Source organism: Pedobacter jejuensis (assembly GCF_003725795.1).
GTDB lineage: Bacteria > Bacteroidota > Bacteroidia > Sphingobacteriales > Sphingobacteriaceae > Pedobacter > Pedobacter jejuensis.
The window spans coordinates 403,701-634,386 of record NZ_RBEE01000023.1 but is presented as its reverse complement, the minus strand read 5'-3'; the positions used below and the strand labels follow the sequence as shown (position 1 = coordinate 634,386).

The 230,686-nt window shown below is 35.0% G+C and carries 197 protein-coding genes, 2 tRNA genes, 2 other RNA genes and 1 riboswitch (2 of these 202 only partly in view); of the genes, 106 read left to right on the top strand and 95 right to left on the bottom strand.

Annotated elements, in window-relative coordinates:
- A protein-coding gene (locus D7004_RS13545) for a polyketide synthase (protein ID WP_123206367.1) crosses the window boundary here: on the bottom strand, positions 1 to 5,870 show its 5' portion. Its footprint begins 754 nt before the window's first position; the window shows 5,870 of its 6,624 coding nt (coding positions 1-5,870); it begins with the start codon at positions 5,868 to 5,870; its stop codon lies off the left edge, out of view.
- 769 nt (positions 5,871 to 6,639) lie between these two features.
- Positions 6,640 to 7,479 carry an MBL fold metallo-hydrolase gene (locus tag D7004_RS13535; protein ID WP_123206365.1) on the bottom strand — a complete coding sequence of 280 codons (840 nt, stop codon included), beginning with the start codon at positions 7,477 to 7,479 and terminating at the stop codon, positions 6,640 to 6,642.
- Positions 7,480 to 7,760: 281 nt separating this feature from the next.
- On the opposite strand from D7004_RS13535, the gene D7004_RS13530 reads away from it, so the two are divergent.
- The 3 genes from D7004_RS13530 (at position 7,761) to D7004_RS13520 (ending at position 10,328) form a co-directional block, all read left to right on the top strand.
- A complete protein-coding gene (locus D7004_RS13530; RefSeq protein WP_123206364.1) occupies positions 7,761 to 9,590 on the top strand; it encodes a glycoside hydrolase family 2 protein in 1,830 nt (609 codons plus the stop codon).
- 244 nt (positions 9,591 to 9,834) lie between these two features.
- Positions 9,835 to 10,068, top strand: coding sequence for a hypothetical protein (locus D7004_RS13525; RefSeq protein ID WP_123206363.1), 234 nt, complete (start codon positions 9,835 to 9,837; stop codon positions 10,066 to 10,068).
- 186 nt (positions 10,069 to 10,254) lie between these two features.
- Positions 10,255 to 10,328 (top strand) — tRNA-Arg (locus tag D7004_RS13520).
- 64 nt (positions 10,329 to 10,392) lie between these two features.
- Here D7004_RS13520 and D7004_RS13515 read toward each other — a convergent pair.
- Complete coding sequence (locus D7004_RS13515) at positions 10,393 to 10,989, bottom strand: hypothetical protein (RefSeq protein WP_123206362.1); 597 nt, start codon at positions 10,987 to 10,989, stop codon at positions 10,393 to 10,395.
- Between the two features lie 375 nt (positions 10,990 to 11,364).
- Between D7004_RS13515 and D7004_RS13510 the strand changes: the two genes are divergently transcribed.
- Together D7004_RS13510 and D7004_RS13505 are read left to right on the top strand one after the other, a co-directional pair.
- The gene (locus D7004_RS13510; RefSeq protein WP_123206361.1) at positions 11,365 to 13,830 is read left to right on the top strand and encodes a TonB-dependent receptor; all 2,466 of its coding nucleotides are present in this window, start codon (positions 11,365 to 11,367) and stop codon (positions 13,828 to 13,830) included.
- Between the two features lie 325 nt (positions 13,831 to 14,155).
- Positions 14,156 to 14,593, top strand: a complete 438-nt coding sequence (locus tag D7004_RS13505; protein WP_208646839.1) for a PaaI family thioesterase — start codon at positions 14,156 to 14,158, stop codon at positions 14,591 to 14,593.
- Between the two features lie 115 nt (positions 14,594 to 14,708).
- Here D7004_RS13505 and D7004_RS20500 read toward each other — a convergent pair whose 3' ends face one another.
- The 11 genes from D7004_RS20500 to trpS all read right to left on the bottom strand — a co-directional run bounded on the left by D7004_RS20500 (position 14,709) and on the right by trpS (position 27,083).
- Positions 14,709 to 14,939: a hypothetical protein gene (locus D7004_RS20500; protein ID WP_148042798.1), complete on the bottom strand. Its 231-nt coding sequence runs from the start codon at positions 14,937 to 14,939 to the stop codon at positions 14,709 to 14,711.
- 72 nt (positions 14,940 to 15,011) lie between these two features.
- Positions 15,012 to 16,283, bottom strand: a complete 1,272-nt coding sequence (locus D7004_RS13495) for a nucleoside recognition domain-containing protein (protein ID WP_123206359.1) — start codon at positions 16,281 to 16,283, stop codon at positions 15,012 to 15,014.
- A gap of 118 nt (positions 16,284 to 16,401) precedes the next feature.
- The gene (locus tag D7004_RS13490) at positions 16,402 to 19,260 is read right to left on the bottom strand and encodes an alpha/beta hydrolase family protein (RefSeq protein ID WP_123206358.1); all 2,859 of its coding nucleotides are present in this window, start codon (positions 19,258 to 19,260) and stop codon (positions 16,402 to 16,404) included.
- 184 nt (positions 19,261 to 19,444) lie between these two features.
- Entirely contained in the window at positions 19,445 to 21,253 is a 1,809-nt protein-coding gene (gene yidC / locus D7004_RS13485; protein ID WP_123206357.1) for a membrane protein insertase YidC, read from the bottom strand.
- A 9-nt stretch (positions 21,254 to 21,262) separates the two neighbouring features.
- Complete coding sequence (locus D7004_RS13480) at positions 21,263 to 22,888, bottom strand: CTP synthase (RefSeq protein WP_123206356.1); 1,626 nt, start codon at positions 22,886 to 22,888, stop codon at positions 21,263 to 21,265.
- A gap of 332 nt (positions 22,889 to 23,220) precedes the next feature.
- On the bottom strand, positions 23,221 to 23,631 hold the full coding sequence (locus D7004_RS13475; RefSeq protein ID WP_208646845.1) for a glycosyl-4,4'-diaponeurosporenoate acyltransferase CrtO family protein: 411 nt from the start codon (positions 23,629 to 23,631) through the stop codon (positions 23,221 to 23,223).
- Positions 23,632 to 23,721: 90 nt separating this feature from the next.
- On the bottom strand, positions 23,722 to 24,264 hold the full coding sequence (locus tag D7004_RS13470) for a hypothetical protein (protein ID WP_123206354.1): 543 nt from the start codon (positions 24,262 to 24,264) through the stop codon (positions 23,722 to 23,724).
- A gap of 149 nt (positions 24,265 to 24,413) precedes the next feature.
- Positions 24,414 to 25,205, bottom strand: coding sequence for a 3-deoxy-manno-octulosonate cytidylyltransferase (gene kdsB, locus D7004_RS13465; protein WP_123206353.1), 792 nt, complete (start codon positions 25,203 to 25,205; stop codon positions 24,414 to 24,416).
- Positions 25,198 to 25,392, bottom strand: coding sequence for a DUF5808 domain-containing protein (locus tag D7004_RS13460; protein ID WP_123206352.1), 195 nt, complete (start codon positions 25,390 to 25,392; stop codon positions 25,198 to 25,200). Before D7004_RS13460 ends, kdsB begins: the two co-directional genes overlap by 8 nt.
- A gap of 5 nt (positions 25,393 to 25,397) precedes the next feature.
- Positions 25,398 to 26,012 carry a deoxynucleoside kinase gene (locus D7004_RS13455; RefSeq protein WP_123206351.1) on the bottom strand — a complete coding sequence of 205 codons (615 nt, stop codon included), beginning with the start codon at positions 26,010 to 26,012 and terminating at the stop codon, positions 25,398 to 25,400.
- 72 nt (positions 26,013 to 26,084) lie between these two features.
- Positions 26,085 to 27,083 carry a tryptophan--tRNA ligase gene (gene trpS / locus D7004_RS13450; protein WP_123206350.1) on the bottom strand — a complete coding sequence of 333 codons (999 nt, stop codon included), beginning with the start codon at positions 27,081 to 27,083 and terminating at the stop codon, positions 26,085 to 26,087.
- 419 nt (positions 27,084 to 27,502) lie between these two features.
- Here trpS and D7004_RS13445 point away from each other — a divergent pair, with 419 nt between their 5' ends.
- The 6 genes from D7004_RS13445 (at position 27,503) to D7004_RS13420 (ending at position 30,512) form a co-directional block, all read left to right on the top strand.
- Positions 27,503 to 28,096: a lysophospholipid acyltransferase family protein gene (locus D7004_RS13445; protein WP_341867677.1), complete on the top strand. Its 594-nt coding sequence runs from the start codon at positions 27,503 to 27,505 to the stop codon at positions 28,094 to 28,096.
- The gene (gene gatC, locus D7004_RS13440; RefSeq protein ID WP_123206348.1) at positions 28,093 to 28,383 is read left to right on the top strand and encodes an Asp-tRNA(Asn)/Glu-tRNA(Gln) amidotransferase subunit GatC; all 291 of its coding nucleotides are present in this window, start codon (positions 28,093 to 28,095) and stop codon (positions 28,381 to 28,383) included. Before D7004_RS13445 ends, gatC begins: the two co-directional genes overlap by 4 nt.
- A 102-nt stretch (positions 28,384 to 28,485) precedes the next feature.
- Positions 28,486 to 29,244: an ABC transporter ATP-binding protein gene (locus tag D7004_RS13435; protein ID WP_123206347.1), complete on the top strand. Its 759-nt coding sequence runs from the start codon at positions 28,486 to 28,488 to the stop codon at positions 29,242 to 29,244.
- Between the two features lie 63 nt (positions 29,245 to 29,307).
- Positions 29,308 to 29,856, top strand: coding sequence for a cob(I)yrinic acid a,c-diamide adenosyltransferase (locus D7004_RS13430; RefSeq protein WP_123206346.1), 549 nt, complete (start codon positions 29,308 to 29,310; stop codon positions 29,854 to 29,856).
- Between the two features lie 85 nt (positions 29,857 to 29,941).
- Positions 29,942 to 30,163 (top strand): DUF2795 domain-containing protein, encoded by a 222-nt coding sequence (locus tag D7004_RS13425; RefSeq protein WP_010603503.1) that lies wholly within the window; start codon positions 29,942 to 29,944, stop codon positions 30,161 to 30,163.
- 190 nt (positions 30,164 to 30,353) lie between these two features.
- Positions 30,354 to 30,512, top strand: coding sequence for a lmo0937 family membrane protein (locus D7004_RS13420; protein ID WP_123206345.1), 159 nt, complete (start codon positions 30,354 to 30,356; stop codon positions 30,510 to 30,512).
- Between the two features lie 89 nt (positions 30,513 to 30,601).
- On the opposite strand, the gene D7004_RS13415 is transcribed toward D7004_RS13420, so the two are convergent.
- Positions 30,602 to 31,267 (bottom strand): 2-C-methyl-D-erythritol 4-phosphate cytidylyltransferase, encoded by a 666-nt coding sequence (locus tag D7004_RS13415; RefSeq protein ID WP_123206344.1) that lies wholly within the window; start codon positions 31,265 to 31,267, stop codon positions 30,602 to 30,604.
- 69 nt (positions 31,268 to 31,336) lie between these two features.
- Entirely contained in the window at positions 31,337 to 32,386 is a 1,050-nt protein-coding gene (gene queA / locus D7004_RS13410) for a tRNA preQ1(34) S-adenosylmethionine ribosyltransferase-isomerase QueA (protein WP_123206343.1), read from the bottom strand.
- 210 nt (positions 32,387 to 32,596) lie between these two features.
- Between queA and D7004_RS13405 the strand changes: the two genes are divergently transcribed.
- Positions 32,597 to 33,841, top strand: a complete 1,245-nt coding sequence (locus D7004_RS13405; RefSeq protein ID WP_123206342.1) for an ABC transporter permease — start codon at positions 32,597 to 32,599, stop codon at positions 33,839 to 33,841.
- A 75-nt stretch (positions 33,842 to 33,916) separates the two neighbouring features.
- Here the strand turns inward: D7004_RS13405 and D7004_RS13400 are convergent, their stop codons facing one another.
- The 6 genes from D7004_RS13400 to D7004_RS13375 form a co-directional block, all read right to left on the bottom strand.
- Positions 33,917 to 34,882 (bottom strand): glycosyltransferase family 2 protein, encoded by a 966-nt coding sequence (locus D7004_RS13400; protein ID WP_123206341.1) that lies wholly within the window; start codon positions 34,880 to 34,882, stop codon positions 33,917 to 33,919.
- Positions 34,883 to 35,154: 272 nt separating this feature from the next.
- The gene (locus D7004_RS13395) at positions 35,155 to 36,162 is read right to left on the bottom strand and encodes a UbiA family prenyltransferase (protein ID WP_123206340.1); all 1,008 of its coding nucleotides are present in this window, start codon (positions 36,160 to 36,162) and stop codon (positions 35,155 to 35,157) included.
- Positions 36,149 to 37,201, bottom strand: coding sequence for a prenyltransferase/squalene oxidase repeat-containing protein (locus D7004_RS13390; protein WP_123206339.1), 1,053 nt, complete (start codon positions 37,199 to 37,201; stop codon positions 36,149 to 36,151). Before D7004_RS13390 ends, D7004_RS13395 begins: the two co-directional genes overlap by 14 nt.
- Positions 37,185 to 38,366 (bottom strand): glycosyltransferase family 4 protein, encoded by a 1,182-nt coding sequence (locus D7004_RS13385; protein WP_123206338.1) that lies wholly within the window; start codon positions 38,364 to 38,366, stop codon positions 37,185 to 37,187. Before D7004_RS13385 ends, D7004_RS13390 begins: the two co-directional genes overlap by 17 nt.
- Before the next feature lie 3 nt (positions 38,367 to 38,369).
- A complete protein-coding gene (locus D7004_RS13380; RefSeq protein ID WP_123206337.1) occupies positions 38,370 to 40,181 on the bottom strand; it encodes an ABC transporter ATP-binding protein in 1,812 nt (603 codons plus the stop codon).
- Positions 40,182 to 40,320: 139 nt separating this feature from the next.
- A complete protein-coding gene (locus D7004_RS13375) occupies positions 40,321 to 41,517 on the bottom strand; it encodes a pyridoxal phosphate-dependent aminotransferase (RefSeq protein WP_208646838.1) in 1,197 nt (398 codons plus the stop codon).
- Positions 41,518 to 41,629: 112 nt separating this feature from the next.
- Here D7004_RS13375 and D7004_RS13370 point away from each other — a divergent pair, with 112 nt between their 5' ends.
- Genes D7004_RS13370 through bioA form a run of 4 tightly spaced genes read left to right on the top strand, consistent with a single transcriptional unit; the run spans position 41,630 to position 45,155 of the window.
- Positions 41,630 to 42,616, top strand: coding sequence for a cation diffusion facilitator family transporter (locus D7004_RS13370; RefSeq protein ID WP_123206336.1), 987 nt, complete (start codon positions 41,630 to 41,632; stop codon positions 42,614 to 42,616).
- Positions 42,603 to 43,058: an NUDIX domain-containing protein gene (locus tag D7004_RS13365; RefSeq protein ID WP_123206335.1), complete on the top strand. Its 456-nt coding sequence runs from the start codon at positions 42,603 to 42,605 to the stop codon at positions 43,056 to 43,058. Before D7004_RS13370 ends, D7004_RS13365 begins: the two co-directional genes overlap by 14 nt.
- Positions 43,048 to 43,893 carry a type II CAAX endopeptidase family protein gene (locus tag D7004_RS13360; protein ID WP_123206334.1) on the top strand — a complete coding sequence of 282 codons (846 nt, stop codon included), beginning with the start codon at positions 43,048 to 43,050 and terminating at the stop codon, positions 43,891 to 43,893. Before D7004_RS13365 ends, D7004_RS13360 begins: the two co-directional genes overlap by 11 nt.
- The gene (gene bioA, locus D7004_RS13355) at positions 43,890 to 45,155 is read left to right on the top strand and encodes an adenosylmethionine--8-amino-7-oxononanoate transaminase (RefSeq protein ID WP_123206333.1); all 1,266 of its coding nucleotides are present in this window, start codon (positions 43,890 to 43,892) and stop codon (positions 45,153 to 45,155) included. Before D7004_RS13360 ends, bioA begins: the two co-directional genes overlap by 4 nt.
- A 439-nt stretch (positions 45,156 to 45,594) precedes the next feature.
- Here the strand turns inward: bioA and D7004_RS13350 are convergent, their stop codons facing one another.
- From D7004_RS13350 to D7004_RS13330, 5 genes are all read right to left on the bottom strand, one after another.
- A complete protein-coding gene (locus D7004_RS13350; protein ID WP_123206332.1) occupies positions 45,595 to 46,011 on the bottom strand; it encodes a VOC family protein in 417 nt (138 codons plus the stop codon).
- Positions 46,012 to 46,069: 58 nt separating this feature from the next.
- The gene (locus tag D7004_RS13345; RefSeq protein WP_123206331.1) at positions 46,070 to 46,408 is read right to left on the bottom strand and encodes an MmcQ/YjbR family DNA-binding protein; all 339 of its coding nucleotides are present in this window, start codon (positions 46,406 to 46,408) and stop codon (positions 46,070 to 46,072) included.
- A 2-nt stretch (positions 46,409 to 46,410) separates the two neighbouring features.
- Positions 46,411 to 47,784 (bottom strand): exonuclease domain-containing protein, encoded by a 1,374-nt coding sequence (locus D7004_RS13340; RefSeq protein ID WP_123206330.1) that lies wholly within the window; start codon positions 47,782 to 47,784, stop codon positions 46,411 to 46,413.
- 229 nt (positions 47,785 to 48,013) lie between these two features.
- Positions 48,014 to 48,643 (bottom strand): hypothetical protein, encoded by a 630-nt coding sequence (locus D7004_RS13335; RefSeq protein ID WP_123206329.1) that lies wholly within the window; start codon positions 48,641 to 48,643, stop codon positions 48,014 to 48,016.
- Between the two features lie 14 nt (positions 48,644 to 48,657).
- Positions 48,658 to 49,020, bottom strand: coding sequence for a response regulator (locus D7004_RS13330; protein WP_167459490.1), 363 nt, complete (start codon positions 49,018 to 49,020; stop codon positions 48,658 to 48,660).
- A 120-nt stretch (positions 49,021 to 49,140) separates the two neighbouring features.
- Between D7004_RS13330 and D7004_RS13325 the strand changes: the two genes are divergently transcribed.
- Positions 49,141 to 50,358 carry a sterol desaturase family protein gene (locus tag D7004_RS13325; protein ID WP_123206327.1) on the top strand — a complete coding sequence of 406 codons (1,218 nt, stop codon included), beginning with the start codon at positions 49,141 to 49,143 and terminating at the stop codon, positions 50,356 to 50,358.
- Positions 50,348 to 51,040: a lysoplasmalogenase gene (locus D7004_RS13320; RefSeq protein WP_123206326.1), complete on the top strand. Its 693-nt coding sequence runs from the start codon at positions 50,348 to 50,350 to the stop codon at positions 51,038 to 51,040. The genes D7004_RS13325 and D7004_RS13320 overlap by 11 nt, the downstream gene beginning before the upstream one ends.
- 642 nt (positions 51,041 to 51,682) lie before the next feature.
- On the opposite strand, the gene pbpC is transcribed toward D7004_RS13320, so the two are convergent.
- Both pbpC and D7004_RS13310 read right to left on the bottom strand, forming a co-directional pair.
- Positions 51,683 to 54,061: a penicillin-binding protein 1C gene (pbpC, locus tag D7004_RS13315; protein WP_123206325.1), complete on the bottom strand. Its 2,379-nt coding sequence runs from the start codon at positions 54,059 to 54,061 to the stop codon at positions 51,683 to 51,685.
- Between the two features lie 94 nt (positions 54,062 to 54,155).
- Positions 54,156 to 59,750, bottom strand: coding sequence for an alpha-2-macroglobulin family protein (locus tag D7004_RS13310; protein WP_123206324.1), 5,595 nt, complete (start codon positions 59,748 to 59,750; stop codon positions 54,156 to 54,158).
- A 227-nt stretch (positions 59,751 to 59,977) separates the two neighbouring features.
- Here D7004_RS13310 and D7004_RS13305 point away from each other — a divergent pair, with 227 nt between their 5' ends.
- Complete coding sequence (locus D7004_RS13305) at positions 59,978 to 60,400, top strand: nuclear transport factor 2 family protein (protein WP_123206323.1); 423 nt, start codon at positions 59,978 to 59,980, stop codon at positions 60,398 to 60,400.
- Between the two features lie 146 nt (positions 60,401 to 60,546).
- On the opposite strand, the gene D7004_RS13300 is transcribed toward D7004_RS13305, so the two are convergent.
- A complete protein-coding gene (locus D7004_RS13300; protein WP_123206322.1) occupies positions 60,547 to 60,951 on the bottom strand; it encodes a hypothetical protein in 405 nt (134 codons plus the stop codon).
- A gap of 207 nt (positions 60,952 to 61,158) precedes the next feature.
- Positions 61,159 to 63,708, bottom strand: a complete 2,550-nt coding sequence (topA, locus tag D7004_RS13295) for a type I DNA topoisomerase (RefSeq protein WP_123206321.1) — start codon at positions 63,706 to 63,708, stop codon at positions 61,159 to 61,161.
- Positions 63,709 to 65,002: 1,294 nt separating this feature from the next.
- On the opposite strand from topA, the gene D7004_RS13290 reads away from it, so the two are divergent.
- On the top strand, positions 65,003 to 65,518 hold the full coding sequence (locus D7004_RS13290) for a glutathione peroxidase (RefSeq protein ID WP_123206320.1): 516 nt from the start codon (positions 65,003 to 65,005) through the stop codon (positions 65,516 to 65,518).
- 442 nt (positions 65,519 to 65,960) lie between these two features.
- Here the strand turns inward: D7004_RS13290 and aqpZ are convergent, their stop codons facing one another.
- Together aqpZ and mnmA are read right to left on the bottom strand one after the other, a co-directional pair.
- Positions 65,961 to 66,668: an aquaporin Z gene (gene aqpZ, locus D7004_RS13285; RefSeq protein ID WP_123206319.1), complete on the bottom strand. Its 708-nt coding sequence runs from the start codon at positions 66,666 to 66,668 to the stop codon at positions 65,961 to 65,963.
- A 466-nt stretch (positions 66,669 to 67,134) separates the two neighbouring features.
- The gene (gene mnmA / locus D7004_RS13280; RefSeq protein ID WP_123206318.1) at positions 67,135 to 68,226 is read right to left on the bottom strand and encodes a tRNA 2-thiouridine(34) synthase MnmA; all 1,092 of its coding nucleotides are present in this window, start codon (positions 68,224 to 68,226) and stop codon (positions 67,135 to 67,137) included.
- Between the two features lie 352 nt (positions 68,227 to 68,578).
- On the opposite strand from mnmA, the gene D7004_RS13275 reads away from it, so the two are divergent.
- Together D7004_RS13275 and D7004_RS13270 are read left to right on the top strand one after the other, a co-directional pair.
- Positions 68,579 to 70,864, top strand: coding sequence for a GH92 family glycosyl hydrolase (locus tag D7004_RS13275; RefSeq protein ID WP_123206438.1), 2,286 nt, complete (start codon positions 68,579 to 68,581; stop codon positions 70,862 to 70,864).
- A gap of 156 nt (positions 70,865 to 71,020) precedes the next feature.
- Positions 71,021 to 72,445 (top strand): glycoside hydrolase family 125 protein, encoded by a 1,425-nt coding sequence (locus D7004_RS13270; RefSeq protein ID WP_123206317.1) that lies wholly within the window; start codon positions 71,021 to 71,023, stop codon positions 72,443 to 72,445.
- A gap of 104 nt (positions 72,446 to 72,549) precedes the next feature.
- On the opposite strand, the gene D7004_RS13265 is transcribed toward D7004_RS13270, so the two are convergent.
- Both D7004_RS13265 and D7004_RS13260 read right to left on the bottom strand, forming a co-directional pair.
- A complete protein-coding gene (locus D7004_RS13265; protein WP_123206316.1) occupies positions 72,550 to 73,263 on the bottom strand; it encodes an SDR family oxidoreductase in 714 nt (237 codons plus the stop codon).
- Between the two features lie 69 nt (positions 73,264 to 73,332).
- Positions 73,333 to 73,893 carry a Crp/Fnr family transcriptional regulator gene (locus tag D7004_RS13260; RefSeq protein ID WP_341867674.1) on the bottom strand — a complete coding sequence of 187 codons (561 nt, stop codon included), beginning with the start codon at positions 73,891 to 73,893 and terminating at the stop codon, positions 73,333 to 73,335.
- 186 nt (positions 73,894 to 74,079) lie between these two features.
- On the opposite strand from D7004_RS13260, the gene D7004_RS13255 reads away from it, so the two are divergent.
- Complete coding sequence (locus D7004_RS13255) at positions 74,080 to 76,233, top strand: GH92 family glycosyl hydrolase (protein WP_123206314.1); 2,154 nt, start codon at positions 74,080 to 74,082, stop codon at positions 76,231 to 76,233.
- 245 nt (positions 76,234 to 76,478) lie between these two features.
- On the opposite strand, the gene D7004_RS13250 is transcribed toward D7004_RS13255, so the two are convergent.
- A complete protein-coding gene (locus D7004_RS13250) occupies positions 76,479 to 77,594 on the bottom strand; it encodes an FAD-binding domain-containing protein (protein WP_123206313.1) in 1,116 nt (371 codons plus the stop codon).
- 5 nt (positions 77,595 to 77,599) lie between these two features.
- Positions 77,600 to 77,881 (bottom strand): TIGR03643 family protein, encoded by a 282-nt coding sequence (locus tag D7004_RS13245; protein WP_123206312.1) that lies wholly within the window; start codon positions 77,879 to 77,881, stop codon positions 77,600 to 77,602.
- 230 nt (positions 77,882 to 78,111) lie between these two features.
- Here D7004_RS13245 and D7004_RS13240 point away from each other — a divergent pair, with 230 nt between their 5' ends.
- The 15 genes from D7004_RS13240 (at position 78,112) to D7004_RS13180 (ending at position 89,079) form a co-directional block, all read left to right on the top strand.
- The gene (locus D7004_RS13240) at positions 78,112 to 78,702 is read left to right on the top strand and encodes an HD domain-containing protein (protein ID WP_123206311.1); all 591 of its coding nucleotides are present in this window, start codon (positions 78,112 to 78,114) and stop codon (positions 78,700 to 78,702) included.
- A 76-nt stretch (positions 78,703 to 78,778) separates the two neighbouring features.
- A complete protein-coding gene (locus D7004_RS13235; protein WP_123206310.1) occupies positions 78,779 to 79,372 on the top strand; it encodes a response regulator transcription factor in 594 nt (197 codons plus the stop codon).
- Between the two features lie 81 nt (positions 79,373 to 79,453).
- Positions 79,454 to 79,765 (top strand): hypothetical protein, encoded by a 312-nt coding sequence (locus tag D7004_RS13230; protein ID WP_123206309.1) that lies wholly within the window; start codon positions 79,454 to 79,456, stop codon positions 79,763 to 79,765.
- Complete coding sequence (locus tag D7004_RS13225; protein ID WP_123206308.1) at positions 79,755 to 80,945, top strand: zinc metalloprotease; 1,191 nt, start codon at positions 79,755 to 79,757, stop codon at positions 80,943 to 80,945. The genes D7004_RS13230 and D7004_RS13225 overlap by 11 nt, the downstream gene beginning before the upstream one ends.
- A 69-nt stretch (positions 80,946 to 81,014) precedes the next feature.
- Positions 81,015 to 81,182, top strand: coding sequence for a hypothetical protein (locus tag D7004_RS20700; protein WP_167459489.1), 168 nt, complete (start codon positions 81,015 to 81,017; stop codon positions 81,180 to 81,182).
- 69 nt (positions 81,183 to 81,251) lie between these two features.
- Complete coding sequence (locus D7004_RS13220) at positions 81,252 to 82,448, top strand: carboxypeptidase-like regulatory domain-containing protein (RefSeq protein ID WP_123206307.1); 1,197 nt, start codon at positions 81,252 to 81,254, stop codon at positions 82,446 to 82,448.
- Positions 82,448 to 83,332: a MauE/DoxX family redox-associated membrane protein gene (locus tag D7004_RS13215; protein ID WP_123206306.1), complete on the top strand. Its 885-nt coding sequence runs from the start codon at positions 82,448 to 82,450 to the stop codon at positions 83,330 to 83,332. The genes D7004_RS13220 and D7004_RS13215 overlap by 1 nt, the downstream gene beginning before the upstream one ends.
- Positions 83,329 to 83,907: an isopentenyl-diphosphate Delta-isomerase gene (gene idi, locus D7004_RS13210; protein ID WP_123206305.1), complete on the top strand. Its 579-nt coding sequence runs from the start codon at positions 83,329 to 83,331 to the stop codon at positions 83,905 to 83,907. Before D7004_RS13215 ends, idi (D7004_RS13210) begins: the two co-directional genes overlap by 4 nt.
- 559 nt (positions 83,908 to 84,466) lie before the next feature.
- Positions 84,467 to 85,222, top strand: coding sequence for a hypothetical protein (locus tag D7004_RS13205; protein WP_123206304.1), 756 nt, complete (start codon positions 84,467 to 84,469; stop codon positions 85,220 to 85,222).
- A 98-nt stretch (positions 85,223 to 85,320) separates the two neighbouring features.
- Positions 85,321 to 85,587, top strand: a complete 267-nt coding sequence (locus tag D7004_RS13200) for a helix-turn-helix domain-containing protein (protein ID WP_123206303.1) — start codon at positions 85,321 to 85,323, stop codon at positions 85,585 to 85,587.
- A 44-nt stretch (positions 85,588 to 85,631) separates the two neighbouring features.
- Entirely contained in the window at positions 85,632 to 85,901 is a 270-nt protein-coding gene (locus tag D7004_RS20495; RefSeq protein ID WP_148042796.1) for a hypothetical protein, read from the top strand.
- 88 nt (positions 85,902 to 85,989) lie between these two features.
- Positions 85,990 to 86,394, top strand: a complete 405-nt coding sequence (locus D7004_RS13195; protein WP_123206302.1) for a hypothetical protein — start codon at positions 85,990 to 85,992, stop codon at positions 86,392 to 86,394.
- A gap of 8 nt (positions 86,395 to 86,402) precedes the next feature.
- Positions 86,403 to 87,341 carry an IS3 family transposase gene (locus D7004_RS13190; protein ID WP_123206301.1) on the top strand — a complete coding sequence of 313 codons (939 nt, stop codon included), beginning with the start codon at positions 86,403 to 86,405 and terminating at the stop codon, positions 87,339 to 87,341.
- A gap of 202 nt (positions 87,342 to 87,543) precedes the next feature.
- Positions 87,544 to 88,092: a BfmA/BtgA family mobilization protein gene (locus D7004_RS13185; RefSeq protein ID WP_123206300.1), complete on the top strand. Its 549-nt coding sequence runs from the start codon at positions 87,544 to 87,546 to the stop codon at positions 88,090 to 88,092.
- Positions 88,093 to 88,095: 3 nt separating this feature from the next.
- Positions 88,096 to 89,079, top strand: a complete 984-nt coding sequence (locus D7004_RS13180) for a DUF5712 family protein (protein WP_123206299.1) — start codon at positions 88,096 to 88,098, stop codon at positions 89,077 to 89,079.
- Between the two features lie 19 nt (positions 89,080 to 89,098).
- Here D7004_RS13180 and D7004_RS13175 read toward each other — a convergent pair whose 3' ends face one another.
- Positions 89,099 to 89,917, bottom strand: a complete 819-nt coding sequence (locus D7004_RS13175; RefSeq protein ID WP_123206298.1) for an abortive infection family protein — start codon at positions 89,915 to 89,917, stop codon at positions 89,099 to 89,101.
- Between the two features lie 15 nt (positions 89,918 to 89,932).
- Positions 89,933 to 90,337, bottom strand: a complete 405-nt coding sequence (locus D7004_RS13170) for a helix-turn-helix domain-containing protein (protein WP_123206297.1) — start codon at positions 90,335 to 90,337, stop codon at positions 89,933 to 89,935.
- A 126-nt stretch (positions 90,338 to 90,463) separates the two neighbouring features.
- On the opposite strand from D7004_RS13170, the gene D7004_RS13165 reads away from it, so the two are divergent.
- From D7004_RS13165 to D7004_RS13150, 4 genes are all read left to right on the top strand, one after another.
- Positions 90,464 to 91,360 (top strand): HEPN domain-containing protein, encoded by an 897-nt coding sequence (locus D7004_RS13165; RefSeq protein ID WP_123206296.1) that lies wholly within the window; start codon positions 90,464 to 90,466, stop codon positions 91,358 to 91,360.
- Complete coding sequence (locus tag D7004_RS13160) at positions 91,353 to 92,645, top strand: hypothetical protein (protein WP_148042795.1); 1,293 nt, start codon at positions 91,353 to 91,355, stop codon at positions 92,643 to 92,645. Before D7004_RS13165 ends, D7004_RS13160 begins: the two co-directional genes overlap by 8 nt.
- A 9-nt stretch (positions 92,646 to 92,654) precedes the next feature.
- Positions 92,655 to 92,927, top strand: a complete 273-nt coding sequence (locus D7004_RS13155; protein ID WP_123206294.1) for a hypothetical protein — start codon at positions 92,655 to 92,657, stop codon at positions 92,925 to 92,927.
- 294 nt (positions 92,928 to 93,221) lie between these two features.
- Positions 93,222 to 93,941 carry a DUF4145 domain-containing protein gene (locus tag D7004_RS13150; protein ID WP_123206293.1) on the top strand — a complete coding sequence of 240 codons (720 nt, stop codon included), beginning with the start codon at positions 93,222 to 93,224 and terminating at the stop codon, positions 93,939 to 93,941.
- A 35-nt stretch (positions 93,942 to 93,976) separates the two neighbouring features.
- On the opposite strand, the gene D7004_RS13145 is transcribed toward D7004_RS13150, so the two are convergent.
- The 3 genes from D7004_RS13145 to D7004_RS13135 all read right to left on the bottom strand — a co-directional run bounded on the left by D7004_RS13145 (position 93,977) and on the right by D7004_RS13135 (position 96,129).
- Positions 93,977 to 94,519, bottom strand: a complete 543-nt coding sequence (locus D7004_RS13145; RefSeq protein WP_123206292.1) for an ORF6N domain-containing protein — start codon at positions 94,517 to 94,519, stop codon at positions 93,977 to 93,979.
- Positions 94,520 to 94,589: 70 nt separating this feature from the next.
- The gene (locus D7004_RS13140; RefSeq protein ID WP_341867671.1) at positions 94,590 to 95,810 is read right to left on the bottom strand and encodes a site-specific integrase; all 1,221 of its coding nucleotides are present in this window, start codon (positions 95,808 to 95,810) and stop codon (positions 94,590 to 94,592) included.
- Positions 95,811 to 96,056: 246 nt separating this feature from the next.
- Positions 96,057 to 96,129 (bottom strand) — tRNA-Lys (locus D7004_RS13135).
- A 354-nt stretch (positions 96,130 to 96,483) separates the two neighbouring features.
- Here D7004_RS13135 and D7004_RS13130 point away from each other — a divergent pair.
- Both D7004_RS13130 and D7004_RS13125 read left to right on the top strand, forming a co-directional pair.
- On the top strand, positions 96,484 to 97,770 hold the full coding sequence (locus tag D7004_RS13130) for a sugar MFS transporter (RefSeq protein WP_123206291.1): 1,287 nt from the start codon (positions 96,484 to 96,486) through the stop codon (positions 97,768 to 97,770).
- 92 nt (positions 97,771 to 97,862) lie between these two features.
- On the top strand, positions 97,863 to 98,357 hold the full coding sequence (locus D7004_RS13125; protein WP_123206290.1) for a D-glycero-alpha-D-manno-heptose-1,7-bisphosphate 7-phosphatase: 495 nt from the start codon (positions 97,863 to 97,865) through the stop codon (positions 98,355 to 98,357).
- A gap of 141 nt (positions 98,358 to 98,498) precedes the next feature.
- Here D7004_RS13125 and fsa read toward each other — a convergent pair whose 3' ends face one another.
- Both fsa and ffs read right to left on the bottom strand, forming a co-directional pair.
- Positions 98,499 to 99,158, bottom strand: a complete 660-nt coding sequence (gene fsa, locus D7004_RS13120) for a fructose-6-phosphate aldolase (RefSeq protein ID WP_123206289.1) — start codon at positions 99,156 to 99,158, stop codon at positions 98,499 to 98,501.
- An 89-nt stretch (positions 99,159 to 99,247) separates the two neighbouring features.
- An RNA gene (gene ffs / locus D7004_RS13115) (signal recognition particle sRNA small type) lies at positions 99,248 to 99,347 on the bottom strand.
- Between the two features lie 413 nt (positions 99,348 to 99,760).
- Here ffs and gltB point away from each other — a divergent pair.
- The 4 genes from gltB to D7004_RS13095 all read left to right on the top strand — a co-directional run bounded on the left by gltB (position 99,761) and on the right by D7004_RS13095 (position 108,613).
- The gene (gene gltB, locus D7004_RS13110; RefSeq protein WP_123206288.1) at positions 99,761 to 104,260 is read left to right on the top strand and encodes a glutamate synthase large subunit; all 4,500 of its coding nucleotides are present in this window, start codon (positions 99,761 to 99,763) and stop codon (positions 104,258 to 104,260) included.
- Between the two features lie 3 nt (positions 104,261 to 104,263).
- Complete coding sequence (locus D7004_RS13105) at positions 104,264 to 105,730, top strand: glutamate synthase subunit beta (RefSeq protein WP_123206287.1); 1,467 nt, start codon at positions 104,264 to 104,266, stop codon at positions 105,728 to 105,730.
- A gap of 151 nt (positions 105,731 to 105,881) precedes the next feature.
- Complete coding sequence (locus D7004_RS13100) at positions 105,882 to 106,988, top strand: metallophosphoesterase (protein ID WP_123206286.1); 1,107 nt, start codon at positions 105,882 to 105,884, stop codon at positions 106,986 to 106,988.
- Between the two features lie 152 nt (positions 106,989 to 107,140).
- Positions 107,141 to 108,613, top strand: coding sequence for a glycoside hydrolase family 130 protein (locus tag D7004_RS13095; protein WP_123206285.1), 1,473 nt, complete (start codon positions 107,141 to 107,143; stop codon positions 108,611 to 108,613).
- Between the two features lie 67 nt (positions 108,614 to 108,680).
- Here the strand turns inward: D7004_RS13095 and D7004_RS13090 are convergent, their stop codons facing one another.
- On the bottom strand, positions 108,681 to 110,951 hold the full coding sequence (locus tag D7004_RS13090) for a glycosyltransferase family 4 protein (RefSeq protein WP_123206284.1): 2,271 nt from the start codon (positions 110,949 to 110,951) through the stop codon (positions 108,681 to 108,683).
- A gap of 136 nt (positions 110,952 to 111,087) precedes the next feature.
- Here D7004_RS13090 and ku point away from each other — a divergent pair, with 136 nt between their 5' ends.
- Positions 111,088 to 111,858, top strand: coding sequence for a non-homologous end joining protein Ku (gene ku, locus D7004_RS13085; RefSeq protein ID WP_123206283.1), 771 nt, complete (start codon positions 111,088 to 111,090; stop codon positions 111,856 to 111,858).
- A 68-nt stretch (positions 111,859 to 111,926) separates the two neighbouring features.
- Here the strand turns inward: ku and D7004_RS13080 are convergent, their stop codons facing one another.
- On the bottom strand, positions 111,927 to 113,045 hold the full coding sequence (locus D7004_RS13080) for an alpha/beta hydrolase (protein WP_123206282.1): 1,119 nt from the start codon (positions 113,043 to 113,045) through the stop codon (positions 111,927 to 111,929).
- A 401-nt stretch (positions 113,046 to 113,446) separates the two neighbouring features.
- Here D7004_RS13080 and D7004_RS20695 point away from each other — a divergent pair, with 401 nt between their 5' ends.
- Complete coding sequence (locus D7004_RS20695) at positions 113,447 to 113,599, top strand: hypothetical protein (protein ID WP_167459488.1); 153 nt, start codon at positions 113,447 to 113,449, stop codon at positions 113,597 to 113,599.
- Positions 113,600 to 113,613: 14 nt separating this feature from the next.
- Positions 113,614 to 114,420 carry a mechanosensitive ion channel family protein gene (locus tag D7004_RS13075; RefSeq protein WP_123206281.1) on the top strand — a complete coding sequence of 269 codons (807 nt, stop codon included), beginning with the start codon at positions 113,614 to 113,616 and terminating at the stop codon, positions 114,418 to 114,420.
- A gap of 3 nt (positions 114,421 to 114,423) precedes the next feature.
- Here the strand turns inward: D7004_RS13075 and D7004_RS13070 are convergent, their stop codons facing one another.
- On the bottom strand, positions 114,424 to 114,798 hold the full coding sequence (locus D7004_RS13070) for a response regulator transcription factor (protein WP_123206280.1): 375 nt from the start codon (positions 114,796 to 114,798) through the stop codon (positions 114,424 to 114,426).
- Positions 114,799 to 114,935: 137 nt separating this feature from the next.
- Between D7004_RS13070 and D7004_RS13065 the strand changes: the two genes are divergently transcribed.
- The 4 genes from D7004_RS13065 (at position 114,936) to D7004_RS13050 (ending at position 118,586) form a co-directional block, all read left to right on the top strand.
- Positions 114,936 to 117,146 (top strand): ATP-binding protein, encoded by a 2,211-nt coding sequence (locus D7004_RS13065; RefSeq protein ID WP_123206279.1) that lies wholly within the window; start codon positions 114,936 to 114,938, stop codon positions 117,144 to 117,146.
- A 1-nt stretch (position 117,147) separates the two neighbouring features.
- Complete coding sequence (locus D7004_RS13060; RefSeq protein ID WP_123206436.1) at positions 117,148 to 117,567, top strand: response regulator; 420 nt, start codon at positions 117,148 to 117,150, stop codon at positions 117,565 to 117,567.
- A gap of 82 nt (positions 117,568 to 117,649) precedes the next feature.
- Positions 117,650 to 118,234, top strand: a complete 585-nt coding sequence (locus D7004_RS13055) for a biliverdin-producing heme oxygenase (protein WP_123206278.1) — start codon at positions 117,650 to 117,652, stop codon at positions 118,232 to 118,234.
- A 172-nt stretch (positions 118,235 to 118,406) separates the two neighbouring features.
- Positions 118,407 to 118,586 (top strand): hypothetical protein, encoded by a 180-nt coding sequence (locus tag D7004_RS13050; RefSeq protein ID WP_010602585.1) that lies wholly within the window; start codon positions 118,407 to 118,409, stop codon positions 118,584 to 118,586.
- A gap of 168 nt (positions 118,587 to 118,754) precedes the next feature.
- On the opposite strand, the gene D7004_RS13045 is transcribed toward D7004_RS13050, so the two are convergent.
- Complete coding sequence (locus D7004_RS13045) at positions 118,755 to 119,930, bottom strand: multidrug effflux MFS transporter (protein ID WP_123206435.1); 1,176 nt, start codon at positions 119,928 to 119,930, stop codon at positions 118,755 to 118,757.
- Positions 119,931 to 120,082: 152 nt separating this feature from the next.
- Between D7004_RS13045 and D7004_RS13040 the strand changes: the two genes are divergently transcribed.
- The 3 genes from D7004_RS13040 to D7004_RS13030 are packed head-to-tail and all read left to right on the top strand — an operon-like array spanning position 120,083 to position 122,054.
- Positions 120,083 to 120,853: a queuosine precursor transporter gene (locus D7004_RS13040; protein WP_123206277.1), complete on the top strand. Its 771-nt coding sequence runs from the start codon at positions 120,083 to 120,085 to the stop codon at positions 120,851 to 120,853.
- A 56-nt stretch (positions 120,854 to 120,909) separates the two neighbouring features.
- Entirely contained in the window at positions 120,910 to 121,707 is a 798-nt protein-coding gene (locus tag D7004_RS13035; RefSeq protein WP_123206276.1) for a type II toxin-antitoxin system antitoxin SocA domain-containing protein, read from the top strand.
- Positions 121,708 to 121,757: 50 nt separating this feature from the next.
- The gene (locus tag D7004_RS13030; RefSeq protein WP_208646837.1) at positions 121,758 to 122,054 is read left to right on the top strand and encodes a hypothetical protein; all 297 of its coding nucleotides are present in this window, start codon (positions 121,758 to 121,760) and stop codon (positions 122,052 to 122,054) included.
- Positions 122,055 to 122,124: 70 nt separating this feature from the next.
- On the opposite strand, the gene D7004_RS13025 is transcribed toward D7004_RS13030, so the two are convergent.
- The 3 genes from D7004_RS13025 to D7004_RS13015 all read right to left on the bottom strand — a co-directional run bounded on the left by D7004_RS13025 (position 122,125) and on the right by D7004_RS13015 (position 126,046).
- Positions 122,125 to 123,369 carry a homoserine dehydrogenase gene (locus D7004_RS13025; RefSeq protein ID WP_123206274.1) on the bottom strand — a complete coding sequence of 415 codons (1,245 nt, stop codon included), beginning with the start codon at positions 123,367 to 123,369 and terminating at the stop codon, positions 122,125 to 122,127.
- A gap of 199 nt (positions 123,370 to 123,568) precedes the next feature.
- Entirely contained in the window at positions 123,569 to 124,666 is a 1,098-nt protein-coding gene (locus tag D7004_RS13020) for a homoserine O-acetyltransferase family protein (RefSeq protein ID WP_244214333.1), read from the bottom strand.
- Positions 124,667 to 124,738: 72 nt separating this feature from the next.
- Positions 124,739 to 126,046 (bottom strand): O-acetylhomoserine aminocarboxypropyltransferase/cysteine synthase family protein, encoded by a 1,308-nt coding sequence (locus D7004_RS13015; protein ID WP_123206273.1) that lies wholly within the window; start codon positions 126,044 to 126,046, stop codon positions 124,739 to 124,741.
- 271 nt (positions 126,047 to 126,317) lie between these two features.
- Positions 126,318 to 126,428, bottom strand: a riboswitch (SAM riboswitch).
- Between the two features lie 210 nt (positions 126,429 to 126,638).
- Here D7004_RS13015 and D7004_RS13010 point away from each other — a divergent pair.
- Positions 126,639 to 127,643, top strand: coding sequence for a hypothetical protein (locus tag D7004_RS13010; protein ID WP_123206272.1), 1,005 nt, complete (start codon positions 126,639 to 126,641; stop codon positions 127,641 to 127,643).
- A 1,217-nt stretch (positions 127,644 to 128,860) separates the two neighbouring features.
- On the opposite strand, the gene D7004_RS12995 is transcribed toward D7004_RS13010, so the two are convergent.
- On the bottom strand, positions 128,861 to 129,976 hold the full coding sequence (locus D7004_RS12995) for a trans-sulfuration enzyme family protein (RefSeq protein WP_123206269.1): 1,116 nt from the start codon (positions 129,974 to 129,976) through the stop codon (positions 128,861 to 128,863).
- Positions 129,977 to 130,097: 121 nt separating this feature from the next.
- Between D7004_RS12995 and D7004_RS12990 the strand changes: the two genes are divergently transcribed.
- The 5 genes from D7004_RS12990 to D7004_RS12970 all read left to right on the top strand — a co-directional run bounded on the left by D7004_RS12990 (position 130,098) and on the right by D7004_RS12970 (position 134,566).
- Positions 130,098 to 130,592, top strand: a complete 495-nt coding sequence (locus D7004_RS12990) for a hypothetical protein (RefSeq protein ID WP_244214332.1) — start codon at positions 130,098 to 130,100, stop codon at positions 130,590 to 130,592.
- Positions 130,593 to 130,874: 282 nt separating this feature from the next.
- A complete protein-coding gene (mqnE, locus tag D7004_RS12985; protein WP_123206433.1) occupies positions 130,875 to 132,068 on the top strand; it encodes an aminofutalosine synthase MqnE in 1,194 nt (397 codons plus the stop codon).
- Positions 132,069 to 132,221: 153 nt separating this feature from the next.
- Positions 132,222 to 132,845: a histidine phosphatase family protein gene (locus D7004_RS12980; protein ID WP_123206432.1), complete on the top strand. Its 624-nt coding sequence runs from the start codon at positions 132,222 to 132,224 to the stop codon at positions 132,843 to 132,845.
- 161 nt (positions 132,846 to 133,006) lie between these two features.
- Entirely contained in the window at positions 133,007 to 133,732 is a 726-nt protein-coding gene (locus tag D7004_RS12975; RefSeq protein WP_123206267.1) for a menaquinone biosynthetic enzyme MqnA/MqnD family protein, read from the top strand.
- Between the two features lie 57 nt (positions 133,733 to 133,789).
- Positions 133,790 to 134,566, top strand: a complete 777-nt coding sequence (locus tag D7004_RS12970; protein WP_123206266.1) for a Fic family protein — start codon at positions 133,790 to 133,792, stop codon at positions 134,564 to 134,566.
- A gap of 42 nt (positions 134,567 to 134,608) precedes the next feature.
- On the opposite strand, the gene D7004_RS12965 is transcribed toward D7004_RS12970, so the two are convergent.
- Positions 134,609 to 134,923, bottom strand: a complete 315-nt coding sequence (locus D7004_RS12965; RefSeq protein ID WP_123206265.1) for an HPF/RaiA family ribosome-associated protein — start codon at positions 134,921 to 134,923, stop codon at positions 134,609 to 134,611.
- A 369-nt stretch (positions 134,924 to 135,292) separates the two neighbouring features.
- On the opposite strand from D7004_RS12965, the gene mutS reads away from it, so the two are divergent.
- Both mutS and D7004_RS12955 read left to right on the top strand, forming a co-directional pair.
- The gene (gene mutS / locus D7004_RS12960) at positions 135,293 to 137,905 is read left to right on the top strand and encodes a DNA mismatch repair protein MutS (protein ID WP_123206264.1); all 2,613 of its coding nucleotides are present in this window, start codon (positions 135,293 to 135,295) and stop codon (positions 137,903 to 137,905) included.
- A gap of 111 nt (positions 137,906 to 138,016) precedes the next feature.
- Positions 138,017 to 138,514 (top strand): C40 family peptidase, encoded by a 498-nt coding sequence (locus tag D7004_RS12955; protein WP_123206263.1) that lies wholly within the window; start codon positions 138,017 to 138,019, stop codon positions 138,512 to 138,514.
- 26 nt (positions 138,515 to 138,540) lie between these two features.
- Here the strand turns inward: D7004_RS12955 and D7004_RS12950 are convergent, their stop codons facing one another.
- Entirely contained in the window at positions 138,541 to 139,452 is a 912-nt protein-coding gene (locus D7004_RS12950) for a helix-turn-helix domain-containing protein (protein ID WP_123206262.1), read from the bottom strand.
- A 247-nt stretch (positions 139,453 to 139,699) separates the two neighbouring features.
- Here D7004_RS12950 and D7004_RS12945 point away from each other — a divergent pair, with 247 nt between their 5' ends.
- Genes D7004_RS12945 through fabF form a run of 4 tightly spaced genes read left to right on the top strand, consistent with a single transcriptional unit; the run spans position 139,700 to position 142,670 of the window.
- Positions 139,700 to 140,353, top strand: coding sequence for a TetR/AcrR family transcriptional regulator (locus tag D7004_RS12945; protein WP_244214331.1), 654 nt, complete (start codon positions 139,700 to 139,702; stop codon positions 140,351 to 140,353).
- A 50-nt stretch (positions 140,354 to 140,403) separates the two neighbouring features.
- Entirely contained in the window at positions 140,404 to 141,153 is a 750-nt protein-coding gene (locus D7004_RS12940) for an SDR family oxidoreductase (protein ID WP_123206431.1), read from the top strand.
- 37 nt (positions 141,154 to 141,190) lie between these two features.
- A complete protein-coding gene (locus D7004_RS12935) occupies positions 141,191 to 141,415 on the top strand; it encodes a DUF2798 domain-containing protein (RefSeq protein ID WP_123206260.1) in 225 nt (74 codons plus the stop codon).
- A gap of 4 nt (positions 141,416 to 141,419) precedes the next feature.
- Complete coding sequence (gene fabF / locus D7004_RS12930; RefSeq protein WP_123206259.1) at positions 141,420 to 142,670, top strand: beta-ketoacyl-ACP synthase II; 1,251 nt, start codon at positions 141,420 to 141,422, stop codon at positions 142,668 to 142,670.
- On the opposite strand, the gene D7004_RS12925 is transcribed toward fabF, so the two are convergent.
- Positions 142,671 to 143,321, bottom strand: a complete 651-nt coding sequence (locus D7004_RS12925) for a YceH family protein (RefSeq protein WP_123206258.1) — start codon at positions 143,319 to 143,321, stop codon at positions 142,671 to 142,673.
- A gap of 171 nt (positions 143,322 to 143,492) precedes the next feature.
- On the opposite strand from D7004_RS12925, the gene D7004_RS12920 reads away from it, so the two are divergent.
- From D7004_RS12920 to D7004_RS12910, 3 genes are read left to right on the top strand one after another with little or no spacing between them, the layout of a single operon-like run.
- Positions 143,493 to 144,116, top strand: a complete 624-nt coding sequence (locus tag D7004_RS12920) for a (2Fe-2S)-binding protein (protein ID WP_123206257.1) — start codon at positions 143,493 to 143,495, stop codon at positions 144,114 to 144,116.
- Entirely contained in the window at positions 144,113 to 145,096 is a 984-nt protein-coding gene (locus D7004_RS12915; RefSeq protein WP_123206256.1) for an FAD binding domain-containing protein, read from the top strand. The genes D7004_RS12920 and D7004_RS12915 overlap by 4 nt, the downstream gene beginning before the upstream one ends.
- 2 nt (positions 145,097 to 145,098) lie before the next feature.
- Positions 145,099 to 147,222 carry a xanthine dehydrogenase family protein molybdopterin-binding subunit gene (locus tag D7004_RS12910; protein WP_123206255.1) on the top strand — a complete coding sequence of 708 codons (2,124 nt, stop codon included), beginning with the start codon at positions 145,099 to 145,101 and terminating at the stop codon, positions 147,220 to 147,222.
- A gap of 87 nt (positions 147,223 to 147,309) precedes the next feature.
- Here the strand turns inward: D7004_RS12910 and D7004_RS12905 are convergent, their stop codons facing one another.
- The 3 genes from D7004_RS12905 to D7004_RS12895 all read right to left on the bottom strand — a co-directional run bounded on the left by D7004_RS12905 (position 147,310) and on the right by D7004_RS12895 (position 150,240).
- Complete coding sequence (locus D7004_RS12905; protein WP_123206254.1) at positions 147,310 to 148,923, bottom strand: S8 family peptidase; 1,614 nt, start codon at positions 148,921 to 148,923, stop codon at positions 147,310 to 147,312.
- Between the two features lie 154 nt (positions 148,924 to 149,077).
- Positions 149,078 to 149,671, bottom strand: a complete 594-nt coding sequence (locus tag D7004_RS12900) for a DUF4142 domain-containing protein (RefSeq protein ID WP_123206253.1) — start codon at positions 149,669 to 149,671, stop codon at positions 149,078 to 149,080.
- A 77-nt stretch (positions 149,672 to 149,748) separates the two neighbouring features.
- Positions 149,749 to 150,240, bottom strand: coding sequence for a YajQ family cyclic di-GMP-binding protein (locus D7004_RS12895; protein ID WP_123206252.1), 492 nt, complete (start codon positions 150,238 to 150,240; stop codon positions 149,749 to 149,751).
- Between the two features lie 75 nt (positions 150,241 to 150,315).
- On the opposite strand from D7004_RS12895, the gene D7004_RS12890 reads away from it, so the two are divergent.
- The 3 genes from D7004_RS12890 to D7004_RS12880 all read left to right on the top strand — a co-directional run bounded on the left by D7004_RS12890 (position 150,316) and on the right by D7004_RS12880 (position 153,970).
- Positions 150,316 to 150,927 (top strand): hypothetical protein, encoded by a 612-nt coding sequence (locus tag D7004_RS12890; RefSeq protein WP_123206251.1) that lies wholly within the window; start codon positions 150,316 to 150,318, stop codon positions 150,925 to 150,927.
- A gap of 102 nt (positions 150,928 to 151,029) precedes the next feature.
- On the top strand, positions 151,030 to 153,087 hold the full coding sequence (gene ppk1 / locus D7004_RS12885; RefSeq protein WP_123206250.1) for a polyphosphate kinase 1: 2,058 nt from the start codon (positions 151,030 to 151,032) through the stop codon (positions 153,085 to 153,087).
- A 1-nt stretch (position 153,088) separates the two neighbouring features.
- Positions 153,089 to 153,970 carry a Ppx/GppA phosphatase family protein gene (locus tag D7004_RS12880; protein ID WP_123206249.1) on the top strand — a complete coding sequence of 294 codons (882 nt, stop codon included), beginning with the start codon at positions 153,089 to 153,091 and terminating at the stop codon, positions 153,968 to 153,970.
- 162 nt (positions 153,971 to 154,132) lie between these two features.
- Here D7004_RS12880 and pgl read toward each other — a convergent pair whose 3' ends face one another.
- The 4 genes from pgl to D7004_RS12860 form a co-directional block, all read right to left on the bottom strand.
- A complete protein-coding gene (gene pgl / locus D7004_RS12875) occupies positions 154,133 to 154,858 on the bottom strand; it encodes a 6-phosphogluconolactonase (protein WP_123206248.1) in 726 nt (241 codons plus the stop codon).
- Positions 154,859 to 154,981: 123 nt separating this feature from the next.
- A complete protein-coding gene (gene zwf / locus D7004_RS12870; protein WP_123206247.1) occupies positions 154,982 to 156,496 on the bottom strand; it encodes a glucose-6-phosphate dehydrogenase in 1,515 nt (504 codons plus the stop codon).
- Positions 156,497 to 156,523: 27 nt separating this feature from the next.
- Positions 156,524 to 157,936 (bottom strand): NADP-dependent phosphogluconate dehydrogenase, encoded by a 1,413-nt coding sequence (gene gndA, locus D7004_RS12865; RefSeq protein ID WP_123206246.1) that lies wholly within the window; start codon positions 157,934 to 157,936, stop codon positions 156,524 to 156,526.
- A 96-nt stretch (positions 157,937 to 158,032) separates the two neighbouring features.
- Complete coding sequence (locus D7004_RS12860) at positions 158,033 to 158,791, bottom strand: ROK family protein (protein WP_123206245.1); 759 nt, start codon at positions 158,789 to 158,791, stop codon at positions 158,033 to 158,035.
- 157 nt (positions 158,792 to 158,948) lie between these two features.
- On the opposite strand from D7004_RS12860, the gene D7004_RS12855 reads away from it, so the two are divergent.
- From D7004_RS12855 to D7004_RS12825, 7 genes are all read left to right on the top strand, one after another.
- A complete protein-coding gene (locus D7004_RS12855) occupies positions 158,949 to 160,172 on the top strand; it encodes a sterol desaturase family protein (RefSeq protein ID WP_123206244.1) in 1,224 nt (407 codons plus the stop codon).
- Between the two features lie 454 nt (positions 160,173 to 160,626).
- Positions 160,627 to 163,938 (top strand): SusC/RagA family TonB-linked outer membrane protein, encoded by a 3,312-nt coding sequence (locus D7004_RS12850; protein ID WP_244214330.1) that lies wholly within the window; start codon positions 160,627 to 160,629, stop codon positions 163,936 to 163,938.
- Positions 163,939 to 163,949: 11 nt separating this feature from the next.
- Positions 163,950 to 165,518, top strand: coding sequence for a SusD/RagB family nutrient-binding outer membrane lipoprotein (locus D7004_RS12845; protein ID WP_208646836.1), 1,569 nt, complete (start codon positions 163,950 to 163,952; stop codon positions 165,516 to 165,518).
- A 17-nt stretch (positions 165,519 to 165,535) separates the two neighbouring features.
- Positions 165,536 to 167,044 (top strand): DUF5689 domain-containing protein, encoded by a 1,509-nt coding sequence (locus D7004_RS12840; RefSeq protein WP_123206242.1) that lies wholly within the window; start codon positions 165,536 to 165,538, stop codon positions 167,042 to 167,044.
- Positions 167,045 to 167,129: 85 nt separating this feature from the next.
- On the top strand, positions 167,130 to 168,539 hold the full coding sequence (locus D7004_RS12835) for a calcineurin-like phosphoesterase C-terminal domain-containing protein (protein ID WP_123206241.1): 1,410 nt from the start codon (positions 167,130 to 167,132) through the stop codon (positions 168,537 to 168,539).
- 18 nt (positions 168,540 to 168,557) lie between these two features.
- Positions 168,558 to 169,457 (top strand): glycerophosphodiester phosphodiesterase family protein, encoded by a 900-nt coding sequence (locus D7004_RS12830; RefSeq protein ID WP_123206240.1) that lies wholly within the window; start codon positions 168,558 to 168,560, stop codon positions 169,455 to 169,457.
- 23 nt (positions 169,458 to 169,480) lie between these two features.
- Positions 169,481 to 170,173 carry a GDSL-type esterase/lipase family protein gene (locus D7004_RS12825; RefSeq protein WP_123206239.1) on the top strand — a complete coding sequence of 231 codons (693 nt, stop codon included), beginning with the start codon at positions 169,481 to 169,483 and terminating at the stop codon, positions 170,171 to 170,173.
- On the opposite strand, the gene bioD is transcribed toward D7004_RS12825, so the two are convergent.
- From bioD to D7004_RS12805, 4 genes are all read right to left on the bottom strand, one after another.
- Complete coding sequence (bioD, locus tag D7004_RS12820) at positions 170,165 to 170,773, bottom strand: dethiobiotin synthase (RefSeq protein WP_123206238.1); 609 nt, start codon at positions 170,771 to 170,773, stop codon at positions 170,165 to 170,167. The genes D7004_RS12825 and bioD overlap by 9 nt on opposite strands.
- The gene (locus tag D7004_RS12815) at positions 170,766 to 171,896 is read right to left on the bottom strand and encodes an aminotransferase class I/II-fold pyridoxal phosphate-dependent enzyme (protein WP_123206237.1); all 1,131 of its coding nucleotides are present in this window, start codon (positions 171,894 to 171,896) and stop codon (positions 170,766 to 170,768) included. The genes bioD and D7004_RS12815 overlap by 8 nt, the downstream gene beginning before the upstream one ends.
- A gap of 65 nt (positions 171,897 to 171,961) precedes the next feature.
- Positions 171,962 to 172,411, bottom strand: a complete 450-nt coding sequence (locus D7004_RS12810) for a hypothetical protein (RefSeq protein ID WP_208646835.1) — start codon at positions 172,409 to 172,411, stop codon at positions 171,962 to 171,964.
- 69 nt (positions 172,412 to 172,480) lie between these two features.
- Complete coding sequence (locus tag D7004_RS12805; RefSeq protein ID WP_123206236.1) at positions 172,481 to 173,257, bottom strand: XRE family transcriptional regulator; 777 nt, start codon at positions 173,255 to 173,257, stop codon at positions 172,481 to 172,483.
- Positions 173,258 to 173,390: 133 nt separating this feature from the next.
- On the opposite strand from D7004_RS12805, the gene D7004_RS12800 reads away from it, so the two are divergent.
- Positions 173,391 to 173,741: a GIY-YIG nuclease family protein gene (locus D7004_RS12800; RefSeq protein WP_123206429.1), complete on the top strand. Its 351-nt coding sequence runs from the start codon at positions 173,391 to 173,393 to the stop codon at positions 173,739 to 173,741.
- A 683-nt stretch (positions 173,742 to 174,424) separates the two neighbouring features.
- Here the strand turns inward: D7004_RS12800 and D7004_RS12795 are convergent.
- On the bottom strand, positions 174,425 to 177,574 hold the full coding sequence (locus D7004_RS12795) for a peptidase MA family metallohydrolase (RefSeq protein ID WP_123206235.1): 3,150 nt from the start codon (positions 177,572 to 177,574) through the stop codon (positions 174,425 to 174,427).
- A gap of 114 nt (positions 177,575 to 177,688) precedes the next feature.
- Complete coding sequence (locus D7004_RS12790) at positions 177,689 to 180,130, bottom strand: transglycosylase domain-containing protein (RefSeq protein WP_123206234.1); 2,442 nt, start codon at positions 180,128 to 180,130, stop codon at positions 177,689 to 177,691.
- Positions 180,131 to 180,258: 128 nt separating this feature from the next.
- Here D7004_RS12790 and D7004_RS12785 point away from each other — a divergent pair, with 128 nt between their 5' ends.
- The 4 genes from D7004_RS12785 (at position 180,259) to D7004_RS12770 (ending at position 183,416) form a co-directional block, all read left to right on the top strand.
- A complete protein-coding gene (locus D7004_RS12785) occupies positions 180,259 to 181,137 on the top strand; it encodes a polyphosphate kinase 2 family protein (RefSeq protein ID WP_123206233.1) in 879 nt (292 codons plus the stop codon).
- A 55-nt stretch (positions 181,138 to 181,192) separates the two neighbouring features.
- Positions 181,193 to 181,654, top strand: coding sequence for a VOC family protein (locus D7004_RS12780; protein ID WP_244214329.1), 462 nt, complete (start codon positions 181,193 to 181,195; stop codon positions 181,652 to 181,654).
- 94 nt (positions 181,655 to 181,748) lie between these two features.
- On the top strand, positions 181,749 to 182,831 hold the full coding sequence (locus D7004_RS12775) for a PAS domain-containing sensor histidine kinase (RefSeq protein WP_123206232.1): 1,083 nt from the start codon (positions 181,749 to 181,751) through the stop codon (positions 182,829 to 182,831).
- Positions 182,832 to 183,221: 390 nt separating this feature from the next.
- The gene (locus tag D7004_RS12770; RefSeq protein ID WP_123206231.1) at positions 183,222 to 183,416 is read left to right on the top strand and encodes a hypothetical protein; all 195 of its coding nucleotides are present in this window, start codon (positions 183,222 to 183,224) and stop codon (positions 183,414 to 183,416) included.
- Between the two features lie 192 nt (positions 183,417 to 183,608).
- On the opposite strand, the gene D7004_RS12765 is transcribed toward D7004_RS12770, so the two are convergent.
- The 6 genes from D7004_RS12765 to D7004_RS12740 all read right to left on the bottom strand — a co-directional run bounded on the left by D7004_RS12765 (position 183,609) and on the right by D7004_RS12740 (position 188,768).
- Entirely contained in the window at positions 183,609 to 184,412 is an 804-nt protein-coding gene (locus D7004_RS12765; protein ID WP_123206230.1) for a S1/P1 nuclease, read from the bottom strand.
- A gap of 66 nt (positions 184,413 to 184,478) precedes the next feature.
- Entirely contained in the window at positions 184,479 to 185,159 is a 681-nt protein-coding gene (locus D7004_RS12760; protein WP_123206229.1) for an HAD family hydrolase, read from the bottom strand.
- Between the two features lie 235 nt (positions 185,160 to 185,394).
- Positions 185,395 to 185,916, bottom strand: a complete 522-nt coding sequence (locus D7004_RS12755) for an RNA polymerase sigma factor (RefSeq protein WP_123206228.1) — start codon at positions 185,914 to 185,916, stop codon at positions 185,395 to 185,397.
- A gap of 292 nt (positions 185,917 to 186,208) precedes the next feature.
- Complete coding sequence (locus tag D7004_RS12750) at positions 186,209 to 186,868, bottom strand: phosphatase PAP2 family protein (protein ID WP_123206227.1); 660 nt, start codon at positions 186,866 to 186,868, stop codon at positions 186,209 to 186,211.
- A gap of 75 nt (positions 186,869 to 186,943) precedes the next feature.
- Positions 186,944 to 188,068, bottom strand: coding sequence for a Gfo/Idh/MocA family protein (locus tag D7004_RS12745; RefSeq protein ID WP_123206226.1), 1,125 nt, complete (start codon positions 188,066 to 188,068; stop codon positions 186,944 to 186,946).
- Between the two features lie 349 nt (positions 188,069 to 188,417).
- Entirely contained in the window at positions 188,418 to 188,768 is a 351-nt protein-coding gene (locus tag D7004_RS12740) for a single stranded DNA-binding domain-containing protein (RefSeq protein ID WP_123206225.1), read from the bottom strand.
- A gap of 177 nt (positions 188,769 to 188,945) precedes the next feature.
- Between D7004_RS12740 and D7004_RS12735 the strand changes: the two genes are divergently transcribed.
- On the top strand, positions 188,946 to 191,645 hold the full coding sequence (locus D7004_RS12735; RefSeq protein WP_123206224.1) for a PQQ-dependent sugar dehydrogenase: 2,700 nt from the start codon (positions 188,946 to 188,948) through the stop codon (positions 191,643 to 191,645).
- A gap of 45 nt (positions 191,646 to 191,690) precedes the next feature.
- Here the strand turns inward: D7004_RS12735 and D7004_RS12730 are convergent, their stop codons facing one another.
- From D7004_RS12730 to D7004_RS12720, 3 genes are all read right to left on the bottom strand, one after another.
- Positions 191,691 to 192,434, bottom strand: a complete 744-nt coding sequence (locus D7004_RS12730) for a LytR/AlgR family response regulator transcription factor (protein WP_123206223.1) — start codon at positions 192,432 to 192,434, stop codon at positions 191,691 to 191,693.
- 119 nt (positions 192,435 to 192,553) lie between these two features.
- Positions 192,554 to 193,633: a sensor histidine kinase gene (locus D7004_RS12725; protein ID WP_123206222.1), complete on the bottom strand. Its 1,080-nt coding sequence runs from the start codon at positions 193,631 to 193,633 to the stop codon at positions 192,554 to 192,556.
- Positions 193,634 to 193,657: 24 nt separating this feature from the next.
- Positions 193,658 to 194,398, bottom strand: coding sequence for a LytR/AlgR family response regulator transcription factor (locus D7004_RS12720; protein ID WP_123206221.1), 741 nt, complete (start codon positions 194,396 to 194,398; stop codon positions 193,658 to 193,660).
- Positions 194,399 to 194,693: 295 nt separating this feature from the next.
- Between D7004_RS12720 and D7004_RS12715 the strand changes: the two genes are divergently transcribed.
- The 3 genes from D7004_RS12715 (at position 194,694) to idi (D7004_RS12705) (ending at position 197,000) form a co-directional block, all read left to right on the top strand.
- Complete coding sequence (locus tag D7004_RS12715; RefSeq protein WP_123206220.1) at positions 194,694 to 195,587, top strand: MerR family transcriptional regulator; 894 nt, start codon at positions 194,694 to 194,696, stop codon at positions 195,585 to 195,587.
- The gene (locus D7004_RS12710) at positions 195,584 to 196,420 is read left to right on the top strand and encodes a phytoene/squalene synthase family protein (protein ID WP_123206219.1); all 837 of its coding nucleotides are present in this window, start codon (positions 195,584 to 195,586) and stop codon (positions 196,418 to 196,420) included. Before D7004_RS12715 ends, D7004_RS12710 begins: the two co-directional genes overlap by 4 nt.
- Positions 196,421 to 196,481: 61 nt before the next feature.
- Positions 196,482 to 197,000 carry an isopentenyl-diphosphate Delta-isomerase gene (gene idi / locus D7004_RS12705; RefSeq protein ID WP_123206218.1) on the top strand — a complete coding sequence of 173 codons (519 nt, stop codon included), beginning with the start codon at positions 196,482 to 196,484 and terminating at the stop codon, positions 196,998 to 197,000.
- Between the two features lie 155 nt (positions 197,001 to 197,155).
- Here the strand turns inward: idi (D7004_RS12705) and D7004_RS12700 are convergent, their stop codons facing one another.
- Positions 197,156 to 197,533: a hypothetical protein gene (locus tag D7004_RS12700; RefSeq protein ID WP_123206217.1), complete on the bottom strand. Its 378-nt coding sequence runs from the start codon at positions 197,531 to 197,533 to the stop codon at positions 197,156 to 197,158.
- Between the two features lie 125 nt (positions 197,534 to 197,658).
- Here D7004_RS12700 and D7004_RS12695 point away from each other — a divergent pair, with 125 nt between their 5' ends.
- From D7004_RS12695 to D7004_RS12680, 4 genes are all read left to right on the top strand, one after another.
- Complete coding sequence (locus tag D7004_RS12695; protein ID WP_123206216.1) at positions 197,659 to 198,450, top strand: HipA family kinase; 792 nt, start codon at positions 197,659 to 197,661, stop codon at positions 198,448 to 198,450.
- A complete protein-coding gene (locus D7004_RS12690) occupies positions 198,428 to 198,811 on the top strand; it encodes a DUF3037 domain-containing protein (RefSeq protein WP_123206215.1) in 384 nt (127 codons plus the stop codon). Before D7004_RS12695 ends, D7004_RS12690 begins: the two co-directional genes overlap by 23 nt.
- Positions 198,757 to 200,763: an AAA domain-containing protein gene (locus tag D7004_RS12685; protein WP_123206214.1), complete on the top strand. Its 2,007-nt coding sequence runs from the start codon at positions 198,757 to 198,759 to the stop codon at positions 200,761 to 200,763. The genes D7004_RS12690 and D7004_RS12685 overlap by 55 nt, the downstream gene beginning before the upstream one ends.
- A 181-nt stretch (positions 200,764 to 200,944) precedes the next feature.
- Entirely contained in the window at positions 200,945 to 201,319 is a 375-nt protein-coding gene (locus D7004_RS12680) for a response regulator (RefSeq protein ID WP_123206213.1), read from the top strand.
- Here D7004_RS12680 and topB read toward each other — a convergent pair.
- Positions 201,316 to 203,169 carry a DNA topoisomerase III gene (topB, locus tag D7004_RS12675; RefSeq protein WP_123206212.1) on the bottom strand — a complete coding sequence of 618 codons (1,854 nt, stop codon included), beginning with the start codon at positions 203,167 to 203,169 and terminating at the stop codon, positions 201,316 to 201,318. The genes D7004_RS12680 and topB overlap by 4 nt on opposite strands.
- A 163-nt stretch (positions 203,170 to 203,332) precedes the next feature.
- Between topB and D7004_RS12670 the strand changes: the two genes are divergently transcribed.
- Complete coding sequence (locus tag D7004_RS12670; RefSeq protein ID WP_123206211.1) at positions 203,333 to 203,773, top strand: hypothetical protein; 441 nt, start codon at positions 203,333 to 203,335, stop codon at positions 203,771 to 203,773.
- A gap of 39 nt (positions 203,774 to 203,812) precedes the next feature.
- The gene (locus D7004_RS20690) at positions 203,813 to 203,956 is read left to right on the top strand and encodes a hypothetical protein (protein ID WP_167459487.1); all 144 of its coding nucleotides are present in this window, start codon (positions 203,813 to 203,815) and stop codon (positions 203,954 to 203,956) included.
- A 59-nt stretch (positions 203,957 to 204,015) separates the two neighbouring features.
- Here the strand turns inward: D7004_RS20690 and D7004_RS12665 are convergent, their stop codons facing one another.
- On the bottom strand, positions 204,016 to 204,807 hold the full coding sequence (locus tag D7004_RS12665; protein ID WP_244214328.1) for a murein L,D-transpeptidase catalytic domain family protein: 792 nt from the start codon (positions 204,805 to 204,807) through the stop codon (positions 204,016 to 204,018).
- 214 nt (positions 204,808 to 205,021) lie between these two features.
- Between D7004_RS12665 and D7004_RS12660 the strand changes: the two genes are divergently transcribed.
- The gene (locus D7004_RS12660) at positions 205,022 to 206,470 is read left to right on the top strand and encodes an SDR family oxidoreductase (RefSeq protein ID WP_123206210.1); all 1,449 of its coding nucleotides are present in this window, start codon (positions 205,022 to 205,024) and stop codon (positions 206,468 to 206,470) included.
- Between the two features lie 145 nt (positions 206,471 to 206,615).
- Here the strand turns inward: D7004_RS12660 and D7004_RS12655 are convergent, their stop codons facing one another.
- Complete coding sequence (locus D7004_RS12655) at positions 206,616 to 208,523, bottom strand: DUF3857 domain-containing protein (protein WP_123206209.1); 1,908 nt, start codon at positions 208,521 to 208,523, stop codon at positions 206,616 to 206,618.
- Positions 208,523 to 210,496 (bottom strand): DUF3857 domain-containing protein, encoded by a 1,974-nt coding sequence (locus tag D7004_RS12650; protein WP_123206208.1) that lies wholly within the window; start codon positions 210,494 to 210,496, stop codon positions 208,523 to 208,525. Before D7004_RS12650 ends, D7004_RS12655 begins: the two co-directional genes overlap by 1 nt.
- 175 nt (positions 210,497 to 210,671) lie before the next feature.
- Between D7004_RS12650 and D7004_RS12645 the strand changes: the two genes are divergently transcribed.
- Both D7004_RS12645 and D7004_RS12640 read left to right on the top strand, forming a co-directional pair.
- The gene (locus D7004_RS12645; protein ID WP_123206207.1) at positions 210,672 to 211,634 is read left to right on the top strand and encodes a 3'-5' exonuclease; all 963 of its coding nucleotides are present in this window, start codon (positions 210,672 to 210,674) and stop codon (positions 211,632 to 211,634) included.
- 32 nt (positions 211,635 to 211,666) lie between these two features.
- The gene (locus D7004_RS12640) at positions 211,667 to 213,526 is read left to right on the top strand and encodes a M1 family metallopeptidase (RefSeq protein WP_123206206.1); all 1,860 of its coding nucleotides are present in this window, start codon (positions 211,667 to 211,669) and stop codon (positions 213,524 to 213,526) included.
- A 75-nt stretch (positions 213,527 to 213,601) separates the two neighbouring features.
- Here the strand turns inward: D7004_RS12640 and queG are convergent, their stop codons facing one another.
- Complete coding sequence (gene queG, locus D7004_RS12635; protein WP_123206205.1) at positions 213,602 to 214,540, bottom strand: tRNA epoxyqueuosine(34) reductase QueG; 939 nt, start codon at positions 214,538 to 214,540, stop codon at positions 213,602 to 213,604.
- A 146-nt stretch (positions 214,541 to 214,686) separates the two neighbouring features.
- On the opposite strand from queG, the gene D7004_RS12630 reads away from it, so the two are divergent.
- Entirely contained in the window at positions 214,687 to 214,893 is a 207-nt protein-coding gene (locus D7004_RS12630; RefSeq protein WP_123206204.1) for a hypothetical protein, read from the top strand.
- A 60-nt stretch (positions 214,894 to 214,953) separates the two neighbouring features.
- Here the strand turns inward: D7004_RS12630 and D7004_RS12625 are convergent, their stop codons facing one another.
- The 4 genes from D7004_RS12625 to pdxH form a co-directional block, all read right to left on the bottom strand.
- Positions 214,954 to 216,462, bottom strand: coding sequence for a carbon-nitrogen hydrolase family protein (locus tag D7004_RS12625; protein ID WP_123206203.1), 1,509 nt, complete (start codon positions 216,460 to 216,462; stop codon positions 214,954 to 214,956).
- 246 nt (positions 216,463 to 216,708) lie between these two features.
- Entirely contained in the window at positions 216,709 to 217,731 is a 1,023-nt protein-coding gene (gene ruvB / locus D7004_RS12615) for a Holliday junction branch migration DNA helicase RuvB (RefSeq protein WP_123206201.1), read from the bottom strand.
- Between the two features lie 31 nt (positions 217,732 to 217,762).
- Positions 217,763 to 218,659, bottom strand: a complete 897-nt coding sequence (locus D7004_RS12610) for a 3-hydroxybutyryl-CoA dehydrogenase (RefSeq protein WP_208646834.1) — start codon at positions 218,657 to 218,659, stop codon at positions 217,763 to 217,765.
- Positions 218,660 to 218,764: 105 nt separating this feature from the next.
- Entirely contained in the window at positions 218,765 to 219,415 is a 651-nt protein-coding gene (pdxH, locus tag D7004_RS12605; protein WP_123206200.1) for a pyridoxamine 5'-phosphate oxidase, read from the bottom strand.
- Between the two features lie 45 nt (positions 219,416 to 219,460).
- Between pdxH and D7004_RS12600 the strand changes: the two genes are divergently transcribed.
- The gene (locus tag D7004_RS12600) at positions 219,461 to 220,024 is read left to right on the top strand and encodes a YqgE/AlgH family protein (protein ID WP_123206425.1); all 564 of its coding nucleotides are present in this window, start codon (positions 219,461 to 219,463) and stop codon (positions 220,022 to 220,024) included.
- Positions 220,025 to 220,088: 64 nt separating this feature from the next.
- Here the strand turns inward: D7004_RS12600 and purE are convergent, their stop codons facing one another.
- Both purE and D7004_RS12590 read right to left on the bottom strand, forming a co-directional pair.
- Positions 220,089 to 220,604 carry a 5-(carboxyamino)imidazole ribonucleotide mutase gene (purE, locus tag D7004_RS12595; protein WP_123206199.1) on the bottom strand — a complete coding sequence of 172 codons (516 nt, stop codon included), beginning with the start codon at positions 220,602 to 220,604 and terminating at the stop codon, positions 220,089 to 220,091.
- A gap of 57 nt (positions 220,605 to 220,661) precedes the next feature.
- Positions 220,662 to 221,801: a 5-(carboxyamino)imidazole ribonucleotide synthase gene (locus D7004_RS12590; RefSeq protein WP_123206198.1), complete on the bottom strand. Its 1,140-nt coding sequence runs from the start codon at positions 221,799 to 221,801 to the stop codon at positions 220,662 to 220,664.
- Between the two features lie 53 nt (positions 221,802 to 221,854).
- On the opposite strand from D7004_RS12590, the gene D7004_RS12585 reads away from it, so the two are divergent.
- From D7004_RS12585 to D7004_RS12575, 3 genes are all read left to right on the top strand, one after another.
- On the top strand, positions 221,855 to 223,045 hold the full coding sequence (locus tag D7004_RS12585) for a BaiN/RdsA family NAD(P)/FAD-dependent oxidoreductase (protein ID WP_123206197.1): 1,191 nt from the start codon (positions 221,855 to 221,857) through the stop codon (positions 223,043 to 223,045).
- A gap of 145 nt (positions 223,046 to 223,190) precedes the next feature.
- Positions 223,191 to 223,913, top strand: coding sequence for an RluA family pseudouridine synthase (locus D7004_RS12580; protein WP_123206196.1), 723 nt, complete (start codon positions 223,191 to 223,193; stop codon positions 223,911 to 223,913).
- 78 nt (positions 223,914 to 223,991) lie between these two features.
- Complete coding sequence (locus D7004_RS12575) at positions 223,992 to 225,782, top strand: chloride channel protein (protein WP_123206195.1); 1,791 nt, start codon at positions 223,992 to 223,994, stop codon at positions 225,780 to 225,782.
- Between the two features lie 191 nt (positions 225,783 to 225,973).
- Here the strand turns inward: D7004_RS12575 and D7004_RS12570 are convergent, their stop codons facing one another.
- The 6 genes from D7004_RS12570 to D7004_RS12545 all read right to left on the bottom strand — a co-directional run.
- Positions 225,974 to 227,383: a sigma-54-dependent transcriptional regulator gene (locus tag D7004_RS12570; RefSeq protein ID WP_123206194.1), complete on the bottom strand. Its 1,410-nt coding sequence runs from the start codon at positions 227,381 to 227,383 to the stop codon at positions 225,974 to 225,976.
- Positions 227,384 to 227,656: 273 nt separating this feature from the next.
- Positions 227,657 to 228,038: RNase P RNA component class A (gene rnpB, locus D7004_RS12565), an RNA gene on the bottom strand.
- Positions 228,039 to 228,085: 47 nt separating this feature from the next.
- Entirely contained in the window at positions 228,086 to 228,508 is a 423-nt protein-coding gene (locus D7004_RS12560; RefSeq protein ID WP_123206193.1) for a c-type cytochrome, read from the bottom strand.
- 116 nt (positions 228,509 to 228,624) lie between these two features.
- The gene (locus D7004_RS12555) at positions 228,625 to 229,275 is read right to left on the bottom strand and encodes an SCO family protein (RefSeq protein WP_123206192.1); all 651 of its coding nucleotides are present in this window, start codon (positions 229,273 to 229,275) and stop codon (positions 228,625 to 228,627) included.
- Between the two features lie 140 nt (positions 229,276 to 229,415).
- Positions 229,416 to 229,865 (bottom strand): hypothetical protein, encoded by a 450-nt coding sequence (locus D7004_RS12550; protein ID WP_123206191.1) that lies wholly within the window; start codon positions 229,863 to 229,865, stop codon positions 229,416 to 229,418.
- A 3-nt stretch (positions 229,866 to 229,868) separates the two neighbouring features.
- Positions 229,869 to 230,686, bottom strand: the 3' portion of a protein-coding gene (locus tag D7004_RS12545) for a transporter family protein (RefSeq protein WP_148042794.1). 133 nt of this gene lie beyond the right edge of the window; the window shows 818 of its 951 coding nt (coding positions 134-951); the start codon falls outside the window, past its right edge; it ends in the stop codon at positions 229,869 to 229,871.

Sequence of the window (230,686 nt, the reverse complement as noted above, 5' to 3'; positions counted from 1 at the left end):
TCAAAGATTAATGGAATACCAGCATCAGTTGTGATTTGTCTTACCTTTTTTAAAAATTCTATTGGCACAAATTCTGGCCTTCTGCTTTGTACAGGCTCTACCAGCACTGCTGCAATTTCGTTTGCTCGGTCTTTAATAATTGCTAAAGATTCATCGGTTCCGTAATCTAGAACCAAAATGTTTTGAACGGCCTCAGGCATAATACCTGCAGCTGCTGGAAACGACTTTAATTTTTTCGTTCCTCTTACCAATACTTCGTCATTGATGCCATGATATGAACCTGTGAAAGAAACAATTAACGAACGGGCTGTTACTGTTCTGGCAATACGAATACAGCCTAAAACCGCTTCAGAACCCGTACTACAAAGTGCAGCCCTATCAAATCCGGTAAATTCGCAGATTAATTTACTAACTTCTGCCGCCAATTCGTGTTGAGGACCAACTTCATAACCTTTTTCAATTTGTTCATGCATGGCAGTCTTAATCACATCAGGCTGATAACCTAACATGTTCGATCCAAATCCATTTAAAGCATCGATGTATTCATTTCCATCAATATCCCATAATTTACTTCCACTCGATTTATTTACGACGATTGGGTAAATGAGTTCTTTAGTTGCTGGCCTAAAGCCTGAAACAACTCTAGGGTCGGCCATGTACGACCTGCTATTCTTTGTGTATTCTTTACTTTTAACTGTTTTTTTATTGTACCGTTCGGTCAAATTTGAGATAAAATTTAATTGTTTTTGATTTAAATCATTCGATTGACGTTCAATTCTCGGCGTAGCTCCGAAAGGTTTTTTAATTTCTGCCTTTTCCTCAGCCGATAAATCAGCATCTATAGCTTTTGCCAGGCTGTGATTATTATTGTTGTTTAAGATAGTTTGTTGAACAGGTACATTATTTGTAGGCGTTTGTCCTTGCATTAATAGTATTTGCTTTGAAAGTATTTCTAGTTGCTGAGCGATTAGACTTAATGCACTATCATTACCTACAGAATTATGGTTGTTCTGTTGAGAATAGTTAAATGAAGATGTAGTGTTAGCTGCAAATTGATGATTATTTTGACTAGAAACAGGTAATGGAGTATCCTGTGGAGTGTTCTCATTTAAATATTTAACTAATGATTCTACCGATGGATATTCTTCATTTAATTTTCTGAAGGTAATTGGTAAGTTAAATTCACGTTTTAAAGAAATTGCAACTTGGGTTAATAGTAAAGAGTCTAAACCCAATTCAAGGAAATTTCTTCCCGAATCGAGTTCATTAATTTCAATACCTGATGCATCTTCTAATATTCGTTTTACTTTAGTTGTCAGGTTGGTAATTCTCATCTCATTCGTATTTAGAGGGATAATTTCAGGCGATTCATCTTTTAGAATAGTCTGTTCTTTTGCAAAGGTTTTAGTGGCCAAAGGTTCAACCCAATATCTTGTTTTATCGAATTGATAGGTTGGTATATTGATTATCTTTCTTGATTGTTCAGCATAAAAACTTTGCCAATCTGGAGTTATGCCGTTAAGCCACAATTGGCCTAAAGCATGCAGGAGGGAAGCATATTCGTTTTCCTTATTGCTTAAGCTTGATAGTACAATAGCTTTGGTAGATTTAGCAGCAGCAATTTGTTTAGTTAAAGCACTTGTTACCGTTCCTGGACCAATTTCTATAAAAACAGCATTATCACTATCAAGTATTGTTTCTATTGCTTTTGAAAATTGAACAGTTTGTCTTAAATGATTTGTCCAATAATCAATACTTAATGCTTCGTTTTCAGTTAACGTATGACCTGTTACGGTTGATATAATTTCTTTATCGGGAATGGATAAGGTTATTTGAGATACAATTTCCATGAAATCACTCAATATTGGGTCCATCATTGATGAATGAAAAGCATGGCTGGTAAGCAAAGGCTTATTAGCAATTTCTGCTCTATCTAATATTTGGGCCAATTCGGCAATTTGTTCAAATGAACCTGCAACAACACATACTTTAGGGCTATTTATGGCAGCAATAGATAGTTCGCCAAATAACAAACCTTTAACTACGTCACTATTTTCTCTAACAGAAAGCATGGCACCTGCTGGCAATTTGCTTATTAGGAGGCCTCGGTTTGCCACCAATTTTAAACCATCTTCTAAAGAAAATATGCCTGCTAAATGTGCGGCAACATATTCGCCAATGCTATGTCCGCATAATTTAGTTGGATTAATTCCCCAACTTATCCAAAGTTTAGCTAAAGCATATTCGGTAACGAAAAGTGCGGGTTGGGTATATTTTGTATCTTTTATATTTGCATTCGAAAGTTCATTTATTTCTTCAGGATAAATAACAGTTCTAATGTCTCTATCAATATAGCGTTTCAGAATTCCGGCACATTCATCAATTGCAGCTTTGTACACCGGTTCTTCGTTATAAATTGATAAACCCATGTTTAAATACTGTGCACCTTGGCCTGGAAAAGTAAATACAATTTCTTCAGGAATTTCGGTTAAAGTATTGCTGTTGTGTATATTATTCTGTGCTAATAATTCTTTTGATTGGTTAACAGAATCCGAAACTACAAAACTTCGGTAATTGAAATCTGTTCGGGTTTTTTGTAGCGTGTAAGAAACATCAGCAAGTATTTGGTCCGGTTTATCAGTTAGCCAAGTATTTAATGCTTTTGCATAGTTTTCTCTGCTAGTTACAGAATTTGCAGACCAAGTAATTAACTCAGCTGGCTTTGTTTTAGAAGCTTCCTGTTCAACATTTTTATATTCTTCAACAATTACATGAACATTTGTACCACCAACGCCAAAAGAACTCACACCGGCAATTCGATTTTTATTTTGCCAATCAGTAAGTTGTGTATTTACATAAAAAGGACTTCTAGAAAAATCAATGTTATGATTTGGGGTTTTATATCCAAGTGATGCAGGGATTTTTTTATAAGTTAGTGCTAAAGATGTTTTAATCAATCCGGCAACGCCTGCAGCATGTGTTAGGTGACCAAAATTGCTTTTAACAGAACCAATTGCACAATATTGCTTTTCAGTTTGCAAGCCAAAAGCATCAACTAAACCTTCAAATTCAATGGGGTCGCCAATTGGTGTGGCGGTTCCGTGAGCTTCCACGTAACTAATTTCAGATGCACTAATACCTGCATCTGAAATCGCAGCACTTATTGCTCCAGCTTGACCTTCGCTACTTGGTGCTGTAAAACTACTTTTAGCAAAACCGTCATTGTTTACACCAACACCTTTAATTACGGCGTAGATTTTATCACCATCTTTTATGGCTGCATCTAATTTCTTTAATAAAACGGCTCCAACACCATCACTAAAAACCGTTCCTGTAGAATTATTATCAAAAGGTGTGCAATGTCCATCTGCACTTAACATGCTACCTTCTTGATAGATATGGCCGCTATTTATTGGCGCAGTAATGCTAGAACCGCCTGCAATAGCAATTTCGCACTGGTTGGCTCGTAAACTATTAACTGCAGTTGCAACGGCTAATAACGAAGTTGAACAAGCAGAATTTACACTAACTGCCGGGCCTTTTAAGTTTAAATGATAGGCCGTTCGAGATGCAAGATAATCTTTATCATTTACAGATAAGACCTGTGTTTTCCCTTGGTTTTCAATTAAATCAGGATGGCTTAAAACATTATTTTCATAATATGTATTGTTACCGTTGCCAGCGAAAACGCCAATTACAGCATCTTTCTTTGTTGGCAAATAGCCTGTAGTTTCCAATACCTCATTCGCTACTTCAAGGAATACCCTTTGCTGAGGATCCATCAGCTCTGCTAGTTTTGGGTTTATTCCGAAAAAGGAAGCATCAAATTTATCAGCATCGGCAATTATCCCTCTGGCTTTTACGTAAGAAGAATCATTTTTTAAATAATCCGGTATGCTTTTATCAAGCTCTGCTTCAGAAAAGAAAGATGTTGATTCTCTACCTTCTACTAATAAATTCCAAAATTCTTCGATGGTATTTGCACCAGGAAATTTAGCAGCCATCCCTATAATTGCGATGTCTCTTGAATTATCTGAAATGCTATTTTCTTGCTTTAATTTGCTTTCGTTTGGATTTCTATCTAAAAATTTAACTATTTCTGCAACCGTTGGAAATTGATAAAGTTTAGTTACAGGCAAAATATAATTAAACTTTGATTTTAACTCGGCAACTGTTTTTTGAGCCAGCAAAGAGTTTCCGCCAAGTTCGAAGAAATTATCATTTACACCAATTCTATCATAAACAAAAAGCTGCTTAAAAACTTCTGCAAGTTCTATTTCTTTTTGCGAAGATGGTTTTTTAAAAATTATGCTAGAATCTGGTCTTTCGCTACTTGGTATCGGAAGCAGTTTTCTATCAACTTTCCCGCTAGTAGTTTTAGGAAATTCTGATAGCCATACAAACGCCGATGGAATCATATAATCTGGCAATTGATGTGCAATCAGCTCTTTTAATGTATTTCCTTGGTAATTTGTTTGGTCGCCAATTAAATAGGCAACCAAAATTTGCCTGCCAGGTAAATCTTCTCTTAAAAGAACTGCAACCTGACTGATGTCTTTTTGTTGTGCTATGGCTACTTCGATTTCTCCAAGTTCTACCCGATAACCTCTTATTTTAATTTGCGAATCTCTTCTGCCCAAAAATTCGATGTTTCCATCAGCAAGTTTCAGAGCTAAATCCCCAGTTCTGTAAATTCTGTTATTAGTGGAGGGCTGTGTAACAAATTTTTCATTTGTTAATTCCGGTAAATTTAAATAACCCTCGGCAAGGCAAATACCTTCAATGCATAATTCTCCGGTTTCACCATCAGGTAATTTATTTAGCTTTTCATCTAGAATTAAAATGTTTGTATTGTAAATAGGTTTACCAATATTTGGTAGGGCAGGCCATTCGGTAGGATTTCCTGATAACTTCAATTCAGTTACTACATGAGCTTCTGTTGGCCCATATTGATTGTATAAAATTGACCCTGGAATATTTGCAAAGAAATTTACAACCTGTGGAGTAACTTTAAGCTGTTCGCCAGCTGTCATAACTTCTTTTAAAGATTGTGGATACAGCCCATTTACCAATGCGCTTTCTGTGATGGATTGTAATGCAACAAAAGGTAAAAAAATTCTGTTGATTTCTTGTTCAGAAATTAAATTGAGCAGCATAAATGCATCCAATCTTACATCTTCAGAAATTAAAATTAAGTTTCCGCCTGTAATTAACGTTGCAAAAATTTCCTGAAATGAAACATCAAAGCTTAGAGGAGAAAATTGTAATGTTTTGGTGTTTACCTTTGCTAAAGATTTTTCCTTTTGCCACAAGAGTAAATTAACCAATGCACTTTCACCCATGCAAACACCTTTTGGGTTTCCTGTTGTACCTGAGGTATGCAGGATATAAATCAGCCTGTTTCTATCAGCCTCAATTGGCAAGTCAGCATCTGGTTGGGTTATGCTCTTTTCTAAACAATCTTCTATAAAAAGAATATCTGTATTTAATTCAGCGTATTTATTTTCATGCTTTTTAGAGATAAGGAAAAGTTCTGCTTCTGCATTAGCCAAAACAAATGCTGCTCTTTCCCTTGGGTAGCTAATATCAACAGGAACATAAGCACTTCCTGTTTTGATGATGGCCAGCAAACATACTATTACATCAATAGAACGCTCTGTAGAAATTGCAATTTTTGAACCAGGTTTAATGTTATTTGCAATGAAAAAATGAGCTATTTGGTTTGCTTTTTTGTTTAAATCCTTATAGGATAGAGTTATATCTCCGAAGCTTAACGCTATTTCATCCTGATACGTTTTTACGGCATCATAAATCAACTCATTTAAATTAAGTGAGGTATTAGTAGAAGAATTGATTAGAGATGAAAACATAATTTTAAATTATACTAAAAAAAGTTTTAAATATCTGTGTATAGATTCTAAACCTTTTCTTTAAAATTTAATAACAAAGTATCAGACTTAGCCATTAATACGGTTATCCCCTGAAAACTTAGAATAATTTGCGTCAAAAAAACAGAAATAATTAAACATGCTTTTGAAGCAACAGAGCGATAAAGATGATTAAAAAAACCTTTTGGAAGTTTTAATCTGATTGTTTGGTATTCAGTCATGATTGAGAGTTATCGACTTAAATTCACATTGCGAAGTGGTTTTATAAAAACAACTTCAAGTTTTAATAGGGTGATTGCAAAACTAATATTATTATTAATTCTACATTTCAAATATAGCAAAATCGTATATATTTTTGGCACAAAATATTAAACGATTTTATAATTTATGATTCAGTAATCTCGTTCTAATAACTTTTGCGGTAATTATTAATTTATTTTATACAACTTTTATAGCTTTTTAAGCAGTATAGTTTTTATTGCCAAACGTAAATAAAATTTAATGTTTGCAATTTGGCTTAAAAAAGAGAAAGGGGCTTAAATCCATAAGCCCCAATAAACCAAACAAACTATTTATGAAGTTTTTAAATAACCAACATCAAATTAATTTGTTTTAAAAAAAGAGATTAAAATAAATCAACCCCTTTTCTGCGTTTGTTTAAAATCGTCCCGTTGATTTTTATCTAACTAAACAAACCTCTCGAAATATTTGGGTTTAAACAATACCAAAAACTAGGTAATTTAAAATACAGTTACGAAAATAGGTTTAATTGTTCTGGCTGATACAGTGCAGGGTTGAAGCTATAATTTTTATTTTCATTTAGTTTATTATTAACATAATGCAAAAAACCTTCTTCATTTCTAGATGCAACACTAATAAAAGTTTTACCAGCTGAGGCCTTAAATAAATTCTCTACCAAGGTTGGGTCGTTATTGTCTTTTGATAAGTGACTGAGCAAAAGATGGCTCATGTATTCTGGTTTATGATTTTGAAATAATGCTAAGGCCTGGTGGTTGGATAGGTGACCTCTGCCGCTGGTAATTCTACGCTTTAAATGATAAGGATAATTACCACTTTCAAGCATTTGCGTATCATAATTGGCTTCTAAAAAAGCAGCATTACATGTTTTAAACTGAGTAATTAATCTGTCGCAAACTGCGCCAATATCTGTAAAAACGCCAACACGTACATCGCTGCATTCAATGGTAAAGCTAAAAGGATCTGCAGCATCATGCAGTTTAGAAAATGCCGAAACCTTTAAATTGCCAATGCAAATGGTATCTAAATGGTTGAAATTGAATATCTTATCTTCATTTAATATCAGCCGACTGTTGCGCAATGTATTATCCGTAATATAAACGGGAAGATCATATTTCTTAGATAAAACCGATAATCCTTTTATATGGTCGCCATGCTCGTGAGAAATAAAAATAGCTTTGATGTTCGACATCGATAAACCAAGCCTGGCCATTCTTTTCTCAACTTCTTTGCAAGAAATTCCAACATCGACCAATACAGCTTCGTTTTTATTGCCAACATAGTAGCAATTGCCATTACTGCCAGAATTTATTGAGGTAAAATATAATGCCATTTGAACATGCAAGGTAATTTAATTTCAGCGCCAAGGCAAAAATAGATTTGAACAATTTATTTAATTATTTGCCGATGATATAAGCGTATAAAACTCGTTACCTTCCGTTTTGAATTGTTTTGTCTTTCAGTTTTATGAAAATTAATTGAATATATTTGGTATTCAATAAAGTGAGCCATTACAATATTTAGGGTTGTTTATGGTTTTTGCTAACCAATTTTTGTTTTATCCTCTGGACTGAAACCTGCCAAATTTTCAAGTTCTAAAAAGAAATTTATATTATGTTTAAATTAAAATTAAGTGTTCTTTTAGTTTGCCTTTCTATCTTTTCGTCTATTTGTTTTGCTCAGGTTAGTTCTATACAAAATATTCAAGCCCGTAAAATACAGAGCCTTAATGGCAAATGGAATTATATTATAGATCCTTACGAAAACGGATATTACGATTACAGACATCAACCTTACGACCAATCAAAAACCGCCACAGGTGGTTTCTTTGATGATAAGGAGCAAAAAGATAAATCAGAACTTATTGAATATAATTTTGATGGTTCTCCGCAAATGAACGTTCCTGGCGACTGGAATTCTCAATCGGAAAAGTTAGAACTATACGAGGGCACCATTTGGCTGCGTAGAAAGTTTGATGCACAACCACAAAAAGGAAAACGATATTTTGTTTATTTCGGAGCGGTAAATTACGAAGCACATGTTTACCTGAATGGGAAAAAAATCGGCACTCATAAAGGTGGATTTACACCTTTTCAATTTGAAGTTACCGGGAAGTTGAAAGCAGGCAGCAATTCAATTGTTGTAAAAGCCGATAATACAAGAAAGCCAGATGAAATTCCGACCGTAAATACCGATTGGTGGAACTATGGTGGCATTACCCGCGACGTATATTTAGCTGAATTGCCCGAACATTTTATTAGTGATTATAAATTACAGCTTGAAAAAGGTAGTAACAATTCTTTAAGTTTTTCATTAAAATTAGCTGATGCTTTTGCCGGGCAGGAAGTTTCGTTAACCATACCTGAGCTTAATTTAAAGAAGGATTATAAGACGGATAGTGAAGGTAAAATTAGTGAGGTTTTCATCTGGAATAATCTATCGCTTTGGTCGCCAGAAAGCCCGAAACTTTATACCGTAAATATTAAATCTGCTAATGAAAATATCGAAGATAAAATTGGTTTTAGAACCATCGAAGTAAAAGGTGATAGTATTTTACTCAACGGAAAATCTGTTTTTTTCAGGGGCATTTCCATGCATGATGAAAACCCATTATTGCAGGGTAGATTACGTTCGCAAGGGGATATGAGGATGATGTTGCAATGGGCAAAGGATTTGAATTGCAACTATATTCGTTTGGCGCATTACCCTCATAATGAAGAAATGATGCGTTTGGCCGATGAAATGGGCTTGCTGGTTTGGGCAGAAGTTCCGGTTTACTGGACCATTAGCTGGGAAAACCCGGTTACTTATGCAAATGCTAAACAACAATTAACAGATTTAATTTCTCGAGATAAAAACCGGGCTAGCGTTGTGGTCTGGTCAATCGGAAATGAGACGCCGTTAAGTGCGCCTCGATTAAGCTTTATGAGTAATCTTGCAGAAACCGCTCGCTCTCTGGATGATACAAGGTTAGTAGCTGCGGCCTTAGAAGTTCATCGCGAAAGCAATACCATGATTTTAAACGACCCATTGGGCGAAAAAATTGATTTGGTAAGCTTTAATGAATATGCCGGTTGGTATTTTGGTAGTTCGCCAAGTGAAATTTTAAAGTACGATTTCAACATTAAATACAATAAGCCGGTAGTAATTACTGAATTTGGTGGCGATGCTTTAGGTGGTTTTCATGCTGACGAGAATACGCGTTGGAGTGAAGAATATCAGGAAGCATTATACAAGAACCAGTTAACGATGCTTAGTAAAATTCCTGCATTAAGGGGAATAATTCCATGGATTTTAACCGATTTTCGGTCACCTAGAAGGCAACATCCTGTTTACCAAAATTTCTGGAATCGTAAAGGTTTAATGAGTGAAACTGGCAAAAAGAAGAAAGCTTATTTTGTGCTGAAAAACTTCTACGATCAAATGCAGGAGAAATATAAATAAGAAATCTACATGCCGATTAATATTACTTTGAAGCTTTATTAAGAAGCAAATAATATCGATCATTTAATTAAGTACAAATTAAATTGCTGATGAATATAATATTAGTTGTAAAAAAAAAGCACTAATCGTTTATTTCACTCGTTGATCAACAAAAGTTAAGCATCTATTTTGTTATGAAATAATTTGTTCGACTACCGATATTTTAGTCCACTTTTGCATTTCTTCAATATTGATTTAATTGATTATGGAACAGAATTCAAATCCCGGAAAGAAAATTTTAAAACCTTCAGTAATTCATGATGATTTGCCAGAGGTTAAAAAGGCAGAACACCTAAGAAAGGTTCCTACAAATAGCAATAATGAATTGCCTGAAAACCCGGAGCGGAATTATCATCATGAAGAATCTCGTTCAGTTAGTGGCACACACGATGAAATTAAGCATGCTGACGATGATGTTTGGAATGGAGAAGATGCTTAAATTGATTTAGTTTTGAAAATATTTGGGTAATTGCCATTTCGGTTTCAAATCAAATCTGAGATAATAAGCTTGTAGCTAAATACTTATAAGAACAGCGTGATTAGCTTATAATAAATTAGGAAAATTTTGAAAATTTATTTCCGCTTATTGGGTAGAACTTCTATATTTGCACACATTAAAAAATGAGCCTCGGTAGCTCAGCTGGATAGAGCGTCGGTTTTCTAAACCGAGGGTCAGGGGTTCGAGTCCCTTCCGGGGTACTGATAACCCTCTTTAATTAATTTTAGAGAGGGTTTTTCTTTTTTAGAGTACAGTTTTCATTTCCTAATAGTTCTCTGTAGGAATCAGATTTTCTTTTGTAATCGGTGTATCTGTGTACTTGTTATAAAAATTTCTTATTTCAATAGCCAAATCCTCCTCTAATAGTAAAAAGCTCTTAACAAGTAAGCCTAGAGGAAATTCTAGTTTAAGCTTAAAAAATAATTTTAACTTTTTTGTCAATAACATTTTAAATTGTTCATCAAAAGAAGCATCTTTAATTAAATCTGCAATAATATCTATCGAATAAGTTAAATAAATTATATTATCCGTCTCAAGTTGATTTTTGTAGAAATGAAATGCATCATGCTTATTCTTTGTGTTTGCAATTCCTTTCGTATACTTATATAAAGCAGTTGTTCCAAAAAAATCCTTTTTGTCTTCAACTAAAAGATAGCCTTCAAAATCGGATTGTAGTTTATCAAAAAGGTGGAGAATGAAATCTAAATCGTTTTTTTTAACCTGAGTTCTATTTGTTATCCGTTGTTCTCGAAAGGTGATATATAAAAAAACTATCGTGATTATAGTTACAACAATCATTACCCATTCCCCAACGTTTCCCCATGTGTCCGAATTGAACCTTCCGAAATTATTGATATCCATAGCTACCTTTTGTTAATTACTGCCTAGCTTTAGCCTCTAATATCTTGGCCTTAACAGATGAGATAATTAGGGTTTAATTTTGGTATAAAGTACAATATTTATCTTACTACCATGCAATATCTTACTAACATTATATAAACCTGCAATGGTTCCAAAATATTTAAGAAGTTGGATTGAAATCGCAATGATATTATTTAGAAAGTTCCAATGTTCTCTATTTCAATCGATAGTATATTTTTTTAGAAATAGGACGTATTAATTTTATCATTATATATTTTAATTCTTAAAGAATTACCATAAATCACTAAATCAAAATAATTATTTGGTTTATTTAAAATTAAATTTAGATTTGTCTAAAAATAAATTTAGATAAATATGAATCACTTGCAGTTTTCAATTTTTACAATTCTATTTTCTTTCATTTCTAGTATTGCATTTGCACAATCGGGTATGTTGAAAGGGAAGGTTACTTCGAGTAAGGTTCCGAAAGAAGATGTAAGTGTTAAGCTTCTGAAATTAAATAAATCAGTCAAAAGCGATTTAGAAGGTTTTTATTCGTTTGAACAAATACCTTTTGGCACTTACGAGATTGTATTTTCTGCGGTAGGTTATCAATCGAAAAAGCAAACAATAGTTATAGTAGGTGCTGAGCAATTTTTAAATATAGATTTAGAACAGTCAGCTTCAAATTTAAACGATGTTGTAATAACAGGTGTAAACAGAGCTACTGAATTGAGGAAAAGTCCGGTGCCGATTGCTGTAATTTCCAAAAGAACAATGGACCAGAATGTAAATACGAATTTGATTGACGCCATTGTGAAAGGTATTCCTGGTGTATCGGCTGTAACAACCGGACCAAATGTTTCAAAACCATTTATTCGCGGTTTAGGCTATAACCGTGTTTTAACTTTATATGACGGTTTGCGACAAGAAGGGCAGCAATGGGGTGATGAACATGGGATAGAAGTTGATGAATATGGGATAACCAGGGCGGAAGTTGTAAAAGGTCCGGCTAGTTTAACCTATGGTTCGGATGCACTGGCAGGCGTTATCAATATGATACCTTACAACCCTAATTTTGAAGATGGTAAATTAAAGGGAGATTTTAACATGAATTACCAAAGCAATAATGGCATGGTGGGTTCATCAATAGGTTTAGCATATGTTAAAAACGATTGGAAATATGTTTTTAGAGCTTCTGGGAAAACTGCTCATAATTATTACAATAAAGCTGATGGGTATGTTTTTGGTACTGGTTTCAGAGAATATAATTTATCTGCAAGTGCAAGAATTGATAAACAATGGGGTTTTTCTAAAACAGCTATTACTTATTACGATAACTTAATGGAAATTCCTGATGGAAGTCGTGATTCTTTGACCAGAAGATTTACCAGACAAGTTTTAGATTTTGGTGATGATATAAAAAATAGACCGATTGTACCTGAGAATGAATTGACCCGGTATTCGATTAATCCCCTTCATCAGCATATTCAACATTATCGATTCTATAATACAAGCCAAATTAAGTTTAGAAACAGCGATCTAAATTTCTTAATTGGAGCACAGCAAAGTGTTCGAAGAGAATATAATCATCCAACAATTCCAGCTCAAGCTGGGTTGTACGTTGTTCTAAATACATTAAACTATGATTTGAAGTATAATCTACCTGATTTTTTAGGTATCGAAAGTACAATTGGAGTAAATGGGATGTTTCAGGGTAATAGAAGCAAAGATGCTACAGATTTTCCGATTCCCGATTATGATTTGTTTGATGTTGGTGCTTTTTATTTCGCAAAAAAAACTTTTGGTAAAATTGATGTATCTGGTGGTATTCGCGTAGATAGGAGGAACATCAACTGGAATGACTTTTATGTAGGTACCAATTCACAAACTGGTTTTGGACAACAAGTTAATTCCAACTATCCCGATGCCAATCTTCAATTTCCATCCTTTAATAAAAGTTATTACGGGCTGTCTGGCAGTTTAGGTTTTACCTATAACATCTCCGAAAAACTACTTTTGAAGGCCAATTTAGCCAGAGGTTATCGTGCGCCAAATATTACAGAAATTGGTTCTAATGGTTTAGATCCGGGTGCCCGTATTGTTTATTTGGGCAATAGAACTTTCAAGCCAGAATTTAATTTACAACAGGATATTGGCTTAATTGCCTACTTGAAAGATGCCGATATTAGTTTTGAAGTTTTTAATAATAATATTCAAAATTATATTTATCAATCTCGTTTAACAGATGCTGATGGAAATCCTATGGTTATTGTACCAGGAAATTTAACATATCAATATCAGCAATCTATGGCCAGGTTGTATGGTGCAGAAGTTAGCCTAAATCTTCACCCAAACCATATAAAATGGCTAACCTTTAATAATAGCTTGGCCTATGTAGTCGGTTTGAATAAAAACGAAGATCTATTAAATAGGTTTGGTAATGCGGCTAAATATTTGCCTTTCATCCCACCATTGCAATTTCGTACGGAGTTGAAGTTTACTTCACAAGCAACAAAGGGTAGTTTTGATAAACCATATTTAAAATTTGACGCAGCTTTATTTGCTTATCAAAATCGATTCTATGCATTAGATAATACGGAAACTTTTACGGAAGGTTATGCATTATTCAACATGGGGATGGGTTCCGGTATCAAATCAAAATCTGGTAAAAAGGTATTCGATATTTTTATCCAGTGTGATAATATTTTCAATAAGGTCTATCAGTCTAACCTTAACAGACTAAAATATTTTGAATACTATTCATCTTCTCCAAACGGAAGGTCAGGTATTTACAATATGGGTAGAAATTTTAGTTTTAAAGTTATTGTGCCGATTTAGTGATTTAAATAACCGATGGAATTTTAATAATCTAAGTCCAACGTATTGCCTGTACGAAATGTCTTGCTGAATTTATTTCAACATCTTTCCTGCAAAAAGACCCTGAAATAAATTCAGGGTGACGTTAATTAAAAAAATAGTTTATTAATAGTGTGAAGGTTAATTAATAATTGAACTCTGGCTAATATGAAAAGTATTGTAGGTTTGGAGGGTGTAATGTAAAACAAAGTTTAGGGGATATATTTGATTTAATTTTTGTTTTTAATATCATTTACGTTTTTCTGTTTTACATTTACATCATCCATCTTACATTTTAAATTTTTTTATGGATTCAATTAGCGAGCAACGTTTAAATATTTTAAGACAATCTATTGGTAAAGTTATTGATTCTTCACCTTCAAATTTCATGAATTGGCTGGCTCCAATATTGGTGCAAGCCGAGAATGGCAAATTGGTTTGCCAGTATACCATCAGAAAGGAGATGACCAATCCTTATCAAATACTGCATGGTGGAGTAACTGCTGGTATAATTGATGATCTTATTGGGGCTACTATTTACACAATGGGTCTGGAAAGCCGTTTTACCACCGTAAGCAATTATATAGATTATTTTGCACCTGCAAACGAAGGTGATGAAGTCATTGCTGAAACAACCATCGTTAAAAAAGGAAGAACAATAATAAATTTGCAGTGTGAAGTATTTTTACCTGCAAAAAACCGTTTAATTGCAAAGGGTTATTCGAACATGTTAAGCTTAGGTTAAGGCGAGAGCATTAATGGTATAAAAATTTGATAATTCCTTTAACTTAACAAAACATTCTGTTTTATAAGTTGTTATACCTTTACCAAAAATAATATGAGCCATGTTAACAGATTATTCACCCCTGCAATTTATTGTTCGAGGCAAAATCTTTAAAGGATTTTGTATGCGTATCAACGACGATTTTCATGAAACTTATGCCGTAGTTTTGGATGGTTATCATTCCTTTTGTATTTGGATGGATAACAAATCTGAAAAGTGGTGTGCTTCTAAGAATGTCGCAATTGAGCCAGATGCTATTGATGAAATTATCAATAGAATCTCCTTGTCCGCTTAAATGCGCTCCCATTAAATTTAATGCTCATAACAAAAGATCCTTTATTGATTATATCCGTAAAGGATTTTTTATTTTATCAGATTTTTATCCGAAAAATAAGTAACACACGCCAATTGCTGTACACACGCCAACCAAATCTGCTAATAGCATAGAACCGATAGCATATCTTGTGTTCTTAATTTGAACGGAACCAAAATAAACAGCAACTACATAAAATGTTGTATCAGATGCGCCCTGGAAAACTCCTGATAACCTACTCGCAAATGAATCGGCTCCGTAAGTTTCCATTGTACTAACCATCATGCCTCTCGCTGCACCACCGCTTAGCGGTCGTATCAAAGCTGTTGGCAAGCCTTCAACAAATCTTGTATCGGTTCCTAAATACACAAAAACACTTTTTATTCCATTTATGACAACATCAAATGTTCCGCTGGTTCTTAGCAAACTGATGGCCACCAGCATCCCTACCAAATAGGGAATAATATTTATTGCAGTTTTGAAACCATCTTTGGCTCCATCAATAAAGGCATCAAAAACATCAATTTTTTTATAAAGCGCTCCAAGTATGATGATAAAAAATATAAATAAAATTAAGCCATTACTTAATAAACCCGAAAAAGATTGAATACCTGCGGCATTTAACGATCTGATGTAAAGCACCAGACTGGCTATGATAAGTGATAAACCTAATATCCAGCCAATTACAACGGGTTGAAATAAATTAATTCGCTGTTTAAAGGAAACAATTAACATTGCCGCCATGGTACCTACAAAGGTTACAATTAAGCAGGGAATGAAAACATCAGTCGGGTTTGAAGCATTTTGTGAAGCACGTATTGCAATTACACTCACCGGAATTAAACTTAAACCTGCAGCATGCAAACATAAAAACATAATTTGAGCATTCGAGGCTGTGTCTTTAGTTGGATTAAGCTCTTGCAAACTTTCCATTGCTTTTAAGCCAAAAGGTGTTGCAGCATTATCCAGTCCTAATAAGTTTGCCGAAAAATTCATTATCATGTGACCCATCGATGGGTGACCTTTGGGGATATCGGGAAACAATTTTGAAAAAAACGGCCCTACAATTTTAGATAGTAAACGAATTCCTCCGGCTTTTTCGGCAATGCTCATTAAGCCCATAAATAAGGCTAAAATTCCGATCAACTTTAAACAAAGTTCTACCGAAACCCAACAAGTTTGAATAATACCATCTAATTTTAAAGGGTTGGCAGCATCATCAGCCTTCCCAATTACCATCCAGTTAAAAATGTCGGTTTGCCCGAAAAAAAAGCATTTGATACTTGCTACTACAATTGCAATAATTATAAATGCTGACCAGATTCTACTTAATGCCATTCAGGTTGTTTAGTTTAGAATTGTAAAATAGCTTTTTTTTCCGAAGACCAAAAAGTATGAGGTCAGAAGTTAGAAAGTCTATGCGATATAAACCTCCGAAATTCTGACCCCTGACTATCTAAGGTTTATCATCTGTTAATTCAAAACCCCAGGTTTTTCCTTTTTCAGTTGCTGGTACGCCAGTTGTCATCCAAGCTGGTGCTTTTGCACCTTTTAAGTAATGATCAAAAAACTGTTGTTCGCGAATTTGAATGTCTTTACGATTTTGTCGTTGAACCAAATTATGTGCCTCACCATTGTAATTCAGCATCCAAACAGGCTTGCCTAAACGGCGTAAACCGGTAAACATCTCAATTCCTTGGTACCAAGGCACAGCTCCATCAGCATCATTAGCCATTACCACAACTGGTGTATTTACTTTTGGAAACATAAAAAGGGGTGAATTTTCTATGTACAATTCTGGTTTTTCCCATAAGGTAGCGCCAATACGGCTTTGTGTTTTTTCGTATTGAAACTGTCTGTTCATACCACTTTCCCAGCGAATACCACCGTAAGCCGATGTCATATTTACAACCGGTGCACCAGCCCAAGCTGCTGCATACATGTTATTTTGAGTAATTAAATAAGCAACTTGGTAACCGCCCCAACTTTGACCTTGAATACCAATTTTGCTTCCATCAACCCAACTGTTTTTCTTCAAATTTTCTACACCCGAATTGATAAATTCTACAGCAGATTGGCCGGGATAACCTTTTGTATAAGTAATATCTGGTGCGAAAACCAAATAACCATTGCTTACAAAAAATGAAATATTTAATCTAGATGGGGTAGGTGCAGGAGCCTGATAGGAGTATAATCCATCAGACAATTTTTCATAGAAATAAACAATCATCGGATATTTTTTCGATGGATCGAAATTTTCAGGTTTATATAAAATTCCTTCTGATGAATAACCTTTTGGCGTTGTCCATTTTACCAACTCTGCAGTTCCCCAGTTATAAGTAGCTTGCTGAGGATTTGTACTGGTTAATTTTGTTTCTGTTTTAAAATCGGTAGTTACATAAACATCATTCGAGACTACGTAATTTCCCTTGTCAAAAATGTAAACATCGGCATCTTTGGCTTTCAACAGATTTGAATATTTTACTTTTCCCATTACAACCAAGTCAGGATTTTTAACCGTTCCAACATTTTTACGATAAAAGCCATTTTCTTTGCTTACCGTGTTAAAACCATCTAACCAAACCAATTCATTTGATTTTACAAATTTTGTATCTGCACCACGTTCAAAACGATTGTCTTGTTGGGTTCTCTCATATCTTAAAGTGATTTTATTATCGCGACCAAAGTTATTTGTAATGTTTTTGGCTGCCGATTTACCATCTGGAGAAAACGACCAGATATCGTATCTATCATAAATTAGAACAGCTTTATCATCTTCGGTCCAGGTGGCAATTCCGTATGATTTTGGGGTATCAGGAACATCGTTTTCTTCATCGGCAAATTTAACATTCATGCCTTCGTTTAGCTGTGTAATTTTACCTGAAGCAACATTGTAGGTAAACCAATTGGAAGTATTTTCATCAAAATAAATTACATAATTTCCAGCTGGCGAAGCCATGGCATTGCCGTTTAATTTTTCGATTATTTTTTTTCGCTGACCAGTTTTTGTATCAACCAGGTAATAGTCTTTCAATGTCGAACCACTCCATTGCGATTCTATTCTACGTCCAAAATCGGTTGAGGCCAATACAAAGTTTGCATTGCCATCACTCACCATGTTGGCGTCAGGCAAGTTTAAATCCGTTAAAGGAACGACTTTAGGGTCGCTGCTAAAAACATCAATAACTGCTAAATAACTTCTTTTGCTATCTCTATCTGCATTTTTAAGTTGCATTGGCTGCAAATAATCATCTTTATAATTCCAAACATCAACCTTAGCCACTTCAAAATCTACAATGGTGGTATCTTTCGGTTTCTTAATTGGTGCAATACCGATGAATAATTTTTTGCTGTCTTTACTAAATGAAACCCTTCCTTCGCCGCTAACCGACCACTTTGCTGGCAAGCCGGGCATGTCATAATCAACAATGGTTTGGGCTGTATCTAACGTTAAAGAATTGTAATAAACATTATAATTTTTAATTTCTTTCTTTTCCGGGTCTTGTTCTCCAACAAATGCCACATGTTCGCTTTCATCATCAAAGGTGAAACCTTTAAAAGTTCCTTTTCCTTTAACCAAAGTTTTTAATGTTCCTTTTTCCGTATTTAAAAGAAAAACACCCTGTGCAGCCGCATTGTCTTTTTTAGAACCACTACTTGCAAAAACCAATTGTTTTCCATCTTTACTAAAAGTGTAGTCTGTAACGTATTTATAAATTTTATCTTCTCCTGTTATTAAATTTTTAACGATTAAATCAGTGCCTTCTTCTTTTTTTGGTCCGCCAGCTGGTTCATCGTCTGCAAAATCAACCTCATCATCTTTTTTAGGGGCAGGACTGGTTGCTTTTTTAGCCGTATCCAATTTATCTAGCTGATATGCTAAATAACCAAAACCGGTTTCCGGCATTTTGAATGATTTTACCCTTGCAACCTTAGTTATTAAATTGGTTGTTAAATTTGCTATGCCTAATGTATCTTTTGGCATGGCATCTGGCTTGGTTTTTTTAATTTTTGCCTGACGTAAATCTTTGTAATACGGTTTAATTAAGAATGCAGCGTATTTTGAATCGTTACTAAACTGACCGATAGATGCTCTAGGAATGGTTAGTTTCGCATTTGTTTTTAAGTTGCTGATGTATAATGTTGCATCTCCTTCTTGCTGTACAACACTGTATAAAGCCATTTGGCCATTATTTGATAATTGCTTGGTTCCTATCGATTCCCAGGAATCATAAACCTTATGATCCAATGGTTTTTTTTGTGCGTAGGTAAAGCTGACAACGAAAAGCAGAATGATAGTTAATCTTTTTTGCATTTTAAGAATTGATTAATTTGTTTGTTGAGATTCAGTTTATAAAAATTGCAATTTTTTAGCTGATTAGAAAGGATGTACGCCAAATATTACAAAATATTGGAGTTTAAATAAGTAATAAATAAAAAACCCGAATGCAATATAAGCATTCGGGTTTTCTAATAATCAAAAATTCTTTATAAGAATGTTATTTTTTTCCTTTTGTAGGCAATTGTTGCTGTTGTTGACGCATATAATCATCTAAACGTTGTTGGAATTTCGATTTTTTCTTTTTCTCATCCGCTGGTCTTGCTTTATTTTGCTGAATCAAAGCATGAATTTTATCATCATCAACCATTTTACGGATTAAGAACTGCTGTCCGAAAGTCATTAAATTGGCTAAGAAATAGTAATAGTTTAATCCTGATGGATAGCTATTTAATACACCTAAGAAGATTACAGGCATAATGTAACCAATGTATTTCATTTGCCCGGTAGCGCCTGAAACCTGATTGTTAAAATAGGTCATAATTAGTGTAGAGATGGTCATCAATACACACATTAAACTTAAGTGGTTGCCAATAAATGGAATTTTAACGCCAAAACGGATAAATTCATCATAAGTAGATAAATCTTTCATCCAAAGGAAACTTTCTTGTCTAAGTTCGAATAAATTCGGGAAGAAGAAGAAGAATGCCATAACCAATGGAAGTTGTAAAACCATAGGTAAACACCCGCCGAGTGGATTCACTCCGGCCTTCTTGTATAATTTTAAATATTCTTGCTGAACTAAAGTAGGGTTATCTTCACCAACTTTAGCTTTAATTTCATCCATTTCAGGTTTTAAAACCCTCATTTTAGCCATTGATAAGTATGACTTGTAGGTTAATGGTGATAGCGCAAGTTTTAATAAAATTGTAAGTGCGAAAATGATTAGACCATAGTTCCAGCCGAAACCATTTAGAAAGTTGAATACAGGCAATACAATAAAACGGTTAACGTATTTTAACGGCCAGTAACCCATATCTACTTGTTGTTCCAAATCGTAACCCTGAGCTTTTAAAGCAGAGAATTTGTTTGTACCAAAGTAGAATTCCATTTGATAAGCTTGGTTAGCTAAATGTGTGTATGGCAATTGCATATTTGCACCATAAAATTTAATCTGACCAGGTGTAGTTGGTATTTTTACCTCCAAATTTCCCTTTTCAAATGCTTGCTTAGAGATTAAAGAGGCTGAGAAAAAGTGCTGTTTAAAGGAAACCCATTGTATTTTACCTTTAGTTAATTCTTCCTTCTCATCTTTAGAAACACTTAAATGATTAACATCACCATCTACGTATTTATAGTAAGGAGCAGAGTAACGGTGTTCACTTTCAATCGATTTTTCTTGTTGAAGCAATGTTGCTTCCCAGTTTAAACCTATGGTGTTGCCAGATATAACTTGCTGTAAGCCAACTAAATTAACATTAAATGCTACTTTATTACTTAGTGCCTTTAAATCGTAAGTAAATTCTACATAAGCATTTGCGCCATAATTAGCACGCATGGCTACTGTACTTCCAGCTTTGGTTGGCGTAAAGTATAAATCATTTGTATTGATAACTTTTCCAGCAGCGTTTAAATTCAAGCCGAATTTATTCGCTCCACCATCAAAAAGAATTAAAGGTTTGCCATCAAAAGTTTTCTGACCTTTAATTTGTACCGATAATATCTTACCACCTTTATTGGTTAGGGTAATTAATAAGTTTTCGTTTTCTAAAACTGTTTTAGCTTCTGTGCCTGCAATTGCTGTTCCGAATGGACCTTTTAACGCAAGAGAATCAACAACTGGCGAAGTTGGTGTTGCTTTAATTACCGTATCTTTTGGTGCTATTACTGCCCCCGCTTTTTTAAGAGAATCTATTCGTTCAATTTCTTTGGCTTTTTTTAGTTCTGCTTCACTTGGTCTGAAGAAGTAGAATGATCCGCCCAAGATGATCATAATCAGGAATAATCCTGTAAAGGTATTTCTATCCATTATTAAATTTTATGCTGCCGTTAATTTGTTTTTTTTAGCATACTCCATTGCAGCGGCCACAAATTTAACAAAAAGTGGGTGAGGATTTGCTACTGTTGATTTTAATTCGGGGTGGAATTGTCCGCCCACGAAAAAGGGGTGATTTTTTAATTCAATAATTTCTACTAAGCCAGATTCAGGATTAATGCCCGAAGCAATCATTCCGGCATCTTCGTATTGCTTTAAATAATCATTATTAAATTCGTAACGATGGCGGTGACGCTCGTTAATGTGCTGTTTGCCATAAATTGCAAATGCTTTTGTGCCTTTTTTAATGTCACACGGATACGAACCCAATCGCATTGTACCACCTTTATTGGTTATCTTTTTTTGCTCTTCCATCATGTTGATAACAGGATTTTTAGCATTTTCTTCAATTTCAACGGTATGGGCATCTTTTAAACCCAATACATTGCGTCCGTATTCGATAACGGCGCATTGCATGCCTAAGCATATCCCAAAGAAAGGAATATTATTTTCGCGAACGAACTTAATGGCATCAATTTTACCTTCAATACCTCGGCTACCAAAACCTGGCGCAACTAAAACACCTTGTAAATGTCCAAGCTTTTCTTTTACGTTATCAGGAAATATACCTTCAGAGTGGATGTATTCTACTCTAACCTTACATTCATTTCTTGAGCCTGCATGTACAAAAGATTCGATTATCGATTTGTAAGCATCAGGTAATTCTACATATTTACCAATCAAACCAATTTTAACATCGGCAGTTGGATTTTTTAACCTCCCCAAAAAGTCTTTCCAACTTTCCATATCAGGTTCGTTTTTGGTAGGGAGTTTCAGTTTTGCTAAAACTGTTTTGTCTAATTGTTCTTTTAACATCAGTAATGGCACATCGTAAATTGTAGATGCATCCATAGATTCGATTACGGCATTAACGTTAACGTTACAAAAAAGTGCAATTTTTTTCCTAATATCTTGAGAAATATGATGTTCTGTACGGCAAACCAAAATATCTGGCTGAATTCCATATTCCAGTAATGCTTTAACCGAGTGCTGAGTTGGCTTAGTTTTTAATTCGCCAGCTGCTGCTAAATACGGAACAAGCGTTAAGTGAATTACAATAGCATTGCTACTGCCTTGTTCCCATTTAAACTGACGAACAGCTTCGATAAAAGGTAAAGACTCAATATCGCCAACAGTACCACCAAGTTCAGTAATTACGATGTCGTAATCGCCACTTTCACCCAAAATACGCATGTTACGTTTAATTTCATCGGTAATGTGTGGTACAACCTGAACGGTTTTGCCTAAATATTCACCTTTACGCTCTTTATTAATTACGTTTTGATAAATACGACCGGTAGTTATATTGTTTGCCTGGGACGTTGGTACGTTAAGAAAACGTTCGTAATGACCTAAATCTAAATCTGTTTCAGCGCCATCTTCGGTAACAAAGCATTCGCCATGTTCATAAGGATTTAAAGTTCCTGGGTCGATATTAATGTACGGATCAAATTTTTGAATGGTTACACGATAACCTCGTGCCTGTAAAAGTTTAGCTAAAGAAGCGGAGATGATGCCCTTACCCAAAGAGGAAGTAACACCGCCCGTAACAAAAATATACTTAGTCATGTTTCTGAATTTATGCAACAAAGGCAAATAAATGTTGCTTTTTGTACGGGGTACAAAGGTAGTAAAAATACCCGCTTGCACAGAAATAAAACTAGGTAATTTTAAAAATGATAATGTTGTGTGATTGAGGAAATTAGTTGAAAATTTATCCTAAATTATTTCTTTTGTAAAGCATCTGCAGTAAATTTATTAATGTTAATCCCGTTTTTCGCTAAATCTTTTTGCTGAGTGTTTTTGCTGAAATGGGAATATGTGCAACAAAAAGGATATCGCTTCAACCGGGTTTAATTAACTCAATTCGGTGCTATCTACTTCCGTTGCAATTTGCCAAATCAGAACGTTTTAAATAATTTCTTTAATTTATCTATTCGCCTTTTATTCTCTTGTTGCAGCAATGATGGATACAAGTTCATTAATATGTTTACAACCATTAATATTAATGCTAACAAAAAATAGCCATTAAAAACTTTAACGATTGCAAAAAAGGCTACAGCTATAAAAGCAATTAGATGATTAATTTCAGCAAAAGTCATTTCTTTTCTTAAATGCTCCAATTCTGTAAGTTCAATTTTCCTCTTCATTTTTAAATTGGGGTTAAAAAATTTGAAGAATGTATTTTTCACAATCCATTTTATCACACCAATTCCAATTAATTTGTTCAGTTTGGTGCTTTTAACGAAATTAAGATTGGTTAAATGCTTTTGGTAAAAAGCTGTTTCATTTAAAAAAGCATTTACAACCATACCAATAATCCAAGAAATAAAAGTTAGCGATATGCTTAATGTTATATAACGTATCACAGCAAATGAAGACTTAAGTTTATGGACAATAACTTAACAGCATTTATAATAAATTTTAACTTTCTGTTCTTTTTCGCTCCAGGCTATATAAAGGTTATCTTCTTTACCCAAACGATATTTAAAACCGTTTAAGCCCGATTTCTTTAATTCTTTATAAAGCGCCTTATCAGGTGTATTATTATCAGCCTTATCATCAGGCATTACAGCGGGTTCTAAAAAATTATCGTCGCTGAAGAAATTGCTTGTTATAGTTTTAAGAAAAATAATCTGGTCTTTTTCTTTTGATAAATCAATATTAGGATCGGTATTTCCAACCAAATCTGTTCCCTTTAGTTTTGTATTATATATCTCTTTACCTTTGGCGTTTTTGATGGTAAAGTGTAGCATCATTTCTTCAGGCTTTCTGCCAATAAGTTCGATTTTAAAGGTATCTAAAGTTTTAAGGCTCGAAAAAGATTTGGTTATGCTAGAATTAACATTTTTAAATTCGATGGAATCGGATTCGGTTTTGTTATTATTTGTACAGGCAGTAACTATCGAAACAGAAACTAGAAATAGAAAGCATAATTTTTTCATAGTTAAAATAGAATATTCCGTAAAATAGTAAATTTTGCAGACCAAGTCTGTACAGAAGGATATTTATTTAGTTACACAGTTGTGTATTTTGATCATAATCCTAATATTTTATCAACAGTTCCAATTGAAAAAGAAACAAAAATATTTTCTTACTCTAATTTCAAAGCTTTTAACAGCTTATTAAGCTTTTCAAGGTCTTCAGGCGTATCTATGGCAACTGTTTCCAGATCAGTAACTTTAGTTTGAATGTAAAATCCATTTTCAATCCATCGCAATTGCTCCAGGCTTTCTGCTATTTCTAATGATGAAGGCGGAAGTTTGGTAATGGCTTTAAGCGATTCTGTTCTATACCCATAAATACCTATGTGTTTATAAAATTTATGCTTTTCTGCCCAAACACCAGGTTCACCATTTCTAATAAAAGGAATAGGACTACGACTAAAATACATTGCTCTACCATTTACATCGATTACAACTTTCGGACTATTTGGATTGTAAATGCTTTCCTGACTTTCGATAGGCTTAATCAGTGTTGCCAACTGAACCTTTGCTTCTGTAAAACAGCTTACTAATAAATCAATTTGGGCTGGTTCTATAAATGGTTCATCTCCCTGGATATTGATAACGATATCGAAATCAGGTAAATGCTCAATAACCTCTGCACATCTATCTGTACCACTTTGATGATGTGATGCCGTAAAAATAAACTCGCCACCAAATCTTTTAACTTCAGCAGCAATACGTTCATCATCTGTAGCAATAACCACTTTAGATAAACTTTGCGCTTTGCAAGCCTGTTCGTAAACGCGTTGTATCATGCTTTTTCCAGCAATATCTACCAACGGTTTACCAGGAAATCGGGTAGAGGCGAAGCGTGCTGGAATGATTCCAATAATTTTTGAATCTCCAAAGGCTAAATTAGAACCGCTTATTTTATCCATAGATTTTATATGCTACAAATGCAAAAATTAACGCAATAAGAATATAAGAAATTGGATGAGCAAAATTTAGTGTCCATCCTAAAGCTTCAATTTGCTTTGGAACAATAAATCTTGAATCTTTTCTGTTGGAGTAAAAAACACCCCATTTCCAATTTTCAGGATTATCGTGTTGAAAATCTTTTTTCATTTACCTTAAAATAAGCCATTAATTTCAGCTTCAATGGATTGAATTACTGTACCTAAATCTTCAGGGTTATTTGTAAAATCAAGTTTGTCTTTATCTAAAATTAATAATTTTCCTAAGTTATATCCCTTAATCCATGATTCATACTTCTCGTTTAATTTAGATAAATAATCGATACGAATACCGGCTTCATATTCTCTTCCACGACGTTGAATATTATTTACCAAGGTTGGTACCGATGCACGAAGATATACCAACAAATCTGGTGGTTTTATAAATGAGGTTATGTTATCAAAAATAGCACGATAATTATCATGGTCACGAGTGGTCATCAAAGCCATATCATGCAAATTATCTGCAAAAATATATGCGTCTTCGTAAATGGTTCTATCCTGAATTACATTTCTTTTGTTGGTTTCAATTTCCGTAATCTGCTGAAACCTACTGTTCAAGAAATAAATTTGAAGGTTAAAACTCCAACGTTTCATATCGCTGTAAAAATCTTCCAGGTATGGGTTGTTGTCAACCGCTTCGTATAAAGCTTCCCAACCATAATTCTTTGCTAATAAACCAGTTAATGTGGTTTTTCCAGCGCCTATATTTCCAACGATTGCTATGTGCATATTCTTTTAGGTAAGATTTGAGATGGTTGAGGTGGATGTAACTCCATCTTGTTCTCAAATCTATTAAAATAATTAAAAACTTTTAAATCCGATTAAACTACGTACTTCTCTTATGGTTTTTTGTGCGCTTTCACGTGCTTTTAATGCTCCATGTTTAGCAACCTGCCTTAAGTAAGAATCATCTTTAGCAATATCTTGAATACGTTCTCGCATTGGTGCGGTGGCGATAATCATATCTTCTGCCAGTTGTTTCTTAAAATCGCCATACCTGATTTGCATTTTGCTGTACAAATCTTCAAAGTGTTCATGTGTATCTGTGCTTGAAACCACTTTCATTAGGTCAAAGAGATTCTGTATTGGCTCTGGTTTAGCTTGATTTTCCTCAGTCGGTCCACCATCACTTACCGCTCTCATTACTTTTTTACGAATCGTTTCCGGGTCATCAGATAAATATACCGCATTTGCCTCACCTTCCGATTTTCCCATTTTTCCTTTACCGTCTAAGCCAGGAACTTTTACAAGCTTTTCTGTAAAACTAAATGCGTAAGGCTCTGGGAAAAATTCGGTGTTGTATAATCTATTGAATCGGTTACCAAAGGTACGGGCCATTTCCAGATGTTGTTCCTGATCTTTACCAACTGGAACTTTTGTGGCTTTATGAATTAAAATATCTGCAGCCATTAAAACCGGATAAGTAAGTAAGCCTGCGTTAACATTATCAGGGTTAGCACGAACTTTATCTTTAAATGATGTGCTACGTTCAAGCTCGCCCATGTAGGCATTCATGTTTAAGTAAAGATATAGTTCAGCAATTTCCGGAACATCACTTTGTATATAAATGGTACTATTTTCAGGGTCGATTCCGCTGGCCAGGTATTCTACCAAAACATGTTTGATGTTGCCATGTAAATCAGCAGGAGTAGGGTGTGTGGTTAAAGAGTGCAAATCTGCAATAAAAAAATAGCAGTTGTAATCATTTTGCATTTGCACAAAGTTTTTTACTGCACCATAATAATTACCTAAATGTAATTTTCCTGTAGAGCGAATGCCGCTCACCACTGTTTCTTTCATAATGGCACGAAATTAAAAATAAATTACTTGTAATGGGTATCAAAGGTTCATATTTATCAAACAGATTTTTATTGTTTGGTCTAAGTGGATTTTTCATTAGAGGCAAAAAAATAATTTTTAAGCATCATTTAGATTGAAGCCATAAAATCTTTGTAAGTTGAAGTATAGATATTTGAATTAAAAAAATCTCCGTTTCAGTTTAGTTAAAATGAGCTACAAACAATCTTCCCATTTAAAAATCTAGAACTAGATATTATCTATCTATTTTATACATTTGAAAATCTATGATTAAGTTTTTAAGGCAAGCACATCGGGTGTGGTATCTTTTTTGGATATTTTTTACATTCTTTCTTTTCTATCCGATATATTTCATAACCTCCCGTAATCCAAAATATTATGGCATTCTAAATTTCTTTAGAATGGCAAACAGTTTTATTTGTAGTGCATTGGCTGGTGTGTTTTATAGTTTTAGTTTTGAAGAGCAGCTTAATCCTAATCAAACTTATATTTATTGCGCCAATCATACTTCCAATCTCGATATCATGATTTTTTGCATTTTAGCAAAAGGCAGGTATCATTTTATGGGTAAAGATGAATTGTTAAATAACCCGGTGCTTGGCATTTTCTTTAAAACGATTGATATTTCAGTTAATCGGGATAGTAAAATTTCTGCGTTTAGAGCTTTTAAAAAGGCTGGCGAAAACCTGGAAAAGGGTATGAGTTTAATTATTTTTCCTGAAGGCAAAATTGATGATCACTATCCGCCAAAACTAGGGGAGTTTAAAAATGGTCCTTTCCGTTTGGCTATTGATAAAAACATACCACTGATACCTGTAAGCATTACTAATGTTTGGAAAATTAACTGGGATGACGGTGCCAAGTATGGAAGTAAGCCAGGAATTTGCGATATTTACGTCCACAAACCGATTAATACTGCAGAACTAACAGACTTGGATGCGGAAAATTTAAAGAACAAGGTTTTTAATTTAATTGATAGTAAACTAATAATATGAATTTAGACGCTAAAACCATTCATAAAATAGCCGATTTGGCACGAATTCATATTGACGAGAAAGAGGTTGAAACACTCATTCCTGAAATGAATAAAATCTTATCGTTTATGGAAAAATTAAACGAGTTGGATACGACTGATGTTAAGCCATTGGTTTATATGAATGAATCTACAAATGTGTGGCGTGAAGATGTAGTTAATCAAGAGATTTCAACTACTGATGGATTAAAAAATGCAGCAAAGCATAATGAACAATTTTTTATGGTTCCGAAAATAATCGAAAAATAGTTTACATTGCTTCAATCACATCGATGAGCATATTGGGTTATTTATAAATTTTTATGTTTATGTAACATCTACACCTTTAAGCTTGTCTAAAAAATAAAAACTATGTCGCAACCGCTTATCACAATTAAGGAAATTGGTCGTAAATATGTTATCGGTACAGAAGTAATCCATGCATTAAAATCAGTAAGTTTAGATATAAACAAAGGTGAGTTTGTTGCATTAATGGGTCCTTCAGGTTCAGGAAAATCTACCTTAATGAATATTTTAGGTTGCTTGGATACACCATCAAGCGGTACTTATGTTTTAAACGGAACCGATGTAAGCCACATGACGGATGATGCACTTGCAGAAGTTCGTAATCAGGAAATTGGCTTTGTGTTTCAAACATTTAATCTTTTGCCTCGTTCAACTTCTTTAGATAATGTCGCCTTACCACTAATTTACGCTGGAAACAGTAAAAAAGATAGAGATGCAAGGGCTAAAAAAGCGCTTGAAAACGTGGGTTTAGGTAACCGTATGGATCATAAACCTAATGAATTATCAGGTGGACAACGCCAGCGTGTTGCAGTTGCCAGAGCGCTAATTAATGATCCTTCTATTATTCTTGCCGATGAACCAACAGGTAACTTAGATACCAAAACATCTGTAGAAATTATGGGCTTGTTGGAAGAAATCCATAGCAAAGGAAACACCATAATCCTAGTTACCCATGAGGAGGATATCGCTTTGCATGCCCACCGTATTGTTCGTATGCGTGATGGATTGATAGAAAGCGACCATGCAAATACCAATATTAAATCAGTTTCTCCACGTTTAGCTGCTTTAAATGAAAGTGGAAGCGACTGGGAGAAAATGGATTAATCTATTAAAATAATTTCCACAGCTATAATAAAATAAATCTTCCGTTAAGGAGATTATCAAACTATGAAAATCTATACCAAAACCGGTGACAAAGGGCAAACATCGTTAATAGGGGGAACACGAGTTGCTAAAAGCCATTTAAGGATTGAAACTTATGGAACCGTTGATGAATTAAATTCGTATATCGGTTTGATTATGTGCCAGGAAATTAATCCGCACTATCAAAAATTATTAAAAGAGATTCAGGATAGGTTATTTACAATTGGTTCTTCTTTAGCGGCCGACCCAGAAAAATCTAACATGAAAATTCCCGACTTGCACGATGAAGATATCACTTTATTAGAAAAGGAGATGGATGAGATGAACGAAGCATTGCCTGCCTTAAAGCATTTTGTTTTACCTGGTGGCAATACTGTTGTTTCTTATTGTCATGTTGCCCGTTGTGTATGCAGGAGGGCAGAAAGATTAAGTGTCGAGTTGGCCGAAAGTAGTTTTGTTGAAGATAAAGTAACCATTTATTTAAACCGTTTAAGTGACTATTTATTTGTTTTAGCCAGAAAACTTAACCTCGATTTTGGAACTGAAGAAAACATTTGGATTCCGCGAATTTAATAGTGGAAAAATAAGTTTGTTTTGCTCAAAAATTTTAATATACTTTGCGCATTATTAAGAATAAGAATTTAATTGAATTGAAGATATGTATTGGACACTAGAATTAGCTTCCCACCTGGAAGACGCACCATGGCCTGCAACAAAAGATGAATTAATTGATTACGGTATTCGTTCTGGAGCACCTGTAGAAGTTATCGAAAATTTACAAGCATTAGAAGATGATGGCGAGCCTTATGAAACTATAGAAGAAATCTGGCCTGATTATCCTACCAAAGAAGATTTTTTCTTTAACGAGGATGAATATTAATTAAAGCCTTGAAGCTCTTGATAAAATCAGGAGCTTTTTTTTGCCAAAAAAATTTGATAGTAATTGATTATTAAAGTAAATAAATCGCTGATATACAATTATTTACATATTAATTTTACATTTTTTAAACAAAACAAGAATTATCGGTGTTAATAGTGCAACATTTTAACTCACTAAAAAAATTAACACAATGGGAAATTTATTGTATTTAGTCGCAGTAGTATTAGTTATACTATGGGTGGTTGGTTTTGTATTCCACGGCTTCGGTGATGTGGGTAACATCATTCACGTTTTATTAGTAATTGCAATTATCGCAATATTGCTAAAAGTTATTGGCAGAGCAACGTAAGATATAGCGATCAATTATTGATCTGTTTTAATATTATTGCCTTAAACAAAACAAAATAAAAATGGAGTTTCTTAATCGAGGCTCCATTTTTAGTTTTTCATTAATAATTCAGCAAGTTCTAAATCTATTGGGTGCGTAATTTTGATGTTATTTCTTTCGCCTTCTACTATATTTATGTCATAACCAGCTAACTCTACCACGCTAGCATCATCAGTGAAATACGATGAAAAATCTTGTTGGTAAGCTTTTTTTAATACATCCAAGGTAAATGTTTGCGGTGTTTGAACTAAATAAATTTCGTTTCTTTTAAGTGCGCTTGTTTTATTTTCACTTAGCATTCTAACACTATCTGTAGATTGTACTGCAGCAATAACATTGCCTTTTTCCAAGGCTTGCTTGAAACTATTATCAATAAGTTTTGTAGAAATCAAAGGTCTTACTGCATCATGTACCGCAACAACGCCATCTCCAGTGAGCAAGTCGATTGCATTTTTTACAGAGTGAAAACGTTCGGAACCACCATCTACTATGGTATGAGGTATTCGAAAATTAAATTCATCACACAACCTAAGCCAGTAGGGCTTTTGATTTTTATTTAAAACTAAAATTATTAAAGGTTGATAATCACTTTGAGCAAATGCTTTTAAAGTGTGCATTAAAACCGGAAGGTTTTTTAGCAAAAGAAATTGTTTTGGAGTTTCGGTTTGCATTCGATTGCCCGAACCGCCTGCTACAATTACAGCATAGTATTTCATAATTCAGTATCAAGATGTAATTATCAAGTATCGAGAAAATTCTTGATACTTGATATTAACTACTTGAATCTATATAATAAGCATGGCATCACCATAGCTATAGAATTTATATTTTTCTTTAACGGCTACTTCGTAAGCATTCATTACGTTTTCATAACCACCAAATGCACTTACCATCATTAATAAGGTAGACTCTGGTGTATGGAAATTGGTAATCATTGAATTAGCTATGTTAAATTCATAAGGAGGAAAGATAAACTTGCTCGTCCAATCGTTAGCCGATTTTAAAGTTCTGTTAGCAGATACAGCAGATTCTATTGCTCTCATCGATGTCGTACCAACAGCACAAATTTTTCTTTTTTCTTCTAAAGCTTTATTTACAATATTGGCATCCTTTTGCTCAATAATAAATTGCTCAGAATCCATTTTATGCTTTGTTAAATCTTCAACCTCAACTGTTCTAAAAGTACCTAAACCTACATGGAGTGTAACCTCTGCAAACTCAACACCTTTAAGTTCAAGGCGTTTCATTAACTCACGACTAAAGTGTAAACCAGCTGTTGGTGCAGCAACTGCGCCTTCATGCTTAGCAAAAATTGTTTGATAGCGTTCCTTATCTTCAGCTGTTGCTTTACGCTTAATATATTTAGGAAGTGGTGTTTCGCCTAAAATTTCAACATTACGTCTAAATTCTTCGTCCGTTCCTTCAAATAAAAAGCGGATAGTACGGCCACGAGATGTTGTATTATCAACTACTTCGGCAACAAGTAAATCGTCATCACCGAAATATAATTTATTTCCAACACGAATTTTACGAGCAGGATCTACTAAAACATCCCACAAACGCAATTCTTTATTCAATTCTCGAAGTAAGAAAACCTCGATGGTAGCACCTGTTTTTTCCTTATTTCCGTATAAACGGGCTGGAAAAACTTTGGTGTTATTTAATATCATTACGTCTTTGTCGTCAAAATAACCTAAAACGTCTTTAAAAATTTTATGCTCAATTTTGCCGCTGTCTTTATGCAAAACCATTAAACGTGCTTCATCGCGTTGTTCAGCAGGATTGTTGGCAATTAATGACTCTGGTAAATTAAATTTGAATTGTGATAATTTCATTCTTGATGAATTTTTTGAGGTGCAAAAATACGAATTAAATTTTTCTTTTTGTTATATTAAGCAACGCATTTGTGCGAAATTATGTTTTAATTAATTATTTTATTATAAAAATTGGTATTTGTCAAGGATTAATGATTTGTTGGTATAAAATTATTTAGTTTTGAATATAAGCTGTAACCTTTTTAACAACTTATTGTCTAAACCTCAATTATGATAATTTTCAGGCTAATCGGCGAGAGTTTTCGTTTTGCATTTGATGCATTGCGCCAAAACAAATTACGTACAATGTTATCTCTTTTAGCGATAACCATTGGTATTTTTGTAATCATTTTTGTTTTCTCTGGTGTTGATACATTTAGAGGAAAGCTGCAAGCGAGTGTAGATAAATTAGGTTCGAACACAATTTATATTCAAAAATGGCCATGGAGTTTTGGTGATAATTATCCTTGGTGGAAATACGCTAACCGTCCGGAACCATCAATAAGAGATTTTGAAACGTTAAGAGAACGGATGGAAAATGCAGATGGGATAACATTCGAAATTTCTACCGGCAACAGAACAATCAAATACAGAAGCGGTTCGGTAGAAGGGATTTCCGTTTCGGCAGCTTCACAAGATTTTAACAAAACCTGGAACTTTGAATTACAATCTGGTCGATATTTTACTGATAATGAAAGTACTAACGGCACACCAGTTTGTTTAATTGGAGCAGAAATTGCCGAAGGTTTATTCGGTTCGGATGAACCTGTCGGAAAGCAAGTTCAAATTTTAGGTAGAAGAGTTACGGTTATTGGCGTTTTTGTTAAAGAGGGCGAAGATATGCTTGGTACATCGTTGGATAAAAGTGTAAATATCCCCATAAATTTTGCCAAAGGAATTTTAGATATTCAAAATGAACGATATAATCCGCAAATAACGGTTCGCGGTTCTGAAAATGTATCGTTAGAAGAAGTAGAAAGTGAACTTAAAGGTGTAATGCGGTCTATACACCGTTTACGACCAAACCAGGAAGATGACTTTGCCTTAAATAAAACAACAATCTTATCTAATCAGCTAAACAAAATGTTTGATGTTGTAAACATTGCAGGTTGGGTTATAGGTGGTTTTTCTATTCTAGTGGGTGGTTTTAGTATCGCCAATATTATGTTCGTATCTGTTAAAGAACGTACAAATATTATCGGCATACAAAAATCTTTAGGTGCTAAAAGGTATTTTATATTGCTTCAATTTATTTTTGAAGCCATTTCATTATGTATTTTAGGTGGAATACTTGGCTTGTTGCTCGTGTTTCTACTGGCCATGGCAATTGGTGCCATTACTGATTTCCACATTATATTGGGTGTAGATAACATTGTTTTGGGTATTGGTATTTCAGTTGTTATCGGAACAATATCGGGCTTCTGGCCAGCGTATTCAGCGTCTAGATTAGATCCTGTTGAAGCGATTAGAAGTTAGTGTGAATTAATAATTACTGCTTTAGAAATCATTATAAAATCAAAGTTGTTAATAAATTAATTGCTCTGAAATTGTTTATAGTTTCTGATTTGGTAAAACCTTTCCATGTAATCCTTTCATTAAAACTTTTGGGATTTCTCTTAAAGTGAAGGGGATATTAACTGCAAATGATCTAACTAACAAATTGAATGAATATTTAAAGTTTAGCTCACGAATTAAGTTGTGCTTAGCAAACTCTACAAGTCCACCCATATATCTTTCCTCTAAAATTTTAAGCTCTTTGGGTGTTAGCAAATGTTTAAACTTGATTATTTTGGCCTTAACATCGGCAATGTATAGAAATTCTAATACCTCACTCCATTTTCTGCCATCATAAATATTTATTTCGTCAATTCGTTTTTTCCACAGTTTTTGAAGTGTAAAACCAACCCTACATTTTCTTGATAAAATAAGTTCTAGATACATACACCAATCATCCCCAATATTCATTTCCTCATCCCAGCCATTTAAAATAGATGATCGTTTAATAACTACAGATGACGATGGAGAAGGGCATGATTTAATAAACAAGTCACGTACTTCATTATATTCTAATATTATCCAACCATCTTTTTCTTTTACAAAGTAGGGGGTTAGAAATGGGTCGCTAGATAAAAAATCCCATGGATTACCAATACGGCTTTCTTGCTCCCAATTAGCAAAAACAAAGTCTAAATTTTCTTCTTCTAATTTTGTAATGCAATTGTTTAAAAATTCAGGATACCAAACGTCGTCAGAATCTAATGATGCAATAATTTCACCCTTTGCATATTTTAACCCTTCATTTCGAGCTGATGCTTGCCCACCATTTTCTTTATAATGGTATTCGACTTGGGGATACTTTTTAACAAGTTCTGCAGTGTCGTCAATAGATCCGTCATCAATAACTATAATTTGTTTATATTTATATGTTTGATTAATAGCACTTTCGATCGCATCAATAAGTTTAGGCGCTCTGTTAAATGTTGGGATAATTATAGTTACTAAATTTTCATTATTCATTAGATGATGTTATAGGGAGATGACAGCTAAAGGTAATATGATTTTCTCGATAAATATAAGACGATACAATTGAAACTAAAAATTGAAACGAATTTATCGGACTTGGATAATGCAACGATTTGATAACTCTTCTTCTGAAAGAGAAAATAATTTAAATATGAATTGTGAAAGAAAAACATTTCTAAATTGGAAACAGCTAAGCAAACCCTTATAATTAGCTATTAGTTGAATTTTAATATTCACACTATTTTTAAACTTTGTAAAATTTTCTATTAATTTTTTATTTTTAAATAGAATAACTTTATTAGTTTAAGATAGTCATATAAGGCTATTTTTATCGGATTATAAAAAAGAAAAACATGGATAATTAGGACAATAATATTTGAGTAATTATTAAAAACTGCATAAATTAAAATAGAAAGCGGAAAGAACATTTGATAAAAATCGCTCATTAGAATTTGAAAAAAGGTCATTTTATTACTTATGATTAAAATAACCTGGCTTTTATACAGCAGATATCTACAAAAAATTAAAACGAAATACATTACTAATCCTAAATATGTAGCAATTATATTAAGTTGACAAAACATTGATATTAAAGCTATTATTTCAAATATAAAAATGACTCTCGACTTGAGTATAAAGCTAGCTGGTTCAACTTTACTCGCATAGGTATTTAAATTTACTTTGATATCATTATCACGATCTGCAAATTGATGCCAAAGAATTCCTCTTAGACCATAACACAGCGCCCAGACTCCAACTGAGGAAAACCAAATCCAATTAATTTCTTGTTTTGTGATATAACTAACACTAGACACCATAAGCAAGCTCGTAAAAACGTGTGAGCCGCATGCATCTGCTAATAGGCCAAGAATTCCTCTGTTTTTAAATCTAAATGGCTTGATTGAATACAAGCTGAAAACTATCCATGAACATAAATAAAGACTGCAAGAAAGCAAATCAGGATAAAAGAAGTATTCAAATAAAATACCTATTAATACACAAGAAGCAGGTATTAACCATCTGAATTTTGGTTTAATGTGCTGAATTCTATTGGACTTTCCACTGGCTATGTCTTCTTCTAAATCAGTTATATCATTAATTACGCTTACATATATGGCCCCAACTACTAAAGAAATTAATATTAAAATTAATTGTAGTGAATTATGGAATAGCGGAACAGATGAAAAAGTTGACGTTGCATAACCAATGGCAAGTAATGGTGGAATTTTATAAGTCCACCATTCCTGAGATCTAATGGTTTTAAATACTTTCATTTTTTATCGATTGCTGGTAAAGAGATAAAGCTTCAAGGCAAAAACCTGTTGTCAACTCTTCAGATCCGTAACACTGTAATTTTTTTGGCCCGCCATAATAAACTGCTCGTCTTGGCCATTCCCCATATTTTTCCTGGGCATCAATAAGGTAATTTATTGCATTATCTAGATTTGAGATATCATAGTCAAGATTTAAAAGCACAATTATGCCCAAGGCTGTATCTAAAACCGATTCGCCAAATGAACCGTCTTTCTTAGTTGTATGCAGAATGCGTTGAATAATGGGTTCCCTGATGGCTTGTAATTCAATTTTTAAAACCTTAAAATTTCTTGAAAAAAAATACCAGATTGTAAATGGATTTAAATACCATAAATCGCACTCGGATTCTCTATTATTTCTAATAACATCGATTAAATACGGAACAATTGCCTCTGTATCTTTATCCAGACCAAGATAAAATAGAACATTTGAATTTACAACAGCATCAATATCATATCTTTTTGCTTCAACGTTTTTCCAAAAAAGTAATGCCATAATTGGATATTTGAAATCTCTTAAACAAAGCAACCAGTAATCTTTGTCCCATACCCAATTAAATCTTAAAGTGTACCAAGAATAGAATAACCCTGTTTTTGCACGATTAAGGAGCAAAATATTCCTGTTTGGAATATAATCTTTTTTTAGCGCTTGCAATAATTTTGACGCACATGAAGTATTATCAACATCAGGCGGACAAACTTTGTAAAGGGGTGTCCAAGAAGTAAAATGTGGCCAAATTCCTCCTCTCATCGATTGATATTGAAGAAATCCGGCAGAACGTTCATGTATTTCTTGTACTTCCGATATGTGCTTTAAATTAAGTAATGAGTAGCCAATTAATGAAGTAGGGAAAACGCTGCTTTCATGTATAGCCACATTCATATCATCGTCACCCCAGCTTATGTAGCCACAAAACTCGCCATTGGGGAATTGATGTTGATGAAGATATTTAATCCCCCGGTCAACGGCTAAATCAATAGCTTCATGTAAGCTTGGCATAGTCATAGTTTAAAATTTCGAACATTGAAACTGCAAAATCATATTCGGGATTTGTAGGCACTGCCGAAGCAATCTGATTTGCGGCATTTTTTCCTATTTGTTCCCAGTTATCTTTTGTGTTCCATGCTCTTTCCATAGCATCTCCAAAAGATTTCTCATTTGGAAATCCGATAAAACCTGTAACACCCTCTTCTACAAGTTCGGTATTTCCACCTGCGTCAGATATAATTACTGGCCGTCCTGCAGACATTGCCTCAACCATTGATAGAGGCAAGCCTTCGCATCGTGAAGGGAGTAATAGAGCATGATAATCTTCCCACATTGCTTCTACATCATCTATCTGCCCTTTAAATTCAACATTGGTTACTTCAAGTAGTTTTGCAAGGTCTTTCAGTGCATCATCGTCGTCACCCTTTCCGATAAAAGAAACTTGAACCGAGCGTTCTTTCCATTTTTGCTCTGATAAAATTCTTATTATAATATCTTGTCCTTTATCCAATAAGAACAGCCTGCCCAGGCAAACGAATTTAAAAACTGTATTTGATTCGGGATAAGGAATTATATTTCCTGATAATTTAACAGGGTTAAATATTACTTCGGCATTTGGAAGCCGATGACCAAATTGTTCTTCTGTTAACCTTAAATTATGCTTGGATACAAAAAAAGTTTTTTTGGCATTTAAAAGCGTTTTTAACATGCCGTGCCTGTCGTTTTTCTGTGGCCAGTAAAAGTCTACAGCTTTTTGAGAAATAATAACGTAAGGAATTTTGAGAAACAAACATTGTTCAGCAAGATTCAGTCCATCGAAATTAATTCCCTGAGATATAATAACCAAATCTGGGGTTTCTTTATTTAATAAGGTCCTGAATGATTTTAGATCTTTACCTTGGTAGGGCGTAAATTTTAAAGCAACAGCTATTTCTTTGGCAAATTTTCTTAATAATTTTATTGCTTTTTTACCCCTTGTCTGCTCACGGTCGAATTCAGCTAAATGCACACCACTATCAGAAAGTTTTCTGAGTTGCGGATGCTCCTTGTTCATTACAGATTTCACAACGGTTATTTTAAATCCGGCTTTTTGAAAAAACGGAATGCTTCTTCCCCAAAGTTCTTCACTACCTCCCCAATCATCAATACAAGTACTTACAATAACAATCTTTTGCATTTGCTAATCCGTTGTTAGGTTCTCATTGAATAAATGATAGTAATTGCCTTTTAACTTCACAAGTTCTTCATGAGTTCCGGATTCGGATATCTCCCCTTCAGAAAGCATATAAATATAATCCGCATGTTTAACTGCAGACTGCCTGTGGCTGATAATTAATGCAGCCCTATTTCCAATTCTCTTTCTAAAAGAATCAAATAGTTCTTTCTCTGCATGGGCATCTAAAGCGCTAGTCGCCTCATCAAGGACCACGAAACGAGAATTACTATAAAAAGCTCTAGCTATTGCCAATTTTTGCCACTGCCCAATACTTACTTCATGCCCCTCCTCAAATATTCTACCCATTGTTGTTTCATACTTCTGCGGGAACTTATCTATAAAAATATCTGCGCCTGAATTTTTTGCCGCATCGACAATATCAACTTGTTCGCGGTGACTATGTATGTCACCAAACCGGATATTTTCTGCAACAGTTACATTGTATTTTCCAAAATCCTGAAAGACCGCACAAATCTGTTTTTGATAATCAGCTATTTTAAAAGATTTAATGTCTGTATGGTTTAAATTTACCGAGCCGGATGTTGGGTCGTATAATCTGCATAGTAATTTTATTAAAGTTGATTTTCCTGCACCATTGCTGCCAACAACCGCAATTATTTTTCCTGCTGGCATTTTTAGGCTTATATTTGTTAGAGTATTTTTTTCAGCATGAGGATAAATAAAACTAACGTTCTTCAATTCTAAATCAATTTCATTATCTGATGGAATTGGTAATGGATTTTCATATTCTTTAAGGCTACTCTTCAAATCAAATAATTCGAAAATACTTTTTACAAAAACGTTATTGTGATAAAGTGTAGAAATACTGTTTGATAGATTCTGCATTATATTAAATGCCTGTGGGAAAGCAACTAAAAAAAGTGTTATATCACCAACACTTGTAACCCCGTGAATGCTTCCAATGGCTATATAAGCTACGCAAGCAAAGAAACCCATAGTTGCAATGGTTGAAGTGATTAGCTCCTGATAAGTTTTCTGTTTACTTATTTTAAGTCTGCCATTTAATAATAAAAGCCTGATATCAACGTATAATTTTTTTAAATGATTTCCAAGGCCGAAACTTCTTACTTCTTTTGCGTGCACATCGGATGTTAGTAGTGTGCTTAAGTAATTGGATTTTCGCTCAAATGCGGTTTGAGAAAGTCTTAAAACATTCTGGCTATCCGCAAAATTTATTCTAACCCACAATGTAGGTACAACAAAAAGCGCTAGTATCGGAAAAAGTCTCCAATCGATAGACACCAGCAATGATGCTATTAATATTAAACTAATAAAGTTTTTTGCAATATCAACTATAGTAAAAACAATAATATTTGGACGGTCGGTAGCCATGTCTCTTGCCCTTTTTAATATGTCAAAATAATTAGGACTTTCGTAAAACGATAAATCGAGCTCAATAGCGCAATTGTGTATCTTTTCATCAATATGCTCGGCAACTTTTCCCGATTGTTTTTCCGTAATATATCCAGAAATAGACTTTACTGAAGTGAAAAGAATAGCTGATATGGTTGAAAGAATAATGTATTTTATTACTTCAGGCTCATTTTTAATATCTGTAATTCCGTGTTTTGAAATGGTATCAATAAGTATTTTGAGGAAGTATAATGAAGAAAAAAATAATCCACTTTCTAAAGCAATAAAAAAGATAGAAATGACGGACCACTGTTTTGAGCCAGCCCATATCAGTTTCAGAAGTCTGTAGATACTTAAATTAGTGCTAAATTTATGGACTTTGCTTGTAAAGGATTTTATCATTAATAGGATGGGATGAGATACCAACAAAATTAACAATTTTACCCGCTTAATAAAGCCATTTTTACTTTCTTAATTGTGAAAACAAAAAATCCCTCGCTAATTTTAATTAACGAGGGATTTTTTTATTGCATTAAATCTCTTACATCAATTTACCTAATGCTTCTTTTATTCGTCTTAAAGCTTCAATCAAACTTTCATCAGATGCGGCATAAGATAAACGGATATAGTTGTTGTTGCCAAAAGAATCGCCACCAACTGTAGCAACATGACCGACATTTAAAAGGTAAAGTGCTAAATCAGACGAATCTTTGATCACGTTTCCATCAGCATCTTTCTTACCAAAAAAAGAACTGATTTCAGGGAAGAAATAAAAAGCTCCATCAGGAAGATTTGTTTTTACACCTGGGATTTCATTTAAAAGATTGTAAACCAATTCTCTACGACGTAGAAATGCTTCTTTCATTTCTAAAACGCTTTCTAAACCTTGCTCATAAGCAACAATTCCTGCTCTTTGCGCAATAGAACAAGTTCCAGATGTTGTTTGTCCTTGTAACTTATCATTTGCAGCCGCAATTTCTTTGTTTGCTGCGATGTAGCCTAACCTCCAACCGGTCATTGCAAATGCTTTTGAAAAACCATTTACTACAATTACTCGATCCTTAATGCTTTCAAATTGAGCAATAGATTCATGTTTATCAACGAAATTAATGTGTTCATAAATTTCATCCGATAGGATATAGATATTTGGATGTTTCTCAAAAACCTTTACCAACGCATCCAATTCCTCTCTGCTGTAAACCGAACCTGTTGGATTACAAGGCGATGAAAACATAAACAATTTTGATTTCGGTGTTATTGCAGCCTCTAATTGTTCTGGTGTAATTTTAAAATTGCTTTCGATATCTGTATCAATAAAAACAGATTTACCTTCTGCTAAAACCACCATTTCCGAATATGAAACCCAATACGGAGTTGGGATTATAACTTCATCATCAGGATCGATAAGTGTCAGAATTACGTTTGATAGAGATTGTTTTGCTCCCGTAGAAACTACAATTTGAGAAATATCATAGTCTAGATTATTTTCTGTTTTTAGTTTATTAACAATGGCTTGGCGTAAATCAGGATATCCCGGAACCGGAGAGTAACGTGTAAAATTATCATCTAACGCTTTTTTCGCTGCATCTTTTACATGTTTTGGAGTATTAAAATCAGGTTCACCTACGCTTAAACTTATAATATTTATCCCTTTTGATGCTAAGTCACGACCAAGTTTGGTCATTTTAAGGGTTGCAGATTCTGATAGATTGTTGATTCTTTTAGATAAGGTGCTCATGGTTAATTACTTTGAGCGCAAATATATAAACCAAATATTATTCTGCACTAAAAAAGGTATAGTTTTTATCATTTATTTTATTCCATAACCGTATTTTTGAAAAAAAATCCTTGTGACTGTTAAAAAGCGAGCAATTGTAATTTCTTTAGTAGTAAGTGTTGTATTAATGCTTGCAAAATTTGTAGCATATTTTATAACTGGCTCAAATGCAATTTTAACCGATGCCGCAGAAAGTATTGTTAATGTAATTGCAGGAAGTTTTGCATTTTACAGCATATATCTTAGTACGCAGCCAAGAGATGAAAATCATCCTTACGGGCATGGTAAGGTAGAATTCTTTTCTGTTTTTGTAGAGGGTATTCTTATTTTACTAGCGGGAGTAATCATCATTTTCAAATCTTCTTATAATTTAATTTACCCTCATGCGGTTGGTCAATTATTAGAAGGTACTTTAATTATTGGCATAACCGGACTTATCAATATGATTGTTGGCTTATACCTGATTAATGTGGGTAAGGCGGAGCATTCTGTGACACTTCAGGCGGATGGAAAGCATCTTTTAACTGATACTTATACCAGTGCGGCAATAGTTATTGGTTTGATTTTAATACAGCTTACAAATATTATTTGGTTTGATAGTTTGCTATCTGTTCTAGTTGGTTTTTACATTGTGTATTCTGGTTATAAATTAACCCGAGGTTCTGTTGGTGGTTTAATGGATGAAAGCGATTTTACCTTGGTTGAAGAGGTTGTGGATGTTTTACAAAAGAATCGCCACAAGCCATGGATTGATGTTCACAACTTACGTACACAACAATATGGACCCGAATTTCATATCGATTGCCATGTAACTTTGCCTTATTATTTTGATTTAACAAAGGTGCACAAAGAGATTTCTCAAATTGATGAATTGATTAATAAAAGTGGCTTTAGAAAAGCTGAACTCTTTATTCATGCCGACCCTTGTTTACCAGAATGTTGCAACTACTGCCATATGAGCGATTGCCCGGTAAGGTCAGAAGCATTTAAAAAGGAGATAGTTTGGACACCAGATATCGTAATCAAAAACAAAAAACATTTCGAGAATGAGCTACTTTAATGTTAGGGTTTATGGTTTGCTAATCAATCAGCATAATGAGGTTTTAGTAAGTGATGAGCAAGAATATGGCTTTCGCTTTAGCAAGTTTCCTGGTGGCGGGTTAGAGTTTGGAGAAGGTTTAATTGATGGTTTAAAGCGTGAATTTGTTGAAGAGTGTAATGCCGAAATTGATGTAATTGCTCACTTTTATACTACTGATTTTTTTGAAAAATCATCGTTCAATGATAGCCAGGTAATAAGTGTGTATTACTTAGTAAAAGAGAAAGCACCTCTTCAGCTTGCTTTCAAAACCAAAATTTACGACTTCGATGGTGATGGAGAAATATTGCAAGCCTTTAGATGGGTAAATATAAACGATTTATCAATCGACACCATCACCTTCAAAACAGATAAAACTGTAGCAGGGCTGTTAAAGGAAAAATTTGCAGTTGATGGAAAATAAATTTCTTTATTACCTTAAACCTATTTTACGGGTTGTTTTATTTATTTTCTTCATTTTTCTTTGGTCAGTTCCGTTTAGCATCATCTTCCAGTTCGAAATTTTTAAATTTTCGAATAATTTATTTAGTCAGCTTATTTTTGAAGCTGCAGCAATATTGATTGTTATTGGTGCTTTATTGATGATTTTTCATATTTATCCAAACAGAAATTTCTCCACGATATTTATAAAGATGAATACCTTAATCCCATTTTTAAAGGGAAGTATTATTGGTTTTTTGCTAATCCTGCTTTGCGCAACCATTATGTATTTCTTAAATTCTGTACAATTTACAGCGACAAGAATATTGCCCTTAAATATTGCAGGTTATTTGTTGTTCTTTATTTTGGTTGGTGTGTTTGAAGAATTCACCTTCAGAAGTTTTCCTTTAGTTGTTTTCGCAGAACGCTATCTTATCCCGGTTACGGTATTAAGTAATGGTATTTTATTTGGTTTAATTCATTTTACAAACCCTGGTTTTTCTGCATTGGCGATGATAAATATCACTTTATGTGGCATTTTATTTTCAATTATAACTTTGCAAAAAGGAAATATCTGGTGGGCGGTAGGTATCCATTTTGCTTGGAACTTTACCCAAGGAAACTTATTAGGATTTAAGGTTAGTGGTTTAGCCCAATCTGGTTTGTTGGCTGCTAAACCAATTGGTAACCCTATGTTTTCTGGTGGAACATTTGGTATAGAAGGCTCAGCAATTTGTACCATTATTTTATTAATTTATATCATCTGGTTATTATTTAAGGAAAAAATAATGCCAGTAAAAGAAATAGAGGCAGTATGAATTTAGTAGAAAGAGATAAAAAAGTAATCTGGCATCCATATACTCAGATGAAAAATGCTTTGCCGCACATACCAATTGTTAGAGGCGAAGGCGTTTATGTTTTTGATGAAAATGGTAATAAATATATCGATGCAGTATCATCCTGGTGGGTAAATATTCATGGTCACGCTCATCCACATATCGCACAAAAGGTTTCAGAGCAGTTAAATCTTTTAGAGCATGTTATTTTTGCCGGCTTTACGCATGAGCCTGCTGTTTTGCTTGCAGAAAGATTGTTACCGCTTTTGCCAGGTAAGCAAGAAAAGGTTTTTTATACGGATAATGGTTCTACAGCTGTTGAAGTAGCGTTGAAAATGTGTTTGCAATATTGGGATAATAAACAAACACCCAAAACCAAAATACTGGCTTTTAAAAATGCCTATCATGGCGATACATTTGGTGCCATGTCGGTTAGTGGTCGTAGCATTTTTACCGATGCTTTTAATAGTTTATTATTTGATGTAGAATTTATTGCTTTACCCAATGCAGATAATATCGAAAGCATCAAAAAACAAATATCAGAACTAAAATCGGAAGCTGCTTGTTTCATTTTTGAACCATTAATTTTAGGCTCTGCAGGTATGCTGATGTACGAAGCCAAATATCTTGACGAACTGATTTCTACTTGTAAAGCATCAAATATTTTAACCATTGCCGATGAAGTGATGACAGGCTTTGGTAGAACAGGAACTTATTTTGCCTGCGAAAAATTAAAAAATAAACCTGATATATTTTGCTTAAGTAAAGGCTTAACCGGTGGGACGATGCCTTTGGGTGTTACTACCTGCACAAATGAAATTTTCGAAGCTTTTTTAAGTGATGATAAACTAAAAACGCTTTATCACGGACATTCATTCACTGCAAATCCTATTGCATGTGTGGCATCTTTAGCAAGTTTAGATATCTTATTAAAAGATGAAACATTACAGAACATAAAAAGAATAGAGGCGAAGCATGCTGTGTTTTTAAAAGAGATTAAATCGCACAATAAAGTTAAGGCAATTCGCCAAACCGGAACAATTATAGCTATTGAGTGGGAAACCGGAAATGAAACATCCTATCTAAGCAACCTTCGAAATCTACTATATAATTATTTTTTAGATAAAGGAATTATATTGAGGCCACTTGGAAACATCATCTATATACTTCCACCATACATAATTAGTAATGAAGATTTAGATTATGTCTATAGTTCAATTAAGAGTGCTTTGGATGAAGTTTAATGTTAATAATCTGAATTCGATTCTTAAACTTAATATTTTGCTGTTTTATCACATTAATACTTTTACGACACGTCTTGCTGAATTTATTTCAGCATCTTTCTTGCAAATAAGACCCTGAAATAAATTCAGGGTGACGTAAATTAAGGAAAAGTAGTTTAGCGGTAATTGTAAGGAAAATTAATAATCGAACTCAGTTTAATATTCTTTAAAAAAGTTATTACTTATTTTAAGATTTTTTATTCAGATGAGTCTGTATCATAAATCAATTTCTCTTGGAATCTTGTCACGTTAAGCTAAGCCTGTGCTGAGCTTGTCAAGCATCGAAATACCTAAAGGCAGTTTTGCAAATCCTTCGAGAGGATCATGACATTTCGTAGTTATGATACAGCCTCATTTGGTCCTTAAATACATGGAAACAATTAGCGGAACACTATCTGAATTATCCTAATGGCATTTTACTTAAATCCATATAAAGAATATTCCATCGTTGTCCGTCTAAATCAATAAAACCACATCCATACATCCAGCCATCTTTGTAACCTGGTTGTCCGTATATCGAGCCTCCAGCTTCTACAACTTTTTTAGCTATTTCATCAACATCTTCAGCGCTTTCAGCATCTATAGAAAATAATACTTCAGCGCCTGATGATTTTTCAGAAACTGATGTACCCGCGAATGATTCATATACTGACTTTTTAAAAAGCATAATGATTAAGCCATTTTCGCCAACTATAAAAGATGCAGAATCTTCATTAGCACCATATTGCGTGTTAGGAGTGAAGCCAATTTTGGTAAAAAATTCTTTCGATTTATTTACATCTTCAACTGGTAGATTTATCCAAAGTGTTTTTGTCATGATATTAATTTTATAAAAGTAAATATAGCCATATCATTAAATTAAATACGGTTTTTAATCACTTCAAGTATTTTAAAGCTAAGTTTTTCGGTGCCACATTACAATAAGATAATGTTAATGCATCTTCAATTAAATCTTCTTTTAACTTATTAAATTCGAAAATTGTCCATCCTTGCTTACCCCATGGGCCATTTGCCTGGTATATGTTTTCAGAATCAAAACTGCAAAATACCGACTGATCTACAGGTGTAAGCTTTAATGATATGGCACATTTTGAGCTATTTAACGTAGCAAAAATCTTTTTATTTACCCTGAATGACGCCTTTTCAAAGTGAGGTTCCTCCGTAGCATTCTCAAACGAAAGTGCCAGTTTTTTAAATTCTTCAACCGTTAACATGGCTATAATTTATATAATTTCTGGGGATGTTGCTCGGCGTGATTCAAAATCAAATTCAAAATATAGCTGTTTGATTGATAAGTAGATAGGTTCTCTTTAAACGGTTCGAAACCATCGTCTAAATAGTTTTTATCTGTAAAATAGCCCATGCCATAAAATTTTCCCTTTTCTACAACAAGACAACTTAATTCTTCATCTTTTCTACCTTCATCAACCAATGCAAAACTAGGTTGCATGTTTTGTATATCCTCGAGTGCTGCGTTTAAACGTTTGTTGTAAATTGCTACGGTTTCAATCCCACTACAGGCGCCAAAACATTGTCCGTTTTCATGTGCCATACATTTGGTTGCTGCTTTTTGCAGGTAGCATAGTTTAGCGCAAAGCTGATAAGTGTTGATTAAGTGGTTTAAAAAATTATAGCCTTCTAGCAAGTTATTAAAACTTTGTAAAGGCTTGTTGTTCGTTTTATGCTTATCAATGGCCAGGCGTAAATAACCATTCTGACCTTCAAACACACATAAATCATATTTATGTTCGTAGCGCTTCATAGCACGATTGTTTTCTGGCCACAGTCGTTTTATTTCATTGGCTTCTAAAATTAATGCCATCAATTCTGTTCCACAAACTACATAATCTATATTGTGAATGTTTTTCAAAAAATCCTGACGCTGCCTGTTTGGTTTATTACCTGTAAAATGACTTGTAACCCGTTTCTTTAAATCTTTTGCTTTTCCAACATAAATAATTTTGCCTTTATTATCTTTAAAATAATAAACCCCAGGTTGATTTGGTAATCTGATAACCGCTGCTTTGTCTAAATGTGGCGGTAGAACTTGTTCTTTTGATGTTTTTTTTAGCATTTCAAAAATCACTCCATCAACATCATGTTGTAGTAGCAGATTGAAAAGTAAGCTTGTTGCATCGGCATCGCCTGCGGCACGGTGCCTGTTTTGTAGTGGAATTTGAAGCGAACTACATAATTTTCCTAAGCTGTATGAAACCTTCCCCGGAAAAACCTTTCGGCTCATTCTAACCGTGCAAAGTTTTTTACATTGTAAATCGTAACCTGCAGCAGCTAAATGATGTTTTAAAAAAGAATAATCGAAGTTAACATTATGGGCTACAAATACTTTACCATTTAATAACTGATAAATTTGCAAAGCAACATCGGCAAATGTTGGTGCAGATTTCACCATTTCATTATCAATGCCTGTTAAAGCAGTAATGTGAATAGGAATGTTAATTAAAGGATTAATTAAAGTAGAATACCGCTCCACGACTTCATTACCATCGTGAATATTTATGGCAACTTCGGTTATACCATTTGCCGAAGCATGGCCGCCGGTGGTTTCTATATCTACAACTGCGTATAACATTTAATTAATTTGAATACAAATCTATGCTAAAATAATTAGTAATAAAAATGTTCTCAATAAATTATTTATCGTATCGATTTTTCTTATTTCGTTTCAAATTCGTTCTTTCCAATGAAGATGAACGTTTTTTTTACTTCAAATTTTTATTCTTTTAACATTTAAGCTTTTAAACAAAAAAAGGCGACTAACGTATTAACGTTGTCGCCCTCATTTTTTATGATTTGAATAATTAAAGCTTGCTTAATAATTTACTCAAATTTGGTTTAATGCCAATTGAAATTGGAACCGTATTGAAAACCCTATTTTGAATTTTCGTAAAACCATACATATAGCTTGCTTCTACAAATAGATTAGCACCGCCAATATTGTATTCAATTCCACCACCACCTTCAAAAATACCCATTCCATTGGTTTTATTATCCATGGTAACTTGTAGTGTTTGTGCATTAACACCCGCTTGTGGCGTTAGAACAAAACCTCCACCAGCACCAGCGAAACCATAGAAAGCCCATTTATTAACAATTTTTCGGTATCCTAAAGCAACATTTAACAAGTACGTAGTAGCACGCCCTTTTTGCAAAGTATACGTGTAACCTGCATCGGGTGTAATTTGGTTAAACTCGAAAGCATGTAAGCTAACTTTTGGATACAGGAATAAACCACCATCACCCAAACCTAAATTTATACCCAATGATGTAGAAAATTTTGGCTTAAGATAATCTGCGGTTTCGCCCATCGGAAAAGCAAAACCAATACCACTCATAGAATATAGTTTATCTGGTCGCCCGGTTTGAGCTTTTGTTTGCATCGCTAATCCAACTAGTAGCATGGCTATCGGAGTAAGTAATTTTAGTTTCATATTTTTATATTTTATTAATTTAATGTTAATCTATTTACTTTTTGCAACATCAACGCAATGTTAAATGGCTTTTCTAAATAATCATCAGGATGATATTTTTGAGCATTAATATACGTCTCATCATAGCGTGCAGATGCCATGATTACAGGTATTTGTTCGGTATCGGGATTGGAACGCAATTGTTTGAATACTGCTCTACCATCCATTCCGTTTAACATGATATCTAAAATTATTAAATCGGGGTTAAATTCTTTAATGGTTTTGAAAATAAATCTAGGCGATAATAATGGGTAAACAGTGTAATGTTCATTTTCTAATGCAAGCTGAAAAACCTCTAAAATATCTGGGTCATCATCAACAATAAGTACTCTTTTCAAATTTATTTCTGTTATTTTATTATTTAATACTGCTAATACAAAATCAGACACATAATGTTTCAGCTTAGCAGTTTTTTTTCTAAATTGTAATCTGATATTTCTAACCAAATATTTTTTTCCATGAAGGTAGATTACATTGCGTTATCTGTACCCGTATTTTTTATCCTTATCGGGATTGAACTTGCCTATAACTTTTATAAAAAACTTGATTATTATAGGTTAAACGATAGTATTTCAAATTTAAGTCAGGGGATAGGGCAGCAGCTTACTGGCATTTTTATGAAAACGGCATTGTTTTTTGGTTATAAGTATATTTTTGAACATTGGCGACTTTTCGAAATGCCAAAATCCATTTGGGTTTGGATTATCCTATTTATCGGTGTAGATTTTTTCTATTACTGGTTTCACCGAATGAGCCACCAGGTAAATGCGCTTTGGGCAGCACATATTGTCCATCATCAATCAGAAGAATACAATTTAACTGTTGCATTGCGCCAAAGTTGGTTTCAGGGTTGGTTTAGCTGGGTTTTTTACCTGCCCTTGGCGCTCGTTGGTTTCGACCCGATTATGTTTTTAACCTTGAGTTCTTTTAATACTTTATATCAATTTTGGATTCATACCCGAGCCATAAAATCGATGGGTTTTTTAGAATATATTTTGAATACGCCTTCACACCATCGGGTTCACCATGGTTCAAATCCAAAATACATCGATAAAAATCATGCTGGCACGCTAATTATTTGGGATAGATTTTTCGGAACTTTTCAAAAGGAAGAAGAGGAGGTTTATTACGGCATCACGAAACCTCTAGCCAGCTGGAATCCGGTTTGGGCAAACCTTCATTATTGGGATGATTTGGTGAAAACTGCCAAGCAATCTCCGAAATTTAGTGACAAGTTAAAGGTGTTTTTAAAGCCGCCAGGTTGGTTTCCGGCTCATTTGGGTGGTTTTCAACTGGCACCAGAAATAAATGCAGCTGTTTATAAAAAGTATAATCCTAGCTATCAGAATAAATTAACAGGGTACGTTTTGGTACAGTTTGCTATTGCTTTGGGGGCTGGTTCGCTCATTTTATTTTCTTATGCCAAAATGGAAATTGCCGCCTTATTTTCAGGAACATCATTCACGATGCTCACTTTAATAAGTTGTGGCGCATTATTGGAGCAAAAAAAATGGCTGGTAAAATTCGAATATGGTAGATTAATACTAGGTTTTTTATTGGTTTTGATTTTAAAATTCCCAATTGGTTATCAAGTAATATTTGCAGGCATACAGTTAATATCCGTAATTTGGTTCCTCAGTTTGCAGAAAGCAAATCCCGTTACCAATGAAAACTAAACTATTTGCCTCAATTTTTGCGCTTATATTTATCGTTCAACTCTATGCAGAAACGATAGGTAATATTCCACTTCGTAATTTTTCAAAACCACTTATTGTTATCACTTTATTGGTTTGGCTTTACAGCAGCACAAATCTTAAGGGAAGGTTTCACAAACGCATATTTACAGGTTTAGTTTTTGGTTTAATTGGCGATGTTTTTTTGATGTTGCAATCTGGCAGACCAAATTTTTTTATATTCGGTTTAATTGCATTTTTGCTCTGTCACATTTTTTACGTCAGGGCATTTATCCTCGACCATAAATCTAATCCCAATTATAAAAATCCTTTCTTTTTATGGGCAATTGGTGCTTTTGCCATCTTCTGTTCGGGTTTGTTTTTTTACCTGCAGCCAAATTTGGGTGCCATGCAATTTCCTGTTTTAATGTACGCCATCATCATCACATTTATGGCAATAATGGCCGTTAACCGTTATGGTAAAGTAAATATTTTCAGTTTTAAATTGATACTTTTTGGGTCTCTATTTTTCCTTTTATCTGATAGTGTTTTGGCGGTTAATAAGTTCGGCCAACCAATTCCTCAAGCAGGTGTGTTAATTATGGCTAGCTACATGATTGCGCAATACCTCATCGTTTATGGAACAATTACTAGAGAATTGGTGGTGAAACAAACGGAAATTTAGATATATTCTTTGTTAAATGATTTTTATTTTCTTTTGGAAATCAATGTTCTGTGTTAATCGGTTAGTGCAGTCCTACTAACGTTGCAATCTTTTTGTTTTGATTGGCAGTAAGAGATGATTAGGAACTGAACCAAAAAGGATTTCCACTTATATCAGGTTTAAATAACTTAGGATACTGTAAATATTTTCTGATTAAAGTCAATGAAAATATTCATCAAAAGTTAAAATTATATAAAATCCAATTTTCTAAGCTTTTTGCATTAATTTTAGTTTTCCGTTGACTAAAGTCAACGGCAATGAAATGCGATACTTGTAAAGGAATTTGCATTTCATCGCCGTCAGTTTCAACTGACAGCAATGAAAATATCCATCAAAAAGTTAAAATTATATAAAATCCAATTTTCTAAGCTTTTTGCATTAATTTTTATTTTCCGTTGACTAAAGTCAACGGCAATGAAATGCGATGCGTGTTAAGCAATTTGCATTTCATTGCCGTCAGTTTCAACTGACAGATAAAGATGCTATACTTTAGGTTGATGATTCAGGATATTATGTTGGTTAAGCGATTTGCATTTCATCACCGTCAGTTTCAACTGACGGATAAAGATTTTTTGTAGGTATTTCCTTCAAGTATCTTCTACCTCAAATCCCTTTCTTCTCTTTATCCAATACCGTAAAAGTTTGCACTAGTCTTTCTCCGTTTTCATCAACGAGCGTTAATGTATGTTTTCCAGGTGGCGGACTAATTGCCAATTGATGGTAATTCGTAGTTGTGGCAACATACTCATTATCAATATGCCAATAAATTTTTGAGCTTTGATTCCTGTGTGCTGCATTTAAAACAATTTTGCCTCGTGTGCCATCTAATTCTAAAGGAATGTAAACCGTTGCTCCATTTTTTGGATAAATCAATTCCATTACGCTATTGCCACCAGAAACATCGCAACCAGCTTTAAAGGGAGGCAAGGTTTTATAATCACTATTTTTAATTTTATAATAGTATTCCATCGCCGGTGGTAAAATGAACCAACTTTTATGTTGCATATTGGTTACGCTCTCGCATTGGTCCGTTACGCGGTAAATGCCAGTTCTATCCAAATGAATTGTCTTATGAAACGGACAAACCACAGTTTTTTCGCCAGCTGTGGGCGCCAACTCATCTACTACATCGGGACAAGAATCGCCTGCCTTGTAGCCACTTTGTTTACAAACCTTAATTTTCTTTAGCTTAGTTTTTGGCGTTTCAAACCACTTGCCGTTGGGGAGCAATCTAAAAATGTCAAATAGGACAGGGGCAGCTGCCTCAATACCAACCAAACCTGGTCGGCCTTCTCCATCGGCATTGCCAACCCAAACACAAACTACATAATTCGGTGTCAAACCCACCGCCCAAGCATCTCGGAAACCAAAACTCGTTCCGGTTTTCCAGGCCACTCTTTGCGATGATGAAAACTGTTCCCACAAACCTTCATCACCCGGACGCATTACTTCTTCCATGGCATTAAAAGTAGCCCAGATAGCACCATGGTCTAAAAAGGAATTGCGTTGATAATCCTTTTCATCTTTCCTATCAGTTTTATAATATGTGGCTTGATTGTAATCTGCCGGATTGTATAAACCTTTGTAGGTATTAAAATGGTTCAAGGTACGCACCATGCTCATGTACGTATTGGCTAAATCCCACATCGTAACTTCACTTCCACCTAATATCAAAGATAAGCCATAATGGTCTGCAGGTTGGTTGAGCGTCCCAATACCCAGTTTTTTCAATTTATCGTAAAACCGTTCGTATTTGTACTGCTGCAACATCTTAACGGCAGGAATATTTAACGAGCGACTCAAAGCTTTATCAGCAGCAATTGCACCATCATAGCCCAAATCATAATTTTGTGGGGAATATCCTGCAATTTGTGTGGGCACATCAGGAATCAAAGTATGCGGCAAAATAAATCCATCGTTCAGCATACTGGCATAAAGCAAGGGTTTTAACGTACTTCCCGGACTTCGAGGCGCCTTTATCATATCAACATGGCTTTGTAAATCTGCATTTTCAGGTTGATATATATTTCCGACATAACTTACGACATCTCCGGTTCTGGCATTTAAAACCAAAGCCGATATGTTATTAATATCGTTGGCTCTGTAACGGTTATTGTATCGCTTTAAAATAGTGTTTATCTTGAGTTGAACATCTTCATTCAAAGTGGAAGTTATTCTTGTAGAATTGATTTCTAAACTAGCTCTTTCTTGCTTAAAGCGATTTAATAAATGTGGCGCATTTTGCGGCAAGGGTAGCGGTTTGCCTGGAACAGGTTCGAGCTTAGCCAAGTTGGCTGTACTTTGGTCGATGTATTTTAGCTTTGCTAATTTATCCAATAAATCGTTTCGCTTTTTAATTAATCTCGCTGAATTTTTTCCGGGATGAACCAGCGATGGGCTGTTTGGTAGAACGGCTAAAGTTGCCATCTCTCCCCAAGAAAGTGTTTTGGCATCTCTGCCATAATAGCGCCAGCTTGCTGCTTCTAAACCTACAACATTACTTCCAAAAGGTGCGTTTGCTGCGTACAGACCAATAATTTCTTCTTTCGAATATTTTAGTTCTAACCTGAAAGCTAGAATGATTTCGTATAATTTTTGCCAAACTGTTCTATCTTTCTTTCTGGATAAACGAATCACTTGCATGGTTAAGGTGCTGCCGCCACTCACCACACTTTTAGCTTTAAAGTTTTGACGCATCGCCCTGCTCATGGCTAAAAAATCTACCCCGAAATGGCTGTAAAATCGCTTATCTTCAAAAGCAATAATGCAATCCTTAAATTTCAACGGAACAGAATCGGCGACAGGAAACCGCCATTGTCCATCACTTGCGATAGCTGCACTTAACAAATTTCCGTTACTGGCCTCGATTACAAATGAAGTTGGCGATTTGAAGAGTTTAGCCGGAAGTAGAAATAAAAACACCAAAAGCAATGAGATACAGATGATATCTGAAAGGAAATATGCTTTGGGAATTTTTTTCATTTATTTTATAACAATAAACCTCATAGGTTTTTAAAACCTATGAGGTTTGAAATTCAAAGTTTATTTATTTCGCTACGATGTAAACCTCATCAACCTACTTCACCACCTGAACCCATTTTCCATTCTGCGTAGCAGAAATATCATTGTTATACATCGCCTCACATTGAACCGCCGATAGATAATATTTTCCTAAATATGAGGCATTTAGTAGAACCTTATAAACCAGACTTTCATTTTCACGAATATTGAAATAGGTGAAAACCCTGTCATCACGAATATCCTGGTAGGTAAAAGGCGATGATGCCAAAATACTCTGATTATCGTTTACTCGTGTGTTGATAATTTCCCATCCCGAAGGGAAAATTTGGGTAAGTGCCATCTGTTCGTAATAGCCCATTCGGCCTGGATTTTTTACCGTAACCTCTGCATAAAAATCAGTTCCCTGTTTTAAAGTCGTTGGGTCTAAAGCTGTGCCGTTTAAGCGTTTGTAAACCACGTTCATATCCAAAACATCAGGTCGGTTAGGTAAGAAATTATTCTGGCCCGCAACAGGTTGACCTTCCAAAACCAAACGAACAAACAATACATTATTGCCTTTATTGGTTATCGATGCTGTGTTTCCTTTAAAGCTGACAGCCGTACTGTTGATGTACTGACCAGAATTTACAGGTGCAGATTTCCCATCTAACACATATTGATACTGCAACTTATTCGATGATTGATTGGTTCCACAGAACTTCGCAATAGCCAATAAACTGTAAGCCGTAGTTTGGGTGCTGTACCAAGTGTTTTCACCTAATTTAGCAGCCAAAGGTTGCAATAAACTTGCTGCCTTAGCTTTCTGTCCGAGTAACGTTAACGTTTCTAAAATCATCGCCTCATCACGTACATCAGAACCATACGTTCCGCCGAGTTGTTTGTAAGGTTTTATTGAAGTGTCCAATCCGCGAATCATATTTTGCGCCACATCGTTTTGGCCGGCTAACTTATATGCAGCGGCCAAACGCCATTTTGCAGAAACCGACAAATACTCAAAAGCTTTCAATCTGTTCATCGCTGCCATTTCTGGTTTTTTAGCCAGGGCAAGCATATATAAACGATAAGCTTGAGATAAATCGCCACCATAAAAATTATTACTGTTTGGTGCCCAATTTGCAGCTTTGGCTTTTTGGAAACGCAACAGTTCGTCCAATAGTCCAACAGGTAAAGTATAACCTGCGTTTTGTGCTTCCACTAAAAAGTGACCACCATAATTACTTCCCCATTCATCTGCATTTGCATCTCCTGGCCAATAAGATAAGCCTCCATCAGTAGTCTGGAAACCCTTAATTCGGGTAATTCCGGCTTTGATGTTTTTCTCCGTCATGGCTTTTTGTTGCTCACTTAGCGGACTTAGTCTATCCAAATACAATTGAGGAAAAATGCCTGAGGTAGTTTGTTCGATACATCCATGTGGGTATTGAATTAGGTAACTCAAACGTTTTTTAAGGTTAATCGATGGGATAGACGACACCTCTAACGTTCCTGAATTTGTACCATTCATCCCGATAGGTGCATAATTTATAGCCCATTTTTGTCCGGGTTGAATCGTTGCAGAAACCACATTTATAATGTAAGGATTTGGATTTCGAATGTCCATTTCTACATCGTAATCTGTTCGTTCCCCACCACTTTGCGCAATCACCTTCACTTTGGCAATACCAACCGTATTTGGCGCTTTCACTTCGAAATAGGCCATCTGCTCGCCAGTTTGCTTGTAGTAAAGTTGTTGTTTATTTGTGCCCTGAACAATCAAATTATTCGCCTGAAGTTGTACAGAAACATTCTTTAAATTTTTCTCTGTGGCAAAAACTGTAACTGGCAATGTAAAGGTTTCACCCGGACCAATTACTCGAGGTAATGTTGCCAATACCATTAGAGGTTTTTTCACCTGAACGGATTTTTCTGCGAATCCATAAGCAGCATCCTGACCAGCAATAACCATCGCCCGTACAGCACCAATGTATTGTGGCAATTTAAATTTATGCGTTTTACTTTCGCCTTTACCAATGGTATATGGCCCCATAAATTTTACAACCGCTTTAAATCGGTTTGCCTTAGCTGGATTAAGATTTTTGTTGATGCTACCATCACCACCGATACTTAAAATTCGTTCTAAATTACCGCCCCAAGCACCTAAAACGTAATCAAATAAATCCCATGTTTTAACACCTAATCCCTCGCGGGCATAAAATGCACCATGTGGGTCTGGCGTTTTAAAACGAGTTAAATCCAACAATCCTTCATCAACCAAAGCAATGGTATAAGTCATGGCCTTGCCGTTTTGTTCACCTACGGTAATGGTATTTTCGGTTTCAGGTTTAATTTTATCCAACATTTTTATGGTTGGTTTTAAAATCGTTTGCGGGTCTTCAACAGAAATTGGAATTGCACCATACATTCTGATTGGTAAATCGTTCACGGTTTGTGCATGAGGTTGCAACAGCGTAATGTTTGCGAAAACATTCGGCGCCATTTCTTTCTCAGCCTTAAATTTATATTGCGTTTGTCCGGCTTCGGTATCAATCCAGAAAGTTTTTAAAACGCGACTGCCATTTTCAATCGAAACCAATGCTCTACCATTTTTAGCCGTTGGAATGGTTAACGTGATATCTTCACCAACGGTAAATTTCTCTTTATTGGCGGTAAAAGATAACATCGATGCCTCCGTTGGATTTGCGCCTTGCTCACGCTGTGCCCATCCTGGCCAGTCTACGTAAACAGATTTACCAGTAACATGACCGCCATTTAAATCGCGAACTAAAATTAAATATCGTCCCCATTCTGGTTCGTTTACACGTAAATTCCAACTTCCTTTACCGTTCGATAAACTTACCTGATGCGTTTCTACCAGCTTATTGTATTGGTTTTGCGTGAAATTTGCATAAGTGTCCTGATTATCCTGTTCCCACCACCAACGCCATTGCGTTTTATATAATTCTACCTGAACGGTTTTACTGCCCGAAAGTAATTTCCCATCAGTATTTACATTTACAATTTCAATTTTGTGGTCTTTCCCGGTTACCAGCATGCCACTTAATTTATCGCCTTTCTCCGGGCGAACACCTAAATAGCTATTGTAAACATGGTACGGAATGCTAAAATTATCAATACTAAAATTACCACCCGGCTCGAAAACTTTGGTCGTAAAATTCGCTCTTAAAACTCCAGGTGCCGTATTGTTTTCATTTAGGTTTGTATTCACTTGAGCACTACCTGCGCCATTTAGTGTACCTTCAAAAATAGTTTTAACCTGCGATTCAAAATTAACCGTTGGATTATCGAAACTGTAACCTTCAAAGCCTTTAAATTTAGTTTCAGTGGTATTGAGGTTAACATCAACTTTAGCTTTTAAATTTTGCGCTGGCGAACCAAACAGCCATTTTGCAGATAGGGTAGCGGCCGAGGTTCCGGCAGTTAAGTAAGGCTTGTTCCCAACATTAAAATCAATTTTTAATCGATTGGGCATTACTGTTTCAATCTTCAAAGTTTTGGTAAAAGTGGCACCACCAGCTTTTACTTTGGCCATCCAATTTCCGGTAGGAGCGGTGCTTTCGGTTGCGGTTTTAAAAGTGTAGAAACCATTTAAAGGTTTGCCGTTTATTAAGCGTTTGTATAATTGTCCTTTCGGATTATAAAACTCCATCGTAACCGGATAATTTGCCGGAAGTTTCTTTAATTTATCTTCTAAAACGAAAGAAACAAACAAACTATCGCCTGGTCGCCATACGCCACGTTCGCCATAAATAAATCCTTTTAACCCACTTTGCACTACATCGCCACCTACATCAAAACGACTTAAAGGCAGTGAACTTCCATCATCTAATTTTAAATAACCACGTTCCGAACCATTCTTGGCAATCAATAAAAATGGCTGGCGTTTTAAATCAAATCTAGCGAAGCCTTCTCCATCGGTTTTGGTAGTAAAAATGGTTTGACGTTGAAAATCTAACAATTCTAAACTGACTCCGCTCAAGGGTTTTGCTGTTAATAAATCAGTTGCTACAATGAGCATACTGTTATCATTGCCGCGTTTGGCTACCAAGCCAATATTCGATGCAATTAGGTTTCTGCTTGCCCAACGCTGGTTGGTGTAAAATGATGGTGTGCATGGATTGTCCTTATCATCCCAACTGTAATTATTTGGATAATAATTGTTGTAACTTTGCCAGAAATCATCATCTTCATCAATTTTTTCACCATAACTTTCATCCTCACCATAATAGCTGCTTTCTTCATTATCTTCGTCAGGTTTCTCATCAGTGGCTTTACAGTTATAAGCATTGTATTCTTGTCTGAAAGCGATGGTAACCCGATACATCGCACCAGGTTCGGTACCAATCATTTTATCTAAATCAAGTGTAAAACGGTTCTTTTTATGCAGATTTAACGATTTATCTTCATCTAATCTGACGGTTTTTTGCAATATTGGTTTTGCTACACGGCGCAACTCGTTTCCGTCTTTATAGCTATTGGTTTGGAAAAATTGCGGGATGTTATTTTCGTAAATTTTGATAACCGTAACATCAACAGCTTTTAGATTGATGGCCTCGAAAGGTAATACCAATTTACCCGAATTTGGCAAAATTGTTCCGGCACCAGCGATGGTTACGGATGGTAATTTATCTTCAAAAACCAAGTTGGCTGTTTTGCCACCTGTTAAAGTTTTTCCATTGATGTTTTCTACACCGTTATTTACATTTAGCGCATAATCGCCTTTTAATTCTTCGGTGGCATAAACTTTTACCTGACTCGCATCTATGGTAAACCTCAAATCACTCAGGTTACCCAAGGTAATCATACCAGTTAAATCCTGACCAACACCAATAGGCTCAGAAAACTGCACTAGAGCGTAGTCTTCTTCGCCTTGAATGGCTTTCATATCCAAAATTTCGAACTTATTTAAAGCCGGAATTCTAATTTCTTCTTCACCTTTTTGTTCGGCATCAATGGCATCTCCATCCCAATTTATTTTTAAAGTTTGATCGGTTGATTTTTTCTTGATGCTATCAATTGTAAATTTCGATGTGTTTTTAGCAGGGTTGTGTTGCCATTTCACTTTTAATTTCTGGTCGAAATCCAACTCAATGATTTTTTCAATTTTAGCGGTTTCTTCAGCATCGGAGGTTGCCAGTTCTCCGGTTAATTTCATATAATCAAGCGAAGTATCGTTCTGAGAAACCAAACCATTTTGTGACAACATCACACCCGGTGTGATTACTTTAAACTCAAAATCGAAATCTTCCAAACCTTTTTCAGTTGCAGAAACATCCGATAGCTTAAATGAAGCTTCGTATTCTTTACCAGGTTTCAAGTTTTCGTCCGGACGAAATTCTACTGTTTGAGGGTCAATCCAATAGGTTTTACCGGAAATAGATGGCGAAAAGTCAAATAGTTCTCGCGAATCTGCCTTGCCTAAATCTTGCATTCCGGTTGCGGCATTAGCTAAATGAACGCGAATAAAACTCTTTTTAGAAATGGTTCCAGAAGTGTATGCTTCGATGTATTTGGCATAAGCCTGGTTATCTTCATTTGATTTCTTTTTATGCCTGAAGTAAATAAAAAGGATTGCGGCAATAGATACGACAAGCAAGCCGATAAAAATAAATTTCTTTTTGGATGATGAGTGATAAGTAGATGGTTGTTCCATTTATTGAGATTATAATTAGATTAAGTCGATTAATTTTATGTTTAGGAACTTCTACAAGCAGATATTTGGCTTGCTTAATTTCTATGACATTAATTAAATCAATATTAAATTGAGGAAAATTAACTAAAATTCCCATTAAAATAATTTATGTTGAAAAATAACGGCTTTGGTTTGTTCCTTTAGTTCGATTTGGATAAGTTTACGCCATCATCCCAATTCTACCAGATATGATTAAGAAATTTTTAATTTTTGCCAGCCTTTTAATGATTGCTAATATCACCTTCGCACAAAAAGCTGAGGTAGAAAACGCGGTAAACCAACTTGCCAAATTGATGGTTTCGCCGGATAGCTTGGCTTTGGATAAATTAATTTTGAACGACTTAAGTTATGGTCATTCGAGTGGAAAGGTTCAAACGAAGCAAGAATTTATGCATTCGCTGTTATCTTCAGAATCTGATTTTGTGGATATAAATTTAACCGACCAAACAATAATTGTTCAGAATAAAACAGCATTGGTTCGTCATACTTTAAATGCAAAAACCAATGATAAAAATGTACCTGGAAATGTAAAACTCCATATTTTACTAATTTGGAGCAAGGAAAAGGGAGGATGGAAGTTGCTTGGTAGACAAGCGGTTAAGGTAAATTAGGGAAACTCATTAGTCATTGGTTCATTCGTCATTTGTATATGATGCCTAATCTTTTCTTTAGTCTATTGAGCAAAGATGAGTAGTTTAATTCTTAACTTTTTGTTTTTAAACAAATTATCCGAATGAACAAATGACTGATGAATATTTTATTTAATCATCACTCCAGGTCTATTCACCAGCGGAATTTTAATCAGATTGGTATCAATAATACTTTCTGGCAAGAAGATGAATTTCTTATCGTAAATCGTGGTACCGATGTAATAACTCAACCAATATTCGTTTGTTAAACCAAAAACTTCAGGGTCGATGGCTTCGACACCTTTAAAATCCTGAGCATTCATATCACCAATGAAATGCCTCAACACAGATGTTTTTACTTGCTTGCCGTCTTTTTCACCATAACCTTTTGAGCTAATCAAAACATTGGTAATCGGCTCATTTTTTAGGTTCACGAGATAAACCGTCCAGTTTTTTACTTCTGGTGTTTCACTCATAAGCACAACCGCCATTGCGATATCTTCTACTGTATTTTCTGGTAAATCCGCTTTCAAGATTGAAATGATTGAATTGGTGAATGATAGATTGAGAGAATGATAGAATTAGTGAATGATAGATTGAGGAAATGATTGAATGATAGATTGAGTGAATTAGTGAATTAGCTCTGGATAAAACTTTGATATCTAAAATTACCAGATGAGCAATTTCATCTTGGTAATCCTACAATCTTTTAATCCTGGTAAAAATCCTTTAATCTTGGTCTATTTTTTCTTCACCGCCACTGCCTTCTTCTTAGCTGGTGCTTTTTTCTTCGTTTCGAACGCTTTTGGAACCTGCTCTACAATCATTTTTTTAATCACTTCCAAGTCCACATCGGCTAATTCTTCAGGCGTATATTTTTGTTTAGTCTTTTCGTTGTACCTCAATTTCAGCATCAATTTACCGAAACGAATAAACGGTCCCCAGCGGCCATTTTCGATAGAGATTTTCTCCTCATCCCAAGTTTTAATAAATCTATTCGCCTCTTTTTCAACCTTTTTGCCAATCAGCGTATTGATATCTTCTTGTGATAAATTATCGAAATCGTAGCCTTTAGCAGGGATATTGATAAACAAATCATTCCATTTAATAAACGGACCAAATCTACCTTTACCTTTCGTAACACCTAAGCCCTGATAATGAGCAATCGGCGCATCATCATCCATTTTTTGTTTAATAATTTCAACCGCTCTTTCGTAAGTAACCGCTAAAGGCTCTTCATTTTTAGGTAGAGAAATAAAACTTTCGCCCCATTTTACGTAAGGACCAAAGCGACCAACACCAACCATCACTTCCTTACCTTCATAATCTGGCAGAGAAAAAGGAAGTTTGAACAATTCGAGCGCATCTTCCAGCTGAATGGTTGCTACAGATTGGTTGCGCATTAAACTGGCATAACGAGGTTTTTCTTCCTCATCAAGCTCACCAATTTGTACCAGCGGACCGAATTTACCAACTTTGGTGTATACGTTTTTCCCAGTTGCTGGGTCTAAACCTAGCAAACGTTCGCCTGTTGCACGTTCGGCAGTTTCTAAAGTTGTTTCAACTTCTGCATGGAAAGGGTTGTAAAAAGAATGCAGCATTTTGGTCCACTCTTGCAAACCTTGTGCAATCTCATCAAATTCTTTCTCCACCTTAGCAGTGAAGTTAAAATCAACAATTCCTTTAAAATGCTCAACCAAAAAATCATTCACCACTTCACCAATATCTGTAGGGAAAAGTTTTTGTTTTTCGGCACCAGAAATTTCTGTTTTTATTTCTTTTTTAACCGTTCCGTTAGCTAAAACGATGGCTGTAAATTTACGCGGTTTACCATCTCTATCTTCCTTAACCACATAACCGCGGTTTTGAACGGTAGAAATTGTTGGCGCATAAGTAGAAGGGCGACCGATGCCCAATTCTTCTAATTTTTTTACTAAACTGGCCTCTGTATATCTTGCTGGCGGACGAGAATAACGTTCCGTTGCCTGCATTTCATTTAAAAATAATTCTTGTCCTTTGGCTAGCGGCGGTAGAATAGAGCCGCCTTCTTTTTCTTCACCCTCTTCATCATCTGTCGATTCTAAATAAACTTTCAAAAAGCCATCAAATTTCAAAACTTCGCCCTCGGCAACCAAATGTTCTTTACGGGTTGATGCAGTGATTTGAGCAGTTGTTTTTTCAAATAAAGCCTCGCTCATTTGCGATGCAATAGAACGCTTCCAGATTAATTCGTACAAGCGTTTTTCCGAAATATCGCCGTCAACTGTATGTCTGTCGAAATAAGTTGGACGGATAGCCTCGTGAGCCTCTTGCGCACCAGCAGACTTCGTTTTATAAATCCTTTGGTGATGGTATTTATCGCCATAAGCCGATTTAATTTCTGCAGCTGCAGCATTTAAAGCCGTTTCCGATAAATTTACCGAGTCCGTTCTCATGTAGGTAATCTTACCAGCCTCGTACAATCTCTGTGCAACCTGCATGGTTCTTGCAACCGGAAAACCCAATTTGCGTGAGGCTTCTTGCTGCAAAGTTGAGGTTGTAAATGGAGCCGCCGGATTACGTTTTGCTGGTTTTGTTTCTAAACTCGTAATGTCGAATTTCGCTGCAGCACAATCCTGAAGAAATTTTTCCGCATCATTTTCGCTTTCGAAACGTTGTGGTAATTCTGCTTTTACAACTTCTTTACCTTTTCCGGTAGAAAATTGTGCCGTAATTTTATAAGCAGCAGCAGCATTAAATTGTTGTACTTCTCTTTCTCTATCAACAATTAAACGAACCGCAACAGATTGAACACGACCTGCAGAAAGCGATGGTTTAACTTTTTTCCATAAAACTGGAGAAAGTTCAAAACCCACCAATCTATCTAATACACGGCGAGCTTGTTGTGCATTTACTAAGTTGTAATTTATATCCCTCGGACTATCAATCGCTTTTAAAATCGCTGGCTTTGTAATTTCATGGAAAACAATACGCTTAGTTTTTTCCGCTTTTAGACCTAAAGTTTCAAATAGATGCCAAGAAATGGCTTCTCCCTCACGGTCTTCATCGGATGCTAGCCATACCATTTCGGCTTCTTTTGCTAGCTTTTTCAATTCGGCCACCATGCTTTTCTTATCGGCAGGCACCTCGTAGGTTTGGGCGAAATTGTTCTTAATATCGATGGCCATATCGCCTTTCGCCAAATCCCGAATATGGCCATAGCTAGATTTCACAAGGAAATCTTTTCCTAAATAGCCCTCTATGGTTTTTGCTTTTGCGGGAGACTCGACGATTAATAAGTTTTTAGCCATGAAATACGATTTTGTGCAAATAAAGCTATAATTAAAGTATAAATCCAAACATGATTAAAATTTAATACATATTTTTTATTAAAGTTTTAGATAATTGGGCTTATTTTTTGAACACCGGGATAGATTTTCTAACTAATTTAGAGGTGCTCTAAATTAAAATTTTGCAATACTTAGTTTAATGAAAAGCATTTACAGCATTCTCTTGTGAGTCAGCCCCGCTGCGTTACAATCTTTTTGTAAATCTTGTCAATCAGATGAACAAAGATTCTATTTCATAGCTTGAATTCTTGCACAAGCTTTGCACTGCTTAATTAAAATCGCTTGATATATTTAAACCAGTTTGATTTTTTTTTTGGAAATGAAAGGTCAGTATCTTTTGGCGGTCTTCAGTCCCGCTTTGCATTACAAGCCCAATGAAAAATCGGGGCTTTTCATTTCAATCGGGTTTAGGAACAATGGTTTGTACATTTCTAAACCCCTTAAAATGGAACACTACATTTGCAATAGCCCTGGTTGAAGTGAACACGAAGCAGCAGCCATTTCGGCTGTTAGCGATTAAAGCGTAAAACGGGAACAAATTTAGTTTCTTGCACAAGCCCTGCGCTGCTAAAAAATATGAATGGCCTGGAATATTAAACCATTTGGAAATGAAAAGGCAATATCTTTTGGTAGTTTTCAGTCCTGCTTTGCATTACAAGCCCAATGAAAAACTGGGGCTTTTCATTTCAATCGGGTTTAATTGCACGATGGCAAATTAATCAATCCGTTGGTTGAAACCAACGGCAATTAAATGGAAGTTGGAAATATCTAAGTGCAGTTGTCTGTTGAGAAAGAATGTATATAAAATTAATATTTCCAGATATCTTAGATGTGAGAACAGCAATTTAACTTCAGAAATAATTCAACTTTGCTATTCATTGCCGTTGGCTTTAGCCAACGGCAATGAATAAAGGTAATTTTGCAATTAAACCCGTGGTTTGGAAAACTAAACTCAGTTCCTAAACCCGATTGTACGGATGCCATTTTTCATGGCAGGAGAGAAAGCGGGGCTGTTGTAAACGAAGAACTACTCACTTTCATTTCCAAAATTTAAAAAAAAATATCAATTTCAACTCTCTGTAAAACTAACCTCTACAAGTTATTTTTAATGCGTCTTCAATAAACTCAGACGTACAGAAGGCGAGATAAAGTCTAATAATTTAAGTCTTATTCCAAACTCAACTTAATATTTTACATCTACTTTACTTTTACGAAAACTATTTGTGCCTATATTCGTATATAAAAATAAAAAGCAATGATAAACACTATCCTTATTCTATTAAACTTTTTGGTTCCAAACCCACCAAAAAACGTTTACGATTTCAGCTTTAAAACCATCGATGGCAAAGAAGTAAAGCTATCTAAATTTAAAGGCAAAAAAATTATGATTGTTAATACAGCTTCTAAATGTGGTTTTACACCTCAATATGAAGATTTAGAAAAACTTCAAAAGCAATATGGTAAAAAAGTGGTTCTAATTGGCTTTCCGGCTGGTAATTTCGGTGGACAAGAATTTTCGACTAACGCAGAGATTAAAGAATTTTGTACAGGAAAGTACAATGTTTCGTTCTTAATGGCCGAAAAAACAAGTGTTAAAGGCGATGATATTAGTCCGCTGTTTAAATATTTAACCACCCAACCAGGCACAGAAGAACAAGGTGATATTAAATGGAACTTTGAGAAATTCTTAATTAACGAAAAAGGAGAATTGGTACACCGTTTCCGCTCTAAAACTACGCCACTGGATCCGGCGATTGTAAAAAACCTTTAAATGAGGGAAAAGGGAAAATGTGAGATGGAAAATGGAATGACTTTCTACATCTAAAATTGAATTGAAGGTAAAATGGAAGATGGAAAATGTGAGATGGAAAATGGAATGACTTTCTACATCTAAAATTGGAATTGAAGGTAAAATGGAAGATGGAAAATGTGAGATGGAAAATGGAGTGACTTTCTACATCTAAAATTGGAATTGAAGGTAACATTCAAGATTTGAGATGGAAAATGTGAGATGGAAAATGGAATGAATTTCTACATCTAAAATTGGAATTGAAGGTAACATGGAAAATTGGATTGGTCCCATTCTCCATGTTACCTTTTTTAGTTTAACACATCAATGCTTAAAAAAAATGCAAAAATCCATCATCCATATTCCATCTTACATCCTCCATCTAGCCATCATCCATTTTCCCTCTACCATCTTACATCCCAAACTAGCTTTTCTCCAACACACTTCGCCAAACTGCAGCGCTTAAAATTGCACCTACAATTGGGCCCGCGATAAACATCCAAACTTGTTTTAATGCTTCGCCACCGGCTAATATTGCCGGACCAATACTACGTGCCGGGTTAACTGAAACGCCAGTAATTTTAATGCCTACAATATGAATTAAAACCAGCGAAAGCCCGATAGCTAAACCTGCAAAACCACCATTGATATTTTTGGTAGAAGTTGAGCCAAAAATGACCAATAAGAATATAAAAGTAAAAACAGCCTCAGCAATAAATGCTGCAGTAGCATTATATTCGCCTAGATAGCCTTTGCCCCAGCCGTTTGAGCCTAAAGCCCATTCTTTCATTTCGAAAGCGGCTTGGTTACTTACAATTAAATAAAGTAATCCGGCACCGGCAATTGCACCTAAAATTTGTGCGACAATATAATATGCTGCTTCTGCTGCTTTCATTCTGCCAGCTACAACCATACCTATAGAAATTGCAGGATTAATGTGGCAACCCGAAATATGCCCGATAGCATAAGCCATTGCAACAACCGATAACCCAAAGGCAAAAGATATACCCAATAAGCCAACGCCTGTTGTACCATCGGCACCTGCAATTACTGCACTACCGCAACCCATTAAAACCAATACCAATGTGCCAAGAAACTCGGCTGTGAATTTTGCGAACTTTGTTGTTTCCATATAATTAATTGTTAAATTTTTAAGCTCAAAAATTATAGGGACGATGATTGCTCAAAGTAAAGGAAAAATAACTACATGATATAGCTTTTTGGAATATTGGTTGACTAAAGATTTATATTATAGATTGCAAAAGAAATGTTTAATGCATAAAATATCTAGCAACCTGAGTTCGGTTATTAATTATACTTCATATGATTAATAAAGTGCTTTTTTTGAGTTTACGTCACCCTGAATTTATTTCAGGGTCTTATTTGCAGGAAAGATGTTGAAGTAAATTCAGCACGACGTGTCGTACAAGCAATACAACGATAATACGGCAAAATACTAATTTTAAGAATCAAACTTAGCTTAGCAAACGACTTAGTCAATTGGTTTTTGTATTGAATAAAAACACAAATTAATATAGAAGGAGCATAAACACCTTTAAAAAATGATTTAATGATTTAAAGAAGTGGAGTTTTGAATTTTAAACTAAAAATCCACCACCAAGTAGATCATTTCCTTCGTAAAAAACAGCCGATTGCCCTGGTGCAATTGCAGAAACATTATGATCGAATACAACCCGCATTCTATCTTTTTCCTGAACAATTGTACTTAACATTCCAGCGTCTTTGTATCGAATTTTGGTAATAACATCATTCATTGGTTCTTCAATACTTGCGTATTTAACCAAATTAATATTTCTAACCATAGCTTCACGTCGTTCCAATTCATCGGCTTTGCCTAAAACAACGGTATTGCTTTCGGGTAAAATTTGGGTAACAAACATTGGTTCGCCAAAGGCAATGCCCAAGCCTTTACGCTGCCCGATGGTGTAAAATGGGTAACCTTTGTGTTGGCCAACAACCATTCCGTTGCTTAATATAAAATTTCCTCCAGCAACACGGTCTTCCAAATCTTCAACTTTGTGTTTTAAAAATGCCCTGTAATCGTTATCAGGCACAAAGCAGATTTCATAACTTTCAGATTTTTTAGCAAGTTCTTCTTGCCCCATATCTAAAGCCATTTGTCTGATTTCGGATTTTGCAAAACTACCTAAAGGAAATTTTGTACGAGAAAGGTTATCTTGTGAAACGCCCCAAAGTACATAAGATTGGTCTTTATTTTCATCTTTACCTTTTGAGATAACGTAGCGACCGCTATCTTGTTGGCGAATATTGGCGTAATGACCTGTTGCAATAAACTCGCAATCTAGTTTGTTGGCACGTTTTAGTAGTGCTTCCCACTTGATGTGCGTATTGCATAAAACACAGGGATTTGGAGTTCTGCCAGCAAGGTATTCATCAACAAAATTATCTATAACATAATCGCCAAATTCATCGCGAATATCTAATATATAATGAGGGAAGCCATAATTTACAGCAAGTGTACGGGCATCATTAATACTATCTAATGAGCAACATCCTGTTTCTTTGCTACTTCCACCCGCTGATGCATAATCCCAGGTCTTCATGGTTAACCCGATAACCTCATATCCTTGTTCGTGTAACATCACTGCTGCTACAGAACTATCAACCCCGCCACTCATGGCTACCAGAATTCTACCGTGTTTACTCATTTTTAAACTATTGGCTGCAAAAATAAGGTTTATTTACATTAAATTTTTTTAAGCAGGTCAATTGCTTGTAAAAAGCAGTTCTGTAAATTTTATTTTATGCGAATTTTTAAAGTAAATTAATCGATAGTAAGAAGGTTAGAAAAATCTGATTTGCGATGGGTATATTAATTTCTAGCCATCTTAATAAAATATAGATGATGGTATTGCGTAGGATATTCTACTAATTAGTTTATTGGAGTAGAAAATGTACTTATTAAATTAGTTAAACGATTTAGTTTAAGATTTTATGCAGATTAACGTTTTAATTAATACCTTAGAATTTTTAAAAATATCTTACTCAAATTTATACGAAATGATAAAAAATGTCATCCTGTCTTGTTTTTTGTTATCGGCTTATGCAGCATCGGCACAGCAAAATTTGGTTCAGTATGTTAAACCAATTATCGGTACATCAAAAATGGGACATACTTATCCTGGTGCCACAGTTCCATTCGGTGCTGTTCAACTAAGCCCCGAAACAGATACATTATCTTACGAAGTAAATGGAAAATATAATGGCGACGTTTACAAATATTGTGCAGGTTATAAATATGAAGATAAAACCATTACAGGATTTAGTCATACGCACTTTAGCGGCACCGGTCATTCTGATTTGGGTGATTTTTTAATTATGCCTACGCAAGGCAATTTGCAATTAAACCCAGGAACGGCTTCTAATCCTAAATCTGGTTATCGCTCCGCTTTTTCTCATGCCAATGAAGTTGCTGAAGCAGGTTATTACAAAGTTAAACTCGACGATGATAATATAACGGCAGAATTGACCGCAACAACAAGGGTTGGGATGCATCAATATACTTTTCCGAAATCAGATCAATCGCACATCATTTTGGATTTGATGGCAGGTATTTACAATTACGAAGAAAAAACCGTTTGGACTTATGTTCGTGTAGTAAATGATACATTAGTTACCGGTTATCGCCAAACAAATGGTTGGGCAAGAACCAGAACGGTTTATTTTGCAATGAGTTTTTCTAAAGCTTTTAAAAGTTACGGACGTAAAAGTTACGATGCTAAACAAGCTTATCGAGGTTTCTGGGGTAAATTTAATCAGGATAAAAACTTCCCCGAAATTGCTGGTAAAAAGCTAAAAATGTATTTCGATTTTGATACTAAGGAAGGTGAGCAGGTTAAAATCAAATTTGCCCTATCACCAGTTAGTCAGGAAAATGCTTTGCAAAACATGCGGGCAGAAATTACAGGTTGGGATTTTGATAAAGTAAAAAAGCAGGCTCAATCTACTTGGAATAAAGAATTAAATAAAATTCAGGTAACTACTTCTGCCAATAATAAAATTAACTTTTACACGGCACTTTACCATGCTTTTATCAATCCAACTACCTATACCGATGTTAATGGAGAGTATAAAGGTTTAGACCAAGGCATACACAAGGCTGATGGGTTTACCAATTACACCACATTTTCTCTGTGGGATACTTACCGGGCACTACATCCTTTCTTTAACATTATGCAACCTGGAAGGAGCAATGATATGATAAAATCGATGATGGCGCATTACGATCAGAGCAGTTTACAAATGCTGCCCATTTGGTCGCACTATGCCAATGATAACTGGTGCATGAGTGGTTACCATAGCGTTTCGGTTATTGCCGATGCGATTATTAAAGGCACATACAATGGTGATGCAAATAAGGCTTTGGATGCTTGCATTACAACATCAAAGCATCGCGATTATGAAGGTATTGGCTACTATATAGATTTAGGTTACATACCTGCAGAAAAAAGTGGCGTTTCGGTTTCAAATAATTTAGAATATTCTTACGATGATTGGGCAATTGCTCAGCTTGCCAAAAAATTAAACCGTACGGATGTTTATAATGAATTTATAAATCGTTCCAACAACTGGAGAAATAATTGGGATAAAGCATCAGGTTTTATGCGCCCTAAAATGGCTGATGGAACTTTTAAAAAAGCATTCGACCCTAAAGACACAGAAGGTCAGGGGTTTATTGAAGGTAATAGCTGGAATTATAGCTTCTTTGTTCCTCACGATCCGGCTGCATTGATTGAGGTAATGGGTGGAAAAGCAAAATTCACAGCTCGCCTGGATACGCTTTTTACCATGCATTTGCCGGATGAGTTTTTTGCTCATACAGAAGATATTACTCGTGAAGGTATTATTGGCGGCTATGTTCATGGCAATGAACCAGCACATCACATTGCTTATTTCTACAACTGGACAGACCAACCATGGAAAACTCAGGCACAAGTTCGCCATATTTTAAATATGCAATATAAACCTACAGCCGATGGTTTAGGTGGAAACGACGATTGCGGACAAATGAGTGCTTGGTACATGTTTTCTTCATTGGGCTTTTATCCGGTTTCGCCAGGCTCTGATGTGTATTCACTTGGAAGTCCGTTGGTAAATAACGCAGTTTTAAATTTAGAGAACGGAAAAACGTTCACCATTGAAGCGATTAAGCAAAGCGACAAAAATGTATATGTAGAAAAGGTATTGCTAAACGGAAAAGAAATTAGCAATCATCAAATAAAACATACTGATATTACCAACGGTGGAAAATTAACTTTTTACATGTCTGCAAAACCGAAAAAATAAAATTTAAATTAACAATTTTGCGTTTGATAACGGATTTAAAGCTTCAATTTTAATTACCGAATCTTCAAATTTATTATCAAATGCATTTACTTAAACTAACCAAATTCACATAATCTAAATAATATCAGATTATAATAAAAACCATCAAAATTAATTATGAAAAGGAGAACATTTATTCAAAATACAAGTATGCTAGGTGCTGGTGTTGTAGCTTCAAAATTTTCTTTTGCTGCAGATTTAGTGCCTGAATTTCCTTTAGTTAGAGTTACGGAATCTAAAAGACATTTTAAGAGCAAAGCAGTAGATAACGCAATTAAAACCTTTCAAAGTAATGTTAAAAACCCCGAATTAAACTGGCTTTTTGAAAACTGTTTTCCTAATACTTTAGATACAACGGTTTATCATACCGATAAAAATGGGCGACCAGATACGTATGTAATCACAGGTGATATCGATGCCATGTGGCTTCGCGACAGTTCTGCACAGGTTTGGCCTTATTTACAATTTGTAAATGAAGATGAACCTTTAAAGAAATTGATTGCCGGAGTTATTATTCATCAAACGCAATGTGTGTTAAAAGATCCGTTTGCCAATGCTTTTTATGGCGATGCCAATAAAGTAGGTGAATGGAAGACAGATAAGACAGCTATGCAACCCGGTGTACATGAGCGTAAATGGGAAATCGACTCTTTATGCTATCCAATACGATTAGCATACCATTACTGGAAAAAAACCGGCGATAAAATGCCATTCGATGCAGATTGGAAAAAGGGAATTGAAAGTACGCTAAACACATTTAAGGATCAGCAGAGAAAAACCTCCAAAGGTGCTTATCATTTTCAAAGAGAAACCACACAGCCTACAGATAGTTTACCAATGGCTGGTTATGGCTTCCCGGTAAATCCTGTTGGATTAATTTGCTCAGCATTTCGCCCGAGTGATGACGCTACTATTTTCCCATTTCTAATTCCTTCAAATTTTTTCGCCGTAACCAGTTTAAGGCAAGCTGCCGAAATGATTAAGGCTTTGCAGCCCGATGCAACTTTACAAAGTAATTTGTTAAACCTTGCTGATGAAGTTAACGCAGCAATTCAAAAGCATGCTATAGTAAATCATCCAAAATATGGTAAAATATATGCTTTCGAAGTTGATGGTTTTGGAAGCTCTTATTTAATGGACGATTCTAATGTACCAAGTTTATTGGCATTGCCATATTTAGGTGCTGTGAAATTATCTGACCCAATTTACCAAAACACTCGCAAATTTGCACTTTCATTAGATAATCCTTATTTCTTTAAAGGTAGTGCAGCTGAGGGAATTGGCGGACCGCATGCTGGTCAGGATATGATTTGGCCAATGAGCATTACCATGAGGGCTTTAACTTCTACTGATGACAAAGAAATTAAAACTTGTATAGAAACCCTGCAAAAAACACATGCCGGCAAAGGATTTATGCATGAATCATTTAATAAGAACGACCCTGCAAAATTTACCAGGGCTTGGTTTGCCTGGTCGAACACTTTATTTGGTGAGCTGCTTTGGCGAACCTATCATGAAAAACCTGCTTTATTAAAAGCTTAATTGTTAGGCTCGTTTCGATCACTCGGAACGGGTCTTTTTTTTATAACAAAGCTGTATTACAATCTAACGCATTGGTTAATTGCAATACAGCCTTATTTTGCTATTTACCAGGGCGATTCGCCATTATCACTGAAGAATTTTCCGGTAGATCCGTTTTCATCTAAAACAGCATATTGTACGATAAGTTCCGCTGCATCTTCAACAGATTTTGGTCCTTGATTATTATTAAAATCAGTTTTCGTGTAACCAGGATTTACGCTATTGATTTTAAAGTTGGTATCTTTAAATTCATAAGCCAGCATTACGGTAAATGCATTCAAAGCCGTTTTTGATGCGCAATAAGCCAATGGTTTAACTTCATAATGTTCCCATTCCGGATTGGTATGGTTTCCTAATGAGCCTAAATCGCTTGATACATTTACAATTATTGGAGCCGCCGATTTCTTCAGTGCTGGTATAAAAGTTTGTGTAAGTTGAATTAGCCCAAAGAAATTTGTATCAAATACCTTTCTAAGGGTCTCTTGCGAAGTATCAGACGCATTCTGCGGAAAATCACCAGGGATGCCTGCATTATTAATCAATACATCTAGTTCAGTGATTTCATTTGCTACTTTCATTATAGCATTTTCATCAGTAACATCTAAATCTATCGCTTCTACATCTGCATAACCAAGCTTATTTAATTCTTCAATTGCATCCGCTGCTTTTGCCTTATTGCGGCAGCCAATGTACACGTAGTAATCTTTCGCTAATAATTGTTTTGCCGTTTCAAAACCAATTCCTTTATTACCACCCGTTATTAATACTTTCTTTTTCATTTCGTTTTTTTTATACAACAAAAATGAACCTATAAAAGCGTAAAAGATTTGCCAATTGGCAAAAACAAACTAGCTAACATTTTTTCTTATTCTACTTAATGATGATTGTGTGATGCCTAAATAGGAGGCAAGCATAGACAGAGGAACTCGATTGGCTACATTTGGGAACAGTTCTAAAAATTTTACATACCTCGTTGTAGCATCCTGGTTTAGTAATGTATTGCTTGCCTGCACTTTTTTCATCAAAGCATCCGTTAAAATTCTTGTAAAAACATCGCTCCAGTTTTTTACGGTGTTTGATAATTCGCTAAACGCAGATTTGCTAAATACCAACAAGGTGCAATCAGTTACTGCTTCTACATATTCTGATGATGGCGTATCATTGAAAAAGCTTGATGAATCTACCACAAACCTATTTTCCAGTACAAAACATCTGGTATATTCTTCCCCTTTGTTACCATAATAGCAAACCCTGATTATTCCATCTGTTATAAAACCAACTTGCTTTGCCAGTTTGTTGGCTTCAGAAAAATATGTGCCTTTTTTTAGGTGGATAACTTCTGCTTTAGATTTAATTAAATCGATTTGTTGTGGTGTGATAGAACCAAATCTTAAAATGTAATTAATCATTTCTTCCATGGCTAAATATAGCGCAGAAAGTTGATTAATTATTTGCCAAATGGCAAAAAATGTAATTCATGTGAAATGTTTGCTTCAATATTACAAAAACGATTTAGCGTAACGTTAATGCTACTTTTTATGCTCAGGGTTTGAAATTTATATATTTGGTTTAACAACCAAAATATATCAATAAGCATGAAAACAGAAGCCAGAAATTTATTAAGTTTTGTGTTAATATTTGTACTAACATCTGCTGTTGCAAAAGCTCAGTCAACGGCTACCTATGCTAAATACGTAAACACGTTTATTGGTACTGCACCGCTTACCGATCCGAAAATTTTAGGTTATGAGTTGCCCAAAGGTTGGCGCTCCTGGGCTGGTTTAACTTTTCCGGGAACTTCATTACCTAATGCAATGGTTCAATTAAGTCCTATGACTGAATATGGCTCTGGTGCTGGTTATGAATATGAAGATTCTGTAATTTATGGCTTTACCCATACCAATAAAGGTCACTGGAATTTATGCAACATCCCAATTTTACCGATGTCAAATCCAGGTGCTACATTCGGTTCCAAATTTTCCCATAAAAACGAAAGTTCTGCCCCAGGATTTTATCAGGTTTACCTGGATGATTACAAAGTTAACGTAAGTTTAACATCAACATTAAGAGCAGGTTATCATCGTTACGTATTTAAAGATAATACAAACAGGCAGATACTTTTCGATATGGGAAAAGCCAATAGTCGGGTATCAACATGGAATATTAAACAGGATGGAAGCAATGCAATAGAAGGTTTTCAAGGTGGTGAAAATGTTTATTTCTATGCGATAATAAATACTAAAATAACTAAGCTTGATAAAACTGAAGAAGGTAAACGAACTGGCTATGCCGTTGTTCATCTTGCTGATGGAAATACTGAACCTGTAGAACTTAAAATAGGTTTATCATTTGTAAGCACCGCAAATGCTAAAGAGAATTTATTAAAAGAAATTGGCAACAAAACATTTAAAGAAATTCGTGCTGAAGCCACAAAGAAATGGGAAACTATCCTATCATCTATTCAAGTAAAGGGCGGTACTGAGAAGCAAAAAGTAATGCTTTATTCGTGCTTATATCGTTCTTTTTTATGGCCGGCTTTGCGAAGTGATGTAAATGGAGAATATACAGATGCAAATCGAAAAGTTGTCAAATCTGATTTTAGGTATTATACAGAACCCTCATTGTGGGATACGTATCGGAACAAAGATGTACTGTTAGGATTAATATCACCAGATGTAACATTAGATGTAATAAAATCGATGAAGGATGTTGGTGATAAAAAAGGTTTTATTCCTACGTTTTTTCATGGCGACCATGGTGCATCTTCCATCGCAGGAGCTTATTTAAGAGGAATAGATAATTTTGATATTAAAGGGACTTATCAAATTCTATTAAAAAATGCCAATACGCCGGGAGGCGCAAGACCGCATATTGAAGAATATATTTCCAAAGGATATATCTCTGACCCGGATGTTAAAAACCCAAATGTAGAAACCAAAGCCAACGCTGGCGTATCCAAAACGCTAGAGTATGCTTACGATGATTATTCTGTTGCTCAAATTGCTAAAAAATTAGGTGATACCGCAAATTATAGAATACTGATGGCCAGATCGAAAAATTATAAAAATATGTTCGACCCATCAACTCGGTTTATGCGTGGGAAATTAGCCGATGGAAGCTGGATTACACCATTTAATCCGCAATATCCTTATTATGAATACATGTATAGGGAAGCGAATGCTTGGCAGGTTTCATTTTTTGCACCGCATGATATGAAAGGTTTGATAGCATTATATGGCGGTCCAAAAGGATTTGAATCTAAACTTGATTCCCTTTTTACGGTACCCTGGAATCCAAATTATATCGCCAGAAACGTTGAAACCATGATTGGGCAATATTGCCACGGTAATCAGCCCGATCATGAAGCACCATTTGCCTATCATTTTATTGGAAAGCCAGAAAAATCGCAAAAGATTGTGGATAATATTTTAAACAATTTATACGGAATTGGTGATGATGGTTTGGCCCTTTCCGGTATGGATGATGCAGGAGAAATGTCTTCCTGGTACGTTTTCAGCGCTTTAGGCTTATACCCATTTTCGGCAACCGATGCTGAATATATTGTTACGGTACCGCTATTTGATGAAGTAAAATGGAGAACAAACAACGGAAAATTTATTACCATATTTAAACCCAATAAAGGTAGAGATATGACGAATATCAAAGTAAACGGAAATGATTTGAAAGGATATTTCGTGTCGCACGATTTATTTAAAAATGGTGGAAAAGTAGAGGTTGTTACAAAATAGGAGGTGTTCAATTTAATCAGATGGGATTTCTACAAACCTCAGTTCGATTATTAATTTTCCTTCACAATAATTAGCTGCTTTTTTTTCAGCAAGACGTGTCTTACAAGCAATTAAAAAGCAAAATATTAAGTTTAAGAATCAAACTCAGATTACAAGTAAGATTCACCTTTTAGAATAAGCTATTCATCACCGATTAAATTCAACAAAACAAGTTGCTTGAGGAAGTTGTGTGTTACAGATTAATGCTATAAATACGCTTTACAACGTTTCCAATATTTAAAAAATGATGAATATTCGCCGGTAACTTCAGGAAACATCCATTCATAATCATCTTTTATTCCTGGATAATGTTTAAAAGCAACATGATTTTTTGAAATGATGGCTTTTTCGATATTCAATTCGCTTCCATCATAAAATGTTACTAATTCAGAAATTTCGCCAACAAAAACTTGAATGCCTGGAATATTTTTGGATAAGTCGATTACAAATTGAATCACTCTTTCACTAACAGGGTATTTTGAAAAATGTGATGGTTCTAAAAGCAAAATTCGGTTTGCATCCTCATCTTTCCGCCATTGTGGATCCAAATTATAACTGTTGTAAATTATTGTGGGTTTACTAGTGTCGATTGTAGGCTTTTCTGTCTCAGGCAGGATGGTTTCAAGTTTTAAATCAATTGTCTCCAATAAAACATCAGGGATTTCCATAGTGGCAACATCCTCGTATGATTTATCCATAAAAGTATTCCGCTGGTCGCTTCCGGTATATTTATTGAGATTCTCTTGATTAAAGTAATATTTTTTATCTGAAAAAGCGGCTGCTACCCACTGCCAGCTTGCATTATTGCTTGCCACATCGCCATCTAACAAATTATAATATAGCCATTTAGAAGGTTGTAGCCAATACGCTTTCCCAATATTACATACAATTGAAGCCACATACATTCTAACATGATTATGCATATAACCCGATTCGTAAAGTTTGTTAATTCCAGCATCAATTGCCGTTATATTTGTTCGGGCTTCAACAACAGCTTTTACCATTTTATTATGGAGCACGTCCGGTTGAGGCTGTCTTAAATCATTCCAAATAGCATCGCCTCTAACCTGCCAGATGCGTTGATAATATTCTCGCCAGGCCAATTCTTGTAAAAACTTTTCAATTTGATAAGGTTCTAATCCTTTGTTTGATGCCTCTTGCTTAACTTGTTTCAAGCTAATTACACCTCTGGAAATGTAGGGAGATAAATGGCTCACTGCACCATCGATAAAGTTTCGTGTTTTAGCATATTCTACAGGATTTATTTCGGCAACTTTTTCTAGTATCAGGTTATAATCTGTAGTAAATTTGGGTTCAGACATACATGCTACCTTTTGGTTATCTTATTATTGCTTATCGATCTTTGTCGGTCGCATTTAAAGCGGGTAGTGGTTCTATCCCTCAAAGCCGCATGCTTCGTTGTTCTATTTGTCATTCTTTTACGCCACATTTTAAAACTGCTTGCTTTCATTTCTTTACGCATCAATTCTATAACTTCTTGATGGTTCAAACCGAATTGTAATTTTATAGCATCAAAAGTGGTACGGTCTTCCCAAGCCATTTCAATTATTCTATCAATTTCAATTTGAGTAAATATATTTTCTTGCATGTTAGATTATTGTATTTTCGTTCTTAAGGTTAATCGTATATACGAAAGTAATAGTTTATAGGTTGTAATAACAGGTGAAAAAATTTTTCATATCAAAAATAAAGAGCGTTGTGTGAATTGTTCTCGGCACTTAGAAATCTTCAATATATCTACTGAATCTTGTAAACTTCAGTTTGTCTACAGATTTAATTGATATAATAGCGCCATATCAATTTGGATTATTACTGCTGATGAGAGAAGTAACTAGGAAAGCAAATTTATTTGTGGATAAGCTTTTAAATGAAAGACTTCCTTTATCCATGTATTTTCACAATTATAGGCATACAGTTCTAGTGTTAAAAGCTGTAACAGAAATTGGTAATCACTCAATTTTAACAGATATTGAAAAGTGTACGCTGCAACTTGCGGCCCTCTTTCACGATGTTGGATATACCGAAACATATATGGGCCATGAGGATGTGAGCATTCAAATTGCAGCCGAGTTTCTGAAAGGCGAGAATATAAGCGATGAAATAATTGATTCCGTTTGTAAATGTATAGATGCAACCAGGTTTCCACAGAAACCAAAAGACAGGCTTGGTATGATAATTTGTGATGCAGACTTTTATCATTTATCCCTCGTTGATTATCCTTTATATGCAGAGAACCTTAAAAAAGAATGGCAGGAAAACCTGGGTATTGTTTACTCAGCAGAAAAATGGGATATGCTTAACGTAAGTTTGCTTTCTTCTCATCAATATTTTGTTCCTTACGCTCGAAAGGCATTGGAAAAAGGTAAACAACTTAACATTAAAAAGCTGTTGAATAACAGTGTTAGGTAAAAGAGTATTTGTCTTTCTTTCTTTTTTTGCACCAAACTTCAAAATGTCTTCAGTATCTTAAACCATATTTGTTATTATGAAGATTCTAATTATTGAAGATGAACCCGGGTTGCAGCGCAGCATAGCACAGTATCTGCACTCTCAGGGAAACTTATGTAGTCAGGCTTCAACTTATGCCGAGGCACTCGACCGCTTAGCGGTATATGATTACGACTGCATTTTGCTCGATCTAACCCTTCCCGATGGAGAAGGACTTCAGATACTGAATTATCTTAAAAGGATGAATAGAACAGAAGGGGTGATTATTATTTCCGCTAGAAATTCCATAGATCAGAAAATAGAGGGCCTGAGTCTCGGTGCTGATGATTATCTAATAAAGCCCTTCCACCTTTCGGAACTGAATGCCAGGATACTGGCCGTTGTTCGCCGAAAAAGTGCTCATGGCGAAAGGCATATCGAATTTAATGAAATCAGGATAGACTTAGATGCTAAAGAGGTGCTCGTAAATGCTAAAGTAGCTTACATGACTAAAAAAGAGTTTGATCTATTGCTTTATTTTGTTTCTAATAAAGGTAAGGTCATCTCCAAATCTGCAGCGGTAGAACATATTTGGGGAGATGATTCGGACATGGCCGACAGTTTTGATTTTATCTATACCCATATTGGATAAACCAAAATGTTTGACCCCAACTCGCCAATTTTAGTGGGTGCATCAATTGTCAAACAATGAGTAAGTTATAGGTTTGGTGTTTTGGTGACTTGGGGTCAATGGGATCCGGTTTATCCACTTAAAGCGCTTCTTAGTTCTGATTTAAATAAATATCGATCTATTGGAGACGCTGGTATAGCTTGGCTCCTAAGTCAACAATTTAAGGATGGAAGTTGGCGAGGTGACCATATCCTTCAAATACCACATACGCACATACATGAACCTGGCGAAATTACTGAATGGAAGCTGGGTTCTTTTGGCACTGGAATTACGGTTGATGATCACAATAGGATTTTTACAACAGTAACGGTCCTTAATTTATTAGCGCTTTTTAGAACTGAATATGCTCATTAGCCAGGTTAATATATCTAAATATGACAACAAACGGTATGTTCTGAATACTGTTGGGGGAAGAAATATTCTTGTAAATGAGAATGTGGTTAAGCTCGTTGATATCTTAACCAGTAATACAGAAATTGGCACGGCTTGTTCTTGTTTTAATGATGCAAATGGCTTTTCATTGACTGTTGACGAATTTTTTTCTGTTTTACAGGAACGACTAGGCGGGTATGGGATTTTAGTAGATGACCATACAAATGTAAGGGCACTACCAGATACCTACTTAAAATTAAAAGTCGAATTGATCAATTCAAGAGTAGCTGGCTTCTTATCTCAGATTTTTCTACCGTTTTTTTCTCCTATCATTTTTTACCTATTGCTGGGATTAATGTCGATTGTAAGCTTGTTTATATTAAATTTCATTTTAAGTACAACTTTTCAAAACCTAACCATCAACTACACATTATTAACAATTACAATCTGCACGGTGATGCTCATACATGAGCTCGGGCATATAGCAGCCTGTCGTAAATTTAAAATTAAGCATGGGGGAATTGGATTTGGCATTTACCTCGTTTTTCCAGTTGCCTATGCGGACATTACCAACGTTTGGCAAGCTAGTAAAAGCCAGCGGATCATGGCTAATCTTGGAGGAGTTTTTAATGAATATCTATATGCATTTACGCTACTGGGGGTTTATTGGATAAGCCAAAATGAAACGTTCCTATTGGCCTATTTCATTATCACCTCTAAGGTACTTTTTGAATTAAATCCATTCGTAAGATTGGATGGATATTGGGTTCTCTCAGATCTTACAGGAACGCCGAATTTGTTGCCTAGAGCTAGAAAAGCCATTACAGAAAGCTTGAATATTAAAGGTTTTTTTAATTTCATAAAAAATCCGACGATAGGTTTGTCGAGCAGAGGATTGTTAATCGGGTATGGATTAGCGAACTATTTAATAGTTATTATTTATTTGCTATTGATCTGGTTTAACTACCAACATCACATTACTAACTTCCCGCTAAACTTAAAAAATTTAGTCTCCAAGCTTATAGGTTTAAATCTGGAATTGAAAGACTTAAAAGGTGCATATCTCATGGTCATCTTATTTTACTATTTAGCAATAAAATATAGCTACAACTTCATAATTAATCCTTTATACAAGAAAATTAGCAATAGATTAAGACATTAGTTGGTGTTAATGAGCTGCACTAATTGAAACCTAAATAACCTCAGCTCTCTAAAACTTTATTTTTTTATTATGAAAAAAAATGCAAATTTGGAAATGGTGTCAAATCACTTTGACGTTGAAGAACTAGAACAAAGGTTAGAGTTTAAACCTTGGATTGACGAAGTGAAAGTGGGTGTTGAAGTCCCTTGTGGCCCGGGAACGATTACGATAGAATGTACTATTCCTACACATGAGTAAAATTTAACAATCAGTCAAATGCAACTACCTAACAGTAGTTGTATTTGATTTTAAAACATCAGATCCCTAATGAGAAAACAAATAATCTTATTCGCAATATTATTTAACATATATTCCCTTTCCCAGGCGCAAATTAAATTAAACGGCAAAGTTGAAGAGCTGGGCAATGCTAAAGCCATTCCTTTCGCAACAGTTTCATTTAACGGCAAACCACAGACAATCACCAATGTAGACGGCGAATTTACGATTGAAGTACAAAGATTCCCTTTGACTGTCCAGGTTTCAAGTGTAGGATATGAACCATCTAGTTTAATCATTAAGGAAAATTCAGAAAATATTGTATTTAAACTGGCCCCTTCCGTGGTATCATTGAATGAGGTTGTGATCAGTAGTAATCCTGCTTTATCAATCATAGAAGCCGCTTTTCAGAAAGGATATAAAAATGCTTCAACAAACTATTATGCAAAGGCATTTATTAGACAGCTTTCTTCCTTCAATGAAAAGTACACAGCGATCAGCGAAACATTCTTTGATGCGAAATACACAAATTATGCTATAATGGGTTGGAATCCCACCCAATCAAGATATTCAAAATCAGATCAAGGCATTACTTTATCTAATTTCAACTTTTTAAGTTTTAGTACTGTTGGATATCTCTCTACATCTGCATTTGCTACGCCGCTTTCTAAAAATTCCACCCAAGTTTATGATGTTAAGCTAGAGGGTTATATAGAGAGTGATGGAGACCAAATCGCTATCATAAACTGTACTATAAAAGATGATAAGCATGGGCCTACAATCATGTACTTTGTAGGAAAATATTATATCAACACAAAAACGTTTGATGTTATCAAAGTCCAAGGCCATGTGAAAAATTTTACGTTGAACAGTAAAGCAACAGTTAAATTTACAATTTCAGATTGCCCCATCGAAGTTATTTATGCCCCGACCGCACTTAATGGCAACTACGTGCTTAAATATGCCAATTTGACAATTAACGGAAAAATGAGATATGCCGGGATCCTAGGGGGCGGGACCCTAAAATATAATTCACAAATTTTCATCGATGAGGAAGACCAGAAATTAAATCAAATTGCTTACAAAGCAACGAGTCTAGAATCTAAAGATGCGGAAGAGCTGAAAGCAGTTAAATATGATCCGGTGTTCTGGATGAATAATCCAATAATAAAAAGAACACCTGTGGAAAATTCCATAATCAAGGACTTTGAGAATAAGAAAATAATTGGAAATTACTTTAATAAATAATGAAAAAAGAACTATTTATCCTTTTGCTTCGCATCATCATCGGCATTTTGTTTTTGATTTCTGGGGTAAGCAAATTAATTAATGTACAAGAATTTATTCAAATCATTTTAACGTACGGCTTTGGGTCGATATCCTATATTGGTGTATTATTTCCACCAGTCGAAATTTTGTTGGGGCTTGCATTCCTACTAAATCAAAATTTGAGATCGACAGCAGTTGTTGCGGGGATAATGACGGCTATTTTTACCTTAATGTTTATCTACGGAAATAATTTTAGAGATGTAAAAGACTGCGGATGTTTTGGAAGCATCATTCCCCTACAAATGCCCGTTTGGTTTTTCTATTGTAAAAATTTGTTGATATTATTTTGCTGTTATTTCATTAACAGAATTGCAAAAAATCATTCTAAATTGTGGCAAAATCGTCTCTTGCTTTTTTGCGGAGTTATCGTTTTCACTGCATCGGGAATATCGCTAACAAATCCTTTTTACAAAGTCGATTTTTCAGAGAAGTTTATTGGTAAAGACTTGTCAAAAATAATCCTTAAAAATTTAAATTTAGATAGGGATAAAACTTATGCCCTGTTTTTTTTCAGTCCTCTATGTTCCCATTGTTGGGATGCAACGGCAAACGTGATGAGCTGGAAGACATCTGGATACGTAGATGAGGTTATAGCTATTAGTCCATTAAGCCAAAAGGAGAGCGTAATGGCTATCTACCAGCCCAGGTTCAAAACAAATTTTTCCTTCCAATATTTAGAACCGAGCTTATTTGAGCATTCGTTTCCCAAATTCCCAAGAGTATTGTTAGTGAAAAGCCATATTGTCATTAGTGTTTTTGGACCAACAGTATCAAGTGGGTATTTACTTAAGGAAAATAAATGATCATTTTAGTAGATGAAAACGATAATCAAACTGGTACTGAAGAAAAGCTAATTGTACACCGAAAAGGACTATTGCATCGAGCCTTTTCTGTTTTTGTATTTAATGAAAATTTTGAAGTTCTTTTACAGCAAAGAGCTGCATCAAAGTATCATTCATCAGACCTATGGTCTAATACCTGTTGTAGTCATTTTCACCCTGATATATCAATGAAGCCATTTGTGAAAAAAAGGATGATTGAAGAAATTGGCTTTAGTTGTAGATTGAAAATGATGTACAAGTTTATTTACAAGGTAGCATTAGAAAATGGAATGATTGAGCATGAACTTGATTATGTTTTTATAGGTTTCAGTTCTAAACATCCAATTCTGAATTCAGAAGAGGCTCAATGTTATAAATGGGTATCTCTTGATGCTATTTACGCTGATATAAATATAAATCTGGAGTATTATTCTCATTGGTTTAAAATAATCATCAATGATTCAAGATTTAAACAAGGATTGAAAGAAAAGATAGGATTATCAGAAAGAAGATGTAAATTTATTCCAGTACTACCCCTCAAAAAAAACGACAAATAATTTAGGACGGGACATGTTAGCTCAATTCGACAATTCCTAGAACATCATGTTCGATGAGAATTTAAAATTATTACGAGGAGAAATATTTTTCGTTAAAAATAATTTGTATTTAGCATCAGTATTTAGATATTTGAATTATTAAAAAGTACTATTATTTTCATTCAAATGATGTACTTTAGCACAAAAACACCCTAAAGCAAGGTAGATTATATGTGCCCAATTCGATTTCCTTTTTTGAAAAATGTATAGATAGAACATCTAACTAATTAGATAACAACATATTAAAAAGGGGACGGCTAATCCTGCCACCTCGATATATGAAAGCTCTTCTGCGAATCGAAGGGCTTTTTCGTTTTCATGCTATTCGAAGCCTGCTTGATATACCAAATTAGAATAGAAAATGGATCAATACTAAAGTTTTAGAGCAAGCTACCATTTATCGAATTGGTTAGGATGTTTTCCACTTAAGTTGAAATATGTTACAGGCTGATAAACTTACATTAGTATGGAAACAATATTAATATTTTAACGTTATTTTCTTAATTCAGATTATTGTTTAATGAGAAAAGCATATTTCAAATCGCGTAAGGCATTCTCTCTTTCACAGCATCCGTACGATATCGGAACAGCATTAGGGCTTTGGAAAAGCTATGATGATAACCACTTTTTGCTCAAAATTTATAATATAGATGAGGTTAACTTAGCCGATTATTATAATTACCACATGTCTTATTCTCTAGAAAATAACATTACTACCGAGGAGAATTTTTATCGATATGTTTGGCAGATTGTAAAAAACAGGATTAAGCATTTCGAGCAGCAAAATCCATTTTCAACAAGTCATTCAATGCACGTAAACAATTTGCATAAACTGCAACAGTTTCAAAAATACCTGCACAGCATCGACAAATGGAATGCTCGACCGCAAAACATAGTAATTGCTGAAAAAGATGAACTCATAATTCAACAAAAGAGAGAAATTAACAAATTAAAAGAAAAACTCAATCAACTTAGCCACTATGAGGTAGCCCAAAAAATCAGAATAGAGGAAGACCATCTCGCCACTGTGGTCGATCTGATAAAACAGATGCGTGAACTTAAACTACCATCTGGCAGATTATTACTTAGATGCGATAACAAAAGTCCTTACTCCAAAATGATCAGCAAATATTTCTCCAATGGAGGAAAGGATATTCCTACCGAAACAACAAGGAATTATTTTGTGGAGAAAAAAGGCGATGTTTCTACCAAAGGAACAGCGGTCAGAACAGTGCAACAGTTGTTTAAAATCATACGAATCGAAAATAAAAAATAACCAATCCATAAACTGTACATGACCATCGCAAACAGATGGTCATTGTTTTGCCTGTTAGCTTCAAGAGATTTGCTCCATATTAATCATTGGAGGGAATTATGAATGTAGAGTTAATTACAAGGGACGATCTTAAACAGTTCAAGTCAGAACTGATCCTAGAACTAAAACAGATCTTTAAACCAGAAACCGCACATACCAAGCAATGGTTACGAAGTGCGGAGGTAAGAAAATTATTGAAGATTTCGGCAGGTACATTACAGAACCTACGGATAAACGGAACGCTTCCGTTCAAAAAGATTGGAAGTATCATGTATTATGCCTATAGTGACATTGTAAGGGTCATGCAAGAAGGAGGTGGTAAATGATCGATATAAACAATCAATTGACCTCTTTTATCAAAATGGCAACTTTGCAGAAGCATCTTCTGCCATCGCATATCAGCCTTTATTCCGCTTTGCTATTAACCTATCAAAAAGGAGGTTTTGCCAATCCGTTTCGAATTACGAGAAGGGAACTGATGAAACTATCGTCCATCCGTTCATTTACAACTTATCATAAACGACTGGAAGAACTCATCGACTTAGGCTGTCTGGTTTACAGCCCCTCATTTGACCCCATATTGGCCAGCCAGATAGAAATCTTGCCAATAAAAACAATCAACCATTCTAATGGCGACTGAGTGGATAGGTGATATGCAGAAAGTCCATTTTTCTTAAAAAAAAATGTGTCTTGTCCTAAAATGCGTTTACATTAAAAATTTTGAAAAAATGGAAACAAAAATCAGGAAAACGGCTAAGCCATCAATCTACTTCAGCGTGAAGCAGAAACACACGATCATCAAGGATTACCTGTCCAGTGGTCTCCCGAAGCAAAAGATCTGGGAAAAGTATACCGGCGACAAGAAGGAAAAAGGGAAGCTGTTAAAGTTTATGAGGCAATTAGGCTACATTGAAGGTGACATAGTTAAAAAACCAGTCTCCTTCTTTATGGATTTACCAACCACCAACAAGCCACAGGTAGCACCTGTGAGAAATGAAACGAGCCACAAGACAAATCAACTTGAACAGGAGCTAAAAGATAGCCGACTGCGGGAACAGGCTTATCTGGTCATGATACAGATAGCCGAACGCGACCTTAAGATCGATATCAGAAAAAAGTCGTTCACCAAGTAATCTATGAAATGAAAGACAGAAATAGGAATATCAGCCTTGCACGCATCTGTCGAGTACTTGGAATGAGCAGACAGGCCTATTATCAGCACTGGTGGCGCAACGAAAGTACCACCATTGAACAGGAACTTGTATTAAAACAAATCATCAACATGAAGAAAGATCATAGACATATGGGAACAAGAAAGTTATACGAGCTAATCCAGCCATTCCTGCTGGAGCATCAAATAAAAATGGGCAGAGATGCTCTGTTTGATCTATTGTCCACGCATGGGCTGCTTGTGAAGAGGTACAAAAGAAGGGTTTCAACAACCAATTCCTTCCACATGTACAGAAAATTTCCTAATCTGATCAAGAGTTTTGTGCCCACTCATCCCAACCAGTTATGGGTCAGTGATATTACATATTGGAAGATAAGTGACAAGTTTTTGTACATCAGCTTCATCACGGATGCCTTTTCAAGAAAGATCCTGGGATATAATGTTGCCGATAACCTTCTGTCTATCGAGACGGTCAAGGCACTGAAGATGGCCTTGCTGGATGCCCAGAATACTGAATTTCTGTGCCACCATTCAGACAGGGGCTTGCAGTACTGCTGCAATGAATATGTCCAGATCCTTGAAGAGAGTGAGGTAAAGATCAGCATGACCGAAACTGGCGATCCAAGGGACAATGCAGTTGCTGAAAGACTCAATGGCATTATCAAGAACGAATACCTGAGCAGCTACACGGTCAAGGACCTTGAGGAGGGGAAGCAGGTTCTCGACTTTGTTATCAAGCTCTACAACGAGGAAAGGCCACATATGAGCATTGGAAATCTAACTCCCGAGATCGTGCACAGAGGCAATACTACACCCACGCAATTATGGAAGAATTATTATCACAAAAACAGTACTATTGTAAATCCAATTCAGGAAGAACAGGGTGCTGTCAATCTAGAGCAGTACTAAATGTCCAAAACCGCAAACGTATTTCAGGACGAGTCACAATGGAGCAAGCGGAAGTTGGGCAGAGCCCTACTTTGCTTGCCCCACGCTATCGCTTGGGGATTTAAAGTATCCTCCAGGGATACTTTGCCTTTCTGAACGTGAGTGAAGCGATAAAATAGAATTCCCTTGGGAATACCCGATTACAATATTTTAAGATGACCATATGCAAGATGAAAATAACAAGTCTGTCAGGTTTAATGCCATGACTGGCGATAAATTTGAAAAGGTGGCTTTAAAGCTTGGTAGGAACAAACGACTGGTATTTATGCAGATGGTGGATTATTTCTATCGGAGTAAAAAAGATCCTCTTGACCTCAATGACGAGCTGCTGAAAAAAGAACTTGCAAACGGGATCAACAGGATATTGTCGTTCATAAAGCGACAGGAAAGTGATTTCCTGCTTCCCATCCTTACAGATACTGGTGGGCAAGTGTTTATAGCAAAAGAACACACCAAGTATTTAAAGGCTATTGGCCACTATCTTATAAATGATGAGGAACATACAAAAGCGATGATCAATCGTATGACATCACTCGACAGGGCAATTGCAAAGACCCAGAATAATCTGGAAGAAAAAGCATTGTTAAAAATACGCTTCAAAAAAATACTTGAATACTATATCAGCCAAAGGGAATCCTTTGGTTGGCCTGTATCAGCCGCCAAAAAAGAGGAACTTCAAACCCACATTAGGCATTCACTTGAAAATCTATAGCTTATGTTCATCAATATCACAGCATCCGAAACTGGAAACAACAAGGGCAGTAGTGGCGCACTTGTCAACTACCTCGAAAAAGAAAACCAAATTCAGATTGAAAAAGGAAGGGGACTCGATCATGAAAACTGGTTCAACGGATCTGATAATCAAATAAGGAGACAGGAGGTTCGCATAAAAATTGATGGCAACATTGCCAAGCTCGGGCGTAACGACAGCAAGTTTTTTCTGATAAATATCAGCCCAAGCCAAAAAGAACTGGCGCACCTTTATGAAAAATTTGGAGAAGCTGGTGCAAAAGAAAAACTGAAGGAATTTGCCATAAAGGTAATGGATGGCTATGCCAAGAACTTTAAGAGGACTGGTATCGACAGCAATATAGACCTGCTCTGGTTTGGGAAGGCTGAAAACTATCGTTACTACAAACATACCGATAATGAAGTGAAGGAAGGAACAAGGCAAAAGGGAGAACGTAAAGAAGGTCGCCAAATGCATATCCAGATCATTGTTAGCCGTAAGGATATTACCAATTCCATAAAGCTCAGTCCACAGAATAATTCCAAAGGAAAAAATATTGCATATTCCGCCAAATTGGGACAGTTCGACCGAACTGCCTTTAAACAAATTGGAGAAAGTCTTTTTGATAAATTTTTCGACTTCGATAGGGGACTAAAAGATACGCTTACCTATGCCAACACATTAAAGAATGGTACTGCAGAGCAAAAGTCACAGATGGAAATGCTGGCAAACGTATCCCGTCATGCTAAAAACAGTATAGCTATTGATTTTGGAAAACTCATCGCAGACGGACAATTTGAAAGTATTGGGCAAATGATTGATTCCACCGTTAAATCGGGTGTAGGTCTGCTTACTGCACTTATGGATCCTATTTATGTAGCAGCTGAATCAAATCCAATAGAAGAGGCCGAAAAACGTAGACGGAAAAAGAAACAAAACCTCGATCAAAATCAAGGTTTAAGTCGATAAGGTAGTAAGCTCATTATTATTAAAAAGTACTTGACCAATCTGGTTTTGCTTCTTCAATAACCGCATTTTTATGCTTAGTTTCTAAGGTTTGTATGTACTTAACAGTAGCAGTTACGTTACTAAAAATAAATACACTTTCATCATAGTTTAAAACAGGATTGTCATGAGCAAAACTTCGATTGTTGCGAATATCATTGAAAGCTTGCATTACTTGGAAAGTTGATTGAATAATCTTTTCAGCCATTTCAGATTCTATTAATCCCTTATTTCTTATAGCTTTAATATACTTGCCGTATATTGCATTAATGGACTCTTCGTTCGAATATTCCACGTTATGGCTTTTGCAAAGTTCTTTAAGAAACTTGAATAAGAAAGTATGTAATCTGTCCAGCGCAGATTCTGGTTCATTATTTTCAATACTTTCTTTTATAAGTTTGGCAAGTTGGTGAAAATCTTTATCATCGTTAGTTGCCCGTATGGCATCTATATGTTCAATAATTTTACCCGAGACCAGTTTTTCTGATATTTTATAAAACTCGTTATAAAGATTTTGATCTACAACCTTATTGCCTTCATTTTCAATAATTAGCTTGTATTGTTGGAGCTTGGTAAACAGTTTGCCAACTGTATAATCGTCTTCTAAAATGATAAATTGTTTTAGTCGATTGTCTTTGGAACCTGATGTTCCGCCTGCATATTTATCAGATAGAATATCTATACCTACAGCATCTCCTACAAAATCTTGAAAAGTACGGTCAGAAAAATTCAACACATACCCTCCGCCCATTTCCAAAAAACTGACTACAATTCTTAGTTCCAAAAATGAGACTTTAGCCATATTCTTTGTAAGAAGCTATTTTTTTAAAAGCTCAATTTTTTCACGCTCACTAGCCAGAAGACGCTCATACAGTTCTTTATTGGCATCTAAAGCTTCCATCAATTTCTCAATTGGATTAAAATTACAGTTAAAAGCATTATAAGCACCATTATTGAAGCTGTTGTCATTAAAAGTATTGAAATAGTTTATAACTGCATCATCTGAAAACTGATGTATAGCTTCTTTTGTAACACCTAATATCTTTGCAATTTTATCCAGGGTAGCATCATCTACATCTTCACTCTGCTCAATCTTTGAAATGGTCTGTTGGCTCACGCCAAGCTCAATTGCTAGGTAATCCTGTTTGATGCCCCTGATTTCTCTGATACGGCTGATCTTTCTCCCGATATGAACCTTGTTGGATTTTGTAGGTGTTTCCATAAGCACAAATATAATAAATTCCTGAAATAGTAATGAACCATTATGTTGTGGTAAGATACCACTTTTAATGGTAGGTTACGGCATCCCACGTCTGCAATTTTGATCTGGAAATCAAAATAGAGCGATATGGAAAAACAACCTCAACAATCTGGGCAGACCCAGAAAGAACATTTCTCAGCGTTCATACGAGAACTGGTTCAAAAATTCAATCCCGAACGGGTCTATTGCTTCGGCAGCACCGTAGAAATAAAAACACTGGAAGGCTGTTTTAAGGAGCATTTCAGGGAAGAAAAGTATACCTATTTTCTGCTGATGGTAACCGAGAGCATTACGAGGATAGAGCATGATGTACAGGATTTTGCCAACCAGCAATATCCACATGGAACGGTTACCATCTTGGTGCACGGCAGGGAAACCATTTCACAGGCGATAAAGGCTAACAACAGGTTTTTTATTACCGTGTACAATAGCGGAAAGCTTATCTACAGTAGCAATGGCATATTGGAATCCCCAGAGACCGTAGACTTTATACCAACGCAGGGAGCAGTAAAGGCACAGAAACATTTTGACCATAGAATGCCATTGGCAACTGGATTTTTGGCGAGCGCAAATGAATGCCTCAAAAATGGCCAATATGGAGTTTGTGCTTTTATGGCACATCAGGTAACCGAGCAGTGCTGTATCTTGTTGATCAGGGTCTATTTGGCCTACCGTTCGGATATGCATAACCTCTACAGGCAACTTCGCCTTTGTAACAGTTTTTCCACAGCCCCATCTTGGCTGTTCCTCTCTGGTGGCGAAGATGAAAAACGGCTATTTGAGATAATGGTCAGAAGCTATTCAGCCGCACGTTACAAGGATGATTTCAGGGTAAGCCAAAAAGATGCCGAGCAATTGTTCATCAATGTCTCAAGCTTCATCAAGCTCACGGAAATTCTAGGTCTAAAGAAAATTGAATTGCTTGCCGCGGATGCAGAAGCGTACGAACAGAACAAATTGGAAAGTGGGGCTGAACATGGCTAAGGATACATCACCTGCAATTGCTGATGGAAATTTCTTTCGGCTACCTTTAAGGAGCGGAACAAGGATATTAACCACGGAAACACTCGACAGATATTCTGATTTCAGAAGGCCAAAAAGACCCTATTTACGAATACGTTGCATGAAACTGTCGTTCCATAATGAGCTGTTGACCATTGGGGTTACACTTGATAGTGAAGAGGAAGAGAAGATATACATCAAGGTTACCGCTTCCGAACTCTTGGTAAGCTGTAGCGTTGATACCACAAACAATTTCCTGAGCCGATATGCCTACTTTGCGCTGTATGACATGATGTCGATCTATGATGAAAACGATTTTGAGGATTACTATTGGCCAGGTTTCTTCGATGGAAATGGGGAAAGCAGATATCTGATGATCAGGATGTACAGGGGTAGCCTTGTTGTTTTTCCAAAGGTTCGCTATAATGGTTTCTATAAGCCTGAACAGGCACTTCCTATAATCGGGGATAAGATATCGGGAACAAGGCAGGAAGTTGAGATTTTGAAAGAGAGCACACCAAAAGGTACGCAGGAAATATTGGGGTTTTGCCTTGCAGACACGAGTACGGAAAGGTGGCATACCAACCATTATCTGTTTCTCGTTCCATACATCGGCATTCTGGACAACAACAGGACTTTTGTTAAGGGATTCAAGAAATATGTATTGGGTCATGGAGATATATCAGCCATGGATGTTGATCCCATTCAAGGTAAACTCATCGATATCTGCATCGAAATGAAAAAAATAGCGCTCGTCAAATACCCGCAATATCGAGATGAGAAAGACGTGGCGGACGAGAAGAGAAAGGCAAACAGGGAGAATTTTGCAATGCTGTTAGAACTTTGGCATCAGGCTCTCCCGATGGTAGCAGGCAGGCTCTATACCCATTACCGCTTTACCTATGGTATGCGAAACGTAAAGGGCAAACCATCCAAAAAGGACATGGAGCCTTGTATTATCAGTAATGAAGTTCCTGAGATATGTTTCCTTTGGAAAGACAGGGGAGATTATTTCAAGCTTGAACTGCGGTTTGTTGTGGGTGGCAAAATGCATGAGGTCTCAAATTTCTTTGATACTGCATTTTTTATTGCCTCATCAAGCGACCCAAAAAGGTTCTTCCTTTTAAGCTGGGTAACGGAATGCGAACTGGTAGCTTTTTTCAGCAAGCGGAATTTCCGACTGCTGATGTTAAAGATCCATTATGAAGAACATTGCAGGGAATTTGTAGGCAAGCTTAGGGATAACTACAGATTTATAAACAGATAATAGATTGTTATGGAAGAGATAATTAAGGTGCTGAACTACCAACCAGCAGATATGCTTGATAGCGATATCGAAAATCCTGTTTCAGGAATAAGCCACTTTTTCGTGAACCATCCACTGCACGAATCAAGGGCGAAGCTTTGGGAATTCTATCAGGGCTGGATGCATCTTGCATCGGAATCCCCAGATGGAGATGAACTGAAGGACATGCTGTTTTTTTATAACCGCCTGATAGAAATGATGAACCTTTGTTATGTGTTTACACAAAAGAATAAGGAAGTTTAAGGTCGTTTGGTGATTACCACTCAATTTTTTGTTGCACAAATTTCTGAACAATCCATTTCAAGACAAGGCCAAGCCCTTCGGGTTTGCTAGAAAAAAATCTTCCCTGCTCGCTTCGCTTGCGAGGTATTTTTTTCTGCAAAGCCTTGTCTTGAAATGGATCGTGTTCAGGAGCGGTGGTTTACCAAAAAGATTGGAACAATGTTTTCGTTAATAAGTTAACAAAATTACAGCGATTCGTTTATAGGACAAATATCAAGTTTATTCAATCTAGAGGAGAAGTTTAGATAATTTTGTATGTTAGCTCCCCAACTCTCAAAAAAGACAGAAGCAATGGACTCAAATCCCCCAATTTCACAATACGAATTGTTGAAAATCATTTTTGATTTTATTGGCACAATCTTTTGGCCACTCATAACGTTTATTATTGTTCTAATTTATAGGAAAGCAATACTCAGACTAATCGATAGAGCTAAAAAGATTGAATTACCAGGGGGGTTGTCCCTCGAAGCAATAGAGGAGGATATTAAAGAAGCTAAGGAACTTGCGATCGAAATAAAAATTGAACGTAAACCTGAGGTTCAAAATCTGCTCGACACTCAAAGTATTAGACTAGAAAGTGAAGCAAACAAAAAAATGATTGATAACGGCTTAAGGCCATCACCCAGTGGTCTTGATCTTTCTTATTACAAAGATATTGCAAATACTGACCCAAGACTTGCATTGGTTGGATTAAGAATTGATTTCGAGTTAATGTTAAGAAATCTTGCTAAAGGTTTTAAGATACGATTGGAAGAAAAGGAACCTCTTTCAAAAGTTATTTCCAAGATGTTAAATTTTGGAGCAATTACCACTAAACAATATGAGTTTATAAATGTAATTTTTAGAATTTCAAATTCAGCAGCACATGGTTCTGAAATTTCAAGGCGACAAGTTTATGAAGTATTGGAAATTGGACAAGTTCTAGTAGATGATTACTTGGCTTGGTTGGATTGGGGCTTTAAAAAACAAATTTGAAGTTGACACCTATAAAGAATGAAAAGCCAAATGATTTAAAGATCATCTGGCTTAAATCCAATGCGTTTTCTTGGAGGATTGGGGCGTTCCTGTTTTTCAAGTAGTTCGTCAAGATACTTGAATACTATTTCCATGTTCTTGTCCTGATTGTCTAGTTTATTCTTGATTTTTTCAATATCTAAACGGATTTCTGTATTGTCCACGAACATTTGGCGGATTCTGGTAAATATACGCATTACCTGTATGTTGACCTGAATTGCCTGTTTGCTGTTCAATATGCTAGAAAGCATTAAGACACCGTGTTCAGAAAACATATAGGGTAGCTTTCTTCTACCCCCTCGCTTTGATGTCGCAAATTGCGACATCAAACTTTCAAACTCATTTTCATTTAATCGAAACATAAAATCTTGGGGAAACCTGTCTGCATTCCTTGCCACCTGTTCGTTCAATCTTCTGGTTTCTACCCCGTACAATTCTGCCAGATCGCTGTCCAGCATAACTTTTTGTCCCCTGATATAATAGATTTTATTCATTATAACCTCATCAGGAATTAATAACCCGTTTGTTTCTCCACTCATATTCTTTAATTTTTTGTAAATAATAAGCTCAATATTCCTGTGGATGACTGGCTTAAATTTAGGTTCAATATTAAATAACTGCCAATTTATTTTTCAACAGCGCCATATCTGCACCAACTTTTATGTCAAGGATCTTGGCATAATGCTGGGTTGTTCGGATATTGGTATGTCCGAGCATCTGCGATACGCTTTCAATCGGTACTCCGTTCAGGAGTGTTACGGTTGTGGCAAAAGTGTGGCGAGCAATGTGCGAGGTAAGTTTTTTGCCGATTTCACATCTATCCTCAATTTCCTTCAGGTATTCATTCATTTTTTGATTACTCGGTACGGGAAGCACCAAACCCTTATTTAAGCACACGGGGTGATTTTTATACTTTTCGATAATGTTAACGGCAGAGGGCAACAATGGTATGGCAGACCTGATATTGGTTTTTTGGCGGTTCTTGATGATCCAGCGTTCGCCATCAAAGCCCTTACTGATATGGGAGTGCTGTAATTTTTGTACGTCGGCATAGGCAAGCCCCGTAAAACAGCAGAAAAGAAATACGTCCCTAATCATATCCAACCTTTCAGAAGTAAATTTCTTGTTCGCTATTATCTGTATTTCTTCCTGATTGAGAAAATAGCGGTCTACCTTTTTGGTTCTTCCTTTGTAGAACGCAAATGGATTTGTGTGAATTTGTCCATTTTCTAAGCTGATATTGATGATCTTGCCGAGGTTCTTGATCATTTTTACCGTATAGTTGTTGGCACAGGATTTCTCAGACCTTAGATAGTAGTCAAACTCATTCAGGAAGGCAATGTCAACGTTCCGCATGTCAAGGTCTCTAACATCATATTTGAATGACAAAAAAATCTCCAAGTGCTTTTTAAGTACCTTGTACCTGTTGAGCGTTCCCTGTACAAATTCCTTTCCCACAAGGGCTTCAACTTTTTGATTATGCTCTGTAATTGCCTGTAAAAGCGTTAGTGATTTATCTTCCCTGCCCATAAACCTGTTTTTTATGGACTCAGCCGTAATTACATACCCAGATTTGAGAAGTTCGCCATGTGCCTCATAGACCATATTTTGCAGTTGGTCTAAAAATGAATTCAATAATCTGGAATCCTCTTTTGTGCCGATAGATCTTCCAGATTTCGAGTTCCAGCGTTCAGGTTCGCAGTATCTGCCAGTTGCAGATTCTGCCCGTTTTCCATTGACGGTAATGCGCATGTAGATAGGGGCAATGCCCTTGGTGTAGTTCTTTTGCTTCTTCATGTAGAAGAGCAGGCTAAAATTAGTTTTCATCATTCAATGATTTTAGTTAAACAAACTTAGCTTTGCAGAATGACGTTTACAAGATGTACAGTTACTGAACTAGTTGTTATACAATTAGTTATAACTTATTCGGTGAGTCATAAAATTTTTCAAAACTACTCACCGAATCACTCACCACTTTTATGAGAATTGGTGTATATTTTGGTATTTTCCCTAAAAACAAAAACCCTGCAATCATCTGATTTGCAGGGTTTTGTGTCGTTTTTATATTGAATCTTGTGATCCCGCTGGGATTCGAACCCAGGACCACTACATTAAAAGTGTAATGCTCTACCAGCTGAGCTACGGAATCAACTTTTAAGGTTGACGTTGCCGTTTTCTTTAAAGTGGTGCAAATATAGGGTTCTAATGCTTTTGCTGCAAATAAATATTAAATAATTATGGTATTTTGTTGATATATAGTGTGATAATTGTTCTTTTTTGACATTGTACATAATATATACTTAATCACGTGCTATTCATGCAAATCAGTCCCAATAGATATAGAGATAATTTTAAAACGTATAGAAAGTCTAGATTAATTGAAAATTGGAGTAAATTAGGGCTCCAAATCAATAGATTTTGAAATTACGCAAACGTTTGATACTTAAATTCATAAATATTTTTATTAGTTTGGCTTTATCAATAAAAACCAAGCAAATTTTTTATGTCTATTCCCTTAAATAATGGTCTATCTAGAGGACCTAAGCCTTTGATTATCATTTGTGCACTATTTTTTATCTTCGGATTTGTAACTTGGGCAAATGGAACACTAATTCCGTTCTTTAAATTGTCTTTTGGCTTATCAGATATTCAAGCATTTCTGGTAACATTCGCTTCTTATATGGCGTATTTTTTCCTGGCTTTACCATCATCGTGGATATTAAAAAAAATTGGTTTTAAAAATGGAATTATATCGGGTTTAATCGTATTAGGTATAGGTTCGTTAATTTTTATTCCGGCAGCGCAAACCAGAACATTCGGTTTATTTTTAACTGGTATTTTTGTGCAAGGTGCGGCATTAGCCTTACTCCAAACTGCTTCAAATCCATACTTAACCATTATTGGTCCGCTAGAAAGTGCAGCCAAACGCATTAGCATAGCGGGTATTTGCAATAAGTTTGCCGGGATTATAGTTCCATTTATCATGGGAACGCTGTTTCTTAAAAATGCTTCCGTTATAGAAAAGAAGATCGAGTTAGCAACGGGAATTGCAAAAGAACAATTACTGAATGATGTTTTAGGTCGAGTAAATATGCCTTACATCGTTCTTGCTATTGTTTTCTGCCTTTTTGCTTTGGTAATTAAATTTACAGATTTGCCTGAGGTAAATGTTGAAGAAGATGTTATAGACGATAGTAAAGGCGAAGTAGTTAAACATACAAGCATATTTCAGTTTCCACACTTGTTTTTAGGCGCCCTTTGCATTTTTGTTTATGTGGCTGCAGAAGTAATGGCGGGTGATATTATTGGTGTTTATGGTAAAGCTTTAGGCATCAGTGCCGATATTAGTAAATACTTTACATCTTTAACGTTGGGTAGTATGTTAGTTGGTTATATCGTTGGTATAATTGCAATACCAAAATACATTTCTCAACAGTTTGCCTTAAGAATTTGTGCCATTCTAGGTTTAATTTTTACTATTATAGCTTATTTAACAACAGGTTATACATCTGTAATTTTTATTGCTTTATTGGGTTTAGCCAATTCATTAATGTGGCCTGCGATATTTCCATTAGGAATAAGCCATCTTGGTAAATTTACAAAAACAGGTTCTGCAATTATGATTATGGGTATTTCTGGTGGTGCGCTTTGGCCATTGCTCTATGCATTTATAAAGGACCATCTGCACCTCGATTTTCAATTGGCATATTTTGTTACGGTAATGCCATGTTACCTTTTTATCTTATATTTTGCCATTAAAGGACATAAAGTAGGGTTAAACTTAAATTAGTCATCCCCTTACAATCCCGTTAATTTTTCTTTATTTTGAGGAAATCTTGAGCCATTTATTGATGCTCTACCCCAATTCCGTATAATAAACTTATGAATAAAGCTATTTTTCTCGATCGTGATGGCGTATTAAATCACGAAATAAATGATTATATCTGTCGTGTTGAAGACTTTAAAATTCTTGATTACCAAATTCCTGTGCTAAAGAAGTTTTATGATGAAGGATATCTACTTATCGTGATAACCAACCAAGGTGGCATTGCGTTAAAAAGATATACTGAGCAAGAATTGGCAATTATGCATCAAATGTTGAGAAATGCTTTTGTTGCAAAAGGGGCTGATATTGCTGGCTTTTATTACTGTCCCCATCACCCAACTGTTGGTGGAGAATGCAAATGCCGCAAACCAAAATCAGGTATGTTATTAGATGCCATTGATATGTATGAAATTGATCCAGCATTGTCGATTATGATTGGTGATAAACCACGTGATGTTGAAGCTGCAAATGGGGCAGGAGTTAAGGGGTTTTTAATTGAGCCAGATGAACAAATCAGCTACGAAAAAATAAAAGAAGCCCTTTTAATGTAAAATGTTAGATGGATAATGGAAAATGTGGGTGAATGGAAGATGGAAGTTGTAAAAGGGAAGATAGAGGATGGAAGATGAAAATATTTTGAGCAATTTACCCATTTTCCATCTCCCATTATTCCATCTTCCATTAACTCTATTTTATTTTCCTGCTGCTTTAGCGTGGTCAGCTAAAAATGTTGCTAAACCGCTATCAGTTAAAGGATGTTTTAATAAACCGGCAATTGCTGCTAATGGAGCTGTAATTACATCAGCACCTAATTTAGCACAGTTTACGATATGTAATGGTCCGCGGATAGACGCTGCTAAAATTTGAGTTTCGTAACCGTAATTATCAAAAATAGTTCTGATATCTTCAATCAATACCAAACCATCACTAGAAATATCATCTAAACGACCCAAAAATGGAGAAACATAAGTTGCTCCTGCTTTTGCTGCGAATAAAGCTTGTCCGGCAGAGAAAATCAATGTACAGTTTGTTTTAATTCCTTTCGATGAAAAGTATTTTATGGCTTTTACACCATCTTTAATCATCGGAACTTTTACAACAATTTTCGGGTTTAATGCAACTAGTGCTTCACCTTCTTTAATGATTTCATCATAAGTTGTAGAAATAACCTCTGCACTAACATTGTCATCAACGATATCGCAAATGGCTTTATAGTGGTTAATAACATTTTGTTCGCCGGTAATACCTTCTTTCGCCATAAGGCTTGGGTTGGTGGTTACGCCATCTAAAATGCCTAAATCCTGTGCTTCCTTAATTTGCTCAAGGTTAGCTGTGTCAATAAAAAATTTCATGTTTATAAATTCTTAAATGAGTAATCGAGTTTGATAGTTTAAACCCTGAAGAATTTAATTCCCCCTCCAGGGGATTAAAGAAAATAAAAAAAGGGCAAGCACCTTCTATCGCACCGCTACAACCTTCTACCCTTGCTTCGTTCCCGCCCTGGGGGAGTTCAAAGGGAGCTGGTCGTAAAAGACTTGCCCGGCACAAAGGTAGGAAAAGATGTTGCTTTGCAAAATGCATTTTATTAATTTTTTGGGGATAACTGCTATATCGCTGATTAGTAATTTAATAAATTTTGATTTAGGTAAATTATCACCTTCTGAACAAATATTTTTTTTTATTGGGGAATGATTGTGGTTTCAAATATGATATATAGATGTGAAAAGGATAAATCGATTTAGCAATAAAATCAGTGATATAATACTGTTTTTATCAAAAATTATTCATTACTAAATTCGTAATTAAAGCATGCATAAATTGAAATTATTTTATTCTGATGTTTATTTTTTGCTTAAAAACTAAAATTGTTTCAAAAATTATAGCAAGTCTGTAATCTACACTTCGTTTTTTGTATCTTAGTGTTTCCTATACACTAACAACTAACGAGCAAAGAATGGAACCAAACAGTGGATTGTACGATGCGCAATTTGAACACGATGCCTGCGGCATTGGGTTTGTTGCGCATGTGAAAGGGCGAAAATCGCATCAAATCATCTCTGATGCACTTACTATTTTAGAAAATTTAGATCATAGAGGCGCTTGTGGAGCTGAACCGAACACAGGAGATGGCGCTGGAATTATGATTCAAATTCCCCACGAATTTTTTTATGATGAATGTTTAAAAGCAGGTTTTAGTTTACCTGCAACCAATAATTATGGCGTTGGTATGCTTTTTTTACCTAAAGATATTAGGTCGAGAGAAGAATGCCGTGAGCTTATTTATCGTGCTGCAGAAAAACTTGGTTTAGAGATTTTAGGTTTTAGAAAGGTTGATACTGATACGACAGATATTGGTAATATGGCACTTTCTGTTGAACCGGAAATTGAACAGGTATTTATCGCCCGACCTTATGCAGTAGCGCCAGGGGCCGATTTTGAACGAAAACTCTATATTTTTAAAAATTACCTAATCAAGCTTATTGTTAATACGGTACATGGCGGCAAAGATTTTTATATCGTATCACTATCGGCGCAAACCATAATATATAAAGGTCAGTTAACATCGCTACAGGTTCGTACCTATTTTAAAGATTTAAGTGATAAACGAATGGTATCTGCTTTAGGCTTGGTGCATTCGCGATTTGCTACAAATACTTTTCCATCTTGGCGATTGGCTCAGCCTTTCCGCTTCATTGCGCACAATGGAGAAATCAATACTTTACAGGGTAATTTAAACTGGTTTAGAGCTGGCGTTAAATCATTTGCATCGGCATACTTTACTCCAGAAGAACTGGATATGTTGCTTCCTGTAATTGATGAAACAAACTCTGATTCAGGCTGTTTAGATAATGTAATTGAATTATTGCTTCATGCAGGTAGAACCTTACCACATGTATTAATGATGCTTGTACCTGAGGCTTGGGATGGTAATGAAGACATGGATCCGGTTAAAAAGGCCTTTTACGAATTCCACGCAACTTTAATGGAACCTTGGGATGGACCGGCGGCTATTGCATTTACAGACGGAAAGTTAATCGGTGCAACTTTAGATCGTAATGGTCTGCGTCCTTCGCGTTATGCAATTACATCTGATGACAGGGTTATTATGGCGTCAGAAGCAGGAGCTTTGGCAATTGATCAAAGCACCATTATCGAAAAAGGTCGCTTAACTCCTGGTAAAATGTTCGTTGTGGATATGGAGCAGGGTAGAATCATTAGCGATGAAGAAATTAAACAGCAAGTTTGTGGCAAAAGCCCTTATGCCGACTGGATAAATCAATATCAAATCAGATTAGAGGAATTGCCTGAGCCTCGGGTAATGTTTACCGGACTTTCAGCCGAATCTATTTTTAAATATCAACAAGTATTCGGTTACAGCCGCGAAGACATCGATTTATTGCTTAAGCCGATGGCTATTGAAGCCAAAGAACCAATTGGTTCGATGGGAACAGATACGCCGCTGGCAATTTTATCCAAGCGCCCTCAGCATTTATCAAATTATTTTAAACAATTATTTGCTCAGGTTACCAATCCGCCGATTGATCCAATCCGTGAGAAAGTGGTGATGAGTTTAGCAAGTTTTATGGGAAGTAACGGAAATCTTTTAGAAGAAAATCCTTTACAATCTCACTGTGTTGCCATTAAACATCCAATTCTAACCAATCAGGAACTGGAAAAATTAAGGAGTATTGATACCGGTGTGTTTCAGGCAAAAACATTACAAACCTATTTTAGAGCCGATGGAAAACCTGGTGCAATGGCAAAAGCTTTAGATCGTCTTTGCCGTTATGCAGTCGATGCCGTTGAAGATGGGTTTCAGGTTATCGTATTAACCGATAGGGCAATTGATTCTGAACATGCTGCGATGCCTTCATTGTTAGCTGTTTCTGCGGTTCATCATCACTTAATTCGCAAAGGTTACCGTGGTGCGGTAGGTATAGTTGTTGAAGCTGGAGATGTTTGGGAAGTACACCACTTCGCTACTTTATTAGGCTTTGGAGTAACTGCAATAAATCCTTATCTGGCGTTAGAGACTATAAATGGTTTTCAGGAAGAATCTGGTTTATCAGCAGAGCAGCTAACTAAAAATTACATCTATGCGGTAAATAGCGGTCTGTTAAAAATCTTTTCTAAAATGGGGATTTCTACCTTACAATCTTATCAAGGCGCACAAATTTTTGAAATTTTAGGATTAAATAAGCAAGTTGTAAATACCTATTTTACCGGTGCGGTTTCTCGTATAGGTGGATTAGGATTGGATGAAATTGCCTATGAAACTTTGATTAAACATCGTCGCAGTTTCGGTCCAATTACTCAAATAGAAAATCTTCTGCCAGCCGGTGGAACATATAAATTCCGTCGCCGTGGTGAAGCACATTTGTTTAATCCACAAACCATTCACTTGCTACAAAATGCTACACGTAAAAACGATTACAGCATTTTCAAGCAATATTCGAAATTGGTAAATGAGCAAACACAGCAGGCTTATACCATCCGTGGATTATTTGAGTTCAATTATAGCCGTCGTTCAGTACCATTAAATGAAGTAGAATCTACAGAAGCAATCTTAAAAAGATTTGCAACAGGAGCAATGTCTTTCGGTTCAATCTCACATGAAGCACACTCAACTTTAGCCATTGCCATGAATCGTATTGGCGGTAAAAGCAATACTGGTGAAGGTGGTGAGGATGAAATGAGATACACCAAATTGGCAAATGGCGATAGCATGCGGTCGGCAATTAAACAAGTTGCTTCGGCTCGTTTTGGTGTAACAAGTTATTATTTAACAAATGCCGATGAATTGCAGATTAAAATGGCTCAGGGTGCAAAACCTGGCGAAGGGGGGCAACTTCCAGGACATAAAGTTGATGACTGGATTGCAAAAGTTCGTCACTCCACACCAGGTGTTGGTTTAATTTCTCCTCCACCGCATCACGATATTTATTCTATTGAAGATTTAGCACAGCTGATTTTCGATTTGAAAAATGCCAATCGTGCTGCCAGAATTAATGTAAAGCTAGTTTCAAAAGCAGGAGTTGGAACCATTGCGGCAGGTGTAGCAAAAGCCCATGCAGATGTGATTTTAGTTTCAGGTTTTGATGGTGGAACTGGTGCTTCGCCATTAACTTCTATCCAACATGCAGGTTTACCATGGGAATTAGGGTTGGCTGAAGCGCATCAAACTTTAGTTAAAAATAAACTTCGTAACCGTATCGTTTTACAAACAGATGGTCAGTTAAAAACAGGTAGAGACATTGCAATTGCAGCTTTACTTGGTGCTGAAGAATTTGGTGTTGCAACAGCTGCGCTAGTAACAGCAGGTTGTATCATGATGCGCAAATGCCATTTAAATACCTGTCCGGTTGGTGTAGCAACGCAAGACCCAGAATTAAGAAAATTATTTACTGGTGATGCAGGTCATGTTGTAAATCTATTCCATTTCTTAGCAGAAGAATTGCGTGATATAATGGCTGAATTAGGTTTCAGAACTATTCACGAAATGGTTGGGCAAGCTGATATTTTAAAAGTAAGAGATATTTCCGACGAGGATTGGAAATTAAAGCATTTGGATTTATCTGCAATTCTATTTAAAGCTGAAGACAATGGTTTGCCGTATTTTAATACAGAAAGTCAGGATCATGGTTTAGAGCATGTTTTGGATCATAAACTGATAGAAGCTGCACAGCCTGCAATTCTAAATAACGAACCCGTTTTTGCAAGCTTTGATGTTAAAAATACCGATAGAGCGTTAGGTACAATGTTATCTAATGAAATTTCTAAAGTGCATTTGGGAGCAGGTTTGCCTCCAGATACCATAAACTTTAAATTTGTCGGCTCTGCCGGGCAAAGTTTTGGTGCATTCAATACTCGCGGTGTTACGCTATCTTTAGAAGGTGAAGCAAATGATTATGTAGGTAAAGGATTATCTGGTGCCCGCTTGGCAATTTATCCTTTTGCTAACGCGACGTTTGTACCTGAGCAAAATATAATTATTGGCAATGTGGCACTTTATGGTGCAACTTCCGGAGAACTTTACGCTCGTGGAAAAGCAGGTGAGCGTTTTGCCGTTCGAAATTCTGGCGCAACCGCAGTGGTTGAAGGAGTTGGCGACCATGGCTGTGAGTATATGACAGGTGGGGAAGTATTAATCTTAGGTGATACGGGAAGTAATTTTGCAGCAGGTATGAGCGGAGGTATTGCATGGATTTATGATGCAAACAGAACTTTTGCCAGAAAATGCAACAAAGAAATGGTTGATTTAGATCCGCTTCAAGTTGAAGATGAGGAAAGAATTTTAGCTTTACTAAAAACGCATATCCGATTGACGGATAGTAAAGTAGCTGAATTTATCTTAAGTGATTGGAAAACTCAATCCAATCATTTTGTTAAAGTATTTCCTAAAGAATACAAAGCGGTTTTAAGCAGAAAAGCATCACAAGTTAACACACACTAGGCCATGGGAAAAGTAACAGGATTTCAAGAATACGATAGAGTTGCGCCTACCAGAGAAGCGGCCGCAACACGAGTAAAGCATTATGGAGAATTTTTAAACGAACTTCCTCCGCAAGAATTAAACAGGCAAGCAGCAAGATGTATGGATTGTGGTGTGCCTTTTTGCCAATCTGGTTGCCCATTGGGTAACGTGATACCAGAATTTAATGAAGCAGTTTACCAGGCTAAATGGGAAATGGCTGCTAATATTTTACTTAGCACCAATAATTTTCCAGAATTTACTGGTAGGATTTGTCCGGCGCCATGCGAATCTGCTTGCGTATTGGGTATAAACCGACCGCCCGTTTCCATTGAGGAAATTGAAAAGCATATTATAGAAATTGCTTTTGATAAAGGTTATATTAAAGCTAAAGCGCCATTAATCAGAACAGGTAAAAAAGTAGCTGTAATTGGTTCAGGTCCCGCAGGTTTAGCTGCTGCTGCTCAGTTAAATAAAGTAGGTCATGAGGTAACCGTTTTCGAACGTGATGACGCTCCAGGAGGTTTATTAAGATACGGTATTCCAGATTTTAAATTGCAAAAAAATGTAATCGATCGTCGCATCGATTTAATGAAAGAAGAAGGAATTATCTTTAAATGCAACGCCAATGTTGGTGAAAATGTAGAGATAAGTACATTATTGAGACACTTTAATGCAATCGTTTTAGCTGGCGGTTCTACTATTCCAAGAGACTTGTCAATCCCTGGTCGCGAAGCAAAAGGTGTGCATTACGCAATGGATTTCCTGAAACAGCAAAATAAAAGGGTTGCTGAAAGACAATTTGATGTTGAAGATATTTTTGCCACAGATAAAAATGTGATTGTTATTGGCGGTGGAGATACCGGTTCAGATTGTATCGGAACTTCAAATCGTCATGGTGCAAAATCAATAACTCAATTTGAGATTATGCCGATGCCGCCACAAACACGCAATGAACACATGCCTTGGCCAAATTATCCGATGCTTCTGAAACATACTTCATCGCATGAAGAAGGCGCACAGCGAGCATGGTCTGTAAACACTAAAAACTTCATTGCAGATGAATCTGGAAATCTAAAAGCACTTAAGGTTGTAGATGTAGAATGGGATATCGATTCGAATGGCCGACCAGTTAGTTTTAAGGAAGTTGCAGGAACGGAGCGAGACTTGCCATGTGAATTGGTATTATTAGCAATGGGCTTTTTACATCCCCAAAAAGAAGGTTTGATAGAGAAATTAGGCGTAGAGTTGGATAATAGAGGAAATGTAAAAGCATCTGAGCATTCGTATCAAACCAATATCGCTAAAATTTTTGCAGCTGGTGATGTTCGTCGCGGTCAATCTCTCGTAGTTTGGGCAATTTCTGAAGGTAGGGAAGCTGCACGAAAAGTTGATGAATATTTAATGGGAACAACTAAATTGGCATCACGAGATGCGATTGCATATGCATAGTTAAATATTACTAAATAATTCAAAAAAGGTCGCATCTTAAAAAAGTTGCGACCTTTTTTATTTAAACTTGTTGTATCATTTCTTAAAGCCTGTATAGAAATAAACCAACAGTATAAAAATTTGTTAAGGTAGAACTGATTTAGTTTAAACGATGCAAAAATTCTTACAGAAGTTATTAGGCAATTGGGTTATTAAAATGTCAAATCGGTTTGGCTCCAGACCCGATAGCAAACGCATTCATGAGTCGCTGACAAAACTTTATGAAAACATTATTTCTAATCCAGGTAAAAGAGGCGAAATTTTTGAAATCAAATCAGCCGATAAATTTATAATATTGTCCGATCAGCATAAAGGAGCAAGAGATTTTGCTGATGATTTTGCTTTGGCCGAAAGGAACTATTTAACGGCATTGGAATACTACAATCAAGAAGAATTCAGCTATATTAATTTAGGTGATAGTGAAGAACTTTGGGAGAATCTTTTAGAATCTGTTATTAAGAATAACAAGAAAACTTTCGAAGCTGAAAAGCTATTTATTAACAGAGGCGCCTTCACGAAGATATTTGGTAATCATGATTTGTACTGGGATAATGATCCGCTTTCTCAATTCAATTTAAAAAGGATTTACGGCAAAGTAATTCGTATTTATGAAGGTGCTATTCTTCGCTTTAACAACGAAGGCAAATCTTTGGATGTATTTCTTACACACGGCCATCAAGGCGATTTACAAAGTGATGGAAATTGGTTTAGCAAATGGTTCGTAAGTACAATTTGGGCTCCATTACAATCCTATTTAAAAATAAACCCCAACACACCTGCGTATAGCAATCAGCTTAAAACTGTACATAATGCATTGATGTACAGTTGGGTTTCTAAGCAAAAAGATATGGCGTTGATCACAGGTCATACCCATCAGCCTGTATTTGCATCGCTTACGCATTTAGAAAGACTGTACATCAGAATTAATAAGGCTCAAAAAGATAATGATGAAATTTCATTAAATACCTTAAATACAGAGTTAAGCAAATTGGGTGCTAAAGGTGAAGAAATGCCACCCTTCAAAAATTACAAATCAGCATATTTTAACACGGGTTGTTGTTGCTTTAGCGATGGTGATATTACAGGAATTGAAATTGAAAGCGGTTTAATAAGATTAATAAAGTGGTCATATCAAAAAAGTGAAAATCCGAAACGATTTATTCTTGAAGAGATGAAGATGGATGAATTGATTGCTCAACAACCCTTTGATTTGATTTAAACTGCAATCTGCAATATTTTAAGGTAGTATAAATCAAATGTTACATTGTGTTTATATCTGTAATATTGAAACAATAAACAATTAAATTTAGTTAATATTACTGCTGAAAATTTTTAACATAATTGAATTAAAAATCATAACCTATTTTTATAATGAGATTGTATATTGAACGTAAACCTGTAAAAGTTTATCCTGATACTAAGCGTGTTATAGCTCGTTTCTTTTTTAATGGAGATGAAAGGGCATTGGAGGTAATAAGAAAAGTGTTGCAATTTTCTGATGAAAGAGTTTTCGCATTGATTTCACCAATATTGCAGGAATACTCTAAAAGGCATAGAAATATTACAAAAATTTTAAATCGCCATTGCAAGAAGTTAAAAAAACAATTTGCCGCTTTAGGTACCGATTTTGAAGAACTGGATCCTTACATGAGGTTGCTTATTGGAGCTTATTTTACCCATGAATATTCAATTGAATCTGCTGCTTTTTTTAATCCAAGCATTATTGAAGATCCTGATCAAAAAGACTTAGTTGAAGGCGAAAAACGTGTTATCATAAGTTTTAGAGCGGTAGGAGAAGGTCACATCTCTTCAATCGTTTTTAGAAGAGCTTTAATTGATGCTAAAAACAACATACAGGTTTTACCAGTAGGGAATTATGTTGATGAAGCTGAAGTGGTAAAGAATGCCATTTATGTTAAAAAGATGTTTTTGAAAAAGGCAGCTTATGCACAAATTGATGCTTCTGTTTTGGATGAGGTAGAAGCCAAACTTGCAGATAAATTTGAATACACCAGTTTAAGTAATCTGATAAAAGATTCGAAAACATTACATAAAGATAATCCTCAAAGACAAGTAGAATACGATAAAATTCTTTGGTTATCAGATACTTATCATACCATTACATTCTCAAAAGATACCGATATTTCAGACCGTGTAATTTTTCCCATTTCTGAATTTGAACGAAAAGGTATTGAAGATGCCCGCTTTGTTAAATTTACAAAGGATGATGGCAAAATTGTCTACTATGCAACATACACCGCATTCGATGGCTCTTTAATCATTCCAAAATTGGTGCAAACTGAAGATTTCTATGAGTTCAAAGTTATCCCGCTTTATGGCGATGGTGCACAAAATAAAAACCTAGCACTCTTTCCTCGGAAAATAAATGGAAAATATGTTATGATGAGCCGGATTGATGGCTGGAACAACTACCTAATGTTTTCTGATAAAATTAATGTTTGGGAAAATCCGATTTTATTAAAGCAACCTCGCTTTGATTGGGATTTGGTTCAAATAGGAAACTGCGGTTCGCCAATTGAAACGGATAAGGGCTGGTTGGTAATAACACACGGTGTTGGACCAATGCGTAGATATTGTATTGGCGTTAGCTTGCTAGATTTAGAAGATCCAAGTAAAGAAATTGGTCATTTAAAAGAACCACTTATAATCCCTAATAATGACGAGCGTGAGGGTTATGTGCCAAACGTAGTATATTCTTGCGGTTCAATCATCAGCAATGGAGAGCTTATTATACCTTATGGTTTGTCTGATTATAGCTCATCATTTGCAACTGTTAATTTGGAGTTATTATTAAACAGATTGTTAGAGAATAACGAAGCTTAACCATAACACAAAGGGTTGAATCAATTACGATTCAACCCTTTGTGTTTATTTAAGAATATATTTCTTCTCAGACAACTTTGTCAACTTCAACTAGTGGAGAAGATAAAGTTTCAAATTCGATTTCAGCTGTTTTTAAAACAGTTAAATGTGAAATGAAATAGGCTAATGTACTTTCTGCACCTTGATTTCTATTTACACTATTAAACTGCAATCCATCTGCACAGCCATGTGTTTCAAAATCATATAATGGGATGTGTAAGCTATTTTTACCTAAAAACCATTCATAGCTTAACTGCATCATATTTAAATACTTATCGTCTTTCGTTATTTCAAACGTTTTTGAATATAGTAAAACCATAGCCATGGTTTCTAATGCTTGCTGGTCGTAAATGGGATTCTTTCCGTGTTTCTTCATCCATCCATCATTACCAACTGGATTTAAGTAACCATTTTCGAAAGAAAAACTATTTAGAAACTCAACGCTTTCTAATGCTATTTGATAAGATTCTACATTGCCGGTTGCTTCATAATGGCTTAAGAGTGCCAATGGTAAAATGGCATTGTCGTAAGTCAATATATCTTCATACCAGTGCCAGTTACCATCCTTATTAACATGATAAGAATCTTTCAATGTTTTAGAGAGTTGATTGATTTCTTTCAATAAAAGTTCATCACCAGGATGAGCATTTAAATAATATGAAATTCCAATGATTGTATCGGCAATTGCTCTTAAATATTTTAATGTTTTAAAATGTTTAACCGAATTAGAAAATAATTCTCTACCAAATTCTCTGTAGGAGTTATTCGGTGCGATGGATATTAAATATCCTAACGACCAAATTGTTCTTCCGAATGAATCCTCAGAACCAACTTCATCTAAATAATTCCTATTAAAGCTTAAGAAATTTCTAAAATTTCCATCTTCAGTTTGCATGTATTGGATAAAACTCAAATAAATTGGCATTAATTTCAATGCCTTTTGATTTTTATTTTGGTCATAAGCCAATAAAGAAAGTATTAATGCTCTGGCGTTATCATCAATACAATAACCTTCTTTTAAGTTTGGAATGCCAAATTTGGCATGTTGTATAATACCGGTATCATCTGTTAACAATTCGATATGATTTAAATTTAATGCTGGCATACCATCTAAATCGATGATAGGCGGTATATTTCTTTCCGGTTTCTTGCCATCCAATAAGGCTTCATTAAGCACTTTTAAATAAACATTTCCTATTGCAGGCCATCTTAATTTAAGTCCATAATTGTAAGCATTTTGCCTTAGTTTGTTGTATTTAACTTTATCACCTAAAAGCTCGTTAATAATGTTTGCAAGCTGCTCATTGTTTTTAAAATCGAATAATTTACCACGCCCATCTGCAAGTAATTCTTGTGCGTGCCAATAAGGTGTAGATACAACTGCTGCACCAGCGCCAATTGCATAAGATAACGTTCCACTTGTAATTTGAGCCTCGTTTAAATATGGGGTAATATATAAATGACAAGCGGTTAGATATTGATGTAATTCTTCTTCGGATACAAATTTGTTTACAAAAGCAATGTTATTTTCAACTCCTAAATCTTTTGATAATTGTTTTAAGCTATCGCGATATTCTTCACCATTGTGTTTTACAACACCAGGGTGGGTATTTCCTAATATTACGTACAAAACATCGGGATGATTTTTTACAATTGCTGGTAATGCTTTAATTACAGTTTCTAATCCCTTATTACGGCTTATCAAACCAAAAGTAAAAAGCACTTTTCTGTTTTTAAATAAATCACTTTGAGCAACTTCATTATTTAGTATTGGCTCTAAATCTGGTACGCCATGCTCAATCAACTTAACTTTTGTTGTAGGGATTTTATAGATACTATTTAAAAATAAAACAGCTTTCTTACTCATTACAACTATTTTAGAAGATTTTAATGCAATTTCTTTTATGATAGTTTGCTGCATAAAGTTTGGGTCTTTCAAAACCGTATGCAGTATAGTTACAAATGGTTTTTGTAACCTATTTAATAAGGAAAGCAAAAATACACCACTATTACCACCATATATTCCAAATTCGTGTTCTATAATGCAAGTATCTACATCGCTATTGTTAATGAAATTTGCGGCTTCTATATAATCTTGCTGGTTTTGTTGACAGATTACAAACTTAACTTCATTAGGATAGTTATGCTCGCTTAAATCATCCGATTCATTCATTGCAACAACGAAACTGTTTTTGGAATCGTAAACCGAATTTTTACTTAAAGCATTAACTAAATTGTAATTAAATGTTGCTAAACCGCATTCACGTGGAGGGTATGTAGATATATAGGCGATTTTCATAGGACTTATAGGGATTAGATACTTAAATAACATTTAATTATCTAAATAGTTTGAGATTGCCTCAATTTACGCTTTATTAAAGGCAAAACAATATTATTTAATGCCTTGTTAATAAGTAAGTTTAAAAAAAATAGATATGAGATCAATATGGAAAGGTTCAATTGGGTTTGGTTTGGTAAATATTCCCGTTAAGTTGTTTTCCGGGGTGCAAAATAGCAACCTTGATTTAGATATGCTTGACGAGCGTGACCATGCCAAAATTAAATTTTTGAGGGTTAACGAAAATAGCCATAAAGAAGTTCCATTTGATAAAATTGTTAAGGGTTATTTTCTAAAAGATAAATATGTAATTCTTGATAAACACGATTTTGAAGAGGCATCTCCCGAGAAAACTAAAATTATCGAATTAGAGAATTTCGTTGATATTAAGGAAATCAATCCTGTTTACTACGAAACATCTTATTATACTGAGCCAGAAAAGCAAGGAAAAAAGGCTTATGCATTATTATTAAAAGCATTAGAAAAATCTGCAAAGGCAGGTGTGGCAAGGTTTGTATTAAGAAATACAGAGAATTTATGTGTCATTCATCCAATGGATGGCGTAATTGTGGTTACTAAAATTCGCTTTCAGCAAGAAATTAGAAGCCTATCGGAGATTACTAAAGTTGATGATGTTACCATTTCTAAGAAGGAAATGGATGTTGGATTAGCCCTGATAAAACAATACAGCTCCAAATTTGATTTAAGTGCTTTTAAAGATGAGTATAGTAATGAATTATTAAAAATTATCAAAGCTAAATCGAAAGGTAAACGTGCTACAGTTAAGAAGATGAAACCACAAAAAGCAACAAGTGATGATTTATACGATCAATTAATGCAAAGTTTGGGTTCGAAAAAAGGAGCATAATAAGAAATTTAAAAAAAGCAAAAGGGGAAGGCATTACCGCACTTCCCCTTTATTGTATTGAATTTATATTATTTAAATGCCGCCTTTAATTGGTCAGCAGCATAAGCCTGTGCAGCCTTGGCTTCAGGAACTAAAATAGCCATACCAAAAAATTCGTGGGTTACACCTTCGTAATTTCTACTGCTAACTTTTACACCAGCCTCCGATAGCTTGTTTGCAAGCATAACGCCATCATCATGAAGTGGGTCTATTTCTGCTGTGATAATCGTTGTTGAAGGCAAGCCTTTTAATTTGGCATTAACCAATGATATTTTTGGGTTTTGTGCCTCAACCATAGTGGTTAAGTATTTTTCAGTGAACCAGGTCATCATTGCTTTATTTAAAGGTTTTGCGTCAGCATACATTTTGTACGATTCGGTATCCATATTTGCCTGCGCAATAGGGTAAACTAAAACCTGATGAACAGGAACCATAATATTTTTATCTCTTGCCATGATAGATACGTTCGCGGCTAAATTTCCTCCGGCGCTTTCGCCTACAACAGCAATTTTTGCTGGGTCAGCTTTTAAACTTACAGCATTTTTTACTGCCCACTCATACGCTGCAAAAGCATCATTATGTGCCGTTGGGAATTTGTTTTCGGGAGCCAATCTATAAGCAACAGAAACTACAACTGCACCAACTTGTTCTGCTAAGCCTTGTGCAGAAGCATTATAAACATCCAGATTAGCAATTACAAAACCACCACCATGGTAATATACAATTAACGGGAACGGACCTTTACCCGATTTTGGTGTGTAAATTCTTAAATGTATTTTCCCACCTGCAACATCTATATCTTGTCCTATTGTATCAACCATTGGAGCAGGAACACTGATGTTATTTGCTGCAACTAAATCCATTACTGCATCAGTTGGCGTATGATTTCTTCGGGCATCAACAGCATTTAAAGTTTCTAAAGGTTTATCGCCATAGCTAACCAATTTCTCGATAACGGATTGCATCTCAGGCTTAATAGTTTTACCCCATTCAGGTGCTGGTCCTGCTGGTTTTAATGAAGCCGAAGCAGTCGAATCCATTGATGTAGAATCACCAGCTGTAGTAGATTTTGTTCCACTATTGCATGCAGAGATGCTTATCGCAACAACACACAATGCAGTAGAGATTTTTAGTAACCTGTTTTTCATAATATCAGTTTTCTTATTTAAAGTATTGAGTTATAACATCTTTCCCATCGTACTGTTTTTGATGATTTACAACTTCTTAGAATTATAACTGTAGAGGAGAATTAAATCAAAACGTATAATTGGTAATGCATAAAGATTTTTATTACGAAACATCTTTCGCTTTTATAGTGTTCTAAATTAGAAACCATTAATATTTTAACGTAAATGACAATTTAATCAAGCAATATAACAGGTTAAAAAATTCTAGTAGAACGCAATGAATTACAATAGATAGCAGTAAAAAAATGAAGGAGGGTTTGCAGATATTTTTACATTTGCATCGCCAGGAAGTTCTAAAGGTTTTTAGCCAGAGCAGATAAATAATGCAAAGGCATGATTAATACTTAATTAAACTAAACAATATGAAAAATTCTAAAACAACGGCAGAAAGTAGCAAAGCTACAGCACCAAAAAGTGCAGAAGCTAAAGGCACTAAAGAAAAATTAACATCGGCAAGTGAAGCAAAAAAAGTCAAGGTTAAAAAAGATGATTCAGTTAAGCATAGCAAACCATAATATTTTAAAACACTATGAAGCTTGATGCTGACCTGATTAACCAGTTTTACTCCAAAATGTATAATTGGGTTATTGCCAAAACACCTTCAATTGTTGCTGGTATTTTAATTCTTTTTATTGGCTTATGGGTTATTAGATTGCTTAGCAGGTGGTTTAAAAATGGCATGCATCGTAATGATGTGAATCCATCTCTTAGGCCATTTTTAACAAGTTTAATTCTGATTACCCTAAGAACACTATTGATTATTACGGTGATGCAAATTGTTGGCATACAACTAACATTTTTAACTGTTTTAGTTGGTGGAATTGGCGTGGCAGCAGGCTTGGCTTTATCTGGAACACTACAAAATTTTGCTAGTGGTGTACTTATTTTGCTACTTAAACCTTTTGTTGTAGGCGATAATATTATTGCACAGGGACAAGAAGGAATAGTAAGTTCTATTCAAATATTTTATACTATAGTTACCACATTCGATAACCGAACGGTTGTTATACCAAATGGTAAATTATCCAATGAAATTATTATCAATGTAAGCAGGCAGGGTAGCCGTAGGCTAGATATAGAAATTAAGTTTAGCTACGGTATAGATTACAACCAAGTAGCTGAAGTTTTTAATAAAACGGTTGATGATTTTAAAGCTTGCCTAAAATCGCCCGAGCGGCAAATCGGTGTATCGGTATTAGATGATAGTGGCTATAAAGTTTTGTTAAATGTTTGGGTAAGAGCAAAAGGTTTTATGGAAACAAAACTCAACTTTCAAAAAGAGTTAATGAAAAATTTAAAAGAAAGTGGAATTAAGCTACCCGGAATGACTGAATAATAATTAAGCAGATTTTCTCAAAAGCGCATAAATTTTATCCATCAATTCATCAATATTAAATGGTTTTGCCATAAAATCATCAGCAGCAACATCATCAAGCTTATAATTTGACGAATTATACCTGGCAGATATCATTAAAACCGGAATGTGTTTAGTAAGTGGATCTAGTTTTAATTCTTTCAATAAAACTCGACCATCGAAATCAGGAAGCATGATATCCATTATAATTACAGCCGGTTCAAATTCTTTAACATGCTCTATAAAACCGGCACCATTGTTTAATCCTGCCACATTAAATGCTTCGCTTTCTAAAATAAGTGTTATAACATCTAAAATTGCATGGTTATCTTCAACAACCAAAATGTTCTTTTTCGCCAACGGGATAATTTTAAAATTTCAACAAATATATAATAAAAAATAATTCTGAAAACTTTATATATTAAATAAGGACATTTCTAAAAAGCTTTTAATGCTATTATTCGAAAAATCTGATAGTTTTGTAGGAAGATTTCCTTATGAACAATTTTTCTGTTGACTTAACCAACTGCGATAAAGAGCCTATACATATTCCTGGTAAGATACAATCTCATGGATTTTTAATCGCTGTAGATAAAACTGATTTGAATATTACTTACGTCAGCGAAAATGTTTCTAAGTTTCTGGATGTAACCGCTAATCAGTTGCTCGATAAGCCGTTAGCTTCGCTAAACCAATTTACCTTGCAACAAGATTCTGATTTTAAAATAGAAGATTTGTTGAGGTTAGGTATCATTAAAGAGAGTTTCGATGCCATCACTCCATATCCTTTAACGATAAATTCAAAGCCATTTTATTTAATCATTTCAGTATCAAACCAAAATTGGTTGCTAGAGTTTGAACCTGTAACCTTACAGTATGATATTCAAAGTTCCATTGGTCGCTCTGCATCATCGATGCTGCAAGGCAAAAGTGTTTTAGATTTATTAAAGGGTGCTGCAGTAGAAGTTAAAAAACTTATCGGTTTCGATCGAATAATGGTTTATAAATTTCTGGATGATGGCCATGGAGAAGTTGTAGCTGAAGAGAAAGAAGATGAACTCGAATCTTTTTTTGGTTTGCATTATCCAGCTAGTGATATCCCAAAGCAAGCAAGAGAACTTTATAAATTAAATTTAACAAGATTAATTGCTGATGTTAATACAGAAGATTCTCCGATTGTAACTTATATAGAAAATACACCGTTAGATTTAACAAATGGCTGTTTGAGAGCGGTTTCGCCAATTCACATTCAATATTTAAAAAATATGGGTGTTTACTCTAGCTTTAGTATTTCTTTAGTTGTTGGTGATGAATTATGGGGACTTATCGCTTGCCATAATTATAGTCCGAAATTTATTGATTACAAAGCTCGTGAAGGCTCGAAGCTAATTGGACAAATTCTTTCATCGGCATTAGAATATCGCCAGGCGGAAGAAGATGCTGAAGTTGTAGAACAATTTAAAGATGCCGTTGCAATTATCAGTGGACATTTAAATAGAGATAAATATCTGGTAGATGCGCTAGTCAATCATCAACGCACCATTTTAGATATCACAAAAGCTACGGGAGTTGCAGTGATATTTGAAAACAATTTAAAAACACTTGGCGATGTTCCATTGGAAGAAGATATTTGGGAGCTGGCTTCATGGCTAAAAACAAATAGCGATGAATCTATTTATTACACACATCGATTATCAGAAATATTTCCTCCTGGAAAAAAGTATAAAGAAATTGCTGCAGGCATATTGTCTTGCGCTATAAGTAAAGATTTCGAAGAAATTATTATTTGGTTTAAACCTGAACAACTTACAACTGTAAATTGGGCAGGCAACCCAGAGAAGCCAGTAACTTTTGAAGAAGGTTTGATGAGCTTATCACCAAGAAAATCATTCGAAACTTGGTCGCAAGTGGTAAAAAAAACTTCAGAGAAATGGTACCCTGAAGAAATTACCTCTGTACTAAGAATTCGTGAAATCATTATTACGGAGATAAATAAAAAAGCAAGTGAAATTAGATTGTTAAATGATAAACTTCAAGCGGCTTATGATGAGCTTGATACGTTCAGTTACACGGTTTCGCATGATTTAAGAACTCCCTTAACATCAATAAAAACCTATGCAGAATTATTGCTTAAAAATAAAAGTATTGATGGCAACGGTTTAAAAATGATTCAAAGAATTATTTTGGGAGCCGATAAAATGAATTTGCTTATAAAAGAAATACTGCATTTGGCAAGAGTTGGGCGCTCTGAAATAGTTTTTGAAAAGGTAAATATGCCTGAAATCATTAATGATATTGTTACTGAAGTATGGACGGCTTTTAAAGCAGACAATGCCGAACTTATTTTAGGGCAATTGCATGATTTAAAGGGTGATAAAACTATGATTGCACAAGTATTTACGAATTTAATTAGCAATGCGGTTAAATATTCATCAATGGTAGAAAAACCAAAGATTGAAATTTCCTCGTATATTGATAATAATGAGATAATTTATGCAATTTGTGATAATGGTATAGGAATTGATAACCGATATTATGACAGAGTTTTTGAGCTGTTTAAATGGATGGATAATGTTAAAGACATTGACGGGACGGGAGTGGGGCTTGCAATTGTTAAAAGAATTGTAGAAAGACACAATGGAAGGGTTTGGTTTGAAAGCAAATTAAATTCAGGCTCAAAGTTTTATGTCGCTCTTAAATACAGATAAAATGAAAACACCGGATATATTTTATGTTGAAGATGATACGGACTATGCGTTCTTTATGCAAACCGCAGTAAGCGAAGTTAAAGATTCTTTAAATTTAACGATTGTTGAAGATGGAACAGAAGCATTGCGTAGGCTTCAAAGTTTTGAGGAAAGTAAAATTAAGCCAAAACTTATTTTACTTGATTTAAATTTACCAGGTTTATCGGGTATTGATTTGCTTAAAATCATTAGAGATATTCCATTTTTACGTTCAACACCAGTAATATTATTTTCTACTTCAGATAATCCAGATGATGTGAAAGCATGTATGGAATTTGGAGCAAATGCATATTTAACAAAACCAGATGGTTATGATAATTTAGTTAAGTGTGTTCACTCTGTACACGATTTCTGGTTTAATCAGCATTTAAGGTTAAACTAGTTTTTATTATAATTTTAAAAAGATTCGGGCTAAACCCGAATCTTTTGTTTTTAAACCGATTTTATCTTTAAAAAAATAATTAATGATTGCCAATATTTTAAGAACAGAAACTGCCCAGAACCATAAAGAACTCGAATCTCTGATGTTTGTGAATGAAATTATGAACAATAATTTAAGCATAAACGACTATAAAAAATTACTTACTATTAACTTCATCATTCATCAAAAATTAGAGCATACACTAATTAACATGTTAGATGAAAACCTAGCATTAAGACTAGGCTTTACCGCTCCAACTAAGTTAAATGCCCTTGAAAAGGATATTGAATATTGGCATATTGATGAAAAGCTATTACCCAAACCTAATTTTGATTTTTACACACCAGAGCAAAGTAATGCATCAGCTCTGGGTGCCTTGTATGTGCTTGAAGGGGCTACATTGGGCGGAAACGTAATAAAAAGGCATATTTTGGCAAACCCTAATTTTAGTAATATAGATGGTGGTTTGAATTATTATGGCGTTTATGGCGATGAACTTGGCTCAAAATGGAAAAATTTTGTACAAATATTAAATGAGGAAGTTGGAGAAGCTGATTTTGACACTTGCATTAAAAGTGCGAATGAAACCTTTGGTAATCTGATTAAATTATCAAAACAGCTTAGCTAATTGACACTGCATTTAACAAAAAATACTATTATGATACTGCTAGGGGCATGTTGATACATTAAAAATGTGCAAAACTTCTTTTAAATAAATAATTGGTTTCTGTTGTTAATTCGCCTTAAATATGTATTATTGAAAAAATAAATTTTTTAAACCTTAAAAACATCAATTAGCGATGGAAAAATTCTCAAAAGTTAAAGCTGCTGTTGCTGCGATTGAAGCAGATGTAGAAAAATTTTATAATGCTGGCAATGCAGCTGCTGGTACACGTGTGCGTAAAGCAATGCAAGATCTTAAAGTTTTAGCACAAGAAATCCGTGCAGAAGTAACTGACAAGAAAAACTCTGGAAAATAATATTTCGCGAGTATGAACGAAAAGGTCCTGATAGAATCGGGACCTTTTTGCGTTTATGCTGATCTGTTTTTTGTTCTGTGAAGATGGAAATCAAGAAGTAAAAAGACAAGCTCAGCTAGTTCAACGGTTTAAATTGATTTTAAATAGTTTGATGATTAAAGCTTTTATTTATTTCTTGCCAATTAATAAACACATTAGCGCTATAAAAGCAGCAACTGTCATAACTAAAGGCATTGGCACTACAGAGTGCTCGCTAAATAAACTTACCATTACTGATGCCAAAGCACCTAAACCCATTTGTAGTGCGCCCATTAATGCCGATGCACTTCCTGCATTTTTATTAAACGGGGCCAAGGCTAAGGCAGCAGCATTGGGGTTGATAAAACCCAAACAGCACAAAAATAAAGCAATAAAGCCAATTGTTGAATATAAGTTTAACCAATCATTTAGAGCGAAAACTAGAAAAATTAAACTGAAGGCACATTGTGCTAATAAGGCCCACTTAACAATTTGCTTGCTGCTAAACCATCTTAAAATTAAACTGTTAAGTTGGCTTGAGCCAATAAATGCTACAGATAAAAGCGCAAAAATCCATCCGTAACCTGTTTTACTTACTTCGTAAATTTTCATAAAAACAGTTGGCGATGAAGAAACATACGCAAATAATCCTGAGAAAGTTATCGAGCTGACTAATGCGTAGGTGGTAAATTGAGATTCTTTTAAAACCGATAAAAAGCTATTTAGTATTGGTTTTGGTTTTAATGAATAATTTGGATCGGGTTTATAACTTTCTGGTAATTTAAAAATGGACGCGAGCAACATTAAAATTGCCATAAAACCAAGAAATACAAAAACATATTTCCAGCCCAGCGCAGCAATTAGATAGCCACCTGCGGTAGGCGCAAGCATTGGAGAAACGGCAATAACCAACATTAATGACGCAAAAACTTTAGGGCTTTCCTCAACAGAAAACAAATCACGAACCATAGCTACCGAAGCCACAGCAGTAGCGCAACTGCCAATAGCTTGTACAAAACGCAAAACAATTAATTGATTCACGTCAGTTACTGCCAAGCATAAAAATGATGCAACAATATAAAGTGCTAAGCCAAAGTATAGTGGTTTTTTACGTCCGTACTTATCTAAAAGTGGTCCGTATAGCAATTGTCCTGCAGAAATACCAATAAAGAAACTAGATAATGAAAGTGCAACGGTTGATTCATTACTCTTTAAATCCTGTGCAATATCTAAAAAGCCAGGCAAATACATATCAATAGAAAATGGACCGAGAGCGGCCAATGAGCCTAAAATGAGTATAAGGTAAAAGTGCTGTTTCTTAGCCATAGGTATTTCCATTTTTCTGAAGCCGCAAAGATTGTGAGATTTATTTTCTTAAACTACATAAAAGGTCGAGAGATTGTAAAAAGGATGCTATTTTATAATTTTAAGATAAAAACCAATAAAACTAATTTGTTTTATATTTAGATTTATGCTCTATGACTTTTAAAACTAAAGAAAGCCGTTTACTACTCATCCTTGGTAGCTTTTTTGTGGCAAATGCAATATTATCAGAATTTATTGGCGTAAAGTTATTTAGTGTTGAAGAAACACTAGGTTTAAAAAAATTTGATATTAATCTGTTTGGTGTTCCTAATTTATCATTTGTGATGTCGGCTGGAGTATTAACCTGGCCAATTATATTCATCATGACGGATATCATAAATGAGTATTTTGGTGTTAAGCAAGTTCGGTTTTTATCCATAATGACATCTATTTTAATTGCCTTTGCCTTTCTAGTTGTTTGGGGATCTATGCATTTAAGCGCTGCAGATTTTTGGGTTCATCAAAAAATAAATGGCGAAGATTTAAATATGAACAATGCGTTTGCCGGTATTTTTGGTCAGGGAATGTGGATTATAGCAGGTTCAATTATCGCATTTATTGTAGGTCAGTTGGCAGATGTTATAATATTCCATCGCATAAAAAAATTTACTGGAGAAAAATCTTTATGGTTGAGGGCAACAGGTTCTACTTTAGTATCTCAATTGATTGATAGTTTCGTTGTAATTTTTATTGCATTTTATTTAAATCCACAATACCACTACAGCTGGCAAATGGTTGCGGCTATCGGCTTGGTAAATTATACTTACAAATTTATTGTAGCTGTTTTAATGACACCAATCTTATATGTGGTACATGCAATTATCGATGGTTATTTGGGTAAAGATTTATCCAGAAAGTTGACGGAAATGGCAGGAAGAGGATAGTGTTTTAATTTAAATCATGCTATTGTTTTAATTCATAACATTTCTTATTTTTGTGAATGGATTTGGAATTATCAAAACAGGAAATCGGGAAAAGACTTATTCGATTGCGTAATAGTAAAGGTTTATCTCAAGATGATTTAGCAAAAAGCATTAATATTTCCCGGCCATCCTTAACTCAAATTGAGTTGGGAAATCGTAATGTTAGCCTAAATGAATTACAAAAACTTGCTCGTACTTTAAGCTTTTCGTTAAATGAATTTATGGCTAAAGATTTCGAACTCAATCAAAATCTTGGAACACCTGAAGAAAAGCTGCCTTTAATAGAGGAACGTATTTCTGTGCCAACTTTAAATATTGATAAGTTTAAAAACGTTTTACTTTATATTTTGGAACATTGTGCAGGAAAGCCTAATGTTGGCGAAACGGTACTTTATAAGCTATTGTATTTTTCTGATTTTAATTATTATGAGCTTTACGAAGAACATCTAACCGGTGCTAAGTATAAAAAATTACCTTATGGTCCTGTTCCTCAAAAATTGGATTCCATTATTAATCAAATGATAGATGATAACCAACTACAACGGATTAAAACCGAGTATAAAGGATTCGCTCAAAAACGTTATATACCACTTCAGAAGGCAGATTTAACAGAATTAAAAGCCAGCGAAAAAGATGTTATTGATAAGGTTATTGAGCAAATGAGTGATTGGTCTGCAAAAGCGATAAGCGATTATTCTCATAAAGATTTACCATGGGAAGTTACAGAAGATGGAAAAGACATTAGTTACAATTTGGCTTTTTACCGTGAAATGCCTTATACTGTTAGGGTTTACGATGAGGATTTCGACGATTAATTATGGTTTTTGAATCGTTAACCGAGTTTGATAAAGACTTAAAAAAACTTTTGAAAAAGTATAGAAGTTTACTATCCGACTTAGAAGATGTGAAAAACATTTTGAGTGTTAGACCTGATTCCCGGAATCCTTTGAGCTATCGAATCGATAATTTGGGGATTTTAACCTGTATAATAAAAGTAAAAAAAATAGCATGCGATAGTTTAAAAGGAAGAGGTGTCAATTCTGGTTTGAGATTAATTTATGCATGCTTTTCTGATGATAAAAGGATTGTTTTTATTGAATTATATCATAAAAATGATAAGGAAAACGAAGATAGGCAACGAATTTTAGACAATTTTAAATAAAACAAAAGGTCGGAATCGCTCCGACCTTTATGCTTAACAACAAAACAAATAAAAAATTAATCTTAAAAAATTAGTTTGCAGCTAATTCTTCTGCATATACGTTTTCTGCAACTTGTTCTTGCTTGTAAATTTGTCGACCGGTGTAAGCCACAAATACATTAGCATCTAAAAGTAAATCGCGGTTTTTAATTAAATTTTCCAATTTTACCGTTCCAATGACGTATTTGTATTCACTTGCAGAATAGCGCTCACTAATGTTATCAAACTCTAGTAAGCTAATTAAATCTTCATCTGCAAAACGTAGATAAACTTCCAGTAAGATATCTTCGGTATGTTTTACGCCATTTTCTGAATGGTATTTTTTGTATTCGTAACGGTAATCATAGCGTAAGGCTGCAATATCAGATAATACAGCAGCTCCAGTTGGATGACCACCAGCACCTTTGCCAAAGAAGAATTGTTTGTCTGCAAATGCCGCCTGAACAGTTACCGCATTGTATTCATTTTCAACATTGTACAAGAAATCATCTTTTGCTACCAATTTTGGCAAAACATAAGTAACAATGTCTTTTTTATTTACCTTTCTGGCTGTTGGTACCAATTTAATTTTAAAGTTCTTCTCTCTAGCATATTTAATATCATGATGAGAAAGGTTTTGAATTCCAATATTTAAAATCGCATCAGGATTAACAAACAAGCCATAAGCATGAGCTGTAGCAATGGCTAATTTATATTTTGGGTCATAACCTCCAACGTCTAGGATAGGGTCAGTTTCGGCAAAACCTAAATCTTGCGCCTCTTTTAAAGCAGCATTATAACTTTGGTTTTCGTTAAATATTTTTGATAAAATATAATTTGATGAACCATTAAAAATACCACTTAATGCATGAAAAAGTTCATTGTCGTAGTATTCTTCCAGGTTTCTAATGATTGGAATACTACCACATACCGCACCTTCGTACAATAAGGATGTGCCATGCTCTTGCTGTAAATCTACCAACTCCTTTAAATGCGTAGCAATCATTTTTTTATTTGCTGATACCACATTTTTACCGTTTTTTAACGCGGTAGTTACAATTTCATAAGCGGCATCTGCATCATTTATCAATTCTACAATCGTGTTGATTTCAGAATTGTTTAGAATCTCATCTTTATCTGTTGTAAATAAGTCTTTATCCAGACTACGTTTTTTTTTAAGGTTTTTGATGGCTATTTTAATAATTTCGAGGTTTAAGTTTTGGCTTTGAATAATATCCAATAAGCCTTGTCCAACCACACCGAAACCAAATAATCCTATTTTTAAATTTTTACTCATGTTTTATAGTATTGTATTTAGCAGCAGGTATCAAAACCAATTTGTGAGCTCATGCCGCTAAGTTTTATTTTAATTTTTTTGAAATAAGAACCTTGTTATTCGCACCTTTTTGCCACAGAAAAACAGAATATATTTTTTAAACAGAACTTTAAGATTAATCTTTGCTCCTTGTTCTTTATTCTTTATTCCATTATCTTTCTTAAGCTGTATGCTGTAACTTAAATATCTTTTTATCTCTGCTTTCTTTAATGAAAGTTCCAATAATGTTTGTTAAAGCATTTGTTTCAATTAAAAAACCATCATGCCCGTATTCGGAGTGAATTGCAGCAAATTCGGCGTTAGGGATATGGTCTGCAAGATATTTCTGCTCTGATACTGGAAATAAAAAATCATTTTCAATTCCAATAACTAATGTATTTGCCTTTATAAGTTTTAGCGCATCTGCAATGCTTTTTCTGCCGCGACCAACATTATGGCTATCCATTGCTTTAGTTAAATAATAATAACTGTATGCATTAAAGCGATTTATCAATTTTTCGCCTTGATAGTTTTGATAGGATGAAGCCCTGAAATTATCTGTTTTATCGTTTACACTTTCTACTTGAGTGTTGCCATAAGCATTGTAGGTTCTATAACTTAAAAGCGCAATACTTCTTGCTGTTTTTAAACCTTTACTTCCTCCATCTGGCTGATTAGCAAAGAAAGTTCTATCTGTGGTAATGGCTAAACGCTGACTTTCATTAAAGGCAATTCCCCAAGGAGAGTGAACGGCATTGGTAGCAACTAAAATTAGATTTTCTATTCTATTCGATTCAATAATGCTCCATTCTACAGCTTGCTGACCACCTAAAGAACCACCAATTAATAGCTTAATTTTATCGATGCCCAAATGATTGGCCAGCAATTGATGTGCGGATACAAAATCGCGAATGGTAAACTGCGGAAACGAAAGATAATACGGCAAACCAGTTATAGGATTAATGCTAAGCGGACTTGTTGTGCCGTAGTTAGAACCTAAAACATTAGCACAAACTATAAAATGTTCGCTTGGATTAAACAATGCATTTTGTCCAAACAAGCCTTCCCACCATTCAAACACATCAGCATTTGCGGTTAAAGCATGACAAACCCATATTACGTTATCTTTATTGGCATTTAGTTTTCCATACGTTTGATAAGCAATCTGAAGGTTTCTTATTTTTTTTCCGTTCTCTAATTTAAACTGCTTAGGATGATAATAAATATATTCTGAATTGTTTAATTGGGATGAATTGCTGTTAATTTTGCTCTTCTGCATTGTCTAACTTGCTATATGTTCTTAATTTTCGTTTCAGGATTTGCCTGTGATTTAGGTTCTAATTTTCAGGGTTTAATCCAGTTTTAATGAAGCAAAAGCCTGTTCAAAATCTGCTTTAATATCATCAATGTGCTCAATACCGACAGAAACCCTTAAAGCATTTGGTTTTACCCCAGCTGCCAATTGCTCTGTATCGCTAAGTTGTTGGTGTGTTGTTGCCGATGGTTGTATGATTAATGTTTTTGCATCCCCAACATTTGCCAAATGAGAAACCAGTTTTAAACTATCTATTACTTGGGTTGCATGTTCTTTAGTTCCATTTAATTCGAACGATAGAACTCCTCCAAAGCCATTGCTTAAATACTTTTTAGCCAGATTGTTATATTTGCTACTTGCTAAACCAGGGTAGTGTACTTCTTTAACCAACGGATGATTTTCCAACCAGGTGGCCAATTCCAAAGCATTATCTACGTGGCGTTGAACTCGGAGCGATAAAGTTTCTAATCCTTGCAGTAAAAGGAATGAATTGAAAGGCGAAAGCGCAGGACCTAAATCTCTTAAACCTTCAACACGAGCCCGAATAATGAATTGAATGTTACCAAACGGACCATCGAAGCCAAACACATCATTGAAAACTAAACCATGATAGCCTTCTGACGGTTCAGTAAACTGAGGGAATTTTCCATTGCCCCAATTGTAATTTCCTCCATCAACAATTACACCGCCAATACTGGTTCCGTGTCCGCCAATCCATTTCGTTGCAGATTCTACAACGATATTAGCACCATGTTCTAAAGGTTTAAATAAATATCCACCTGCACCAAATGTATTATCAACTATGAATGGAATATCATGCTTTTTTGCAATTGCAGCAATTTTTTCAAAATCTGGAACGCTAAATGCCGGGTTGCCAATGGTTTCTAAATAAATTGCTTTTGTTTTTTCTGTAATTTTTTGCTCAAATTCTTCCGGAACATCTGGATTTGCAAAATCGACATGAATGCCCAAACGTTTAAAAGCAACTTTAAATTGGTTGTATGTGCCACCATAAATATGCGTTGAAGAAACGATGCTATCGCCCGCTTCTAGTATATTATGTAACGCAATAAATTGGGCTGCCTGACCAGATGCTACGGCCAATGCTGCAACTCCACCTTCAAGTGCTGCTATTCGTTTTTCAAAAACATCGGTTGTTGGATTCATCAAACGGGTATAGATGTTTCCGAATTCTTTCAGTGCAAAAAGGTTTGCGCCATGCTCGGCATTTTTAAAAACGTAAGAGGTGGTTTGGTAAATTGGAACAGCTCTCGCTCCGGTTATTGGATCTATTTCCTGACCAGCATGAAGTTGTAATGTTTCAAATTTATATGATGTTGACATTTTTTTAAATTGTAAAGTGAAATAATATTAAGTGATTGAATAAATATCAGGAAGAGCAAAAAATCTGATAATCCTGCATGTAGCGTATCCCGATTTATCGGGACCTTCCAGTTTGAAAAAGAAACAAAAAAGGAAGATTGTAGATTAGTACATGCAACAGCACATACAAATAGTGGCCTGAATACTGCAATAAATTGGAAAAATATTTTCCGCTTTTGAAAAGAATTTGGTTCCGCTTAGCGATTGTAGATTTAATGTTTTCATCAGTTTTAATTTATAGTACCAAATAACACCATGTTACTTAGTCAGGAATTGGCACCTTCTCTTTCTGAGGGTTGCCAGTGGGTCACAGAGCCAGTCTCTCGCCACTTCTTTATAAATCAATCCGATTAAGATTGACTTTTATTTAGTTGTCTACCAAATAATATTTCAAATGTGGTAATTAAATTTGAAACAACAAAATAAAATTTTGATAATTTAACAACTACCTGTAAATCAATAAAGTATTTTTATTAAAAAAAAACTTAGTTCGATTGCTAACATAAATTTAACGTCAAAATTTTATGTTTGTATATCCTATTAATAAATTACTATGAAAAAAATTAAATGTATCTCACTGTTATTACTAATCGTGATGGCTGGTTCAACTTCTAGAGCTCAATTTAGTGGCTTAAAAGATAAATTGCTTAAGGTTGGGACTGCTCAAGGTGCCAAAGCTTTGGGCGTAGATAAATTTTTAAAGCAACCAGCTGCTATCACCACATCTTTCGAAGATGTTGATAGAACGGGAGAGAAGATGCCCGATTTCAATGCAAATGCAAAATTTCAACCGTTATATTTATTACCAAAAAATCCAGAAGGAGGTTTTGTATTATGCGAAGGTTTTTACGAAATGACCAATAAAAGTTATTGCTTAAAAGCCGGAACATTTGCTCCTTCAAAAGGAGATGGATATATGTTTGCCCCAGTTCTAGGTTCAAAAGAAGAGGTTGTAGTTACTGTTTTAAAAAGTGCCGAAAAACATCCTGATGTGGAGCAGCACGATATACAAGCATTGCTTTGGGCAATTATTGCCAGAACTAAGTTTTCTGATTTTAACGGAACAATTAAGTTAACCGCTGTTAAGCTCTTAACACCAAAACAGCTAACACAATTGGAGGGCGGTGCCTTGGGTATTTTACCTTTCGATGTTATGGAAAAAGCAAAAGACCAGCTTCCATCGGGTGTTAAAGCAGTATTTGAAGCAGAGAATAACATTCGCCAGCTAGTTGCCTCAGGCAATTATACGTACGCAGATATGGAGAAATATGCCATCATTGCCGGAATGGCTACACCAAGAGCAGATGTACCAAGCGGCATTTGGACCAAACATCCTGATGGTTATTATGTTCGTTACTTCCCTTCGGGTTATTCGATAACTAAAGTTCAGGTTTACGTACCAAAAGAATTAATTGCCGATGGAACTAAGTTGATTTACGATGCAGCGGGCGATATTGCTTGTCCAGCAAATACTGGTTCGCAGCGTTTGGCTCAAACAAATGAACCGCTAAATGCAAATTATTCTGCTAAGTTGGTAACAGTTTGTAATCCAAAATAGCTTTTGAAAATGGTTGAAAATATTTCAGGCGGTTCATTTTTTTTAGCAGCGCAAGGCTTGTGCAAGAAACTAAATTTGTTCCCGTTTTACGCTTTACTGCGCTAACAGCCGAAATGGCTGTTGCTTCGTGTTCGCTTCAACCGGGGCTAATTTGCAAATGTAGTGTTCCATTTTAAGGGTTTGCCAAATGCCCAAACCGTTGTTCGTAAACCCGATTGCAATGAAAAGCCCCAGTTCTTCATTGGGCTTGTAATGCAAAGAGGGACTAAAAACCGCCAGAAGGTATTGCCTTTTCATTTTCAAAATAATGTCAAACAGGTTTAAAATATTCCAGGCGGTTCATTTTTTTTAGCAGCGCAAGGCTTGTGCAAGAAACTAAATTTGTTCCCGTTTTACGCTTTACTTCGCTAACAGCCGAAATGGCTGTTGCTTCGTGTTCGCTTCAACCGGGGCTATTTTGCAAATGTAGTGTTCCATTTTAAGGGTTTGCGAAATGCCCAAACCGTTGTTAAATAAACCCGATTGAAATGAAAAGCCCCAATTTTTCATTGGGCTTGTAATGTAAAACGGGACTAAAATATCAAAAGGATTACTGAACGTAAATTTCCAAAAAATCATGGCGCTAAAACTGCCACAGAAACTCAGAATTCACGAAAATTGAGTTTTCAGAATCGCTTTGTTATTCCCCAAATTTTTGGGTAATGAAGATAAATTTAATATGGCGCTGGTTACACAACTTGCATTAGATGCATCCCACCTTTGTTCCTAAACCCGATTGCAATGAAAAGCCCCAATTTTTCATTGGGCTTGTAATGCAAAGCGGGACTGAAATATCAAAAGGATTACTGAACGTACGTTTCCAAAAAATCATGGCGCTAAAACTGCCACAGAAACACAGAATTCATGAAAATTGAGTTTTCAGAATCGCTTTGTTATTCCCCAAATGTTTGCGTAATGAAGATAAATTTAATATGGCGCTGGTTACACAACATGCATTAGATGCATCCCACCTTTGTTCCTAAACCCGATTGCAATGAAAAGCCCCAATTTTTCATTGGGCTTGTAATGCAAAGCGGGACTGAAATATCAAAAGGATTACTGAACTTTCATTTCCAAAAAATCATGGTGATTAAACTGCCACAGAAATCAGAATTCACGGAAAACTGTTTTTGACTAAAGCTTTTAATACCTCAAGACTTGGAGAAGTAGTATAGAAGTTATCCTAATGCTTGCTCTAAATCGGCAATAATATCATCTACATGCTCCAAACCAATAGAAATTCTAAGTAAATTTTTTGGGGTTTTACTGTCTGGTCCTTCAACAGAATAGCGGTGTTCAATTAAGCTTTCTACACCGCCTAAACTTGTGGCTTGTGCAAATAATTTAACGCTGTTTACCACCTTACTTGTTGCATCCACATCTCCTTTAACTAAGAACGACATCATTCCGCCAAAATCTTTCATTTGCTTTTTGGCAATCTCATGTTGAGGGTGTGTTGCCAATCCAGGGAAGAAAACTGCCTCTACATTTGGATGATTAACCAAAAACTGAGCAACTTTTTTCCCGTTTTCGCAATGACCTTTCATGCGGTAAGCCAATGTTTTGATGCTTCTGCACAATAAAAAGCAATCAAAAGGCGATGGAACGGCACCACCTGTTTGTTGTATGTTTTTGATTTTCTCCCAAAGTTCATCCTTTTTAGCGGTGACTAAAATTCCACCCAATACATCGCTGTGGCCACCAAGATATTTTGTGCTGCTATGCATTACAATATCTGCACCTAGCAAAATTGGATTTTGCAAAATAGGAGAGGCAAAAGTGCTATCGCAAGCCAAAGTAATATGATGCGCTTTTGCAATTTTGGCTATTTCTTCAATATCTGTAATCTTTAATAGTGGGTTAGATGGGGTTTCAATCCATATTAACTGGGTGTTGGGTTTTATGCTCTTTTCTATCAGATTTAAATCCGTTTGGTCGATAAAATCGAATTCTAAAGTCTCGTTAAAAATGGTTAGCAATTGCTTTTTAATGCCCCAATACATATCATCAGGCGCAATAATGTGACTACCAGGTTTTAACGCCTGAAACAAACTCATACCACAATTATTGCCCGATGCAAAAGCTGCAGCATCTTCTCCATACTCCAATTTAGCTACAGTGTTTTCTAAAGCAGATCGGTTTGGGTTGCTCACACGACTATACATGTGCCCACCCGGATAACCACCATTTTCATCACGAAAAAAAGTTGTCGATAAATTTATCGGTGGAGTTACATCACCAGTGGTATTTTTTACAAGATTAGAAGCGTGAATAGCAAGGGTTTCGGGTTTCATGATGATAGGATTTAAGGCAAAATAATTGCAACGCAATTTAATAATTTGGCGCTAATTTAAGGTTCATATTTGTTTTGGCAAGATTTATGTAATCACAATCACGAAAATTAAATTAAACAAAATGAAAAGATTATTTATAGCTATCGCGATAGCATGTTCTACTTTAGTAATGTTACAAAGCTGTAATACGGCAAAAAGGGTTACTGCAGGCGTAACAGGTAGCAGAGGAACAGTTGTCCGCGAATGGGTAGTTAGTAATGTGGCTTTAGATGGTTTGCCAGATGGAGCTGTACAAGGTTTATTTGGTGAAAAATCTTACAAATGCTTTGAAGGAAGTACCTGGAGTTTAACAAATAGCGGAAATGGCTCATACACTTTACCAGCATCAAGTTCTTGTGGTTCAGTAATGCAGACTATCTTTTGGTCGGCTGCACCGAAAGAAGAAACTTTCCAATTCAAAAAAATATTTGAAGGCGACAAAGCTAAAAATGTAACTGAAGGTTACCGTTTAGTTTTAACTGAGCTTTCCAGCACACAAATGGTAATGAAATCGCCAATAGAATTTGGTGGTAAAACCGCAAATATCATTTTAACGTTTGTACCCGCTGCTAAATAATTTCATTTACCTATGAAATACATTGCAAAGAGCACTTCTGAAAAGAGGTGCTTTTTTTCGTTTATTTCTTCAGTAGTTCATTTGTATCATTGGCTATGGCGCTTAACCCAAATGACCAATGAACTTATTGACTAATAAACCAATGGCTAATGAACTTATTGAACCAATGAACTATTGAACCAATGACTAATGAACTAATAAGCTACTGAACTATTCGTTTGTTACAAGAAAATGATTTTCAAATCGCCTCAATATTGTATTTTTGTTCAAAATAATTCAGGAATGAACACAACTGAGCAAGTTGAAAAAATATTAGCTGATACTTCAGTATCAACTGAGCTACAAAATATCGCACATAAAGTACTTAATAAAGAACGAATTACTTTTGATGAAGGTGTTCACTTATACGAACATGCCGAATTAGGGTATTTGGGTGTTTTAGCAAATTTCATCCGCGAGGAAAAACATGGCGATAAAACCTATTTCAATCGCAATTTCCATTTAGAACCTACAAATCTTTGTGTTTACGATTGCAAATTTTGTTCGTATTCTCGCTTGATAAAACAGAAAGAAGAAGGATGGGCTTTAACGATGGAGCAAATGCTTGATATTGTTAAAAAGTACGATGATGAACCAGTTACCGAAGTGCATATTGTTGGTGGCGTTTTGCCGCAATATGATGTAGCTTTTTATTCAGCTTTATTTACTGCAATAAGAACCCATCGACCAGATTTGCATGTTAAAGCTTTAACGCCGGTAGAATACCATTATATATTCAAAAAGGCGAAAATTGATTATGCAACCGGTATGAAATTAATGAAAGAGGCGGGTTTGCAATCAATGCCGGGTGGTGGTGCAGAAATTTTTCATCCAGAAATTCGTGAACAAATTGCCAAAGATAAATGTACCGGCGAACAATGGTTGGCCATACATGAAGAATGGCACAAATTAGGCATGAGAAGTAACGCTACAATGCTTTACGGACATATTGAAAAGTTTGAACATCGTGTTGACCACATGGAAAAACTTCGCCAATTGCAAGATAAAACTGGTGGTTTCCAAACTTTTATTCCACTGAAATTCAGAAACCAGCACAACCAAATGAGAAATGTTCCTGAGTCTTCCGTTATTGAGGATTTAAGAAATTATGCTATCGCTCGTATTTACCTGGATAACTTCGACCACATAAAAGCTTATTGGGCAATGATTAGTCGCGAAACAGCTCAATTATCTTTAAATTACGGTGTAGATGATATTGATGGTACCTTGGATGATACTACGAAGATTTATTCTATGGCCGGCGCTGAAGAACAAACGCCTGCAATGAGTACCCGCGAGTTGGTAAACTTAATTAAACAAGTTGGTCGAAAAGCAATAGAACGTGATACCTTATACAATGTAGTTACCGACTTCGAAAACGTTGTTTTTGAAGAAGAAAAGAAACCTGCGTATTATAAGTTGCCGGTCGTGAATTAATTTTGAATGAATGAGTTTTGAATGAGTGAATATTTCACGGTCCAGAATTCAATCATTCAGATAAAATGAGTAAATAATAGAGTGAGTGATTTTTTTGCAATGAGCTTACTGACATTCAATCATTCAAAAATCAATCATTCAATAATTTTAAAAATGAAGAGTATTTATATTATCCGCCACGGCGAAACGGAACTTAATAAGCAAGGAATAGTACAAGGCAGGGGAATTAACTCCGATTTAAATGATACTGGCAGAGCACAAGCAGAGGCTTTTTATCAAACTTATAAAGATATTCCTTTCGATAAAATTTATACATCTGATTTAAAGCGTACCTGGCAAACCGTTCAAAAATTTATTGATTCTGGCTTACCATGGGAGAAACTTTCTGGTTTAGATGAGTTGGCTTGGGGCATTTGGGAAGGAAAACCAAATTCGGAAGAAGCCCGCGAAGCCTTTCGTAATATGTTACAAAGCTGGCAAGATGGTGATTATTCGGCTCATTTTGAAGGTGGCGAAAGCGTACAGGATGTATATGACCGCTTAAAACAGCCTATGGAGGTTTTATCGACAAGACCAGAAGAAAAAACTGTTTTACTTTGCATGCATGGTAGGGCAATGCGTGTTTTTCTTTGCCTACTGCTAGAAAAACCACTAAGCGAAATGACTGAATTTCCACATCAAAACACGGTTTTGTATAAGTTGGGATTTGAAGATGGAAAGTTTACCGTTCTTGAATTTAATAATGCCATTCATCTGGATGGTTTAGTGATTGAATAATTTTTCATGGTTCGACATTCAAAGAAATATTTACCATAACGAACCATCACGTCATTGCGAGGCACGAAGCAATCTCTTTTTAACAACATAATTAAAAATGGTTAATGTCCCCTCATTCAAAGCAATGATGATAGTCATTATAAAAAAAATACAATATCACCTTGAATAAGATTAAAATATCGGCTGTTGCCTATACCAATACAAAAGCGTTTATTTACGGTTTAGAACATTCAGAAATCATCAATAAAATAGATTTAAGTCTGGATATTCCTTCTGATTGCGCTGCAAAAGTAATTAGTGGCGAAGTTGATTTGGGCTTAATGCCTGTCGCCGCAATCCCTTTGGTGCCAAACGCAAATATTGTTGCTGATTACTGTATTGGCAGCGATGGCGCCGTAAATTCTGTGTTTATTTTTAGCGATGTTCCGATAGATGAAATTAAAACCTTAAAGCTGGATGCGCATTCCAGAACTTCAAATAACCTGGCTAAGGTTTTATTAAAGTTTTACTGGAAACAAGAAGTAGATTTTACGACTGAACCTTTAGCTAAAGCAGATGCAATCGTATTAATTGGAGATAGAACTTTTGGAAAAAAAGATGACTATGCTTTTGTTTACGATATGGGCGAAGAGTGGAAAAACTTTACTGGCCTGCCTTTTATGTATGCAGCCTGGGTGGCCAATAAAGAAATTTCACATGAATTTAAAGATGAATTTAATGCAGCTTTGAAATTTGGTTTGGCGCACAGAAAAGAAGTTTTACAAGATTTACCCAAATCTCCAAATTTTGATTTAGAGGATTATTTGTATCACAAACTTCAATTTGACGTTACTGCGGATAGGACTAAGGCATTACAACTATTTTTGGAATATATTCGGCAACTTTAAACGTTATAGCTTTTTACAAAATCTAATGTTAAATTAGCCTGAAATCTATTTTCAATAATGCTTGATGAACTGAAAATTATACCTGTAGAATTACTTGAAGAATATTGCTTGCAAGTTGATGATGATTTGCAAACAAAGTTCGATAATTTGCAGGACGCGGAAATTTCTACAAAAGAATTTAGTTTTTACACCTCAGTTTCTTCGGTTTATTCAAGCAAAATAGAAGGAGAAGACATTGAATTGGATTCTTATATCAAACATAAAAAGTTTGGAATTGAATTTTTACCTGACTACACAAAGAAAATTGATGATTTGTACGCTGCTCATGATTTCGTTAGGAATAATTTTTTAGATCAAGAAAATCTTTCGACTGCTCATCAATTATTAACTAAGCATATTGTTGCCAAAAATTATCAGGGTAAGTTTAGAAATAGCAATATGTATGTTTCAACACCTGATGGACGTATAGAATATTTTGCAATTTCTCCTTATAAACTTCATGAAGAAATGGATAAGTTTTATAAAGATTTAGCCATTATACTTTCCTTAGAATTAAATATTAAAGAAGTTTTCTTTTTTGCATCTATGATTCACTTGGTATTTGTTAAAATACATCCTTTTAACGATGGTAATGGTAGGATGGGCAGATTAATTGAAAAGTGGTTTTTGGCTCAAAAATTAGGCGAAAAGTCTTGGTATTTACAATCAGAAAAAGCGTATTATGAAAATCATTTTATGTATTATAAAAATTTAAGGGCCTTGGGTTTGGAGTATGAAGAACTTGATTATAATAAAGCTTTACCTTTTTTGTTGATGTTGCCGAAAGCTTTTTAATTAAAAATGCAATCCTGATTTTTTCAGGATTGCATTTTTATATTAGTGACTTTTCATTTTTCCAGCAATTTTTTCAAGTGCGCTTTTCATTTTGGATAACGACCCTGCAATTGCCAAATCATAGTTATTTCCAAAATTTGTAACAGCAATAGGCTCTTTACCTGTAATTTTTGCTTCTATTAAACAACGTTTGTCTTCCAAACCATCCTTGCTGCCGTTTTCATCCGATAAATGCACATCGACACGTGTAATTAAATCACTAAATCTGCTTAAAGCATCTGTAATTTGAGTTTGGATTTTATCTTCGTATTCTTGATGTATCGTTAAATTTTTGTCGGTATTTAAGTGAATCGTCATAGTTATAATATTAGGTTAAATTATAATAATGAAACAGCCAAGATGAAGAAACGTTTTAAAAATACTATAAATTAACATCAATTCCTGCGGATACACCTCTAAGAGAGGGGAATACAAATTTCCTATGTCTTCATGCTAAACAGACTTTGTTTATTAAACATGATAGGAACGAGCACCGAGTGTAACGAAGTAAAGTGGATAGCAGGGCTGCAGCATCCGAAGAGTGCCAAACCGCTCATTTTTTAAATAATAATTAGATATTCCAATCCCTAATTAACCAATTAATAACAATCTTTCAAATTTTCAACAAAACAACCATAGAACGATGAATCATGTTATCTTTATAGCTTTTGCAAATTAATTTCAGTTTTGGCTAAAGATACAAACAAAGAAACCCCGTTAATGCAACAATACAACGCAATTAAAGCGAAGTATCCTGGTGCACTTTTACTTTTTAGGGTTGGAGATTTTTACGAAACTTTTGGCGAAGATGCCATAAAAACGGCTCAGATTTTGGGTATTGTGCTCACTCGTCGTGGTACCGGACCAAACGGCGGAGCGCTAGAACTGGCAGGTTTTCCGCATCATTCTTTAGATAATTATCTTTCGAAACTAGTAAGGGCAGGCCAAAGGGTTGCAATTTGCGACCAACTGGAAGACCCGAAACTAACCAAAAGTATTGTTAAACGTGGTGTTACTGAATTGGTTACGCCTGGCGTAGCTTACGGTGATAATATTCTAAATCAGAAATCAAACAATTACCTGGCTTCTGTATTTTTTGATAAGACACAAATTGGTGTTTCATTTCTGGATATTTCTACCGGGGAATTTATGATTGCCCAAGGAAATAGCGATTACATTGATAAGCTTTTGCAAGGCTTTAAACCAACTGAGGTTATCTTTCAAAAATCGAAAAGGCAAATATTTACCGAAAGTTTTGGTGATAGATTTTACACTTTTGGATTGGATGAGTGGCCTTATACAACCGATTATGCTCAGGAAACTTTAACCAAGCATTTTGAGGTTGCATCGTTAAAAGGTTTTGGGGTAGAGCGTTTACAAAGTGGAATAATTGCTGCCGGAGTTATCTTACACTATTTAGGTGAAACGGAGCATCGGAATTTACAGCACATTACTTCGATTAGCCGAATTGAGGAAGACCGATATATGTGGTTGGATAGGTTTACCATTAGAAACCTTGAGCTTGTAAATTCTGCCAATGATAATGCTGTAACCCTCTTTGATATTTTAGATCATACCTGTACCCCGATGGGTGCCCGTTTGCTTCAAAAGTGGATTATTATGCCACTGAAAGAGTTAAAGCCCATAGAAGAACGCTTGGGGATGGTTGATTTTTTCGTAAAGAATATTGAAATAACACAGGAATTTTTAGTTCATATAAAGCAAATCGGCGATATTGAAAGATTGATTTCTAAGGTTGGTTTGCAGCGTGTTGGTCCGAGGGAATTGGTTGCTTTAAAACGAGCATTAATTCACATCGAAGCAGTTAAAAACCTGGCAGCAAAATCTAAAAATCAATTCCTTATTAAAATTGCAGACCAGCTAAATCCATGTTTAGCCATTAGAGAAAGAATTGAAAAAGAACTTCAACCCGAACCACCTGCACTTTTGATTAAAGGAAATGTAATTAACGATGGCATTGATGAAGATTTAGATAGATTACGTAAAATTGCTTTTGGTGGTAAAGATTATTTGGTGCAAATTCAGAAACGTGAAGCCGAGGCAACTGGAATTCCTTCGTTAAAAATATCATTTAATAATGTCTTTGGCTATTATCTAGAAGTAACACACACTCATAAAGACAAGGTTCCTGAAGGTTGGATTCGTAAGCAGACTTTGGTGAATGCCGAGCGATACATCACCCCAGAACTTAAGGAATATGAAGAGCAAATTTTAGGTGCTGAAGAAAAAATTCAAGCGATTGAGATTAGATTGTACAATGAATTAATGTACGAAACAGCAAGTTATATAAAACCAATTCAGCTTGATTCGTTCTTGATTGCTCAACTTGATTGTTTACTATGCTTTGCTCAATTAGCAGAAAAAAACCATTACGTAAAACCTGAAATGTCGACAACGAAGGTTTTAGACATTAAAGGCGGTCGCCACCCGGTTATAGAAAAGCAGTTGCCGGTTGGGCAGGAATACATAACGAACGATGTTTATCTTGATACCGATTCGCAGCAAATTATAATGATAACCGGACCTAACATGGCGGGTAAATCTGCAATCTTACGACAAACTGCATTGATTGTCTTAATGGCGCAAATGGGTTGTTTCGTTCCGGCAAAAGCTGCAGAAGTAGGTTTGGTTGATAAGATATTTACACGTGTAGGTGCTTCAGATAATATTTCATCTGGAGAAAGTACATTCATGGTAGAAATGAACGAAACGGCGAGTATTTTAAATAACATTTCTGATGACAGTTTGATTCTGTTGGATGAAATTGGCCGCGGAACGAGTACCTACGATGGTATTTCAATTGCATGGGCAATTGCAGAATTTCTGCATCAACACCCAACTTCTCGTCCGAAAACGTTGTTTGCAACGCATTACCACGAGCTTAACGAATTGGCTAATACGATGCCTAGGATTAAGAATTTTAATGTTTCTGTAAAGGAAATGACCAACAAAGTTATCTTCCTGCGAAAGTTAGTTCCAGGAGGAAGCGAACATAGTTTTGGTATCCATGTAGCAAAAATGGCTGGTATGCCACCTAAATTAATCGGAAGAGCCAACGAGATTTTGAAGAAATTAGAAATTGATAGAACAGAAGGGCAGAGCATTAAAGATAGCATCAAAAAGGTTCAGAATCAGGCTTATCAATTACAAATGTTTGCTATTGACGATCCTGTTTTGGTAAAAATTCGTGATAATTTGAATAACTTAGATGTTAATGCCTTAACACCTGTTGAGGCTTTGCTTAAGTTGGATGAGATACAAAGGTTGATAAAAAATTAGATTAGCTGCAGTTCAAATCTGCAAAGGAAACACAAAATTATTTTGCCTTCTACTTTTTTAATCAGATAAACTAAGCAAATAAATCTTTGAATGTGTGGCAAAATTAAATGTATGATAAAAACTAAATATTCTTTTTGGCTAGTTTTAATACTCTCAATTATCTTAACCGCTTGTGGTTCCAGGAAATATACTGTTAAAAGTGATACAAAGGCTGCAAAAGCGGCTGATGCAATGTCGAATTTGAAGAATAAACAACTTTATAGATTCATAACCGATTGGACAGGCGTTAAATATCGTTTCGGTGGAATGGATAAAAGTGGTATCGATTGTTCGGGGTTTGCTTTAATGCTAGAAAAGGAAATCTACGGAGTAACCTTACCTAGGATTTCTCGTGAACAAGCGAATGTAGTGAAGCGTAAAAGTATTGATAATTTAAAAGAAGGCGATTTGGTTTTCTTTTCGTTTGGAGGTAAAGATGTTGATCATGTTGGAGTTTATCTGAATAACGGTTTTTTTGTTCATGCAAGTACCAATAGAGGTGTTATTGTTGATGATTTAACGCTTCCTGCTTATCAAAAGGTTTTGGTAAAATCAGGTTCAGTTAATTAACTCTATCAAAAGAATAGTTACAATAATCAAACAATTCGATAAGATTTTGGTGTGTGGTTGGTTAGCTTCTTAAAAAAATTATTAAAATGCGTCGGCTCTTCAAAACCCAAACAATATCCAATTTCAGAAATGTTCCAATCTGTGTGTTTTAATAAAGCTTTGGCTTCTCTTAGTAGTCTTTCGGTAATGTAATGTGTAGTAGTTTTTCCGGTTGTAACTTTGATTGCTCTGTTAAGATGGTTTACATGTACCGAAAGTTGTGATGCATAATCTCTAGCCGACCGCATTGTAAATCTCTGTGAAGGCGTTTCAATTGGGAATTGCCTTTCTAACAATTCCGTAAAAACTGATGTTATTCTACTATTAGCATTGGTATGTTTTACTAAAGCTTTGGAAGGTTGGGTTTTTAAAGCAAAATGAGTAATTTCCGTAATGTAATTTCTTATTAGGTCATATTTAAAAATGTAGTCGCCATTAATTTCCTCAAACATTTTTATAAATATCGTTTCTACATGTTTTCCTTGTGTTTCATCTAAAACAAAAGCCGGATTACCGCCTGGAATAAACATGGGTAAATCGGCAATGTTGCCACGAATTTTTTCATTGAAAAATGCTTCTGTGAAAATGCAAAAGAAGCCAGTAACATTATCTTTATTTCCATTTGCAAGTTCCCAAGTATATGGCACTAAAGGATTAAAGAATATGAGTGCAGTACCATTAATCTCTATGCTCTTATCGGCATAGTGATAAACATTATGACCACGAATAAGCGATATTTTATAAAAATCTCTTCTGTTATACGTTAATGGTTTGTTGTCATTTTTAAGGCAATCTTGTAAGTTAAAAACGTTGAAATGTCCAACACCATTCATTAAATTCTCTGGTAAAGGTTTTAATTTGCTTTTGTAGAAATCTTCCAAACTTTCTGTGGTATTCATTTTTCAAAGTTATAAAATTCAAACCAATATAGAAATCGTCATTTCTTCCGTAGTGGAGAAATTTTTTTTGTACGCTACTCATTTCATTGATATGGTAAGTTTATTTAATCATCTTTTTCGCATATTAAGACCATAAAATTAATTTACTTCGTAGCACTCATCTTCGTTGTAGGTCAGGGTAATGCCAATTTTGTATGATGAAGAAACTACCAATGAATAAATTTCATAAAGATTAAAATACATTCTAGTGATAAATAAATTTGCTTTTAATATACCAATCGGTATATATTTGCATTGGCAGTTAAAAATAACCATGACCAAAGCTGAAAAAACAAGAAATTTCATTGTTGAAAAAACCGCACCCATATTTAATATGAAAGGATATGCGGGTACTTCTTTAAATGATATTACTGCTGCAACAGGGTTAACGAAAGGAAGTATTTATGGGAACTTCGCTAATAAAGACGAAGTTGCGCTTGCAGCCTTTGACTATAATTTTAACAGTAACGTTTCAAAAATAGAAGCCGAGATTAGCAAAAAGGATACGACGAAAGAAAAACTTCTGGCTTACATAAGTATCTATCAAAGCTTTTTAGTTGGAGGCATCTCTCAAGGTGGCTGCCCGATTTTAAATACTGCTATCGATGCTGATGATACTCATCCAGCACTCCGAGAAAAGGTTTTAAAAGCCGTTTTATCCTGGAAGAAAAGTATTATAAAGTTGGTGGAAGATGGCATTTCAAATGAAGAAATAAAGGTTGGCAGCAATCCCGAGCAAATCGCTTTAACAGTTATTGCCATGATTGAGGGTGGCATCATGATTTCACGGTTGACCAATAAAATCGAAAATTGGAACTTAATAATGGATTCACTAAAAAAATATATCAACAGCCTCGGCTAAAAAATTTTAAATTAAAATATACCGATTGGTATAATATAAAAATTACAAATATGAAAATTTCACAAAACACAGTATTAATTATCGGCGGAACAGCTGGAATTGGTTTAGAAATCGTTAAACAGTTAACGGCTTTAGACAATCATGTAATTGTTACAGGCAGAAATGCAGCCAGGTTGGATAGCGCTTTAGCGGGAATAAAAAACGTTACCGCAATTCCTTTTGATGTAAGCAAAGCAAACGAAGTATCTAATCTGGTCGAACGAATCGAAAAGGATTTTCCTAAATTAAACATGGTTATCAATAACGCAGGCAGGGCAATTCTTTACAATTTGGCCGATAATAATCAGGATGCTTTTGCCAATGCTGAAGATGAAATGTTAACCAACTATTTATCCATCATCAGAATCAACCAAAAATTATTACCCATTTTAAAAGAGCAAGCAGAATCTGCAATTGTAAATGTCTCCTCGGTTGTGGCTTATGTTCCGGGTATTACCTTGCCAACTTATGCAGCCAGTAAAGCAGCTTTGCATTCTTACACAACTTCGTTAAGATTAAGTCTTAGAGATACATCGGTTAAGGTTTTCGAGTTGATGCCGCCTTTGGTTGATACTGAATTTTCAAAAGAAATTGGTGGTCAGAATGGTATTAAGCCAGCTGTTGTTGCCGATGAGTTTATAGCTGCCTTGGCAAAAGATGAATTCGAAATCAGGGTTGGTGATACCGCTAAAATTTACGAGTTGTTCCGTCAATCGCCTGTAGATGCCTTGAATGTGATGAATACGAATAGGAAAGCTTGAATAGAATCGGTAAAATAATCAATCATCATTGGCAGGAATGAAAAAGAAATTAACTTTTGCCTTTATTATGGCAATTTTTACGACAGGAATTGTAACCTTTGCGGCGATTAGCGTAAACTTGGGTTTCAGCGAGAACTTTCTTGAAGTGTGGCTTAAATCGTGGGGACTTTCTTATTTAGTGGCCATTCCTGCTATATTAATTATTGCTCCGAAAGTTCAGGCTTTCGTTGATTATCTGTTCGAAGGAGAAAATAAAAACTAATAAAATGAAACGAGTAGTTGTAACTGGATTAGGCGCAATAACGCCTCTTGGGAACACTGTAGAAAGCTTTTGGAAAAATATTTTGGATGGTAAAAGCGGCGTTGGCCCGATTACCAAATTCGATACCAGTAAGTTTAAAACACATTTTGCGGCAGAGGTAAAAGATTTCAATCCCGAATCTTTCCTCGATAAAAAAGAAGCTAGAAAATTTGATACGTTTACGCAATATGCAATCGCATCGAGCGACCAAGCCATTACTGATGCTGGCTTGGATTTTACTGCAATGAGTGATGAAGAATTGGCAGAGGTTGGCGTAATCTGGGCTACTGGAAATGGTGGAATTACGACCTTTGAACAGCAATTGGCAGAATTTCATCAAGGAGACGGAACACCGAGGTTTAGTCCATTTTTTATTCCGAAGATGATTGTTGATATTGCCGCAGGTGCAATTTCCATACGTCACAAACTTCGTGGACCAAATTACTGTACAGTTTCTGCTTGTGCTTCTTCAAACACGGCTAATATAAATGCATTTGATACAATTCGTTTAGGGAAAGCAAATATTATGATTGCAGGTGGTTCTGAAGCTGCAATTACCGAAGCATCTGTTGGAGGTTTTAGTGCCGCTCAAGCTTTATCAAAACGAAATGATAGTCCTGAAACTGCCTCAAGACCTTTTGATAAAACCCGTGATGGTTTTGTAATGGGAGAGGGTGCAGGCGCTTTAATTTTAGAGGAATTAGAGTATGCGCTTCAACGTGGCGCCCACATTTATGCTGAAATTGTTGGCGGCGGAATGGCTGCCGATGCTTATCATTTAACAGGTACGCCTCCTGATGGAATTGGCGCAACTTTAGGCATGAAAAAAGCTTTGAGTGATGCCAATATTTCTGCAGACAAAATCGATTATATAAATGCCCACGCCACTTCAACTGGTTTAGGCGATTTAAGTGAATTAAACGCTATCAAAAATGTATTTGATGGTTTGCCGGTTATAATTGGTGCATCAAAATCGATGACTGGCCATTTGTTGGGTGCTGCAGGAGCAGTAGAAAGTTTAATCAGTATCCTAGCAATAAGAGATGGTATAATTCCTCCTACTATAAACACTGAAACGCTTGATGATAAAATCCCTCAGGGATTAAATATTGTGCTTGGTCAATCGATTAAAAAGGAAGTCAACTACGTTCTAAATAATACATTTGGTTTTGGCGGACATGTTGCCAGTACCATTTTTAAGAAGTACGAGGATTAATTATTTATCCATCAAAAGATTGACTAGCTCTTTTAATTCTTCAAGTTCCTGTTCAAGTTTAGATATTCGATTTTCCAACTCTTCATTGGGTTGGAAAATTGTTGTTTGAGCCACTTGCGGTTCTGATTCCTGAACATCACTTTGCTCACCTAACAAATGAACAAATCTAGCTTCCTTTTGACCAGGCTTTTTTGGAAGCAATTTTACGAAAGCTGGTTCCGCTTCAGAAAGTTTTTGCAACTGCTCTAAAATTTCTTCAATGCTCTCAAATTCAAATAATCTTCCTGAATTGCTGTTGATTTCTCCTGGTGTAAGTGGCCCGCGAAGCAGCAGTAAGCTGATAATTGATAATTCGGATGGAACTAATGGATAAACTATTCCTAAATTATGTTTGTATTTAATTACCCTGCTCGAACCGCCTGTAGCAGTAGAAATTAATCCTTTAACCTTCAAAGAGTTTAATGTCAGATTAACAGTTTCTTCATCATAATTTACAACCGGATTTCTTGAGCTTTTTTGATTACAAGCAGCCGTTAAACCGTTTAATGTCATCGGGTAATAATCGGGTGTAGTCCGGCTTTTCTCTATTAACGAGCCTAAAACACGTTGTTCCTCTGCAGATAAATTGGGTAGTGGCTTAATATCTTCCATTTGATAAAAATAGATATTGATTAGCCATCTACGAAATTATTTTTGCTTTACCATCTCATTATTTTTAACTGACAAATAATCTTCATTAGAATTATTCTAAATTTCTAAATCAGGGTATTTTAAGGATTAGATTAACGAACTTTAAAAGCAAGAAAACCCTAAAACATAATTATGCAATCTTCTGATAAGAAACAAAATCAGGGCGACAGTCGGAGGGACTTTTTAAAAAAAAGTTCACTTATAACAGCCATCGCCTTAACACCATCTGTTGCGGTTAAAGCAGCAGAAAGCCAAGCTGATGAACGTTTTGCTGAGCTTTTCGAAAAAATTCCTTTAAACTTAACCGTTAACAATAAGCCATATACAACTTCGATAGAACCTAGAGTTACGCTTTTAGATTATTTGCGTGAGGAACTTCATTTAACAGGAACAAAAAAGGGTTGCGACCATGGACAATGCGGTGCGTGTACAGTGCATGTTGATGGAGAAAGGGTTAATTCTTGCCTAAGTTTAGCTGTTATGAATGAGGGAAAGAAAGTAACTACCATCGAGGGTTTGGCGAATGGCGAAGAATTACATCCAATGCAGGCTGCATTTATCAAACATGATGGTTTTCAATGTGGTTACTGTACACCTGGTCAAATTATGTCGGCAGTTGCTTGTGTTAACGAAGGGCATACAGGTTCAAGAGCTGAAATTAGTGAATACATGAGTGGAAACATTTGCAGATGTGGTGCTTATCCTAATATTGTTGATGCAATTGTTGAAGTATCGAAAGGAGGAGTAAAGGCATGATAAATTTTCAATACCTCCGCACTACAACAGCCAAATCAGCCATTGCGTTGCTTTTAAAAGATAAAAATTCAAAATTTATTGCTGGTGGAACCAATCTGATTGATTTGATGAAAAGAGGTGTCACCGCTCCAGATAAATTAATAGACATAAATCACGTTCCGCTTAAAAATATAGAGCAAGTAGGAAACAATATTATCATTGGCGCCTTAGCTTCAAATACTGCGGTGGCAGAAAATGCTTTAATAAAAGATAAGCTTCCTTTATTAGCAATGGCATTAAATGCCGGGGCATCTGCTCAACTTCGAAATGTTGCTACGGTAGGCGGAAATATGATGCAGCGTACACGTTGTGGCTATTTTTATGATACAGAAATGCCATGCAATAAGCGTACACCTGGCTCTGGTTGTGGTGCTATTGGTGGTTTTAACAGGATGCATGCAATTTTCGGAACTTCAGAAAACTGTATCGCTGTCCATCCTAGCGATATGTGTATCGCTTTAATCGCTTTAGATACAACTGTTGTTCTTGCTAATGCTAAAGGTGAAAGAAAAATTTTATTTAAAGATTTTCATCGTTTGGCAGGTGATACTCCGCAGTTGGATAACAACTTAAAGCCCGATGAAATGATTATCCGTTTGGAAATTCCGGTTAATAATCTTTCGAAAAACTCTCACTATACGAAAGTACGAGATAGGGCATCTTATGCCTTTGCATTGATTTCCGTGGCAGTTGGATTAGAAATTGTAAATAACAAGATAACAGATGTGCGTTTGGCAATGGGCGGAGTAGCGCATAAGCCATGGAGACTAACCGAATCAGAAAATTTTTTAAAGGGAAAAGAGGCTACTCTAGAAAACTTTGAACAAGCAGCCAAATTAGCCATGAAAGATGCAAAAGGTTTCGGGGAAAATGATTTCAAACTTAAAATGGCACCAAACTCAATTATCGAAGCGTTAACCGTTGCAAAATCTAAAGCGTAATCATGAGAAATCAAATTTTAAAAGATGAAAATGACCGCGTAGATGGCATTTACAAGGTTACCGGAAAAGCAAAGTATTTTGCAGAATATGAATTACCAGGTTTAACTTATGGCGTTTTGGTAACAAGCACCATCACCAAAGGTAAAATTACATCTTTGGATACAAAAGCTGCAGAAAAAGCCCCTGGAGTAATTTCGGTACTATCGCATTTAAATAAACCTTCTGCACCTGCTTACGAGCAAGAAGGCGGACCAGCTTTAAAGATTTTTTACACAGATAAAATATTTTTTAATGGTCAACCTATAGCAATTGTAGTTGCAAATACTTTTGAAAGAGCAACTTATGCTGCCTCTTTGGTAAAAGCTACTTATGCTAAAGAATCATTTAATACCGATTTTGAGAAAGCTGTAAGTGATGCGAGTTCAAAAAAACTTCAAGGTCAGCCAGATTATAAACGTGGTGTAGAAGATGCATATAAAACCGCTGAAGTTTCTATTGAAGAAGAATATCATTTACCAATAGAAACCCATAATCCTATGGAGTTGCATGGCATTATTGCCGATTGGCGTCCAAATAATCAGGTTACTGTTTACGCAAAAACACAAGGTGTAAAAGCTACGCAAGGTACTATTGCTAATGTGTTTAAAATTCCAATAGAAAATATTCAGGTAAATTCTGAATTTGTTGGTGGTGGTTTTGGTATGGCATTAAGAACATGGCCTTTAGAAATTGCTACTGTAATGGCATCTAAGCACATATCGAAGCCGGTGAAAGTTGTTATAACCAGAATGCAAATGTTTACTATGGTTGGCAATCGACCTGCTGCAGTACAGACAATTGGTTTAGGAGCAAAAAAAGATGGTACTTTAACAGGCATAACGCATAGAGCTTTTGGCGAAACTTCGGTGTATGAAAACTTTACCGAAGGCGTGGTAAATATGGCTAAGTTCATGTACCAATGCGATAATGTGAATACACAATATAGTGTTGTACCCGTAGATCTAGGTGTGCCCATTTGGATGCGTGGACCAGGCGAAGCTACCGGAGCATTTGCTTTGGAAAGTGCGATTGATGAAATGGCGCATGCTTTAGATATGGATCCATTAGTGTTTAGAACTAAAAACGACCCTGAAAAAGACCAGCAACGCAATAAACCTTTTTCGGATAAAAACATAAAAGAAGCCTATCGTGTTGGTGCTCAAAAAATTGGCTGGAGCGAAAGAAAAAATAAACATGGAAGTTTGGTTGATGGCCAATGGAAAATGGGATATGGTGTTAGTATTGGTGTATTTAATGCAAATAGAGGCAGAGCAAGTGTTAAGGGAATTCTAAAAGCTGATGGAAGTTTGGTTTTGCAAAGTGCAACAAGCGACATTGGACCAGGAACCGGAACAGGTATGACTCTAATAGCCAGTAAGTTATTAGGTATACCTGTTGATAGAATCAAATTTGAACTTGGAGATTCGTCGCTTCCACCAGCGCCAAGTCAAGGTGGTTCTGCTACATTATCTACTGTTGGTTCTGCAGTGAATGATGTTTGTGTATCATTAAAATCTACGGTTGCAGAATTGGCTGCAAACGCAAATATGGATGCTACCTCAAATTTTGTTGATGTATTAAAGAAAAACAATCTTCCATCTATTGAGGTAACCAAACAAAGCCAGGCCGGCAAGGAAAGAGAAGAATTTTCAATGTATTCGTTCTCGATACACTTTGTTAAGGTAAAAGTTCATAGTTTAACCGGTGTTGTTAAAGTTGATAAAATTGTTTCTGTTGGAGATTCAGGAACAATTGTTAGTCCGAAAACTGCCCGAAGCCAAATGGTTGGAGGTGCCGTTGGCGGAGTAGGAATGGCTTTAACCGAAGAATCAATAATTGACCATCGCTATGGTAGATACATCAACAATAATTTTGCTGATTACCATGTTCCGGTTAATGCCGATATTCCGGAAATTGAAGTTCATTTTATAAACAAACCAGACCCTCACATTAACCCAATGGGAGCAAAGGGAATGGGCGAAATTGCATTAATTGGATTCTCTGCAGCAGTTGCAAATGCGGTTTTTAATGCAACAGGTAAAAGAATAAGAACTTTACCAATTACGCCAGATAAAATTTTGGCGTAATAGATTAAAATCGATGATAAATAAAAAATGTTCCTTGAGTGATATACACCAAGGAACATTTTTTATTTAGTTCAAATTTTCAGACAGTTATTTTGCTGCCGACTTGCCATCATAAGTCGCAGCTAATTTTAATGCATTGTACGCATTCACAATTCCGCCACTAATCGATAATTCAGAAAATGGAACAGACACTTTTGGTGCATCATCAGCATCACCTTTCTTGTAAGAAACATTGTGGTTAACTTTTACTACAGATTTTACGATAATTTCTTTAACCTGAGCAGCCGTTAATTTTGGATAGTATGAACGAATCAAGCCTGCTAAGCCAGCTACTACGGGCGAAGCCATACTGGTTCCATCCAAATTTTTATATTTTGAACCAGGAACCGTTGAATAAATTTGAACGCCTGGTGCAAAAACATCAACCTGAGTTTTACCAAAATTAGAAAAACTTGCTTTTAGGGTTTCATCATCTTTTGGTCCTGATGCACCAACAGTAATCCATGAAGCAATGGTTTTTTCATCCAAATCTTTATGGTTTGGATAGTTATTTTCAGTATCAATATCTTTATTCTCGTTACCAGCAGCTTGTACTATTAACACATCTTTTGATGCGGCATATTTCATCGCTTCATTAACGGTTGCCTTATCCCAGCTGTAAGCTTTACCAAAACTCATGTTAATTACCTTGGCACCATTATCAACTGCATAGCGTACAGCATTTGCAACATCTTTATCACGCTCATCGCCATTTGGTGTACAACGAACGCCCATAATTACCACATTATCAGCTACGCCCATAATGCCTAATTTATTTGTTCTATCTGCAGCGATAATTCCTGCAACGTGAGAACCATGCATTGCATCAGGACCTGCAACATCATTATTGCCATAAAATTTTTCTTTAGAATTGTTCGGGTCATCGCCCACAACATCTCTAGGATTGTAATCTAAATTTAAGTTGTAGTTAGCCTGTTCTGAATAATATTTTACACCTTCTACAATTTGATTTTCATAAAAATCTGTAAAACTTCCTTTTTTCAATTCCTCACTTAATACCTCTTGAATACGGGCATCAGCATTGGTAACCGGTTTAAAAGCTTTAATATCCTCAAGCGTTGGATTTGGTTTGCCTATTTTTTTAATTACATCATCCAATGCATTTTTAAAACCAGTTAGACCTGCCAGGTTAGCATTTGCTTCCCCCAATTGCTTTTCTAAATCAGAACGTTGTACTTTGAAGGTTTCATAATCCTTCTTATCTTTTTCAGCCACATTTGCATCGGTAGTATTGGCAAATCTCACCATATCTCTACGCACCAAACGGGTTAGTTCTAAGGTTTCATGGTCAACCGAACCTTTAGGACCACCAATGAAATTCCATCCATTAATGTCATCAGTGTAGCCATTCTTGTCATCATCCTTTCCATTTCCGGCGACTTCTTTGGCATTAACCCACATAATTCTTTTTAAATCTTCGTGGTTAGCATCTACACCACCATCATTTACCGCAACAATTACTTTGGTAGATTTTTTGCCTTTTAAAAGTTCTTTGTATGCTTTTTCGGTACCGATTCCAAAAACCGAATCTGTTTTTAAATCTAGATTTTGCCAGTTTGCTTTTTGAGCATTAGCAAAGAAAGGTAAGGCACTTATTACTGCAATGTTACGCAGGTTTTTAAAAATTCTATTTGTATTCATTTATGCTTTAATTTATTTAATAAACGGCAAATTATAAATTTAATTTCCTTAATTGAAAACTGAAATAAAAAAATGTGTTAATGTTATAATTACCTAAAAAAAAAGGCAGAGTTCATATTGAATGAATTCTGCCTTTAACATATATAAAATTTAATTATTTTATAACTGAAGCTAATTCTTTGGCTTTCGCTGTATGTCCTTCAATTATTGTTAATGTATTAGAAGCCCATTTTTTTAAATCACTATCCTTATTTTGTTTACCAAGTTCGAAAAGTTTAACTGTTTTTTCGTGGTCTGTAATCATCATATCAACATAGTGCTTGTCGAAATTGCTACCAGTCATTTTTTTCATCTCATCTAAATGAATTTGGTCTTCAGCAGGCAAAGCATCAGGTGTAATAACTTTCTTTGCTATCGCTAATTCTTTCAATTCTGTGTTGGATTTAGTGTGGTCAGTTAACATTTGTTGAGCAAAGCTTTTTACATCAGCGCTTTTAGCGTTTTTAAGTGCAATTTTTGCTGCTTCAACTTCCATTATTCCACCAACTGCAGCTTTTTTCAAGAAGGTATTACCATCATCATCCAAAGATGTTTCGGTACTTTCTGCACCAACAACATGATTCCCGTTAACCATAGTAGTATCACCTGCCACACTATCTTTCATGGTTGATGATTTTTTATCTGCACTTTGACATGCCTGAAAAGTTACTATTGCTGAAAGGGCTAAACCCAAAAAAATCTTTTTCATTTTGTTCTCATTATTTTATACGATTAGAAAACACTCGTTAAGCGAAAAGGTTTTTTATAGATTTTAAAAGCAATAATTTAATTTCTCATATTAATATATTGCAGTGGTTGTCCGAAATCTTCTCCTCTGCAAAAACTAATTACGGCTTGCAAATCATCAATCTTTTTTGCTGTAACCCTAACTTGGTCGTCCATTATCGAAGCTTGTACTTTTAAGCCACTGGCTTTAATTTTAGCTACAACTTTTTTCGCTGCATCTTTGTCTAAACCTTCTTTAATGGTAATTTCTTTACGAATCATATTACCAGAAGCCTGGTGCTCATCGCCAAAGTCTAAACTTTTGGGGTCTAAATTTTGCTTCATCATCCTAGAAATAATTGAACCTTCAATCGCACTTAAGCGCATATCATCTTCAGTTACAATGGTTACAACGTTTGTTTTTTTATCCAAATCGATAGTGCTTTTAGAGCCATTAAAATCGAAACGGTTTAATATTTCTTTTTTTGCATTGTTAATCGCATTATCTAACGTTTGCGCATCAACTTTACTTACTATATCAAAAGAAGGCATGGTTTTAGTTTTAAAGTAAAAAATTAAGTAGATTTAATTGAAATTATCCAACAATACAAAAAAACGAAAAATAATATGAAAACTACTAAGTCAAAATCTTTAAAAAAAGCGACTAAAAAAGAGGTAAAAAAACAATTAGAGGATTCTATAACCGATAAATTTTTAGAAGTAATAAAAAGCTTGGGTCATGATGTTTCTGAAATTAGTGCGGAAGTTGGAAAAGCTAGTAAGAGAGTAGCGAAAAAATTAACCAAAAAATTTACCTTAATTAAGGCAGATGTTGGTCATAAGATTGATGAGCTTGTAAAAACAAATAAACTTAAAAAAGAGGTAAAAAAACCTATAACTAAAGCAACTGCCAAAGCTGAAAAGGTAGTTAAAAAAGCTGTTGCAAAAGCTAAGCCTGTTATTCAAAGCGTTAAGGTTGGAGCAATAGCTACCGAAGAAAAAGCTGAAAAAGCACTAGCCAAGCCTGTTGCAGTTGTTAAAAAAGCAACAAAAACGGTTAAGGATGCTATTGTAGAAGCGAAGCCAAAAGCTGTACCTATAAAAAAAACTGTTGCTAATGCTACTACTGCTGTAAAAAGTAAAGTAACTCCGGCTAAAAAAGTAGTAACCAAAGCAGTTAAGGTTGCAGAGAACACGATTTCAGAAACTGTTTCGAAAGCTAAAAAAGCTACCGATTAAATAATTTGTTAATATTAATATTGTTGCGAATTAACATTCAATTAACAAATAATTTGCAGTTTTGAGCATCCCTGTTTTTACAGGGATTTTTTACTTTTTTAAATGAGCAATAAGAAGATACCCTTTTTAAATAGAGAAATAAGCTGGTTATATTTTAATGAACGCGTACTACAAGAAGCCGCAGATGAATCTGTTCCTTTAATAGAACGCATAAAGTTTTTATCCATATTTTCATCCAATCTCGAAGAATTTTACCGGGTTAGGGTAGCCACAATGACCAGGTTAACTAATCTCAACGAAAAGGCAAAGGCACTTTTAGGCTTTAATCCAAAAAAGATTCTTAACGAAATAAAAAATATTGTAGTAAGGCAGGAAAGAAAATTCGATCAGCTTTTTCAAGCTACGCTAATAAATGAACTTGCTCAAAATAGAATTTTTATTTTAAATGATACTCAACTAAATGTTAGCAGGGGAGAATTTGTAAAAAATCATTTTAGAGATAAAATTTTATCGAATGTAGTGCCAATAATGTTGGACATGGATAAACCATTTCCGGAGTTGAAAGACAGATTTTTATACTTTTTTGTTAAGCTATCTAAGAAAGATACGAAGCTTAGAGAAAAGTATGCATTAATTGAAATTCCACCTAATTTACCACGTTTTCTTGTCCTTCCAGAAACCAACGATTTAAAATTTATCATTCTTGCAGAAGATATTATAAGGTATTGCCTTGATGATATTTTTTATGTTTTCACTTACGATAATTTAGAGGCTTATTCTATTCAACTTACTCGAGATGCAGAACTGGATATTGATAAAAACATTAACGATAAGTTTATAGAGGATTTAAAAAGTAGCCTGGAAAAACGGAAAAAGGGAAAACCAATGCGCTTGCTTTATGATTCTGCAATGCCATTAAATATGCTTACCGTTTTGGTTAATAAATTAAAGCTCGAAGCAGAAAGTTTAATTCCCGGTAACCGCTACCACAAATTCGGAGATTTTATTGCTTTTCCTAATGTGGGTAAAAAAGAGTTGGAATATGCACCAAATGTTCCTTTAAAAGTACATGGATTACATCGCACCGAAAGTGTCTTTGCAAAAATTGCGCACAGAGATTACCTGGTTAATTTGCCGTACCAATCGTACGATTATATTATTCTTTTCTTAAGAGAGGCAGCAATCGACCCAAAAGTAAGCGATATCCAAATTACTTTATATCGATTGGCAGAGAATTCGAAGGTTATTAATGCTTTAATTAACGCGGCTAAAAATGGCAAAAATGTTTCTGTTTTGCTGGAATTAAAAGCCAGGTTTGATGAACAGGCGAACATTTTCTGGACCAGCAGATTAATGGAAGAAGGTGTTAAAGTTAATTACGGCCTAACTGATTATAAGGTGCATTCGAAAATTTGCCTGGTTAAACGAATTGAGAAAGAAAAGCCTGTTTATTACGCCAATTTAGCTACAGGGAATTTTAACGAGAAAACCGCAGGCTTGTATTGCGACCATAGTATTTTCACCTCAAAAAAAGAAATTACAAATGATTTGGTTAAACTTTTTGATGCCTTAACTAAAAGAACTGTTACTAAAGGCTTTAAGCATTTAATTGTATCGCCATTAGAAAGCCGCTCTAAACTCACCAATTTTATCAATCGAGAAATAAGAAATGCCAAAGCAGGAAAATTGGCTTACATACTATTAAAAGTGAACAGTTTAGCTGATGAAGGAATTATCAATAAACTCTACGAAGCAAGTAATGCTGGTGTAAAAATTCAATTAATTATTCGTGGGATTTGTTGCTTAGTGCCTGGTGTTAAAGGTTTTAGTGAAAACATAACTGCTGTAAGTATTATTGATAAATTTTTGGAACACGCCCGAGTTTACATCTTTAGTAATAATGGCAAAAACGACATGTATTTATCATCAGCAGATTTGATGAGCAGGAATTTTGAGCATCGCGTTGAAGTTGGTTTCCCGGTATTGGATCCTGATGTAAAACAAGAAATTCAGGATATGATTGATTTGCAGCTCCAGGATAATACTAAAGCAAGGCAAATTAATGCATTAAATAATAACAAATACCATAAAAACAGGCTTAGTAAAAAAACAAGAGCGCAAGTAGATATTTATAACTATTTGAAAACCAAGCATCAATAATATGTTAAGATACGCAGCTATAGATATCGGCTCGAACGCAGTTAGGTTATTAATTGCAGATATTAGTAAACAAGATGGAATCTATAAATCGAAAAAAAATACGCTAATCAGGGTGCCATTACGATTGGGTGATGATGCCTTTTTAGATCAAAAAATTAGTCCTAAAAAAGCTGCAGATTTGGTTAAAACTATGACTGCTTTTAAAAACTTAATGGATGTTTATCATGTAACCGAATATTTGGCTTGTGCTACTTCAGCCATGAGAGAAGCCAGTAACGGTGCCGAAATTGTAAAGCAGATTAAAGATGAAACCAGTTTGACTTTAGAGATAATTGAAGGGCAAAGAGAAGCTAATATTATTTATGCAAATCATATTGAGCAAGATTTAGATCAAAATAAAACTTATTTATATATTGATGTTGGTGGTGGAAGTACCGAACTTTCTGTATTTGTTAAGGGTGTGCCAGAGGCCTCAAAATCTTTCAATATTGGTACCATTAGGATGCTTGATAATCAGGATAAAGAGGAAACCTGGGAGGAAATGAAAACTTGGGTTAAGGATAATACTAAAGCATACAAAAATCTGGCTGGAATTGGTACGGGAGGAAATATCAATAAACTTTTTCGCATGGCTGAGGAGAAAGAGGGCGCACCAATGTCTTTACAAAAATTGAATTCATTGTATAACCGATTAACAAGTTATTCTTTAAAAGAGCGTATTCATGTTCTGGGTTTAAATTCGGATAGGGCAGACGTAATTATTCCTGCCTGCGAGATTTATTTAACCTTAATGAAATGGACCGGCATAAAGCAGATTTATGTACCTAAAGTTGGTATGGCCGATGGAATAATTAAATTATTGATGGAAGAAAAATTGGATTAAGTATTTTGATGCATTGTGCTTGACTCCAATTTATTGCGAAATGAAAATTGCATCTTTAAAAAAGTTTCTTCTTAAAAAAAAATATATCGAACTGAAAAGGCTTTATCGAATGATAAAGCCTTCTTAAAAATTAAGTAAAATTTTATAAATGCTTAATTTCTATTAATCTTGAAGCAATTTCGTTGCCGCTTCATCTACAAACCAAGTTAACTTGCCATCAATCGGATCGATTAACTGAGCTGGATAAGTATTGAAATCTTTTTCCTCATCTCCAATAACATGGCTTAATGCTTCGGCTTTGTTTTCGCCAAATGCTAAGAAAGCAACATTTTCGGCTTTGTTAATTAGTGGTGCGGTAAAACTGATTCTATAAGTATTTAGTTTCTCAACAAAAACCGATGCAACACCAACCTCTTCGTTCTTCACTAAATCTGTATGCGGAAAAATTGATGCTGTATGCGCATCATCGCCCATGCCAAGTAAAATTAAATCGAATACGATGTCGCCATCACCGAAATGCTTATCTATGGCTTTTTTATACTCAATAGCTGCCTTTTCTGGAGCTAGCGTTGTATCAACATAGAAAATATGATCGGCTGCTGTATTTAAATTGTCAAAGAAATTTTTCTTAGCCATCAGGCCGTTGTAATTATCATCATCTGCGGTAACATTTCGCTCATCTCCGAAGAAAAAATACACCTTCTCCCAATCGATTCTATCTTTACATTCCGTAGAAAGTATTCTATACAATTCTTTAGGTGAATTGCCACCAGTTAAAACGAAATTAAAACGATCATTATCTTCAATTGCCATTTCTGCAATTTTAATAACGTAATCGGCTAAATCCTGGTTTAATTCTTCTAATGTTTTGTAAATGAGTAGATTCATTTTTTCGTTATTTACGCTTAATATTATTAATTACACTGCAGAATGCCCGACTAAATATGAAAGGAGAAATCTTTAAATGTTTTAGTTCTAAAGATTTCTCAATTTCGTTCCTTACGACAGTTATTATTCTTTATTTTTCATTGGCAGGTTAAACCAATGGAATCCATCTCTTGCAATAAGCGCTTCGGCTTCTTCAGGTCCCCAACTATCTGCTTGGTAATTTGGGAAATTGATTGATTTTTTGTTTTCCCAGGTATTTAAAATTGGCATTACCAATTCCCATGCAGTTTCTACTTGGTCGCCTCGCATAAATAAGGTTTGATCGCCCATCATACAATCCAGCAATAAAGTTTCGTAAGCTTCGGGTGTATCACCTTCGTAAGTGCCCTTATAATCAAAAACCATATCCACAGGATTTAGAACCATATCTAAACCCGGTCTTTTAGCCTGAACTTGTAAACGAATGCTCATTTCTGGCTGAATGCTAATAACCAATCTATTTTGTACCCAATTCTCTGTTACATCAGAAGAAAAAATTTGGTGCGGCACATCTCTAAATTGAATTGTAATCAAAGAAGATGTTTGATTTAAACGTTTCCCTGTTCTTAAATAGAACGGGATACCTTGCCATCTCCAATTGTCTATATGAAATTTAACTGCGGCAAAAGTTTCTGTGTTAGAGTGTGCATCAACGCCCTTTTCCTGACGATAACCTGGTACTTCTTTGCCTTCAACCCAACCTTTACTGTATTGACCTCTAACAGCTCCGTAACGAATATCATCAGAAGAAAATGGTCGCATTGCTTTTAAAACTTCAACCTTTCTGTTTCTAATTTCGTCTGCATCGAAAGTTATCGGTGCTTCCATACCAATCAGGCAAAGCAATTGCAATAAGTGATTTTGAATCATATCTCTTAAAGCGCCGGCACCTTCATAATAACCACCACGATCTTGAACGCCCAATTGTTCAGTTACCGATATTTGAACGTGGTCGATATAAGATCTGTTCCATAATGGCTCAAATAAAGCATTTGCAAAACGAAATGCCATCATATTTTGAACAGTTTCTTTACCTAAATAATGGTCGATACGGTAAATCTGTTTTTCAGTAAAAATGGTACTTAAAAGTTTGTTTAATTCTTTAGCAGATTCTAAATCATGACCGAAAGGTTTCTCAATTACAATGCGGCTATTATCTTCGTTTTGGGTGAGTTTATATTTTTGAAGGCATTCTGCTATAATCGGGAAGAAATTAGGTGCAACGGCTAAATAATAAATAACCTGAGTATTAGCGCCGTACTCTTTCTGGTATTTATCAACTGCTGCCTTTAAGTGTTCGAAAGTTTTTGGTTGAGCAAAATCTGTAGGGCAATAGTGAATGGTGTTTCCAAATTCTTCCCATTTTTCTTTTTTAACTTTACCCGAACGAGAAAACTCATTTACGGCATCTTCTAGAGCCTTTTTATAACTATCATCAGTAAATTCTGTTCTGCCTGTACCAATAACAGCAAACTTATCTGGCATATAACCTTCAATAAATAAGTTGTATAACGCAGGGGCAAGTTTGCGTTTGTTTAAATCGCCTGTACCACCAAATATTACAAATATTGTTGGGTTTAATGCGGTATTTGATTTCATTTATGTGTTTTTAAAATCGAGTTTTAATTATAATTTATTCCAATCGGCATGGAAAACACCGTCTTCATCAATGCGTTCAAAAGTATGTGCACCAAAGAAATCTCTTTGGGCTTGAATTAAATTTGATGGCATTCGACCTGTTGTGATGGTATCGAAATAGGTAAGGGTAGAAGCAAAGGCTGGAATACCTAAGCCAGCATTTACACATGCAGAAATTGTGTTTCTGGTACCTTTTAAAGTACTAGTAATAATTTTTTGTATTCCTGAATCACCAAAAAGATGTTCGAGACTGTTATTTTTCTCGTAAGCTTGATAAATATCTTCTAAAAATTTAGCTCTGATAATACAGCCTCCACGCCAGATTTTGGCAATTTCCTGCAATTTTAAATCGTATTGATACTCTTTTGAAGCCTGCACTAAAAGGTGCATGCCTTGTGCATAAGCACTAATCATAGAGAAATAAAACGCATCTCCTAAATCTTCAATGCTGATGTTAATTTTTGTGTCTTTTTTGCCAAATGCATCTTCTAAAGAAACACGTAGTTGTTTAAATTTAGACAAATCACGATTTGAAACAGCTTCATTAATTGTTGGAATTGGTAATTGTAATTCCATAGAAACTTCTGATGTCCATTTTCCAGTACCTTTAGAACGGGCTTCATCTTTAATCTTATCTAATAATTCGATATCCGAATCACCATCTTTAAATGCAAAAATTTCTGTTGTAATTTCTAAAAGAAAAGATTGAAGTCTGCCTTCATTCCATTTTTTGAAAACACCATAAATATCTGCATTGCTGTAACCAAGCCCGTTTTTTAGCATTCCATAAACTTCGGCGATAAGTTCCATAATGGCGTATTCGATACCATTATGTACCATTTTAACAAAATGGCCAGAAGCACCAGGACCGATGTAGGTAACACAAGGATCGTTATTTACCTTAGCGGCGATAGCATCAAATATATCTTTAACAACGTTGTAAGCCTGTTTATCACCACCAGGCATCATACTTGGACCAAAACGTGCGCCTTCTTCACCACCAGAAATTCCCATACCGAAGAAATGCAAGCCGTCTTTTTCCAGTTCGTCAACCCTACGGTTGGTATCTGTAAAATGTGAGTTTCCGCTATCAATAATAATATCACCTTTACTTAAAAGCGGTTTTAATTCGGCAATAACGCTATCCACAATTGGACCAGCAGGAACCAACATAACTAAAGTTCGAGGGGTTGATAAACTATTTACAAAATCACTAATGTTGTCGAATCCCTCAAGATTGTGGCTTTTGCCCTCTTCTTCAAGTTTTGCAATCATTTTATGATCTTTATCGTAACCTGTTACCGAAAATCCCTTATCGGCCATATTTAATAAGAGGTTACGACCCATTGTACCTAAACCAATCATCCCCAATCTATATTGATTCGAATTGTTATTTGCCATTTTATGTTTTTTAATATATACCCAAAATTAGGGTTTAGAAATTAATTTATCACTGTAGGGTGTTAAATCATTGTAATAAAACACCTCTATTTAACTCTATTTTTTTGGTTTCAAAGTTGTAATGTTATTGCCGTCAGCTAATTTCCAAAGTTTTGCACCACCTTTAATACCATCTCTATTCGATACCACTTTTATATTGCTATCTAATTTGAAATCTATTTGTTTGGAATTTCCGCCACCAATATATAAGGTATCATAGTTAAAAACTGTTTTATAAATTTCAATAACTTTCTTTAAACGCTTATTCCAGCGTTCAGAACCAATTTTTTCATAGGTTTTGTTGCCAATGTAGTCGTCGTAATCTTCCTCTTTGCTGATGGGAAAATGTGCTAATTCCAAATGAGGAAGCAAATTGCCATCAAATAAAAGTGCTGTACCGAAACCTGTGCCAACGGTGAATACGATTTCAAAGCCTATACCGGCAACCACACCCAAGCCTTGTTGGTCTGCATCATTTACCAAACGAACAGATTTATCTAAAGCATCTGCAATACGTTGACCCAAATCAATATCTTCCCATTTATTTTTAGCAAGATTTGGTGCAGTTTTTACTATGCCATTTTTTACATAACCAGGAAAGCCTACCGAAACTCTATCATAGGTTAGTGGAAATGGCTTTATCAACTCAACAATTCCTGAAACAATATCTTTTGGCGTAGCACCTTCTGGAGTTTTTAATTTAAGATATTCTGAAAGCATGTTGCCATCTTCATCTAGTAATACCGTTTTTATACTCGTACCGCCAATATCTATTGATAGAATATTGGTATTGTCAGCTTGTTGCTTAATCGCCATAGTTATGTTTTTAAAGGATCGAAGTTCTACAAATAAATTAAAACAACAAACATAAAAAGATAATGGAAGTAATAAATGTGTAATAATTTAAACTACTAAATCTATATATTTAATAGAATATGTTTATGTTTGTGTCGTTATCCTACTAAAATACATCATGACAGAAATTAATTACTTGGCTTTTGCTATTCCTGCATTTTTCCTTTTCGTATTTATAGAGTATAAATTTGCACAGGATAGAAATAGATCAGATGTATTTAAATATGAAAGCTCGATTGCTAATTTTAGTGTAGGAATTGCCGAAAGATTGCTGAATTTGTTTATAGCGGCAAGTTTCTATCAGGTTTACAATTGGGTTTATCAAAATTATGCTTTGTTTGATATCCCAAATAAATGGTATATCTGGCTATTGTTACTACTGACTACCGATTTTGTATGGTACTGGTACCACAGGTTAGGACATGAGATTAATTTTCTTTGGGCTGCTCATATTGTACATCATCAAAGTGAAGAATTTAATCTATCGGCAGCTGCCAGAATTACAACTATACAAGCGGTTTTTCGAAACATCTTTTGGTGTGTATTGCCATTGATTGGCTTTCATCCGAATATGATAATTACGATTCTACTTGCTCATGGAGCATATTCCTTCTTTACGCATACGCAATTGATAGGAAAAATAAGTTGGCTAGAGAATGTGTTTATTACACCTTCCCTTCATGGTGTTCATCACGCCTCTGATGATAAATATCTTGATAAAAACTATGGTGATGTATTTGTTTTTTGGGATAAAATTTTTGGTACTTTTCAAAGCGAGGAAGAGGCTCCAAAATACGGTTTAACTCATCCTATTAAAAGCTATAGTTTTTTATGGCAGCATTTTCATTATTATTTGGAAATAGGAGAGGCTTACAAAAGAGCAAATACGATAAAAGATAAATGGAATGCATTGTTTGGCAGCCCTGCCTTAATGAATCAAAATATCCGCCCTGAATTAGAAAAGAAATATCTTCAAGACAAAGTCCATACTAGTGAAATTAAATTTAAAGGGTATTTAAATTTTCAGTTTGTGTTGGTGGTTGTATTGTTGACTTTTATTACCATGTTTTTCACCTCAATTTCAAATATCACTAGCATAGCAATCACTATCTTTCTTTTAATAACATTGATAAATATTGGAGCTTTATTAGAGCAGCGTAAATGGATTTACTACCTAGAATGCTTCAGGTTAATTCTGGTTTTTGGTTATATTTTTTATGAATTTAATATTTTAGAATATTTAATCATCCCCGTATTGCTTTTAATCATACTAGAAAGAACATTTTCATTAAGTGATTTATACCTAAAATACGTTTTAAAGCACCACAATGTTAACAGTTAGTGTTTCTTTACCTTTCGATTTGATATGAAGGTATTATTGTTACACAAGCATACTCAAACCGTATTTATGTTTTTTAATTTGTGGTAACAACATTATTACTGCATAATTAATTCAATAATAAATTTCTTTTATGCTGTCATTAATATGGTTTAAAGGCATATTTTATACACTTCCATTCAAAATCTGATTCAATTTTGTTTAATCAATAATCCAAAACAAGCAATCATCATATTGATAGATTTTAATTGTTTTTACTTTCGATTTGTTTTGTTAATTTTATTTAACGAAACATTAAATAATTAAAAACTAACAAATCAAAAGCTTTGAGACTTTGCTTTCATAATTTTAACGATTAGTTAATATAAATTTAATGTGGACAGAGTTATTTTGCCGGTAATCCGGGTAGATAAAATAATTAATCATTTCCTATAATACTAACCGGATATAAACAACTATGAACAAAATTTCTACCCTACAGAAATCCAGGTTTAAGTGCATGTGGACAGTAAATGAAAACATACCTGATAAACCTGGTAACAAGTATCAAAAATTTAATTCTGGTACAAATTTGCTCAAATTAATTCTACTGCTTTTTATTGCATTGTCTTTTAATTTTGAGCAGGCAAATGCCCAGCAAACCGTTAAAAATATTACGGTCAAAGGAACCGTTTTAGATGAAGATGACAACCAACCATTAATTGGCACAACCATTACCGATGCTTCGAAGAAGGTAATTGGTGTGACTAATAATGATGGCAATTATTCTGTTACCGTTCCATCCGGAACTACGATAGTTTTTAATATGCTAGGTTTTACGGCAGTTAGTAGAGTTTTCAATAATAATGAAAGCAACGCAGTCATCCGTTTAAAATCTTCGTCAAGTCAATTAAACGATGTTGTTGTAACCGCTCTAGGAATTAAGCGGGAGGAAAAATCGCTAGGTTATGCCACTACCAAAGTAGATAGTAGTGCATTTACAAATGCAGTATCTAGTAACTGGACTGATGCACTATCGGGCAAAGTAGCTGGTTTAAATTTAGTTCGTAACAGCGGACCGGCTGCTTCAAACAAAATTATTTTACGTGGTGAAAATAACTTAACCGGCGATAATGAAGCTTTAATCGTAATTGATGGAGTGGTTGCCAGTAGTTCTGCCCGTCGTACAGCAGGGGCTTCTGGTGGGGTTTATGGTACCTCAGGAGATATTATGCCAACAGATTTTGGTTCTGCATTAAACGATTTAAGTCCTGATGATATCGAAAGTGTCACCGTATTAAAAGGTCCTGGTGCATCTGCGCTTTATGGCCAGCGTGGTGCAAATGGTGCAGTTATCATCACTACAAAATCAGGAAGTAAAACCAGCAAAAAACTAAATATTACTTTCACATCTAATAGTACCTGGGAAGAAGTAAGCAGAGGACCAGCTGTGCAAAATCAATACGGTCAAGGTCAGTTTGGGGTTTCATATTTCTCTTACGGAACAACTGAGGATGGACCAAGTACAAACGGAACCAGTGCAAGTTGGGGCGCACCATTTAGTAATGGTGGTATGTTTTATCAATATGACCCTGCTACCAAAACTAGAGGTTTAACCAGAACACCATGGATGGCTTATGAAAATCCTGTTGATGCGTTTTTTAAAACGGGTTTTGAATCTTCAAACTCCATAAGTTTAGATGGAGCTTACAAGAAAGTTGCAATGCGCTTTTCTGCAAGTCACGGCGATAACGATTGGATTGTTCCAAATACAGGTTTAGAAAGAACATCAGCTTCGTTTTCTGCCAATGCAGATGTTACCAAGAAATTAAACATTGCCTTTAAAGCTACCTATAATAATAGGTTTAGCGATAATTTACCTGCAACAGGTTACGGTAATCAATCTTTAATGTATTGGTTCATGTTTGCGCAACCCAATGTTAATACCGATTGGTACCGAGATTATTGGGCACCAGGATTAGTAAATAGGCAATTTGTGAACATAACCACAACAAATCCTGAAAGTCCGTATGCCATTTCAGAGCAATACCTAAATAAGCAACGAAGAAATGGTGTTTTAAGTAGTTTACAAGCTAATTATAAATTTACTGATGAACTTAGCTTGCTGGTTCGTGGTTCGATAGATTACAATCATGATATCCGTGAAACTCAGCGCCCATGGGATGCTGCCGGAAATAAATTTGCACAAGGTTCTTACCGAATTCAGGATATCAATTCGTACGAAGTAAATGCCGATTTTTTATTGCGTTATGATAAAAAAATCACCGAATCTTTCAGAATGACTGCAAACGTTGGTGGTAGCCAAATGCGCAACCAGTATAGTAAATCAGAACTCCGTGCCGATGGATTGGTAGTGCCTGCTGTTTATAGTTTAAGCAATAATGCAAGTCCTTTGGTTTCTGTACCAGATACAGCTCGTTATAGAATTAATAGTTTTTATGCCGCAATATCATTTAGCTTCAAAAATTATTTATACCTTGATTTAACTGGTCGCCAGGATTGGAGCAGTACTTTAGCCACACCATTTAGAACGGATAACGTTGGCTTTTTCTATCCATCGGCAAGTGCTTCCTTTATTCTTTCAGATTTTTGGAAATTGCCAACTCAAATCAGTTTCTTAAAATTAAGGGCTTCGGTTTCGCAAGTTGGTAGCGGTGGTACAACGCCTTATCGTACGGCTTATAATTATAATTTGGCTTCCAATGGGATTTATCCAGATAGTGCAATGTCTAATCCAACGGTATTGCCAAACCCAAATTTAAAACCACTTAAAACCACAACGATAGAAGTTGGTACAGAATTACGTTTATTCAAAAACCGCTTAAATTTTGATTTCGCTGCTTATTTAGGCAATACGAAAAATCAAATTTTAAGTCGTATTGTAGATAGAGCCACAGGTTACAACGTTGCAGTATTTAACGTGGGTAAGGTAGAAAACAGAGGTATAGAGTTGGCCGTAAATGGTACGCCAATACAAGTCGGAAAATTTAAGTGGGAATTGACAGGAACATTCTCTGCGAACCGAAACAAAATTGTTGAATTGGCTGATAGTTCTGTAGTATTAAGAACAGGTGCATTAGGTGGTGGCCAAATCGTAGCAAATGTTGGCGGCAGCATGGGCGATTTATACGGAAATGGATATTTGCGTTCGCCAGACGGTCAGATTGTTTATGATGCAGTTACAGGTAATGCCAAAACCTCAACAAGTTTGGTTTACTTGGGTAACACCTTGCCTAAATTTAGATTCAGCTTTGGTACCACATTAACTTATGGACAAGTTAGCATAAATGGATTGTTTGATGCTCAACTTGGAGCTGTAGCACATTCGTTAACATTTTCTAGAATGGCTGCTTTAGGTAAGCTTGATTTAACTTTGCCCGGTAGATACAATGGCGTTGTAGGTGATGGAGTAGTTCAAAACACTAATGGTACTTACCGACCAAATGATGTGGTTGCTACAAACCTAGAAAGCTTTTACACATCGCTTTATGGTTCAGACCAAGCCGAAGGAAGTGTTTTCCGTACAGATTATTTAAAGTTTAGAGAAGCTAACGTAACCTTTGCATTCGGACAGAATTTTTTAAAGCGAATTGGTTTTACAAAAGTAACCATCGGTGCTTATGGGCGTAACTTATTTATCTGGTCGCCTTGGCCGGCATTCGACCCAGAATTTGGTACGTTATCAGGATCTGATATTGTGCAAGGTTTTGAAACCGGGCAGTTACCATCTACCAGAACTTATGGTGTACGTTTAGTTGTAGGGTTATAAAAGAGCAAAATATGAAAACGATAAAGAAAATAACCAACTATATATTATTAGCAGTTGTGAGCGTTTCGACATTCTCCTGCAAAAAAGATTTTAACGAAGTAAATACCGATCCAATAGGTAAATCTTCTGTTAACGCTAGTCAGCTTTTGGCACCGGCTTTAGTAAATGTATTAAGTGCAAACTTAGTTCGCAACCGAAATTTCAATAATGAATTGATGCAGGTAACTGTTGATATTAGCGATGCGGAAGGAAAGGTTTTTAGATACGATTTAAGACGAAACTTAGCCGATTACACATGGAATGCATGGTACCCAGAATTGACCAATTTCCGTGATATTTATACAATAGCGAATAAACCAGAATCATTAAATGCTTCATATAAAGGCATTTCATTGATAGCGCAGGCTTGGGTATTCCAACTGCTTACCGATGTTTATGGTGATTTACCTTACACACAGGCCAATCAAGGAAAAGATGGTGTTTATGAGCCTGTATTTGATAAACAGAAAGATATTTATCTGGATTTGTTTACCAAACTTGAGGAAGCAAATAAGTTATTATCTGAAGGAAAATCTATCGTTGTAAGCAGCGACCCGGTTTACCAAGGCGATGTAAGCAAATGGCGTAGATTTGGCAATTCACTATATCTAAGGTTGTTAATGCGCATTTCGGGCAAAGCCGATGTTAGTGCTCAGGTTATTGCAAAAATTAAGGAAATAGCTGATACCAATAAGGCGGCGTATCCTATAATGGAAAATAATACACACACCGCTAAAATATTGTGGAATGGCACCAATAGCAGTACAGCTTTGTATTCTTCGCCGTTTATGATAAACGTTAGGGCTGTTGATTTTCGAACACCAGCCATCACAAATTTCTTCATTGGTAATCTAGCCAATTGGGCCGATCCTCGTGTAAATACAACTTTCGGTGTTAATGGGGTGAGTAGATTTGGAATTGCACCTGGGCCAGCCGGATTAATCGGTGTACCAAGCGGTTACGATGCAGGAACTTCTATAACCAAACAATCTTATTTCTATTCTGATGCGCAAAATGCTGGTATTACTTTACAAACGGATCCTAACACAGGCATAATAATGAATTGTGCTGAGGTTGATTTTATTTTAGCAGAAGCAGCAGCTAAAGGTTGGATTACAGGTACTGGCGAAAGTTATTATTTAAAAGGCATTGCCGATGCAATTAACTATTGGTTACCAACAAGATTTACCTCTGTATCAGATCCCGCCTTAGCGAGTTATGTTGTTGCAGCAGATATTAACTGGAATAACAATCTTCCATTAGAAAATACTACAACGAATGCAGCGAGTAAAATGCAATTAATCCATTTACAAAAATACTATGCTATGTTCTTAGTCGATTTACAGCAGTGGATTGAATATCGTAGAACTGGTCATCCCTTTTTACCAAAAGGTACAGGCTTGGCAAATGGCGGCAGAATGCCAGCTCGTTTAAATTATCCTTTAGTTACACAATCAACCAACCCAACTAGTTATAGAAATGCTGTTGCCTCGCAAGGAGCAGATGATATTAACACATTAGTTTGGTGGCAAAAACCTTAATCATATCAAAAAATAATATGAAAAAGATATTTATTTATACCAGTGCGCTGATTTTATTTTGCAGCATTTGGTTAGGATGTAAACGTGAATCTGACTATGTGAAAGTATCAGTAAGTCCATACATTTCCAATTTCGATTTGCGTAAGCTTTTTAAAAATGCCGATTTATCTCTTAATACCGAAAACTTAGGTGGCGCCGATTTCATCAAAGGTGTGGTAATTTCTAATTACACTGGTAGCAATACACCTGCAGGTTTATTGGTTATTCAAAATAGTCGTATTGCTGGTAGTGGTATTGATTCATTGCGTGGTATTGCAATCAATATTGGCTCAGAAGCTTCCAAATACATTCCGGGTGATTCTGTACATGTAAAAATTTCAGGTTCTACGTTAACAAGAATTAGTGGAATTTTGCAAATAACAGGCGTTTCTCCAACCAATATAGAGAAGAAGGCAACCGGAAGAAACATCATAACTAGAGCTGTTAATACTGCATCTTTAACCAGCAGACCGCAGTTCTACGAAAGCACATTGATTACAATTAGCAAAGGAAATGTAGATCCGGTTCCGGCAACGGGAGAGAAAGTAGTTGGTAATAAAACTATTAATGACGGTTTTGGTTCCGCGGTTGTTCATACAGAAGCAAGTGCTGTTTTCGCCAATCAAGATTTGACCCAATTCGCAGATTTTACCGGTATTGTTTTTACAACAGCAACTGGACCTCAAGTTTGGCCACGCACTTTCGATGATATTTTTCCGCTTGCAGTTATTAAACCTTCTGCTTTGGTAATTACGGGCTATCTGACAGATCCAACGGGTGCTGATAACAATTATGAATACATTCAATTTAAGGCAACAAGGGATATTAATTTTGCTACAACGCCTTATTCAATTGTAACCTGTAACAACGCAGGTATTTTAGCTGCGCCGGCGACTGGCTGGGCTTTGGGAGGTGTTAGAACTTATAAAATTAACATTACTTCAGGTACGGTGAGAAAAGGTCAGTTTTGTTATGTTGGCGGTAACAAAAATATCTGGGGTGCTGGTACAACCGATATTAGTTCTGCAGTATGGTTAAGTAGCACACAATATTCTAATGTAAATAGTGTAGATTTTGGAACGGCGACAAGTAATTTATTAGCGAATAGTGGAAACGTGGCCGGTATCGCTGTATTCGAGGGTATTAGAGTCGATGGAAACAGCATTCCGTTAGATGTAATTATGTATGGTGGCAACGGTGCGGTATATTCTGCAGGTCCGCCTGAAGCAGGTTATCGAATTACAAATACAGATAAATACAGTACCATACAGAACAGAAAAACGGTAGCATTTTACGGCGCAGGTACAAACACAAGTAAATTTGCTTTCCCTACAAATGCAGGTAATTTCACTCATCTTGGAGGTGTTTATGATGCTAAAACAGGTTTATGGAGTACGGGTAGAGCAGCTCAGTTTATCACGTTAACGACAACTTCTCCATTATCAGTTATAGAAACACCAGCAGGTTTTACAACAATAGTTAATTAATAACAATACATACTATTTTAAGCTTGTCGAATACACTCGACAAGCTTATTATTTAATCAATTCAAATCATCCTTCAGCCAAAAAAATGAATAGAAGATCATTTATTCAAAAATCAACTTTACTAGGAACAACGCTTTTTGTAAGCCTAAAATCGTTATCATTTACCAGCCTTTTAGATAATAAAGTTTCTGGTAAAATAACTAGTAAAGGAAAAGGAGTTGCTAATGTTGTAGTGTCTGATGGTTATAATGTTGTTCAAACAGATAAATCAGGAAATTATACCATTGAAATAAACCCGCTAGCCAAGTTTGTATGGATTAGCACGCCTTCGGGTTACGAGTTTAAAACCGAAAGTCATATCGCTAAACACTATGAAAGTGCAATTGGTAAAACCAACTTGAATTTCGAATTAATGGCTTTGAAGCAAAATGATAATCGACATAATTTTATTATCTGGGCAGATCCTCAAGTAAAAAATAAAAAGGATGTAGCCCAAATGATGGAAACTTCGGTTCCTGATACCATTAAAATGATTAAATCGATGGACCCAAAAATTCCTGTGCATGGAATTACGGTTGGCGATATTGTTTGGGATAACCACGAGCTGTTTACAGATTATAACACAGCAGTTGCAAAAATGGCAATCCCGTTTTTTCAGGCTTTGGGTAATCACGATATGGATTACAGAATGGGTGGTGATGAAACATCCGACAAAACTTTCCAGGAACACTATGGTCCAACATATTATTCATTCAATCGTGGCAAAGCACATTATGTAGTGTTAGATGATGTTCGATATTTAGGTACAGAAAGAAATTATGACGGATTTATTTCTCAAGCACAATTGGATTGGTTGGCAAAAGATTTAAAATTTGTGGCAAAAGATGCTTTGCTTATCATTAATCTTCACATTCCGGTACATAACGCCGTAAAAAATAATACCGATTTTTATGCTGTTTTAAACGGGTTCACGAATGTTCACATCATGTCTGGCCATACGCATTACAACCGAAATGTTATTACCGATAATATATTTGAACATAATCATGGTGCGGTTTGCGGTGCCTGGTGGACTGGTCCAATTTGCGAGGATGGAACGCCGCGTGGTTACGGTGTTTATGAGGTAAATGGGCTTGAATTGAAGTGGTTCTATCAGCCAACTGGATTATCTAAAAAAGAACAGGTTCATATTTACGTTGATGAATTGACTAACCAAAAAAGGCTAATTGCTAATGTTTGGAACTGGGACCCAATGTGGAAAGTAGAATATTTTCTGGATGGTAAAGCGATGGGAATTTTAGAACAGCAAAAAGGTTACGATCCCTTATCAGTAAGTTTATATAAGGGTGATACCTTGCCAGCCGGAAGAACATTCCCCGAACCAAGTAAAACCGACCATTTGTTTGTAGCGCATTTCGAACCTGCTGTAAAAAATGTCAAAGTTGTTGCAACAGATAGATTTGGGGAGAAGTTTGAGGCCAATTATACCGCTTAATTTAAAAAGATAAAACAGATGAAAATTTCTAAATCGTTGATTTTAATTTTTATGAGTGCCGTTACGTTTCAGGCAAATGCACAGGTTGCGAAATTCCCTGCTTTTAGCGCAGAAGCACATCGCGGTGGGAGAGGTTTATGGCCAGAAAACACCATCTTAGCAATGCAAAATGCCATGAAAATTGATGGCATTACCACGCTTGAAATGGATACGCATATCACCAAAGATGGTAAAGTTGTGGTAACCCACGATGATTACTTAAGTCCGGGTTTTATGCTTATGCCTGATGGAAAGGAAATCCCCATGTCGGACGCGAAAAAGTATCCAATTTTTCAAATGGATTACAAAGATTTGATGGCTTTTGATTTAGGTACAAAACCTTTAGCGGGTTTCCCACACCAGCAGAAAATTAAAACACATATTCCATTACTCGCAGATCTAATTGATGCCGTTCAAAAGGATATCAAAAACAATAAAACAAAGCAATTTTTTTACAACATTGAAACCAAATGCGATGCGCAGGGCGATGGAGTAACAAACCCCGAACCAGCGGTTTTTGTGAAGTTATTAATGGATGTTATTCAATCGAAAAAAATTACACCTTATGTTGTTATTCAATCTTTTGATAAACGAACCATTCAAATCATTCATGAAAAATATCCAAATGTTAAAACTTCATTTCTGGTAGCCAATAAAAAAACTTACGAAGAGAACATTACAGATTTAGGTTTTAAACCATTTATTTTAAGTCCGGTTTGGCAAATGGTTAATGCTGATTTAATAAAAAAAGCACATGAGGATGGTGTAAAAGTTATTCCGTGGACAGCTAATAAGTTAGAAGATATAAATATGCTAAGAGGATTAGGTGTTGATGGCATTATTTCTGACTATCCCGACATATTGGTAAAATCTAAATAATTACCTTTATTAAAATCTCTGATATGAAATCTTTCTTAACCAAAGTTACCTTTATTATACTCGCAACATTTGCATTTACCATGTTCGATGCGAATGCTCAAATTGTTAAATGGGATAGCACTTACCGCCCAGGCAAATATGTTGAGCAAGTTGCAAAATTTAAAGCTGGCCCAAAATCGAAGAAAGATTTCATATTTTTAGGCAATAGCATTACTGCCGGCACCGATTGGGCTAAACTTTTAAATTTACCGCAAGCAAAAAACAGAGGTATTTCTGGTGATATAACGTTTGGTGTTTTAGAAAGATTACAGGAGGTTATTGATAGGAAACCGGCTAAAGTTTTTATTTTAATTGGTATAAATGATGTCTCAAGAAATATTCCAGATAGCATCATTTTGCGTAATTATAAAATGATGATCAGCAGGATTAATCAAGGTTCGAAAAAAACGCATATCTATTTCACCACGCTTTTGCCTGTTAACAGCACATTCGAAAAATTTAAAAACCATTATGGTAAGGATAATCACATCCTTTGGTTAAATGATGAAATCAGAAAATTCGAATCGAAAAAGGTAACTGTTGTAGATTTATATCCGGTTTTTGTTGATGATAATAAACGTTTAAAAGCCGAACTTACTAAAGATGGTTTGCACCTCATCCCAGAGGGTTATAAAGTTTGGGCCGATTATCTTCAGGCAAATAATTACCTAAAGTGATAGAAATTCGCCAGCTTGTTTAACACTTTCCTTATTTATAATTTCCATTTGAGGGATATTTCCTAGGTATTTTATTTTCGAGTATTGCAAAATATAGCGTTGCGTTTCCTGATTTTCAACGCCATTAAAAATTATACCTTTAATTTTAATTTGATATTGTTGAAGTAGGTTAATTGAAAGTAATGTGTGGTTTATACTTCCTAAATAGTTTTGAGAAACCAAAATTACTTCAACATTAAAATCTTTTATCAAATCTATCAAAAGTTGCTCTTCATTTAAAGGAACCATCAAACCGCCAGCACCTTCAATAATTAAATTGTTTGTGGTTTCAGGCATTTTAATTTGATTTAATTCGATTTCTATGCCATCTAACTTTGCTGATAAATGTGGTGATAGAGGCTGTGTAAGTCGATAGCTTTCCCTATGGATGGATGTATTTTCGTTACTTATTAAATCCCTCACTGTTAAACTATCGCTATTTTCTAAATCTCCAGATTGAATAGGCTTCCAGTAATCTGCCTTAAGTTTTTCTGTAAGCACAGCACTAACAAGGGTTTTACCAATTCCAGTACCAATACCGGTAACAAAATATTTAGCCATTTATTTGTATTTCTTTTAAACTTTTAATTAACGATGTAATTTCTTCATCGGTGTTATAACTATGAAGGCAAATTCTTAACCGCTCTTTACCTAGTGCAACTGTCGGACTTAAAATTGCCCTAACATCAAAGCCTTTAGCTTGAAGTAATAATGCAGCATTTTTTGTTTCTGCATTCGATGAAAACAACACACCTTGAATTGGACTTTTACTATCCAAAACCTGGATTTCATATTGCTTAGTTAACTTTCTATACAGCTCAATCTTATTTACTAATAATGATGAATTGGATTTAGCCAATAATTTATAAGCGCATTTTACAGATGCAATGTTGTGCAGAGGTGCTGCAGTTGTGTAAATAAAAGAACGGGCAAAATTTATGAGGTAGTTGCGTAGGTTATGGCTTCCTAAAACGATAGCTCCATGTGTGCCTAAAGCTTTGCCAAAAGTTATAATTCTTGCAAATACCTTATTTTGCAATCCTAATTGATTAACTAATCCATCTCCATTTTTTCCAAAAATACCGGTCGCATGCGCTTCATCAACAATCAAAGCAGCATTGTATTTTTCGCAAAGCGATGCAATTTCTGTTAATGCTGCAATATCGCCATCCATAGAATAAACACTTTCTACAACCACAAATATATTGCCTGTAGCTATATTCAGTTTGCTTTCTAAATCTGTAAGGTTGTTGTGGTTAAATTTATATCGGTTTGCATAACTAAGTCTGCAACCATCAATTATACTGGCATGTATCAATTCATCGGTTATAATGGTATCGCCACGTTGAGGAAGGGAAGATAGTAAACCCACATTCGCATCATAGCCTGAATTAAAAATTAATCCACTTTCTGCTTTATGATAATCTGCGATGTATTGTTCTGTATTTTCAATGTATACTGTATTTCCACTTAATAATCTTGAGCCACCAGAACCATTTCGGTACGTATCAATTTGCCTTATTTCTTCCTCAATTAAATTCTTAAGCTCTTCCGAACGAGCAAAACCTAAATAATCGTTAGAACAAAAATCAACAGGAGGGAAGAGCGTGTTTAACCTTCTCAAGGATAGATCGTTGCTTCTCACCTCCAGCTTATCTACAATAAATTGTTCTACTTTATCCATTGTACAAAAATAAAGAAAGCGTTCCAATTAACTGGAACGCTTCGCAATATTTCAAATAATTTAAATTAACCTTGTGCTGGCGGATTTGAAACTACCGGAGCTTTATCTCTTTTTCCTCTTCCCATTCCTTTTCTCATCTGTCCACCTTTTTCTTTGGCTTCGGCTCTAAAAGCATCTAACTTCGTTTTTTGTTCTGCAGTTAAAATGTTATCTAACTCAGCCTTGCTCTTTTCCATCTCCGCTTTTCTATCCTTCATCTTTCCTTTCATTGCCGCTCTATCCTCGGTACGAAAAGCATCCGCTTTTTTTGCTCGGTCTAACTCGATTGCATAAACTTTTTGTTTTTGGTCTGCAGTTAGGCTTAACTTTTTATCCATCATTCCGGTTGCTTTTTCTGCTCTTTGTTCAGCAGTTAAGTTAGCCATTGGTCTTCTTGCTCTTTTTGTAGAGTCTTGTGCAAATGCCGCAGTAAAACCCATTACTGCAATTGCCATTGTTAAAATTAGTTTTTTCATTTTTCGTATGTGTTTAACTAATAGAGGGCAAAATGGCTAATGGGTTTAATCCATCATTGTTAAAAAATGTTAATTCTTATTTAACTGCGAAATTGATTTTTGCATCTGAGCCATCATTTGAGTCAAGGTTTCCATAGTTGGATCTGGTGCGGGTTCGGGCAACGATGTTGATATATAAGCTTTTGCTTTCCAAATTTCTAAAATATCATCTGCCGCAATAGTGTAGGCATCATATACTTTATTATCAGAAATTAATTTTAAATCTTTATGTTCTTTAAAACGATTGCCTGCTCTTTTGTAAACAACACCTTCATTTTTACTAATTACGATATAGGTTTCGCCAGTTTTAACTTCACTCCAATTATCTAAATATTCACCTATAATTACACTTCCAGGTTGAACGGGTAACATACTATCGCCCATAATTTCAAAAGCACGAAAGGTTCCTTGGCGCAAAGCCGGAATTGGTAATTGAAATTTAGGCAAATCGCTAATATATTGAGGATCGGAAAAACCATTTAAATAACCAGCACTTGCTTTAACAGGAACCAACTCAATATTTTCTCTGTCGTTTGCATCAACCGAAATGCTAAGTACTCTTAGGTTAGAACCAGAACTTTTTGGCTTAGGTTTCCAGCTGTCAGATATTTTCTCATTGATGAATTCATCGATGGTTAAATCAAAATATTCGGCTATTTTTTTTAGCAAATCATATTTCGGCTCAGCTCTATCTTCTTCATAAGCTCCAATCAACGATCTTTTAATTTCCATCAAATCGGCGAATGCTTGCTGTGTATGGCCTTTTTTCTTCCTTAGGTACTTTAAATTATTTGAAATATTTGACATAAAAATAAATTTTAAAATAAATTTGGAATTACTAAAATAGTTAGTAATTTTATGCTCATAAAGTTAGTAATATTATTTTGATTTGCAAGGGGGTATGCTAATTAGTTTAGTTTTAATTTATAAACACGTTATTATGAAAAAGTTTGTTTACATCGTTACCGACAGAAATCGCACAAGTATGCATGTTGGCATGAGTTCTGATTTGATTAAAACATTAGATTTTTACAAGCAGATGCCAAACTTGTTTTTTGATAACGGACAACAATTAACTCGCTTGGTTTATTTCGAAGAATTTAAAACCGAAGCACAAGCATTAGCCCGATTTAAATTGGTTAGCAGATTTACCCGTATGCAAAAAGAACGTTTGGTAAGGTCTTGCAATCCTGATTGGATTGATTTGACTGTTGGTTTAGATTTCGAAAATATCTTATTGCATAGAAATATAACAAACCAAGTTAAATTGTCATTTACCAGCCTGTCTTAGGTTGAGTTACAATTGGTAATTAAACATTTATTCAGCCTTCGGTCCGTGTGCTCAAAGACCGAAATAAAATATTATTTGTTATTACTAAAAGAGAATGGTCTGTGAGTACACAAACCGTAAAACGAAATATGGAGTAACTAGCAAGATTCCCTCGGTCTGTGTCCCCACAGAGTGAAATAAAATATTCATTATTATTGAATTTGAAATGGTCTGTGAGGACACAGACCATGGAACGGTTCGATTCTTAAACTTAATATTTTGCTGTTTTATCACCGTATTGCTTTTACGACCCGTCTTGCTGAATTTATTTCAGCATCTTTCCTGTAAAAAAAGTACTGTTATAAATTCAGCGTGACGTAAACTAAAAAAAAGTAGCTTATTAATAATGTGAGGCAAAATCAATAATCTTACTCAGGTTATTAAATCGGTAATGGTCTGTGAGGACACAGACCATGGAACGAAATATAGAGTAACTAGCAAGATTCCCTCGGTCTGTGTTCCCACAGACCGAAATAAAATATTATTTGTTATTGTTAAATGAGAATGGTCTGTGAGGACACAGACCATGGAACCACTCAGATTATTAAATGAGAATGGTATTTGTCTTAACAAACCATGGAGTTTGTATTAAGTAATAACCATGTTTTATTTTTTCACAGACCAAAATGAAATAATTTCTGTTTTTACCATCCAGGAGCAAATGTTAAACCAAATACACCGGTTTTCACATCTTTACGTTGGAAAGGAATAGCATAGTATGGTTCCAATACGAAATAGTTGAATACATTTACACGTAGCGAAATTCCAACACTCATAACAGGAACCCTTTCAGTTGATACTTGGTTCTCACCAACAACTTGCCCATTATTATCTACAATTGGCGTTGTTGTAAAAGCTGCTTCTTTCTTAAATACAACTTTACTGTCGTTCGTCCATGCAACACCAGCATCAAAAAATAAGTTTAAATCAGTCACTAAAAATTTAGATGGAATTGCGCTGATTTTTTTTGGCCCTGTAAATGGTAAGCGGGCCTCGAAGTTAAATACAACCAATTTACTACCACTTAGCTGATTAATGTCGTAATTATTGGCCAGCGTTGCAGAATTGTTTTTGTAAATCGAATTTGCTTCGTAACCTCTAATTAAATAGGGGTAACCAAGATACATTGGATACAACCTATCCGCATCTTTACCAATCCTTAACACATTATAAGACCTGGCTGCAAGAGTTATTGGTTTAATCCTCCAATATTTCCGTAAATCGGCCGTAACGCCGGAAAATCTATATGTTCCAAAATAAAGTTCACCACTTACGCGATAACGGAAACCGTCTAGTGGAGCCGTTAGACCAAAAATGGAATTATCACCAATGAAACCTGCATTTACCTGGAATAAAGTAAAAGGGTTAAATGGCACACCATAATCAATTGATGCTTGTTCAGGAGAAAGTTTGGTTCTATCAGAACCTAAATAAAATCCATCTGTGCTGTAATAGTTGCTATATCTATCAATACGATAACTATAATTAGAAAAAGCACCACCAAGTTCGAAGCGATGAATTTTACTAAAAGGGTAAGAAGCAAAAAGTTGAAACTGATCTTCAAAAGTTCTGATAATATCAGTCCTGTAATTTATGGCATCTATTGTTGTATTTCCACTTGGAACCTTTTCAAATCCATAAGAGCTAAAACCCGAAACATAAGGAATGTGCGAAACTGCAGCACCCCAGTTTATTCTGCTTTTTTGATTGATATATCCAACCAATCCACCGAAGTCATAAATTTCCCCATTAACAGATAAATTGGCAATAATTTGATTGGTTCCTAAAATATCGCTGAACATACCGATAATACCACCTTGTACACCTGTTCCAAATCTACTTGTTGAAACACCGACACCACTATTAGCTAAATAATCTAACCGAAATTTCGGTTTATACGGAACCGTTTTCATGGAATCAGCAACGATTTTTTCGAATCGATCGAAATTATTTAAGTTTGAATTTATAATATTAACGCCAATATTTTCCATTGGAGGAAGAATTGCTGCATCAAAATTTTCTTCCTGATTATTAATTCTTTTTGGCTTAAAGCTGCTAAGGTTAGCATTATATAAAGTATAGCGCTGGTAACGATAATAACTATAAACAATATCGTTGGTTTGCGAAACCGAAATGGCTGGAGAGAATTCGGTAATGCCGCTTATGCCTGTAAAATAGTCGGTTAATTGATCAACAGTATTATCTGCAAAATTGTATTTATATAAATTCCTGAAACCGTCTCTATTTGATAAAAAATAAATATTCTTACTATCTGGTGAGAATTGTGCATTCAGATTGTTTGCGCCTGGAAAAACATCAAGATTGCTAACTGTTTTCGTTGCAATATCGAAAACTGCAAGATTTATTGGGTGTACAGCAGTTATGTTTTTATGCTCTATCGCTGCCCTGTCTGATGAGAAAACCAATTTATTGCCATCTGGAGAATAACTTGGCGCATAATCAGAATAAACATCATTTGTAATTTGCGTAACCTGTTTGGTATCTAAATTATAAGAAAAAATGTCACTTTGGCCTTCAACCATTCCTGAAAAGGCAATGTCTTTACCATTTGGCGACCATGTTAAATTCCCAAATTGAGAAACATCTCCCATTGCAGTTTGCATCACGGTAGAACCGTTTGCTACATCAATAATCATCATTTGGTTTTTACCTTGAGAGAAGATACTAAAAGCAAACTGTTTACTATCTGGCGACCAAGCCCCGGCTGATTCTATAAAATTAAAATCATCAATATGTCCGTTTGATAGTTGGCTGGTCAGCTTTCTAATAATTCTTCCTGTTTTGGCATCAGCAAGAAATAAATCAATACCGAATAAATCTTTTTCAGATAGGAATGCTAGATACTTTCCATCCGGACTAAGGGCAGGAGCAACGTTCATGTTACCTGCATTTTTATTGTCAATAATTTTAGTCCCGGTGATTTTTACTTGCGCACTATCTGCTTTTAGCATCGGCTTGTAATGTGCATCAATTGCATTTTTCCACAAGCCTGACAGCGTTTTATCGTCATAACCAAAAGTGTATCTTATTGCATTCTCATAACCATATTTAGCAGTATTTTTAAATAGTGGTACAATTGTGGTATCTCCGTATTGCGAGCCAATGTAAGTCCAAAATGCTTGTCCATAACGATAAGGGAAGTACTTATTCGAATTTGTTAAATCTTTTAGTGATGGAATATCTCGATTTAACATGGCATCCCGCATCCACATAGATGTAAAAGCATCGCGTTTACCGATGGATAAGTACTCGGCCATACCTTCAACCATCCATAAGGGCGTTTGCCCTACGTTTTCAAGACTAATGGAATCTTTCTCGAGCAATAAATGGTATTGAAAAGCATGAACCAATTCGTGACCTAAAACGTGCCTTGTTTGACTGTTAAGTTCCATCACCGGCATAATTACCCTGTTTTTCAAAGCCTCGGTAACACCGCCTGTTCCTACACCAATTTCGCCATTCAGGGCCGTTGTTTGTTGAAAATCTGGATGATTGTTATAAAGTATGATTGGATTCTTCTTTAAAAAAGTATCTCTAAAAACTTCCTGATGCATTTTATACCAGGTTTCAGCATCTTGGGTAAATTTCTTTAATAAGTTATCGTTTTTTAGGTAGTAATAAATTTCAAAATGCGGTGTTTGTAATACCTTAAAATCTAGGTTTTTATATCGCACTTTATTTTGCCCAAAGTATTGTGCATGAGCCGATAACGATAATATAGCTAAAATTAAAACTGATAAGAACTGCTTAAAAATAGTAGAGCTTATTTTCATACGTTTGATTTAAATATACAGAAATTTTAATGATGTAGATTTGAATAATAAAAATAGCAATTGTTTAGATTACTATTTTTATTTTAACACTTTCGCCACGAATAATTGTAATGTTTAATTATCAAATTTCTTCTTCTCACGCTCTTCTTGCCTTTGTTTTCGCTTTAATTCTCGTTCTTCTTTTTTTGATAAAGGAACAACAACCGCAGGTTGGATAGGAGCAGATTCAGGTTTTTTCTCTTCCTTCTTAACTTCAGTTTCTGTAGTTGGTGTAGGCGTTGTAGTTTCAGGAGCTAAAGGATCTACAATATCTGTAGAATCTACCAAAACACTATCTGTAGAAGTTGTATCCTCAACAATTCTCGGACTTGGACAATTAATTGTTCTGGTAATTTCTACTGTAGCTTTAGGAAATGGGCCATAAGTATATCCAGAATTAGGATCATGGTAAACCTTCTCCATAAATTTGGCAAAAATAGGTAATGCAGTTCTTGAACCTTCACCTTGCTCGCCATTTTTAAAGTGAGCGGTGCGTTCATCGCAACCTACCCAAACGCCTGTAACTAAATCTTTTGTAATGCCCATATACCAGGCGTCAACATAATCAGATGAAGTACCCGTTTTACCACCAATTTGATTGTTCTTTTTCCATAAATCCCATTCCCATAAGGCTTGAGAAGTACCTCCAGGTTCTTCCATACCGCCACGGAACATGTACAACATTAACCAGGCAATTTCTTCAGTTAAAACCCTTTTTGTTTTTGGTTTGAAATCTTCAATAACATTATTATCCTGATCAGCAATTTTCTCAACTAAAATCGGGTCTGTTTTTACACCTTTATTTAAAAAAGTACTGTAAGCTTTGACCATTTCGAAAACAGAAACATCATTAGAACCTAAACTAACTGATGGAACAGATTCTAAATGACTGTCGATACCACATTCGTGTGCCCATTTTACCACATTATCCCATCCAACTTTTTCTGTTACCTGCGCAGTTATGGTATTAACCGATTTCGCCATGGCCCAACGCAAACTCATTTCTCGGTAAGTAACGCTATAATCGGCATTTTTCGGCTCCCAGTATTCTGTTTTCCCTTTATCTTGATAAGCAATTTTCACTGGTTTATCGGTAAATTTATCACATGGATTCATTCCTTGCTCCAATGCTGTTAAATATGCAAAAGGTTTAAAAGTAGAGCCAGCTTGCCTTTTTGACTGATTAACATGATCGTACTTAAAAAACTTATGATCAATACCACCAACCCAGACTTTAATTTTTCCGCTAGCTGGTTCCATAGTCATCATACCTGTATTCATGATTTTTCCATAATAACGGATAGAATCGAGGGTTGAAAATAAGGTATCTCTATCGCCTTTATACGTAAAGATTTGCATCTTTTTCTTCTTATTAAAATATGCCGTTACCGAATCGGGATTGTTTGCAAATTTCTTTTGAAGCAAGTTGTAAATAGGTAGATTTTTCATTGCCCTATCAGGATAATCTACTTTGTTTTTCTCCGAATCGTACCATGGGTCTTCATTCCCCCAAACACTATAGAATCTACGTTGCAAAGTTTTCATTTGTTCCTGCACGGCTTCTTCAGCATATTTTTGAAGCTTCGAATCAATAGTTGTGTATATTTTTAAACCATCCTCGTACAAATCGTATCCGTTGTCTTTACACCATTTTTCCAGGTATTTTGCAACTGCTGCCCTTAAATAAGAATCGCCATCACTGCCATCTTCCAGTTTCCCTTCCTTAAGTTTTATTGGTTCTTTAGATAAGGCTTCTAGGCTATCTTTGCTTAAGTAATTGTATTTATTCATTTGGCTAAGCACCGTATTTCTACGCACTAAAGCCTTCTCCGGGTTTTTTGTAGGGTTGTAAAGCGTTGTACCTTTTAGCATTCCAACCAGCATTGCGGCATCGGTAGTCGATAAATCTTTTGCCTCCTTATCAAAATAAATCCTACTTGCCGTTTTTATTCCATAAGCATTGTTACCAAAAGAAACGGTATTTAAATACATGGTTATAATATCGTTTTTAGAATAATTAGATTCTAATTTAACGGCGGTCATCCATTCTTTAAGCTTTACAATTATGGTTCTTACCAGAGGAATTTTTACCAAAAAACCTTGCGATTTATTGTAACGTGTTCTATATAAATTTTTTGCTAATTGTTGGGTTATTGTACTTGCACCACCATCTTTACCAAAGCCAACAACAGCACGGCCAACTGCCTGAACATCAATACCCCAATGTTTGTAAAACCTAACGTCTTCTGTTGCTACCAAGGCATTTATCACGCCAGGAGCAATTTCATTATAATTTACCGGTGTTCTGTTTTCTTTAAAATATCTGCCGATTAATTTACCATCTGATGTATATAATTCGGAACCAACCCTTAGGGTAGGAATTTTTATGTCTCGATAACTTGGAGAATAACCAAATAACCATAAAAAGTTAAGTTGAAGCGCAGAGAAGAAAATGATTATTAAGAAGATGCCTATAGCAGAATAACGTAAGTACTTGTTTTTTATCTCTTTAAACATATTGGTTAAGATGATGTATCGGGTAAATGCTTTGGAACTAAATATAAAAAACTCCAAATGCAAATTAACGTATTTAATTTACTTATTTTTTAGTCTATATTTAAATAATTGATTACAGAATTACAAATATGAAGAACGAATTTAAAAGCCTGATAATACAGGGAGATAAAAAATTTTCGATAAAAAATACAAAAACTGATTATACTGGTGGTTATAATAAAGAAAAGGCGAAGGATGCTTTAGTTAATTCAAAAATAGAAGTTAACCATTTACAAGAAAAGCTATATGCTGCAAACTCACACTCATTATTAATCATTTTTCAAGCTATGGATGCAGCCGGGAAAGATAGCGCAATTGAACATGTAATGAGTGGTTTAAATCCTCAGGGTTGCCAGGTTTTTAGTTTCAAAACACCCACATCAGAAGAATATGAGCACGACTTTTTATGGCGACATTATAAGGCTTTGCCAGAACGCGGAAGGATAGGAATTCACAATCGTTCACACTACGAAAATGTTTTGGTTTGTAAAGTTCATCCAGAATATATTATGAGTGAAAACCTTCCTGGATATGAGGAAGTTGATAAAATTAATAAAGACTTTTGGAAACAGCGCTATCAAAGCATCCGCAATTTTGAAGAACATTTAACCGCAAATGGAACAGTGATATTAAAATTCTTTTTAAATGTTAGTAAAGAGGAGCAAAAGCAACGTTTCTTGGAGCGAATAGACGACCCTACAAAAAACTGGAAGTTTTCATCGGGTGATATTAAAGAAAGAGCCTTGTGGGATGATTACATGAAGGCATATGAAGAAGCAATTAATGAAACAGCTACTAAAGATTCGCCATGGCATATTATCCCTGCTGATAAAAAATGGTTTGCCCGTTTGGCCATTAGCTCAATTATTGAAGATAAATTGAAAAGTTTAGACCTTAAATTCCCCATTTTAGGCGAAGATGAACAGGGCAAACTGATTGAAACCAAAACAGTATTGTTAGGTGAATAGCAGATGGTAATTACTTCAAAATTTTTCTCAACTTTATCGACAAATCAATATCCCTATGAAAATAATTGCAATACTTATTATAAGCTTAGCTGCTTTAAATCCTTTTCAAAAATCTATGGCACAGAATGATAAACAAAGTCCTGCAGTTTTAAATCATATTGCGGTTTATGTAACCGATTTAAAAGTGGCTACTGACTTTTATGAAAGCGTTTTCAGCTTACCTCAAATCCCCGAACCATTTCATGATGGAAAACATACTTGGTTTAGCTTAGGCAATGCTGGTCAGCTGCATTTAATACAAGGCGCAAAAACTACTGAACTGCATGATAAAAATGAGCATTTATGTTTTAGCGTAGCATCTGTAGATGCTTTTGTTAACAAGCTTAAAGCAAAAAATATTAAGTTTGAAGATTGGCCAGGTAAAGAAGGCGCTATAACTTTACGAGTAGATGGCGTTAAACAGGTTTATTTTAAAGATACCGATGGGCACTGGCTTGAAGTGAATGATGCCAAATAATAAATTGTATAAATTAAAGATTCAAAATCTACACTAATTATTTATTATAAGTTTTAGATGTAATTTTTAATTTTGCAGATAATCAATCCTACTTATGAAAGACTTAAACTCCGATATTTTTTATCAAATTGGCGATCAATCCAGAGATGTATATTTCGTTTATAACATTGATGAGAATAAATTTTCTTATTTAAGTCCGGCATTCCAGTCCATTTTTGAAATCTCTTTAGAATCTGCAAAAAACAATCCTAAGCTAATTTTTGATTGTGTACATGCTGAAGATAAAGGCTTAGCGATAGATTGTTTCAATGAAAGTACAGAGCAAAAAGTAGGGCGTAAATACGAGTTTAGAATTTCCTGCAACGATAATTTTATTAAATACATCAGAATTAGTGTCTATCCAATTTTATCAGAAGGAAATTTAATCCAATTAAGCGGCATTGTAGAAGATGTGAGCGTAGCTAAAACAAATAATTTTCACATCGAAAAAATAAATGCCCAAAAAAATACAACGCTTGAAATTGTATCTCATGATTTAAAAGAGCCGATGGCTATGATTGGGCTTGCAGTTTCTGATTTGTTAAAAAACAGTTTATTTGAAGACCAGGAACGTGTTTTGAAATCGCTTACCTTTATAAAAGATATGTGTGAGCGAAACGTTTTGCTAATAAGAAATTTAATTAATCATGAGTTTTTAACTTCGGCAGAAGTTGATATTAGAAAAGAAAGAGCTGATTTAATTAGTGAGATTAAAGATGTTATTGGTTTTTATCAATATGCAGAGTTAAATTTATATAGAAAGTTTGAGTTTATAAGTACCGAAGAAAAACTTTATGCTATGGTTGATAGCATGAAATTTATGCAGGTGATAAATAATTTAATATCAAACTCAATAAAATTTACCCCTGTAAATGGAACTATTAAAATTGAGGTACAGGATAGGGGAAAAACAGTTCTAATTTGTGTAAGCGATAACGGCATAGGAATTCCGAAGCATTTGCAACCTTATTTATTCGAGCGATTTAGCATTGCCATGAGAGAGGGTTTACATGGTGAAGATTCGTGGGGTTTAGGCATGTCTATCATTAAAACGATTGTAGAATTGCATAAAGGTAAAATCTGGTTCCAAAGTGAGGAACATGAAGGAAGTATATTCTTTATCGAGATACCTAAATAGTTTTATTCATTCATTTTCTGGTTGTATAAGGATAAAAAACTTGCCGAAGTTTGTTATTTCTATTGCAGTTACCATTGGTTTTCGTATTATTTAACGTACAAAATTGGGTTTCTGAGCATTAATCAGGCTCTATCTATTTCTTGCAAATTATCATAGCTATTGCATTCTGTTCATTATTGAAGTTTTGTTTATTCATAGCAAAAACCTGCCTTCATTCACTTTATTCATACCGGCAAATAATTTAACATTATACTTAATTTGGTACTAATCATACAACGCTTATCAGGATTGGAAGCAATGATTAATTTAGAGGATTGCAGGTTATGTAGTAACCTGCAATTTTTTAACCAACCTATAATCAGTTAGAAAATTATCAGCATCTCAATTGTAATGAAAGAAGTAAACCAATATTCATCGGTAAATGATTTAGATAACATTCGCGAGGGTGATATTATAAAGCACCGGAATGGAAAAACAGCCATTGTTGTAAAAATTCAAATTGTTTGTGCAAAGGGGCAGAAGCAATATTTTTACAAGCTGAAAAATGAGGGTACGATATTTATTGCAAAATCGTCTATAGCTTAAAAAAGAAAAGCCTGCAATATGCAGGCTTTTCTTTTGGTTCAATATTTTGTTCTTATGGTGTGCCTGCCCTTCGCGGATATCCCGCTCACAGGACTTATTTTAGGATGATTTATTTAATGATAACAAGTTATGCATTGAAAGGTTTTTAACCTAAAATAATTATAAACACCTGTTGAAAACTGTTAATAACTTTTATTTAGATATTTCATCCTTAAATATTTCGTTTAATACACCAGCAAGGCGAATGGAAGCCTGCTGTATTCTTCGCTCAACCATTGGTATGTGTTTTTGATAATATTCTTCACCAATGTTTCGTGTTTTCATTGCATCAATTTCTGCATATAATTCAGAACTTATCTGATAACTTTCCCAAGCCCATTTAATAGGAGGGTCGCGTTGCCATTTTCTAACTTTTCGTTTAGGTATTTTATTGAATTTTAAAGCTAAGCTATCATATTTTAAGCCGCTATGTTCCAATAATCTGGTATCGATAACACTATGGAGGTTGGTACCTTTGCCTTCATAATTTAATTGAATTGTGTTTCCACCTTTATCTTCAGCTCTGCTTACATGCATTGGTTGATGTATATCTCCAACAAAGTGAAGCACAAATTTCAAAGCTTCGGTTCTTTGTTTTTTAGTTGCATCTTTTTGTTTAAGCGTTTCTTCTGCTTTTATTAATGCACTATAAACATTTGCCTGTTTTAAAGTATCAACCATGTTTTTAAATTCATCAAAGTTTAAACCTAATAGTAAATTTAAAAAATGCCAGTTTGCAGTTTCTTTCAATTCTGGATATTTCCGTGCATCATCTGCCCATGTGCAAGCATCAGCAATGCTGGTGTCGCCTAATAAATCTTTAATTGCGGTTTTGGCACTTGGCGTAAGATAATTTTCTGTTAATAAGCCAATGGTTTTGTGTCCGGTATATCCCCATGAAATTAAAATTAAACAGAGAGATATAAGTATGGCAGCGATAGGATAACGATATTTCATTTAAGATTTAATATTTTAGCAAAGGTAATCGCTCTGCATATACATTTAATACGTGTAATCAAGGCGTTACTCAGAAAAAGTCAAATTTCTTGCAAGTAGATTAAATATTGGGTCGTTATAATCCTTTACAACTTTAATAACGTTATCATACATATCAAAATCTTCATCAGCATGTGTAGTATTTAATACAATACAAGGCATATCTGCATTTTTCGCTGCTTCTGCACCTTTAGGCGCATCCTCAAACACCAAGCAATCTTTTGGGTTTATACCCATCTTTTCAGCACATTTTATAAAGGTTTCAGGGTTGGGCTTACTAATCTTAACATCATTTGCACTAACAACAGCACTAAAATATTTACCAATATTTAAGCCATTTAGAACATAGTTGATGTTGAATGGAATTGCTGCAGAACCTATTGCCATGGGAATTTTTGCTTCACTAGCGACCTGCAATATTTTATCTAATCCATTAATAAGTTTTAAATGAGGGAGAAAGTCTGCTTGATAAATTTCTTCCTTTTCAATGGAAATTTCATCCATTCTTTTTTGTGTAAAGTATCCTTCACCAAATACCCTGACAAGCAATTCGTCATTTTTGCCATACATTTGTTTTTTAACTTCCTCATAACTCAAACTAGCACCAAGTTTGTTTAACATAGATTGCCATGCCTTGTTGTGGAATTCCATGTCATCTACCATGGTTCCGTTTAAATCAAAAATTAGTGCTTTAGGATAAAATTTCATAATGTGGTTTTATGTGCCAAATCTATAAAACTCTTGCAATAAATTGTGGCTATCAATGGAAAATCGACATTAATTGAATTGAAGTGGTTAAAAATAAAATCTAATTTTATAAAGATTTCAGGATATAAAAAGGGGTTTAAATATGGCACAAATGTTAATGCCATATTTAAACCCCAAAAAATAAATTAAAAATCCTAGATAGATGGGTAATTTAGGTTTCTGCTATAGAAATAAATTATTCTCCATGAGTGTCTTTCGCATAAGTTTTCAAATATTTCTTAAGCATTTCTCTTGCTACAAATATTCTGGTTTTAACTGTACCCAAAGGAATTTGAAGCATATCTGCAATTTCATGATATTTATAACCTTCGAAATAGCGAATGAAAGGTGTATGATAGGCTTCTGGTAAACTCGCTAGAGCTTTACTAATATCACCTATTACAAATTTTCCTTCTGCATGGTTGCGGGTTGAACTGTGTACCAAATTTACTGAAGAAATTTCATCTGTTTGGGTTATTAAAGTTCTTGTTTTTGCAAGTTTGCGGTAGTTGTTTATGAAAGTGTTTCTCATAATAACAAACAGCCAACCTTTAATATTCGTACCCTCCTGAAAATTTTCATAAAATCTAATGGCTTTAACTAAAGTGTCTTGCACTAAATCATTTGCATCTTCGATATCATTTGTAAATTTTAATGCATGAGATTTCAAAGAAACTGAGTGTGCATTTACCAGGTGATTAAATTCAAATGTTGTCATAGGTTTAGGATTAGGATGTCAAATGATTTTTATCAAAAGACGTACCATCACGCTCCAAAAATATGATTATACTTATATATAGAACAGTACAGAAATGACTCTTAAGGCACTTATAGGCCATATTTTAGATAAAATCTATAAATTTGGTAGGGTATAAAAGAGGTACAAATACGGTAGAGAATCAGTAGTTGAACCCAAATGGTGATTTATACCTGTACAACAAATTGGGGTTAAAATACCCATCACTGTTCTACAAAAAATACGGAAGTGAATTCTTTAAATACTATGAAGCTTATAGCTCTTCGGCAGCAGGCAAATCCGCTATAACACTTTTCTTAAAATAGAAGTAGCAGAGTGGAAAAAGACAAATCAGACCTAATAAGAACCCTCCAACCGTATCTGTAAACCAATGTGCTCCCAAATAAATTCTTGATGGAGCTATCATAATTAATAAGAACAAAGAGATACAGGTAATTATATTTTTCCAGGCTGGTGAAATTGTTTTCAAGTTCCTCATCAAAACAATTAGAAAACCGAAAAACAAAACGTAAGATAAAACATGACCGCTTGGATAGCTTTGAAATCTATTAACCTCTACCAGGCGTACATAGAAAGTGGTTGGTCTTGGTCGGTTTATTACGTTTTTGATTCCCAAAATTATTAAGCCCGAAAGTAGTATCAATGATATAAAATAGGCTTCTCGTTTAAATTTGCTTAGGTAGAAAATTGTAGCAACCAATAAAACTGATATTAATGACCATGGCAGTTCTCCAAAAAAACTTATGGCAAGCATAAACTTATCCATCCATTCTGAATGATATTTTTGTACTGCTAATGAAACATCAACATCAAAGGCAAGAATAGGGTTTTTGGCTATGAAAATGCTAAGTGCTATAAAGCTGGCTAAAAGTATAAATAGGAGCGCTGATAAGATTTGGTGTTTTTTGGTCATTCTATAATGCAATGAATATGAAAAACCAAAACTAAAAAAAACCTGCTTAAAGCAATAATCCTATTTTATAAATGATTACTTCATTAAAACTTTTTTCCCGGTTTTGGCAGAAATTTTTGCAGCTTCTAAAATTTTAACCACTATTAAATTGTTCTCTAGTGATGATAGATCATTTATTGGTTGTATTTCATTTCTTAAAACAGCGGTTAAATAATTTAAACTATTTGCATACTGAGGAGCGAGAGATTTAGCTTTATAAATTTTATAATCTGATTTTCCATTCTCTTTAAGGCGTAAGTTCTGATCATTAATTGCTTGAATATAGCCTGTTTTGCCAAACACCTCCATATCTTTTATGCTAAAAGGCCAATTCCATGATGCCTCTATTATTCCCGTAGCATCAGGGTATTCAAGTAAAATTGTTGCATCGTCATCTACCTTCGGATAAATGTTAGGTTTTATTTGATGGGTAATTGCAGAAACAGAAATGGGTGCTTTACCATCCATAATCCAAGTCATTAAGTTTGCTCCATAACAGCCAAAATCTACCAAAGCACCTGCACCATTTTTTTCTGGGTCGGTTAACCACGTCAAAAACTCTTGGCTAACACCAATTTCTTTTGGCCCTTCGTGGCCGTCATGTACAACCATTTTTCTTACATCGCCAATAAGGCTTTGATTTTTTATATTTAAATATGCTTCCTGATTGCTAGGATACCAAGTTGTTTCATAATTGGTTAGCAAATGAATTTTATATTGACGGGCAAGTTGAGCCATTCGCTCGGCTTGTTTTACCGATACTGCAAGTGGTTTTTCTACCATAACCGAAATACCCAGTGGCGCTGCAGCTTCAACAACCGAAAGATGTTCGCTTATTGGATTATAAGCTAAAACGGCATCTGGCTTGTGTTTTTTAAGTAATGAAACTATGTCTGGAAAAAATAGACTATCAGCTAGTTTATATCTTTTTTTGAATCTTTCGATTAACTCTGGATTGCTCTCTACAATCCCAATAATATTAACTTCATTTTTTTCAAAGCTATTCATAATCGAAAAAACATGATCATGATTTAAACCAGCTACAGCAACATTTAGTTTTGTTTGAGCATTAAGCTTCGAATACCCTGAAAGCAATAAAAGAACTATTAAGGTGATGTTAGTATAAGTTAATTTAAAATTTATTTTAAAAGAATTGCTCATAATTTGGCTGCTTTTTAGTTATGGTTGAAGCGCACCAAGTTATATAAATTAAAATTATCGCTTGAGATATTTTTTATCACGGAAATAAACCTTTCTATCACGGATTTTAAACCTTATGTATAAGCAATTATGAGTTTTCCAACTCATTTGCAATCTTCGAATCAGATTATAGGAAATCAACGCTCAAACAGTCGGCAAGGCTACCTCCTTGTCGGCTGCTTAAGCAAAAGAGTATTAGTATTCCCCAAGAGTTAATAAAGCATTACGACCCTTACATCTATCTCGCTCATCATTTCGCCCTTCCTCTAAAGGGAAGGGTTAAAATGATTTAAAAAAATATTAATTATATCTATTTCAGGGCAATTTGCTTTGGTTCTGTAACCACAATCTGAAATTTGCCTTTGTATTCTGAAACAATCCCAGTAACACACAACTTATTACCTAAATACATGCTTGCGGGTTCAGAAGAAAATTTAATTGCATCCTCTTTATTTACCACAATGGTTAGAAGTTCTTTAGGATAAGTTCCTCCTAAATTTATTAAGGTTAGCTCGTCTAGCGCTTTGGTTCCGTAAACAGAATCGCACACCGTAATATTTTTACCAACGTACTGAGATACATCTTTAGCCAAAACCAATGTTTGACTTTTTGCAAAGTAGCCCAATGTTATCAGGCAGATAATTAGAAATAATTTTTTCATTTTGGAATGATTTTACTTCAAATATAGCCAAGCATATTATGATATACTGTTAACATGCTGTTAAAAATTAGATGCATAAACATCAATAATAATATTACTTTAAAAAATTGATTGATGTTTATGCTTTTTAAAACAATCTTTTATATTTATAAAATAATAATGTCCTAACCAAAACTAATGAAAACCGTTTCTACAATATTGCTTTCGGGCATTGCATTCACATTATTTCTATCCTCAATTTTTTTTAATAAGGATTTAAATTCGACTGATAAAATAAATTTAGGCAAGGATAAAATTTTAAAAATAGATACGCCAGATCAAGATCGATTTGTAAAAGTTAATTTGGTTCAGGGAGAATTTACAGAGCCTACAGAAATGTCTGTATTGCCAAATCTAGATATTTTAGTTGCGCAAAGAAGAGGAGAGTTGATGCTTTATCAAAGCCAAACCAAAAAACTGATTCAGATTGCTAAGCTAGATGTTTATTCAAAAACAAGCGTTGCTGATGTTAATGCCGAGGAAGGTTTATTGGGTTTAACAATCGACCCACAATATGCTTCTAATCAATATGTGTATCTTTTTTACAGTCCAACGGGAAAATCAGTAAATCGATTGTCGAGATTTAAAATGGTAAATGATATGTTAAGCATGTCATCCGAAAAAATAATTTTGGAATTTTATTCGCAACGCGAAATATGCTGCCATACTGGTGGTTCGCTTGCTTTTGGTCCGGATAGACTTTTATACATTTCTACCGGTGATAATTCTACGCCATTTGATGTGCCAAAACAGCAATTTGTAAATAAAGGATATGCGCCATTAGATAATCGTGCTGGTTTAGAACAATATGATTCGAGAAGATCAGCCGGTAATACCAACGATTTAAGGGGTAAAGTGCTTCGTATCAAAGTTGAAGAAAATGGAACCTACACCATACCTGATGGTAATCTGTTTCCAAAAGGAACGGAAAAAACCAAGCCAGAGATATACGTAATGGGCAATAGAAATCCATACCGAATATCAGTTGATAAGAAAACAGGCTTCTTGTATTGGGGTGAAGTTGGACCAGATGCATCAAATGATGATGAACTAAGAGGTCCTAAAGGTTATGATGAAGTAAACCAAGCCAGAAAAGCAGGAAATTTCGGATGGCCATATTTTATTGGAAATAACTATCCATACAAAGCTTATGATTATACTAATGGAACCAACGGACCAGCTTTTGATGCTGCTCGTGCGATAAACAATTCACCCAACAATACAGGTTTAGGCATGGTTCCGGCTGCACAACCTGCTTTCATTTGGTATCCTTATGGCGAATCAAAAGAATTTCCTCAGGTAGGCTCGGGTGGAAGAACTGCTATGGCTGGACCTGTTTTATACACTACAGCAAGTACATCGCCTTACCCAGCATATTACAACGGCAAACTGATAATTTATGAATGGGTACGTGGTTGGGTAAAAGCTGTTACAATGGCGCCGAATGGTGATTATGTAAGTATGGAGCCGTTTATGGCAAATATCCCTTTAGCTGCACCAATTGATATGGAACTCGGTCCTGATGGTAAAATTTACATTCTTGAATATGGAAAAGGTTGGTTTTCGAAAAATCCTGATGCCGGAATTGTAAGAATTGATTATTTAAAAGGCAACCGACCGCCAGTGGTTTCTAGTTTAGAAATAGCAAAGCCAAGTGGATTGCTTCCATATAAAATGATTGCCAAGGTTAAAGCAACTGATGCTGATGGAGGAAAACTAATCTACATTTGGAATTTAGGTGGTGGTTTAAAGAAAACAACTACAGTACCAGAAATACAGCACACTTTTACTAAAATTGGTGAATATCCGATAAGTGTTCAAGTGATAGATAGCGAGAAGGCAGCATCAAAAAGCCAGGTAATATCGGTTTTTGCTGGCAATGAGCATCCTAAAGTGGATGTCGTTTTAACTGGAAACAAATCATTTTATTTTCCTGGCAAGGCAATTAATTATAAGGTTTTGGTTTCAGATAAAGGAGCCATTGTAAATAAGGAACAAATTTATATTTCTAGTGCTTACACAGAAGGAAGTGATTTGGCTGGAGCGCAACTTGGTCATCAACAGGCAGCGCAAACAATGGTAGGGAAAACATTAATGGCAAAATCTGATTGCAGTACCTGCCACAAAGTTTCTTCGGCTTCCATCGGACCAGCTTTTGATAAAATATCTACTAAGTACCAGCAAGATCCAAAAGCGATAGAATATTTAGCTTCGAAAGTAATTAAGGGTAGCAGCGGCGTTTGGGGAGAAGTTCCAATGCCAGCCCATCCATCAATGAAGGAATCGGAAGTTAAGCAAATTGTAGAATGGGTTTTAAGTCTATCAGCAAAGGGGAATGCTGCTGCTTCTTTACCCACTGTTGGAACCATAACACCTCCAGAAAATATTAATAAAAATAAACCTGTACTTACTTTAAAAGCCAGTTATACCGATTTGGGTGCAAAAGGTCTCAAGCCTTTAACTACTACAAATACCTACAATTTAAAAGGCAATATTATCAACTCTGAGGATATTAAAGAATTTTCAGGTTTTATCCGTAAATCAAATAATTCGTTTGAATTATCAAAAAGTTTAGGTTGGTTAAAACTCAATTCAATTGATTTAACGGATGTAAAATCAATAAATATAACACCATACTTAAATAATGATTGTGATGTTGAATTAAGGTTAGATAAATTAGATGGCCAATTAATTGGCAATTTAAATGGAACAAAATCTATTATGCTAAATGAAACCGTAACAGATAAAAAGTTCCACAACGTATTTATTATTTTTAAACCAAAAGGAGAAATCAAAAACAGGTTTATATTAAGTGATGTAACAATTGAAGCTAAATAACTGCACTTAAAGGCTTTGGTGAAAATTCACTAAAGCCTTTATTTATTAATTATCGTTAATTAAATTCTGTTGTAAAAGATTCTCTTTTAAATAAAAAATAAATGCCTCGTTATATTTATTAGTAAGAGGAATGGATAAGCCACCTGTTAAAACAATTTGATTGCCAAGAAAACTCTTTATATGTAATTTCGAGATAATAGCTGATGAATTTACCTGAATAAAGGCTGGATGTTTCTTAAGCATGCTTAAAACCTTAACAAAATTGAGTTTAAAACTTACGTAATTCTCTTTAATTGTTCTGAAATAAACAATATCATTTATTTCTTCAAACGCCAGTAAATCAATAAATTCTATTTTAACAAAGTCATCAGGTGTATCCTTTAAGGGTATTAAAAAGAAATCATCTTCAATTTCATTTGCAATCAGGTTTTCGTTTGGGTAAAGTTTGCTAATGGTTTCAGTAAAATGAACCATTGAATACGGTTTCAATAAATAGGCATCAGCATCTACACCAAAAGCATCAATAGCATATTTTGTATGGGCAGTAGTAAATATTAGATATTTTGTTTTTTGCCTTACCATGGCTGCCAACTCAATACCAGAAATTGATGGCATTTCTATATCCATAAAAATTATATCAACGCTTTCTAAATCAGCAATATCATTTAGGGCTTTAACAGGATTTGTAAAACTGTTAATCAATTGCAAATCCGGAAGGCCTTTTAAATAAAATTTTAAATTCTCTAATGAATTCAGATCGTCATCTATTGCTATACAATTAATTGGCATGTATTATAGGGTTAGTGATGTAATTAAATTTATTAGTAATCAATTTATTAGAAATGTATAAAAATTTACGTAGGAAGTAACGAATCGGATCTAATCTAGTTAATATGTTGCGTAAAAATCTATTTTGTAATCGTAACTTTTACATTAAAGTGTTCATTATCATCAAAATAGTGTTTCAATTTTGCCTTGCTACCATAGGTATATTCTAATCTCTTATTAATATTTTCTAACCCTGTACGATTTCTTTTTATTGATGTGCTTATCTGTTTAACCGAATTTTTGGTTTCGATCACAATTTGCATTTCACTTAGGGTTAAGGTTATTTCTGCGGGTTTTGTTAAATCGCCATGTTTAAAAATATTTTCTACTAGGGTTATTAAAATCATTGGAATAATTCGTTCATGTTTTATTTCATCATCATAATAAAAACGCAAATGCAAACTATGGTTTGCCATTAACTGGTGTAGGTTAATTAAGTTTTCTACTTGTTCTATTTCATCACCTAGTTCAATAAACTCTTCTTTATGTTTACTGTCAACTGCATAACGCATCATTCCTGAAAGGGCAATTATTGTTTCTGCAGCAATAGGAGAATTTTCTCTGGCATTTTGATATATGAAATCTAATGTGTTAAAAAGTAAATGAGGCTGAATTTGGGCCCTTAAATACGCATTTTCTGATTTAGCGAGTTGAATAATATTGTTTAAGCGCTGCTTTTCTAAACCTTCTGTTTTTTTGCGTTCTTTATTAAAAGTTATTAAAAAATAATATCCTGTACCAAAGGTTATAAAATAAACAGCCCTAAATAACCCGCCTAAAAAGAATTGCAAATTAATTACCGGTTGATTACTATTGATGATGTGTGTGTATTGATTTACATAAACATAAGCAAGGTAGATGATAAGCAGGTAAATGCTAACTTCTAATATTAAAAACAAGGGCACTTTCCAAATAATTTGCCGTGGATTTTTCATTCCATACCTTAATACGTAAAGAGAATGGATATAAAAAATCGAAATATTTATAAAATAATGGAAAATATAAGCGCCTATAGCGCCAAACTTGCCAGTGTAAAAACCTACAATAACAATTTCGTAAAACAAAAAAGCGGCCCAACCAATAAAATGATATTTATTAGCGATTAACCATTGCCAAATTTTACTTTGTTGAACAACATTATTATTTATAGAAGATTTCATTTAGAGCGTAGAAGTTGTAATAATTTAGGATCGGCCGGTTTTAATTGTTTTTTCTTTTATAAATGTTTGCACTTCATCTCGATAGTTATTACCCAAATTAACAACCAAATCGTTAGTCATTTTTAATGTATTGCCTTCAACTTTCTCTATATGATTTTTAGAAATAATAAAAGAACGATGTGCTTGTACAAAGTTTGGGTTTTCTTTTAAAATTTCTTTAATTTCTGAAAGTCCAATATAAGAAACAATAGTATCATAAACAGTATAAATACGCACATAGTTTTGTAAACTCTCTACAGCAATTATGTCTTTATTACGTACTTTAATTAGATTATTATTGTCGTTTTTATTCCGGATAAAAAAATAATCCTCTTCTATTTTTATCGAACTATTAATCACATTTTTTACCTGCGGAAATAGTCGATTAATGGTTTCTGCAAAACGGGCTAACGTATAAGGCTTTAGTAAAAAGGCATTGGCAAACATTTCAAAGGCTTCATAAGCATATTTACTGTGCGAGGTCGTAAATATTAATTTATCGGTTTTGTGTCGAAGTGCTTTTGAGAGTTCAATGCCAGATATCATAGGCATATCAACATCCATAAAAATAATATCAACGTTTGCACCAGAGCCTATTTCTGTCAATGCTTGGAGTGGGTCGGTATAAACTTCTACCAATTGTAAATTGCTTAATGTAGTTATATATGATTTTATTCCATTAATGGCATGAATTTCATCATCAATTACAATACACTTCAATTTCATATTTGGTAGCGGCTAAAACGACTGCAAAATTAGGTCAACATATTCACACTAAAAAAAAATAATGTTTATGTACAGGTTTTGACCATGTTGATGTAGGTTTGTTACGCGTTCGTGTTAAATCAGGAAATTTATTATCTAAATATTTTTACTAAAAGAAAGAAATAATGTAATAATGCTCATACATTTTATTGTTTTAAGTACCTGTTTAAGCTTTAATGTAAAAGTTAAGATATAAACTTAAAAAACTATTTCAATAACATCTTGTTTAAATTTTAATTGATATATTTAAACAAAAATGAATTACTCCATTTCAGACCTCGAACAATTATCAGGTGTTCAATCTCACACCATAAGAATTTGGGAGCAACGATACAATGCCTTAAAACCAACAAGAACGGATGGAAACACTCGTTTGTATGATGATATACAATTGGTTAGGTTATTAAATATCGTTAGTCTGAATCAATCGGGTTTAAAGATTTCAAAAATTTGCAGCCTTTCTGATCAAGATGTAGATTTACTTTTAGAAAAGGAAATTCAACCAGCTTCTAATCCAACAAAATATGATTATTACGTAACGCAGCTTATTAAGTTTGGTTTAGCTTATGATGAGACTTCCTTCGAAACACTTCTTTCGTCATGTATTGGCAAATCCGGAATTTTAGAAACTTATAAAAATATAATATATCCAATTTTAGTTAGACTAGGTTTAATGTGGCGTAAGGATAATATTTGTCCTGCACAAGAACATTTTTTATCTAATATTATCAGAAGAAAGATATATACAGCTATAGATTTTTTAACCTTAAAACAAACAACAGCTACCAAAACCTGGATGCTCTTTTTGCCAGAAGATGAAGAGCATGATGTAGGTTTACTATTCGCCCAATATATTTTAAAAGCAAGCGGACATAAAGTAATTTATTTAGGTGCAAAAGTACCTTTAGATTCTGTAAAAAGGGTTATTGATGATGTTAAAATTGATAATGTTTTATTTTTTATGGTAAAGCTAAGGCCTTTAAAAACTGCCCAAACTTATATTGATAATCTGCAAGAAATTTGCGGAAAGATTGACATACATTTAGCAGGGAATATGCAAACCATTAATCAAATTACCACCTCCTCAAACATTAAAAAATTTAACTCTTTAGAAGAGTTCGAAAATAATATTAAAGACACCTCAAAATGAAAGAAATATTTGATAAACTATCGGCGGATTGCAGTAAGGTTACCACTAAGATGTATAGCACGAGTTTTTCTTTTGGAATTTATTTTTTGAATAAAAGCCTTCGCATGCCAATTTATTCTATTTATGGTTTTGTTAGATTAGCTGATGAAATTGTAGATAGCTTCCACGAATTTGATAAAAAATACCTGTTAAATAAATTTCGTACTGATACCTTCGAAGCAATTGATTTGGGCATAAGTTTAAATCCTGTACTTAATTCTTTTCAAAAAATTGTTAACGAATATCAGATCAGTCATGATTTAATACATCTGTTTTTGAATAGTATGGAAATGGATTTGGATGAACAAGAATACACACCAGAACTTTATGATACTTATATTTTAGGTTCGGCTGAAGTAGTTGGTTTGATGTGCCTAAAGGTTTTCACCAATGGTGATGAAGCTGAATACCAACGTTTGAAACCATTTGCAATGAAACTGGGTTCGGCCTTTCAAAAAATTAATTTTTTAAGGGATTTAAAAGCCGATCATCAATCTTTAAATCGTAGCTATTTTCCGAACGTGAACCTTGCAGAATTTTGTGATAAGCAAAAACAAGCAATTGAAGCTGAGATAGAACAAGAATTTAAGGATGCTTTAGTAGGCATTAAAATGTTACCTGCATCATCAAGAAGTGGCGTTTATTTATCTTATATCTATTATAAAAAACTTTTTACAAAAATTAAAGGCTTAACTGCAGAACGTATTATGAATGAGCGGATAAGAATTTCTAATCGTAGAAAGATTGGGTTAATGTTTGATTCAATGATTCGTTATAAGCTGAATGCCATTTAAGATTTAAGTTTAACTAATTTGAAATCTTTCCCTAATTAAAATAATTTCTGAGGTTAATAGAATGACTGAACAAGTAATACTTGTAGATAATAACGATTTACCTATTGGGCAGATGGAAAAACTAGAAGCCCATACAAAAGGCTTGCTTCATCGAGCCTTTTCTATTTTCATATTCAACTCAAAAAACGAACTGCTTTTACAGCAAAGAGCTTTCAGTAAATACCACTCTGGTGGTTTATGGACGAATACCTGTTGTAGCCATCCTCGTTTAGGCGAAGATAATATTGATGCAGCAATAAGACGTTTGGATGAAGAAATGGGTATGAACTGCGCTTTGAAATATGCATTTAATTTTACGTACAAAGCAGCTTTTCCAGATGGATTGATTGAGCACGAATTAGACCACGTTTTTTTTGGCTTCACAGATGAAATTCCAAAAATTAATAGGGAAGAGGTTCAAGATTTCCAATATCTCACTCTTGATGAATTGAGAAATCAAATTACTAAAAAGCCAGAAATGTTTACTCCCTGGTTAAAAATATGTCTTGAAAGGGTAGCAGAGGCAAGATTATCGTCTTAAAACAAAAAACGGGCATACAACTTTCGTCGTATACCCGCATCTAAATTAACGCTCTCAAGGGCAAATATATAGTTACTTATGGGAATTGAAAAATTTTTTTAAAATTCTTTACTTTTTTTTGATTCTTTACATGTTTAAGCAGGTTCTAAAATATTCTATTTCTTCAACTTAAGTTCTTCAATTTCTGCTCTTAACCTTTCTTTTTTTAAATCTATTCTTATCAAACTATATAAGCTCATGTAAATGTTTGCAATCCAAACTATAGAGAAACCTGATATAATGTAGCCTCGCCAATCTGCATACAACAAAGTAAATTTAGTCACAATCAATAATAAAATGGTTACGTAATGACTAAAGCAATATTCGCAAGTAAAAACATAAAAAAACTTTCTTTTAAATAATAGCTTGCAAATTTTTGATTGGTTTAAACAATATTCTCTTGCCTCTCTAAAAATTTCTTCCTTTGTTACCGTCCATGCAATACAAGCTACAGGTAAAGCCAAAATAAATAAATAGTAAATAGGTGGTGTCATAATTATTGCTGTTAAGAATGTTAATACAACCGCTAAATCTTTTAAAGGTTTTAAGCTTAAAATTTTAAACAGATACTTGGAACCATAATATCTACCATAATTCTACTAAATTTGTAAAGATAAATATGATTGATATTCAACTAAGAACGGTTAATGTTACGCGGTATGTTACGCCTCTCAGAGAAGGTGGCTCCATGCCTGCAATAGCAGAAGCCGACGATGATTTTCTTTATGTCTTAAAATTCCGGGGTGCCGGGCAAGGTTCAAGAGCATTAATTGCCGAATTGATTGGTGGTGAAATTGCTAGAATTTTAGGTCTCAGAGTTCCTGAATTGGTTTTCTCTAATTTAGATGAAGCCTTTGGCCGAACCGAACCCGATGAAGAAATTCAGGATTTATTGAAAGCAAGCGTTGGCTTAAATTTAGCTTTACATTATCTTTCTGGTGCAATTACTTTCGACCCAACTGTAACCAAAGTTGATGCTAAACTCGCATCACAAATTGTTTGGTTAGATTGTTTGCTTACCAATATGGACCGTACCTGCCGCAATACAAATATGTTGTTATGGCATAAAGAATTGTGGTTAATTGACCATGGTGCTGCATTATATTTTCACCATTCATGGCAAAATTGGGAAGAACAAGCTAAACGCCCGTTTGCATTGGTTAAAGACCATGTGTTGTTACAAGAAGCATCTGAACTGGAAACCGTAGATGAAGATTTCCGTAAGATTTTAAAACCTGAACACTTTCAAGCCATTGTTTCATTAATTCCTGACGCATGGTTAGATGGCGAAAATGTTTTTGAAACAAAAGATGACCATCGCCAGGCCTACGCCAAGTTCCTTGAAATTAGATTGGCCCATTCTGATATATTTTTAAAAGAAGCACAGCATGCAAGAGAAATTCTTATTTGAGTATGCTGTAATTCGGGTTATGCCAAGGGTAGAACGCGAAGAATTTATTAACGTGGGCATTATTCTATTCTGTGCAAAGCAAAAATTTTTAAAAACCATATTTGCATTAAATCAAAACCGAATTTCGGCTTTTTCTGCTGATTTAGATTTAGATGAGATAATTGAAAACTTATCTGCTTTTGAAAGAATTAGCGCAGGTTCTGCTGGTTCCGGTTCTATCGGACAATATGACATGGCTTCACGTTTTCGCTGGCTTACCGCTACCAGAAGTACGGTTGTGCAATGCTCAAAAGTGCACCCTGGTTTATGCCAAAATGCCGAAGAAACACTTTTAAGATTACACCATCAGTTGGTATTGTAATTTCATTCAAACTCTTTATTGCCCTTAATTTTCACTCATTGATAAAAGATTATTTTAATAAACTTCAGGATTTACTGAATATTGAACGTAAAGCCGATCATCAGGCATACTTAAAATTAACAGAAAATACATCAGCAGCCGACAGACGAACTTTAGGTTTAACATGGTATCCAATTGCCATTAGAAATACGGAAATGGGCAGGGGAGACTACCTAACTATAGAAGTTGAACGAACCACTCATCAAGATTTATCTCAACAATTCCGTTTCGGGTCTTCTGTAGTTTTATTCTCCAATCACGATGCTAAAAATGATAGAATTGATGGTGTAATTACACATTTAAATCGCAATAAAATGAAAATTAGTTTGCGTTTGGATGAATTACCCGATTGGACAAAAGATGAAAAACTGGGTGTTGATTTACTTTTTGATAATAATAGCTATGATGAGATGCATCATGCTTTAAAACAAGCAATATCACTATCGGCAGATGATTCAAAAAACACGCTAATTAAGGTTTTAACCTCAAATGAGCATCCTGAGATTAATGAAAATGTTTATCAGTACACTTCTTCTAGGTTAAATGTTTCTCAACAAGAAGCTGTTAATAAGATACTGTCGGCCAATCAATTGGCTGTTATTCATGGTCCGCCAGGAACCGGAAAAACCACAACTTTGGTTCAGGCGATAAAAGAACTATCAAAGCAGGAAAATCAGAAAATACTGGTTGTTGCGCCAAGCAATACCGCTGTTGATTTACTAACCGAGAAATTATCAGAAGAAGGGTTAAATGTTATTCGGGTTGGTAATCCTGCCCGGGTTTCAGAAAGATTAATGCATGCAACGCTTGATTATAAAATGGCCGAGCATCCAGAAATGAAATCCATAAAAGCATTAAAAAAGCAAGCGAACGAGTACAAGAACATGGCTCATAAATACAAGCGAAGCTTTGGTAAAGCCGAACGCGACCAAAGAAAAGCACTGTTTGATGAGGCACATAAAATTGGTCGCGAAATAGAAAACTCGGAGCAATACATCATCGATAATCTATTTAATAATGCTCAAATTATTACTGCAACTTTGGTGGGTTCTAATCATTATACGGTTAAAAACTTAAAATATAATACTGTTGTAATTGATGAAGCCGGACAAGCACTTGAACCCGCTTGTTGGATACCAATTTTAAAAGCTGAGAAAGTTATTTTCGCTGGCGATCATCTTCAACTATCACCAACCATAAAATCAAATGAGGCATCGAATTTAGGTTTAAAAGAAACCTTATTAGAAAAATTGGTTCATTTACATCCCGAATCAATTGTTTTGCTAAATGAACAATACCGAATGAATACACAGATAATGGGCTATTCTTCTAAAGTATTTTACGATGATAAATTGATAGCAAATTCGGCTATAGCGAATCGCGTACTATTCGAAAATGATGAGCCTCTATTATTTATTGATACATCAGGCTGCGGCTTCGACGAAAAGGCAGACGGAACAAGTACTACCAATCCTGAGGAAGCCGTTTTTTTGTTCAAACATCTAGTTAATCTCGTAGATAGCATTAAGCATCAAATACCTTCCATAAAGTTTCCAAGTATTGCGGTTATATCACCTTATAAGCAGCAGGTACATTTATTAAAGGAAATAATGCAATCTAATCTTGAGTTAATGGCTAACGCTAATAATATCTCTGTAAATACGATTGACAGTTTTCAAGGGCAGGAGCGAGATGTGGTATATATTAGTTTAACCCGAAGCAATACTGAAGGTACCATTGGCTTTTTACAAGATATTCGAAGAATGAATGTAGCAATGACCAGAGCAAAAAAGAAGTTAATCGTTATTGGCGACGGAAGTACCTTATCAAGATTTGCATTTTATAACGATTTTATGAAGTATGCTGAAGAATTAAACGCTTACCATAGTGCCTGGGAATTTATGGATGTTTAATATTTGAACTAAGAGCAAAATATTATCCAAAAAAGAATAAATTTATTATTTTTGGTTTATCATCTCATCCGCTCATTTTATTGATTATTAGATTTGTACAATTTTACAATGGTAAATTTAATATGATGTTTTATGAAGATTAGTGCATGATGCAATAAAAATTCATCAATCAAAACCCTAAATGAAAGAAAATCTTAAAATTTTAATTGCTGATGATAATGAGCTAATGCGACTGGTAATGAGGGGTTTATTTATTAAGTATTTAGATAATCCAAGCATAAAACAAACCACTAATTTAGATGATACCTTTGAATGCCTTAGCCAAGAGCGGTTTGATTTACTGTTATTAGACATTAATATGCCGAATGGTGATAGTAGTCCACAAACGGTTGTAGATATAAAAGCCATTTATCCCGAATTAAAAATTGTAATGTTTAGTGGGAACGATAAAGAAACTTTAGAACCAGAATATTTAGCTGCTGGTGCTATTGGCTTCATTCAAAAAAACGAAAACATGAACACTTGCACCAAAGAAATTATCGAAACCGTGCTTTAGCTAACCTTCTCGGGTTTTCTTTCTTCCAATTTTCCTAATATTCCTGTTCCAGCAATTAACAATTCGCTTGTAATGGTTTTTGTATATTCAATAATTTCTGCTTTAAATTCTTTTACAGAAGCTCCAGAGCGTATTTCCTCTAAACGTTTTTCCCATTGTCCTGTTAATTCTGCCTGTGCAATTTGCTTATCCTTAACCACCTCATACACGGCTAAGCCTTTATTTGTTGGCAAAAGATTTCTCTTCTCACGGATTATATATTCTCTAGTTATTAGGGTTTCAATTATTGATGCTCGAGTTGCAGGTGTACCTAAACCACTGTCTTTCATAGCGTAACGCAATTCTTCATCTTCAATTTCTTTACCGGATGTTTCTAAAGCTTTAAGCAATGAAGCTTCATTATACATTGGTTTCGGCTTGGTCTGTTTCTCTAAAAGTGTTTTCTCAACAATAGGTAATTGTTCGCCAACAGCAACTTTCGGCAATGATATATTGTCTTCATCTTTCTTATCGTCCTCTGTCTCATTAAAAACGGAGCGCCATCCGGCAGATCGAATAACAGTTCCATTAGCCATAAAAGTTGCAGCAGAGGAAATGGTAATTTTGGTGATTTCTTTGATACATTCCTGGTGAAATGCTTCGAGCATTCTACCAACAACCATATCATAAATCGCTTGTTTATCAGCACTTAATCCGTAAGCTTCTTCTCCAGTTGGTAAAATGGCATGGTGATCGGTTACCTTTTTGGCGTTTACACTTCGCTTGTTTAAAGTTGTAGTTTGCAAAAATTTTGCTTGTTTACCAAATTCTGCATGGTTGGTAAAATTATCAATTAAAGCAGGTATCCCAGCGAATACATCATCGCCAATATAACGGCTACCCGTACGCGGATAGGAAACCAGTTTACTTTCGTACAAATTTTGAAGTAAGTTAAGAGTTTGGTCGGCAGTAAAACCTTTTTTCTTATTAGCTTCTTGTTGCAGCGAACTTAAATCATGCAAAAGTGGTGGTGGTTCTTTTCTTGGTTTGGCCTCAACAGCCGTGATATTTCCTCCCGTTGGAAATCCGGAAGCTACATCTTCTACCAGTTTAAAAATACCCTCAACTTCGCTTTTATCTTTGTAATTTGTTACAGAAACTGCTTTAAAGGTTTGCTCATCCTTGATAAGTTGTATGCTAATTTGAAAATACGTTTGTGGTACAAAATTCTTTATCTCCAAAAAGCGAGCACATATCATGGCTAGGGTAGGCGTTTGCACCCGACCAAGCGATAGCACAGTTCTGTTTCCTGCAGATATACTAAGTGCTTGTGTTGCATTCATCCCCACCAGCCAATCAGACTCTGAGCGGCAATGTGCTGAATTAAATAATGTATCGTAATCTGTCCCTGGTTTTAAATTCCTAAATCCATCTTTAATGGCTTCATCCGTTTGCGATGAAATCCAAAGGCGTTTAAAAGGCTTTTTACATTTTAAATAGTAATAAATATACCTAAAGATTAATTCGCCCTCTCGTCCCGCATCGGTAGCTACGATGATTTCCGTAGCTTCATCAAAAAGTTTTTTAATGGTATCGAGCTGCTTTCTAACTGCAGGATCTTCAACAAAACCATCTTTCGTTTTTATCTTTCTAATGGCGAGTTTAAATTTAGCAGGCAACATGGGTAAATGCTGTTTTCGCCAGCCAATAAAACCATAATCTTGTGGTGGTGCAAGTTGTAGCAAATGTCCGAAAGCCCAGGTAAAAGAATAACCTTTCCCTTCTATATATCCGTCTTTTCTGGTGGTTGCTCCAAAAACTTTGGCAAGTTCGCGACCAACAGATGGCTTTTCTGCAATAACAATTTTCATTAATAGGTTTAGCTTTTAAGACCTCAAAGATGATTAAAATTATTCGGGCAGCGTTTAAAAAATTATTCACAAAAATTCCAGAGGGATTACATTGTTGTATAAAAATTCACATCGGAAAATAACATTTACACAACTTATTTGTCTAACAAACATTAATTATCAAATGGATAAGATTTACAATTTAGAAAACTTCGAAATTAAAGTTAGCCTTGATAAAGGTATTGTGCGTTTGTATAGCGATAAAAATCTATGGAATTATTTAAACGAAGAAGTTAAATTAAGAACATTTAAGCTTGTCGAAACCATAAAGGCTGATTATACAGAAGTCTTTGGTAAATCATTAGATATTAACAACAAATCATTCGTTGTAGAAATTTGGGCTCATATCTTTAGCGATTATATTGGGCTGTTAATAAAGAAGCACATCAATATATCGTGGATAAAAAAGCTTGTTCAAAAAGGCATCAAACGAGCTGAAATAATCGATTGCGGAGAGAAACATTTAGATAGCAATAGATGGCTTTGGGATTTTGTTGGACGCTTTGTTAATTTAACTTTATGGATATTTCCCAACAATATAGGAAAGAGAAACCTAAAAGTCTAAAATAGCATTCGTAAATCATGAAAAATTTTCTAATCTCTAATGATTTTCCCAAGAGCATCGAACTTAATTTCTAAACCTGATGGGACGGAAAGCCCCGATTTTTCATCGGGCTTGGAGGTACAGCAGGACTACAACTCCCCAAGTATTACCGAAGCACTCATTTCCAAATCAATAAAAACGTAAACAACGATTTCTTTAATCAATGCCTATTTCAAAAACGTTCAAACCTGCGTTTAATCCAATCAATTAAAATTAGAAGCAAAAAACTGGTTCTGATTTAGCGCAATGCCGGCGGCCAATGTTTCGTTTAAATATTGCGAAGTATAAGGTTGAGCAGTGCTATTGATAAATAAAATTGTCTTATCAGCAATTGCATTAATAACGGTATTTGCAAGTTTAGTTGCAACTGCAGGGCAACCCTGACTTCTACCTAATCTGCCCAATTGGTTTATACTGTTTTGGCATACATAATCTGCACCATGCACCACGATAGCACGTTCGCGGGCATTATTATTAAAGCCAAAATCCATTCCATCCAATTTTAAAGAGCGACCATGTTTACCGAAATAAACTTCGCCGGTTAAATAGAAACCCAAACTGCTGGTGTTCGAATTTACAGCATTAGAGAAGTAATCTGGCTTATCGCCACCACTATTTTGTCCGTGTGCAACCCAAGTATTCAAAATCAATTCTTTTTTATTTAAATCGATAATGTAAAGTCGCTTTTTGGTGCTTTCCTGGTCAAAATCGGCAATTGTTAATATAGATTTTGTATTTAACAATCCTTGAGATTTAATGTTGTAGTAACCAGTTAATGCTTTCTCAAAAACATTGAAACTTAATCCTACAGAATCTAAGTGAATGCTGTGATAAATTTCTGATAAATACTGTGTGTACAAACTATCAGTATCAGAATTATTTTTAATAAAAAATGTTTGGTTTTTTTGTGGATGCTCCACCGCTTTAAAGCCCGTTCCAACTATGCTAATTCCTAGTATTAAGGTCATAACAAAGCCCATTATATTTTTCTTCATTCAGGGATGTTTGTTTCAATATCAAGAATATCTACGCTCAAATATGATTTTTATTGTAACGTGGCGGTTACATAGCAATTATTAGCATATCCCTTTACAGTAATATGACACTTTTGCTGACTTTTATAGCTTTCTGAAGTATTGATAATAAATCATTTACGCTTAACTTACAACAAAGCACAACACATATCTGTTACTATCAATATCATTAAAAATGAAAGTATTATTAACTGGAGCCAATGGTTATATCGGTACACGATTGTTGCCATTACTTTTAGAAGAAAACCACGAAATTGTTTGCATGGTTCGCGATAAAAGAAGATTTATTAATCAATCTGATTTAAGTGAGCAGGTTACAATTATTACCGGAGACTTATTAGATGCAGAAAGCCTCAAGGAAATCCCTTCGGATATTGATGCTGCCTACTATCTTGTTCATTCAATGTCGTCACATGGGTCAGAATTTGATGATATGGAGAAGAAATCTGCCGAAAACTTCTCAAAAGCGCTACAACGTACCAACTGTAAACAGATTATTTATTTAACAGGCATAGCAAATGATGAACATTTATCAAAACATTTAGGCTCTCGTTTGGCGGTGGAGGAGCAATTGAAAGCGTCGAAAATTGCCTGCACCATTTTAAGGGCAGCTATAATAATAGGTTCGGGTAGTGCATCTTTCGAAATTATTAGAGATTTAACGGAGAAAATACCTGTTATGGTAACACCAAAATGGGTCAAAACCAAATGCCAACCAATTGGAATTCGTGATGTACTTGCTTATTTACAAGGCGTTTTACACAATGAAAAAGCATACAACCAAACTTTTGATATCGGTGGTCCTGATGTTTTAACCTATCGGGAAATGATGATGGGCTATGCCAAAGAACGTGGTTTAAAGCGTTGGATTTTTACAGTTCCTGTTTTAACGCCAAGGCTATCATCTTTATGGCTAAACATGATTACACCTGTTCCGTATTCGTTAGCAAGAAGTTTGGTTGATAGCATGAAAAATGAGGTGGTGTGTAAAGATGATAGAATACATGATGTTGTTCCTCGTGAGTGTTTGACCTATGCAGAATCGCTGCATTTGGCTTTTGAAAAAATTGACCAAAATTCTATTGTTTCAAGTTGGAAAGATGCATTAAATCGTGGCTATTTGGACACAAATTTTATGGATCAGATAAAAGTTCCGCAAAATGGAACATTAGAATATAAAGTAAAAATGCCTTTTGAACGTAAAGCAGAAGAAGTTTTTGACAACATTTGGAGTATCGGCGGCAGTAGAGGTTGGTACTATATGGATTGGCTTTGGCAATTTAGAGGTTTATTAGATAAAATGTTTGGCGGCGTTGGAACCAGAAGGGGCAGAACCAGCAATGTTGATATTCAGGCTGGAGATGTATTGGATTTTTGGAGGGTGCTTTTGGCTGATAAAAAAAATAAAAGGCTGCTTTTGTTTGCAGAAATGAAGGTTCCGGGAGAAGCCTGGTTGGAACTGAAATTGGTAGAATTACATGGCAAAGCATTTTTATCGCAAATTGCCACATTCAGACCGAAAGGTTTATGGGGCAGAATGTATTGGTACGCCATGTGGCCTTTCCACATTGTGTTATTTAGGGGAATGGCAAAACAGATTACAACCTTTAAGCCCCAAAAATAAGTCAGTTTAAAAGGCTACTTTTGCAGTTCAAATTACAATATGCCTAACCAGGATAAAGATTATTCGTTTTGGACCAAATACAAGCGCTTTGCATCAACAGAAATATTGATGTATTTAATTATGATAATTGGAATAACGCTCGGAATTATTTTTTTAAGCTAAGTATCACTTTGTTCTGGTCTGCAGAATTTACGTCATTAATAAATTTAGAAAATGCTGCATAATCCTCAGCCGGGAAAGTGCCATCATTTACAACAAGTTTTCTATAGTACGTTAACTTATTTCCACTTAGAGTTGATTTTGAAATATATTCGCCAAACTGATTTTTAAAAGCTTTATCGTTTTCAGCTAGCTTATCCGTTAATAATTCCGTTGGCAAATTGTAAACTATAGTGTCTATATCCGTAAAACCTCGGTTAATATACACGGGTTGAATTCTGTTTTTCACTTCTGAAATACTACTTTTCACATTGAAAGCATTAAGTTGTAAAAGCATTTTATCATTATTCACAGCTGCATAATTTCTTGAAAAAATAGTAATATTTTCTTCGGTTTCGGGAAATGCATCTTTCTTTTGGACGTAATTCACTGCACTGAAAACTATATTATCAATATTGTAAACACGGCTTAAAAGTTTTTGCTGTTCTACAAAAGGTTTCCCTACAACATCATTCATGTTATTGTATTGAGCGCCAGTATAAACTGTTTTAATTTTTCCTTTTACATTGCCATTTGAAAGCACTGTTAAATCTGCATACCGTATCTGACGATTGTTTTGGGCTTCCAGTTTTGGAGTTTTTAATAATTTCCCACCCTCTGATGTACAAGCTAATACAATTCTATCATCAGTAAAATCACCTAAAAAGCCGAACGGTATTTTCTGGTTGGTACATTCTAACCAAGTTGTATCTCCTTTTAACGGCATACATAAAATTATATGATTGCCTTGCACCATGCTTGCGAAAGTAGGGTCGAGGCTAATTTTTTCATTCCCAGCTTCTACAACGCAATAGTAAGATTCAATACCAACTACATTCAAAAGGCTTTGCATATAATTTACCAATGCCTTGCAATCTCCGTAACCAAGTCTGTCAACATCAGCAGCGGCAACCGGTTGGAAACCACCAATACCAATTTGCACACTTATGTAACGGGTTTTATTTTGCATAAACTCGTATATTTTTTGTGCTTTTGCTTTATCGTTGGTTTCATTCTTAACCAATTCATTTATCGTTGCTATTGTTGATGGCGATAGCGCGGAACGCCCTTTAAGTAAATCATCATAAACCCACTTACCCAATTGATTCCAGTTGGTATAACTTCCCTTATGGTTGTAATAATCAAATTGTTTTGGCGCAATTTTAATACTTGTTTGATAAGTTTCTGCATTCGGACGATATGGTTCGGATTTAACAGCAGGCAAATTATTGACTTTCCAATAAAGTGATTTCTGTTTATCATTAATTACTTCTTCTGGCTGGCCAGCATAACTTTGAGTTTTGATTCTGAGTTCATCAGTTGGTTTGCAAATAAATGTATAACTGCTTTTTTCCACAGCAACATCATCGGCTGTTTTTGGCACCCAATTTGGAATGATTAGGTTTTGTTTAAATCTTATTTCATAGTTGTAAACGATAGTGAAAGGATAAATATTTTCGTTTGGTAGGAAATGTTTAACCCTACTATCTACAAAAAGCGAAAACCCATCTGCAGCGCTTTCATCACTGAAATTACTTTGGGTAAATTTTTTTGTTAAAATACCCGCAGCATTGTAAACTTCACCTTTTATTCCTTTTATAGATGTGTTTTTATCATAAAACAAAACCAACCTTGCTTCGTCTTCTCCGTTTTTGTTTATTACAGTTATGGCTTTCTTTACCGATAGCATTACGTTATCTGTAGAACGCATGTCTACAACCTTTTCTTCGTTTCGAACAATTGCGTTTGCACGATTTTTTAAATTGGATGGTATCAAATCTACATCATAGTTATCCTGTGCGCAGGCAAATAATGACCAAATTATCAACGAGATAGAGCAAATCAATTTCAGCATTACTTAACTTTTTTTAATAGTATATCAAACTTCTGATTTTGAATGATCTTGCTGTAAAATTCTTTCAAATATGGATATTCATCTGCTTGATAAATAGCTTTATTAAACTGCAGAATTTGATTAAAACTTATCACATTATCTTCTATAGATGTTTTTACCAAATATCTTCCACCGGCATTAGGCAAGCCAATAGCTAGGTCTTGAGATTTTTCTACCATATCATATTTTCCTGGCAAAGCAAGCCTAATGCTAATTCGTTCTTCAGAAGCGGAACCTAAATCAACCGGATAGGTTCTTTCGTTTAAATTAAAAGGGTTTTTTGCTACTGGATTTATAAAAAAGGTATTGAAATAAAATTCGTCTTTACTTGCATCAGCCATTTTAGAGAACTCAACTTCATAAATTTCGGTCAAAATGTTTTCAACGCTATCGATATTTTTTATTTCGTGGTTTAAAATCTGAAGTTTCGGTAGGCGTTCATCTAGTTTTTCTACATACTCATCAGGCGAACTGAATTTTTTAATTTCTTGGCGCTTATTAAATGCAGCATATCCAAAGCTATGCGTAGTTATGGTGCCTTTAACCTTGCCATCAACCTCCATTTGAACATCCACAATATAACTTGTAGATGCTTTTTGGGCTGCAGTTATATCCATCCAATAAGATGGTTTTTTAAGATTTAAAACTCTTCCCTGGTCGTTTATGCACCTAAGAGGCAATAGTCCAAAAGGTAATAACGGTTCTGTAGCATCTAAAAGGTAGCTTTTATCAGCAATATTTACTTTTGCAATTAAATAGTTAAAATCACTTATAACTGGATACAACTTATTTACAATTCCATTTTCTCTGGTCGAGATTATGACGGCTTCTGCATCTAAATTCGCCGCAGAAAGTGCTGCAATTAATCCTAAGTTAATATCGGCTACCGTTCCAGAGTGCGTATCTAATGATTTTTTGATATTATCTTCACTGCTTATTCCATAGCCATTATTCCATTTCATTTGTTTTTTAATGTAATTAAAAATTGCTTTTGCTTTGCTTAAATCATCATTTGCATCCTTGGTAATTGATGGAATAACATCTTTAAAAATGTCTTTACGCTTCATTTGTCCGCCGATAGATTTATCGGTTGTAAGCTCATAATCAACATCTTTCCACGATTTGGTATAGCTTTGCTTTCGTCCATCTGGCATTTCCCAGTCGGATAGTTCGAAATAAATTGCCGATTTATAATTGCTTGCAGCAGTCATATAATCTTCTTCTACAAATGCAGGTACATTCTTCATCACATACCAAATTTTAGAACAATCAATCGGCACACCATTTATGCGCATACATTCTCTAGAAAGTTCACTTTTGGTATCGCTAAGTTTTATAAATCCACGGAGTGATACATTGTAATTATAAATGGCCGGAATAAATGCTAAATATTCGCTGTACACTTTAGGAATATCGCTTTGAAAGGCCCAGGTTTTGTAGTTAAATAGTAAAGGCGATTCTAATCGATAGCTATATTCTATAATCGAACCATCTTTAATATTGGGTAAAGTAAATTTTGTTAAAACCGTATATCTGCCTTTGTTTTCGGTAAATATCGATTTCTTATCCATAATAGATTCTACGAAATGCCCATTCTCATAATTAAATGTTGAAGCTTTTATGGTATTTATATATTCTTCCCTGGTGCCATTTTTATAAGTCGGGATAACAATATTTGCCTGATCATAACCTTCTTTATTATAGATTTTAATCTTAACATGATACTCAAAAATCAACTCAGTTCCTGATGTTTTATCGCTAATTTGAATGGTTGATGTTCCAAATTCTTTCAATACGATGGCATTCGCATTGCTATCAAGTTTATTTCTATCAAAGTTTTGATCATCATAGGTTATTGCACCAAAAGGAAAATTTTGTGCGCTAACAAATAGAAAAGTAAATAGGAGAGGTAAGAGCAAGAAGATTTTCTTCATTTATTTGATAGTTAATTAACCGCAATTTAAATTTACGGCGCTGTATTCGAAAATAAATTGCTAATTATATTTCAAAATTATGAGTCTGTTTTACATAAGTAACCAAACCTTTTTAGCACTTTTGGTTATAGAAATATTTAAAGATATCTGATATCAGAAATTACATCCATAAACAATGAAATTAAATTTAAAACGCCCTTTAGCTTTTTTCGATTTAGAGGCAACAGGTATTAATGTTGGTGCTGATAGAATTGTAGAAATAGCAATTTTAAAAGCAATGCCCGATGGAACGGAAACGATAAAAACTTGGCGTGTTAATCCAGAAATGCCTATTCCGTTGCAAACTTCATTAATTCATGGTATTTATGATGAAGACATAGCAAACGAGAAAACCTTTAAAGAACTGGCAGCAGAAATTGCCGAATTTTTAGGTGAAAGCGATTTGGCTGGTTACAATTCGAATAAATTTGATATTCCGATGTTGCTTGAAGAATTTCTACGTGCGGATGTTAATTTTGATATGACGGGAAGAAAGTTTGTTGATGTGCAGAATATATTTCACCAGATGGAACAACGCACTTTAAAGGCTGCTTATAAATTTTATTGCAATGATGATTTGGTAAATGCACATGCCGCTGAAGCCGATGTTATTGCAACGTATAAAGTTTTGCTTGGTCAGCTGGATATGTATAAAGAAACCGAGTTTGAAAGCAAACAAGGTGTAAAAAGTATCCCGGTTGTTAACGATGTAGACGCGTTACATATTTTTACTAATATTAATAAACCGGTAGATTTTGCCGGAAGGTTGGTTTACAACGATAACGATGAAGTTTGTTTTAATTTTGGAAAGCATAAAGGCAAAACTACAGAACAAGTTTTTAGTGTAGAACCAAGTTACTATGCATGGATGAAGCAAGGTGATTTCCCGCTTTATACAAAGAAAAAACTGGATGAAGAATGGGCAAAATTTAATGCTAAAAAGAACGAAAATAAAGCACCAAAAGCACAAAATCCTGCCCCGGCAAATAAACCGCAGTATAACAAACCGCAATACAACAAACCAAAGCCAGTAGAAAAACCAGCAGAACCAATCAATACAGATATGTTGGAGCAGCTGAAAATGAAATTCGGAAAGTAGATTTGTTTTTAAATTATCCCCATTATTTTTTAATGAAATCAATTAAAATTTTTAGTGTTTTAATATTATCAGCATTCTATTTAAATGCTCAGGTAACACTTCCGATTGCGCCGGTTTTTGAAAATACTTATCAAAAAGCCACAAGAAGTTTAGATGGTAAACCTGGAAAAAATTATTTTCAAAACCACTCTGATTATAAGTTAAAAGTTGATTTTAATCCAATTAGTCGATTGTTAAAAGGAACTGTTGATGTGGTTTATACCAATAATAGTCCGGATACTTTAAAAGAAATTTGGTTTAAACTTTATCCAAATCTATATAAAAAAGGAACACCTCGAAAAGCTCGGTTTGCCGAAGCTGATTTGGGTGAAGGTGTCACTATAGAAAAATTAAATGCCAACGGAAAGGATATAAAAGATTTTAATGTAGATGGGACGAACATGACTGTAAAAGTTCCGTCCGTTTTACCTGGTAAAACCATCAAATTTGCAATAGCCTACAACTACACTTTAAATAAGGGTTCGCACATGCGTACAGGTCAGGTAGATGAAGGTTCACATTTTGTTGCTTACTTCTTTCCGAGAATTGCGGTTTATGATGATGTTGATGGCTGGAATAAATATCCATACACAGGTGCAGAAGAGTTTTATAATGATTTTGATAATTTTAATGCGGAAGTAACTGTTCCCGGAGGTTACGGCGTTTGGGCTACAGGTGACTTAAAAAATGCTTCTGATGTTTTTCAAAAGGAAATCGTATCCAGAATAGTTTCGGCAGAAAAGAACGACGCCGTAATTGATGTAATTACGGAAGCCGACCTAGCTACTAAAAGAGTGACGCAAACTAAGCCCTTTAATACTTTTAAATTTGAAGCTAAAAACGTAACCGATTTCGTTTTTGCATTGAGCGATCATTATCTATGGAAATCATCAAGTTTGGTTGTCGATTCATTAACAAAAAGACGTACTCGGGTTGATGCAGTTTTTAATCCTAAACACAAAGATTACTACGAAGTAATTGATTTTGCACGTAAAACTGTAGAGGCAATGAGTTATAAATTTCCGAAATGGCCTTACCCTTATAACCACGAAACTGTTTTTGATGGTTTAGATCAAATGGAATATCCAATGATGGTAAATGATAACCCGGTTGATAAACGCGAAGATGTAATTACGCTAACCGACCATGAAATTTTTCATACCATGTTTCCTTTTTACATGGGTATTAACGAAACCAAATATGGTTGGATGGATGAAGGCTGGGCAACGATAGGTGAGTGGCTGATCTCTCCTATGATTGATTCATCCATTGTTGATGAATATGGTATTCAACCTACGGCCTCGAGTTCTGGTGGAAAAGATGATTCGCCAATAATGACTTTAACACCAGATTTAAAAGGTTCAGGATCATTTACAAATTCCTATCCGAAACCTGGTCTAGCTTATCTTTTTGTTAAAGATTACTTGGGTGATGAGTTGTTTACCAAAGCATTACATAATTATATTAAAAACTGGAATGGCAAACACCCCATGCCTTACGATTTCTTTTATAGCATGAATCAAGGAAGTGGAAAAGATTTAAATTGGTTTTGGAAACCCTGGTTTTTTGATGGCGGAGTGCTTGATATGTCTATAAAATCTGTAACGAAAACAGATTCGGGCTATGCAATAGTGGTGGAAAATAAAGGCGTCAAAGCTTTACCGATAGATTTGATGCTTACTTATGATGATTCGTCTACAGAAAAAAATCACAGTACAATAGGTGTTTGGGAAAAAGGAAACAACCAAACTACCATTGAAATTAAAACAACTAAAAAATTAAATAAGGTTGTGATGGGAAATCCGCATACGCCTGATAAAGTTAAATCTGATAATAGTTTTTCGGTAAATTAATTCTTAGTCACTGCGAGGTTAATCAAGTAATTTTAATACGATAAAATTGTTTCGGTCCTCACAGTTACTTTAATTTCATTCAGTAGATTTCAAAAAATCAATATTTCTTTTTAAACCTGCAAACTTTGTTCGTTTTACAGCTGAACCCTTAAAAACCTTTCTAAAAACCTCATCCGTAATTTCTGTTAGCTCTTTTGCATTTAATTCAAGCAAACCATTGTCTGCCTTAAATGCATCTTCATTATGTGCTTTAGAAAATCTGTTCCACGGACAAACATCCTGACAAATATCGCATCCGAACATCCAATTGTCCATTTTGTCTTTGAACTCAACCGGTATTTCGTTTTTTAGTTCGATAGTTAAATAAGATATACATTTGGAACCATCAACAACCTGGGGCGAGATAATGGCATCAGTAGGGCAGGCATCTAAACATCGGGTACATGTGCCGCAATGATCTGTATGAAAAGGGCTATCATAATCCAACTCTAGATCGACAATCAATTCGGCTAAGAAAAAGAATGAACCATTTTGCTTGCTTATCAAATTAGAGTTTTTTCCAATCCAGCCAATGCCCGAACGTTGCGCCCAAGCTCTATCTAAAACAGGTGCAGAATCAACAAAAGCTCTTCCACCAACTTCTCCTATATTTTCTTCGATAAAAATTAATAGCGCTTTAAGTTTTTCTTTGATAACCGAATGATAATCTTGTCCGTATGCATATTTTGAGATTTTTGGAGCTTCCGGATCATTCTGTTTATCATCAGTATAGTAATTTAGCGAAAGTGATATAACAGATTTAGCGCCATCTACCAGCAACCGTGGATCTAGTCTTTTATCGAAGTAGTTTTCCATGTACTTCATTTCACCATGATGGTTCATATTTAACCACTGCTCTAATCGTGGCGCTTCGGTTTCTAAAAATTCTGCTTTTGAAATTCCGCATCCGATAAAGCCCAATCTTATGGCTTCATCTTTTATTAGCTGGCTATATTTTGAAGAATTGTTAAACATTAATATACAAAGATAGGGCTTAGATTTAAAACCTTTTGCTTTATTGCTTGTTGTTCTCTTGAAACTAAATTAATAAACCCAAACTTTTGAAATCTAATTAACATCAGAAATCATAAAGTTTATTTTACGCGATAAAATTTTAGATAATGGAAAATGTAGATCCAAAACATACCGAAAGCGGAGAAGCTCCGAAACCGATAGAAAAAGATTACGAAAGTCACAAAGATAATCCTGGTCCTGCAAAACCTGCAGTTACTGAGAAAGATGAAAATGGAGCGGGTTCTGTATTAAAATGGATTTTGCCTGTTGCAGTAATAATCGGCCTAATTGTTTGGTTCGTACTTCGAAAATAATAGCTTTAGTAAATTTAAAATGCCGGTTAGTGATGTGACCGGCATTTTTTTTGTCTATTTTTATTTCAGCAATTTTGTTTGATACAAATCTGTTCGTCTGTCTTTCAAAATTTTTACCGTACCATAATGATGTAGTTCATCCAGCAAATGTAAATCCACGTCTACTACCAAAACCATTTCCGTATTTGGCGTTGCTTCTGCTTTTACAGAATTTGTAGGGAAGGCAAAATCTGACGGCGTAAATACTGCTGATTGCGCAAACTGAATATCCATGTTATTCACTTTAGGTAAATTACCAACGCAACCTGCAATTGCAACATAGCACTCATTTTCAATTGCTCTTGCTTGTGCGCAATGTCTTACCCTGGTATATCCATTTTGAGTATCCGTTAAAAATGGAACAAAAAGAATTTGCATTCCTTGGTCTGCATAAATTCTGCTAAGCTCCGGGAATTCAACATCATAGCAGATTAAAATACCCACTTTACCGCAATCGGTATCAAAAACTTTTACCTTATCTCCACCAATCATCCCATAGTATTTCTGTTCGTTAGGGGTGATGTGAATTTTGCGATATTCATCGATTTTACCCGTTCTGTGGCACAAATAAGTAACATTATACAGTTTGTTTCCTTCTAGTAAAGGCATACTACCAGTAATAATATTCACATTGTAACTCAATGCGTATTCATGCATTCTATCTACAATTTCCTTAGTCTTTTCAGCAAGTTTACGCATCGCCTCAATCTCTGGTAAATGATTGTATGGCTGAAGCAGTGGCGTGTTAAATAACTCGGGAAATAGGATGAAATCTGATTTGTATCCACTTAGCGCATCAACAAAAAATTCTACCTGCTCATAAAATGCATCCATATCTGGAAACAAACGCATTTCCCATTGTACTAAACCTAACCTAATGGTCATAGCTGAGCGGGCAGAAGCATCAATACCTTGATAGTAAATATTATTCCATTCTATCAGGGTTGCGTATTCTTTTGATTCTTTATCACCTGGGAGATAATTTTTTAAAACTTTTCTAACGTGAAAATCATTAGAGATCTGGAACGTCAACGTAGGATCGTAAATTTCCTTAGCCTTAACTTTATCGATGTATTGCCTTGGTGTCAAAGTTTCTGAGTACGTGTGGTAACCCGGAATTCTGCCACCTGCAATAATACTTTTTAAATTTAAACTTTCACAAAGCTCCTTGCGGGCTTCGTATAATCTTCTGCCTAAACGTAAACCACGGAAATCGGGGTGAACAAAAATTTCAATCCCATATAAAGTATCTCCATTTGTGTCGTGTGTGGTAAAAGAGTAATCGCCAGTAATTAATTTGTATGTGTGCCTGTCGCCATATTCGTCGTATTGCACAATGATGGCTAAAGAACATGCTACAACCTTTTCATCTACTGCAATGCAAAGCTGACCTTCAGGAAAAATATTTAAAAGTTTAGCGATGCTTGATTTTGGCCAAATAGAACCACCCATACTATCGTAAGCCTGGGTCATAGAATCTTTTAAATCGGCATAATCTTCGAGCGTTAACTTACGTAATTCAATATTCATAATTTGTTGGTTTTACACTTATCCAACGGATAAATGCATTTAATGTTTGTAAAAATAAAGTCTAAAATTTGATGAGAGTTTTTGAAAATGAAAGCAACAAATTCTTTTGTTAATACAGCCGGGCTGTTCGCTATATCTTTTTTGGCATTGGCATCCTCAGCTTGTCGAAGGAATATCAAAAAAGGATATCGCTATCATCCCGTTTAAAAACAAAGTTTCTGCAAAACAAAAAGCTCAAATCCTACCTTAAAACAACTTTCCGGTTTGCCCTGGGTAGATTTTCTTTAAGTGTTTGTAAGCAGCTTCGGTTACTTCTCTTCCGCGAGAAGTTCGCATAATGTAACCTTCCTGAATCAAGAATGGTTCGTAAACTTCTTCAATTGTACCTTCATCTTCGCCAACGGCAGTTGCGATGGTTTTTAATCCAACTGGTCCACCTTTAAACTTATCAATAATGGTCACTAAAATCTTATTATCCATTTCATCTAAACCATGCTCATCAACGTTAAGTGCGTTTAAAGCGTAACGGGCTATTTCGGTATCGATGTTTCCATTTCCTTTTATTTGAGCAAAATCTCTGGTTCTACGAAGCAATGCATTGGCAATACGAGGTGTTCCACGGCTTCTCCTTGCTATTTCGTAAGCACCTTCATCATTAATTGGTGTTTTTAAAATATCTGATGAACGCAAAACAATAGTGGTCAACAATTTCGCATCGTAATAAGCCAATCTGGCATTTATACCAAAACGAGCACGTAATGGTGCGGTAAGTAAACCCGAACGGGTAGTGGCACCAACAAGCGTAAAAGGATTTAAAGATATTTGTACCGAACGAGCATTTGGTCCAGTTTCCAGCATAATGTCGATTTTGAAATCTTCCATTGCCGAGTATAAATATTCTTCTACCAACGGAGATAAGCGGTGAATTTCATCAATGAAAAGAATATCTCCGGTATCTAAACCAGTTAGTAAACCGGCTAAATCTCCAGGTTTATCCAAAACAGGGCCAGATGTAACTTTTATTCCGGCGCCCATTTCGTTGGCAATAATATACGATAAGGTTGTTTTTCCTAACCCCGGTGGACCATGAAGTAAAACGTGATCTAATGCTTCACCACGCAGTTTTGCTGCCTGAACAAAAATCCGTAAGTTTTCCATTACTTTTTCTTGTCCCGTAAAATCTTCAAAAGCTTGTGGTCGCAAAACCCTTTCAATATCTCTATCGGTAGGGGTTAGGTTGCTCGCTTCAGGGTCAAGATTTTCGTTCATACAGCAAATATAAAATTTAATGCTAAAAAAATTAGGATTTCTTAAATTTGTTGGCAACTATCAAATCTTTTGAACCTGATGTATAAGTGTAAAAACCTTCACCAGTTTTTGCACCTTTTTTGCCTGCAGCAACCATATTTACTAAAAGCGGACAAGGTGCATATTTCGGATTACCAAATCCATCATGCAGCACTTTTAAAATAGCCAAACAAACATCTAAGCCGATAAAATCGGCTAGTTGAAGTGGCCCCATCGGGTGTGCCATACCTAGTTTCATTACGGTATCAATTTCATAAACACCTGCAACGCCTTCGTAAAGTGTATAAATTGCTTCATTAATCATCGGCATTAAAATTCTGTTGGCTACAAAACCAGGATAATCATTTACTTCAACAGGTGTTTTCTGCAAACTTTCCGAAAGTGTCATAATGGTATCAGTGGTTTCATCGCTAGTTTGGTACCCACGAATCACTTCTACTAATTTCATCACCGGAACAGGATTCATAAAATGCATTCCAATTACTTTATCGCCACGATTGGTTACAGCAGCAATTTGAGTAATAGAAATTGACGATGTATTAGATGCCAAAATTGCTTCAGCAGGAGCAAAGGCATCTAAATCCTTGAATATTTTAAGCTTTAAATCTACATTTTCAGTTGCTGCCTCAACAACTAAATCAGCATTTTTTACACCAGCTTCAATGTTTGTATGCGTTTTAATATTTGCTAAAGTCTCAGATTTTTGATGTTCTGAAAGTGTTCCTTTAGCAACCTGCCTATCAAGGTTTTTGGTAATAGTTTGTAAAGCTTTGTCTAATGCACTTTGATTAATATCTATCAAATTTACAGAATAACCAAATTGAGCAAAAGTGTGCGCAATACCATTGCCCATTGTTCCAGAACCTATTACAGAAATATTATTTATCATTTGGTTTAAGTTTTATTAATAGAAATAGAATTTTGCTTGTTATTGAGTAGTGTAAAGAAGAGATTTTGACCGCATGCTAAATCTTTTTTTACATTTATACCAATGCTATGGGGCTAATCTTGTTTTAACCCAACTGCCTTTAACTAATTCAAAATTTATTCTATCATGAAGTCTGCTTCTTCTACCTTGCCAAAATTCTATTCGGGTAGGTTTAACAATATAGCCACCCCAATGTGCAGGTTTTGCGATGTTTTTGTTATTACTTTTTAACTTTAAATCTTCAAATTTTTCTTCTAAAAATTTCCTGTCTGGAATGATTTGGCTTTGTGGCGAAGCTACTGCACCAATCTGACTGGCAACTGGTCGGGTGATAAAGTATTCTTCCGAAGTTTCTTTGTCTAATTTTTCTACTGTTCCTTCAACCCTAACTTGTCTTTCTAAATCAGACCAAAAGAAAACCAGAGCTGCATAGGGATTTCTTTTTAGTTCCTTGCCTTTAGCACTTAAATAATTTGTGAAAAATCTAAATCCGTTTTCATCTACACCTTTTAACAATACAATTCTGGCATCGGGCTTTCCTGCTTTATCGGCGGTAGCCAAAGTCATTGCGTTAGGTTCGTAAACTTCGGCTTCAACAGCATTATCGAACCATTTTTTAAATTGATTTATTGGATTATTATCTACGTCAGCTTCATCCAACGTTGCGCTTTTATAATCTTGGCGCAGGTTTTGTAGAAATTCATTTGTAACTTGCATAAACAAAAATAGGCATCTTTTATGGTGCTTCAAACGATAATCGTAATGCTTAATAATATAAAACCAAAAACTGGCCGATTACTTATTTCTGAGCCCTTCATGGCCGACCCAAATTTTAAAAGATCGGTAATTTTACTAACAGAACATAGCGATGTAGGTTCAGTTGGTTACATACTTAACCAATTTGGAAATTTGTTGTTAAAAGATGTTGTAAAAGATTTGTGGGAAGCAGGTAATCAAATCTATTTCGGCGGTCCTGTTGGTGTTGATACCATTCACTTCATCCACAGGAGTTTTGATAAAATGCAAAGTGGGGAGGAAATTGGCAATGGTATTTATTGGGGCGGTAATTTCGAAACTTTGAAAATACTTATCAATTCTAATGCTATTGAAGAAGATGAGGTTAAATTTTTTATTGGATATTCTGGCTGGGATGAAGGTCAGTTAGTTAAAGAGATTGAAGAAAATGCCTGGATGGTGAGCGATGTTTCTCATCCTGATATTATTTTTGGGAGCGATGATGAAAAATTATGGAGGGATGTAATTGTAAATTTAAGTCCTAAATATGCTCACGTAAGCAATTTTCCTACAGACCCAAGTTTGAATTAAACTGTTAAGTCGGAGGTCCGAAGTCAGAAGATATTGAGACTGACTTTGGACCTCTCTTTTATCATTATAAACTTTCCGCACTCTCCTCAACTTTTTTCCTCAAATCATCTTTATAGGCCTGCATTTTAACAGTTATAGATTCATCGGCTGTTGCTAGAATTTGTGCTGCTAACAAACCAGCATTTTTAGCCGCATTTAACGCAACTGTTGCAACCGGAATGCCATTTGGCATTTGCAATATGGATAAAATACTATCCCATCCATCTATTGAGTTTGAAGATTTCACAGGAACGCCAATAACCGGTAATGTAGTGATTGATGCCACCATTCCCGGCAAATGAGCAGCACCACCTGCACCTGCAATAATAACTTTTATTCCTCTATTATGAGCCTGTTTAGCATAATTAAACATACGTTCAGGAGTTCTATGCGCAGAAACCACTGTAATTTCATAATTGATTCCAAATTCTTTCAAAACATCAGCAGCATCTTGCATTATAGGCAAATCTGATTTGCTACCCATAATTATTCCAACTAAAGCGGTTGTTTGTGGAAAGGAATTCGAATTTTCAGCACTCATATGTTTTTCTCTTATAGTTTTAAAATCGTTGTTCTTTATTCTTTGCTCTTTAAACCTTTAAGCAATTACCTTCAATGTTTTTTGTACGTATCTAGCCTTTTCGATGGCTTTTTCTCTATCAATATCTACAATAGTTACGTGGCCCATTTTACGAAACGGTTTCGTATATTTTTTACCATATAGATGTACGAACACGCCATCTATAGCTAAAATTTTCTCTAAATTTTGGTATTGAGCAACTCCTTCCGAACCTTTTTCTCCAAGCAAGTTTATCATAATGGCGTTGGTTATACTACTTGTATCGCCTAAAGGTAAATTGTAAATTGAACGTAAATGCTGCTCAAATTGTGATACATAATTGCCTTCTATAGTATGGTGCCCACTATTATGCGGTCTAGGTGCAACCTCATTCACCAGAATCTCCCCATCCCTGCAAACAAACATTTCTACTGCTAAAATCCCTGTGATGTTCATTCCTGAAGCAATATTTTTAGCGATGTTTTCTGCTTTCTGTTGCAAACTTTCTGCGTATGTAGATGGTGAAATTAAAAATTCAACTAGGTTTGCCTCAGGATTAAATTCCATTTCCACCATTGGAAAAGTTTTCATATCGCCATTTGAATTTCTCGCCACAATTACGGCAACTTCTTTTTCAAAATCGACTAGTTTTTCGATAATGCAAGGTGCGTCAAATGCTTTGTCCAAATCATCAGCATTATTAATTTTCATAACGCCCTTACCATCATAGCCATCTTTCCTTAACTTTAAAATATAAGGAAATGGAATGTGGCTATTTTCCATGTCTTCTTTCGTATTTACGATTTGGAAGGGAGCAGTTGGGATATCATTTTCTTTAAAAAACTGTTTTTGAACGCCTTTGTCCTGAATTAAACGAATTACTCTAGATTGAGGGAATACTTGCTTACCTTCTTTTTCAAGCTGTTCTAAAGCTTCGATATTTACTTTTTCAATTTCGATTGTAATGATATCTGCTCGTTTACCGAAGTTGTAAACGGTATCAAAATCAGTAATTGAACCATTTTCGAAATAGTTTGCAATATGCTTGCAAGGTGCATCAGGGTCGGGATCTAAAACTAAAGAATTAACATTATAATTAATTGCCTGTTGAATGAGCATTCTGCCTAATTGACCACCACCTAAAATACCTACTTTTAATTCGCTAATCTGTTTTGCCATGCGCTTGAAAATAATGCTACTTTTGCACAAAAGTAACCATAATAAATTTATTGATGAATGCTGATGCAATAATTATTGGTGCAGGTGCTTGCGGATTAATGTGTGCCGTGCAGGCTGGCTATTTAGGAAAGAAAGTAATCTTGCTAGAGAGGAATGAAAAACCTGGAGCAAAGATTTTAATTTCAGGTGGTGGTCGCTGTAATTACACCAACCAATTTGCATCTGCAGAGCAATTTATCTCAAACAATCCACATTTTATCAAATCTTCTTTTACTCAGTTTACTGTTGATGATACCATTAGTTTTTTTGAAACGTATGGCATTAGCGGAAAAGAAAAAACTTTAGGTCAATTGTTTCCCGACGACAAAAATGCAAAAGATGTTGTGGAAGTTTTTACTTCAATCTGTGCAGATTTAGGCCAGGAAATTAGGTGTAATGCAGATGTTAAAGATATTGAAATTTTGGATAGGGGTTTTAAGATTACTTACGATAAGAATGGTAAAAACGTAATTCTTACAGCAGAAAAGTTGGTTATTGCAACGGGAGGATTGCCAATTGCGAAAATGGGTGCTACAGATTTTGCTTTGCGCTTTGCTCGCAAAAATGGTTTAAAAATTGTAGAAACCGCCCCAGCTTTGGTACCATTAACAATTACTGGAAAAGATGAAGAATGGTTTGCTCAGCTATCTGGCAATTCGGTTTTATGCGAAGTAAGCAACGATGATATTTCTTTTGAAGAAAACATTTTATTTACCCATTGGGGTTTAAGTGGTCCTGCTATATTGCAAATTTCGTCTTTCTGGAAAAGGGGCGAGGTGGTAAATATCAATTTATTACCAAATTATAATATTACCCAATTGTTGGATGAAGAACGCAAATTGAATGGCAAAACATTACTATCAACTTTATTAAACCGTTTTTACACCAAAAAATTTACTGATGCTTTAGGTAAGTTTTTGCCGGTAAATAAACCGGTTGCATCTTTGACGAAAGTGGAAATTGATTCTATAGCCCAAACCATTCATCAATTTAAGGTAAAACCAGCTGGCGATAAAGGTTATGATAAAGCAGAAGTTATGCGTGGTGGAATCAATACTAATGAAATTTCTTCGAAAACTTTAGAATGTAAAAAAATTCCGAATTTATTTTTTGGCGGCGAGTGTTTAGATGTGACGGGTTGGTTAGGCGGCTACAACTTTCAATGGGCGTGGTCGAGTGGTTTTGTAATTGCACAAAACTTATAAATATTTAAATTGAATCGCATCAAATTAATCTACTACTGATATTCTCAATAGGTTTTACCAAACATTTAAGCAAATCGCTCATTCGTAAATCTACTATCACTAAAATAAAATCCGTATTTTTGCGGCTTATCAATAATATTGCAATTTGAAATACCCTAATTTTAAAGACCTTATTCTTTTCGAAGACAACGATTTTATCGTAATCAACAAACCTCCATTTTTAGCCTCGCTTGATGAAAGAGGTGGTTCGGGTGAAACCAATGTTTTGCGTTTAGCTAAGCAGTACAGTGATGATGCACAGGTTTGTCACCGTTTGGATAAGGAAACATCTGGCGCTTTAATTATTGCTAAAAATCCGGAAGGTTATCGCCATGCCTCTATGCAGTTTGAGCGAAGAAAGGTTGATAAAACTTACCATGCAGTGGTTGATGGTCATGTAATCTTTGACAAATTACTGGTTGATTTACCAATTTTAAATGATGGAAACAAGAATGTAACCATCGATAGAGCAGAAGGTAAAAGAGCAGAAACCATTTTCGATTCGTTAAAATATTATAAGCATTACACTTTGGTAGAATGTAAGCCAATTACTGGTAGAATGCACCAAATCCGTATTCACTTGGCTACGCAAAGAGCTGCTATTGTTGGTGATGAAATGTATAAAGGGAAACCGGTTTTTCTTTCATCAATAAAACGTGGATATAAATTAAGCAAAGGCGAAGAAGAACAACCAATTATGAAACGTTTTGCGTTGCACGCAAGGCATTTGGTTTTTAAAGGCATGGATGATAAAGACATCGTAATTGATGCACCTTACCCGAAAGATTACGCAACCTTAATTAAGCTTTTAGATAAATTTGATGCTTAAATAAGGACATTAAACGTTGCCTCAGCGCTTACATTTAGCTACATTTGGAACATTCGCTCTCTACTAAAACCCGATAGCATGTACATCCGCTTTGTAAATTACCTTGATAAGATTAACCAATACAGAAAATCAAAAATATCAAACCGTAATTTCTTAGTTATACTGGCGATAATTGTAGGCATACTAGCTGGATTGGCTGCTGCAGCATTAAAAAGTTTAACGCATCACATAGAAGAATTTCTTCAATCAGATTGGCATTGGAAATATAAATACTACCTATATTTTATTTTTCCAATGATTGGTATTTTCCTCACGGTTTTATACATCAAGTATTTTATCAGGAAAAGTAAATTCGAAACAGGCCTAACGCCATTGTTGTATGCCATTTCTAAAAACTCTAGTAAGATTGAGGCACATAATATTTATTCTCAAATAATTACTGCCGCGGTTACAGTTGGTTTTGGTGGTTCCACAGGATTGGAGGCACCAATTGTAACAAGTGGATCGGCAATTGGCTCAAATCTCGGTCGTTTTTTGGGTTTATCTTATCGGGAAATTACAATGCTTGTTGCCTGTGGAGCTGCCGCAGGTATAGCAGGGGCGTTTAACAGTCCGGTTGCGGGTATTGTTTTCGCTATCGAAATCTTATTGCCAGAATTTACTATCCCGGCGTTTATTCCGCTATTATTATCTGCCGCAACTGCTGCAGTTGTAGCAAGGTTATTCTATACCCAGCAATTATTCTTTTTAGTAACCGAAGGCTGGCAAGTAAATGCGTTATTTTATTATGTGCTTTTAGCCGGCTTAATCGGTCTGTTTTCTATCTACTTCACCAAAGCCAACTATGCCGTTAAAGGTTTATTTTATAAAATAAAACATCCATACACCAAAGTCATTGTTGGTGGTTTAATGCTTGGTTTCTTAGTTTTTCTGTTCCCGACACTTTATGGGGAAGGGTATATCACGATGAAAAACTTATTGAGAGGCGATTATCTAGCTGTAATCAACAATAGTATTTTCGAAGATTACAACACCATTCCAGCATTGGTGATTTTGTTTACAGTGGTTACTATTTTTATGAAATCGCTGGCTACCTTAATTACTTTAGGTGCCGGTGGTAATGGCGGTACATTTGCGCCAAGCTTAATTATGGGTGGATTGATTGGTTTCATTTTCGCCTACACCGTGAACACTTTAGGCATAGCACATTTAAATGTTTCTAATTTCATTGTTGCAGGCATGGCTGCTGCATTAGGTTCAATTATGCATGCACCGCTTACCGGTATTTTTTTAATTGCTGAAATTACCGGAGGCTACATTTTGATGGTTCCTTTGATGATTACTACGGCAATTTCTTACGCCATTAACCGTAGTGCTCAAAAACATTCTATCTATACTAAAGTTTTGGCTGATAAAGGTGAATTGTTATCTCATGAGGATAAGGATACAACAGTTTTGAATCAGATGAAATTGAAATATCTGATAGAAAAAACATATCCTCAGTTACTTATGGACGATTTAATTTCGCTAAAAATGAACGAAATTATTCAGTCGCATAAAAATATTTGTGCGGTTACAGATGAGTTAGGAGATTTTAAAGGCATCATTTATATAGAAGATATCTTTAGCGAGATGGTTAATAATACTGATAAGGAAAACTTGATGGCTACCAATTTGGTTCAGTCTGCACCGAATATTATACTCGAAAACGATGATTTGAAAGTAGTTTTGCAAAAAATGGAGCAGGAGAATGTGTGGCTTTTGCCTGTGGTTGATGAGACCAACAGATACAAAGGTTTTGTTTCTAAAACAGCCATTTTTAATAAATATAGGGCATTGCTGATGAGACAAAATGATTATATGGGATAACCAATTTCCTCCCAAAAAAACGCTAACCTTTAACTGGCTTTTCTACCCAAGTAAGCATTGCAACAGTCTTTAAAATGGATAGTATTGTCAAAAAAAAAGGAGTTGGGGAAATTTAAATCCTCAACTCTTTTTTCGTAATTTTTCTTTTTCAACTTGCTGGTAAAATATTTATGAATGCTGTCAGGAAGGCACTAAGCAGTGTCCCTTTTCAAGCCAAATTTTTCAATTTTACTATATAAATGACTTCTCTGAATGTCAATCTCATCTGCTGTTTTAGAAACGTTCCAATTATTTTTCTCTAGTTTAAACTTAATGAATTCCTTTTCAGCATGGTCTTTATAATCCTGAAAATTATTAAAACTATCGAAAGATGATGATAAAGCAGAGCCACCGCTTGCACTTGCAATTTGTGCACTCGTCGCTGCTCCAATATTTGTACCACCACCAGGATTAGCAAAAGCTCTCACATCATTTTCAGTAATAACCTTATCACTTAAAATAATTAAACGCTCAATCATATTATGCAACTCACGTACGTTTCCTGTCCAAGGTAAGGCTTGCAGCGCTGCCATTCCACCTTCATTAATTTTCTTAACAGGCATTCCATAATCATCGCAAATGCGCTCTAAAAAGTTTTGCGCTATCACCGGAATATCATCGGTACGTTCTGTCAAATGCGGAACGTGGATTTTAATAACGTTCAATCGGTGGTACAAATCCATACGGAAATTACCATCCTCAATTTCTTTTAACAAATCTTTATTGGTTGCCGCCAAAACGCGAACGTTAACCTCAATTTCTTTCTCGCCACCAACACGAGATATTTTATGCTCTTGCAAAGCTCGTAAAACTTTTGCCTGTGCTGAAAGACTCATGTCACCAATCTCATCCAGAAACAATGTCCCGCCATTTGCCAATTCAAACTTTCCAATACGTTGTTTTACTGCTGAAGTAAATGAACCTTTTTCATGTCCAAACAATTCACTTTCAATTAATTCTGATGGAATTGCTGCACAATTTACTTCAATTAGCGGACTATCAGCCCGATTTGATTTTTCGTGTAACCAACGGGCAACCAATTCCTTACCGCTACCATTTGCACCTGTAATTAAAACACGAGCCTCAGTAGGAGCAACACGCTCAATGGTTTCCTTTATTTTAGAAATGCTTTCCGATTCACCTAAAATTTCGCGGGTTTTACTAACCTTACTCTTTAAAACTTTGGTTTCGGTAACTAAATTTCCACGGTCTAAACCATTACGAACAGTAATTAATAAACGGTTTAAATCTGGTGGTTTAGAAATAAAATCGAAAGCCCCTTTTTTACTGGCCTCAATCGCAGTTTCAACTGTTCCATGGCCCGAAATCATGATGAAAGGTAAATCTGGTTTAATAAGTTGTGCCTGTTCTAGCACTTCCATACCATCCATTTTATTCATCTTAATATCGCAAAGTACGAGGTCGAAATTTGTTTTCTTAATCATTTCGAGCCCATCGATACCATTATCAATATCTTCAACGTCATAATTTTCGTATTCTAAAATTTCGCGTAAGGTGCTTCTTATCGCCCGCTCATCATCAATAATTAATAATTTGGCCATTTGTGACTGGTTTTATTTAATTGAATTGCGAATATATTATTTTTAAATTAATGTATAGTTTTTTATACAATCATTTTTGGAGTTAAATTTAAAAAATCTAGGTATTTTTCGAGAAAAAACGGGTAGTTTTCATTGGATGATGCAGTCCTGCTCAATACAGCCCCGATATAAACCTGTTCGAAAATCAAGCATACCTCAAAAAAATATAGACATATGGTTAAATCGGGGCTGTCATTCCCATCAGGTTTATAAACAAAAATTGTTTAGGAAATAAAAAAATGCAGGTCTGTAAGCCGGGTTCTGTTTTCTGATTGCTCAGAATTTCTATCATTAATCCACTATAAACGTTGCCGTTTATCTCTAACGACCTACCCACTAACATCGGACGGGCAGCCCTACATGCGTTAGCCTATTTGGTCTTTCAACTCTCGGGGTTTACAAACCACTGCAGTCACCTGCAATGCTCGGGCGCTCTTACCGCACGTTTTCACCCTTTCCCAACACTAAAGTCGGGTGGTATATTTTCTGTTGCACTAATCCGTAATTCAGGTTTTCATTCCTGAATTCCTTTCCGTTAGAAAGCGAGATGCCCTGCGTTGCCCGGACTTTCCTCTCTCTCGATTTTACTCGAAACAGCGATAGAACAACCTGCATTTTGGGCAAAGATGGATTATTTTAGGCACAATTACACAAAGGAATTAATTATTTACAATTTTGTAACTGCGTAGAAACCTGCTTATAATCAACAAAACCCTGTTTATTTCCAAAAGAATTGGTTATATAAACCATAACCTGAGCTACATCAATGTCAGCCAATTCAGGGAATGCAGGCATCTTTTCTTTGTATTCTTTGCCATTGATTACAAATGTTTCGTTTGCACCATTTTTAATAATGCAAGCCAATCTATTTTTATTGGTTTTTAAAAATACAGTATCAGTTAAAGGTGGCGCCAGCTGACCTAATCCTTCGCCATTTTCGCCGTGGCAGTTTTGGCATTTTGCAACATAAACACTTTTACCATTCGACATATAGTTTTGTAAATCAATGGTTTCCTGATTTTGGCATGAATAGATTACAGCGATAACCGAAACCAGGAAAAAAGAATTGATGATATATTTGCGCATGTGTTTTGTTAAATTATGTCGTCATTTCGAGCGGAATAAAATGCAACTGAGAAATCTTTTTAATTGGTTTCAAAGAGGTTTCCATTTAGGCTGAAATGACGACTAAAATTATAATTCTATTTTTTATATTCTGCTAACAAAACCGGAATATCTTTTTTCAACTGCTCCACCTGGTCGGTTTTGGTTCCATCATATGCACCACGGATTCTTCGGTCTTTATCAATTAAAACCAAATAGCCTTGGTGAATGTAACCATCTTTAGCGGTACTATCTTCGCCAACAGCAACCAAGTAATTTTTTTCTGCTAAGGTGTATACGCTGTCTTTACTTCCATAAAGGAATTGCCATTTAGCACCATCAACACCTAATTTTTGGGCATATTTCTTCAAAACCGATGGTTTATCATATTTAAAATCAATAGTATGTGAAACAAACATCACATCAGGGTTGGTTTTAAAATCGTTATAAACTGTCATTAAATTTCGATGCATAGTAGGGCAGATGGTTGTGCAAGAAGTGAAGAAAAAATCAGCTATATAAATTTTGCCATCCGTTACTTTATTGGTTGTAACAACGCTATCCTGATTTAAAAAAGACCAACTCGGAATGGTTTGATAAACCGTATCAACCTTTTCTGTACCATTAGCGTCTGTAGTGGTTTCAGCATGCCGTTCGCCATAAAATGGCAGTTTTTTCTCTTGTTTACAAGATGATAATATGGTAACGGATAGCAAACAAACTGCTATCGAAAAAATTATTTTATTCATGGTATTTTATTAATAATGTAAATATACAATCTCTGTTTTGGAGAAAGGAATTATTTGGGCTTTTGATTTAAGAATATCCTGAAGATTAGTACAGACCAAGTTTTTGAATCTGTTCTAATCTTCAAAATTTGTAGCCAAAATTAATGCTTATGAATACCCATGCCTTCACCTGGCAAAACATTATAAACCTTCAAAACCGAATCAGACGCTTTAGTAACATTAATATATTCATCTTCTACAGCCCTGATTTTTATCATTTCCGATTTGTAATAATCCAATTCATCTTGTTTGGTTTTGCCTTTAAAATCATCTTTGAAGAAATGCATCCAATCCATCATATTTTCATCTGCTTTGTTAAGTCGATTGATTAATGCTGCGACTTTTACTGAATCAGTTGCTGAATGAATTTTATTAGATTTCAGAACCGAGTCTAATTTCATCCTATTTTTAATCACTTTCTCACCATCCATCATCAATTTATCATGTATGTTTAGCACTTCTTTCCGAACAGCTTGTGCATCGGGTTCGGTCTTGCAGGCATTAAATAAACATGTTATTATGCCGATTGCCATTATTATTCTTTGTTTCATATTTTAAAAATTATAAGTAATACCAACATAAACTTTACCAGCACTCATTGGATGATCAGTTTCTGCCTCCCAAATGTTTTTTTGAATGCCCATATTCAGTGCAATGTTTTTATAAAAAATATCGGCACCAACACCGCCCATTAAATTATTCATCACATGTTCACCAGTTTTCACACCATTGTATTTTTCTCCGCCAGAATATTCATAAAAAAACTGAGCAGATGGCATCACCTGAACATATTTGCCAACTAACTGTGTATAAAAAATGTTTAAAAAACTGGTTGTGCTGTTGGCAATTCCCTCGTCGCGGTTATTGGTTCCGTTTACTTTGTATGATGTATTTAAACTTGCACCAAACTTGCCCAAACCAACCAAATAATTTAGGTAAACAAAGCCATCAGTGCTACCTGTTCCTGCCTGTTGTAAAGATGAATAGCGAATACCATCCGTGTTTTTAAAATCATTTTTACCAGTTGGAAGTTTAATTCCAGCGCCCGCAATAAGCTGCTGCTTAAAATTATCTTCAAGTTTTTGCACCAAATGATAACCTGCGTATAAATTTACATCGCCGATGCCACCAACGGTTGAGGTGTAGCCATTGTAGCGTTCGCTGTTTGAAACATAAGGTAAAATGGCATTGATTTCCAATTTACTATTGATAAAATATTTACCTCTGATTTCTAAAGAGCGGTATAATTCGTAATCTTCAGGATTCCCATTGTGACCAGTTATTGGCGAATCCTGACTTCTGGCTGGAATGAAAAAATTACCCCCGTTTGGAAATAAGGAATGTGATTGCCCATTGTAACCATTAAATGAAC

Excerpts from the sequence above, each read along its gene's own strand:
- D7004_RS13535 (WP_123206365.1), bottom strand. The coding sequence starts at position 7,479 with ATGGCATTATATTTTACCTCAATAAATTCTGGCAGTAATGGCAATTGC.
- D7004_RS13530 (WP_123206364.1), top strand. The coding sequence starts at position 7,761 with ATGTTTAAATTAAAATTAAGTGTTCTTTTAGTTTGCCTTTCTATCTTT.
- D7004_RS13525 (WP_123206363.1), top strand. The coding sequence starts at position 9,835 with ATGGAACAGAATTCAAATCCCGGAAAGAAAATTTTAAAACCTTCAGTA.
- D7004_RS13515 (WP_123206362.1), bottom strand. The coding sequence starts at position 10,989 with ATGGATATCAATAATTTCGGAAGGTTCAATTCGGACACATGGGGAAAC.
- D7004_RS13510 (WP_123206361.1), top strand. The coding sequence starts at position 11,365 with ATGAATCACTTGCAGTTTTCAATTTTTACAATTCTATTTTCTTTCATT.
- D7004_RS13505 (WP_208646839.1), top strand. The coding sequence starts at position 14,156 with ATGGATTCAATTAGCGAGCAACGTTTAAATATTTTAAGACAATCTATT.
- D7004_RS20500 (WP_148042798.1), bottom strand. The coding sequence starts at position 14,939 with ATGGGAGCGCATTTAAGCGGACAAGGAGATTCTATTGATAATTTCATC.
- D7004_RS13495 (WP_123206359.1), bottom strand. The coding sequence starts at position 16,283 with ATGGCATTAAGTAGAATCTGGTCAGCATTTATAATTATTGCAATTGTA.
- D7004_RS13490 (WP_123206358.1), bottom strand. The coding sequence starts at position 19,260 with ATGCAAAAAAGATTAACTATCATTCTGCTTTTCGTTGTCAGCTTTACC.
- yidC (WP_123206357.1), bottom strand. The coding sequence starts at position 21,253 with ATGGATAGAAATACCTTTACAGGATTATTCCTGATTATGATCATCTTG.
- D7004_RS13480 (WP_123206356.1), bottom strand. The coding sequence starts at position 22,888 with ATGACTAAGTATATTTTTGTTACGGGCGGTGTTACTTCCTCTTTGGGT.
- D7004_RS13475 (WP_208646845.1), bottom strand. The coding sequence starts at position 23,631 with ATGGTTGTAAATGCTTTTTTAAATGAAACAGCTTTTTACCAAAAGCAT.
- D7004_RS13470 (WP_123206354.1), bottom strand. The coding sequence starts at position 24,264 with ATGAAAAAATTATGCTTTCTATTTCTAGTTTCTGTTTCGATAGTTACT.
- kdsB (WP_123206353.1), bottom strand. The coding sequence starts at position 25,205 with ATGGATAAAATAAGCGGTTCTAATTTAGCCTTTGGAGATTCAAAAATT.
- D7004_RS13460 (WP_123206352.1), bottom strand. The coding sequence starts at position 25,392 with ATGAAAAAAGATTTTCAACACGATAATCCTGAAAATTGGAAATGGGGT.
- D7004_RS13455 (WP_123206351.1), bottom strand. The coding sequence starts at position 26,012 with ATGCACATAGCAATCGTTGGAAATATAGGCGCTGGAAAAACCACATTA.
- trpS (WP_123206350.1), bottom strand. The coding sequence starts at position 27,083 with ATGAAAGAAACAGTGGTGAGCGGCATTCGCTCTACAGGAAAATTACAT.
- D7004_RS13445 (WP_341867677.1), top strand. The coding sequence starts at position 27,503 with ATGGCAAACAGTTTTATTTGTAGTGCATTGGCTGGTGTGTTTTATAGT.
- gatC (WP_123206348.1), top strand. The coding sequence starts at position 28,093 with ATGAATTTAGACGCTAAAACCATTCATAAAATAGCCGATTTGGCACGA.
- D7004_RS13435 (WP_123206347.1), top strand. The coding sequence starts at position 28,486 with ATGTCGCAACCGCTTATCACAATTAAGGAAATTGGTCGTAAATATGTT.
- D7004_RS13430 (WP_123206346.1), top strand. The coding sequence starts at position 29,308 with ATGAAAATCTATACCAAAACCGGTGACAAAGGGCAAACATCGTTAATA.
- D7004_RS13425 (WP_010603503.1), top strand. The coding sequence starts at position 29,942 with ATGTATTGGACACTAGAATTAGCTTCCCACCTGGAAGACGCACCATGG.
- D7004_RS13420 (WP_123206345.1), top strand. The coding sequence starts at position 30,354 with ATGGGAAATTTATTGTATTTAGTCGCAGTAGTATTAGTTATACTATGG.
- D7004_RS13415 (WP_123206344.1), bottom strand. The coding sequence starts at position 31,267 with ATGAAATACTATGCTGTAATTGTAGCAGGCGGTTCGGGCAATCGAATG.
- queA (WP_123206343.1), bottom strand. The coding sequence starts at position 32,386 with ATGAAATTATCACAATTCAAATTTAATTTACCAGAGTCATTAATTGCC.
- D7004_RS13405 (WP_123206342.1), top strand. The coding sequence starts at position 32,597 with ATGATAATTTTCAGGCTAATCGGCGAGAGTTTTCGTTTTGCATTTGAT.
- D7004_RS13400 (WP_123206341.1), bottom strand. The coding sequence starts at position 34,882 with ATGAATAATGAAAATTTAGTAACTATAATTATCCCAACATTTAACAGA.
- D7004_RS13395 (WP_123206340.1), bottom strand. The coding sequence starts at position 36,162 with ATGAAAGTATTTAAAACCATTAGATCTCAGGAATGGTGGACTTATAAA.
- D7004_RS13390 (WP_123206339.1), bottom strand. The coding sequence starts at position 37,201 with ATGCCAAGCTTACATGAAGCTATTGATTTAGCCGTTGACCGGGGGATT.
- D7004_RS13385 (WP_123206338.1), bottom strand. The coding sequence starts at position 38,366 with ATGCAAAAGATTGTTATTGTAAGTACTTGTATTGATGATTGGGGAGGT.
- D7004_RS13380 (WP_123206337.1), bottom strand. The coding sequence starts at position 40,181 with ATGATAAAATCCTTTACAAGCAAAGTCCATAAATTTAGCACTAATTTA.
- D7004_RS13375 (WP_208646838.1), bottom strand. The coding sequence starts at position 41,517 with ATGAGCACCTTATCTAAAAGAATCAACAATCTATCAGAATCTGCAACC.
- D7004_RS13365 (WP_123206335.1), top strand. The coding sequence starts at position 42,603 with ATGAGCTACTTTAATGTTAGGGTTTATGGTTTGCTAATCAATCAGCAT.
- D7004_RS13360 (WP_123206334.1), top strand. The coding sequence starts at position 43,048 with ATGGAAAATAAATTTCTTTATTACCTTAAACCTATTTTACGGGTTGTT.
- bioA (WP_123206333.1), top strand. The coding sequence starts at position 43,890 with ATGAATTTAGTAGAAAGAGATAAAAAAGTAATCTGGCATCCATATACT.
- D7004_RS13350 (WP_123206332.1), bottom strand. The coding sequence starts at position 46,011 with ATGACAAAAACACTTTGGATAAATCTACCAGTTGAAGATGTAAATAAA.
- D7004_RS13345 (WP_123206331.1), bottom strand. The coding sequence starts at position 46,408 with ATGTTAACGGTTGAAGAATTTAAAAAACTGGCACTTTCGTTTGAGAAT.
- D7004_RS13340 (WP_123206330.1), bottom strand. The coding sequence starts at position 47,784 with ATGTTATACGCAGTTGTAGATATAGAAACCACCGGCGGCCATGCTTCG.
- D7004_RS13335 (WP_123206329.1), bottom strand. The coding sequence starts at position 48,643 with ATGAAACTAAAATTACTTACTCCGATAGCCATGCTACTAGTTGGATTA.
- D7004_RS13325 (WP_123206327.1), top strand. The coding sequence starts at position 49,141 with ATGAAGGTAGATTACATTGCGTTATCTGTACCCGTATTTTTTATCCTT.
- D7004_RS13320 (WP_123206326.1), top strand. The coding sequence starts at position 50,348 with ATGAAAACTAAACTATTTGCCTCAATTTTTGCGCTTATATTTATCGTT.
- pbpC (WP_123206325.1), bottom strand. The coding sequence starts at position 54,061 with ATGAAAAAAATTCCCAAAGCATATTTCCTTTCAGATATCATCTGTATC.
- D7004_RS13310 (WP_123206324.1), bottom strand. The coding sequence starts at position 59,750 with ATGGAACAACCATCTACTTATCACTCATCATCCAAAAAGAAATTTATT.
- D7004_RS13305 (WP_123206323.1), top strand. The coding sequence starts at position 59,978 with ATGATTAAGAAATTTTTAATTTTTGCCAGCCTTTTAATGATTGCTAAT.
- topA (WP_123206321.1), bottom strand. The coding sequence starts at position 63,708 with ATGGCTAAAAACTTATTAATCGTCGAGTCTCCCGCAAAAGCAAAAACC.
- D7004_RS13290 (WP_123206320.1), top strand. The coding sequence starts at position 65,003 with ATGATAAACACTATCCTTATTCTATTAAACTTTTTGGTTCCAAACCCA.
- aqpZ (WP_123206319.1), bottom strand. The coding sequence starts at position 66,668 with ATGGAAACAACAAAGTTCGCAAAATTCACAGCCGAGTTTCTTGGCACA.
- mnmA (WP_123206318.1), bottom strand. The coding sequence starts at position 68,226 with ATGAGTAAACACGGTAGAATTCTGGTAGCCATGAGTGGCGGGGTTGAT.
- D7004_RS13275 (WP_123206438.1), top strand. The coding sequence starts at position 68,579 with ATGATAAAAAATGTCATCCTGTCTTGTTTTTTGTTATCGGCTTATGCA.
- D7004_RS13270 (WP_123206317.1), top strand. The coding sequence starts at position 71,021 with ATGAAAAGGAGAACATTTATTCAAAATACAAGTATGCTAGGTGCTGGT.
- D7004_RS13265 (WP_123206316.1), bottom strand. The coding sequence starts at position 73,263 with ATGAAAAAGAAAGTATTAATAACGGGTGGTAATAAAGGAATTGGTTTT.
- D7004_RS13260 (WP_341867674.1), bottom strand. The coding sequence starts at position 73,893 with ATGATTAATTACATTTTAAGATTTGGTTCTATCACACCACAACAAATC.
- D7004_RS13255 (WP_123206314.1), top strand. The coding sequence starts at position 74,080 with ATGAAAACAGAAGCCAGAAATTTATTAAGTTTTGTGTTAATATTTGTA.
- D7004_RS13250 (WP_123206313.1), bottom strand. The coding sequence starts at position 77,594 with ATGTCTGAACCCAAATTTACTACAGATTATAACCTGATACTAGAAAAA.
- D7004_RS13245 (WP_123206312.1), bottom strand. The coding sequence starts at position 77,881 with ATGCAAGAAAATATATTTACTCAAATTGAAATTGATAGAATAATTGAA.
- D7004_RS13240 (WP_123206311.1), top strand. The coding sequence starts at position 78,112 with ATGAGAGAAGTAACTAGGAAAGCAAATTTATTTGTGGATAAGCTTTTA.
- D7004_RS13235 (WP_123206310.1), top strand. The coding sequence starts at position 78,779 with ATGAAGATTCTAATTATTGAAGATGAACCCGGGTTGCAGCGCAGCATA.
- D7004_RS13225 (WP_123206308.1), top strand. The coding sequence starts at position 79,755 with ATGCTCATTAGCCAGGTTAATATATCTAAATATGACAACAAACGGTAT.
- D7004_RS20700 (WP_167459489.1), top strand. The coding sequence starts at position 81,015 with ATGAAAAAAAATGCAAATTTGGAAATGGTGTCAAATCACTTTGACGTT.
- D7004_RS13220 (WP_123206307.1), top strand. The coding sequence starts at position 81,252 with ATGAGAAAACAAATAATCTTATTCGCAATATTATTTAACATATATTCC.
- D7004_RS13215 (WP_123206306.1), top strand. The coding sequence starts at position 82,448 with ATGAAAAAAGAACTATTTATCCTTTTGCTTCGCATCATCATCGGCATT.
- idi (WP_123206305.1), top strand. The coding sequence starts at position 83,329 with ATGATCATTTTAGTAGATGAAAACGATAATCAAACTGGTACTGAAGAA.
- D7004_RS13205 (WP_123206304.1), top strand. The coding sequence starts at position 84,467 with ATGAGAAAAGCATATTTCAAATCGCGTAAGGCATTCTCTCTTTCACAG.
- D7004_RS13200 (WP_123206303.1), top strand. The coding sequence starts at position 85,321 with ATGAATGTAGAGTTAATTACAAGGGACGATCTTAAACAGTTCAAGTCA.
- D7004_RS13195 (WP_123206302.1), top strand. The coding sequence starts at position 85,990 with ATGGAAACAAAAATCAGGAAAACGGCTAAGCCATCAATCTACTTCAGC.
- D7004_RS13190 (WP_123206301.1), top strand. The coding sequence starts at position 86,403 with ATGAAAGACAGAAATAGGAATATCAGCCTTGCACGCATCTGTCGAGTA.
- D7004_RS13185 (WP_123206300.1), top strand. The coding sequence starts at position 87,544 with ATGCAAGATGAAAATAACAAGTCTGTCAGGTTTAATGCCATGACTGGC.
- D7004_RS13180 (WP_123206299.1), top strand. The coding sequence starts at position 88,096 with ATGTTCATCAATATCACAGCATCCGAAACTGGAAACAACAAGGGCAGT.
- D7004_RS13175 (WP_123206298.1), bottom strand. The coding sequence starts at position 89,917 with ATGGCTAAAGTCTCATTTTTGGAACTAAGAATTGTAGTCAGTTTTTTG.
- D7004_RS13170 (WP_123206297.1), bottom strand. The coding sequence starts at position 90,337 with ATGGAAACACCTACAAAATCCAACAAGGTTCATATCGGGAGAAAGATC.
- D7004_RS13165 (WP_123206296.1), top strand. The coding sequence starts at position 90,464 with ATGGAAAAACAACCTCAACAATCTGGGCAGACCCAGAAAGAACATTTC.
- D7004_RS13160 (WP_148042795.1), top strand. The coding sequence starts at position 91,353 with ATGGCTAAGGATACATCACCTGCAATTGCTGATGGAAATTTCTTTCGG.
- D7004_RS13155 (WP_123206294.1), top strand. The coding sequence starts at position 92,655 with ATGGAAGAGATAATTAAGGTGCTGAACTACCAACCAGCAGATATGCTT.
- D7004_RS13150 (WP_123206293.1), top strand. The coding sequence starts at position 93,222 with ATGTTAGCTCCCCAACTCTCAAAAAAGACAGAAGCAATGGACTCAAAT.
- D7004_RS13145 (WP_123206292.1), bottom strand. The coding sequence starts at position 94,519 with ATGAGTGGAGAAACAAACGGGTTATTAATTCCTGATGAGGTTATAATG.
- D7004_RS13140 (WP_341867671.1), bottom strand. The coding sequence starts at position 95,810 with ATGATGAAAACTAATTTTAGCCTGCTCTTCTACATGAAGAAGCAAAAG.
- D7004_RS13130 (WP_123206291.1), top strand. The coding sequence starts at position 96,484 with ATGTCTATTCCCTTAAATAATGGTCTATCTAGAGGACCTAAGCCTTTG.
- D7004_RS13125 (WP_123206290.1), top strand. The coding sequence starts at position 97,863 with ATGAATAAAGCTATTTTTCTCGATCGTGATGGCGTATTAAATCACGAA.
- fsa (WP_123206289.1), bottom strand. The coding sequence starts at position 99,158 with ATGAAATTTTTTATTGACACAGCTAACCTTGAGCAAATTAAGGAAGCA.
- gltB (WP_123206288.1), top strand. The coding sequence starts at position 99,761 with ATGGAACCAAACAGTGGATTGTACGATGCGCAATTTGAACACGATGCC.
- D7004_RS13105 (WP_123206287.1), top strand. The coding sequence starts at position 104,264 with ATGGGAAAAGTAACAGGATTTCAAGAATACGATAGAGTTGCGCCTACC.
- D7004_RS13100 (WP_123206286.1), top strand. The coding sequence starts at position 105,882 with ATGCAAAAATTCTTACAGAAGTTATTAGGCAATTGGGTTATTAAAATG.
- D7004_RS13095 (WP_123206285.1), top strand. The coding sequence starts at position 107,141 with ATGAGATTGTATATTGAACGTAAACCTGTAAAAGTTTATCCTGATACT.
- D7004_RS13090 (WP_123206284.1), bottom strand. The coding sequence starts at position 110,951 with ATGAAAATCGCCTATATATCTACATACCCTCCACGTGAATGCGGTTTA.
- ku (WP_123206283.1), top strand. The coding sequence starts at position 111,088 with ATGAGATCAATATGGAAAGGTTCAATTGGGTTTGGTTTGGTAAATATT.
- D7004_RS13080 (WP_123206282.1), bottom strand. The coding sequence starts at position 113,045 with ATGAAAAACAGGTTACTAAAAATCTCTACTGCATTGTGTGTTGTTGCG.
- D7004_RS20695 (WP_167459488.1), top strand. The coding sequence starts at position 113,447 with ATGAAAAATTCTAAAACAACGGCAGAAAGTAGCAAAGCTACAGCACCA.
- D7004_RS13075 (WP_123206281.1), top strand. The coding sequence starts at position 113,614 with ATGAAGCTTGATGCTGACCTGATTAACCAGTTTTACTCCAAAATGTAT.
- D7004_RS13065 (WP_123206279.1), top strand. The coding sequence starts at position 114,936 with ATGAACAATTTTTCTGTTGACTTAACCAACTGCGATAAAGAGCCTATA.
- D7004_RS13060 (WP_123206436.1), top strand. The coding sequence starts at position 117,148 with ATGAAAACACCGGATATATTTTATGTTGAAGATGATACGGACTATGCG.
- D7004_RS13055 (WP_123206278.1), top strand. The coding sequence starts at position 117,650 with ATGATTGCCAATATTTTAAGAACAGAAACTGCCCAGAACCATAAAGAA.
- D7004_RS13050 (WP_010602585.1), top strand. The coding sequence starts at position 118,407 with ATGGAAAAATTCTCAAAAGTTAAAGCTGCTGTTGCTGCGATTGAAGCA.
- D7004_RS13045 (WP_123206435.1), bottom strand. The coding sequence starts at position 119,930 with ATGGCTAAGAAACAGCACTTTTACCTTATACTCATTTTAGGCTCATTG.
- D7004_RS13040 (WP_123206277.1), top strand. The coding sequence starts at position 120,083 with ATGACTTTTAAAACTAAAGAAAGCCGTTTACTACTCATCCTTGGTAGC.
- D7004_RS13035 (WP_123206276.1), top strand. The coding sequence starts at position 120,910 with ATGGATTTGGAATTATCAAAACAGGAAATCGGGAAAAGACTTATTCGA.
- D7004_RS13025 (WP_123206274.1), bottom strand. The coding sequence starts at position 123,369 with ATGAGTAAAAATTTAAAAATAGGATTATTTGGTTTCGGTGTGGTTGGA.
- D7004_RS13020 (WP_244214333.1), bottom strand. The coding sequence starts at position 124,666 with ATGCAGAAGAGCAAAATTAACAGCAATTCATCCCAATTAAACAATTCA.
- D7004_RS13015 (WP_123206273.1), bottom strand. The coding sequence starts at position 126,046 with ATGTCAACATCATATAAATTTGAAACATTACAACTTCATGCTGGTCAG.
- D7004_RS13010 (WP_123206272.1), top strand. The coding sequence starts at position 126,639 with ATGAAAAAAATTAAATGTATCTCACTGTTATTACTAATCGTGATGGCT.
- D7004_RS12995 (WP_123206269.1), bottom strand. The coding sequence starts at position 129,976 with ATGAAACCCGAAACCCTTGCTATTCACGCTTCTAATCTTGTAAAAAAT.
- D7004_RS12990 (WP_244214332.1), top strand. The coding sequence starts at position 130,098 with ATGAAAAGATTATTTATAGCTATCGCGATAGCATGTTCTACTTTAGTA.
- mqnE (WP_123206433.1), top strand. The coding sequence starts at position 130,875 with ATGAACACAACTGAGCAAGTTGAAAAAATATTAGCTGATACTTCAGTA.
- D7004_RS12980 (WP_123206432.1), top strand. The coding sequence starts at position 132,222 with ATGAAGAGTATTTATATTATCCGCCACGGCGAAACGGAACTTAATAAG.
- D7004_RS12970 (WP_123206266.1), top strand. The coding sequence starts at position 133,790 with ATGCTTGATGAACTGAAAATTATACCTGTAGAATTACTTGAAGAATAT.
- D7004_RS12965 (WP_123206265.1), bottom strand. The coding sequence starts at position 134,923 with ATGACGATTCACTTAAATACCGACAAAAATTTAACGATACATCAAGAA.
- D7004_RS12955 (WP_123206263.1), top strand. The coding sequence starts at position 138,017 with ATGATAAAAACTAAATATTCTTTTTGGCTAGTTTTAATACTCTCAATT.
- D7004_RS12950 (WP_123206262.1), bottom strand. The coding sequence starts at position 139,452 with ATGAATACCACAGAAAGTTTGGAAGATTTCTACAAAAGCAAATTAAAA.
- D7004_RS12940 (WP_123206431.1), top strand. The coding sequence starts at position 140,404 with ATGAAAATTTCACAAAACACAGTATTAATTATCGGCGGAACAGCTGGA.
- D7004_RS12935 (WP_123206260.1), top strand. The coding sequence starts at position 141,191 with ATGAAAAAGAAATTAACTTTTGCCTTTATTATGGCAATTTTTACGACA.
- fabF (WP_123206259.1), top strand. The coding sequence starts at position 141,420 with ATGAAACGAGTAGTTGTAACTGGATTAGGCGCAATAACGCCTCTTGGG.
- D7004_RS12925 (WP_123206258.1), bottom strand. The coding sequence starts at position 143,321 with ATGGAAGATATTAAGCCACTACCCAATTTATCTGCAGAGGAACAACGT.
- D7004_RS12920 (WP_123206257.1), top strand. The coding sequence starts at position 143,493 with ATGCAATCTTCTGATAAGAAACAAAATCAGGGCGACAGTCGGAGGGAC.
- D7004_RS12915 (WP_123206256.1), top strand. The coding sequence starts at position 144,113 with ATGATAAATTTTCAATACCTCCGCACTACAACAGCCAAATCAGCCATT.
- D7004_RS12910 (WP_123206255.1), top strand. The coding sequence starts at position 145,099 with ATGAGAAATCAAATTTTAAAAGATGAAAATGACCGCGTAGATGGCATT.
- D7004_RS12905 (WP_123206254.1), bottom strand. The coding sequence starts at position 148,923 with ATGAATACAAATAGAATTTTTAAAAACCTGCGTAACATTGCAGTAATA.
- D7004_RS12900 (WP_123206253.1), bottom strand. The coding sequence starts at position 149,671 with ATGAAAAAGATTTTTTTGGGTTTAGCCCTTTCAGCAATAGTAACTTTT.
- D7004_RS12895 (WP_123206252.1), bottom strand. The coding sequence starts at position 150,240 with ATGCCTTCTTTTGATATAGTAAGTAAAGTTGATGCGCAAACGTTAGAT.
- D7004_RS12890 (WP_123206251.1), top strand. The coding sequence starts at position 150,316 with ATGAAAACTACTAAGTCAAAATCTTTAAAAAAAGCGACTAAAAAAGAG.
- ppk1 (WP_123206250.1), top strand. The coding sequence starts at position 151,030 with ATGAGCAATAAGAAGATACCCTTTTTAAATAGAGAAATAAGCTGGTTA.
- D7004_RS12880 (WP_123206249.1), top strand. The coding sequence starts at position 153,089 with ATGTTAAGATACGCAGCTATAGATATCGGCTCGAACGCAGTTAGGTTA.
- pgl (WP_123206248.1), bottom strand. The coding sequence starts at position 154,858 with ATGAATCTACTCATTTACAAAACATTAGAAGAATTAAACCAGGATTTA.
- zwf (WP_123206247.1), bottom strand. The coding sequence starts at position 156,496 with ATGAAATCAAATACCGCATTAAACCCAACAATATTTGTAATATTTGGT.
- gndA (WP_123206246.1), bottom strand. The coding sequence starts at position 157,936 with ATGGCAAATAACAATTCGAATCAATATAGATTGGGGATGATTGGTTTA.
- D7004_RS12860 (WP_123206245.1), bottom strand. The coding sequence starts at position 158,791 with ATGGCGATTAAGCAACAAGCTGACAATACCAATATTCTATCAATAGAT.
- D7004_RS12855 (WP_123206244.1), top strand. The coding sequence starts at position 158,949 with ATGACAGAAATTAATTACTTGGCTTTTGCTATTCCTGCATTTTTCCTT.
- D7004_RS12850 (WP_244214330.1), top strand. The coding sequence starts at position 160,627 with ATGAACAAAATTTCTACCCTACAGAAATCCAGGTTTAAGTGCATGTGG.
- D7004_RS12845 (WP_208646836.1), top strand. The coding sequence starts at position 163,950 with ATGAAAACGATAAAGAAAATAACCAACTATATATTATTAGCAGTTGTG.
- D7004_RS12840 (WP_123206242.1), top strand. The coding sequence starts at position 165,536 with ATGAAAAAGATATTTATTTATACCAGTGCGCTGATTTTATTTTGCAGC.
- D7004_RS12835 (WP_123206241.1), top strand. The coding sequence starts at position 167,130 with ATGAATAGAAGATCATTTATTCAAAAATCAACTTTACTAGGAACAACG.
- D7004_RS12830 (WP_123206240.1), top strand. The coding sequence starts at position 168,558 with ATGAAAATTTCTAAATCGTTGATTTTAATTTTTATGAGTGCCGTTACG.
- D7004_RS12825 (WP_123206239.1), top strand. The coding sequence starts at position 169,481 with ATGAAATCTTTCTTAACCAAAGTTACCTTTATTATACTCGCAACATTT.
- bioD (WP_123206238.1), bottom strand. The coding sequence starts at position 170,773 with ATGGCTAAATATTTTGTTACCGGTATTGGTACTGGAATTGGTAAAACC.
- D7004_RS12815 (WP_123206237.1), bottom strand. The coding sequence starts at position 171,896 with ATGGATAAAGTAGAACAATTTATTGTAGATAAGCTGGAGGTGAGAAGC.
- D7004_RS12810 (WP_208646835.1), bottom strand. The coding sequence starts at position 172,411 with ATGAAAAAACTAATTTTAACAATGGCAATTGCAGTAATGGGTTTTACT.
- D7004_RS12805 (WP_123206236.1), bottom strand. The coding sequence starts at position 173,257 with ATGTCAAATATTTCAAATAATTTAAAGTACCTAAGGAAGAAAAAAGGC.
- D7004_RS12800 (WP_123206429.1), top strand. The coding sequence starts at position 173,391 with ATGAAAAAGTTTGTTTACATCGTTACCGACAGAAATCGCACAAGTATG.
- D7004_RS12795 (WP_123206235.1), bottom strand. The coding sequence starts at position 177,574 with ATGAAAATAAGCTCTACTATTTTTAAGCAGTTCTTATCAGTTTTAATT.
- D7004_RS12790 (WP_123206234.1), bottom strand. The coding sequence starts at position 180,130 with ATGTTTAAAGAGATAAAAAACAAGTACTTACGTTATTCTGCTATAGGC.
- D7004_RS12785 (WP_123206233.1), top strand. The coding sequence starts at position 180,259 with ATGAAGAACGAATTTAAAAGCCTGATAATACAGGGAGATAAAAAATTT.
- D7004_RS12780 (WP_244214329.1), top strand. The coding sequence starts at position 181,193 with ATGAAAATAATTGCAATACTTATTATAAGCTTAGCTGCTTTAAATCCT.
- D7004_RS12775 (WP_123206232.1), top strand. The coding sequence starts at position 181,749 with ATGAAAGACTTAAACTCCGATATTTTTTATCAAATTGGCGATCAATCC.
- D7004_RS12770 (WP_123206231.1), top strand. The coding sequence starts at position 183,222 with ATGAAAGAAGTAAACCAATATTCATCGGTAAATGATTTAGATAACATT.
- D7004_RS12765 (WP_123206230.1), bottom strand. The coding sequence starts at position 184,412 with ATGAAATATCGTTATCCTATCGCTGCCATACTTATATCTCTCTGTTTA.
- D7004_RS12760 (WP_123206229.1), bottom strand. The coding sequence starts at position 185,159 with ATGAAATTTTATCCTAAAGCACTAATTTTTGATTTAAACGGAACCATG.
- D7004_RS12755 (WP_123206228.1), bottom strand. The coding sequence starts at position 185,916 with ATGACAACATTTGAATTTAATCACCTGGTAAATGCACACTCAGTTTCT.
- D7004_RS12750 (WP_123206227.1), bottom strand. The coding sequence starts at position 186,868 with ATGACCAAAAAACACCAAATCTTATCAGCGCTCCTATTTATACTTTTA.
- D7004_RS12745 (WP_123206226.1), bottom strand. The coding sequence starts at position 188,068 with ATGAGCAATTCTTTTAAAATAAATTTTAAATTAACTTATACTAACATC.
- D7004_RS12740 (WP_123206225.1), bottom strand. The coding sequence starts at position 188,768 with ATGAAAAAATTATTTCTAATTATCTGCCTGATAACATTGGGCTACTTT.
- D7004_RS12735 (WP_123206224.1), top strand. The coding sequence starts at position 188,946 with ATGAAAACCGTTTCTACAATATTGCTTTCGGGCATTGCATTCACATTA.
- D7004_RS12730 (WP_123206223.1), bottom strand. The coding sequence starts at position 192,434 with ATGCCAATTAATTGTATAGCAATAGATGACGATCTGAATTCATTAGAG.
- D7004_RS12725 (WP_123206222.1), bottom strand. The coding sequence starts at position 193,633 with ATGAAATCTTCTATAAATAATAATGTTGTTCAACAAAGTAAAATTTGG.
- D7004_RS12720 (WP_123206221.1), bottom strand. The coding sequence starts at position 194,398 with ATGAAATTGAAGTGTATTGTAATTGATGATGAAATTCATGCCATTAAT.
- D7004_RS12715 (WP_123206220.1), top strand. The coding sequence starts at position 194,694 with ATGAATTACTCCATTTCAGACCTCGAACAATTATCAGGTGTTCAATCT.
- D7004_RS12710 (WP_123206219.1), top strand. The coding sequence starts at position 195,584 with ATGAAAGAAATATTTGATAAACTATCGGCGGATTGCAGTAAGGTTACC.
- idi (WP_123206218.1), top strand. The coding sequence starts at position 196,482 with ATGACTGAACAAGTAATACTTGTAGATAATAACGATTTACCTATTGGG.
- D7004_RS12700 (WP_123206217.1), bottom strand. The coding sequence starts at position 197,533 with ATGACACCACCTATTTACTATTTATTTATTTTGGCTTTACCTGTAGCT.
- D7004_RS12695 (WP_123206216.1), top strand. The coding sequence starts at position 197,659 with ATGATTGATATTCAACTAAGAACGGTTAATGTTACGCGGTATGTTACG.
- D7004_RS12690 (WP_123206215.1), top strand. The coding sequence starts at position 198,428 with ATGCAAGAGAAATTCTTATTTGAGTATGCTGTAATTCGGGTTATGCCA.
- D7004_RS12685 (WP_123206214.1), top strand. The coding sequence starts at position 198,757 with ATGCCAAAATGCCGAAGAAACACTTTTAAGATTACACCATCAGTTGGT.
- D7004_RS12680 (WP_123206213.1), top strand. The coding sequence starts at position 200,945 with ATGAAAGAAAATCTTAAAATTTTAATTGCTGATGATAATGAGCTAATG.
- topB (WP_123206212.1), bottom strand. The coding sequence starts at position 203,169 with ATGAAAATTGTTATTGCAGAAAAGCCATCTGTTGGTCGCGAACTTGCC.
- D7004_RS12670 (WP_123206211.1), top strand. The coding sequence starts at position 203,333 with ATGGATAAGATTTACAATTTAGAAAACTTCGAAATTAAAGTTAGCCTT.
- D7004_RS20690 (WP_167459487.1), top strand. The coding sequence starts at position 203,813 with ATGATTTTCCCAAGAGCATCGAACTTAATTTCTAAACCTGATGGGACG.
- D7004_RS12665 (WP_244214328.1), bottom strand. The coding sequence starts at position 204,807 with ATGAAGAAAAATATAATGGGCTTTGTTATGACCTTAATACTAGGAATT.
- D7004_RS12660 (WP_123206210.1), top strand. The coding sequence starts at position 205,022 with ATGAAAGTATTATTAACTGGAGCCAATGGTTATATCGGTACACGATTG.
- D7004_RS12655 (WP_123206209.1), bottom strand. The coding sequence starts at position 208,523 with ATGCTGAAATTGATTTGCTCTATCTCGTTGATAATTTGGTCATTATTT.
- D7004_RS12650 (WP_123206208.1), bottom strand. The coding sequence starts at position 210,496 with ATGAAGAAAATCTTCTTGCTCTTACCTCTCCTATTTACTTTTCTATTT.
- D7004_RS12645 (WP_123206207.1), top strand. The coding sequence starts at position 210,672 with ATGAAATTAAATTTAAAACGCCCTTTAGCTTTTTTCGATTTAGAGGCA.
- D7004_RS12640 (WP_123206206.1), top strand. The coding sequence starts at position 211,667 with ATGAAATCAATTAAAATTTTTAGTGTTTTAATATTATCAGCATTCTAT.
- queG (WP_123206205.1), bottom strand. The coding sequence starts at position 214,540 with ATGTTTAACAATTCTTCAAAATATAGCCAGCTAATAAAAGATGAAGCC.
- D7004_RS12630 (WP_123206204.1), top strand. The coding sequence starts at position 214,687 with ATGGAAAATGTAGATCCAAAACATACCGAAAGCGGAGAAGCTCCGAAA.
- D7004_RS12625 (WP_123206203.1), bottom strand. The coding sequence starts at position 216,462 with ATGAATATTGAATTACGTAAGTTAACGCTCGAAGATTATGCCGATTTA.
- ruvB (WP_123206201.1), bottom strand. The coding sequence starts at position 217,731 with ATGAACGAAAATCTTGACCCTGAAGCGAGCAACCTAACCCCTACCGAT.
- D7004_RS12610 (WP_208646834.1), bottom strand. The coding sequence starts at position 218,659 with ATGATAAATAATATTTCTGTAATAGGTTCTGGAACAATGGGCAATGGT.
- pdxH (WP_123206200.1), bottom strand. The coding sequence starts at position 219,415 with ATGCAAGTTACAAATGAATTTCTACAAAACCTGCGCCAAGATTATAAA.
- D7004_RS12600 (WP_123206425.1), top strand. The coding sequence starts at position 219,461 with ATGCTTAATAATATAAAACCAAAAACTGGCCGATTACTTATTTCTGAG.
- purE (WP_123206199.1), bottom strand. The coding sequence starts at position 220,604 with ATGAGTGCTGAAAATTCGAATTCCTTTCCACAAACAACCGCTTTAGTT.
- D7004_RS12590 (WP_123206198.1), bottom strand. The coding sequence starts at position 221,801 with ATGGCAAAACAGATTAGCGAATTAAAAGTAGGTATTTTAGGTGGTGGT.
- D7004_RS12585 (WP_123206197.1), top strand. The coding sequence starts at position 221,855 with ATGAATGCTGATGCAATAATTATTGGTGCAGGTGCTTGCGGATTAATG.
- D7004_RS12575 (WP_123206195.1), top strand. The coding sequence starts at position 223,992 with ATGTACATCCGCTTTGTAAATTACCTTGATAAGATTAACCAATACAGA.
- D7004_RS12570 (WP_123206194.1), bottom strand. The coding sequence starts at position 227,383 with ATGGCCAAATTATTAATTATTGATGATGAGCGGGCGATAAGAAGCACC.
- D7004_RS12560 (WP_123206193.1), bottom strand. The coding sequence starts at position 228,508 with ATGCGCAAATATATCATCAATTCTTTTTTCCTGGTTTCGGTTATCGCT.
- D7004_RS12555 (WP_123206192.1), bottom strand. The coding sequence starts at position 229,275 with ATGAATAAAATAATTTTTTCGATAGCAGTTTGTTTGCTATCCGTTACC.
- D7004_RS12550 (WP_123206191.1), bottom strand. The coding sequence starts at position 229,865 with ATGAAACAAAGAATAATAATGGCAATCGGCATAATAACATGTTTATTT.